Here is a 230,686-nt window from a genome sequence, read left to right as displayed (position 1 = left end):
CAGTTGTCGTCTTCGACCACGCATTCCACGGTCGCACGTTGATGACCATGACGATGACCGCCAAGAACCAGCCGTACAAGGCCACATTCGGCCCGTTCGCTCCCGAGGTCTATCGGGTTCCGATGGCCTACTCCTACCGTTGGCCGAGCGGCCCCGATAACGCGGCCGACGAGGCATTCGCACAGTTCCGTCTTGCGATCGACACTCAGATCGGTGCCGAATCGGTAGCCGCCGTGGTCGTGGAACCGATTCAGGGCGAGGGAGGTTTCATCGTTCCGGCTCCGGGATTCTTGAAGCGCGTCGCCGAATTCTGCCGTGAGCGCGGCATTCTCGTCGTCGCGGACGAGGTCCAGACCGGTATCGCTCGAACCGGCGCCTGGTTCGCCAGCGAGAGTGAGAACTTCGTCCCCGACATCATCACAACTGCAAAAGGTCTCGCCGGTGGAATGCCACTCGCCGCCGTGACCGGCCGTGCCGACGTCATGGACACCGCGCATCCCGGTGGTATCGGCGGTACGTACAGCGGCAATCCCGTTGCCTGCGAGGCCGCCTTGGCAGTTTTCGAGACGATCGAGGCGGAAGGCCTCCTCGATCGCGCCAAGGACATCGGTGAGATCCTGACCGCAGGACTGTCCGAAATCGCTTCGAACACAACCATCATCGGCGATATCCGTGGACGCGGCGCCATGATTGCGATCGAACTCGTCCACCACGACGACAAGGCTCCGAATCGCGAGGCCGTCGCCCAGATCGTCAGCTACGCCCACGCGCACGGTCTCCTTCTCCTCACCGCCGGCACCTACGGAAACGTCGTCCGATTCCTCCCGCCGCTGAGCATCTCCGACGAATTGCTGGCCGAAGGCCTCGACATCCTTCGCGACGCTGTGGACGCAGTCCGATGAGCGTCGCAGTGCGCAGCTTGATCGGCGGAGCTTGGGTCACGGGATGCGAAGGCACACTGACAGACACCAACCCGGCGCGTCCCGACGAAGTTGTCGCCACCGGAGGCCGTGCCGGTGCCTCCGAAATGGCGACCGGCGTTCGCGTCGCCCGCATTGCCACGAGCGGCTGGGCGCGCCTGCCGATGTCCGCACGCGGCGCATTCCTCACTCGCGCAGCGGAAATAATCGAATCCAACGCCGAGGGCTGGGGTGAAGAACTTACCCGTGAAGAAGGGAAAACGCTGGCCGAGGGTATCGGAGAAGTACGCCGGGCTGCGCAGATTCTGCGTTACTACGGCAATGCCGCCGACCGCGAGTCCGGAACGGTGTATTCCTCCCCTCGCAGCGGCGAGCAGATTCTCGTCACTCGCAAGCCTCTCGGAGTGGTAGGCGTCGTCACGCCGTTCAACTTCCCGATCGCGATCCCGGCATGGAAGATTGCGCCTGCCTTGGTATACGGAAACACCGTCGTCTGGAAACCGGCTGCCGCGGTGCCTCTTCTGGCCTTCCGTCTCGCACAGGCATTGACGGAAGCAGGCCTACCCGACGGCGTCCTGAACATGATCCTCGCCGACAGCGCGGCCGGTGAAGCACTGGTGGATCACCCGGACCTCGACGCCGTCACCTTCACCGGTTCCACCGGCGTCGGCCGAAAGATCGCGGGATCTGCTGCGGCGCGCGGAGTTCCGGTCCAGGCGGAGATGGGCGGAAAGAACGCAGCAATCGTCCTTGCCGACGCAGATCTCGAGCTTGCAGTCGAGCAGGTCATGCTGGGCGCATTCCGGTCGACCGGCCAGAAATGCACGGCCACTTCCCGTCTGGTGCTCCACGAATCCATCGCCGAGGAGTTTCTGGCGAGGCTGACAGTCGAGGTCCAGGAACTGAGAGTCGGAGATCCACTCGATCCCGACGTCACCACAGGTCCCGTGGTCAGCGCATCCGCACAGAAGTCGATCGTCAACGGGATCGATCGAGCCGTCGGCGGCGGCGCCAGAGTCGTAGCGACCGCCGAAGCGCCGGAGTCAGGCCACTACGTCCAGCCGACGGTGCTGGAACTACCGGCGAGCACCGAACTGTGGTTCGAGGAGCTTTTCGGCCCGGTGCTGGCGGTGCAGCGGGCAGCAACAACTGCAGACGCCTTCCGCTTGGCAAACGAGGGCGAATTCGGTTTGTCCGCAGCGTTGTTCACTCAGGACCTGACCAACGCCCTTGCCGGTATCGACGACCTGGACGTGGGGATCCTGCACGTCAATTCGGAATCGGCAGGCGCTGATCCTCACGTACCTTTCGGCGGCGCGAAGAAGAGTGGATACGGGCCCAAGGAACAAGGCGACGCAGCACGAGAGTTCTTCACTCACACCACCACCGTCTATCTCAGGGGCGGCCGAGCGTGATCTGAATTCGATTCCGCCTGCAGCAGTTCACGAGCTTTGAGCGCGATCCACAACTCGGATCGAGTGTGGGCGGAATCGAGATCTCGGCCGATCAACTCGGCAGCCTTGTCCATGCGATTGCGCAGCGTGTGCCGGTGAACACCCAACTGCGCTGCAGCGGACTCCCATTGACCATTGTGGTGCAGGAACGCTTCGATCGAGTCCACCAGACGGGAACCGTTCTCGGCGTCGTAGTCTTCCAACACACCGAGACCGCCGGCCGCGATCGACTGCAGAACATCGTTCGACTGCACGCTCAACAGGAGGCTGAAAGTCCCGAGTTCCGAGAACGAAACGAGCATGTGACCGTCGACCTGTCCCACTTTGGCAGCAGAGACGGCCTCGCGCAGACTGGCCGCCACACCGCTCATCGGCCGGACGCTTCCGATTCCGCCGTTGATGCTCCGGCGTGAATTCTCCCGAACTCTCGCATACACACTGCGCGTGACCTTCTCCGCAACTTCACTTTTCACGACGAACCACACGCCGGTGCCGTCATTCAGCGGAGCCAAGAGGTACGGCACCGCCTCTTCTTCGAGGGCCGCTGACGTGATGTCGGTTGCCGCCAGTAATGGTCCGACATCGGTCAAGGCAGTTGCAACCACCGGTGATTCGGATTCGAATCCGAAGTACCGCAACAGACTTTCGTCGACGTCGCCGCCGGCCTGGCGCACCATCGTCGCGACCGCCAACCTCAGCCGCCGTTCGGCATCGACAACCCGTGACGGCTTGGCAAGCTCGATGGTCAACAGCGATACCGTGTGCCCGACCAACAGTCGTTCGGACTGATCCAAGGCGGCGTCGGACGCCACGGCGAGAGTGCCACTCACGGCAAGCCGGTGAATGGCCAGGTGGCCGTCGTCGTCCACCACGACCCGGCTGCGCTCCTTGCCTGATCGCTCCCTGATGCGTTCGGGCAGAGACGAACTCGCACCTTCCGTCAGAGCCAGCACCGCTCCGTCCCGATCGAGAACACACACTGCTGCTTGTACGGCACGCCCCAGAGCAGTGATCAAGGCCGGCACCCCGTCGAGCAAGGCACGCGCCAACTTCTCCTGCGCGTCGACCACCGCCTGCACCGTTCGTATCTGGTCGGCGGTCAGCTCGTCGATCACGGCCCGCGAGATGGCGATGAACGGCGTCTCCTTGGCGACGGAAAGCACGGCAAAGCCCAGTTCGTCGCCGGCCCTGATGATCGCGTCCGGAACCTTCTCGTGCACGGTGCCGGTGTCGAATGCCAGTGCCACCGCACCGGTCCGCGCAATGCGCTCGACGTACTCGAACTGCTTTGTCGCCGAACGCGAAAGGTGCAGCCCCGTCGTCATGACAAGCTCGCCACCGGCGAGCCACCGACTCGGATCCTGTAATTCGATTGCGTGCGCCCAGCTGATCGGCAGGTCCACGTTGTCGTGACCTGCAACGATCGTGAGGCCGAGCGAGGTGGTGGCCGCCAGCCGCCGAACAGTCATCGGCATAACCGGAACCTCCGAAGGCAGTGGACAGAACTGACAGTTTCCGGTTGCGTTTTGTACATCAGGTCCATGTTCTGGATCACACGATGAGCTTAGCGTCTCTCCGAAAGAACTGATCGCGTCATGCAATAGGAGCTGAGCCCAGATGCCCGACAGCAGCACCGAAACAGCCGAAGCCGCCAGCGTCCACTCGACGCTCAAGACCGGCCTGAAGAAGCGCCACTTGACCATGCTTTCCATGGGCGGTGTCATCGGCGCCGGTTTCTTCGTCGGTCTGAGCGGAATCATCAACCAGGCCGGCCCCGGCGCCGTCATCACGTGTGCGATCTGCGGCATCATCGTGTTCCTGGTGATGCGCATGCTCGGTGAAATGGCGGTGGCCAAGCCGTGTACGGGATCGTTCACCGAGTACGCGCGAATGGCGTTGGGCGACTGGGCGGGCTTCACCACTGGCTGGCTCTACTGGTACTTCTGGGTGATCGTCGTCGGCATCGAATCCGTCGTCGGAGCTACCCTGCTCTCCCGGTGGATCCATGGCGTCCCGCTCTGGCTCATGTCAGCGGTACTCCTGTTGGTGATGACCGGAGTCAACCTTCTCTCCGTCAGCAACTTCGGCGAGGCCGAATACTGGTTTGCGGGTATCAAGGTCGCCGTCATCATCGGCTTCATCGTGCTCGGCAGTCTGTTCGTGTTCGGCATCTGGCCTGGCAGTGAAGTCGATTTCAGCAACCTGACCGGCCACGGAGGATTTCTGCCGAACGGCTTCACCCCCGTACTGGTGGGCGTCGTCGCCGTGATCTTCTCCATGACCGGAGCCGAGCTAGTCACGATCGCCGCAGCGGAATCCGCCGAACCGGCCGGAGCGATCAGACGAGCCACGAACACCGTCGTCTTCCGTATTCTCGCCTTCTTCGTTGTCGCCACCTTCCTCCTCGTGACGATGCTGCCGTGGGATTCGTTCGTCGTCGGCGATTCTCCGTTCATCTCCGCCCTCGACCTGCTCGGAATTCCCGGCGCTGCTGACATTCTGAACCTCGTAGTTCTGGTCGCAGTGCTGTCCTGCCTCAACTCCGGCCTGTACACGGCGTCGCGGATGCTCTTCGCGCTCTCGGTCTACAACGACGCGCCGGCCTGGATGACGCGGACCAACAGCCGCGGCGTGCCGGTGAAGGGTGTACTCGCGTGCACCGTGGCCGGCTACTTCTGTATCGCGGCCGGCTACATCTGGCCGGACACGATCTTCTTGTTCCTCGTGAATTCTTCCGGCGCAATCTGTTTGTTCGTTTACATCCTGATCTGTGTATCCGAACTACGCCTCCGTCGCCGATGGGAACGCGAAAGCCCCGAGATTCTGAAATTCCGTGTCTGGCTGTATCCCGGCCTACCGATAGTGGTCACCGGCCTGATTCTCGTGATCCTGGTGGGAATGGGTCTCAACGAACCCACGCGCGCGGAATTCGTCCAAAGCCTGGTCGCCCTCGGCGTCATCCTCGTCGCTTACGGCGTGAGAAAGTCTCGTACGCGAAAAACCGGATCGTTCGCCACTGCCTCGGAGAACGCGCACAGCGCTGCGGACACCGTCTGAAACAAGCATCGAGTGAACTCTCTGCTCGATCGGTTGCACTTTCTCCCCGAAAACATTCAATACGGTGAAACCGATCGAGCAAAGATTTTCTCTTTGTTCGATTTCAAGGCAAAATGGACAGCATGCCGAGCCCTGTCATCGCCTCCGAAGGGCACAGTTCTTGGCAAACACTTCACGAATGGTTCAACGAACCGCACGACTACGAGTGGATTAAGCACCAGAGATCCGGACGAGCAATCATTCCGATCTTCCGAACCTTGCTCGGTTTGATGACAGTCATCTTCGGGCTGTCCGCGTTCTACAAATTGATCGGGCCGGATACACCGCCGACGACACCCGGCAAAGCACTTTCGGTTTTCATGATCTGCATGTGTGTGGCAATCGCCGCGTGTTGGTTCACGCAACCGTTTCCCGGACGCCGGGGCCTGCTCGCATTCGGAATATTCGCAGATCTCGGGATCGCGGCCGCAGTCCTCCTGGTGCCGGATCGCTCGTCCGGGACGTTCGGTTGCATCGTTTTCGCGGTCACCGGAACCTTTGCGACGCTGTTTGTCAGCGCACGATGGCTTGTCGCTCATGTCGTCTGGTCGACGACTGCCACGACAGTTGTATTTGTTCTTGCCTACTTTCAAGGCGAAGTCGATATCACGACGCTTCTCGCCCGGGGCACAGTTCTTTTCGGAGCTGTCACCCTTGTTCCCATTTTTGCGCACCTGACTTGGCGCACTCTGTACCGCGATGCCCAGTATTCGGATCGTGATCCTCTTACCGGGCTGTTCAACCGTCGCGGACTCGAAGGCGCGGTCGGCGATCTCTTCGAGAGCGCCCGAGACGATTCTTCGTCTCTCGCTTTCATCGTCGTCGATATCGACAAATTCAAGACGGTGAATGATCTTCACGGCCACGCCGAAGGCGATCATGTCATCAGAAGAACAGCGAACCGATTGAGCACACATCTCGGCGAACGCGGAGTCATCGCTCGCACGGGCGGAGAAGAATATCTGGCCGTCATTGCCGGCGATCCCGAATCGACGACCCTGCTGATCGAAGGGATAAACGCGGCACTGTCGGATTGTTCCGATGCCATCCCAACAACGGTGAGCGTCGGAGCGGTGATGATGACCGCCGAATCGAAGGCGTGGAGCGGCGGTACTTCCGCGATCCTGGCAGCGACGAACGTCGCGGATTCGATGATGTATCAAGCGAAAGCGGCAGGCGGTAATACGATCCGCTCGGCTCAGATCTGATTCACAGCCAGGTCAGTGGGTGGACGCTACGCCCGGTTTCCGTGTCCGTCGCGGCAAGATACACATCGACGCGCTCAGCGGTCAGAGCCTTGCTGATGTGGTAACCCTGGACAAGGTCACACCCGACCCACTGAACGCGGCGGAACTGCTCGATGGTCTCGACGCCCTCGGCCAACGACTTCATACCCAGGGCCGCAGCCAATTCGACAATGGACTTCACGACGGACATCTTCGGATCATCCGAGTCGGTGACCAGCATGCGATCGATCTTGAGGACGTCGATCGGAAGTCTCTGGAGCGTGGCGAAAGACGAATAGCCGGTGCCGAAATCGTCGAGTGCGACGGTGACACCGAGTTCACGCAACTTGTAGAGATCGCGGATCGCGCGATCGTCCACAACCCCCGTCTCGGTGATTTCGAGTTGCAGCAGTTGCGGAGGCAGGCCCGATTCAGTCAGAGCCTTCGTCACCATCGCACCGAACTCGCGCGACACCAATTGCACGGGTGAAACGTTGACCGAGACACCGATTCCGCTCGGCCATCTCGCGGCGGCAGCGGTCGCCATCGCCATTGCCTGCGCACCGAGGGGGATGATCATTCCGGTTTCCTCTGCCACCGAGATGAACTGACTCGGCCCGATGAGACCGCGACTCGGATGGTTCCACCGAAGAAGCGCTTCGAAGGCAACCACTTCACCGGTCTGAGTGTCGACCTGGGGTTGATAGTGGAGGTCGAACTGCCCTTCCTCGATGCCTCTGTCGAGTTCGTGCAGCGCCGTCGCACGCGCCGATGCCCGCGCTCGCAGCAGCGGCGAGAACTTGCCGACGCGATTGCGCCCCGTCGACTTCGCTTCGTAGAGAGCCAGATCCGCCAGCATCACCAATCCGTCGGCGTCGGTGGAATCCTCCGGCGCACTGGAGTAACCGATCGTGGCCCGCACTTCGATCCGATTACCTTCGACGAAGAACGGCTCATGCAGCACTTCAAGGTACCGATCGAAAATAGCGCCGGGATCGTCGCGCGACGACGTGCAGACGATCAGCCCGAATTCGTCGCCGCCCATCCGCGAGCACATGTCCGAACCTACGACCTCGCGCAGGCGTTTCGTGACTTCGAGAAGTAGTTGGTCCCCGATCGGATGTCCAAGGGTGTCGTTCACCGATTTGAAGTTGTCGAGGTCGAGAATCCCGACGAGGACCTGCTTCTCCGGCGCCCGAGAATTGATCGCTTCCTCGAGCGCCTCACCGAACGCTCGACGGTTCGGTAATCCGGTCAACGAGTCGGTCGCGGCAAGCCGAAGGATCTCCTGTTCGTGGACATACCTCTCCGTGATGTCGGAACCGACACCGCGCCAACCCAGAATCACGCCGGATTCGAGGACCCGGGGATTACCGGAAAGGGACCACCAGCGCCGCTTACCGTCGACGTGCACCGGAACGACGGTGTCCCGGAAAGGGGCACTCGATTCGAGTTTGTCGATCATCTGGGCCGCGGCAGTACGACCCTCCGGACTCGATGCGATCTGGAGTCTGGTGAGGAGTTGCCCGAAGGTGAGTTGTTGCAACTCGTCCACCGTCATACCGGCGACCTCGGCGAGACGTGCCGAGGTGTGTGAGAACCGGCCGTTGGTGTCGCACTCCCACAGCCAGTCGCGCGAACCGCCCTCGAAACCGTCGAGCAACAATGCCACAGTCTGACGCTCGGATTCCGCTTGAAACTCTGCGAGACAACGTCTCTGGAACGAAGCCGACAGATAGACCGCCCCTACAGTGAGCGCAAACATATAGATGCACAGCTGAATTGCGAGTATTCGAAAGTGTGGTTCGGAGTGGACCACGAGAACCGTGAACACGCCGAGTCCGTGAATGTAGATCCAGGTCAAGCTCACCGATCTCAGGCTCGAGAACGTCACTGTTCCGGCCCCCATGATCCCGGCCATCGTCGCAATCAGAACCAAGTCGCGGAAGACGTCCATGTCGTGAAAGAGCAGAGCGAACAATATGACGTCGAGGCTCGCGACCACGATCACTTCGAGAACCAGACCCACGTAGTCGTAGCGCGGTGTGTGCTTCGACGGTCGCCAGCGCAGCGGTATCCACACTCGAATCGAATTCGCGAGGACAAGAAAGATCAGGGCACCACCCAGCCACCTGAGGGTTTGACGTCCCGGTGGGACGGTGTAAGCCAAAATCACGACCAAACTCGCCATGTATGCGAGGTTGGCGAATGGTGCAACGGCCGCAGCTTCGTCGATCTGACGACGAAACAGGCTGTTACAGTCGGCCTCCGAAGCAGGATCCTGGCGACTCAATCGACTCAATCGACTCAGACGGTTCATCGGCGAGGCATCCCGGCATCTGCGCAGGCTCCATCAGCGGGCGTCGAATCCGCTCGCCTGGCCATCCGAACCTCCCCTGGCTCCCCACCGAACCCTTATCCGGTGAAACGTCAGTGTTTCAGACTCGCTGCTTGTTTCCTTCACAACGGTAGCCATCTGACGAATCGATTGTGCGCAGATCACTATATCCAGAGGTCGATCTCTCGATCCTCCAGGTCGATCTGCGATTGCTGATTCTTAGCTCGTCGCACGATTGTCGCCGACGGCTACCCGGGGGATGCGAGCGGTCGGGAACAACGCGGCGATTGCGAGCAGCGCTGCCACGGCAAAGGCGACACGGAGAGCGTCCAGCCTGGCATCTTCGTTCACATTCACGATCGCATCCGCCGTGGATTCGTCGACGCCGGCATCACTGAGAGCAGATCGAAGTTGCGTCGTCGACAGGAACGGCACACCCGAAGCCATGTCGGTGCTCGCTTGCTGCTGCACCGATACCGGAACTGCCGGATTGTTCTCGATTCCGGCAATCGCAGACGTCGTGAGGGTGGCGATGAGAACCGATCCGATGAGCGCGGTCCCCAAGGATGCGCCCAGGTTAGTGGCGGTGTTCTGCAACCCGCCGACCTCGGTGCTGCGATCGTCCGGAACCGCCGACACCGTGACCGCGCCGAGCTGTGAGGACAGACATCCCAAGCCGAATCCCATGAACAGCATGGGAATCATCACGACCGCCGCGTTGGCGCCGGGATCCATGCCCGCCACGAGCATCAAGATGCCGAAGATCATGACCAACAAACCGACTCGAACAACCCGCCGCGGGTTCGCTGTAGGCAGCAGCTTCGGAATACCGATCGCAGCCAACACGAGCGCCGCCGACAGCGGCAGGATGCGCACTCCTGTCTCGAGGGCGCTGAGCTCGAGAACGACGGACAAGAACAACGGGACCGCGAAGAACACGCCCGCCTGCACCAGAAACTGCGCGAAGAACATGGAAAGTCCGCCACTGAGCTCGCGGTTCCGCAGCATGGCCGGATCGAGCAACGGCTCCTTCCCCGCAGCGGCCAGGCGCCCCTCCCAGCGCAGGAACCCGTAGACGACCAGGAGACCGACGATCAGAAGCCACACCACCGGGGACAATCCGACCAACTGCGGTCCATCGGGTTTGGCCTGCACCCATCCCCACTCGCTCGAACGCAATACACCGAAAACAATCATGCCCAGTCCCACCACGGACAGGATCGATCCGACGTAATCGAGACGCGACTTCGACGGTGGGACGTCGACCACCTTGCTGAGCACCAGCAGGATGAGGACAACGATCACGACTTCGCCGACGAACACGTAACGCCAGGATGCGAATGTCGTCGCGGCGCCGCCGATCAGCGGTCCGACTGCCACAGCCATCGCGCCGGCTGCAGCAACGAGACCGTACGCGGCCGGCCGCTTCTGCGCCGGAAAGTTGGTGGCGACGAGCGCGACGATCGCCGGCATGATGAGCGCCGCGCCGACGCCTTCGAGGAACGACCATCCGATCAGCAGTACCGCGAGATTGGGGGCGAGCGCCGTTGTCAGAGAACCTGCGCCGTAGATGACCAAACCCAGTGCGAAGGCTCGGCGACGGCCCATCATCGAACCGACCTTGCTTCCCGTGATCATCAGCGTCGCCATGACGAGGGTGTACAGCGTGATCGCGGTTTGAATGCCGGTGATGCTCGTGCCGACGTCCTCGGCGACGGTTGCCATCGAAACGTTCATGACCGAGCTGTCCAGGGTCATCAGGAATTGGCTGGATGCCAACACCGTGAGAACCAGTCCCGAACCCGCCTGCGTAGTCGAACCAGCAACTTGTCCGTCACCCATCGTGCGGGTGTACCCGGTGCTCCGCTCTCCGAAGCAGACCGGTCAGTGCTGTTCGAGTCAGTGCTGTTCGAGCGTGAGTTGATCCGCCCAGGCCGACACGTCGCCGCGTTCGAGAGCCACGGCCAGCAGTTCCGGAAATTTGTCCGGCGTGCACGCAAACGCGGGAATCCCGAGAGCACTCAGCGCCGCCGCATTGTCGTGATCGAACGACGGCGCCCCGTCGTCCGAGAGCGCCAGCAGAACAACGACTTGTACACCGGAGTTCTTCATGGCGGCCATGCGGCGCAGCATCTCGTTGCGGATACCACCCTCGTAGAGGTCGGAGATAAGCACGAACATCGACTCGGCAGGCCGCGAGATCAGCGACTGACTGTATGCGATCGCACGGTTGATGTCGGTGCCCCCACCAAGTTGGGTTCCGAACAGGACGTCGACAGGGTCGGACAGTTTGTCTGTCAGATCGACGACGGCGGTGTCGAAAACGACGAGCGAAGTCTTCAGTGCCTGCATCGACGCCAACACCGCGCCGAACACGGATGCGTAAACGACGCTCGACGCCATCGAACCCGATTGATCGATCGCCAGGACCACGTCGCGCTGCACGGATTTCGACTTACGGCCGTATCCGACGAGCCGCTCGGGGACGACCGTTCGATACTCCGGCAGGTAGTGCGACAGATTTGCTCGGATGGTTCGATCCCAGTCGATGTCACGCAACTTCGGATTCGACGTTCTGGCGGCGCGATTGAGTGCTCCGGTCACCGCGGCCTTCGTTTTCTGAGCGATCCGCTCTTCGACCTCACGAACCACCTTGCCGACGACCATTCGAGCAGTTGCCTTGCTGGCCTCCGGCATGACCTGGTTCAGGCTCAGAAGCGTCCCGACCAGATGCACATCGGGCTCGACGGCATCGAGCAGTTCCGGCTCGAGAAGCAACTGCGCCAAGCCGAGTCGGTCGATAGCGTCCTTCTGCATCACCTGCACCACCGTGCTGGGAAAGTACGTGCGGATATCACCGAGCCACCTGGCGACGGACGGCGCCGACGCCCCCAAACCGGCTGAGCGCCGACGCCCCTTGGTCGGGCCGGACGAGTCGTATAACGCTGCAAGAGCTGCATCCATTCGACTGTCGCCCGGTTGACCCAGCCCACCCGTCGACTCTTCGGCGGATTCGCCGAGCATCAATCTCCAGCGTCGCAGGCGCTGATCGTCGTCACTCATGCGCGCACTCCCAGTATCTGCGCAACGACCACCATTGCCGCGCTGCCACGTCGAGCATCGGTCTCCACCGTCGTTTCGACGCGTCGGCCGCCCCTGACTGCCTGACCGATCGCCCGACGTTCCCCGGATTCGAAAGCTCCGAACGTGCGCCGAAGCAACGGAAGCGTGTCGATGAAATCCTGCTCGCGAAGGTGACGGACCCAGGTGTCGATCAGTGTGAGCAGCGCTCGGTCGTGAACGAGCACAAGCCCTCCTCCGCCGAGAAACCCGTCGACCCACCCGGCCTTGGCGGTCGGCACGCTGCCCACGGACAGGGCCCGAGACAATCGCTGGGCTGCAGCGGTTTCCGTGATCGAACCACTGTCGCGCAGTAGCCGCACCATCCGGCCGACGAGCAAACCGTTGACGTCGTCGCGGTCGATCACGCCGGCCATCGCCTGCAACCACCGTGCGCTCGCGTCGCGGTCGTCACGGACCATGACTGCCGCGTGCACCTTGTCGAGGTGATCGCGAAACTCCTCGGCACTGGGGTCGTCCAGGCCGGTGACAGCGACTGCGAGGCCGGTGCAAATGCGGATCAACAAGCTGTCGGCGACGTCGATCAAGGCCGACACGTCGGTACCGCGCACGTCGCCGTATCGCAGCGTTCGGGTCAGCGTGGGCAGCGCCGCCATCAAGTGCGACACGTCATGATCCAGTGCCGCAACCATTTTCACACTTTCCAGCACAGCGGACAAGGCTGCCGGAAGGTTTGCCAGGAGCGAGTTCTCCAGTAGTCCGATCAGTGAGGCCAGAGTGATGTCCGGCTCGTGAATCTTCGACACGACCCGCGAGGCCGCCGCTTCGGCCACCGTCGTACCCCACAGTGACGCCTCGATCACCGAGACCGAGAATTCGGGCTTCCACTGCAAAGCCCATGTCTCTCGGAAAGTTCCGGTGGAACGGACCTCACTGTCGGCCGGCGTCCCCCAGTCGATCTCGAGGATCCCCAGTCGGTGCAGGAACTGGGAACGCTCGACGTCAATGTCGCGTCGCAGGTCCAGATCGAGGTTCTTGGCTCCCGCTTGTTGTTTGAGCCGCAGGGTCTTCGAGCGTGCGCGCAAATCCGCTTCGAGTGGAACCGTCGGCGTCTCCTCGGGCACCGAACCCAGGGCTTCGCCTACGACGAGTCTTCGCGTGATCAGATCCAGAAGAACGTCGTTTCCATCGCACATCACCGACCTCGTAGCCTCGGTAACTTCTGACAATCCGGCCAGCGGGCGAGAACGCAGTGCCGCCAACGTATCTGCCAATCGGACAGCTTCGATGACGTGAGCACTCGAGATCGGAAGATCCTCGTCGCGCAGCACCCGGGCAACTTTGGTGAGCCACCGAGTGATCGTCTTGTCGTTCGCGGTGAACAGGTGGTGATACCAGCCCGGCGAGGTAATTCCGGCGCCGTAGCCCGATGCCGACGAAAGGCGCGAATGCGTCCAGGGAACCCAGGTCAGCGAGGTCTTGACCTTGGACATTCCTTTGAGGATGCGAGCATCGGGAGCCGCTGGCCCCAAGGCTCCGACCAACGCCGGCGCGTGCCACGCCCCGCAGACGACGGCAACCCGCTCAGCGCCTCCTTTCAACGTCTTTCGCAGCACCTGACGCATGTACGCTTCGCGATGCGCTGTCTCCTCGTCGATCGGCACTGTTTCACGCAGCGCCTCCATCGCCTCGGTGATCGCATCGAAAGAATCTGCGCCCGAGCTCGATTCGATCACCGAATCCCACCAGCGTTCGGTGTCGTCGAACCCCGCGGCCGACGCCAGTTCAGCCAGAGGATCACCCTCGCGTGTAGTACGAATCCCTTGATCCGCCAACACGTTGAACGCGGGCAGGTCGCAGAACCGTGCCTGCACACCGTTGCTCGCGGCCCACTTCAGCGCTTGCCATTCGGGCGAGAACACCGCAAACGGCCAGAATGCCGCCTTCGACGGTTCGCCAGTGGCATACGCCAGCAGCGCAATCGGCGGTTCCATCGACTCCGATGCCGCCAGCATCACCAACGGGTCTGCATCCGAAGGCCCTTCGATCAGGACGACGTCAGGCGAGAACTCTTCCAGGCCTTGCCGAACCGAACGAGCAGATCCCGGGCCGTGGTGACGGATTCCGAAGACCCGGACACGCAGGTCCGGAATGGCGATGGTCACCCGGTGACCTCGCGGCAAGCCCGATAGAAGTCGGACCACTCTCCGCGTTCACGCACTACTGCCTCGAGGTACTCGTTCCACACAACCTTGTCTGCGACCGGATCCTTGATCACCGAACCCAGGATTCCGGCAGCGACATCGGATGCCCGCAGTACGCCGTCCCCGAAATGCGCGGACAGCGCCAAACCGTTGGTGACCACCGAGATCGCCTCCGCCGTCGACAGAGTTCCGGACGGGGACTTCAACTTGGTGCGGCCGTCCGTGGTCGTGCCTGATCGTAGTTCTCGGAACACGGTGACGACCCGACGTATTTCCTCGGCTGCTGCGGGGGTTGTCGGCAATTCCAATGCTGCGCCCAGCTGTTCGACTCGGCGCGCCACGATAGCCACCTCGTCCTCCTCGCTTGCCGGCAGCGGGAGGACAACGGTATTGAACCGTCGACGCAATGCGGACGACAGATCGTTGACACCACGATCCCGATCGTTGGCGGTAGCGATCAGATTGAAGCCTTTGGCTGCCTGCACCTCGATGCCCAGTTCCGGCACCGGCAACGTCTTCTCGGAGAGAATGGTGATGAGCGCGTCCTGCACGTCGGCCGGAATACGCGTCAACTCTTCGACGCGAGCGATCTTCCCGGTTTCCATCGCCGTCATCACGGGAGAAGGCACCAGTGCACCGGCGGTCGGCCCCTCCGAGAGCAGGCGTGCGTAGTTCCAGCCGTAGCGGATAGCTTCCTCGGGCGTACCCGACGTGCCTTGGACCAGGAGCGTCGACGCACCCGAGATTGCAGCCGAAAGGTGTTCGGAGACCCAGGTCTTGGCTGTACCCGGCACGCCCAACAGTAGAAGCGCGCGGTCGGTGGCAAGAGTTGCGACGGCTACTTCCATCAACCGCCGTGGACCGACGTACTTCGGCGAAATGACCGTCCCGTCGTCGAGAGTGCCACCCAACAGATACGTCACAACAGCCCAGGGCGACAAGTTCCACGACGGCGGGCGCGGGCGCGAATCTTGCGCGGCCAGCGCTTCGAGTTCGAGCGCGTACTCCTGCTCTGCGTGGGGACGCATCAGCTTTGCCGGTTCCGTGATGGGCACGGTGACGCTGTCAGTCATGTGAGCTCCTCGAGCAGGGTCTTACGGTGGGTGATGGCACTGGCAGTTCTGGCGAAGGTTTGCCGCCAGTCCGGGTCACGGGCGCGCTCGGCTGCCCGATCCAGCAAAGTTACTGCGCTGTAGGGGAATCGAGTCTCGGCAAGGCGCAAGGAGGCTACGTACTTGTAGCGCGAGAATTCGCCTGCCTTGGCGCCACCATCGGCACGTCTGGCCGCAGCTCGTTCCCATTGAGCCACGACTGCCCGGGTGATGTCCTCGGGCCATGGACCTCGCAGGGCGTCGTAGATCGCTGCCCGGCCCGGGTGCAGAACATTGGCATCACCGTTTCCGGCCCTCAGCAGATCTGCCAGCGCCTTGGCGGGCACCAACGGGAGCAGTCGCCTATCGGTGACCACGCCGCGCGCGTGGAAGAGTTCCAGTGCCCATTCCGCATTGTTCTGTGCCGCTGCAGCATTGGACCAAGCGTCGTGAAGTATCGGCTCCCAACCTTCGTCGACGCTCATCCCCAACGTCTTCTTGGCTCCACCGATCATTTTGTTCCACAAGGACAACGGAGTAGCACTGATCACTTGACGGACATACTCGGCCCGATAGTCGGTGTGCGGATTCGGCCGGTCTTCGATACCGTCGCGCCTCGCCGGTCCATCGACTTCTTCAGGCGGCAGGACGACCATCGTGGACCGAAGCAGTTTCCGTTCCACCCGCACCCATTCCTGGACCCGGGCGGCCATTCGCTCCCCGAACTCCGATTCGGGAAGTCGTCCGAGCACGTCCGCTGCTGCGCGCCGCACGTCCTTGCGACGGTCGTCGAGGGCTTCCTCCAACAATGCTTGATCGTCCGTGCTCAATCCGATGGCCAGCGCCGAGACGAATGCGGCCTTCTGTTCGCCACGCTCGGTTCCCCAGGACTTTCGGAGTTCGGCCAGCGCCAACGTGGGATCTGTTCGGCGAGTGTCCATCAGCCACTGCGCGCGCTGGGCCGAACTTCCGTGGCGCCAGACATCCGGGTTTGCATCCTGGGTTCGGACGAGCTTGCTCCACTCAGGGTTTTGCGCGGCAAGCCAGCGACCACGCTCGCCGACCAGCTGGAGAATACTCTCGCGGTGAGTCTCACTCGCCCGAGCGAAGGAAAGCAGCTCGGCAACAAGATGATCGGGGGCACGGTAGTTGCGCGACAACGCAACGGCAAACCATTCGTCGAGCAAGGTCGCCTTGGCCGCGAGCATCGACAGCAGATGTGCGGATGACGATTCCGGCAGGGTGAACCGCACATCGTCTGGGGCAAGTGTCGGCACCGTAGCCGTGATGGCGCCCGCACCGCCACGGCGGTACGCCTTCTCCAACGCTGCTGCTGCGAGCAGCAACTCGGCAGGATCGCCGTCGAGTTCGCGAGTGCTGGAACGCACCGTGGTCGGAAGTTCCTCGAACGTTATTGCTGTTCTGGCGATCCCGAGAAGTGCCGCAGAAATCAATGCGCTCACAGCACGATCACCTGCCCTCCCGTGAAAACCGAGATCGGGGCAAGAGCCTGCGCATTCCACGTTCCGCAGACTGCGACCGGGTAACCGCCGGAAATGCCGAGCAACTTCCATAAAAGGTCCGAATCACCCTCTGCCCGAAGCGCTGCGCCCGATTCGTCGACGAGAAACCAGGCACCGTCGACGAACGACGGGACCACCGAACTGATCACTGCCGGCCACGACCGCAACCATGGATCTGCTGCGAGGGCATCGGTGAATTCTTGCAGCGCAGCATCGATGCTTCCGGACGGCAGGGTTGTGAACGGTTGAGGTTCACTATGCGTTGCCCCCAGCCGCGCCCGCAACGCCGCCGCACCGGGGTAGAAATGAAGATCGGCGTCGACCAAAAACCCTACTGGCGGCGCTTCGGTGGAAAAGTTGGGTGCCCCATGGGAGAAGTCGAGCAGCATGGCCCAGCGTCTCGACGTCCGACCGCGCATCCACACCGTTCGGGTGAACAGCCGCTTCTCCTCGGTGATCCCGGAACCGAGCACCATCCAGTTCTCGTGCACCGGAGTCGATTCCATCACGCTGTCGGTGGTAACGGGATAGCCGACGTGCGCTTTCACCGAATGGACAAGATCTTCCGGCAGTTCGGACAGCTTCTGATGCGCAGTGACCAGCAGGTGCAACCGAGCTAACTCGTCGAGGAGTTTCTCGGGCCAGTTCTCGGTAGATGCAACGGTTCCCGCCAATGCTCGAAGCGTGCCGGCGATACCGGGCGCCTGGGCATCCACCATGCGAGCGGCTATCGCATCGAAGCCCGCCCAGGACGTGTCCATCGCGGCAAGACCACTGCGGATCTGATCGGTGATCCACAGATCCAATTCGGCGAGTCCGCTCGCCACTCGGTCGGCGCGCTTCTGCGCTGTCGCCGGGTCGGGAGCCTTCTTGGGCGCCTCGTCACCGCCTTCGCCGGTGCCCTCGGCCTTCTCCTCGCGGCGCAGTAACCATTCGGCAGCGAAGTCGGCCGGCTCGGCCGCCGACGGAACACGCCCCTCCGACCATTCCACCAACAGCCCCAGAGCGTGTTTGCACGGAAACTTTCGACTCGGGCACGAGCACTTGTAAGCAGGGCCCCGCAGGTCAACTACTGCTTGATACGGCTTCGAGCCGCTGCCCTGACACAGCCCCCAAAGCGCGAGACCCTTGTTGCCGGCGTGGCTCCACGAACCAGCCAACTTGCGCGCAGCGGCCAGCGATGCGGCGTCGGGTGCTACCGATGCCACTTGCCCAGCTGTCCACGGCGAAGTCACTCGACCACAGTATGACAACCCGCTGACATCGCAGAGTCAGGCCGATTCATTCTCGAATTAGCCCTTGACTCGAACGCATGTTCGAGTACTCTTTGTGTAGGGGATCGGGGGATTCAATGAGTGTCTTGTTGTCGGACGTGGTGTCGGGTTCTGCGGTGGGGTTACGCGGACGTCTGTGGCAGTTGTCTGCTGCGGAGCTACGCGAGGCTGCCGTGTCCGCGAGCGCGGAGATTCTCCGCCTCGAGGCCATTCGGGTGGCGGTCGTCGACGAGCTGTCGTTGCGCCCGGATGATCAGGTGATCGCCAGCCGCGGAGTCGGCGCGTGGTTGGCGGCGAACACGATGCTCCAGGTCCGGGACGGGAAGAAGATCGCCGCCCTCGGTGCGGCGCTGCGGCCGTTTCCGGCGGTGGCAGCTCGGTTCGATTGCGGGGATTGTTCGTTCGATCATGCTGTCTTGATCGTCTCGTTTTGTGAGTCGCCGCCGAAGGGGATGCCGGACGAGGCGATGCCTCGCTGTATCGATTTGTTGTTGGCTGCAGCGTCGGGTGTGGAAGCAACGACCACGAAGGTGCGGAACGTCATCGCGACGTTGGAGCGAATCTTCGAATCCGATGAGATTCCGCCAGCCGAAGACGTCGACCGCAACGAACTCCGCATCGCGTCGACGTTGAACGGTCGGGTGGTGGTGCGTGGGGATTTCGACGCCCTCACCGGCGAAATGCTGCTGTCGGCGTTGTCGAATCTGACGATGCCCACCCCGGCACCCGATGGAACCCCCGATGCTCGGTCGGCGGCGAAGCGGACCGCGGACGGGTTCACCGAACTGATCCGCCGGTATCTGGACTGCGCCAACACCGGTATGGATGGTGGTCAGCGCCCGCACGTGAACGTGCACATCAACGCCCGGGATCTCGCCGAGCACCGCGACTGCGCCACGACACCCACTGATGGTGGGTCTGTGTCGGATCTCGATGTCGGGCACATGCCCTGGCTCGGACCACTGTCGGTGTCGCAGACCAGGCTTCTCGGGTGTGATTGTTTCCTGTCCACTGTTCTGCTGGACGATCACGGCGCGCCGTTGGATGCGAAACCCGGGAAACGGTTGGTCACCGCCGAACAACGCGTCGCGCTGATCGCGAGAGATAAAGGCTGCGCGTTCCCCGGCTGTACGTGTGTGCCGGCGTGGACGGATGCGCACCATATCCGGCACTGGGCCAATGGCGGCCCGACGGTGATGAACAACCTTGTTTTGCTGTGCCGTTCACATCACCGGCTGATGCACCGAAAATCCGGGTTTGTCGGAAAGTGGGAGATCCGGATCGGGGTCGACAACAAGCCCTGGTTCATCCCACCGCCCTCGATCGACCCGCAGCAGCACCCCAGGCCGGCGAACACCACCTTCAAAACCTGAGAATAACTCGGGCACAACAGAACACGGCCAGGCTCCGCATCGGACATCAAAACCCGATACGGAGCCCAGAGGCCGTGGAGCGTCCACAACTCACGACGTTCGCGCGGGGCGCAAGACCGATCTGCCCAACAACTCACAAACCTGCAGGGCCAGAGCAAGATCCAACTTGTCTCGGCCCGCAGCGACCGGATCGCCCAGCGCCTTGTTGATGCGATACTTCACCGTATTCCGGTGCAGATTCATATGATTGGCAGTGTGCAGATGGCTTTCTCCGTGGGCGAAGTACACACTCAACGTCGTCCTCAAGGACGCAGCAGAAGGCGTATCGTCCGCCAACGGGCCAAGCACCTCCCAGACCCATGACTTCGTAGAATCGATGTTCTCGGACAGAAGCGAAACCACGGCGACGCCGCGGTCCCCGAAACTCACCACGGGTCGCTGTGGCGTATCCGGGACGGCAGCAACTGAATAGGCGGCAGTGGCTTGTTCGTGAGATCGTTTGAAACCGTCGACCCCCGACCCCGGCAGTCCGATGGCCACCCGTGCTCCGCCGTCCAACGGCACTGCGGCCGCGAGAACGTCCGCATCCGGCGCTGGAATCCGGCGACCGAAGGGCAGCCACGCCCACACCGTGCGTCGATCGATGGCGGTGATGATCGGCGGCTTGTCCGCTCCCGCCGCTGCGCCGAGATCACGCACGAGTCGATCCAGCGTGTTGATGCCCATGACGTCCGCATCCCACGTCGACCAGACCACCAGGGCGACGTGGTTTTGACCAAGGCGGTATCCGGTCTCCGCTTCGAAAGCAGCGGTATCTGCGTTGGTTCCGGACAGAAGGGCATGGATCGCGGCCGAATGGAGGTTTCCCTGCGCTGCCATCCATCGACTGCGCTCCCGCTCGTACGCGTCGAAGACGTAGAGCGTGATCCAGTCGATGTAGCTGTAGACCACGTCCGAAGTGTGTTTCAGGACAGCCAAAGTCAGTCGCGCCGGAATATCCAGTGTGCTGATCTCGTCGTGACAGATCCGCATCAGATCGCCTTGGCCCATGTGATAGGCCCGAACGAGAGAGTTGGACGGAACGTCTCGCTGCGCCAGACGCAAAGCGTATTCTACTGCGGCAGTAGTCGGTTGGAGATGATCGATCGGAATGTCGTTGGCCAATACGTGGATGATCGTCGTGATGTTTCCCTGCACGCTGGCCTCGAGCATTTCGAGCAATTTGGCGTCTGCATCCAATTGGTCGATTTCGTGAGCCATCATGAAGGCCATCTCACGCGCGATATCGGCGCTGCGCTCGTCGAGTCGTCGCGCCAACTCGGCAACCACGGCAAGCACTTCCGGCTCTGCAGCTGCAGGCACTCGGGCGAGACGCCGCATTGCTCCGGCGCCTCGCTCCTTGTGCGATGGACTACTCACAGAACCTCTGCACCCTTCCGCCGCAGGTACTTCAGTGCCGATTCTGCCGCGTTGTACCCGCACATTCCATGTGCTCCGGCACCCGGCGGGGTCGAGGCCGAGCACAGGTAAGTGCCCTCGATCCCAGTGCTGTACGGATCGACTGCGACGCGCGGACGCAAGACAACCTGCAGTTCGGTGTTCGCACCTCCGATGATGTCGCCTCCTACCTGATTCGGATTGTCTTGTGCCAGATCAGCTGTACCACTGCTCGACGTCGCGACGATCTGATCCCGGAATCCTGGCGCAAACCTCTCGATCTGACGAATGACCGCCTCCGTCGCGTCGCCGCTGTAGCCGTGAGGCACGTGCGCATAGGCGTACAACGGATGGACGTTCCCGGCCGAGCGGGTGGGATCAGCCAGGTATTGCTGACCGAGGAGCACGAACGGTCGGTCCGGCATACGGCCTGAATTCGTCTCACGCTCAGCTGCCACGATTTCGTCGAAACCACCTGCCAGATGGACAGTTCCGGCCCGAGCGCAATCCTGATTGGTCCACGGTACATGACCTTCGATCGCAAAATCGACCTTGAATGCTCCGGGAGCCTGCTTGAACCTTCGATAGGCCTTCGCCACTCGGCCCGGGAGTCGATCGCCCAGGATTTCGAGCGCACCCCCCGGATTGACATCCAGCAGAACAACATCGGCGTCAGGAATCTCGGAGGCCGTACGTATCCGAACGCCGGTGTCGATCTTGCCGCCGTGATCGAGGAGCATCGCGGCCATGGCGTCGGTGATCGAACGCGAACCTCCCTCGGCAACCGGCCAACCGTAGCGGTGACCAGCCGCGGTGATCATCAATCCCACCGCCGATGTAGCCGGACGGTTGAGCGGATAGAAGGCGTGCGCGGCAACCCCGCCGAAGAGAGCCTTTCCTTTGTCGGTCTTCCACAACTTCGCGGTCACCGTGGCCGGAAGCAGCGCTCGCGGACCGAAAGCCGCAAGCCGCAGCGGATGGCGTGGAACGTTGACGATCGGACGCATCAGGTCGGACGCCAGAGCGTCGAACCCCGTCGACAAATCCTCGAACATGCGTTGCCATCGGGGTCCGTCCGCGCCGAGTCCCGCCGCCGTCTGCTCCAGCGAGCGGTACAGAACGCCGGCATCGCCGTTGTCGAGCGGATGCGCACAGTCCACCTCTGCCCAGCGCCAGATCAGCCCGTACCGCTCGAGGTCCAGTTTGGACAGGTACGGCGAGCCGATACCCATCGGGTGAAACGCCGAGCAGTGATCGTGGATCAACCCCGGCACGTCGAGCGGACCGGATCGGGTGCCTCCGCCGATCTGGTCGGCGGCCTCGAGTACCTGCACGTCAACACCACTACGTGCAAGGTGTACCGCGGCAGCGAGCCCATTGGGCCCGCTGCCGACGACTACGGCCTTTGTCACTTACTCACCTCTTGCTCGCTACCGCTGACCCTCGTACGCATCTTCGGCTCGGAGACGACCTGCGGATCTGTTGCCGCGCGGTCGGCCCGTACGTCCAGTGTCCACTGAACGTCGAACGGAATGGGCCCGTTCGGCAACCACGGCTGTTCGGCAACTGCGTCGGCGACCTTGAAAGTACCCCGTTCGATGACACCGAGAGCCGCATCGATCACCTGGTACTCCTGCGTTCCCTTGTGGATGGGCTGCGATTCGATCCAGGTCACCAGGAACTCACCGGGTGCGAAATTGCAGCGACGCTGAATAGCGGCGATCAGTTTCGCGTCGTGCAAGTGGCCGTCACCGAAGTTGAAGGCGACGATGGAGTTGCACATGAACTCGGCTTCGCGAAGCGAATACGTGTTGATGTCGTCGCCTAGGTGCCTGATCATCAGAGAGAACAGCGCACGCCCTTGGCTGTGCATGGAACGCCAGCCCAACAGCTGATGCAGAACGACGTCGGACACGTCCTCGGGGTACATCGTCATCAACTGATTGCGCGTGTCCGGCGACGGACGCTTGATGTACTGGTCGATCTTGGCTTCGGCGCCCGGCGCGAATGCCCACGTCGCGGATGCCCAGTTGCCGGCGTACTGACGCATCGACGGCAGGAACGACACCAGATCTGGTCGGAGGTTTCCGAGGATCGGGAAGAAGGCAAGGGCTGCAATGATTCCCGCGGTGATCCACGGAGAGGACATAGCGCCGAGGCCGTAGCCGTCCCACGCCGGGAAGCCCAGGAACAGGAAGACCGAGGCGTAGGCGAACAGAAGATTCCATTCGAGCGGAACGGCCAACGGGAAGGTCGACGCGATGAACAGGTGGAATCCGACCATGAGGATCACGGCAAGAATGGTGAGAGTCTTGTTCGTCGAGAACAGCAGTATCAACGGGGTGACGATTTCGACCATCGTTCCGGCCACGTGTGCGACGCCGCCGCCCAGGTGCGAGGGCCGAAGATCTTCCGGGAAGTTCCGGTAATGCGCGCGCTTGATCTTCTTCGACGGGATCCACGGCGTATTGCTGAGCATCGGGGGAACCACCAGCGAGAAATGGCGACCGAACTTCGAGACACCGGCTCCGATCCACACCATGACGATCAGCAGTTTGAGCGCCAGGATCATGTCGACGAAAGGCAGGAACGTGAAGAAGAAGATTGCCGGCAGGTACTGCTCGCTACGTGCAGCGATGAAGGGCACCTTGTCACGCAACCCGAGAATCACCATGAGCACCAGGAAGGAGTACAAGACCGTCGGACGTACGAGTCCGGCACTGTCAGCGAAGGCCGAATCGAGTCCTGTGGTGTGAACTCCCGGAAGAACCTCTGCAACAAGTAGATTGGCGACTGCGGCGACATAGATGAAAACGTCGAACACCGAGCGGGAGTCACCCGAGGTGAGCGGCACTTTGCCCGGCCACGGTGGCAGGCGAATCGTGCCGGGGCGAATCCAGTAGAGAACTCCACCGGTCATCGGCTTGAAGTGGCCGGCGAGCGGTCCCCAGGATCCTGCCAAGCCCAGCATCTCGAGCATCATCGTCCAGATGATGAGTTTCTGGTAGACGATCGGCTGGTTCCACCACGAACCGACGTCGAACCACGAGAGGCCGGAAGTCAAAGTGGCAACGGCTGTTCCAGCTGCCAGGTAGAGGAACAACAATTTCATGATGTAGACGGTGTGGACCATTTTCGGCGTACCGAAGCCGTAATCCACCCAGTGCGTGGACATGTCACGCAGACGCTCGAGAAACGGCTTGTCCATGAATGTTGCCGGATCGACGGGAGGGAAGTTTCCTTCTTTGAATCCCATGATGTGCTCCTGAAATACGGAATGTGGGCATGACGGATCGACTCGACGGACGTCGTCGAGTTGTGCTGGTATTACGGGGAAGTGACTAGTGAGCGGGAGTTGCGCTCAAAGCTCGTCTCATTCCGGGTTTGTCGATCTTGCCCACCGGGTTTCGGGGAAGCGCATCGACGACGTAGATCGCCACTGGCACCTTTACTCGGGTGAGCAAGGCCGTGACATGTTCGAGCAGTTCGTCTTCGGTGACGGGCGCATCGGGGTAGGCAACGACATAGGCAACTGGCACCTCTCCGTAGACCTGGTGCGGAGCACCGATGACGGCGGCCTCGAGCACGGAAGGATGTGTAGCGAGCGAGTTTTCAATCTCCTTCGGGTAGATGTTCTCTCCCCCACGGATGATCATGTCCTTGATGCGGTCGACGAGGGTCAGGTAGCCGTCCTCGTCGAGGACTCCGACGTCACCGGTGTGCAACCAACCGCCCCTGACTGTCTTCGCGGTCTCCTCCGGCTTGCCGAGGTAACCACGCATCACGTTGTCGCCCTTGATGACCACCTCTCCGGCAGTACCGACGGGAGCAAAGGTTCCGTCCTCGGCAAGAATGGCAATCTGCTGGCCCGGCAACGCCGGTCCGACCGTACCGAGTTTGCGCACGCCGTCCACAGGATTGCAGGCCGACGCGCAAGTCCCCTCGGTAAGTCCGTAACCCTCCACGATCACGAAACCGAAGCGCTGCTCCGCGCGGTCGAGGAGTTCCTTGCTGATCGGCGCCGCACCGCACACGGCAAACCTCAAGGATGACGTGTCGATGGAGGAGTCTTCCGGCTGTGAGGTCAGCATCGCGTAGATTGCCGGCACTGCCGAGAAATACGTGGGGCGAAGCCGCGCAACGTCGTCGAAGAATCTCGAAACCGAGAACTTCCCGGTGACACTGACCTGTCCGCCGACAAGCAAGGGCGTCAAGACGCTGACGCAGATCGCGTTGACGTGGAACAGCGGCAGAATCAACAGACAGTGATCCGCGCCCGTGACTCCGATGTTCTTGCCCATCGACGAAGCCATGAACTGCAGGTTGGCGTGCGTGAGCATCACTCCCTTGGGCCGTCCGGTGGAGCCGCTGGTGTAGATGAGGAGGGCCAGATCGTCTGCCGCAACATCGATTCCGGGCCGAGGGTCCGTCGGCGGCGCTGTCGCAAGATCGTCGACGACCAACACCGCACGGCCACCCGAGGGCGCGTCGGCAGTGGCGGTGATGACCAACTCGGCCCCGGAGTCCGCGATCTGGTAATCCGCTTCGTTCGCGGTGAACATCGGATTGATGGGGGTAGCGGCAGCACCGATACGCCAGGCAGCCATGATCGCGATCAGCAACTCGACGCGATTGGGCAGCATGACCGCCACCACGTCGCCGAGTCCGATTCCGAGTCCGGCCAATTGCGCAGCAACAGCTTCCGTGCGATCTGCGAACTCCTCATACGTGAGTTCGACGTGGTCGTCCCGCAGGCACGGCTTCTTCCCGTACTTCTCTGCAAGATCCCAAGCCAGATATCCGATGTCCGCCACGAGAGTCAGCACCTTTCATTCGTGTGTGACTCAAAACACTATCGGCGTCCTGTGGCCGAAGAAACGGTCCCAGGGGATCAACTTATCCAGGTTCTTTGTTCCCCGAGCACAACACGGCAGGTGCGGTGCTCATCAGCTCGAGGGCTGATGCAACACCTCGTGGGCGCGGCGGGTCACCACCTCGGAGATCCGGCGCAAGACCGGTGACGACAGTTTCCACTGCTGCCAGTACAGCGGAACGTCGTCCACGAAGTCCGGATCGAATCCGATCAGCACCCCGGATCGATCGTCGTCGCCGCGCTGCAGGTCCGGTATCAATCCCCAGCCGTATCCCCGCCTGACGGCGTCCGCGAAGTCTGCCGATGACGGAACAAGATGGCGAGGCGGATCTGCCGGGTGGCCGATCTTTTGATCGAGGTACCGATCCTGCAGCAGATCCTTGCGATTGAACACAACCAGCGGTGCCTCCGAAAGGGATTCGGCCGTAACACCATCTGCGAACCAACGACGGCAGAACTCTGCGCTCGCCATCGGCCGATACCGCATGATGCCCAACCGACTGGAGGTACACCCTTGAATCGGTGACGCGACAGACGTGACGGCAGCCATGACCGAACCGTCGCGTAGCAGTTCGGTGGTGTGGTCTTGATCGTCGAGATGAAAATCGAAACTGACTTCTTGCGTGAACTCCGCGAGGGCCCCGAGAACCCACGTGGACAGCGAATCGGCATTGACCGCGATCGAGACGCGGGCGAAGCTGTTCGAACCGTTTTCCAAACCGAGTTCTCGCACGGTGTCACGCGACAGGGCGTCTATCTGACGGGCAAGACGCAGGACTTCTCTCCCTGAATCTGTGACCTGGATGGGTTTGGTGCGCTGCACCAGGATCCGGCCAACCGAGGTCTCGAGAGCTTTGATTCGTTGACTGACCGCCGAAGGCGTGATGTGTAACTTCCGCGCCGCCGCCTCGAAGGTTCCCTCGTCGACCGCAGCGTGCAATGCCCTCAACTGCTCGAAATCCAACATAATCTGAAGCTACTCTGATGCATCCTAAGAATCATTAGCTGGACTGATTGAAATCTGAGCGGCAGGCTCGACACCATGCTCAGCACCAACGACCCTGCGTCGGCCCTCGTCGGTTTCGTGGTCGGACTGTCCTTGATCGTCGCAATCGGCGCCCAGAATGCGTTTGTTCTTCGCCAAGGCCTGACTCGATCGCATGTACTCCCGATCGTCGCAGTGTGCGCGTTGTCAGACGCAATTCTGATTCTTGCAGGCATCAGCGGAATCGGGACCCTCCTCGAACACGCACCGTCGCTGATCACGTTCGTTCGTATCGCCGGCGCCGTTTTCCTCCTGAGCTATGCGATCTTCGCCGCCAAACGGGCGCTTCGACCCCAGACGTTGGCACCGGATCAACATGGAAACGGGTCGAGGCTTACCGCCGTCACGATGGCATTGGCCCTCACCTGGCTCAATCCACACGTGTACCTGGACACCGTGGTGCTCATGGGTTCAATTGCCAACGGTCGCGGCGAAATCGGACGTTGGTGGTTTGCGGCCGGTGCCATCACGGCAAGTGTGGTCTGGTTCGGCGCCCTCGGTTACGGCGCACGTCTACTCACGCCGCTCTTTGCGAAACCCAACGCCTGGCGGATTCTCGATGCTCTGATCGCCGTGATGATGGCAGTTCTCGGAATCAGCCTGCTTATCGAATTGTGACTCGGCTGCACAACCTCGATCCGACACTGCGGGTAGCGGGATGGGTTACCGTCCAACGTGAGGGAGGCTCAATTCACCTGTCGAGAGTTGTGACCATCAGGTAGGGCTGATCACGATGACCGAGGACGATGTCGGCACCGAACCGCGCGACTCCAACCGCGGACTGGGATTGCTGTGTCTACTCGCTGCGGTCGCCGGTGTCGGGGTCGGATTTGTCGGCGGCGCGTTCCGTTGGTGCCTGATCAGGGCCGACGAACTCCGTCGGACGATCGTCGACTGGGCGCATCACGTTCCGTACGTCGGGTGGCTCGTGCCGGTACTCCTGGTGGCCCTGTGCACCGTACTTGCCGTACTGATCGTCAGACGAGTTCCCCTCGCGAAGGGAAGCGGTATCCAGCATGTCGAGGCGGTGTCCCGTGGCGAAGCGAAACCTCCGGGTATCAATCTCGTGCCTGCAAGATTCATCGGCGGTCTCTTGGCGATCGGCTCCGGTCTGGTTCTCGGCCGTGAAGGCCCCACCGTCCACATGGGCGCGGCGATCGGTGCAGAAGCGGGACGACGGGCCCGCCTTTCCGAACCGGATGTCGCCATGTTGCAAACATCCGCGGCCGGAGCAGGACTCGCTGTCGCATTCAACGCGCCGATCGCCGGCGCACTGTTCGTCTGCGAGGAAGTGACGCACTCGTTCCGGCTACGCACCGTGCTGCCAACGCTTTTCGGTGTTTCGGTCGCGGTGGGCTGTGCACGAATCGTCATCGGCGATCAGCCTGATTTCGAGGTCGGCACCGTGCCCACACCTCAACTCGCACTACTGCCGCTGTTCGTCGTCTTCGGAATACTGACGGGGTTGCTGGGCATCGCGTACAACCGCTTGATTCTGGGACTACTCGACGTCGTAGCGCGACTCGACAGGATCCCGCCGACCGTCACCGCCGCAACGATCGGCGCGGTCATCGGCCTGACGCTGTTCCTCGACCCGCTGGCCAGTGGAGGCGGCGACGTCCTTGCACAGATGATCGTCGGCGGAAGGACCTTCGTTCTGCCGATTCTGCTGCTGTACTTGGTGGTTCGGTTCTTCACCGGCCCGCTGTCGTACGCCGCCGGGACTCCCGGTGGACTGTTCGCTCCTCTACTCGCACTCGGTGCACTCTGGGGGTCGATCTTCACCGGGCTGTCGAGCTTCGTGCCCGGAGTGGACGCCGGACTCACGATCACCATGGCTACCGTCGGCATGGCTGCCTTCTTCGGCGCCGTAGTACGCGCTCCGTTCACCGGAATCGTGATCGTGGTCGAGATGACTGCGGTGACGTCGACGCTGGTTCCGATGCTCGCGGCCACTGCAGCAGCGGTTTTCGTAGCCACCTTGGCAGGTTCGGCTCCTATCTACGACAGCCTTCGAGAACGAATGTTGGGAACTCGACGTCCACCTCTGCGATGATCACGATCGACATCGTCCCCGACATGTGTATACGCAGAGGAGCATTCATGACCCCAGGAACCGACGTCGGGGAGGTCCTCGCCCTGGAGCGGGAATTGCAAACTGTCGAATGCAGGCGCAGCAGTGCACGTGTACTTGCATTGCTTGCCGAGGACTTCGTCGAGATAGGCGCGTCGGGTAGCGTCTGGAATGTCGCGTCCACAGTTGAATCACTGCGGAACGAACCCATAGACGAGGGCATCGAAGTTCATAATCTGACCGGTCGAATCATCGACGACGGCTACGTCCTCACCCAGTGGGATTCAGTCCGAGGTAGGCGTCGCGCGCGGCGAACATCTTTGTGGCGTCGAACACCGATCGGATGGCAATTGGTACATCATCAAGGCACCCCGCTCCCCTGATTTCATCCAACTCGACCTGCGAACACCCCTCTACGCCAAGGGCGTTCCGACGTAGTTCTCGGCGATCAACGTTCGCCCGGCGCCCGAACGCGTGACCATGTCCAGTTCGGCCAGCTGACGGCGATGCCCGAAACCGGTGTCGTCTGGCAAGCGATGGAGCATCGACGACATCCACCACGAAAAGTGCTGCGTCCGCCACACGCGCGGCAACACCGTTTCGGTATACCGGTCCAACATCTTTCGGTCGGACGAGGTGAAGAATTTGTCCATGGCGTTCGACAGCGCGTAGACGTCGGCGATCGCGAGATTCATACCCTTCGCGCCGGTCGGCGGCACGGTGTGCGCCGCATCGCCTGCAAGAAACAGGTTGCCGTGCTGCATCGGCTCGCACACGAAGCTGCGGAACTGGAGGATCGACTTCTGAAAGATCCTGCCGTCCTTGATCTCCGCCCCCTCACCGTCGACGCGCATGTGCAGCTCGTCCCAGATCCGATCGTCGGACCAGTTGTCCACGGAGTCGTTCGGATCGACCTGGAGGTAGTGACGCTGCACCTGGGGTGTCCGCGTGCTGATCAGCGCAAAGCCACGCTCGTGGTTGGCGTAGATCAATTCTTCCGATGACGGCGGCGCCTCGGCCAGGATGCCGAACCATGCAAAGGGGTACTGCCGGAAATGATCCGTGCGGATCGACGGTTCGGGAATCAGCTTTCGCGTTTCGGTACGTGATCCGTCGCAACCGGCCACCAGGGCGCACTCGAGCTTCTGCTCGGCTCCGTCCGAGTCGACGAAAGTAATACTCGGGCGATCCGATTCGTGATCGTGTACTTGTGCGCCGGACACTCCGAATCGAATGTCCCCGCCGTCAGCGAGGCGTCGCGCAATCAGATCCTTGAGCACCTCGTGTTGCGGATACACCGTGACTGCGCGCCCGTCGGTCAGTTCGTCGAAGGCGATGCGGTGCCCTCGCCCACCGAATCGCAACTCGATTCCGTGATGTTCGAGGCCCTCCCGCTTCAGTCGGTCACCGAGTCCTGTCTCGACCATGAGATCAACGGTGTTCTGTTCGAGCACACCGGCACGAATGGTGCCCTCTACCTCTTCGCGAGTGCGGCATTCCAGGACTACCGAATCGATTCCCTTCAGATGCAACAGATGCGAGAGCATCAACCCGGCGGGACCACCACCGACGATTCCGACCTGGGTGCGCGAAGAAGACATACAGAGAACTCCTGAGGTGAGTGACGATTGAGACCACCCTCGACCACGACCACTCCTCTGAACAGCTGCAATTTCACTCAGTGAAAGACCGAATACGAGCTATCCAAGTCCGCCGCCGCCAAGCCCGCGTGATATTCCACGGGCGGCCGCGACCAAAGCCGGCAGTAAAGGGGCCGGATCCTGCTCCACCGGAACAACTGTCGAGACCGCTGCGACGACATTGCCGCCGGATTCGCGGACCGGAGCGGCAACAGCAAGGGTCCCGACGTTCAGATACTCACGACAGACCACGAATCCGGTGCGTCTGATCTCGTCGAGAGTTGCTCGCAAGATTCGCTCGGAAGTAATGGTTTTGGGAGTGAACGACTCGAGACCGGCACGGAGGACGTCGTCGAGAAGCTCGGTTCCGCCGTGTGCGAGGAGAATCAATCCACCGCTCGACGCGTGCAGCGGCAATCTTCCGCCGGCGCGACCTACAACGGTGACAGCGCTACGCGAGGACAAGCGCTCTAGGTACAGAGCCTCGGTACCTTCACGAACGACCAACTGCACGTTCTCTCGGGTGACTTCGTAGAGATCTTCGAGAAACGGCAACGCCACCTGCCTGAGCCCATGCGCCCCGGGCGCAAGAGCGCCGATCTCCCACAACCGCACTCCCACCTGGTACTTGCCGTCACTCCGACGCTCGAGTGCGCCCTCAGCCACCAACTGCCCACACAGTCGATGGACGGTGGGCAGTGGCAGATCGGTACGACGACTGATCTCCGATTGCGTCAACCGCGGCGACGTCGCGTCGAAGGCACCGAGCACGATGAATGCCCGGCCGATCAACGAACGGTCGCCTGATGCCATTCACACAGTGTGACAGGGCAGTGCCACCAAGAATCCACTGTGACTGACATCAGGCGAAACGTGTTCAGGCGGTGCGGAGCTACGCAGAGTGCGCCAATTCCGGTTCGCGTTCGACAGCCGGCGGCGCGGCCTCGATCTTCATCGGCTCCTGCGCGTAGTGGAAGTGCGGACGACGGTGACCGATGAACGAACCGAACCACGACATCACAGCGACGTACCGGTTGCGGAAGCCCACCAGATACATCACGTGCACGGCCAACCACATGAACCAGGCGATCGTGCCCTTGAACTCGACCTTGCGGACGCGACACACAGCGCTGAATCGGCTGATGATCGACATGCTGCCCTTGTCGAAGTACTTGAAAGGCGTTCCGGCCTTGACCTTTCCGTTCACGATCTTCGCGGCGTGACGGCCACCCTGCATCGCAACGGGCGACTGACCCGGCAGACCGTTCAGCGACGTCATGTCACCGATGGCAAAGACGTTGGCGAATCCGCCGACAGTCAAGTCCGGATTGATGAGAAGACGACCCGCGCGGTCGGTGTCGCAACCGGTTGCCTCGCCGAGCACCGCGGCGAAGTCGTTGGCGCGAACACCGGCCGACCAGATGACGGTCTCGGCGTCGATGCGCTTCTCTTCCTTGGTCTTTGCCGAGGACACGGTGACACCGTGCTCGTCGATGGCGGTGACCATGGTGTTGAGGACAACCTCGACACCCGACTTCTCGAGCGAAGCCTGCGTGTACTCACTGAGCTTTCCACCGAAGGCCGGAAGGGCGACGCCGGCGCCTTCGACCATGGTGACCGTGACCTCGTCGGCGCTGATGTTGTTGATGGACTTGGCGAAGTAGCGACGCGCCAGTTCCTTGATCTGTCCGGCGAGCTCGACGCCGGTTGCGCCGGCACCGACGACAACGAAGCTGAGCAGGTTGCGACGAACCAGCGCGTCGTTGGTGGTGTGGGCCTCTTCGAAGCAACGCAGGATCTGCTTACGCAGGACCTCGGCATCCTCGACGGTCTTGAGCTTGTAGGTGACCTTCTCGAACTCGTCATGACCGAAGTACGCCTGCGTGGCACCGGTGGCTGCGATGAGCGAGCGGTACCCGAGCGTATGGCGGGTACCCGAGGCTTCGTAGACGACGGTGTTCTCTTCGGCGTTGACCTCGACGACGCGGCCGAGGCGTACGTCGGCGTTGGGGTACTTCTGCAGGATCGTGCGGATGGGCGGAGCCACCTCGCCTGCCGACAGAACACCCGTCGCCACCTGGTAGAGCAGCGGCTGGAAGAGGTGCTCGGTGGTGGCGGAGATGAGAACGAACGGCGTCTTGGACTTCGCGAGGGTCTTGGCCGCGGCGAGGGCTCCGAAGCCCGAACCGACGATCACTACCTGAGTCTTCTCGTGTCCAGTCGCGTCGATGTCGGCGCGACCCGCAGCTGTTCTATCCACAACAAACTCCTCAACCAAATTGAAAGTATGACTATTACGGTATGGACTGATCATGGGTCGGGTCCAGCTAGCTGGAGTATTCGCAAGACTGTTATCTCGATTGCTCATAAGTAAGCTGTCTTCATGGACTTCCGCCAACTCAAGTACTTCCTCGTCGTGAGCGAGGAACTGAGCTTCAGTCGCGCCGCCGAGCGCTGCTTCATCTCGCAGTCGGCGATCAGCCATCAGGTTGCACGGCTGGAGAAGGAGCTCGGGGCGACGCTCTTCGAACGCTCGACCCGAGCCGTCCGCCTGGCCCCGGCAGGATCGCGTCTGGTGCCCATCGCGCAGCAAGTCCTCAGCCTCGAAACGATGGCGTACTCGGTCGCCCGCGACCCGCGCGCCCGGATCCGGATCACCGGAAACATGAGCTTCGCCGCTCAGACGCTGGACGCCATCGCACACGTGCGCGAACGTCACCCCGACCTGGACGTCGAGTTCGTCATCAAGAGTTTTGCCCACCGCATGGACGCCGTGGCCTCCGGCGACGCGGACATCGCACTGATTCGCGGCGGCGTCGACCGCCCGGGGCTCGAACCACTGGACCTCGGCGTCGAGGACCTGCTGGTCGTCATGTCGAGCCGGCACCCCCTCGCCGGCCAGCAGAGCGTCGACCTCAACGACCTGGCCGCCTATCCCCTGCTCCTGCCGCCGCGCCAAAGCCAGGTGCTCATTCACAAGGTGGTCGAGGACGCGTTCCGCGAGATCGATCGACGCGTACAACTGGGCCCGGCAATTCCGAGCGATCACACCGCCACGCTCGACGTGATCACCAACCCTCGCGCCTGGACCCTGCTGTATTCGATCACCGCCGGCGAATCTCCACGCGCCGGAATCAGCTTCATGCGAGAATCGCACGGCCGCTTGCGAATTCCCGTCTCGGGAGTGACCCGCAGCGGCGCTACTCACTCCACCGAGTTCGCCGATCTGATTCAAGCACTCAAGGACGCCATGAACCCGTCTTTCACTGAGTGAAAGTGTAATGGCGGTCAGCCTCCTCACCGAGCAACGTGGTGGGCAACCATGTGATGCGGCGAGCAGTTGCATCCCTTTATCGAGGAGCGGCGATGACGAGTTTGCTGAACGAACCGGTGTGGGAATCGAAGATCTTCGACGGCGAATGGGTCCCGGGCAGCGCCGAAGATCGTTTGGTCGTCGAACCGGCCACCGGCAAGCAGTTGACGACGGTCGGCATGGCAACTCCCGAAGACGTGGCCGCCGCTGCAACAAAAGCTACTGCAGCTCAGAAAGATTGGGCGGCACGCCCCTACACCGAACGGGCCGCCGTTCTACGCCGGGCCGGTCAACTGTTCGAGCAGTACGCCGACGAAATCGGCGAATGGGTGATCCGCGAGGCGGGCAGCATCCCCGCCAAGGCCGGGCTGGAAACACATACCGCTGCCGAAGAGTGCTACAACGCTGCGGCATTGGCCGCACACCCCGTCGGTGAGGTACTGCGCTCGGAGCAACCTCGGCTGAGCTTCTCTCGTCGCGTGCCGGTCGGAACCGTCGGCGTCATCGCACCGTTCAACTTCCCGATCATCCTGTCGATTCGTGCAGTCGCTCCCGCACTGGCGCTGGGCAATTCGGTAATCCTCAAGCCTGATCCGCGGACGGCGATCTGTGGCGGTGTGGTTCTTGCCCGCATCTTCGAAGAAGCCGGCTTGCCCGCCGGAGTGTTCAGCATGCTCCCGGGTGGCGCTGACGCCGGTGAGGCGCTCGTGGTTCATCCGAGCGTTCGCGTCATCGCATTCACCGGGTCGACACGCGCAGGACGCGCTGTCGGCGAACTGGCAGGTCGCCACCTCAAGCGCGCGCACCTGGAACTCGGCGGCAACAACGCGCTGATCGTCATGGATGACGTCGACCTCGAAAAAGCCGCCTCTGTCGGCGCTTTCGGCTCGTTCATGCACCAGGGGCAGATCTGCATGACCACCGGCCGTCAACTGGTGCACGAAAGTATTGCCGCCGACTACACCGCACTCCTTGCCGAACACGCCGACAAGCTTCCGGTAGGTGACCCGTTCACCGGTCAGGTGGCACTCGGTCCCATCATCGACGCCAAGCAACGCGACCACATCCACTCGCTGGTCACCGGAAGCATCGCGGCCGGAGCGAAACTGGCTGCCGGTGGCACCTACGAGGATCTCTTCTACCGGCCCACCGTGCTGGCCGACACCCCGCTCACCGCGCCGGCCTTCGCCGACGAGGTCTTCGGGCCGGTCGCGCCGGTGACCTCGTTCGCCACCGTCGAACAAGCCGTCGCCATAGCCAACGATTCCGAGTACGGATTGTCGCTGGGCATTCTCACCTCCGATGCCATGCGCGGACTCGAGCTCGCTCAACAGATCCCCACCGGCCTGGTACACATCAACGACCAGACTGTCGGCGACGAAGCCGTCATCCCGTTCGGCGGCATGGCGTCTTCGGGTAACGGTGGCCGCGTCGGCGGCATCGGCGCAAACCTCGATGCCTTCACCGAAACACAGTGGGTGACCGCGCAGAGCGCACTCCCGGTCTACCCCTTCTAGTCCGAGACTCACCGAACTGGCCCGAACTACACCAAGCACGCTTCAGGGGCTCACTGACCAGCATTGACGGGATCGATCTCGCGGACTTACCATCCAGAGAAAATTACTTCGCCACATTAAGCATTTTCTCTTGTAATTCCCGAGAAGGACCCCCTTGACGAATTCAGTGACGACCGACAGTGCTGCGCAGCCAACCGTCTGCGACACCCCGGATACATCAGTCGTAGTATCACCGCGCCGCGAGGCCGTCATCATCGCGGCCCTCAGCCTGGCCGCGATGATCGTCTCGATGATGCAGACGTTGCCCGTTCCGATTTTGGGACGCATTCAGTCCGATCTGGGCGCATCCTCGGCCGGTATCAGCTGGGTGACCACGGCGACCCTGCTGTCGGCGGCCGTCTTCACTCCCCTGCTCGGCCGCTACGGTGATCAGCACGGCAAGAAGCGCACGCTGGTGGGCGTTCTGATCGTCATGGTGATCGGTTCTGTCGTCGCCGCGCTGGCACACAATCTGCCGCTACTCGTTCTCGGACGCGTCCTGCAAGGAACGGCCACCGCCATCTTCCCGCTGGCTCTGTCGGTACTGCGCGAAGAGGTCCGCCCACACAAGCTTCCCGGCGCGATGGCCTTGGTCAGCGGAACCCTTGCCTTCGGCAGCGGCCTCGCCCTCGTGGCCACCGGGCTGCTCACATCGGCTCCGGATGCCGACTACCGCAACGCCTTCTGGATGGCGACCGGATTCGCGTTGCTTGCCCTCGTCGCGGTCATCACGCTGGTGCCCGCAACCAAACACAAGAGCGGCGGCCGCGTCGACGTCATAGGTGCACTGAGCCTGGGCGCTGCACTCCTTCTACTCCTGTTGTCGATTTCTCAAGGCCACCAATGGGGTTGGTTCTCACCCTTGACCATCGGTGTTTTCCTTGCCTCGATCGTGATGTTCGCAGTGTGGGTCTGGATCGAGGAGATCGTCGACGAACCGCTGGTCGACATGCGGATGTTCGTCCACCGGCCCGTGATGATGGCGAACCTGGCCGGTGTCATGGTGGGCTTCGGGATGTTCGCCAACTTTCTCGGCATCTCCTACCTCGTGCAACTTCCGCGCTCTCTCACGGGATACGGATTCGACGCGAGCATTCTGCGCGCGTCGGTGGAATTCCTTCTGCCGGGAGCGATTGCCTCGCTGATCGCCGCACCGATCGCTGGGCGCCTCATCAGAGTGCGCGGACCACGCTTCGTTCTGGGACTCACTGCGATCTGTGGTGCGGTCCCGTTCGCCTGGCTCGCATACGACCACACGCATACCGCGTCCGTCATCGGTGCGGGCATCGTGATCGGCGCCGCCGTCAGCCTGGGTTACGCGGCCATGCCCGCCATCATCATGTCGAGTGTTCCGCATCGCCAGAGTGGAATAGCCAACGGAATCAACTCGATCTCCCGTTCCACCGGTAGCGCCATGGGCAGTGCCGTGGTGACCACGATTCTCGCCTCGATGACCATCGCCAACCTGCCCGAAGGCACACCCACGTTGCCCAGCGAGTCCGCCTTCACCGTCACGTTCGTCACCGCCGCAGTGGCCTTCGCCCTCGTCGGTTTGGTCGGCTGGCTGGGTCTGCGCCCCGTACCGTCCCCGGCCACCTCGGAACAATCTCCCGCTGCGTGAGATCGAAAGTACCGCAGAGACTTAAGCGCACTGTAGCCTGCGCAGATGGCAGGTGAGACGCTCTACGTGGTCGATCGGATAGTCACGAAACCCGGGTGCGGGAAGAAGTTCGTCGACGAATGGCGCACGGGCTACCTGCCCAACGCCGGCGGTCGAAACCTGACTCTCGACAATGTACTTGTCAGTCCGCCGCTGTGGTCCGAGGACGAGTCGAACGTCGTGACGATCACGTGGGCCGTCGAGGGTACCGCCGGTTGGTGGGCGATGACTCGTTCCAGTCGGGGCGACTCCGCCCTCGGACAATGGTGGGACGCAATGAATCCGCTCATTGCCGAACGAACGCGCACCATGGCTGCCACTGCCGATGACGTCGAGAGTCTTGCCGATGTATAACGTCACACGGGTGGTCTTCACTGCCGATGACACAGAATCGGACGGCTGGTCCGATGCGATGAACACCATTGCAGCAGCGGCGGAATCATCGGGCGCAGTTCGCCATCTCGTCACCGCCACACTGCCCGGCGTCATCAACGGCGGAGATCTGATCGTGCATCTCCAGTTCGAGGACGAAGCTGCGTGGCAGGCCTCCCGAAGTGCCGTTGACGCCGGGCTTCACCACGCCGCCGTCGGGCAAGTTCACGGCGCCGAGTACACGTCCGGGACCGCAGGTCGCTCGCGCGCCACCGGGCCGAACGGGGTGTACCGGGCGCTGCTGATCCGCGTCGCGCCCGATACTCCCGAGGACACGATCGAACGCTTCGAAAGCGACTTGCTGAAGATGCCCGGTCATATCTCCTCGATCGCGGCCTGGCGACTCAGTCGAGTGAGTGCGGTGACGGACGAGGGCCACGCATCCGACGAAGCACCGTGGACCCACGTGTGGGAGCAGGAATTCACCGACCTCGCGTCACTGCAGACCCAGTACCTCGACCATCCGATCCACTGGGGCGTCGTTGATCGATGGTTCGACCCCGAATGCACCGAAGTCATTGTGCGGGACAGGGTCTGCCACACCTTCGGCAAACTGGGCGACGAAGTCCTACCTCGCGGCGGCTGACGCCTCACGGATCATCGCCCAGGCTTTCCGGCGTGCCGGTTCTGTGAGTGACAACGACGGAATGGTGAGGAATCCGTGAAACAGCCCGTCGAAGCGATGATGCTGCACGGGGACGCCGGCCGAGGCAAGCAGTTTCGCGTACTCGTCGCCGGACGAGCACGGCGGGTCCAGCTCGGCTGTCAGAACGACGGCCGCTGGTAGATCGGCGAATGACTCTGCCCGAGTAGGTATTACCCGCACGTCATCTCGGCGTTCGGGGGCATACTGGTCCCAGTACCACTTCATGGCCGTAGTCGTGTTGTAGTGATCGGTCCCGTAGCGCCGGTAGGACTCGGTGTCGAAATCGTCGTCGATCACGGGATAGATGAGAACTTGCGCCGCGACCGCCGGGCCTCCACGATCGCGGGCTGCGATCGCAACTGTCGCAGCAAGATTGCCGCCCGCACTGTCGCCGGCAAGCACGATCCGGTTCGGGTCTGCGCCGTACTCTTGCGCGTGCTTCGCCGCCCACTCCAATGCGACATAGACGTCGTCGTGTGCTGCCGGCGCGGGATGCTCAGGGGCCAGACGATAATCGACGGAGACCACCACGGCGCCGACACCTTCCGCCATGGATCGGCAGAATTCGTCATGGCTGTCCAGGTCACAGAACACGAAGCCTCCGCCATGAGCGAAGACGACCAGCGGCACAGCGTCGGAGGACGTGTGCGGGCGGTAGACGCGGATCGACAGATCTCCTCCGGGTCCGTCGATTGCGAGATCTTCGACCGCACGCATATCGGGAAGCCGTTCCAGCGGGGCTCGTCGATTTCGAAGCAGAGCGCGCAGCTCCGACGGCTCGAAGCTGGTGACGTCCGGGAAAGCAGCGTTGAGCGTGGCCAGCATCGTGATGACTTCCGCGTGAATTGTCATGTGCACTCCTGATCTCGGACATCGGGCATCCGCCAAGGTAGGTCGCCTGCGGTCGAGTGAGAACACACCTTCCCGATCAGTGGTCTGTTCGGTCGTGAGAAGTCGCGAGAAGACGCGAGAAACGAAAAGGGAGACCACACCTCGTTGTGTGGTCTCCCTTTCGATTCGGTTCAGCCGATCAGGCGTCAGCTCCTAGTGCGAGCATCGACCTTGTCGTCATCGTCGTCGCGCTCACCGGCCGCGAGCTCGATTCCCGATTTCTCGCCGTCGGCGTCAGTACCGGCCTTCTCGAGTTCCACCGGTGTGTCACCGGACGCAACCTCTTCGGCGTCAGGTTCCTCCGGTAGCGGTTTCTTGAGGCTCAGGATGATCGAGCCCGCCAACACCACGATGATCACTGCGAGGCTGACCAGCGAGGGGATCTCGGGGATCGACGTGCTGATCACCTTGTGGCTGGCCTGCATGATCAGCTTCACGCCGATGAAGGCGAGAATGATCGACAGACCCTTGGACAGGTAGTGGAACTTCTCGAGCAGACCCGAGAGCAGGAAGTACAGGGCACGCAGACCCAGGATCGCAAACGCGTTGCTGGAGTACACGATGAACGGATCGTCACTCACTGCGAGAACTGCCGGGACACTGTCGACTGCGAACACGAGGTCGGCGGCTTCGATGGCGACGACGACGGCGAACAGCGGTGTTGCGACGCGCTTTCCGGCTTCCTTGACGAAGAACTTGGTTCCTGCGTATTCCTCGCGGACCGGCATGATCTTGCGCAGCAGGCGAACTGCCAGCGAGGTTCCCGGATCGAAGCTCTCGTCGTCGTCCTTGAGCAGCTTGTAAGCGCTGTAGAGCAGGATGGCGGCGAAGACGAACAGTACGGCCGTGAACTTGCTGACCACTGCAACGCCCGCGGCGAGGAAGATACCGCGGAAGATCAGGGCGCCGATGACACCGAAGAACAACACGCGGTGCTGGTACTCACGGGGCACCTTGAAGTATCCGAAGATCAGGGCGAACACGAAGAGGTTGTCGACGGACAGACTCTTCTCCAACAGCCAGGCTGTTGTGAATTCGACGCCCGAGTTCACCCCCAAGGTCAGGGTGACGACCACCGCGAACACGAGAGACAAACCGACCCAGAGCGCACTCCACCAGGCCGCTTCCTTGAAGCCGATGACGTGCGCGCCGCGGTGGGCGAGCAGGTCGATGAGCAACATGACGACGATGACTGCGGCGAACGCGGCCCACGCCCACATGGGAACGTTCATCGCTGACCACCTACCCGAATGGCACTGATGACTGCGGTCACGGGGAGCTCCTTCACTGAGTTCGGACGGCCGTCTCGCCGTCTTCTCCAGTGTTCCTTGCCGACTTCTCTCCATCCCGGTCGAAATATCGACGACTTTTGACCACAAAGTTGCCGAAACCCGGCAGTTTGGGCGGTTTGCAGCCGAAACCACTCTTGGAGGGCATCTTGTTCTAGCCTGGCAAGCATGAGCACCTCGTTGTACTACTCCGCCGTCCGCACCACACCGCTGACCGACGACGAGAAGGCCGAAGTCGACCGACTCATCGCCGTCCACAACGACGAATTTCCGTTCGACGCGGAGGTCCTCGACCTCTACCCGTCGGATATCCCCGACACTCTGCTCAACGGTTCGACGAAGATCTCGAGCGATCCGACCGAGGTGATTCCTTCGCTCGTCTACTGGTTCAACGCTCTGACCGAACTCCGGCGAGCGGTGCCAGACGCCGACTGGGACGTTTCACTCGACGACACCCCCGCCGATTGGGATGACAACTCCGGCTACTCGCTCCCCGGGCTCGACGACATGCAGTAGCGAGTCAGGGGTTCGGTAGGACGGCGGCTCCGTAGCTCTCCAGAGCGATGAGGGCCAACTCCGTCGGCAGTCGACGCTGGTCCACGCTGCGGCCTAGTAGCGTTTCGGCCTGATCGAGTCGATACCGCACGGTGTTCTTGTGCAGACCGAGGGCTGTGGCCGTAGCGGCTGCGGTGCAATTGTTCTCGTAGTAGACCCGGACCGTGTTCCGGATCCGCGACGTGACGCCGTCCGTGCCGGCCAAGCCCTTCAGTTCCCGAGCCACCAGCGCACGGAGTTCGTCCAGATCGTCGGTGAGCAGACAGGGAACCTGAACGTCCTCGTAGACGGTGACGCCCGGCGAACCCGTGGAACGGACCGCGACGCGCTGGGCGGCGAGCGCCTCGCGATGACTGCGAGCGAATCCCTCCATCCCGTACCCGCCGGCCCCCACTGCGACACGAAGATCCGAAATCCGAGCACGATCGAGCGACGCCCACTCACGGCTGTCGAAATGCGCGACCCACGACCACAGCTCGCGTGCGCCCGAAGGCAGAGTGAGAACACGCTCCCCTTTGGATTCGTCCACGAAGGAACGTGCGTACGAGTCCAACCTGGCCAATACGTCCGCGGCCGGGTCGGTGTCGTCCGTCCAGAGAACAAACGCGGTGTGGCGCCGCCGCATCGGGTAGTCCAGAATCCGGGAGGCTTCGTCGGAGTGAAGTGCTTCGCCTGCGACAATCGCGTGCACCGTCTCGGACCGACGTGCAAAAGCGCCGCGCGCCAGGCTCTCCCGCTCCTGCGCATACGTCGCCACCAACAATTCGGTGGTCACTTCCAGCCACCTCATCGCCGAGCCCCAGACCCGAACCAGAAGGGCACGTTTGAGTTCGGGACCGATCGGCAGCGCCTCGATCGACTCGTCGACGAAACCCAGCATCGCGAGGCGTCCGGCACCGTAGATCTTGAGAAGGACCCGAAGATCCATACCGCGTCGAGCGACGGTGAGTGCAAGCGCAATCGACTCCGCCGGCGGAGTGACCTCCTCGGAACCGCCCGCGATCGCGGCCACGATGACGCGGAGCTGCGCCGTGGTGCTTGCATCCACATCGCGTCGTAGCTCCCGATCAGCCGCCACCTCGGGATTTGCCGCGGCAATGGCGTCGTCGATGCGTTGGACGAAACCGTCGATCACCTCGGGTTGGAGATAGATGGGCGCGAGATTCGCAATCCAACCATCCAACTCCGAGGTGTCCATGGGCGCCTTTCCGACTGGGATCCAATTTGTGACTTTGTCACAAATCTACCGCTTCGGTTCAGCCAAGGAGCCCTAGCAACCCAGTTTCGGCTGGTCCACAATCACATCTCACCGCAGTTTCGTCACCGCAATTTCGTCACCGCAGTTTCACGTCACTGCAATCCCATCCCCCTAGTTCTGGAGACCTTCGCGACATGAACAAGCCTTTCGACGGTCAGGTAGTGGTCATCACCGGCGGTGCCCGGGGCATCGGATTCGCCACCGCGAAACGGCTCGTCAGCCTGGGCGCGACAGTCGCGATCGGCGATATCGATGAAGCCACTCTCGCGCAGGCGGCGAAGGATTTGGCCATCCGAACGTTCGGGCGTCTCGACGTCACCGACCCTGCCTCGTTCTTCGACTTCCTCGACACCGTCGAAGGTGAACTCGGCCCGATCGACGTACTGGTCAACAATGCAGGCATCATGCCGGTGGGCCGGATCGTCGACGAGGACGACACCGTCACCAGACGCATCATCGAGATCGACGTCCTCGGCGTGATCACGGGAACCAAGCTCGCACTGCGCCGGATGCTGCCGCGGGGGCGCGGGCACGTCATCAACATCGCTTCGCTTGCAGGCGAACTCCCGTGCCCCGGTTTGTCGACGTACTGCGGCGCCAAGCATGCGGTCTTGGGATTCACCGATTCGGTTCGCAAGGAAGTTCGTGGCACCGGTGTACACGTCTCGTCCGTACTGCCGACGCTCACCAACACCCAACTCACCTCGGGCACTTCGGGAATGAAGGGATTCCGCGAGGTTCAGCCGGAGGAAATCGCCGAAGCCATAGTCGGATTGATGACCAAACCCCGACCACGCGTGCGCATTACGCGAGTGTCCGGGCTACTGGTGCAGGCGCAGGGGTTCTTCCCCCGGCGGCCGTACGAGGCATTGAGTCGACTGTTCGGCGTCGAGACACAGTTTCTCGGTGACGTCGACACCGCAGCCCGCGCTGCCTACGAGGAACGGGCCCGCGCCAGCTGATCAGGTCAGCTCGGTTGCAGGCCAGTCGAGCAGCTTGGCACCCAGTACCGCTGCGTGGAGGGCGAAGCTGTCATTGGGGTCGTTGACGTTCTGGCCGGTGAGTTCACGGATACGGTCCAAGCGGTACGTCACCGCGCGGACCGACAGATGCAGATCACGGGCGGTCTTCGCGGTATTGCCGCCGGCGGAGAAGTACGCGAGCAATGTGTCGATCATCGGCCCTGCGCCGCCGCGCGCCTCGAGCAGCGGTGTGAGCAGGGTGTGGATCAGATCGGTGACCGCCGGCCTGTCGTTGACCAGAACCCGGTAGACCAGCAGGTCACGAGCATCGATGACCCGCGCGTCCAACGACAGGCGTTGCGCCAGGTCGAGTGCGTCGAGCGCTTCCCGGTACGACGCCACCACGCCGGAAGCAGTGGCGCGCGGACGCCCGACCGCGATCTGCCAGGTGCCGTTCAGCGCGCGTCGCTGCAACTGCACGCGGCCGTCGTCGTCGGTTCCGGGTCCGAGAGCCGATCGAATGCCCGCCAGCACGTGATCGACGGCATCGCGATCCGGCGCCGCGAAAACGACGACAAGCTTTCCGCTCTTGCTCGCAACCAACGCGTCGGCATCGCCTTTGCTGCCCAGGACGGCACGTTCGACCGCCCGCACCAAGGGGTTGTCGTCGGTGAATTCGCGGGCAGCGGTCACCACGGCCACAGCATGCGGCCCGCTGAGGTGAAGTCCGAATCCTGAAGCACGACCCAACAATCCGACGACGTCAGCGCCGCCGGTCAACAGGTCGTCGACGAACTCGCGGCGTGCCGATACCTGCGAGCGGACCAGTGATCGCCTGGCCAACTGAAATCCTTCGGCCAGTTCGGCCACGGCATCGTCGACGGCGCGCAGCATGACTTCACCGGCAGCGACTACGGCAGTCGGATCCGATTGCGCCGCAACAACAGCGGGGAGTTCACGCCACAGGCGCCAGGCCGACGAGAGATACAGATCGAGCAGGGCTCGCAGGGCGACACCCTGCTGCGCTGCTTCTTCACCGCGGGCGCGGAAACGATGCAGCTGACGACGCTGCAGCGGTTTTCCTTCACAAACCGCGTCGCTGAGCACGTCGAGGAAGTCACCCAGCAGTTCGACGGGTAGGCCACCGGCATCGTCCGCCCCCGCCGCGGCTACCCGGGAAAGCACTTCTGTGGGCACTCCGGTTGCGTTCACCCCCGCATTCTTCCACCACGTGCCGAAAGTGGGCGGACTGTCGTGCCGGAACCGCTAGTCTTCGCCGACCAGGATATGCGCGTAACTCACTCCGCCGGCTCCGATCATCTGCGCGAATCCGACCCGCGCACCGTCGTGCTGACGGACCCCGGACTGCCCACGAATCTGTTGCGTGATCTCGACGAACTGGGAAAGACCGGTAGCTCCACCGGGATGTCCACGGCCGATAAGTCCACCACTGGGACTGACCGCGACACGGCCTCCGATGTGGAAGTCGCCGTCTGCCATCGCGAACGAGGCCTTCCCTTCTGCCGCCAACCCGAGATCCTCGATGTACTGCAGTTCTTCGACGCTGAAGGCCTCGTGAACCTCTACGACGTCGACGCTGTCGGGGCGAATGTCGGCTTGCTCGTAGGCACGGGCGGAGACCCGCTTGGTCACACCGAGATCAGGCATGAACGCGGCAGCCCCGTGCCACTTGTCGGTCTCCGCTACGGCGGCAGCCACTCGGACGACCCGACTGACGTTCGCGAGTCTTCTGCTGGTGATGACGACTGCCGCTGCGCCGTCACCGATCGGGCAGGATTCGACGCGCCGGAGCGGATCCACCAGCATCGGTGCAGCTTTCAACTCGTCCATCGTCAACGCTTTGTTGCGCTGCGCCATGGGATTTCGACTTGCATTGAAAAGGTTCTTCTCCACCACCAGGAGGCTGGTATCGGCCGATTCGCCGTGTCGATGCATGCGGGCCTGCTTCATCAACGCAAACGGAACGGCAGGAACTGCCATTCCGGATACAGAAATCAAGTCCGGTGCACGTTCCCCCTCGGCAGCGCGGCTCATCAAGAGAGCACCGAGGCTTCCGATTCCGACCACCGCAGCGGTTTCCACCTGCCCCGAGGCCACAGCAGCGCGGGCCTGCTCGAAAGCCGCTGTGCCAGTTGCTGATGCGTTCTCCACCGCAACAGCTGGAATGCCGGTCCACGCCATTTCGTGCAGAACCAGCGGAGCGGACGACATTCCGGTACCGACTGCACCGACCACGAGCAGGCCGATTTCAGCCCAGTCCAAACCGGAATCCTCGAGGGCCGCGTTCAACGCCTGTCCCCCCTGAACGTGCGGCAGTGTCGTCGTTTTGGAGACGAACGGCGTCATTCCGACACCCGAGATGTATACCTCACGCATCGCGCGACTCCTTTTCGAAACCGTATGTCGTGAACAGTGCGTCTTCCGTGCTCGCAGTGCGGGGAACAACGGAAACCACATCGCCGATCCGAACGGGACCTGTACTGACTCCCAGAATTTCGATGTCGGCGTCACCGATACGCACCTGCGCGATGGTCACGGGAGGTTGCACTCCGGCAATCGGAAACGCTGCAGTGCAATGCGATAAGACGGTCCCGGACTCTGCCAGTTGGATCTGCGACGCAGGGGCGTAGCACTTGGCGCAACGCTCACGGCAGGGGAAGCTGATGTTCTCGCACCGACTGCACTGCGAAGCCAGCAGTCTGATGCTCGTGCCTTCACACCGCAGGGCGGCATTGTCGAATGAAGGGTGCATTATTCGTCTGTCCTTTCGTCAGACTCGTCGAGCCTGATCAGCCCAGTAGAGTTCCCGGAGATCCTTCTTGAGGACCTTCCCGTTGACGCTGCGCGGGAGTCGTTCGACGAAGTCGATTCGCTTCGGAGCGCGGACGCCTCCGAGCTTGTTGCGACACAGGGCAATCAGTTCGTCGGCGCCTACTTCTGCGCCTTCGTTGAGCTCGACGACAGCGGTGACGGCCTCGCCCCATTCCGGGTCCGGGATGCCGATGACGGCGCAGTCCTGAACAGCGGGGTGCGACCAGATCACCTGCTCGACCTCTGCCGGGAAGACGTTGAATCCGCCTGAGATGATCATGTCTTTCTTGCGGTCGGTGAGCGTCAGGAAGCCTTCGTTGTCGAGGTATCCGATGTCGCCGGTGTGGAGCCAACCGTCACGTATGGTGTCGGCAGTCGCCTCGGGGTTGTCGTAGTACCCCTTCATGACCAAGTCGCCGCGTACGCAGATTTCGCCACGCTCACCATTCGGAAGCGCATTGTCTTCGTCGTCGCGGATTTCGACTCTGATCAACGGCGACGGCCGACCGCAAGACAGCAATCGGGCGTCGTCAGCGATCTCGCCGTCGACAAAGTGCTGCTCGGGGCGCAGGAAGCTGATGGAGCCGGGGGCTTCTGTCTGGCCGAAGCATTCGATCATCACCGGACCCAGAACCTTCAAGCACTTGCGCAGCTTCTCGGCCGACATCGGGGCAGAACCGTAAAGGAAGTAGCGCAGCGACGTGAGGTCGTAATTCGCAAGGTCGGGGTGTTCGATCAACCGGTAGATCACGGTGGGCGGCAGGAATAGGTCGGTGACGTTGTATCGGTCGATCGAATCGAGCAGGGTCTCCGGATCCGGCCGCTTCAGCACGACGACGGCGCCGCCGCGGGCAGTTGCCGGCAGGGTCAGCATTCCGGCGGAGTGCGTCATGGGAGCGGCCGCGAGGTTGACCACCTTCTCGTCGGCGCGATAGTGCATGGCAAGCATCAGCTGCGCAACACACATCGAGAAGCTGCGGTGGGTGTTCATCACACCCTTGGGAGCCCCCGTCGTGCCACCGGTCGGTGAAATCATCGCAACGGAATCCTGTGGAACGTCCACCGTCGGCCTCGTCGCCGGTACGACGCCGAGCCAGTCCGCCAACGCAACGGCGTACCCACTAGTGCCTTCGACAGAGCCACCCTCGAGACAGATGTACTGGATGCGGTCACCGACTGCACCGTGAATCTCGTCTACAGCTGCGGCGAGCGCAGGGTGATAGAAGAGAATCTCGCAATCGAACTGGTTGATGAATCCGATACTGTCCGTGATCGGACTGTTCGGATTGAGAGGCACCCAGGTTCCACCGGCACGCCAGGCAGCGATGACGCACAACCACGCTGCGGGATCATTGGGCGCGAGAACGCCGATCTTGGTTTCCGGCTTCATTCCGTCTCGCAGCAACGCGTTAGCGACACGACAGGACAGCGAACCCGCTTCTTCGAACGTCCAGTCGACGTCACCGTGACGATATGCGATGGCGGCGGGATCGACGCTCCACCCTTGGTCGAAGAAATCGGAGAGGGCCATGGGAAACCATTCCTTCCCTCCTGCGGGCCGCAGCGTCCCAGGAAGTTGTCAGTAACTGTTTACATCTCGGTGAAACGTAAGCTCCCCCAGCCAACCTGTCAACCATCAATGATGGCAAAACCGTTGCACAACAACACAATCCAGCCAACAGCCAAACAGGCTCAGCAGATCACCCCGTCTCGTACGCTAAACCATACGCCATTAGTTTTACCGACGGCGTACGCATTGACCATTTAACCGAACTGCGTTAGATTAACCAATGTGACTTGAGGCACACCGATTCAGTTCCCACACGAAAACTGCTGCTGGTGAACAACATCCGAGCGCACATTCCAAGCCACACCCGCAACCACCCCTTCCGACTAAGGAGCACGATGGCTTCAGCACGCGAACTGATCGATGCGTCTCCGCTCAGCAGACTCCAAATACGGGTAATCCTTCTGTGCACGCTGGTCAACATGGCCGAGGGATACGACATCCTTTCGATGTCACTCGCCATACTGCCGATCACGGACGACTGGGGGATATCCGGCACCCAGTCCGGCATGCTTTTCAGCGCCGGCCTCATCGGCATGGCAGTCGGCTCGATCGCCTTGGGACCGGTCGGAGACCGATACGGGCGCCGCCCCCTCCTGATCGGTTCGCTGGTAGTCATCACAGTCGGTCTTCTACTATCCGCAGCCAGCGGGGACGTCACACAACTTGCGCTTGCGCGCCTGCTGGCGGGCGTCGGTATGGGCGGCATCATCCCGAGTTCGCCGATCATCGTCGGCGAGTACGCACCTGCACGCAAGCGCTCGACGCTCATCGCACTGTTCGCGATCGGCATTCCCCTCGGGGGTGTACTCGGCGGCGCCGGAGCAGCGGTGCTGATGTCGACCTACGGCTGGCACTCCGCATTCCTGCTCGGCGCGGTCGTCACGGCGATAATGGCGGGTGTGGCCTATTTCGGAATCCCCGAATCACCGGACTTCCTCGCAGCCAAGGGAACCGAGTCGTCGCGAAAGAAGCTGGACGAACTGATCTCCAAGATGAAACTGACCGAAGTCCCGACTACGGGTAGTCACACGACACCCGCGCGGCGGTCACCGAACGTCTCCGGATCTGCGCACCTGAAGTCCTGGGCCCTGGCGACGACATGCATCGTCTTCGGCCTGGTCAACATCGCATACTTCTTCGGCAATACCTGGACACCGAAACTTCTCAAGCTTGCCGGCATGTCCAACAACGCCGGAATCAGTGGTGGACTGATGTTCTCGCTCGGAGGCGCGCTCGGAACTCTGGTCTTCGCCGGGCTGGCCCTTCGATTCGCCTCGATGTGGATCACGATGGGCTTCATCCTCGCCGGATCGCTACTGTTCGGCGTCCTCGCTCTGGTCTCGACTCAACTCAGCCCCGCGCTGGTGGCGTCAGCTCTGCTCGGGCTGTGTATGACCGCGGCCTACACCGGCCTGTACGTCATGGTGCCGATCCTCTTCCGCCCCGAAGCACGTGTCTCCGCTCTCGGAATCGCAGCGGGACTCGGCCGCATCGGAAGTATCGTGACGCCGTTGGGGATCGGTCTACTCGTCGACCGTTCGTGGACGACGGAATCCATCTTCTTCCTCTTCGTCGTACCGACCCTGCTCGCCGCCGCAACGATCGCGTACGCACAGATTCGCAATACCAGGGAATCAGTCGCCCTTGCCGTCGACGGCGAAAAGGTATCTGTACCTGCCGCTTGATCAGATCGAGTTGTCCACTTGGTCGGCGTGAAGAACCCCGTAGAGGAAACTTCGCATCATCTGTTCGTACAACTGCCTGGGCGTACGTTGATTCGACTTCAGTGCGGCGTCGAGGACCGGGTGGGCAATTCGATCTACGTTGGCAAAAACGGCGGAACGCTTGGCCTCGGGCCTCATCGCCTCCGTGAGGGTGACACCCAAGGTCAGCTTCTCGAGGCCGTCGAGGATCTGAACATGCAGCCGCACAGGAACTCCCGAACTCTCGAGGTAGTCTGCTGCCGCCTCGAACATGTCAGTCACGAGGTCTCTCGGAAGAAACTGCAACATCACCGGCGCGGCATTACGGTGTCGCAGAATCACATCCCGAAAGTTCAAGCCGTACGCGACAACCCAATCTTGCCAATCGCCCGACGCGGGTTGACGCGGAATCCTGGTCTCGAACACGATTGCTCGCGCAACCTCCGTCAAAATCTCGTTCTTGTCGGAGAAATGGTGATACAACGACGGAGCTTTGACGTCGAGGTACTTGGCCAGACGCGGAAGACTGAAAGCGTCCAAGCCCTCGGCATCGATAATCGAGATTGCCGCGGCAACTGCGGCGGTTCGGCTGATCAACGGTTTCGACGGTCGAGCCATGTCGCTCTTCACTCCTGATTTGCTCGGCGTCCGAAGATCGTACAAGCACCGATCGAAAGGTCAGGAAAGGCGCATCGAACCCGTGTCGATGTACCGCTGATGGAACGAGAATGCCTCGCCCAGGAGGTGCGGAGTCTGCCCCGCACCCGGCTGAGCGTCGGCGCGGGCGATGTAATCGTGGAGCAGCGGCCGGAACTCCGGGTGAGCACAGTTGTCGACGATCAGGCGTGCGCGTCGCCGCGGAGACAGACCTCGCAGATCCGCCAATCCCTGCTCGGTGACAAGCACCTGGGTGTCGTGCTCGGTGTGATCGACGTGCGGGACCATCGGCACGATCGCCGAGATCTCACCGCCGCGGGCCGTCGACGGGCTCAGGAACATGGACACGTAGCCATTGCGGGCGAAGTCTCCCGAGCCGCCGATTCCGTTCATGATCTTCGTCCCCATGACGTGCGTCGAGTTCACATTGCCGTAGATGTCGGCCTCGAGCATGCCGTTCATGGCGATGATTCCGAGTCTGCGCACCACCTCTGGATGGTTGCTGATCTCCTGCGGTCGCAGCGTGATGTGATTGCGATAGAAGTCGATGTTCGCAGTCAGTTCCTCGATGCCTTCTTCGGTGAGCGCCAACGCCGTCGACGACGCATGCGCGACGGTTCCGTCTTTGATGAGCTTCAGCATCCCGTCCTGGATGACCTCGGAGTAGCAGGTCAACCCTCGGTACGGCCCGCGATCGAGACCTCCGAGCACCGCGTTGGCGACATTGCCGATGCCCGCCTGCAGCGGAAGCAACGTATCGGCAGGCATCCGTCCGGCACGAACCTCGAAGTCGAAGAATTCCAGGACGTGGCCGGCGATCGCCTCACTGACGGCGTCGGGCGCGGTGAGTGGGCTCGCACTGTCACGGCAGTTGGTCTCGACAACGGCCACAACCTTCGCGGGATCCACCCGGAACGTGGTCTGGCCGATCCGGTCCTCGACACGAATAATCTCGAGCGGCTTGCGATGCGGAGGCAGCGCGGTGCCGTAATAGACGTCGTGAATACCTTCCATCGCCTCGGGGACCCATGAGTTGGCTTCGAGGATGACCCTGTCGGCGACGTCGAGCCACGTCTTGTTGTTGCCGATCGACGCGGAGGGAATCAGTTCACCCGATTCGGTGATACCCGCGACCTCGACCACAGCGACGTCGACGTTGCCGTAGTAGCCCTCCCACACCTGCTGAGCCACGTGGGAGAGATGGATGTCCACGTAGTCCATGCGCCCGTCGTCGATCCGGCGACGTGCGGTGGCCTCGGACTGATACGGCATGCGCAGCGCGATTCCGTCGACCTCCGCGAGCAGTCTCTCGGTCTCGGTGGACACCGAAGCGCCGGTGAGGAGATTGATCGTGAAGTTCGATCCGTTGCCGCGGGTCTGGTGAATGCGCTCGGCGAGAGCCGGGATCACAACCTTGGGTGTACCGGCACTGGCGAAACCACTGATCGCGACGGTGTCACCCGGATGAATGAACTTCACCGCGTCGGCCGCGGACATCACCTTCGACGCAAAGGCTGTGGCGCGAATGCGGTTGGAGTTGGCTTTGTGTCCGGTCTCACCGAGGGATGAACTCACGCCACCAGGATAAACAGGGCACGTCGAAGCGATTTACGGGGATAAGCCAGACAGAATCGCTCCGACGTGCTATGCGCTGAGATCAGCTGACGACCCCGTAAGCGCCTTCGCCTACCAAGCTCGCGATCCGATACTTCTGGATCTTGCCCGACCCTGTCAGTGGAAACGCCTCCGCACTGAACCACTCCTTGGGTGCCTTGTGGCGAGCCAGTCGTTCGGTGCAGAATTCGACCAGTTCAGCGGCGGTCGGTTGGTCGGACTCGTCCTTCCACCGGATCACGGCGACAACCCGCTCCCCCCACACCTCGTCGGGGACACCGACAACCGCGACGTCCAGAATCTTCGGGTGCGTGAAGATCACGGACTCGACCTCACGCGGATAGATGTTCTCCCCGCCGCGGATGATCATGTCCTTGAGGCGGCCGGTCACCCGGACGTATCCACGTTGATCCATCGTTCCCAGGTCACCGGTATGCAACCAACCGTCCTCGTCGACGGTGGCGGCCGAGGCCTCCGGATTGCGGAAGTACTCGGTCATGACGAGGTACCCGCGAGCACAGATCTCGCCCTGTTCGCCGAGCGGGACGCTGTCCCCGGTCACGACGTCGGAGATCTTCACCTCGACCTGAGGCAACGCGAGGCCGACCGTCTCCGACTTGTCTTCGGGCGTGTCCGCCGGACTGGTTTGTGTGATCACGGGGCTGGCCTCGGTTTGTCCGTAGACGATGCTGAATCCCGCACCGAAGGCCGACTCCACCGTGCTGACGAGTTCGGGCGGCACCGACGATCCACCGGATACGACCACCGAGCAGGCCGAGAAATCGCGGCCGGCGAAGGAGGCGTCGTTGATCATGGCGATCAGCATCGTCGGCACTCCACTGACCACGTCGGCGTGAAAGCGTTCCGCCGCATCGAGAACCGCAGTCGGATCGAAGTACTGGATCAGGCCGATGGACATTCTTCGCTGTGCCGCACCGAGAACCAGGATGCCGCACCCGGCGGTGTGGAACAGCGGCATGGCCGAAACCACCGAACCGCGTTCGGGGAATTTGCCTCGCCGACTGACGAAATCGGCATTGTTGACCAAACCTCGGTGGTGCAGCAGTGCCCCCTTGGGCGCGCCGGTGGTCCCCGACGTGTACTGGATCTGCGCATTGTCGTCAGGAGAGACTTCGGGCAGTACGCCCCGTTCGCCCGCCCAACCTCGAACCTGACGATCCCAATCCTCGAAGTTGACTGCGAGAACTTCCTCTCCCGAAATCGAAATCGCCTCGGATGCAAGGGCCGCCATATCGCCGCCGCGGAACTTTCCGGTGTGGAAGAGCCCGCGAGACTGGGATTGTGACAAGACGTACGCCAGCTCCTCCGCACCCAGCGCAGGATTGGCAGTCACCAGAACCATCCCGGCGAGCGCAGCGCCGTATTGCAGAATCATCCATTCCGGAACATTCGGTGCCCAAACGGTGATCCGGTCGCCGCGGTCGAACTGCGACAAGAGGTAGTGCGCACATCCCTCCGCTTCCGCCAGAAGTTCACCGAAGGTCCAGGTGCGATCTGTTTCAGCGGCCCCGGACAGCGAATGCGATTGCGCCGGAACCACTTCTCTGATTGCTGTCAGGTTCGGCGAGTCCGCGGCGCACTCTCGCAGCAGCCCACCCACCGTTTGTTCCGCAATCGGGTCCGACACGTCAGCAGGGAAGTACGACGTTTCGAGAACACTGCTCATCTCACATCCACTTTCTATCGAGGAGGGGTGTCGGATGCGGGGAGCGGCCCGCCTCCGTCTGGAATCTTGCGGCCGGAATCGCGGTACTGCACCGCGGCATGGAATCCGTCACGTTCGGCAAAATCCTTGAACCAGCGCCCTTCCGGAGAGTGACGCGTGATTCCGTCGAACAGAGTTGCCAGCACCTGGGTGCCCTGCAATCCCATGTTGTCGTACGCCTGATTGATCATCATCTTCTGCATTGCCAATTGATTGAGCGGGACACCGGCGATGCGATCCGCCAAGGCCTCCACCGCAGCGTCCAATTCGTCGGCGGGCACCGATTCGAGTGCCAACCCCCAATCGGCGGCGGTGACACCGTCAATGGTGTCTCCCGTCAACAACATTCGCTTGGCACGTTGGGCCCCGAGGCGGTACACCCACATCGCTGTTGTCGGGCAACCCCAGACACGCGCGGGTGGATACCCGATGCGGGCGTCGTCGGCCATGATCAGCATGTCGCAGGACAGCGCGATGTCACTCCCGCCGGCGATCGCGTATCCCTGGACCTTGCAGATCGTCGGCTTGAGCGATCGCCAGAGCGTGAAGAAGTCGTCGGTATTCTGCTTCATCCCGCGAAAGTCCTTGATGGGATCCCACACCGGGCCCTGGTTCCACTTTCCGTCGAGATCGCCCTCGGCAAACTTCTTGAGGTCGTATCCGGCACAAAACGCCGTACCCGCACCTTGCAAGATGATCACGCGAACATCGTCGTCGTCATTGGCCGCTGCCACCGCATGCCGAATGTCCGACGGCATTCGGTCGTCGATCGCGTTGAGCCGGTCGGGGCGGTTGAGCGTGATATATGCCTTACCGCTCGAGGTCTCGTATTTCAGAGTCGCAAAATCCGTCATCTTCGGTCCTGTCGACAGAGCGCACCTCGATCGAAACGAGTTGCGCTAGTTCTGGGTGAGGAGCAGGCGAACGACGCCTGCCCATTGACTGATCGAACGACGCGCAGATGCGTCGCTCTTCTGCACTGCCCGGGACAGCGCCAAACCACGGAGCATCAGCACCGTCAGATCTGCAATCTGGGAATAGTTCTCGGAAGCAACAATTTCGGGACCGAAAGCGTCGTGGACAACTCGCCGTAGATCCCGTCCGGCGATTCGCTCCGATTCCCGGAGTACCTCCGCCAAGACCGGATCCGTGCGAGCCGCCGACCACAGTTCGAGTTCCGCTTGAAACGGCGGCTGAGTCAACGCCGAATACAGAGCGGAGATCGAGTTCTCGATCGTGTCCACCGACGAATCCTGCCGAGACATGGCAACTCGTACCGCCGCCTCGTTCCGCACGACGATATTCGACACCAACGCCGCAGTGAGCTCCTGCATGTTCGGAAAGTGGTGCAGCAGAGCGCCCCGACTGACTCCGGCAGCGGTTTGCACCGACTGCGTCGTCAGCGACGAATACCCGTCCGCTATCAATAAATCCGTTGCCGCATCGAGAATCCGGTGGCGCGTCGCTTCGCGCTGCGCATCGCGCAGGGTCACGGTTTCACCTCCAACTTCCCGAGTGGCATGGCTCACAGTTTCACAGTCCATTCAGACTGTCAATGGTCGAAACTTCCGGCGTACCCTCGATGCACCCGTCCTTCGGATTGATCGGAGCAACAAGTGAGGACCTCACCGCCGACCGTCTCGCTGACGCTCGACCAACTTGCTTCGCGCGCTGCTTCCCTGATCACCGACGACGGCCCGAGAATCCTCGGCATCACGGGCGCACCGGGAGCCGGAAAATCGACGGCATCACAGGCAATTGTGCGGAGATTGGGTTCTCGTTGCGCCATCGTCGAGATGGACGGTTTCCATCTTGCCAATCGGGAACTCGACAGACTCGGCAGGCGTGAACGCAAAGGCGCACCGGACACCTTCGACGTCGGCGGGTACGCGGCTCTACTACGCCGACTCCAAGCCTCGAACTCGACGGTCTACGCTCCCGTCTTCGATCGCGAGTTCGACGAATCGATAGGCAGCACAACGGCCGTCGACCCACGTACGCCGCTGATAGTCACCGAGGGGAACTATCTCCTCCTGCAAAGTGGTGGATGGCCGGAAGTGCGAGCAACACTCGACGAGGTCTGGTATCTCGACGTTCCGGAAGCAACTCGCACGAAGCGATTGGTGAAACGCCACAGCCGCTTCGGAAAGAGTTCCGAAGCGGCTGCAGAGTGGGTGAAACGGGTAGATCAACCGAACGCCGAATTGATCAGCGGAGTCAGGTCACGCTCGGATCTGATCATCAGAATCGAACGGTCCGAGCGTCAGTGATGTCAGCCGAAAACCTGAGAACCTCCGCCGGTTCCGAGAAAAGTTGCCGGCCCGGCAACTCCAGCGATTCCGCCGAATATCGCCGCTAAGGCACCAGCGACGGTGATAACGCTGTCGAGCGCTTTGAGATCGGTGTCGGATGAACCCATGGCAGCCTCCTGGAGTCAGAATTCAACAGCTTGCAGATCCCCGAGTCACGACGACGCTGCGTATTGCCGAGGAGTCAGGCTCCCGTCACATGCATGACGTGCTTGACCCTCGTGTACTCCGCCAATGCAAATTCGGACAGGTCCTTGCCGTACCCCGAACTGCCGAATCCTCCGTGGGGCATCTCCGCCGTCAGCGTTCCGTGCGTACCCACCCAGACGCAGCCGAAGTCCAGTTCTGCCGTCATTCTCATCGCAGTTCCATGGTCGGCGGTCCATACGCTCGAGGCCAGCGCATACTTCGTCCCGTTCGCAAGCTCGATCGCTTCGGCTTCAGTGGAGAAAGCTTGGACGGTGACGACCGGCCCGAAGAGTTCCTCCTGAACCAACTCGTCGTCCTGCTCGACCCCGGAGATTACCGTCGGTAGGTAGAAAAACCCAGGTCCTGCAGGTTTCCCTCCGCCAATACGTACGTTCGTATTGATCGATCGCCGGTTGACCATTTCCGCCACCCGGTCACGATGGGCTCGACTGACGAGAGGGCCGAGGCGATCAACCGCCTCAGGACCTCCCAATCGCAAGTCAGCCACCGCCGCAGTCAACCTCGCGGTGAACTCCTCCACGATCGGGTCTTGCACCAGAATCCTGGTCGCAGCAGTGCAGTCTTGACCGCTGTTGTAAAAGGCGCCGGCAACGATCCCCGCAACTGCGCCGTCGAGGTCCGCGTCGGCGAAAACAACAGCGGGGGCCTTGCCCCCGAGTTCCAGATGCAGCAGTTTCGTGTCCTCCGCCGCAGCTTTGGCCACCGCAACACCCGCCCTCGTCGACCCCGTCAGTGCAATCATTCGGGGCACTGGATGAGCAACAAGCGCGGCGCCCGTATCGCGATCACCGCACACCACGTTGAGCACTCCGGGCGGATAGATCTGCGCAGCAAGCACTCCCAGCATCACGGCGGTTTCCGGAGTCTCCTCGGCCGGCTTGAGCACGAGAGTGTTCCCGGTTGCGAGTGCCGGCGCGATCTTCCAGACCGCCATCATCAACGGATAGTTCCACGGTGCGATCGAACCGATCACGCCGATCGGTTCACGCCTGACATACGATGTCGCGCCCTCGGCGTACTCCATTGCGGCTGCACCGGGCAGCGAACGGGCAATGCCCGCAAAATACCGCAGGAAGTCGACACACTGAGGAATCTCGTCGTCCCGAACTTGTGCCAAAGGTTTTCCCGTACTACGACATTCGACCTCCAGAAAGTACTTCGCGTTCGATTCAAGTGCGTCCGCGAGCGCCAGCAGCAACTCTTGACGTTGCGCCGGCGTCGAACGACGCCACTTCCTCGAAGCCGCCGCCGAGGACCGACAAGCCCGATCGACCACGTCTGCCGCACCGACGGCCGCACGCGCGTACACGTCACCGGTCACAGGATTCACCAGTTCGGACTGATGCCCAACCGGTGTCTCACAGACTCCGTCGATGACGTGGCCGAAGACCTCGACGCTCATGGTCGAGGCAACACTCACGAGCGTGCTCCCGGCAGTGCGATGAAATACTTCTTGGACGGCTCGACGGTTTCCCAGACTCCGCGGAACGACTTCGGAACGAAAAACGCATCACCGGATGTGAATTCGCGACGGTTTCCGTCGAGGTCGATCAGCGCCACCCGGCCGCTGATCATGATGCAGACCTCGTCGTACGGGTAAGGATCACACAAGAGCGTCCCGGGTTCACCTTCCCAACCGCCGCCGAAGTATTCACCGTTCGAATCCCCGAACGACCGCCATTCGGATTCCGACCAGTTCGGGCTCGCATCGTCACCCCACTCCGGGACGAACCGCGTCCCCAATCCTGGCCCGAATGTTCGAATGTCGTTGACACTCATGTCAGTTTTCCTTCGTGTTGGAGCTCGAAATTTGTGCAGCAAACAGATTCAGTACGTTCGTGGTTATTTGCTCGGTGAAGGGATCGTGATGGATCAATCCGTTCACCCATTCGGTGGAACCAGCGTTGAATACCGTCCCGAGACCTCGCTTGTGACAGGCAACCATTCCCGATCCGTATTCGAGGTCACGAAGATGCTCGGGAGTCTCACTGCCGTAAAAGCATTCGATGATTCCCTGCACCTCGGCAAAGGGCGCACCGATCGGGACCGCCCCGTTCCAGTTGTCCCGTGAACCGGTCACCGCCGGTGCCATCGCGATGATCTCCAGGTCCTCGGGGGCACCGTCGACTCCGGTCGCATAGGGCTGCCCCTTGCGGAACGTGAAGTCCACGCCGTCCATCTCGAAACCGGCCACACACATCGGCGCGCTTCCGAAGTTGTCTCCGTAGTACAGATCCGTTCCGTTCAGCACCCAATGGTCAGGCCGGTACACCGTGAACCCACCGGACGACCTGGGAGTTGTTGCTCCGTAACGACTGTAAACACCGGCCATGCCGGTCAAACCCATCGTCCACGCTCCCGGCCGGTCGACCTCGGGCGAATCCCATGCTGTCGTCACCCGCGTCGGGTCGACTTCTCGCATCGGATCTTCGAACGGATTCTTGTAGCAGACCTGTGCGTCACCTTCGATGCGTACCTGCCACAGGAAGTTACCGCCGAATCGCGCCAGACCACCCCCCTCTTCGACGAAGGCGTCGATACGATCACGCATTTCCCACGACCAGTACTCGTCGTGGCCGACGATGACCGCACATGAGTATCCCTGCAGCGCTGAAGGATCCTCGTGCAGATCGTGTTGGGTGATGTGGTGGACGAGGAATGCCTGCTCTTCCGCCCACACCGTGAACGGGCGTTCGTACGTGGCCCAGAAGGCGTCCGCATGGTGACGCGAGTAGCCGTTCACCCACGCCCATTCGTACGGTGGGTGACGCGGAATCCATCCGATTCCCGGTGTGTCGGTGTGAATGTTGCGCGCTGCACCCTCGGGTTTGCGCAGCATCCCCCGCGCAACGGGACGTTGCGTCGAGGAAATCGGTGTCGGCACATCTCCGGAGCCGTCCGGAACGCCCCGGTAGTGGTTGGCCCCACCCCAGTCGTTGTAGGCCAACATCGTGCTGGTGGTGTGAATGAGAACGAAGTCGGCAGGCTCGGGTTCGCGCGCCTTCACGACGAAGAAGCCCTCCCGCTCGACAACCACACCTTCGTGGCGTATGCGCACCAGGACCAAATACATCCCCGACGCCCAGTTCGGCGCAACGGTGACGGCAACGGATTCAGACCAATCGCAACCGACTGCATAGGCGTCGTCGGGCGTGAGCTGTTGTTTGCCCGGCAAACCGAGGTATTTGACGATGCTCTGTGGACGTGCGCCGTCGCGCACCACCTCGAGGTCGTATTCGTCTGCTGTGGTGTGAACTCGAAGAGAGACGGTTTCACCGGCGAAGTACGAGAACTTGTCGGCGTAAACCCAAATTTCCGGCTCTCCTGGAACCGATCCCGGCCGTTCGACCAAACCGCCGGGGACCGACCATGCGTATTCGCTCATGCTGACAACACCTCGATCGAGTGGTTACGAACCCACAGGCTCCGAATGGCACCTACCGCGAAAGCAGCGATCAGTGGCGCCACGAACAGCAGATTCTGACCCGCGGTCAATCCAGTCATGGTGCCCATGTTCACTTGCAGGAATCCGAGAGCCACGACGAGTGCAACGGCAGCGAGCGAGGGTGCGATCAGCCTCTGCCACAACCCTTCTCCCCGAGCTCCTGTCGAGAAGAATCGGACCACGGCAATCGAGGTCAGGATCTGCAGAGCAAGTACGGCGATGATGGTGGGGGTATTCGTCCACAGAACAACCTCCGTGTACGGATCTGCCGGGGTCAACGCAAATCCTGCGATCGCTACGAACACCAGAACGCCCTGGACGATTCCGGCGACGCTGGGCGTACCGGTCGTCGGTGACACCTTCGCCAGAACCACGGGAAAGATTCGCGCTCGGCCCATGGCCAGTAGATAGCGACTACACGCGTTATGGAGTGCCAGGCACCCCGCGAAAAAGCTTGTCACGATGAGCAGGTGCATGACGTTCGTCATCGCCTCGCCGGCGAATTCACTGTTGAGGTCGAAGATCAGTTCCGAAGGATCACCGCCGAGGAAGTCGACCATCCGACTCGGTCCCACGGCCTGCACGATCACCCAGGCGCAGAAGGAATAGACAACTGCCAGGATGATCACCGCCGTGTACGTCGCGCGGGAAACAGTGCGCTTGGAATCGACGACCTCCTCGCTGTAGATCGCCGTTTGCTCGAAACCGACGAACGACGTGAATGTCAGAACGAAGACGCTGGCCAAGCCGGCGGTCAGGAAGGTCGACGGCGAGAAACTGGTCAGTGAGAGCCCTTCGTGTCCGCCTTTGACCAAGACCGCGAGGCAGAAGACGGCGAGCACACCGAGCTCGAGTGCCATCAGCACTGCGAGAACCTTGGCACCGATGTCCACCCGGTTGTATCCCACGACAGCGACCAGAACGGCGATTGTCAGTGCACATGCGTAGACGGGCACGGATATGTCGAACAGACTGTCCAAGGTGGCCGACGTGAAGATGCCGCAGGCGACGACGAACCCGATCTGGCCACCGAGGTATCCGATGTAAGCCACTACGGAGGATCCCGCGCCGACGATCGCGCCGAGCCCTTCGGTGATGTAGGCGAAGAAGGCGCCTGCGCCTCGGATATGCCTGCTCATAGCGGTGAATCCGACCGCGAACAGCAGATAGATGATTCCCGGAATGATGTAGCCGACCGGAAGTGCAGCGCCAGCGGTCATCAGTCCGAGCGGCGCGAAGCCGGCCAAAATGGTCAGCGGAGCTGCGGCGGCGATGACGAAGAAGACCAGGTGTCTGCTGTTGATCGTCCCCTTACGAAGCCCCGGAGTATGTCCGGGCGGATGTGGGTCGGGAGCTGTGCCCACCCTTCGTGGGGCGGTGTTGTCGGTCATGGAGTGACTCCGTGCGTTATCGCAATTATGCGCTTGGACTGGAACGAGGGCGCCATGTGTGTCCAGGAAATTCATTCGGCGTTCGACTGGCGTTCCATGAGCGTGCCGAATCGTTTCAGCAGTGTCAATAGCTGCGGTGAAACGATTCGGCAATTGCCTTTCTTCAGACAACCGTCCACCAACTGCAGCAGCGCCCGATGTTCGAGCGTTACCCTTGGGTAGAAACCGACCGGCGAGTAGAGGAACGACCCCGATGTCCATGCCGAACACTCCGACGCTTCGCGATGTCGCGAGCGCCGCCGGCGTCGCGGTGTCAACGGTCTCCTATGCGCTCAACGGCAAGGGCCGAGTCGACGCGGCCACGCGAGCTCGAGTTCAAGAGGTTGCCGACCGCCTGGGATACCGGGCCAATCGCTCGGCACAGAATCTTCGAACCGGCCGTACCGCCACCCTGGGGCTCATGCTCCCCGCTCCCGACCAACTGTCATCGGCCGAGTACCTCAATTTCGACTGGTACGGGCGCGTGGCTACCGCCGCGACCCAGGCCGCATTCCACGGCGATCACTCGCTCCTGCTGCTGCCGTCGATGAAAGATCCGAATGGACTACGCCGCATCGAGATGGACGGCGTGCTGGTCGTGGACCCGATGACGCACGACCCACGTGTCGACGTCTTGAAGAAAATCGGAATCCCCGCTGTCGCAGTCGGTCCCGGAAACCCCGACCAGTTCGAATGGAGCATCTCACCCGATCTCGTCGCCACTACCGAAACGCTCTTGAACCACCTCACCGAACAGGGTGCGACGGACATACTCATCCTCAACCCCGGCATGGGTTCGGCATGGACCCGGGCAACGAACACCGCATACCTCGAGTGGTGCCGGACGCACGGAGTGACGCCCCGCGCCGCCGATGAACCGACGCCGTTCGAGGGCGTCGATACCGTCGAAAAAATGGTCGCCACGGCGTACGCATTGACCCACGAAGCCTTGACGTCCGAAAATCCACCCGACGCGATCCTGTCGGTCATCCTCGGTTGCGCCCCCGCAGCCGCGAGGGCAGCACTCGACCTCGGGCTGTCGATCCCCGGAAATGTCTTGATTGCGCAGGACAGCGACGAACCCGCTCTGCTGACCGCCGACCCCCCGATCACTGCGGTCGATTTCTTCCCGGAAGAGCAAGCTACATTGGCTGTCAGTGCGCTACTGGCCCTGATCGACGGCGACGTACCCGCAGTTCAGAGCCACACTCGCAGTGAACTACGCGTACGAGCAAGTACGGCCCGTTCGCTCACACCATAAATTCACCTGGCACCGATAGACTGATTTCCGAACAATCATCCGTCGCTCGCCGAGAGGAATCAGGTCATCGCGCACCGCTCCCGCGACCGCTTGGCCGGGTATCTCGCCGTAGTGCTCGTCTGTGTACTCGCCCTCCTCGCATCCGTCAGCAGCGCAACCGGCCTCGACCGCAACGTCGCTCCGGTGCGCATCGCATACTCCGCCGCCGCAGACACTTTCGGCGATCTGTATCTTCCAGCCGGGTCGGAGGACGATCTGCCGGTCGTCGTATTGATCCACGGCGGCGGCTGGGCGCAGAAGAGCAATCTCGAGTACGCGGGTGCGTGGGCAAAAACGCTGACCCCCTACGGAATTGCGGTCTGGAACATCGAATACAGACGCGTGGGTGGACAGGGCGGTTGGCCGACGACGCTGTCCGATACCGTTGCGGCTACCAACGCTCTGGCCGACATCGTGCAGGAAAAGGCTTCCGGGCGACTGGATTTGAGCCGTGTACATATCGCCGGATACTCCGCGGGTGGGCAACTGGCCGCTTGGGTGGCGTCGCGTTCACAACAGGGTGCAGATGCTCCGGAACCCGACCTGACCGTGCCGGTTCGCTCGGCGACGATCATGGCCGGCGTCTTCGACATGACGCTCGCCGCAACCGCGGGCAAAGATCGTTTTGTTCGAAATCTTCTGGGCGGCATGCCTACCGATCATCCTGATCGCTACCGCATCGCATCACCGATCGAACACCTCCCCACCGGACTCCCTGTCACAGCGATCCACGGGCTCGGAGACAAGGTCGTGTCGATCGAACAGAGTCGGCGCTACGCCCGTGCAGCCCGAGCAGCAGGCGACGTGGTCGACCTGATCGAACTACCCGGCGTCGGCCACGGCGAATTCGGCAACCCGACAAGCGACGCCTGGGCTATCACCAAGCAAGCAATAATCGACCACGTAAACACTCCCTGAGCAGGTGAAACCGCCTACTGTGAGCACGATCGCCCGCAAAAGGATTAGCTGAAACCAACTCCATGACGTACGGTGGGGTTATCAGAGGGCAGCCGTCAGTCAGGCAGCCGGTCGCTTCGCCCGGGACAACAGTTCCAGTATTCGTTCCAGGGGCAGACTTCCAGTTCGGTGCAAACCCGCGCCTTTGATCACTACGCACTTTCATCAGTCCCGCAGATTGTTGACCAGGCCGAAGACTCCGACGGAGTCCGCCGCCAATCGCGTACCGACTGCACCAGTATCAACATGCGCTACACACCGCACGGGCCCAAAACCCATGCGGTTCAAAGGAATACCTTGATCAACACCATGATTCACCCCAACGACACGAACAACCAGGCGAACGGCAACTCGACGAACGGTCTTCGGATCCCGACTACTTCGGGCCGGATCCGCGAGCGCGCCATCGAAATCGTCTGCACCCTCTACCGTTGCAGCACCGACGAAGCCGCCGAGCTGTTGGTCCGACATTCTCAGACCAACAACCTCAAGGTCACCAGCCTGATCAAAGCGCTTGTCGCCCTGATCGACGAGGACACGTCCGGCACCGGCTTTGGAAGCAACAACGCGCTGGCGTCTCACTTCTGGCTGCGTGAGATCAGAAATCTCAGCCAGGCGCACCGCCGCAGCGATCATTTTCATCGCCATCTCGTCGGCGCGTAACAGGCACTGAACGACAACTGACCTGAAACGACAGCTGGGGCAGTACACGGAAATCGTGTACTGCCCCAGCTTCGTGTTTTCAGTTGTCAGGCAGAAGCGGATTCCTTGTTCAGGCCCTGCGGGTTCGGGTTCTGCGGAACGCCGTCGGTATCGGTCGCTTCGTCCACGTGCTGCGGAGCGAAGAGCAGGCAGACGATGCTCAGGATGCACATGCCGATCAGCAGTGCGATGACCGGCCAGATGCTGCCGGTTGCCTTGTACATCAGCGTCGACACCAGCGGGGACAGTCCGCCGAAGATCGCGCCTGCACCCTGGTACGCCAACGAGATGCTCGTGTAACGAGCCTGCGGCTTGAACATCTGCGACAGTACGGCGGCGATCGGACCGTACGTGGCCGCCAGCACCAGTCGCATGACAGCGAAGGTCAGGAAGATCAGGAACACGGATCCGGACTTCAGCACCAGGAACTGCGGCGCTGCGAGTATTGCGACCGCAGCAAGACCCCAGATGACGACGCGGACGCGTCCCACCTTGTCGCCGAGCCACGCCACTCCGAGAGTCGCGATCAACTCGACCACGGCAGCAACACTGAGCGCGTTGAGAATCAACGTCTCGGACAAACCGACATCGGGATCGGTTGCGTACGCCGTGATGAACGTCGTCACGAGGTAGTAGCCGCCGACTGCGACGGGCAGAATGCCGATGCCCAGGACGATCGGGCGCCAATTGGTCACCAGCGCGTACTTGAGCGGCAGCATTTCCGGTACGTCCGCGGACTTCACCTCGGACTCGAACACCGGAGACTCTTCGACCTTGAGGCGAACGACCAAGCCCACCAGAATCAGCAGCGCAGAGCAGAGGAACGGCAGACGCCAAGCCCACTCGCGCAGAGCGTCGTCGCCGAAGGTGGAGAGAATGCTGAAGAAACCGGTGGCCAGAAGCGCACCCGCAGGATTGCCGAGCTGGGCGAAACCGCCGTAGAAAGTCTTCTTGTCCTCGGGAGCATGCTCGACGGCCATCAGGACCGCGCCGCCCCATTCGCCACCGACGGCGAAGCCCTGGACGAAACGGAGCAGAACCAGCAGCAGCGGCGCCCAGAACCCGATCGACGCGTAAGTGGGCAACATGCCGATGAGGAAGGTGCCTGCACCCATCAGCGTCAGCGTGACGACGAGTGCGGTGCGCCTGCCCATCTTGTCACCGACATGGCCGAACACGATTCCGCCGAGCGGGCGAGCGAAGAACCCGACGGCGTACGTCGCGAACGCCGCCGCAACACCGGTCAGGCGATCGGTTCCGGGCGGGAAGAAGATGTCACCGAACACCAGGGCGGCTGCCGTGGCATATACGTAGAAGTCGTACCACTCGATAGTTGTACCGACGAAGGCTGCAAATCCCGCCTTGCGGGCCTTCACGATCTGTTGCTCTCGGTTCATTACTTTTCCTCGGTGGTCGAAGTGCTCGACAATAGGTGGTTATGACCTGAATGTGCGAGTTCGCCGTCGATCCAGGTCTCCCGGACCTCGATCTGCGCAATCGCGTCGGCCGGAACCTCGAGGGGGTCCGCGCCCAGAATGACGAAGTCTGCCCGCTTGCCGACCGAGATGCTGCCCAGCTCTGCTTCACGGCCCAGCGCACGCGCACCGTTGAGCGTGTGAGCCTGCAATGCCTGGTCGGCGGTGATGCGGAGTGCATCGGAGCCGAGCTGATGGCCCTGACGCGTCACACGAGTCACGGCTGCCTGAATTGCTTCGAGCGGCTTGGGCTCGGCGACGGGGGCGTCGGAGCTGATGGTCACCGGAACCTCGGCAGCGATGAACTCGCCGAGGGGGTTGAACCGCTCACCCGGCGTACCGATCGCAGCAGTGACGCCCTCGCCCCAGTTGTAGTAGTGCTGCGGCTGGTTCACCGGGTAGACGCCGGCCAGGTTCATCCGGGCGATCTGCTCGGCAGTCGGGAGACCGCAGTGCTCGATGCGGTGACGAGCGTCGGCGTCGGGGTGAGCCTTCTGCGCAGCTTCGATGGCATCGAGCACCATGTCGATGGCGGTCGGAGATTGAGCGTGCGTGGCGGTCTGCAGACCCACCGAGTGCGCCTTGGCAATCAGATCCGAGTAGTCCGCCGGCTCGTGATAGAGCTGCCCGGTGCGGCACGGGTCGCCGACGTAACCGTCGGGGAAGTATGCGGTCCAGCCGCCGAGAGTGCCGTCGGCGTAGAACTTGATGCCGCCGAACGCGAGCCGCGAATTGCCGAAGGCGCCGTGCATTCCCGTGTCGATGACGTGATCGAGGAGGTGGCTGAGCATGTACATGCTGATGCGGGTCTTGAGCTGATCCTGCTCGGCCAGACGCAGGTACATGTCGAATTCACGACGGGTCACCTGGCAGTCGCCGATGGTGGTGACGCCGCCGGCCAGGAACTTGTCCTGAGCGACCGAGAGCTGACGAAGGTGTTCTTCGGGCTCGTCCTCGAGATGGAAGTTGGGTCCGTGATGACCGACCTTCACTCCGTTGACGCCGGTGAGGATGTTGCACGCGGCGTCGGAGAGCTCACCGGTGAGTTCACCGTCTGCATCTCGGAAGAACTCGCCACCGGCAGGATTCTCGGTGCTCGCGTCAATGCCGTGCTTGTCGAAAGTGAAGGAGTTGACGACGCCGCCGTGACCGCTCGCGTTCATGAGGTAGACCTCGCGATCGGTGGCCACCTGATCGAGCTCTTCCTTGAGTGGATGGCGCCCTTCGATCAGGTTGCGATGCTCGTAGCCGTAGCCACGAATCGGGACACCCGCAGGAGCCGTGAGCGCCGCTTCCTGAAGTAGCGCAATGATTCCGGGGATGGAATGTGCCTTCTCCGGCCCACAGTCCACCCAGCTGAGCATCTGCCCGTACATCAACGGGTGTGCATGCGGATCGACGAAGCCGGGGACGACGGTGGCGCCGTCGAGTTCGACCACCGCGGTCGTGCGAGTGCTCAGCCGACGCGCCTCGGTGCGGCATTCCTCGAGTGTTCCCACCGCGGCAAAGCGGTTTCCGAACACCAGGAACGCTTCAGCGCCTGCCGTGTTGTCGTCAACGGTGTGGATCTTGGCACCGGTGAAGATCGTGCCGGTGGCGTCGAGAGGCGAGGCTTCGTGCGTGTGCAACTTGCGCATGGTGGTCCTTCGTCGAGATGGTGGTGCAGGTCACTGCGTGTTGAGCGAAAACTACGCCCTGACCTGGCGCTATGCAATGCATCAAAGTTTCAGACCATGCGGTACACAACTTTTTTGTGCGAGTTTTCGAGCATTTCTGCACTTATCCGCATCATTCATAGCCACATGCGACTGTTCTAATAGGAAGCTCATACAGAAAAATCTCTGGAAAAGTTGGGGCAACCATGACGGTCGATCTCGATTCCAAGCTCATTGCCGCACTTCAGCGCAACGGGCGAGCGACGTACCGCGAACTGTCCGTGGCGGTCGACGCACCACGAGCGGCGGTGTCCACCAGAGTGCAGGCGCTACTCGATTCGGGAACGGTGTCCGTAGTGGCCGTCGCACACCCCGAACTTCTCGGACTGAAGGCGCTTGCGCACGTCTCGATCGCAGTGTCCGGACCGATGACTCCGGTGCTGGACGCGTTGATCGAATCCGAGGCCGCCGTCTACATCTCGGCAGTCAGCGGGCAGTACAACGTGATTGCGGAACTTCGGGTGCCCAGTCACGACGATCTGTACCGTGCCATCGCCGAACTCCGCTCACAACGTGGCGTTCGATCGGTGAGCACGCTGGTCTACGTCGACGTCATCAAGGGAATCTTCATGCCCGAGAGCGCTTTACAAGCCGATATCCGCCTCGACTCGACTGATGTCGCGTTGATCGAACTACTCGAACGCAACGGGCGCATGCCGTTTCTCGAACTGGCCGAACACACCGGACTGTCACCGAGTGCCGTACGCAACCGGGTCAATCACCTGATCGCGAGCACGGCGCTGCGCGTCGGCGCCGTCGTCAAGCGGCGAGGCGGTGGCCGGACGTTGGCGATGGGCATCGGCGTCAATCTGGGCTCACGGGACGACAACGCGGTATCGGAAATCGAATCCCTGCCCGGAATCGAATTCCTCGCCCGGACACTGGGACGATACGACGTGATCGCGACGGTTGCTGCCAACTCCTCGAGCGACCTGCATGCGCTGTCCGAACGAATCCGCGGGATCGACGGCGTCAGCGGCTTGGAATCCTGGGCTCATCTCGAGGTGTTCAAGGAGCACTACGCCCGCAGCCTGGACGTACGCGGGTAAAGTCCAAGTCATTGACCCACTTGGTCGGACGCGCTAACCTCGGTCAAGTCATTGACCCACTTACCTGAGGTGGCACACATGTCCGATTCCGGGCGCAAGGTAGACATCGTCGCTGCGGCGATCGAGGAGGCGATATCGACCGGTCGATGGCCCGTCGGATCAAAACTCCCGCCGGAGACCGCACTGGTCGAGGAATTGGGAGTTGCCCGAAACACCATGCGCGAAGCGGTACGGGCTCTTGCACACGCCGGAGTTCTGTCCGTTCGTCACGGCGGCGGCGTGTACGTCATGGCGGCGTCGCCGGTCGAAGGACTACTCGGGCGCCGACTCGCCAGAAGCGACGTTCTCGACGTACTGAGCTTGCGACGCGGACTCGAGGTCGAAGCCGCGCGCCTCGCAGCGCAGCACCGCACCCCCGAAGATCTCGCGCGGATACACGCCGCCTGGAACGCCCACCCCGGACACGTCGGCGGCTTCACTGTCGAAGCCGGCCTGGCCCTGCACCTTTCGATCGTCGAGGCGTCCCACAATTCCGCACTGATCGACGTCTACCGGGGAGTCCTTGCCGCCGTCACGGATTCACTGTCCACCGTGAGCATCGGTCCGGGATTCCCCGTCGACGAGCACCGCGCCTTGATCGCAGCCATCGAGGAAGGCAACCCAGACAAGGCGGCGCGTGCGGCCGGCGCAGCGCTAGACACGGTCATCGACACAATTGAGAGGAGCTTGTCGTGAATCGGGGAAAATGGAACGGTGCAACGTATTCCCCGCTTGCCGAACAACTCTCACCGGCGTCGATGAAGGCACTGAGTGCGATCGGACACGTCAGCACGGTGTACGACGTCTGCGCCGGAACCGGGAACTTTGCGCTGCCGGCGGCCCGGTCCGGCATCGCAGTCCACGCACTCGATCTCTCCGCCAGCCAGCTCGAGGTCGCGCGCGAACGCTGGATTCCCCACCCCGGCACCACCGAACCCACCTTCACAGTCGGCGATGCACAGTCTTTGCCGTGGCCGGATTCGAGCGCCGACGCCTGTGTCAGCATCTTCGGGATCATCTTCTGTCCCGACCCCGCGATCGCCCTCTCGGAAATGATGCGGGTGACCCGGCCGGGCGGAAGCGTTTGTGTCGCAACGTGGTCGGAGAACGGGTGGGCAGCAGCACTCCGCAGGGAGGCCGCCTCTACGCGGAATGGCATCACACCACTACCGACGACATGGTCGAACTCGAGCGAATTCGAGAAGGCGGCAGCGGGATTGGTATCGGTGCGTTCGACCTCTCACGTGCTCGAATGGCACCTACCTGCCGGATCGGACCCCGTCGAGGAACTGTGCGACCAGGCACCGGCGTTGAAGGACTTTCGCGAGACCGTTCGACGCGCAGGGAATTGGGCTTCGATGTCAGCGCACCTCCGCTCGACGCTCGCGCCCTATCTCAGGTCGAGCGCGGCCAGCCCCGTCGCCACCAGCGAATACATCCTCCACGTGGGCACTGTCCCGAACGCTGATACCGCACCATTCCGAACGCGCGGGTAACCAGCTTTGCCGGATACGGTCTCCTCACCGTCCAACGACCCGAAGAGGCCCGCTCGATGTCTGAATCGACCTCCCTGCCCGAATCGACGCAAGCATCGAAGCGAGCGTCGAAACACACCCTGTCCATGACCGTCCTCATGACGCCGGACATGTCCAACTTCTCGGGCAACGTTCACGGCGGAACGATTCTGAAATTTCTCGACCAGGTTGCCTATGCGTGCGCGAGTCGATACGCCCAGACGTACGTCGTGACCCTGTCGGTGGATCGTGTGGTCTTCCGTGAACCGGTGCACGTCGGAGAACTCGTCACGTTCAGCGCTTCCGTCAATTACACCGGTCGCACGTCGATGGAAATCGGAATACGCGTCGAAACCGAAGACATTCTTCTCGGAAAATCTCGACACACCAATAGTTGCTACTTCACGATGGTCGCAATGGGAAGCGACGGAAAACCGGCTGAGGTCCCCCAACTCCGGCCGACCGAAACAATCGCGAGGCAGCGATTCGAGGCCGGGCGTCGGCGTCGTGAACTGCGCAGAGAGAACGAGCTTCGTGAACAGTCCATTCGCGCCGCAGTTCGGGACTTAACGCCCGAACACGATGACTAAATCCGGTCATATTTAAGTTATAACCTTATGCATTAAACTTGTCGGCGTGACTTCGAAGGCACGAGCAAAATATGACGTCGTGATTGTCGGCGCGAGCATCGCTGGATGCGCGGCCGCAATCATGTACGCGCAACAAGGTCTGCGGATAGCGCTTCTCGACGCTCGCTCCGACGTCCGGGCGCACAAGGTCCTGTGCACTCACCACCTACAACCGTGCGGTGCGCCGATCCTGCAACGACTCGGCGCTACGGAAAAACTGCTCGCCCTGGGAATGGTGGAAACCGTTCCGAAGTTCTGGACCCCATGGGGATGGATCACCCCTGACACCACAGACGACTCGTCGCCACCTGGGTTCAACGTCCGAAGGGAAACGCTCGATCCCCTCCTGCGCCAACTCGCGAACGACTACCCGAACGTCGACCTTCTTCTCGGACATCGTGTTTCCGGGTTGCTGACCGAGAACGGCGCTACTGCAGGCGTCTACGGAACCGCACAGGGTTCGGCCTTCACTGTGGAAGCACGATTGACCGTCGGAGCAGACGGCAAGGATTCGACCGTCGCACGATCCGCGCGTTGCGACTCCGTGACTGCATCCAACGGACGTTTCAGCTACTTCGCCCAACTCTCCGGACTCGAACGACCCGACGGAGAATCTTCGCTGTCGTGGTTCATGGATCCCGACGTCGCCTATCTGCTCCCCAACGACGGCGGAATCAGCGTGCTGGTCGTCTTCCCCGCCCTCGACAAGCTCGGCTCGTTCACCGGCGACCTGTCTACCGCTTTCCTCGAATACGCCAATGCACTACCCGGCGCTCCACTGATTCGCCGCGAGCACATCGTCGGGAAGATCGTTGGTACCAAGCACTTCTCCACAACTCTCACGGAACCGGTAGGTAACGGGTTCGCACTCATCGGCGACGCCGCGGCAACCAACGACCCGCTGTGGGGCATCGGATGCTCGTGGGCACTCGAGACCGCACAGATGCTGGTCGACGCCACCGCGCACATGCTGACGGAGACGACGGCGCACCCACTCGACTCACATCGGAACGTGAACGCTGCCTTGACCGAATACCGCAGTGCCAGAGCGAGTATGACGAGCCATATCGACTACATGAGCGGGTACGCCGGTGGGCGAAAGTTCACCGCGATCGAACGTCTGCTGATCTCCGCGGCCACCCATGACAAAGACGAAGCTCGAAGGTTCTACTTGTTCGGTTCCCGGTTGATACCGGCCGAGCAGTATCTCTCGGCTCGCTCGGTGGCGCGGGCAGCACAAAAACATCTCAGGCACCGTCTGCGTCGTAGATCTGTGGCCGGGACGTAATCTGCCAAGCGTTTTTTCGGCGCCGGCAACGGGGAACCCTCCGATCGCAACCGAGCCGGAGGAGCGACCATGCGTGCACACATCGCCATTCCGAATGAATCGACTTGTCACAGGTACGTAGTCGCGGTCGCCAGCTCCACCTTCGCCGAATCGGTCATCTGGTGCGACGGCCCCGCGTTCGACGCAGTACTCGTTCTGGGCAGCGAGATTCCGCAGCACAGTGGCCACCGAGCCGTACTCGCCTGGAACCACTACTTCGGGTGGGCGCTCGGCGTGGAAACCACACCGGATGCGTCGTTCGCCGTTGTCGAATGCCTCGGTATCGGGAGAATGCCGGATCCGGAACTGTGCGCCGACCGCGCTGTCGAGTTGATTGCCCAGGCGGGTAGTTAAGGAACTCGTCGCGCGGCGCGCAATCCGGCGGGCATAAGATCGAGCGCGAGTTTCGCACGCCCGACGAAAGAGAGCCCGACATGGACCCGCTGAGCAGGCCTGCCGGTCAGTTGGCTCTCGAGAACGAACCGGACGGCAGGGCGACGCTGCGGGCGCGTCAGACGCCTCGCAGTGAGCGTCGCAAGATCGGGAAAGGTCTGCGTAAGCGAGTAGCGCGCTCGTCGCTCGGTGACTGGACGCCCCCACCCGACCGACGTGACCCGGTCGATCAGGTCAACACGGCACACGAGGGAAGACTCGACTGGTTGGTTCCGATTCGGGTGGGACGCATGGTCGCTTCACCGTACGGATTTCTGCGCGGTACTGCCGGATTGATGGCCGAGGACATGGCGCAGCTCCCGTCCACCGGCATCACACCCGTCATCTGTGGGGATGCGCACGTCGGAAACTTCGGGTTCTACGGATCCCCGGAACGCGAACTTGTCATAGACCTCAACGATTTCGACGAAGCACATCCCGGCCCCTGGGAATGGGATCTGCGAAGGCTGGCCGCGAGTATCTGGGTGGCCGGGCGGCAGAACGGTCTCACCGAAGCTCAATGCGAAACAGCAACAACCTCGTGTGTGTCCGCGTATCGCCTCCACCTGGCAAAGCTGTCCGAACGTCCACTGTTCGATCGCTCCTTCGACCGGGTCGATCTCGACGGACTCACCGACCACGTCACTGATCCCGGATTGCTGGCGGAGATCCGACGCGCCGCGGAGCGCGCACGACGACGGACGAGCGATCACGCAGTGCCACGGTTCACCATCGAGGATCACGGGCGACGCCAACTACTCGAGAACCCGCCGCTCACAACACGACTCACACCGCAGGACACCGACTTCCTCCTGGAAGGCCTGGACGAGTATCTCGAAACCCTTGCACCGCACTGGCGCCGCGTGGTCTCGGGATACAACGTCATCGACGTCGCGCACCGGGTCGTCGGAGTCGGAAGCGTCGCTCTGCGTGCCTATGTCGCACTGTGCGAAGGGAGCATCCCGGACGACGTCATCTTCTTACAGCTCAAACAGGCACGCCGATCCGTGGTTGCGCCCTTCGTGCACGGCGACTCCGCCTGGCACGATCACCAAGGACGACGCGTCGCGGAATATCAGCAGGCTCTCCAGACGGTCAGCGATCCACTGCTCGGTTGGTGCACCGTCGACGACCGCCAGTACTACGTCCGTCAGTTCCGGAACATGAAAGGTTCTGTGGACCTGAACAATATCGACGCAGCAGCGCTGACCGACTACGTCGCGATCTGTGGTCGTCTGTTGGCGAAGGGGCACGCCCGAACCAGTGGTGCGTCACTGATTTCCGGTTACCTGGGAAGCTCGGACGCGGTCGATACCGCCCTCACCCGGTTCGCTCGGCTCTATGCCGATCAGACCGAACGTGACCACGACGCTCTGTGTCGGGCGGTATCGGCCGGCACGATCGCCGCGGAGCCCGGAATCTGATCTCTCACGCCGCGACGATCCTGCCCTGCTCGAATTTCACTCCACCCCAGATTCCGGTCTGACCAGTGACAGAGGCGAATTCACGACACGAAGTCGCGATCGGGCATCTGTTGCACACGTCGGTCGCGTAGTCGTATCCCTCAGACGGGAAGGGAAACCAACGGTCCGGCTCGGGGTCACCTCGGCATTCCGCCTGCCACCAGGTCCGTCCGTCCGAGATCGGCAGAAGCTCAGCCAGATTCGAGATTTCGTCAGTGCTCATTCCTTACTCCCTTCGACCGTCACGTCCGACTCAGTTCACGCCAGATCTTCTGCTGCACCTTCTCGATGCGTCGAGGTGCCTTCGGTTCCCACAGCAGCCGCATACCGGCCTCAGCCGGTGTGCGGTCCGCTTTGTGCTGATTGCAGGAACTGCAGCAGGCCACCAGATTTCCCCACGTGTTCGGCCCGTTGCGGCTTCGCGGCTGGACGTGGTCGATGGTCGTTGCCCGGTCGGCGCAGTACGCACATTGACGACCGTCCCGGTCGAAGATGCCGGCGAACGTCGCCCTGCTGGAATCGGTGACCGTGACCCGGTGGGCGACATACACGTACTCGGCGAGCAGGATTGTGCGCGGCAGTGGGATCTCGACGTGCTTGGAGCGCACCGGAAATATCGGAATCACGTCTTCGGTGGACTGCGCGGAACCGGTGGCGATGAGGACCACCGCACGATCGGCGCTCACTTCACCGAGGTACTCGTACGTGGCGTTGAGTACACGGACGGGTCGGTTCATCCAGCTGTGAGAAGCGCCGGTAGATGCGCGGTTCGGGTTCCGCATGGGAAGTCTCAGTTCATGTCGAGGAGTGGAACTCCTGGACACGAAGACTGGTCAGGAGCAAGTGCGATAACTGGGGAACGGTATATATCCAGCGCCACTCTGTTCCCCGAATGCGGGACGGGAAATGCCGCGGGGTGAGTGCCCGCGCAGGTGCAACGCTCGCTTCCAGTCGCGCATGCCTGTCCCCTTCCACTTCTTGTTCGCTTCACCGGCGAATGCCGGCGCCCATCATCACACGGGAGATGCCCTTCGCGGTATCGATTTATCATGTCGGAACAGTCGTCCTGAGAACACCGCGGTTTGACGCCGGATCGCGCAACTTGATCGAATGAGCCATGACTTCGTCGTACATCGACCTACGTTCGGACACCGTCACCAAGCCTGATGCGGAAATGCGCAAGGCCATGGCCGACGCCGAGGTCGGTGACGACGTCCTCGACCACGACCCCACCATGGCGGCGCTCGAGGAAGAAGTGGCGCACACTCTGGGGTTTCCGGCGGCGCTGTGGGTGCCGAGCGGATCGATGGGCAACTTGATCGCGCTGATGTTGCACCTTCGCCGCGGCGATCAGTTCCTGGCACCGGAACACTCTCACGTCTTGGGTTCCGAGTTGGGCACCGCCGCCTGGCTCGCCCAGGGAATGCCGGTGGCGCTGCCGCACGACGGCGGACCGGGACGTCCCAGCCCGGAGACCGTCGTGAAGGCGGCAGGCTCCCCCGGCCCGTACTTCACGTTGAACACCACGCTGCTCTGCCTGGAAAACACGCACAACTTCGCCGGTGGCGCCGTCATGAATCCAACCGAATGGACGACGCTGGTCGACGCGGCGCGATCACGCGACTTGAAGGTTCACCTCGACGGCGCCCGTCTCTGGAATGCCGCTGCTGCACTGGACGTTTCGCCTACCGAGTTGACTTCCGGCGCCGATACCGTCCAGGTGTGCCTGAGCAAGGGACTCGGTGCGCCCGTCGGCTCGATACTGGCCGCATCACCCGAATTGATCACCGAAGCCCGAAGGATCCGCAAGATGCTCGGCGGCGGCGTTCGCCAGGGTGGCGTGCTGGCCGCGGCCGGCATAGTCGCGCTTCGCTCACAAGCTCGATTGTCGGACGATCACGACAATGCGCAGCGCCTCGCGTCGGGCCTTCGTGAGCGCGGCTGGGCTGTCGACGAACCCGCCACCAACATCGTTCTCGCTGCCACAGCCGATCCGTCGGCCACCGTCGCTCAGCTGGCCGCTGTCGACGTCGGCGCGGTCACCGTTGCCGGGAAGGTTCGGTTCGTGACACATCGAGACGTGAGCACTGCCGACATCGACGCCGTTCTGTCCCGAATAGCCTCCTGAACTACGCCAGAAGCGGTTGAACCTCCTGCGCGACAAGGCGAATGAACTCTCGGACGTCCGGCTCGTCAACGGTCGGTTGGAGTACCACGGTGGTCGCACCCGCGTCCGTCCATCGCTGCGCTGCTGCCGCAACGTCGGCCGCAGTGCCCGCGGCAATCGCTTCCTCCGGCGACTCGCACCCGGACCCCAAGGCTTCGGCAAGGGCGCGCTCACGACCGCCAGAACCAAACGCACAGATGACGTAAACGACCACCTCGTGATCCTGCGTTCCGATGTGAGCGATCGCTCGGCGCACGCCGTCCGGGGTCGTCCCTCCCGAGAGCACGGTGCCCTGAGCCAACTCGCCACTGAGCGCCAAAGTCTTTGGCCCCGTGGCACCGACGAGCAACTGCGGCACCTTCTCCGGGGGCCACGCCAGCTCGACGTCCGTGAGATTGACGTATCGACCGGAAACCGTCACCGACTCACCGCGCAGTAGCCGCTCGACTGCTCCGAACTGCTCCCGGAGGAGGGTCAACGGCGATTCGGCCTTGGCGCCGATCTGCCGCATCCAACTCTGAACGCCGTGACCGAAGCCGACCCGCAGTCGATCCGGATGAACTCTGGCCAGCGCCGAAACCTCCATCGCCGTGATCGCTGTGTTGCGCATCGGGGTCGGCAGCACACCGATCGCTACTCCCAGACGTTCGGTTGCAGCCAATACAGTTGCAGCAGTGGCAATTCCTCCGCCGAAGAAGCAGTCCTCCCACAGCCAGACCTCCTCGATACCCACTTCGTCGGCATACCTCGCATGCCGAACCAGATCCTCCGGGGACTGCTCCGGGCGCACGACGACGGCGATCCGTGGGGCGCTCATGCCGTCACCAGAAACGCGGCGATCTCGTCGGCTGTTCGACGGCCCTGTTCGCGGCCGAGTTCAGCTGCCGGACGTCTGGTTGTCGGCGAGAGGGAGTTGGTTCCGATCGCTTCGACGACGGCGTCGTCGGCGAAGATCGGCAGCACGCGCTTGGGCGCCATCACATCGATTTCCTCTCGTAGACTGCCGCCGAGAAGATTCGGGGCGGGGTCGGCTGCAGGTGAAAGAACCACGACCACATCGCAGTCGGCAGCCAACTGAACATTCGAGCCACTTGCCATTCCGCCGTCCATGTACCGCTCGCCGTCGATCGTGACTACCGGCCACACCCCGGGGACGGCGCAACTCGCTCCGACTGCGTCGACCAGGTCTACGCCGTCGGCATTGCCGAACACCCTCAACTCACCGGTCCGTGTGTTGATCGCCGGGATACGCAACTCGCGATCGGGCCACACGCGATTGCGCAGCCTCGCCTCGATGACCGCACGACGCACGGCGGGTTCGACGGTGTCGGCGTCCGTCGCCGCCTCGCCGAGCGCACGGAGTTGCTCGGCCCGGTCCTGCGATCCTGCAATCGCGTCGACGAACATCTGACCGAGAATCTCGACATCGATCTTCGGGTCGAGCTCCCCGGTCGCCTCCGCTGTTTGAGCGTCGAAAAGTTCCTGCAGTGTTGCACCGCCCGCAATCTGAGCGCTCACCGTGGAACCTGCAGATGTGCCGATGAACACGTCCGCCGTCAGCAACGCTGCGGCAGCGTCCGGAGATTTTTCCTGAACGCCCAACAGAAAACCTGTTTCCCAGGCAATTCCTGCTACGCCGCCACCGGCAAGTACCAACCCCAATTTCACGCCGTCCACCTCTCGTCGATCGTGATCCGTGCCCGAAGTCGACGTTAGACCTACTCTGAAGTGATGTTCATGCGCAGCGCAAAGACATTTGTTCCCGACGCACTCCGCGGGTTGATCGCATCCACCGACGACATCGCGTGGAATCCCGACCCGGGATACCTCACTCGCGCGACACCACTTCCCCGCGGACGTGTCGCACTCGTCTCCGGTGGCGGTTCCGGTCACGAACCCATGCACGCCGGATTCATCGGCGAAGGAATGCTCACGGCCGTCTGCCCCGGTTTGGTCTTCAGTTCACCCAATGCACTTCAGATCCACGAGGGATCCAAGGCTGCCGATGCGGGCGGCGGCGTTCTGCACATCGTGAAGAACTACACCGGCGACGTGATGAACTTCGGCATCGCGCGAGAGTTGCTACGCGAGGACAAGATCGACACAGACGTCGTGCTGGTGGACGACGACGTCGCGACGGAACGCGCGGACGGCAGCGGCCCGGGGCGACGCGGTACTGCGGCAACCATCGTGGTGGAGAAGGTCTGCGGCGCTTCCGCCGCCCGCGGCGACGACCTGGCCGAGGTGACCCGGATCGGACAACACGTCGCGCACTCCGCACGAAGCATGGCCGTCGCTCTGCGCCCGTGTACTTTGCCGGGGGCTGACGAGCCGTCCTTCGACCTACCGGACGGCCAGATGGAACTCGGTATCGGAATCCACGGCGAACGCGGCACAGAACGCGTGGACGCCCTGCCCGCACCGGAATTGGTGCAGCGGCTGACGGACCCGATCATCAAGTCCCTGAGTCTCGCCGAAGGTGATCGCGTCATCGCCGTCGTCAACGGTCTCGGTGCAACCCACCCGCTGGAGTTGCAAATACTGTTCGCCGAACTCGGAGAATATCTGGACGAACAGGGAATTCACATCGAGCGGACATTGATCGGAACGTTCGTCACTGCATTGAACATGGCCGGGGCATCCATCACCCTTGTTCGCACAGACAAAGAAATCCTCGAATTATGGGACGCACCAACAAAAGCGCCCGCCTGGCCGAATGCTATGGCGCGTGAGTACACCGGTGTCGGCAAGCGCGAATCATTCGGTCCCACATTCACACCCGACACCTCACGCACGGCCGAAAGCAGCTTCGTCGGCAGCTGGATTGCGGACTGGGCCGAAAAGGTACTGGAGCAGGAGCCGGCACTGACCGATCTCGATCGACGCGCGGGCGACGGCGATTTCGGAACCAACATGGTGGCCGCACTGGATCAGCTCGACATCTCGGCGATCCGTGACACATATTCCACCGCAACGATATTCGATGCAGTCTCACAGGCGTACCTCGGCCATGCCGGTGGTACGTCCGGTGCGTTGTTCGGCATCTGGTTCCGGCATTTCTTCCGCGTCGCCGCAGACTCGGCGGACTCCGAACTCGGCCTCGGTGCGATCGCGGCTGCAGCGCGGGCGGGGCTCGACAACATCACCTCGCTCGGCGGCGCACGCGTCGGCGACAAGACGATGGTCGACGCGATAGTTCCGGCGGTCGAGTCGTTGGAACAATCCGTGACCGCAGAAGCGGATCGGGACACTGCTCTGGCGAGCGCAGCGGACGCGGCAAGGGCCGGGGCGGAGTCGACCGAAACCATGCTCGCGAACCGCGGACGTGCAAGTTATGTGGGCGAAGCCGCTCGCGGAGTGGTCGATCCGGGGGCGCTACTCATAGCGTGGTTCTTCGCCAGTGCAGTGGGTCACTAGCGAGCACTTCGGAGCTGTGACTAATCTGGCAGCCACAGCACATCGTTTGTGACGGCCCGTGGGCAAAAGCACCGGTCTCACTCACCACACAGGAGCAGCCCATGCTGAGCACCATGCAAGACGCCCCCCTCTCCATTGCTCAACTTCTCCGCCACGGCGCCTCCGTTCACGGCGCCTCCGAAGTTGTCACGTGGACCGAGTCAGGCCCGCGCCGTGTGTCCTACGCTGACGTCGGCAAGCGCTGCGCACAGCTCGCACACGCCCTGCGCGGACTCGGGGTCGAGGGTGACGAGCGAGTCGCCACGTTCATGTGGAACAACTCCGAGCACCTCGAGGCGTACCTGGCGATCCCCTCGATGGGCGCCGTGCTCCACACGCTGAACATTCGCCTGTTCCCGGAGCAGTTGATCCACGTCGCCAATCACGCCGAGGACCGCGTGATCATCGTCGATCCGTCTCTGATTCCGCTTCTCTCCCCGCAGCTTCCGTCACTGACGACCGTCAAGCACATCATCGTCACCGGCTCCTCCACTGCAGGGCTCGAAGCTCCCGAGGGCGTGCAGGTTCACACCTACGAGGGCTTGATCGCCGATCAGCCCACCGAGTTCGACTGGCCAGAGGTCGACGAACTCAGTGCTGCCGCAATGTGTTACACGTCCGGCACCACGGGCGACCCCAAGGGCGTCGTTTACTCCCACCGTTCGATCTACCTGCACTCCATGCAGGTCTGCATGAGCGACGGCCCCAACCTGGCACAGGGCGATCGTGCACTCGCCGTGGTACCTCAGTTCCACGCCATGTCGTGGGGACTTCCCTACGCCGCATTCATGATCGGTGCTTCGCTGATCATGCCCGACCGCTTCCTCCAGCCTGCCCCGTTGGCAGCGATCATCGCCAGCGAGAAGCCGACGTTCGCCGCAGCCGTACCCACCATCTGGCAGGGGCTGCACCTCTACCTCGAGCAGAACCCGCAGGACATCTCCTCGATGCGCGAGGTTCTGATCGGCGGGTCCGCGGTACCGCCCGCACTCATGCACGCGTTCGAAGCCGATCACAACGTCTCGGTCCTGCACGCCTGGGGCATGACCGAAACCTCCCCGCTCGGATCCGTTGCCCGCCCGCCGGCCGGTGTCACCGGCGACGCGATGTGGAAGTACCGCTACTCACAGGGCCGCTTCCCGGCATCGGTCCAGGCACGTCTCATCGACGACGACGGTAAAGTTGTTGCACACGACGGTGTTTCCGTCGGCGAACTCGAAGTGCGCGGACCCTGGATCACAGGGTCGTACTACGGCGTCGATGCGGAAGACAAATTCAACGACGGCTGGCTCAAGACCGGCGACGTCGGATCCATCACGGCCGACGGCTTCCTGAGCTTGTCCGACCGCTCCAAGGACATCATCAAGTCCGGCGGCGAATGGATCTCATCGGTCGACCTCGAGAACGCCGTGATGGGTCACCCCGACGTCACCGAAGCTGCCGTCATCGGCGTGCCGGACGAGAAGTGGGACGAGCGCCCGTTGGTCGCGGTTGTTCTTCGCGCCGGTTCCGAGACCACGATGTCCGAACTACAGCAGTACCTTTCGGACAAGGTCGCCAAGTGGCAGCTCCCGGAGAACTGGGCTGTGGTTCAGGAAGTCCCGAAGACGAGCGTCGGCAAGTTCGACAAGAAGCGCTTGAGGGCCGACTACCACGAGGGCGGACTCGAAGTCACGCGACTCTGACACGGAGTGGATTCTGAAGTACGAATACCGAAGGTGGGCAACAGGTTTTCGACCTGTTGCCCACCTTCGTTCAGTCCGAGACACTTTTACGGACGATACCCGACCGTGTGCAATGCGATGTCGACGTACTTCTGCGCCAATTGCGACGGTGACATCGGGCCACCGGTCTGAAACCAACGCGGTAGCGACTGGGCCATGCCGAGTATGGCCCGGACAGTCTCTTCGGTGTGGGTGACCGAGAAATCTCCAGATGCCACACCGTCGTCGACGATCCTGCGCATGAGCAACTCGAGCCGCTTACGACTGGCGGCGTATCGGCTGCGGCTTTCCGGTGAGACATGCCGGATCTCGGTGTCCAACGCAGCATGCCGCGATCGGTGGGTCATGTAGAGAACGATCGCCTCCACCACCAAGGCGAAGCGTCGTACCAGGTTTTCGCCGGCTTCCGCCTCTGCCGCTTCGGTTCTGGTATTCAGCTCACTCATCGAGATCTCGAACAGAGCGACGAGGACTGCCTCTTTGTTCGCGTGGTGATAATAGAGCGCGGGAACGGTTACCCCGACACGATTGGCGATCTGCCGCACCGTCGTGCCGTGGTAACCGTTCTCGTCGAACAACTCGAGCGAAGCCGTCAGGATGTCGGTCATCACCAGCGGCGGGAAGGACCTCCAGTCCACGGCCACCGAATTCACCGACTCCACCTCGCCAGTCATGTATTGGCCGAAATTACCGCGGTGCCATACGGATTGCACCGTCGAGGCGAATCGTCTCACCGTTGAGCATCGGATTGGAGACGATGTGCGCAGCGAGCGCGCCGTACTCGCTGGGATCGCCCAGACGAGAGGGGTGGGGCACCTGCTGCCCCAGCGACGCCTGGGCGGCTTCAGGCAGTCCTGCCAGCAACGGGGTCTTGAACAGGCCGGGAGCAATGGTGTTGACGCGGATCAGCAGCGACGCGAGGTCACGGGCGATGGGGAGCGTCATACCGACGACGCCACCCTTCGATGCGGAGTACGCAGCCTGTCCGATCTGACCGTCGTACGCTGCGACCGAGGCGGTGTTGATGATGACGCCGCGTTCGCCGTCGATGGGTTCGGTCTTCGAAATACGTTCCGCAGCAAGACGAAGGACGTTGAAGGTGCCGATCAGGTTGACGTCGACGACCTTCTTGAACGCGTCGAGCGGGAAGGCGCCCTTCTTGCTGACCGTCTTGACTGCGTTGCCGATTCCCGCGCAGTTGACTGCCACGCGCAGGGGCCCGAGTGACTCGGCCACGTCGAGTGCAGCGGTGACCGCGGCCTCGTCGGTGACGTCTGCCGCCGCGAAGCGGACTCGGTCGCCGAGTTCCTTGGCGATGGCTTCACCGTTCGACGACGGAAGGTCGATGATGACGACGCTGGCGCCGTCGGCAAGAAGAGCTTTGGTGGTGGCCAGGCCGAGGCCGGATGCTCCACCGGTGACGACGGCGACGCTGTCGTTGACGATCATGAGAGTTCCCTTTCGAAAGGTTATGTGTTTCAGATGCGTTCGATGATGGTGGCGTTGGCCATGCCGGCGCCCTCGCACATGGTCTGCAGTCCGTAGCGTCCGCCGGTGGCCTCGAGATGGTTGACCATCGTGGTCAGCAGACGAGTACCCGAGGACCCCAGGGCGTGTCCGAGGGCAATGGCGCCGCCCCACGGGTTGAGCTTTGCCGGGTCGGCGCCGAACTCGTGAGCCCAGGCGAGCGGCACCGGGGCAAATGCCTCGTTGACCTCGTAGGTATCGATGTCGTCGATGCTCAGACCGGCGCGAGCGAGCACCTTGTGGGTGGCCGGGATGGGCGCGGTGAGCATGAAGATCGGGTCGTCGCCCGCGACGGAGAAGGAGTGGAAGCGTGCTCGCGGGGTCAGCCCCAGCTTCGACGCCATTTCTTCGCTCATGATCAGTGCCGCGGATGCGCCGTCGGTGAGCGGCGACGAGTTGCCGGGAGTGATCGACCATTGCGCCTCGGGGAAGCGCTGCGCGTACTTCTCCGAGTAGAACGACGGCTTCAAGCCGGCGAGGCCCTCGGCGGTGGTGGACGCGCGAACCGTCTCGTCGACGGTGTGCGAGACGGTCTCACCGGCGGCGTTGGTCACCGAGATCGGCAGGATCTCCTTGTCGAAGAGTCCCTTCGCCGCTGCCTCCGCTGCCCGCTGGTGGGACTGCGCGGCGAATGCGTCGAGAGCCTCGCGGTCGAACTTCCACTTCGCGGTGATCAACTCCGCGGAGATGCCCTGATTGACCAGGCCTTCGGGGTAGCGAGCCGCGATGCCCGGACCGGACGCGTCCTTCCCCATCGTCGTGGTGCCCATCGGGACACGACTCATCGATTCGACGCCCGCCGCGATCACGATGTCGTAGGCTCCGGCGATCACGCCCTGTGCCGCAAAGTGCGCAGCTTGCTGACTTGATCCACACTGGCGATCGATCGTGGTGGCGGGTACCGACTCGGGGAACCCTGCCGAGAGGACCGCGCTGCGGGTGATGTTGAGCGCCTGCTCACCGGCCTGGCCGACGCAACCGCCGATCACGTCGTCCACCAGGGCGGGGTTGAGGCCGTTTCGGGAAGTGATGGAACGCAGAACGTGGGCCATCAGTTCGACAGGGTGCGTCCCGGACAGTGCTCCGCCCGGCTTCCCCTTGCCGGACGCGATCCGGACTACATCGACGATCACTGCCTTGGTCATCTTCGTTCCCTTCGAGGACGTGCATTGCTGGGGCGGTCCGGCACCCGAGTTTCGTGGCGCCGGGCACCGGACCGAGATCGAGGGAGCACCCTGACTTAGCGCTCGCTAAACAATTACCACTGAGTTGATCCCCTCGTCAAGAGGAGGTCGCCGAACTCGAAACAAATGTGGGCCGATTGAAGCTGGGCGATCAGTGACCTCGCCTGGCCCACGCCCTTCCTTAGTACTTTCGAATGATAGGTATTCAATCTTCGCCCGAAATGTCCGGAATCGGATAACCTTCCGCCACAAGCAATCCAAGCCACAGGGGATTCGGGGCGTGGCATCAATCGATGACAACCGCAGGGGGACTGACCGGGAGGTTGAGCGTGGACCTGCGATACGTTGCCTTCACATGCGCCGACTCGCATTTCTACGACCGAATCAGAACGGTCACCCGAGCTGATACATCGACTGACCAGCACTTTATCCCCGCAAAGTCGGTGGATTGGTCGCTCTGGCGGCGCGGCCCCCAAAGCGGGCCGTGGAACTACTTCCAACCGACCGACGGTCTGCTGCCAGAACAAGGATGGAAGATTCACTGCTCCGCTACCCAAGCCAACGCGCAGGAGCTACTCGACACCGTTTCCGCGTATTGCGGCCGCAATCATGTGCCGTTCAAATTTCTTCGGACGGCAACAGACCTCATGTTGTCCAACAGCAAGCAGGCCAATCGAACATCCAGCGGAAAATTCATCACGATTTATCCGACGGATGGCGTTGCCACACAACGTGTCATCATCGAACTGGACGAGCTTGTCACCGGTGCCGACGGGCCGTACATCCTCAGCGATGTGCGATGGAACCGGGGACCGCTCTACTTGCGGTACGGCGCATATCTGCCCATGCAGACCTACGATTCATTCGGCGATAGCGTCCCGGCAATTCGGCGTCCTGACGGATCGCTCGAACCCGATGTGCGCGGCACTTCCTTCAGAACTCCGGACTGGGTACAAATCCCGGACTTCGTTCGCGCACAGCAAGACAAGCTGAAATCACGCGACGCCTTCCCCTATTCGATCAGTGAAGCCCTGCACTTCAGCAACAGCGGAGGGATCTACACCGCACAGGGTGACGCCGGCATCGATCTGGTCATCAAAGAAGGCCGACCCTTTACCGCCCCGGACGTCAACGGCCGATACGCAATCGACCGCCTTCGTAACGAGTACGACAAGCTGACTCACCTTGCCGACAACCCGTACTCACCTTCCGCGATCAGCCTGTTCGAGCGCGAAGGCCACCACTTTCTTGTCACCGAGCGCGCTCCCGGTACACCCCTGAATCAGGAAATCGCGATCCGCTATCCGCTCATCCGTGCCGACCAGACACTCAGTTCCCGAACGGAATACAGGACCTGGGCGCTCGACATCGCACTCCAGTTGACCACCGCGGTCGAGAGCTTCCACAGCGCCGGAATCGTTCATGCCGACCTTCACCCCGGCAACGTCCTGTGCTCACCCTCGGGTATTCGGGTAGTCGACTTCGAGATGGCACACAACATCGACGAGTATCCGCCCCGGTCCACCGGAGCACCCGGATACACCGCACCGCCACAGCTGAAAGGTGTCGATGCGGACCGCTACTCCTTGGGATGCATCGAGCTGGGACTCTTTGTCCCACTTACTACATTGTTCCCTCTCGATCACAACAAGATTCCCGAACTCATCGACTACGCGGTGTCTCGATTCGATCTACCTCGCACCTTCCGGGCCTCGCTCTACTCGATGCTCGACGTACACACGCCGGAACCGGAGAACCGCCGGCATCGTTGGGACACGTCGTCGAGGGAATCTCTGCAGCGTACGGACGCTCGATTGCGTTGCGGCATCCTCGCCTCGCTCGATCTCTCCCGCTCTGATCGACTTTTTCCCGGAGACATCGCCCAATTCGAAGTGAACGGCTACGGCATTGCGCACGGCTCGTGCGGAAACCTGCTCGCCGATGATCTGCCCACCGACACCTTGGAGTCAGTTCTGGAATGGACTGAACACCAGGTTGATTCGGATGCGCAGCCACAGTTCGGATTCTTCGACGGACTCGCGGGTGCGGTGCACACCTTTCGGCAACTAGGACGACACTCGACTGCCGACAGATGGGTCGAGACTTTGTGTAAAGCTCCACTCGACGAGCTCGATTCCAGCCTCTTCCAAGGCCTTTCCGGAATCGGCTGCCTTCTGCTCGAGGAATCGGAGTCATGTCCGGCGGCGTCGTCAGCGCTCGCTCTCGTCACCGAGACTCTGCGAGATCGCCTTCCGAAGGCTCGCGCACATGTTCGCTCTGACGACGGAATAGCTTGGGCGACAGCGGGTCGAGGCGGCTTGATGAGAGGTCCGAGCGGGCAAGCGTTGTTCTGGACTCGCCACTACGAACGGACCGGAGATCCTCGATCACTGGAACACGCACGACAGCTTGTCGACATCGACCTGTCCGTGATGCAGATGTGCCCTGACGGTTCGATGCAACTGAGAGAAGAGCGCCGGACAATGCCGTATCTGGGATCGGGATCCGTCGGTGTGGGCCTGGTGCTTCTACAACTTGTGCGACATGTCGACGAACCGCGCTATGCGTCTGCGCTACATGCCATAGCCCGCGCTGCCGCCGTCGAATTCACTGCCCAAGCCGGACTGCTCAACGGGCGAGCCGGGCTGATTCTCTTCCTCGGCGAACTCTCCAAGACTCCATATGCCGGCGCCGATTGCGAACAGACGCTTGCGCAGCAGTTCCAGCTTCTGGGCTTGCACAGCCTCGATCACGCAGGAGGCCTTTACTTTCCAGGCGAGCAGAATTTGAGGCTCTCGACAGACTGGGCAACCGGATCTGCGGGAATTCTCGCATTGCTCCGAGATACCGGATCGGCACCTCGCCGACCGTCGTTCCCACTGATGTGTGCGTCGAACTGCCACATCACCTGATTGTTCGACAGTTTTCACCCACGGCAGATTGGAGCACAGGAGTATCAGGCCAAGAACCTGAAATGGAAGCAGCACCGCAAGACAATTCGATCGATGACATCCATCGGCAAGAACGCCGATCAACAAAGGAAATGACAATGGACGCTATTCTCTCGCTTCAAGATCTGTCAGTCGCAGCCGGCAATGTCGGAGACGCCGGCCAGCTCGAGCAGAACGCGGCAATCAGTTCGCTCAGTTTCTTCTGCCTCTGACCTCGGGCCGATACCTCGGAGCAGGTCCGGGGTATCGGCTTTCGAAATCCATGTGGATCACCAAACGAACAGTATTGTTTCATCATGAGACGCATCCACACGTCACCGAGCTGCATTCGCCGATGATCTTCGCGACCTGGAGGCAATGTCGAGGGCAGATCCTATGGTCGTTGGCGGTGATATTCCTCCTGATCTTGACAGCCGCCGTTTCAGGCTGGTTCGTTCAGCGTTCGGGCGAGAGTTGGGACTTCGGGGGCATCTGCTCGCGCTGGTACGACGGAGGTGGCGGTTGCCGCGCCGACACCGCTCTTACCTTGACGGCGCTTCTTGTTCTTCTTCTTCCGTTTACCTCAGGAATGCTGGTGGGTGTCACCACTTTCTCCCGAGACTTCGAGCAGGGCCCCGAGAATCTCGACCTTCGCGAGTCCACCGGCCTTGTTCGATGGTATTTCCTGCGAGTCCTGGTGGCCTTCGTTCCCATCACCCTTGCGATGACAGTCCTGGGCCTGGTGCTCGGCTGGACCCATACACTGGGCCGGGGACAGGCAACAGATGAAGCCACCTCGTTTTCCTTGATGGAGTTCCCCAATTTTCAAACGACGGGAATCGCCGTCGGCGCCTACGCCTTTCTGGCGATGAGTACCGGCAGCGCAGCCGCATTGCTCATCCGCAACACCGTCGTCTCAATGGTCACGACTCTTCTCGTGTTCTTCATCGTGCCCGTCGCACTGAGCGCGATGGTCCGCGAGCACTACACGGCGCCCGACATTGACGTCCAACCCATCGACGGACTGGCCCGTGCAGCGGAATACGCACCGTCGCCGTATAGAAATCTCGACTCGAGATGGGTCATCGGAGCCGGCTTCGCCGATACGGACGGCAACATGATCGACGCCGACTACACAATGTGCTGGGGCTCAGACAATTCCGATCGCCAGCAGCAAGCCCTCGAAGTCGACAACTGCCTTCGAGAACAGGGAATCGATCACTATGCCGTGGTCTATCACCCGCAGAGCCGGTACTGGCATTTTCAGTTCATCGAGACTGCCGTGATGCTGTTGTGCTCCGGGTTGATGATGGCGCTCGCACTCGTCGGCGCACACGGACTGCGCCGGCAGCCCGCCGAGAACCGACTGTCCGAAATGCCGAAATCGGTTTAACATCAGCAGTTTTCGATCAATTTCTTCTTGTGTTCGAATCTTTGTTCGAATATGATTGCTGCATGGACAGTCGGGAAGCGTGGCAGCTGGATGGCGAGGACCTCAAGGGTGAGGTTCTGGATCTGGTGCGTGTCCGGCACGAGTTGCAGTCGCGGTTGGTGTTGCTGATCGTGGAGATGTTTTCCCGGGAGGTTCTCGGTGGGAAGGGTTTTCGGGCGATCGCGCAGTGGTTGCACGGGTCGACGAATCTGGAGATCGGTGAGTGCAGTCTGCTGGTCGGGTTGGCGCGATTGTTGATGCTCGAACCGGTGGTGGGCGATGCGTTTCATCGCGGTGATGTGGATGCGTTGAAGGCGCGGCAGGTGGCGTCGTTTTGTCAGCATCCGCCGAAGAACATGACCCTGGCGGATGTGGAGAAGGCTCGCGGGATCTTGTTGGGGTTGGCGTCGAAGAACATCGTGGATTGTGATGCGGTGCGGGCTGCGATTCGGCGGATCGAGAAGCAGTACGGAAACCGTGAGGACGGTGTTCCGGTCGGGGAAGACTCGGAGCGCAATGAGTTCTACGCTTCGAAAGGCCTGTACGGGCGGGTGACAGTCAAGGGTGATTTGGATGCGGTGAACGGGGCCCGGTTGATCACGCTGCTCTCGAGTCTGTCGGCTCCGACACCGGAGAAAGACGGCGTCAAAGACACCCGCACGCCGGCATTACGCCGGGCCGACGGGTTCTGCGAACTACTGCGCCGGTACGAGCGGGCGGGATTGGGTCCGATCGAAGGTGGGGTGAAACCGCACATCACGGTCACCGCCAGCGCCAAAGACATGACAGATCTGCAAGCTTTGAAAGACCTCCTGCCGTCGACTCAGGAACTGGGGTTCGCGTGGACGGATTGGGTGGGCCCGATCAGTATCGACACGGCCCGGATGCTCGCCTGCGACTGCACCGTCACCCGAATCCTCCTGGACGAGAATGGTGTTCCGCTCGACTGCGGCAAGGAAGCCAGAACCGCGACGGTGCCGCAAAGGCGAGCGTTGGCGGTTCGTGACGGCGGGTGCGCGTTCCCGGGGTGCGGGACACCGTCGGGGTGGTGCGACGCTCACCATATTGTTCACTGGAACGACGGTGGCCCAACAGATCTCGACAATCTGATCTTGTTGTGCGGCCACCATCACCGGACACTGCACCACACGGAATGGAGAGTGGAGATCGGAGCGGATCGGAAGTCGGTGTTCTATCCGCCGATGTCGATCGACCCGTATCAGCACCCGATCGGCGGGAACAGCCCACCCACAGCGGCGTGAATCGCGACAATTGAATACATCAGTACCGGGGACGAACCATGCCCCGGTACTGACGCGCGTTTTTGGTCAGATCCCAACCCTTCAAATCCCAGCTCTACGCACGAGTGAATCTGTAGCCGAGGGAGATACGACGTCGATCGCTCGTAACAGCCCCGCGTACCGCGGATACAGCTCGACGGGACGCGTATTGATCGCCCGCAAGATCCACGATGCAGCTTGACCGGCCGTCAGCGCCGGCTGGCTCACGTAATCCGCCGTCGGCGCGATCATCGGTGTTCGTATGAGCGGGAATTGCACTGTGGTGACGTCGACGCCAGTGCCGTGACATTCCGCGCCGAGGCTTCGGCCGAAGGCACTGAGCGCAGACTTCGACGCGTGGTAGGCGCTGAACCTCGGCATCACCCCGGCAGTGACTCCCCAGGTTCCGACGTTGATGATGTGCCCGGCCTTCGCCTCGAGCATCGCGGGCAGCAGACGCAACGTCAGTCGTGTAGGTCCGAAGTAATTCAGCGCCATGGTGCGCTCGTAGTCGTGGAATCGGTCGACCGAATCCAACGCAGTACGCCGGATCGAGCGACCCGCATTGTTGACGAGGATGTCGATCGACCCGAATCGATCCGCGATCGTCTCCGCGAGTTCGTCGACGGCTTCACCGCGGGAGAGGTCCGCAGGCACGATGTGCGCCCACCCTCCCCTGCGGTGGATCTCGTCCCGTACGTGTTCGAGGTTTTCCTCACCGCGCGCGACCAGGATCATCTCGGCTCCCCGACGAGCCAAGAGATGAGCTGTCGCCTCGCCGATCCCCGAGGAAGCTCCCGTCAGAACGATCGTCTTGTCGGAGAGCGTGACACCGCGTGACGGAACAAGAGAGCGCAGACGCGTCGGCGGACTCAAGGCAATATTGCTGAGCAGCGTTCTGATCACATCGGCCTCGGTTCGATCTTCGCGTGCGTTTCGGTGCGAACCCATCCCTGAACAGCCAACTTCGAGCGCACCGCGGAAATTACTCAAAAGTAAGTTATGGCGCCGTTTCGACCGTGTCAAGAATTCGTCGAGATCCAGGAGTATCTGCCACTAGCTTTTCCTGATACCTCGGGTTACATTAAATCCAGACCGAGTGCCAGCGATCACACAACCGGCCCTCGATTCCACCGAACACCGCGAGAAATACCAGCGGTGACCGAAACGAAGAGGAGACGCCATGACGCTCACATCGCCGCTCGACAAGCGCGGAGAAGCATCCGACGACTCGTACAACGAGACGCTTCGACTCCTGTCCGAGGGCTCGGTGCACAAGCACTTCGACCCGTACCTCGACATCGACTGGGACTCCCCCGAGTTTGCCGTCGTCCCGAACGATCGCCGTTGGATCCTCCCGGCCGAGACTGACCCGTTGGGTGCACACCCCTGGTACCAGTCGCAGTCCGAGGCCAAGCAGATCGAAATCGGCATGTGGCGCCAGGCCAACGTCGCGAAGGTCGGTCTCCAGTTCGAGAACATCCTGATCCGCGGCATGATGCAGTACGTCTTCTCGCTGCCCAACGATTCGGCCGAGGCGCGCTACTGCACGCACGAGTCCGTCGAAGAGTGCAACCACACGATGATGTTCCAGGAGATGGTCAACCGCATCGGTGCCGACGCTCCCGGCATGAGCCGTCCGATGAAGATGCTTGCACCCTTCATCCCCCTTGCTGCGGGTCCGTTCCCCGAACTGTTCTTCGTCGGTGTCCTCGCCGGTGAAGAGCCGATCGACCACATTCAGAAGAGCATCCTGCGCGCCGGCGGCCAGATCCACCCGATCATGCAGTCGGTCATGGCCATCCACGTAGCCGAGGAAGCACGTCACATCTCGTTCGCTCACAAGCTTCTGAGCCGTCGCATCCCGCTGATGTCACGCCCGAACCGGTTCGTCCTCTCGCTGCTGTTCCCGATCGTCATGCGCATTCTCTGTGACGCCATCGTCATCCCGCCGAAGTCCTTCTGGAAGCAGTTCGACATCCCGAAGTCCGTGAAGAAGGACCTGTTCTGGGATCTGCCCGAATCGCGTCAGACCCTGCGCAACTACTTCGGTGACGTCCGCATGCTGGCCACCGACACCGGCCTGATGAACCGTGCCTCGCGCCTGGTGTGGAAGGCCTGCAAGATGGACGGCCGCGCATCACGCTTCCGCAGCGAACCTCACCGCAGCTCGCACAACGCCGCCGCGTAGCTCCCGGACAGTCGAGATCGGACTCATAGCGCCATGCCACACGTAGTCACGCAGTCCTGTTGCAGCGACGCCTCGTGCGTCTACGCCTGCCCGGTCAACTGCATCCATCCGACGCCGGACGAGCCGGACTTCCTCACCGCCGAGATGCTGCATATCGATCCGCAGGCCTGCGTCGACTGCGGCGCATGTGTCTCGGCCTGCCCGGTCGATGCCATCGTCCCCGAATCGAAGCTGACCGATCCTCAGCGGGTATTCCTGTCCATCAATGCGGACTTCTACAAGGAAGAGCGGCCTCGGCCGCTTCTCGCCAAGGTCATCCCGGCAGCGCACGTCGACAAGGGCCGACCGCCGTTGCGAGTTGCGATCGTCGGTTCCGGCCCGTCCGCGATGTATGCCGCGGACGAGTTGCTGACGCAGCCCGACGTGCAGGTCAACGTTTTCGATCGCCTTCCCGTGCCCTACGGCCTGGTCAGAGCCGGAGTTGCTCCGGATCATCAGAAGACCAAGCAGGTCACCCGCTTGTTCGACAAGATCGCCGCACAAAAGGGTTTCGAGTTCTACCTCAACGTCGAGATCGGCAAGCACATCTCGCACAGCGAATTGCTCGAGAATCACCATGCGGTGCTCTACGCGGTCGGCGCATCGTCCGATCGTGGCCTCGGCATCCCCGGTGCTGATCTGCCGGGCACGGCCTCGGCCACGGACTTCGTGGCCTGGTACAACGGCCACCCCGATCACGCCGACGACGTCTTCGACCTCTCGCATCGCCGCGCCGTCATCATCGGAAACGGAAACGTCGCCCTCGACGTCGCTCGCATCCTGACGGCCGATCCCGAGAAGTTGGCGGGTACCGACATCTCCGCTCACGCACTCGCCGCTCTGCGGAAGAGTCGCGTCGAAGAAGTTGTCATCGTGGGTCGACGCGGAATCGCGCAGTCCGCGTTCACAGTCCCCGAGTTCACCGGCCTGATGGCACTGCCGGACATCGAACTCTCTGTCGGACCCGACGACATGGTTCTCGACTCGGCCACCGAAGAACTGGCAAAACGCGGCGAGCTCCCGCATGCCGTCGAGCAGAAGTTGCGTCTACTCGAAGCACTGAAGAACCGCGATCACGTCGACGTCGGCAACAAGCGCATCACGTTGCGCTACCTGCTCACGCCGACGTCGATCACCGGCGACGATCAGGTCAGTGGAATCGAGTTCGCTCGCAACGCCCTGGTCGACGGCAACGGAACCGTACAGATCGAGGCGACCGGCGATACCGAGACCATCGATGCCGGTTTGGTCCTCACCTCGATCGGCTACCGCGGAGTGCCCATCCCCGGCGTCCCGTTCGACGAGCGGGCTTCGGTCATTCCGAATGAGAACGGCCGCGTCCTCGAAGCTCCGAACGGCGATCCCGCCACCGGCGTCTACGCGACCGGTTGGATCAAGCGCGGACCGAGTGGATTCATCGGCACGAACAAGTCTTGTGCGCAGGAAACGATCAGGACGCTCGTCGACGACTTCAACGACGGCCGCCTGACCAACCCTGTCGCCGACGACTCCGCGGTCGATCGTCTGGTCCGAGCTCGACAGTCCGACGTCGTCGACCGTGAGGGCTGGCACGCCATCGACAAGGCAGAGTTGGAACGCGGCGCTGCGCACGATCGCGTCCGCGAAAAGGTTCTGGATCAGGTCGAGATCACCTCCATCCTCGACGCTGCGGCCCGGGTGAAGCCGACTCGTCGATTCGGTCGGCCCGTTCGCGCTCGCTGATCCACCACAGGTAAACAGCTACTTTCACGCACACGGCCCCGCCTGCAGACTCGTCTGCCCGGCGGGGCCGTCTGCGTTCCGGCAGCGTCCCACTCAGCGAAAATTTATGCCCGTCATCGGCCGAAATCGTGTAATACTGCAACCTGTTCCAGTAAGCGGCACAGCGGGCCCCGATCCCCCGGATCAGGCTCGCCAACCAGATGAGGATTGCATGAGCGAGACTGCAACGCCGACGCCGAACGGGAGTGTGACACCTGCAGTAGAGGGTTGGTTCACCACCGGCGACGAACCTGCACTGATCGGCACGAAGTGCCAATCCTGCGGCACCATTTCCTTCCCTCGTGAGGCGACGTTCTGCAAGAACCCGAGCTGCTTCAGCGAGGAGTTCGACGACGTGGAACTCTCCCGCCGCGGCACCGTCTGGTCGTACACCGACGCGCAGTACCAGCCCCCGCCGCCGTACATCCCGCGCTCGGATCCGTACGAGCCCTTTGCTCTCGCAGCAGTTGAACTACCCGAGGGCATCGTCATCCTCGGCCAGGTGGCCGACGGCTTCGGCGTCGACGATCTCAAGGTCGGCAATACCGTCGAGTTGGTAGTCGAGCCGCTGTACACGGACGAAACCGGAGTTCGTACGACGTGGCGCTGGAAGCCTGTCGCCGCCGATCAGGAGTCGAAGTCATGAGCAAGGACGTCGCAGTACTCGGTGTGGGCTTGCATCCGTGGGGCAAGTGGGGACAGTCGTTCGTGAAGTACGGTGTTGCCGCCGCTCGCGCCGCGCTCGCCGATTCGGGCGTTGACTGGCAGGACGTCGACTTCATCGTCGGCGGCGAAACTGTCCGCAACGGATACGGCGGATACGTCGCCGGAGCCACGTTCGCTCAGGCCCTCGGCTGGAACGGCGCTCGCGTCGCCACGTCGTACGCAGCGTGCGCGACGGGAGCCCAGGCACTCGACACAGCTCGCGCACGAATCCTGGCCGGCCTCAGCGAAGTTGCCCTGGTCGTCGGCGCGGACACCACCCCCAAGGGTTTCCTCGCTCCCGTCGCCGGTGAGCGTTGGGACGACCCGGACTGGCTGCGCTTCCGCCTCATGGGTATGACCAACCCGGCGTACTTCGCGCTCAACGCGCGTCGTCGCATCGACCTCTACGGCGCCACCGCGGAGGACTTCGCCAACGTGAAGGTCAAGAACGCCAAGCACGGGCTGGGCAATCCGAATGCGCGCTACCGCAAGGAAGTCACCGTCGAGAACGTGTTGGCCTCCCCCGTGGTGTCCAATCCTCTGCATTTGCTCGACATCTGCGCGACCTCCGACGGCGGCGCAGCAATCTTGCTGACGTCGATGGAATACGCCCGCAAGATGGGCATCGCGGAACCTGTTCGCATCAAGGCTATTTCGACGGTCACGCCGACGTTCCCGCAGACGATCATGGACATGCCGAACTTCTCCACCGATTCCAGCTCTGCCGTCCCCGCTCCGGAGCGCACCTTCAAGGAATCCATCGGCTACGCCGCGTACGAGGAAGCCGGGATCTCTCCCGAGGACGTCGACGTCGCCGAGGTCTACGACCTCGCCACCTCGGTGGAACTGGACTGGATCGAAGACCTCGCCCTGTGCAAGCGGGGCGAGGCGGAGCACCTTCTGCGTGCGGGTGACACCAGCATCGGTGGCCGCATCCCGGTCAATCCGTCCGGTGGACTTGCGTGCTTCGGCGAAGCCGTTCCCGCACAGGCACTTGCGCAGGTCTGCGAGCTCACCTGGCAGCTTCGTGGACAGGCCGAAGGCCGCCAGGTCGAAGGTGCTCGCATCGGAATCACCGCCAACCAGGGCCTGTTCGGCCACGGCTCCTCGGTGATCGTTTCCGCCTGACCCTGTTCTTCTCTCGTGGCGGTCGCTCACTCATCCGTGAGCGGCCGCCACGATCACGTCTGCCACTGCCCCCGGCTGTGAAACCAGCGATGCATGCGACGTCGGGAGTTCGCTCGTGTTCGCTCCCATCCGATTTGCCATGAACCGCTGCGCCGTCGCAGGGATCACTCGGTCTTCACCGGCGACCAGATACCAACTCGGTGTGTTCGCCCACGACGGAGGCCCGCCGAGCTCGAGGTTCGCCCACAGAGCCGCGGACTTCTGATGCGCCAACATCGTTGCCGCTGTCTCCTCGGAAACGTCCTGAGCGAAGACGGAATGGAAATACTCGTCCGTGACATAGCCGTCGACGTTCTTACCGCCGATCGCGTGAGGATCGTCCACGATCTTCAATCCCAGAGCCGGCGGCAGCAATTGGCTGCCCGGGAATCGAATCGGATCGATCGTGATCTGTACCGGTTCTCCCTGAACCGGAGCAAACGCCGCGATGTACACCAACGACTGCACCTTCGGATCGTGGACGTTGGTGATCACCGCTCCGCCGTACGAGTGGCCCACGAGCACGACGGGTCCGTCGATGTCCGCAACCGTCTTCTCGATCACGGACGCATCGTAGGCAGGCCCACGCAGAGGATTGTCCGGTACCACGACTCGATAGCCGCGCGAACGTAAGTCGGCGGCGACGCCGTCCCAACTGGTCGCGTCGGCAAAGGCGCCGTGAACCAGAACGACAGTCGGCTTGGGGCTTGCCACCGCGGCACCAGAGCCGAAGATCAGTCCGGCCGCGACTGTCATGAGCATTGCCAGAACTGCTGTGAATACACGTGAGATCTTCATGCGTTTCCTTCACTCTCGTCGAAAAGCGAGAAACTGCGGTAAGCCGGGACATGCCCGTTTCGATCCTAGAAACACCGCGTGCGACGGACATGACTGTCCGTGCAGACTTCTGGGCTCACACTGCACAGCTTCTGGTTGAGCGTCCGCATCGCGGGGTATCAAGCCTGCATGGCTTTGCTCCTGGATACCTCCGTGTTGGAGCCTGACCAACGCACGGACGCCTTTGTCGACGCGATGGGTCGCGCCTCGGTTCCGTGCGCAATCCACGTGGAGAACCCGGATCGGGTGAGCGCACGAATGAACGTGTGGAATCTGGGCGCCGCATCACTGTTCCGCTCCCAGTCGACCGGGATGCGATTGACCCGTGCCCCACACCACGTCCGGTCCACATCGATGCCCGTTCTTGCGATTGCTCTGCAGGAGAGTGGAATCGGCCATCTCGACCAGTACCAATCACAGCGCAGGGTCCCGGCCGGTGAACTCCTCATGACGGACCTGACCTCGACCTACGATTTCTCCTGGTCGGGAACGGGCGCTTCCCAGTGCCTCTACGTTCCGATGGATCGGCTGGGATTGCCGATCGACACCGTCCGCGACGCAGCTACCCGGCCTCATCACAGCAACCTGTACCCCTTGATGATTGCGCACGTTCGCGAATTGTTCCGTGGCGCCGACCTACTGGACACCGATCCTGCGGCCGAACAACTGGGTGAGGCTTCGATCGAACTCGCGCGCGCGTTGGTCACCTCGATCGCGCATGCGAATCCGCACGTGTCGACCCCGAGATCGGCACTCGCCATGACCTCGATCCGTCGATACATCCGCGAACACCTTCACGATCCGGCGCTGCATCCCGCACGAATTGCCCACGCCCACAACATCTCACTGCGACAGCTGTACAAGATCTGCTCGGACAACGACTTTCGGATCGAACAGTGGATCATCACCCAGCGTCTGCGGAAGGCTCGTGAAGAACTTCGTGGACCGGCCACCGCCGGCCTGCCGATCGCGGCCATCGCCCACCGGGCAGGCTTCGTCGACGCCGGCCACTTCAGCCGACGCTTTCGGCAGGCTTACGGAGTCAGCCCGACTCGTTGGCGTCAGATCCGCGATTGAAGCAGCGCCACAACGTCTGTCTGACCACGACTTTCGGCATTGTCCAACGCCGTCTTTCCCGACGCATCCCGGATCGAGGGATCTGCCCCTGCGTCGAGTAGCTGAGTGATCACATCGACATAGCGCGCGGATCCGTCACCGTAGACAACAGCTTCGAGTAGGGCAGTCCACCCTGGATCATTGACGTGATCGACCGGGACCCCGGCAGCGATCAGCATCCGGACCGTCTCGACATGCGCGTGTTCACTCGCGGGAATCAGAGCCGTACCGCCGTAACGGTTCACGCTGTCGACGTCCGCGCCGTGGGTGAGCGTGAGCGCCAGAATCTCGTTCAATCCCTCGGCTCCGGAATACAGGAAAGCCGAATCCTGCATGGAGTCCTTCGCATTCACGTCTGCCCCGGCAAGAATCAACGTCGACGCCGCGGCGACGGCGTTGTTCTTGGTGGCCTCGACGAGCGGAGTACGTTCATCTTCGCCGCGAGCTTCGATGTTCGCGCCGGCGCCCAAGGCAGCGGTGATCGCTGCCGGATCATTGCGGTCCACAGCGTCGAAGAGGGCGCGTTCGGATTCCGGCGTCGATGGTGGCAAGGCACTCGTAGGCGGTACACCCGTAGGCGGTACGGCTGCCGTGGTAGTCACAGACGACGAGGTAGTCGGCGCCACCGAGGTGTCGGAAGAACTGCAGCTCGTCACAGCTCCGGTCACCGACGCCGCGATGATTCCGCAAGAAAGGACAGTTCTCGACATCCGCTTCATGGAACCAGTCTTCCACAGCCGGCCGAATGGACTGACGATCAAAGATAGGGCGACATCTTCAGCATCGATCGTCTCACCAACGGTTTGACCGCCGGAATGATCCACCGTTTCCAGCCGAGCGTGGCTGCGATGTCGGCGGTGATGTCGTCAAAACTTCGGCTCTGATACCGCAACAACCGCTGACTTTCCTCGGTGTCCACCCAGTCGGTCACGTACTCCTTGCCACTGAAGGCACTATCGGGCAACGGTTCCAACCCCATTGCCCGCAGCATTCTCGCCAGATATTCGCGATAGGTCACCTGACAAGACTCACCACCACCGACGAAGAGCACCCGGCCCCATACCTGCGGCGTCTCCAGCGCGTTGGCAAGTGCGACAGCAGCGTCGTCGGGGTGCAGCACTTCGATCCTGTTGTCCAAACCGATCTCGAACATGATGGGATCGGCTCCACGCGCGCCGATGATCGGAACGTCGGCGAACCGCGGTATGAACCACGTCAGACCGGACTCTCGCACTATGCGTTCACCCTCGATCTTGTGGGCGGTGTACCCATCCGTCGCCTCGAGTGGATCATCCACTCTACGAGGAGGTTTCCGATGCATCGTTCGGCCGTGAACATCGAATGTCGATGCAAAGACAAGTTTGGGCGGATCACTCTGCGACAGCGCTGCCGTGACGACGTTACGGGTTCCCTCGACGTTGACCTTCTCCGCACCAGCAACATCGAGCTCGCTGGCGGGCGGAATGACTGCAGCCAAGTGAACTACGACCTCGATACCCGCCACTGCAGCCTCGACCGTCTGGTAGTCACGAATATCTCCCCAGACCGTTTCGACGGCACGAAAGGCACTCGCCCGCTTGCGATCCTCGGGAGTTGCCAGCGCAAGACAACGAACATCGTGGCCTCGGCGCACGAGCTCCGCCAGAACGTGCGAACCGATGTTCCCGAAGGCTCCGGTCAAGAGCACCTTCATGATCGGATGGTGCCTCGCCCGGCGACAAGGGGGAGATCCAGCGCCGAAACGAGCCCGGCCTCGATCCCGTCGAGCATCGGAATGGCATTGATCGCTCGCATTCCCGTCGCCAGGCACCCTCCGGTGATCGGATCCCCGTCGAGCGCTCCACGGAACGCCGTTTCCTGCGTGATGTCCGGACTACCTTTGATGATGACGCGATAGACGTCGTTCTCCACGGAAGTTGCTCTGGGCCAGTGCGTTGCTGCGTCGTTGGTGATGCGGTTGACGTGCTCGATCACGATCTTCGCGTCGTCTCCCACCCACCCGCGGATCTCGAATCGGACTGCGGCACATTGGCCAGGCTCGATGACTCCGAACGGATACGTGATCGGTTCGGTAGCCGCCCACTTCTCGTACACGGTGTCGATGCGGTCCAACTTGACCCCGACGGCGTCGGCGATCATCGGAATGGTGTGACCCCATGCGAAGATCAGCACCTCGGGAATCTCGAGTACCGCCGGCGTATCCACCGAGACGCCGATTCCCATCGTCGAACTGTAGTCACCTGCGTAGTTCGCATAGTCCAACAGTTCCTGCACCCGTACGCTGTCTACGCGGCCACACACCCCCATGAGCGTCAGCGGGAAGAGATCGTTGGCAAATCCCGGATCGATTCCCGTGGTGAAGCACGACTTTCCGCTTTCGCGACACGCCTTTTCGAGGTCCACGAGCATTTCTTCGGGGCAGGCCTTCGGGTAGACCAACGGCGTCATCGACGTCGACACCACGTGCTTACCCGACAGCAGGGAGCGCGACATGTTCGCGATGTTCTCGACGGCGAACTCCGCAGTCGGACCGAAGTATGCAACGGCGTCGGCATCGACGGCCAGGGCTGCCTCACTGTCGATCGTGGCTGCCAGCCCCACCGGCTCGACTCCGATGAGCGTGCCGACGTCGACGCCGTCCTTGTCGGGGTTGTGCACGATCACGCCGACCAGTTCGAATTCGGGATGATCGAGCAGTTCGCGGATGACCAACTTACCCACGACGCCCGTACCCCACACGATGACCTTGTGTTTCATTGCAGTGCAGTCCTTTCCGGAACAGAGCCGATAGACGGTCAGCGAAAGAACTCGCCGCCGTTGACGAAAAGCGTCTGCCCGGTCAACATCCGGGCGCGGTTGGAGGCGAAGAAGACCACGGCGTCCGCTACGTCGTCGTCTGCCGGGATTTCACCGAGCGGCATGTTCTTGCTGATCTCGGCGATGATGTCTTCTTCGGGGACCCGACGGTCGGCGGCCGCGAGCCCGACGTACAGCTGTACCGGCGGTCCCCACATCCAGGTCGGGACCACGGTGTTGACTCGGATTCGATACTGTCCCAGTTCTTTTGCCAGCGACCACATCGCTGCATACAGCGCACCTTTGGACGTCGCGTATGCCGATTGCGGCAACTGAGGATGAAACATGGCCTGCGAGCCGATCATGACGACGGCGCCGCCACGCTTCTTCAATTCCGGTAGCGCCGCCTGCGTCAAAGTGAGAGTTCCGATGACGTTGACGTCCAACATGGCCTTCCAGGCACTCAGATCGGCACCTTCGAGCCCACCGAACACGTCCTCCTTGGCTGCGACGTTGACCAACGCGTCCACTCGCCCGAAACGTTCTGTGGCGGTGGCGATCAACCGTGAGCACGACTCCGGATCGGCGATGTCCGTCACCGAGTAGGCGACGTGAGCACCGGTCGGATCTATCTCCTCGCAGACGGATTTCAAATTCTCTTCGGTTCTCGCGCCGAGTACTACGTTGGCCCCGTCACGGACTGCAGCCAATGCGATTTCACGCCCCAGGCCGGTTCCGACGCCGGAAATCACCACGGTCGAATCTTCGAGCAATTGAGTCATGACGCGCACCTCCACAGGGCACCCGATGGATAACGTAACGCCGTGTTACGAATATGGAGAAACGTAACACTGCGTTACGCTATTCACAATGGATTTCGAAGAAGTCGCCCCAGACAACCTCACCCCGGACAACGTCACCCCAGACAACGTCACCCCGGACGAGGACACCGAACGGCTACGCGGAAGGCCCCGCGATCCCGCCATCGGTGATTCAGCCCTGGCCGCGGCACGTGAGTTGCTCGCCGAGGTCGGCTGGGACAAGACGACGATGGTGGCGATCTCCGAGCGCGCAGGCGTCGGCAAGCCCGCTCTGTACCGTCGGTGGCCGTCCAAGACTCACCTGGTTTTCGAAGCAGTCTTCGGTTGGGTCGACGAGTCTCCGCCCGTAGCAGACGCCACAGATCCCGAAGAGTGGGTACGGGCCTCGTGTAACTACACCCTGGAACTCTTTGCAAAGCCCGAGGTGAAGGCTGCACTGCCCGGCCTGCTTTCCGCATTCGCGGAGCGCGGCGACCTGCCGTCGACATTGTGGTCGGAGTTCGGTGGCCCCGGCATCGCCATGCTCGCGCAGATGCTGAACCGTGGCGGCGGTGATGCCGACGCGATGCGGGACGCTCAGGCAACGATGCTGTTCATCGTCGGCGGCACGATGGTCCTGAGAATGCTGATGCCCGAAAACGACTCCGCTCCCCTCGTCGAACGGATGCCGGACATACTTCTGCACGGCGTCACACCGAAGGAGCAGAAGGACACATGACCGCAGCAGAACCGACCATCGGCCTCGACGACGATCGTGTGCGCGTCACCTCGTGGCGCTTTCCGGCCGACGGCAGTGCCACCGGACGCCATCGACACGAGTACGACTACATCGTCGTGCCGGTCACCGGCGGCCGATTCGTCGTGTCCGATGCCGATGGTTCCACCCGCGAGATGACTCAAACTCCCGGTCAGTCGTACCATGGAACCGCGGGCACGGTGCACGACGTCACCAACGCGTCGGGCGCGGAAGCCGTCTTCGTGGAGATCGAACTCAAGACTCGCTAAATCAGGGACTTTGGTCCGAATTTCTTACTTGGGCGCTTATTTGGTGTCCGAATTGGGTAGTTTCACATCATCTAACTCGTTCAAAATTTCGATCCAGCGGTCACGTCCAGTGGAGCCAGTCGAACAGGAGTCGGATGAGCAGCCCATTTCGTGATGCCGCTGCAGTGACGCTCGATGCGTCTTCGCGCGGTGAGCGTGCGCGCGTGCCCGGCGCCCCGATCAACGGTCGCTTTCACCCGCCGTCGGCCGTCAAAGGACTGGTCCCGCGTCCGCGCCTGCATCGCAAACTCACTGCGTCCACCGCTGCCGATGGCGTCGGCCCTGGACCCGTGGGGTTGCTGTCCGCCCCGGCCGGTGCCGGGAAGACCTTGCTGCTGGCCGATTGGGCGCGCGAGTATTCTCGCGCGTCCCCCGATGCGGACCTGGCGTGGTTGACTCTCGCCGAGCGCGACAACAACGTGTCGGTGCTGTGTGAATCCCTGGCCGAAGCAATCGCCACGCCTATCGATCCGACCGGCCGGAGGCTTCCCGCGCAAACGGGATCCAGGCGACCGGTGGAGCAATGGCTCGCGCATTTCGCCGAAACTCTCGAAACGCACGATCGTCGAACGACGCTGATCCTCGACGACGTTCACACACTTCACGATCCACTGTCGATCAGTCTTCTCGATCGGATACTCACTCACACCCCAGGCAATCTGTCGATCATCGTCGCCGCACGATACGAACCACCTCTCACGTGGCATCGTTTGGCTCTGGACGGCCGACTCACCCGCTTCGCATCCACCGATCTCGCTTTCGACCGGTCCGAGATCACTACGATGTTCGGTGAATACGACATCATGTTGGGCGAAGACGAGTTGGCAATCGTCGAAGACTTCACCAAGGGGTGGGGTGCAGTCGTTCGCCTCACCGCAGCGTTTCTGGCCGGCCGCAATGACATCGCCGACGCGCTGGACGAATTCACGCACACACCACGGCCGATCGCCGATTTCCTGGTCGACGAGGTGCTGACGTCCTTACCCGAACACATCACCTCGTTCATGCTGCGGACATCGATAGTCGATTCGTTCTCCGCTCCACTGGCGGAAACTCTGACCGATTCGAACGCACGATCCGAGATCGACTCTCTGATTCAGTTCAACTTTCCGGTGACCCGTACCGATTCCGCCGACCACACGACCTGGTTCAGCTATCACCCGCTACTGCGCGAACACCTTCGGGCAGAGTTCCGCCGCGTCGATCACGTCGAGAGGAAGCGCGCACACGTGCGCGCAGCAACCTGGTACGAAAGCCATCATCTCGAACTCGAGGCGCTCGAACTCGAGGTGTCGATCGGCGACCCGTGCCGCATTCTCGCGTTTCTCGAACGCTGCGGGCTGGGGCTCGTACTCGACGGTCACAGCGGTGACGTCGTACGAGTCCTCGAATCCGCCCCGACGCAGGTCTCGGAATCCCCGATCACCCGACTGATTCTGGCAGCGGCCGCCCTCCATTCCGGTGACGTGACCTCGGCGACGACATGTCTCGACCTTCTCGAGGCAACTCATCCCCCCATTGCAGACGATCCACTGTTCCTGGCGATGAGCCTGGAAATCTCCTGCGTTTCGGCAACTTCCGACAACCAACCATTGGTGTCACGCCTGCAGCGACGCCCGAACAGCACCCACTCCGACGTCGAGGCGTACGTACACCTCGAATTGGCGACGGCGCACTTGCTCCGGCGCGAGTTCGAAAAGGCGACTGTCGAGTACACCCAGGCCGCAGCCCTCGGGGCGCTACGGGGCCGGTCGCGATTCGTCCTGAAGTCACTGACCGGATTGGGGTATGTCGCTTCCCTCAGCGGCGACATCGGGGCGATGAGAGCGCATTCCACCTACGCTCTCGACTACGCGATCGAACACCGAATCACGACGACAGCGGAATACGAGTTGTCCGCGTCGGTGGTCGCCTTCGCGGCGTACCTCTGCGCCACGGGTGATCTTCCGTACCGCATCCCCACCATCGGAAACTACCGGAGCACAGACGTTCTCGGCGCCAGCGCGCCAGTGTTCGGTTGGCATACCGTCGTGACCTTCGGGCTTCACAGCCTCGACGACGCGGCCGACCGACGGTCGACTGCCGCCGACATTCGCGACGCCATGCTCAGTGCTGTCGAACTACGCACCTTCGCGATGGCGACCCTCGCCCTCCTACCGCCCGTCGTCAACGCCTGCTTGTCGGTCGGCGAAGTGGAATGGGCCGGCCGACTCGTACGCGATGCGGCCGAGCGGTTCGGCGAGACCTCCGAGATACATCTCGCACGAGGTGCCGTCGCGTTCTCTGCCAACAAGTTCGCAGAAGCCCTCGCCGAAGTCTCCGAAGCTCTCGCAACCTCCGAAGCGCCGCTGCTTGCGCATCACGTCTACGCCTGGACACTCGAGGCGGGGATCCACGCCGCAACAGGTCACGAACGCAAGTCTTTTCGCTCTCTTCACAAAGCTCTCCACGCCGCAGAAACCGGTGGCCTCCTGCGGCCCTTCCTCGACTACGGAACAGCCCTGCGGCCGATATTCGACGAGTTCAGTGGACATTTCGGAGATCAGGAAGTTTTTGCCGAACAGGTACGCAATCGAGTACGCCCACAGGAGCTGGTGAGTGCGCCGATCCTCACCCCGGGTGAGTACACCGTGCTACGCGAACTGGCTTCGGGAGACACCACGGAGTCGATCGCCGACACGCTGTTCCTCTCGGTCAACACGATCAAGACGCACCTTCGCGGGATCTATCGCAAGTTGGAAGTGAGCAACCGACGCGACGCGCTCAAGGCTGCGCGACGCGGCGGTCTCATCTGAGCAAGACTGCTTCCATGCTCCCGAAGCTGTACTCCGACTCGCGCGATCGCTTGATGGTGTGGGCAAGACGCACACCGAGCCGTCGCCTGGCGACCGATGCAACCGTCGACGTTTTCGAAGTCGGTCTCGTCGACAGCGCCATGACTCTGGCAGCTCAAGCCTTCACGTCCTTGCTCCCGGTCATGATCGCGGCGTCCACCCTGGAGAAACTGAAGCCGTTGGCCGACGCCGCCAAGGACGACCTCGGGGTCCAACTACCCGACGCCCAAATCATCAACACCTCCACTGCGGCCGCGTTCGGAATCGTCGGTTTGCTCATGCTGCTGATCAGTTCCACGTCCTACGCTCGCGCTCTCGGCCGGATGTACGGGCGCATCTGGAGCGTGCCGACTGCGACGCTTCGTCAGGCGTGGCGTTGGATAGCGGTCGTGTTCGTCGTGGCGACATCGGTGGTCGGGGCGGCCCTCTGCCGAGAACTGAACGGTGTGCCGGGGGTGGGCAGACTCCTGGAATTTGTTGCGGTCTACGTGGTGTGGGCGCTCGTCTGGACTGCCGTGCCGATGCTGTTGACCGCTAATCGCATGACCACTCGTATGTGCGTCGGGTCCGGGTTGCTCACCGCGACGGGTCTGAGCGGACTGCACGTGGCAGGCACCCTTTTCCTGCCCCGTATGACCAAGACCTCTCAGGACGAGTTCGGCCTCCTGGGCGTGATGTTCACCGTCATCGGCTGGCTGTTCGTCTTCTCGGCCATCGTGGTTGTCGCGTCGTCGATCGTCGGATCGGTGGCCAAAGATTCCGGCCCGCTGGGAATCTGGCTGCGAACCTCACGCTGACGTGCCGCCTCCACCGGCAAGCGCCTGCGACACCGTCGGATAGACGTCGACCTTCAGCGCGCCCCGGTCAGCACCGGACAGAACGTCGCGGAACTGTCCGATGTCTCGGGCTACACGGAAGCTCACGTTCCTGCGAGCCAACGAGTCTCGAAGCTGAGCCAACATCTGGGCCGCGCTGACGTCGATGAACGGTGACGTTTCGGCGTCGAGCACCACCATGGTGGTCCCCGCGGTCACCAGGCCGGTGATCTGATCACGCACGTGATCGGCATTGGCGAAGAACAGCCCGGATTCCACCCTGACCACCACGATGCCGTCGAGTGTCCTCAGATCGGGGTGACCGCTGGCGTCGACCCAGCGCGTGCCGTCCTTGGCCAGAGCTGCCACATGCGGTTTGGAGACTCGATAGAGGAGCAGCAACATCGAGACGGCAATTCCGATGATCAAACCGGGCAAGGTGTCGAACAGGAGAACTCCGAACATCGCCGCGATCGCTGCGGCGAAATCGGCCCGCGCGGCGTGGCCGTAGATGCTGCCCAACCTCTTCGTCCAGACCCGGTACAGCGCTGCGAGAGAGGAGAAATCGACCAGCTCGATCACGGCGGCGATGACCACGGCGGAGAGCGTCGCCTCCGGCAACTTCTCGAACAAGCCGGTCAGAAACAGCAGAGTCAACAGTGTCAGTGCAGCGACCACCAGTCCGCTGACCTGAGATTTGGCGCCTGCGCCCCCGTTGACAGCGGTCTTCGAGAGGCTGCCGTTGACCACCATTCCGGAGCACAGACCCGATCCGAGATTGGCCGCACCCAGTCCAGCGAGTTCACGATTGGCGTCGATCGTGTACCCCGCCTTGGCCGCGTATGTCTTTGCAGCACCCAGACCTTCGGCGAATCCGATGAGCAGAACGCCGACTGCCGGCCCGACCAGATCGAGATAGTCCTCGGCTCCCACACCACTCGGCAGACCCATCGACGGCAGTCCCGAGTCGATGTGCCCGACGATGTCGATGCCGCGATCGTCGAGGCCGAACAAGGCGACTGCGGTAATGCCCAGCAGCACGACGAGGAGCGAACCCGGTACCAGCGGAAGCCATCGCTTGACGCCCAGGACCATTGCCAGGCTGAGCAATCCGATGATCACCGTCGGTCCGTCGACCTCACCCAGTTCCTTCACCACTGTCCACGCCTGGACGAAGAAGTTTCCCTCCCCCTTCTCCACGCCCAGGAGTTTGGGTACTTGACCGATGATGATCGTGAGCGCCAGACCCACGATGAATCCCTTCAGAACCGGCTCGGAGATGAAGGAGGCGATGAAGCCGAGGCGCATGAATCCTGCCAGCAGACCCACGAGCCCGGTCACGATTGCCAATGCGGCCGACAGCGCGATGAATCGGCCGTCGTTTCCCGAAGCCAGTGGCGCGATCATCGCCGCGGACAACGCTGCGGTCGCCGACATCGGCCCGACGATCAGGTGTCGCGAACTACCTGCTGCTGCATACAGAATCAGTGACGGAACTGCAGCATAGAGCCCGACTACCGGCGGAACTCCGGCGATGGTGGCGTACGCGAGCGCTTCTGGAACGAGGACGGCCCACACGGTGAGGCCGGCAATGATGTCGGGGCGGAGCCAGCCGCGCTGGTAGTCGGAGAGCGATCCGAAGACCCACCACGTCCGTGTGTGCGGAGCACTCATAGTCCTTGCACCCCTTTACTGATCTGCATCGCCGCGATCAAGGCGAGAAGCCCGACGTTCAGCAAGTGCGTGTTGGTGGCTATCCAGGTGCGGATCTTCTGCAACGGTTCGGTTGCCTCGTCCTTCTTGATCAGAAGGAGGGCGACGGGCACCGCAACCGAGGTCACGGACACCAGCGAGAAGATCACGGCCGAGACGATCTGCGACGTGGGTTCCACAGTGCTGAGCCGCAGATTCATGGCGGCGGCGATGGCACATGACATGTCGATGGGGTTGAGGACGAACAGCGCGAAACCTAACGCCCCTGATCGCATCGGCCGGAAATGCTCTACCGACTGGAGCATTTTCGGCAGCTGCGGGGCGGCGGCGACCACGTCGCCGGGTGCGACGGCGGCCGCCATGGCCTGGACTCCGCGGCGGCTGCGCGTGTACACGAACCAGGCTCCCGCCAGCAGAGTCGCGCCGAGAACGAGATGGAGGATGGGCACCCACAACGGGGGGTGAGTTCGCTGGTGCACTTGAAGGGCCGTCAAAATGATGTATGCGCCGGCCAGCGCGACAACTATTCCGAGATACCACCCGATCAGGTACGCGATGCTGTTGATCCGCGCTCGTTCGGAAAAGAGCACGGCAACAACGGCAACCACCGCCAGCGGGCTCATGATGATCCCGAGCGCCAGCGGGATCTGTTGCAGTAGCAACGATCCCATACCTACCTCCAGTTGTCAGAGACCGCCGATGCCCTTACCGATGAGAACAACACCGATAACCAGGATCAACACACTCATCACCGTGGCGTTGTTGTCCTGCAACCACACCTTCAGCTTGGCAAGCGGACCGCGCAGTCGCTCCGCGGCAACGAGGTAACCGATCACAGGCACGCACACTGTCGAGGCCGCGATGATCGTGAAAACCAGAATGGCGACAACAACTTCTCCGGATCCAAGCGAGGCGGATCCGATCGAGATTCCGGCCGCGATACACATCATCAGATTCTTCGGATTGATCGCAGCCAGAGCGAAGCCCAAGCCGAGGCCTTTGGCAGCGGTCATGTCGTCGATGGCTTGCATCCACTTCGGGGTTTCGTGCTCGCCTCCGCGTCCGCGCCATTGCTTCGCTCCGAACGCAAGAAGCAACACTCCCAACGCCAGCTTGATCCACGAGACCGTCGCCGACGGATCACCTTCGGAGTCGCCGAGCTTGCTGGACAAGAGCACGAAGATCACAGTGGCGACAACGATTCCGAGTATCCAGCCCAGAGCGAACCCGACGCTCGTGCTGCCGGCTCGCTTGGACAACAACATCAAGATTGCAGCGATGATCGGGATCGGCGATACCGCGACGCCGACCGCGAGGGGTAACAGATCCCCGATGACAGATCCCATGCCGACCTCTTCTCTCTCCCGGTCGACACTAGGGGCGGGGGCCCTGCGCAGCCTCACACGAAAAGGATGAACAGAACCGTGGCGACATTCACCCGTAGGGGATGAAGCCCGAGGAGCATGCGCGAGTAAGACTGGATCTCACGGATGCGGAGTCCTGGATCGAGCAGCGACGCCGATTGCACTTGACGACACCTGATTTCGAGACTCGGCGCGGGGCGGGTCCGAACCTCACGGCCCTACGAAATGGAGCGGACACTGATGAATGCTCCCACTCGGTATCAATTCCTCATCGACGGCGAAGTGTCGGACCGTGTCAAGGCCGCATTTCCCGACCTCAGTGTTGCCAGTGCGGCCGGCGGATTCACCAGTTTGTACGGACCCGTCGCGGACCACACGGCCATGCGAAGCATCATGGCCCGCCTTGATTCCCTCGGGTTGACCGTCGCCGAACTGCGAAGGCTCCCGGACTGATCCGAGCCGCCCGTCCGTCGGATCGTCTCCGCGCACGAGCGATGGTCCCGACCGAGTCGATTCGGTCGGGACCAACTGCCCTCGAGTTGTTCGGTGCCTAGACTCTGTCTGTATCCCAAGTAGCGACGGCCCAGATCACAACGACATCGAGCGCGATGACCAGGATCGACCACAACGGGTAGTACGGCATCCACAAGAAGTTGGCGATGATCGAGAGCGACGCAATGACTATTGCCGCCGCCCTGGCCCACACTGCACCCGTGAAGAGGCCCAGAGCCACCACGATCCCGATGATGCCCAAGATGATGTGGATCCAACCCCACGTCGTGATGTCGAACTTGTACGTGTAGTTGATACCCACGACAAACAGATTGTTGTCTGCGACGGCCGCGATGCCCTGAAGCAGAGCGACAATGCCTGCGGTGAGCAGCAGAATCGCTGCTGCAAACGTCGTACCTACCGCGAAACCCTGCCGGACAGGGTGATTCGCGGGTTCCCGCGGTGGAGCAGTCATCAGCGTTCCTTTCGACAGAATGCACTTCCCTTACTCAGTCTCGAGGGGCTGGAAAGCGAAAGCATCACCCGTCGCGGATGAACCGCAGGTCATCGGTCCGTACCCGCTTGCCGGCGTCGCAAACCAACATTGGCAGACTGGCACTGTGCAGCACACCGTAGTCGTGATCACCGATATCCACGCTCCACCTGCGGTGATCTTCGATCTCGAACTCGACATGGACGAACACTCGGCCTCGCTCCGAAAAACGGACGAGGTGGCCGTGACGAGTACGGGTAGACCAGCGCTGGAAGAGGGCGACGAGGTGTCCTTCACCGCTCGGCATTTCGGGTGGAGATTCTCGATGACAAGCCGGATCACGCAGTACAACCGCCCGTATTCGTTCACCGACGAGCAGGTTCGCGGCCCGTTTACCGCAATGCAGCACGAGCACGTCTTCGACATTCAGCCGGGCGGGTGGACGCGGATGCACGACCGCTTCACGGTCACAGCCCCCTTCGGCGTGCTCGGACACCTGGCTTTGAGGTTGGCTGTCGGCCCGTATCTGCGACGCCTTCTCGAGCAACGCGCCGCGCACATCAAGACCCGCGCAGAAGCCGACACCCCATTTGTCGAGTGAGAACCCTCTGCTGAAGCAGCGCAGAGTGTGTTCACTCAACAGAACCCGTGCTCACTCAACAACAGTCGCACTCGTCACCTTTCTCGGCCGCAGCCACGACCGGGCAGCACGGATCGCCCTTCCACGCGTTGATGCCTTCTTTCACCGCGATGACGGCGATCACCAGTGCCGCAATCGGATCCGCCCACGACCAGCCGAGCACCGAGTTGAGCAGCAAACCGACCAGCAAGACCGCAGAGAGGTACGTGCAGAGCAGAGTCTGCTTCGAGTCCGCGACCGCCGAAAGGGAACCCAGCTCCCGACCGGCTCGGCGCTGCGCGTAGGACAGGGCCGGCATGATCGCCAAACTGACTGCAGCCAAAACTATTCCGACGGTGGTGTGCTGGGCCTCCCCCAGACCCAACAGCGACCGAATCGCGTCGAACGAGACATACGCAGCGAGCCCGAAGAACGAGAATGCGATCACGCGTAGCGCCGTCTTCTCCCGGCTCGCAGGATCCGGGGCCGAAAACTGCCAGGCAACCGCTGCCGCCGAGGATACTTCGATCACGGAATCAAGACCGAACCCGAACAGGGCCGCAGACGACACCCGCGTGCCCTCCGCCAGCGCAATGATCGCCTCGACGACGTTGTAGCTGATCGTGATCGCCACGAAGATGCGGATTCTTCTCGACAACAGCGCTCGTCGGGCAGTCGAGAGACCGACACCGTCAACGGGAGCAACCATCAGCAGCACCCCTCTGATTCGCTGTCCGGGCAGAACGACGGATCCACGGCGAGTACGACCCCGAGTAGGTCGTCGAGCGCCTGACCGATATGTGCGTCGGCGAGTTCGTATCGCGTGCGAGGCCCTTCCGGTACGGCCACCACCAAGCCACAACCGCGCAGACAGGCCAGATGGTTGGACAGCTTCTGCCTGGTCACCTCCAGCGTGTCGGCGAGGTCCGACGGATACCGGGGCGCGGTCTTCAGCTCGAGCAGTATCCGTGTTCGAGTCTCGTCGGACAGTGCATGCCCGAACCTCGCAAGCACCGCCACATTGGTCACCACATTCATGCCCTCGACATCCATACGAACGACAGTACATCGAAATCTGTATTCAGAAAACAGTGAACTCCAATGGTTCAAGATCCAGCCATCGGGTAACGCAAGCCTGGAACGACACCGACCAGACTTCGACCAGCGGGAGCCCGCATCCGATGAACCGTACAAAAGCCGACGATCACACAGCGATGCCGGAACTGCCGGAAACCGGCAGCGTCTTCCAAGTCTCGTGGCCGGTGCGAACAGGGGACATTCACACCGACAGAAGCCTGCGCCTCGACGCGATCGCGCGTTACCTCCAAGACGCAGGCTTCGACAACCTCGTCGACCGTGGCGCCATGGATACCCATCCGCTCTGGATGGTGCGAAGAACGGTGATCGACGTATTCGAACCGGTCGTCTGGCCGGATCGAGTTCATTTGCAGCGTTGGTGTTCCGGCCTGTCGAGCAAGTGGTGTTCGATGCGAGTTCGCATCAGGTCCGACGGCGGCGGATTGATCGAAACGGAGGCATTCTGGATCAACATCGATCCGAAGACGGGAATGCCGGCCACCATCAGTGAAAAGTTCACCGCCGCTCTTGCGTCGACGGCCGTGGACCAGCATCTCCACTGGCGTCGGTGGATCGACCCGGAATCCACAACGACACCTTCGACGGAGACGCCATTCCCGTTACGCTCGAGCGATTTCGACCCCTTCGATCACGTGAACAACGCGATCTACTGGCAACCCGTCGAAGATGTGCTGCCCGACGAACTACGAAGCGGACCCTTTCGCGCGATCCTCGAGTACACCCAGCCCATCAAGAGGGGAGAGCAGGTGAGCGTGCAAACCGGCACGAACACGCTGCACATCGACGCCGGCGGCGAGGCACGTGCATCAGCTCGATGGTTCACGTTGGCCCCGAACCGCAACGATCAGGGGTGAAGTTTTCCGAATCCCACGACGGCAGAGTCGGACTGCCAGTCCAGATCATGCACCCGCACCTTGCCGAACTCGTTGCCGCCGACCGTGATCGCCGAGTCACCATCCACTGCCACAACGATATTGGTGTGCTGGCCGACCCATCTCGAACTGTCGTAGATCACCACATCACCCACGTTCGGTGTGTACCCACTGCCGTTCTCGGCGTACGCGCCGATCCCCTGGTAGTACTCCTGCAACGTGTACACCCCCGGGATGCGCCAGCTTCCGGAGTTCGGGTTCGACAACGGTCGACCCGCTTCCCTCATGATCCAGCTGACAAAGTCTGCGCACCACTCTTCGTCGATACCGTCGGAATAGAAGGTGCCCGGCCGGTCATTCTCGTGCTCGGATCGGAGTAGGTCGAGCACACGAGCCTGATCCGAAGTCACCGCATCGGCATCGACCGTCGGGAACTCGGCGGTGTCCCAGGGCAGATACCGCGAAGGCGCGACTGCGACGGCAACCGCACCGACCACGATGACGAAGCCGAGCACCCCGGCAATCCAAAGCACGATACGGCGGCGACGTTTGGTTTCGGCAGGACTCACCCTTACAAGTGTGCCAGTCTGCCGAGAATCGATCCGCAAACGACCTCGATGACCTGCCACTTCTCATCAAATCCACACGAATGTGCCATCAAACTATTGTCATGGCACCAAAGTGGTGCCATAGTGGTGCCATGGACTTGACACCGTACGTAGACAACCTTCGCCACGAACTCGCGGTGGCGGCCGAAGCGGGCGGGGAAGACGCAAAGGCACTCGCCGATCGTCTGACCGCACCGTTGGAATCAGCGGTGCGCCTCACCCTCCTCGACGCATTGTCCGCAGCGGCTGCCGAGATCACGCGTGACCTCGCACCGGGCTCGGTGGACCTGCGCCTGCGGGGACGCGAACCCGAATTCGTCGTGGCACCGGCCATCAGTGAACCGGCTCCGGCCCCCGTCGAAGAGGAACCGACTCCGGCACCGCGCCCCGTCACGGAGTCCGACGACGCCTCGATGACTCGAATCAACCTGCGGCTGGGGCAAGACCTCAAAGACCGGATCGAGGCGGCGGCCCGGGAAGCCGGGATCTCCGTCAACGCGTGGCTGGTTCGCTCGGCCGCGACGGCTCTGGAAGGCGGCACACACAGAAGCTCTCCGCGACAACGCGCATCCCAAGGTTCCGAGAGCTTCACCGGCTGGGTGCACTGACACCGGATCCAACTTTCGCTCGACCACTTTCATCAACCGAGACAACCTCATCGGGAGTATCACCATGCCTACATACAGCACACCTGACCCCATCACCTTGAACTTCGACGTAGCAGTCGGACACATCCGGATCGCAGCGAGCGACCGCAACGACACTGTCGTGGAAGTGTTGCCCAGCAACTCGTCTCGCGAGGTCGACATTCGAGTCGCCGAACAGACGCGCGTCGAATTCGCGGGTGGCCGGCTGCAGATCAAGACTCCGAAACAGCGTGGCCTCGGAATTTTCGGGAAGACCGGATCTGTCGACATCTCCGTTCAGCTCCCCTCCGGCTCGGGACTCGAAGGTACTGCCGCAGTTGCCAGCCTGCGTACCGACGGCACCCTCGGCCGCTCACGCGTGAAGGTCTCGGCCGGCGATTGCACCCTGGACACCACCGGACCGCTCAACGTCAGCACCGGGGCCGGGGCGATCACCGTCGAGCACGTCGCCGGTGACATCGACACGAGCACCGGGTCCGGAAGCATCCGCATCGGCCGCGTCGACGGCAACGCGGAGGTCAAGAACTCCAACGGCGACATCAACATCGGTACGATCACCGGCGCGCTGAAGGCCAAGACCGCCAACGGCAGCGTCGCCGTGGAGCACGCAGAGTCCGACGCTAGCGCCGCAACTGCCAACGGCGACATTCGTTTCGAGAGCATCGAGAGTGGAGTCGTATCCGCAAAGACGGCCGCCGGACGAATCCATATCGGTGTTCGATCCGGAACGGCCGCGCGATTCGACGCTCATACATCCTTCGGTCGTGTGGACAACCAGATGAATGCCACACACGGTCCGGCGTCGTCCGAACGCCGAGTGGACGTCCGGGCACAAACCAGCTACGGCGACATCGTCATTCGACGTTCGGAGCCTCGAGAAGAATCCAACAAGAAGATCTAGCGAAAGGAACGCTGATGTCCCGTAAACCAGCCATCACCGCGACGGGCCTGAAGAAGGCCTACGACGACAAGAGGGTACTGGACGAAATCGACATCTCCGTCGACCGCGGAACCGTCTTTGCGCTCCTCGGGCCCAACGGCGCCGGCAAGACCACCATCGTGGAAATCCTCTCGACCCTCGTCCCCGCCGACGGCGGCGACATTCGCATCGCCGGGTACAACCCTTCCGACGATCCCGACGCGGTGCGTTCACGCATCGGCGTCACCGGACAGTTCTCGGCGGTCGACGACTACCTGTCCGGCGAGGAAAACCTTCTCCTCATGGCCGACCTTCACCATCTCGGCAAGGATGAACGCCGAACGCGCACTGACGAACTCCTGAAGAAGTTCGACCTGGTCGAATCCGCGGAGAAGCTGGCCTCGACCTACTCGGGCGGAATGCGCCGACGGCTCGACCTGGCAATGACCTTGATCGGACGACCGGAGATCATCTTCCTGGACGAACCCACCACCGGCCTCGACCCCCGGAGTCGACGCACGATGTGGCAGATCATCCGCGAGTTGGTCAAGGGCGGTGTCACCATCTTCCTCACGACGCAGTATCTCGAGGAAGCCGATCAGCTGGCAGACCACATCGCCGTCCTCGACCAGGGACGGATAGTCGCCCAAGGCACTGCTGCGGAACTCAAACGACGCATCCCTGGCGGCCACATTCGTCTTCACTTCTTCGATCGAGACCAACTCGATTCTGCTGCTACTGTTTTCGACGAGTCTTCACGTGACGATGCCGCCTATGTCCTCCAGGTCCCCAGCGACGGGGGTGTCCGCTCACTACGTTCTCTTCTCGACCAACTCGACGCTCACTCGATCGACGTCAAGGAACTCTCGGTGCACACACCGGACCTGGACGACGTGTTCCTGACTCTGACCGCCACCGAAAGGACCGAAGCGCGATGACCACCATGACGCTTGCCTATCAGGACTCGAAAACCATGCTGCGTCGCAGCATTCGACACATCCTTCGATATCCGTCGATGACGGTGATGCTTGTCGGGATGCCAGTCGTCTTTCTGTTGCTGTTCGTCTACGTACTCGGCGGGACACTCGGGAACGGACTCGGACCAGGCGGTGGTGGCCGAGCCGAGTACGTCAACTACGTTGCACCGGCGATCATTCTGATGACCGTGGCATCAGCGGCACAGGGTACTGCCATCTCTGTCGCAACCGATATGACCGCGGGGATCATTGCACGATTCCGCACGATGGCGATCACGCGTACGTCCGTCCTGACGGGTCATGTTCTCGGCAGTCTCCTTCAGACGATCGTGAGCCTGGTAGTCGTCATCGCCGTGGCGATAGCCGTCGGATTCCGGCCTACGGCAGGCTTCGTGGAGTGGGTCGCGACGTTTGCCCTCCTCGTCCTGGTCTCCATCGCCATGATCTGGTTGTCCGTTGCCTTCGGTCTCGTCAGCAAGAGCGTCGAGACGGCAAGCAATCTCCCGATGGTGTTGATCCTCTTACCGTTCCTGGGAAGCGGATTCGTCCCCACCGACTCGATGCCGACCGTGTTGCGATGGTTCGCCGAGTATCAGCCGTTCACTCCGATCATCGAGACCCTTCGAGGACTGCTTCTCGGCGAAGCGATCGGGAACAACGCGCTTCTCGCGATCGGATGGTGCGTCGCGATCACTCTCCTCTCCTACCTCTGGGCGCGGAGTTTGTTCAACCGACGCCCGGTGCGCTGACCTCGAAACACACGATCTTCGAGAACAGGTACGGTGTCGCTGTCGTCGAGTTCCGAGGCGATGGCGACGTCGTGTGGAAACCCGAGGACAATCAATTCGCGTCCTGAGGCGCAGTCCCGCAGGCGGTCCTCGTACGAATCCGACACCGCCGCCCAGGCATCCGCCGCCATCCGCGCCTCGGGCGATACGTGGCCGTTCCAGCCGGCCGCGGTCAGTGCGGCCACGACAGCACCAGCACCCCACAGATCTTCCACCGCCGGACGCAACTCTCCACCGGGCCACTTCTCCCCGGAAGCGACAATAGCCACTCGGGATCGCGGACCATGCTCGTGCACAATCCAATCGGCGACGGCGGAAGTATTCCTCAACGAAGCGCCGACACACACCGCAACCTGGGACGCCAACGCAAACGCGATAGTCGACCCGTTCGGCGAAGGCAGTACCAGCCGACTCGGCACCTCGGCCTCGCGGATCGTCTTGGGAGACAGACTGATCTGCCCCTTCCTGGCCGCACTTCGTCGTACTGCCAGGACCGCATCGGCATCACGCGCGTAGTCGACTGCACTCTCGTCGTTCCAGGAATAGGGAAGTACGTCGATTCCCGCGTCGGCCGCGACGCTCAGCGTCGTCGTGAACGAGAGGACGTCGATCACAACGGCGGTATCGACTTCCGCAGCGATCGCCTCGGCGCCGCGCAGGCCCCAGTCGAATCGAAGTCCGTACTCGAGTTGGCGGTGCTCCTGATTCATGCAGGCAAGTCTCTCAGAAAGTAAGCAGCTTCTCCGGCACGCGTAAATCCTCGTGCTCGTACAACGCTCGCACGGCCACGGGATCGTCAGTGGCGCAGACGTCGGCGATGTCGTCGAGCAGTACGTCGTACTCCGCACCGGTTTTTCCGTCGTAGGCGTCGGTCATGCGGCCCCACTCGTCCCATGGCAGGGTTTCGACTTTGTTCATCGCGGCAAGGTCTTTCACTGCGTTGCCGCGGATCTCGGCGGCTCCCCAGTTCTGGGTTCCGTACACCCCGAACTGGGAGGCGTCGATCTCGCCGCGTCGATACGCCAACCACGCCTCGCCGCCACTGAGGAATTCTCCCGGCTGCAGATCGTGGGCGTGAGGAAGCACGTTCTGTCCGAGGATCTCCGAGTCGATGCGGATCCAGCGCTTGCCGGCGTCGTCCCAGTACTCGGTGATCCAGTGGTCGACGCCCTGTCCCGGTTGAAAGTAGGTGGCAAAACCACAGCGGACCCGCGCGGCAAAACCGCGATAGCGCAGAAACGCACAACTCAAAACGGCAAAGTGCCGACAGGTTCCGACGACCCGCTTGTCGGGGTCTCGCGCGGAGGTCACGGGTGCGGGATCGAGCGAGAGCAGCCTTTCGAGCAGAACACTTGCCGGCCGGATCTGGTTTTCGTCGAATCGGTCGGTGGTCAGATTCAGCGACTGCGCATCGGCGGGTTGAACGACCAGGTACGGGACCACCCGGCAAATGTCCACGGGATCGGCGGAGAGCGGCTCGATGGCGAGCAGATCCACCCCGTCGACGCGGGTGAACGGTCCTGCTGATGTGTAGTCGAGAACCGCCGTCATGAGCGGAGACTAACAAACACTGCGGACACAACCACTCCACTATGGTTAGGGTCCCATAACCATGAAACCCGAGGTTGCTGTGAACCCCATGTTGAGCCGCCGTGCCATGCTGTCCGTCACCTTCGCCACGGCAGCAGGTTTTGCCCTTGCTGCCTGCGGCGACAGCGCGGAAGACGAATCCACTCCCGGCACAGAAGGTGGTCACGCCGAGGCCAACGCCTTCCCGGTGACGATCGACCACAAGTTCGGTTCCACCACCGTCGAGCAAGCACCCAGCCGCATCGCCGCGGTCGGTATCGGCGACGCAGACGTACTGCTCTCCCTCGGGCTGACACCTGTCCTGGTCCCGGTGTGGAAGGGATCGACCGACGACGGAATCGGCGTCTGGGCCGACTCGGCAGTTCAAGGCGCCGAGCCGACGCCGTTGGCCAACGCCACCACCGATTTCGACATCGAAACGATCGTGGCCGCAGCGCCTGACCTGATCATCGCCGTCAACAATGCGATCGACGAGGATCTGTACAAGCAGCTCAACGCCATCGCGCCGACGGTGCTTCACGCGGCCGATCAGACGGATTGGGTTCTGCCCTGGCAGGAGGTCACGACCCGCATCGGTACCGCTGTGGGTGTTCCCGCGCAGGCACGGCAGGAGGTCCAGCAAGTGGAGGACCTCATCGTTCGTACCCGCGCGGAGAACCCCCAGTTCGAGGGTAAGACAGCAGCTCTCGTCATTCGCTGGAGTGACGGGAATCTTCGAGCGTTCAGCCCCGAGGCAGCGCGCGCTCAGCTGCTCACGCAACTGGGGTTCACGGCGCCTGCCGCACTGAAGGATCGGTTCGCGGGCAAACTGAACTACGAGATCTCCGCCGAGAACTACGACCTCCTCGAGTGCGACTACCTGCTCTTCGACAACTACGAGAAGGCTCGTCCCGAGATGGAGACGCAGCCGGCGTTCACCAATCTGAACGTGGTCAAGACCGGCGGCCTGATCAGCTTGGACCCCATCGTCAGTGACGCGGTGTCCATGCCCAATCCGCTCACCATTCCGTTCGTGCTGGAAGATTTCGTAGCAAAGATCAATCAGACGATCGCGGGTCGATAACCTTCGTTCGACCGGACCACACCCACAACACCACAGCCGACACGGCCACGCAGACCGAAACGATCACCCATGGTGTCGCCGGCGCTGTGTGGCCGTTGTCGACGAGGTCGTATACGAATCCGACTCCCACGGTTCCCAGGAGCGCGAGCAGACCGCCGATCGTGTTGAGCATGCCGAAGTGCGCTCCGAGGTTGCTTTCACGACCGAGGATGGCAATGGTGTCTCGCATCGGCGGCACCATCAACATCTGTCCCAGGTGCAGCAGCCCGATCCACACCGCCAGACCGACTATCTGCGTCGACGCCGAAACTGCGGAGTCGACGCCGGTGACCAGCGGAACCAGGAACGACACCGAAATGAGCACAAGCCCGAAGGTGATCGCGCGTCGATGCCCGATGCGGTGGGCGACCGCGACCGTCGGCCCCTGCCCGACGATCACCAAGACCGCTGCACCCACGTAGAACCACCCCAGCGCCGACTGTGAACCTATGCCGCGCTCGAGCTGTTCCGGAAGCATCAGGTACAGCTGGCTGTACGCAACCAATTGAAAACTGCAGAGCGTCGCGAAGAGTAGAAAGTTGTTGTTGGTCAGCACGCTTCGCCAGACGTCACGCAGCGTATAGGTCGAGACCTGACCCTCGTGTGCATCACCGGGCCGGGGGGACCAGATGAAGAACCCGACCCACATGATCGCGAAGAGCAACGCCGCACTCGACGCCGTCCACGAGAACGGAAACATCAACAGAGCGGCACCCAACGCCGGACCGATCACGGTTCCCAGTCGGCTGCACATCTGTTCCACCGCAAACAGATCGGTACGACGCATAACTCCGGCGGACTCGAGTTCACGTCCGTATTCCGCGTTGGCCGACTCCACCGCGGGCGCGAAGAGTGCGGCAGCAAAACCGACCAGAAGCACGCCGACGATGACGGCGGCCATACTCTCGGCCAGTCCGAGCATCAGGAAACCGACCACCCGAACGGCTATGCCCAGCAGGATGATCGGGCGCTTGCCGAACCTGTCGGCGAGGCTTCCACCGATGAAGAACATGCCCTGTTGGCTGAACATCCGGAGCCCGAGAACCAGGCCGACAACCCAGGCCGCGAATCCGAGATCCTCCGAAAGATGCACCGCGAGAAAGGGGACAACCAGGTAGAACCCGATGTTGAACAGCACCATCGAGAGCAGGAGCAGTTTCACCACCGGCGGCAGGACACGAACCTTCGCAAAGGTCTTGTTACCGGGGAAACGCTCACTGAGTACCACGATCAGAAGACTATTGCCCGCACGGCGTTCTGTGGAAATCTGCCATTTTACAATTGGTTAACTGTCCGTTTAGGTAGCGATGGTAATCATCTTCCGGGGGTTCGAGCACACAACAACGAGAGCCGGGATTTGATGAATGGATTGACGCGCCGCCAAATGGTCAAGGCGATGGCGGTAGCCGCGGGCACAGTCACCGCGAGCGCATTTACATTGGGTGCCAATACTTCCGTCGCGGGGGCGAGTCCCGCGCAGGAAATCAAAGTGCTCTCGCTCAATACCTGGCACGGCGGAACCAAGATCAACGGTGGCTTGCAGCTGATCGCCGACATGATCATCTCGACCCAGGCGTCGATAGTTCTCCTGTCGGAAGCCGGCACTGCTACAACTGCATTGGCCGACATGCTGACCAAATCAGGAACAACCTTCTACGGAGCGGCGTCCTCCGACGTCGGGATTCTCTCCAAGTTTCCGATCGAGGAAACAGCCGAGCTGAACTCGATGATCAAGGCAGTCGTGACGGTCGACGGCAAACAAATCGCTGCTTACTCGGCTCATCTGGCGTACACGTCCTACGCGACCTACCTACCCCGCGGATACGGCGCGGGCGTTCCCACGCCTGGCGAGTTCTCCGAGTTCGGCTGGAACAAGATGCCGTCCGGCCCCGTCACGGATCCCGAGACGGTTCAGCGCGTGAACGTCAATTCGGGACGCCCCAAGGCAATTTCGACGTTCATCGACGATGCAGCACAAGAACGGGCCAAGGGCAGATCCGTCATACTCGGCGGCGATTTCAACGAACCGTCAGCCCTGGACTGGACCGACGGCACGCGAAATCTGTTCGACCACAACGGTGTCGTCATTCCGTGGGAATCCACCCGCCTGCTCGACCGAGCCGGATTCGTCGATGCATACCGCAGTAAGTACCCGAACCCAGCCACACACCCGGGCTTCACCTGGCCGTCCGACAATCCCGACGTCGACACCTCACAGCTCACCTGGGCACCCGAGGCAGACGAACGCGATCGGATCGACTACATCTTCGCCGACCGCGCGTCGGACCTGAAGCTGGGGGCCGTCGGAATCGTCGGTCCACGAAAGACGATCGTGCACAACAAAAGAGTGGAAGAGAACTCCCAGGACAACTTCATCGCTTCGCCGACGCCGTGGCCGACCGATCACAAGGCCGTTCTCGCGACGTATCAGTTTGCCGGCTTCGGCGGCGGGTCATCGACCGGTTCGTGGAGCGGTTCCTGACAGGGCATCTCGTAGCCAGTCGATCATCATCGGCGTCAACTCGGGCAGCTTGGTCACTGCGCAGTGCCCCGCATCCGGGATGACGTGTACCTGCGTGTTCGGACGCTCTTCGAACAGTGTCGTGTCCGAGAGCGGAATGTGAACGTCGTCGGCCCCGTTGACCACAAGCATCGGGGTCCGGCCGTCGTCGGCGGCCATCAAGTCACTGCGATCGAATGCCCGGAGACCCTGCACCAGCGCCTCTTTGGTTGCCGGCGCATCGAAACCCAATGCGTTTCCGACGATGTCGCCCATACCGTAGACCAGGCGCTCCGCGTTCGCGGTCTCGAACGCACCCTTGACCGGTGCACCGATGTTGATCACCGCATCGACCGCGCCGGTCAGTCCCGACCGCACGGCGAAGTTGCCACCGAAGGAGACTCCCAGGTGCGCCACCTGCCCGTTACCGAGAGCGCGAGCCGTCGATACGAGCCCGTCGATCACCTCGTCGCCGAAAGCATCGAGAGGAACGGGTGATTCACCGGTTCCCGGCTGATCGAAAGCAACTACCGTCACTCCGGAATTCTTCGCGAACGCACTGGCCAACGGATGCATGTCCATCTTCCAGCCGTCGACGCCGCCGCTGAGCAACAGGACGGGTGCGTCTTCGTACCTTCCGTCCACGGAGAGGATGTGTACCGGTAGCTCGATCTCGCCGGATCGGTAGGGCAGGGAGAGGATTCGACGCTCGAACCCGAGCCCGAATTCCGGTGCTGCCTTGACGTATTCGTCCACCTGATTCTGCAGGGCCCGACGTCGCGACTCGTTGGCCAGGACGGGGAACTTGGCGATTCCGTAGATCATCGCCGCGAGTGAATGATTGCCGTCGGCGGAGTACTTTGCTGCCAGCGCGGACCATTCGTACGACCAACCACCCGGCGCGTCGGCCCACGTCGAGTTGATGGACGCGCGCAGTTCCTCGAGATCCGAGACGGGGAGCCCGAAGCTCAGAAACTGACCTGTGCGTTCTTCGAAGAGGCCTCGGTGATCGACAGGAAATTCGTATGACATGGGAAAACACCCCTCAATTCATCTCTAATGCAACGATCAGTTGCATTAGCCCAGTGAACCATGCGGTCACAACTAACACAACACCTTGTTGCGATAAGGTTGGCCCATGACCTCGACACCACAACGGCCCGGAGGGCGCAGCGCCAGGGTGCGTGAGGCAGTTCTGGCGGCCACCGCGGCCGAACTGTCCGAACGCGGATTCGCGGCGATGACCATCGAGGACATAGCCGCCCGTTCCGGAGTCCACAAGACCACGATCTACCGGCGATGGACCACCTTGTCTCAACTCGTAGCCGACGCGGCCGTCGAAATATCGGCAACCACCGTTCCCATCCCGGACACCGGCTCCATCGAATCCGACCTGCGCGAGATGGCCAGATCGATAGTCGCACTGGTGACCAGCGAGTCGGGCGGCGCATTGGTGGCCGCACTGTTCTCGGACGCAGTCCGCACACCCGAGGTGGCGAGACTCAAGCGCGAGTTCTACTCCGCACGTTACGAACTGGCAGACATCGTGGTCCGCCGAGCAGTCGAACGCGGGGAGATCTCCGAGAAGGTCTCAGCCGCTGATCTTCTGGCGGCCGTAGCCGCGCCCATCTACTATCGCCTGTTGGTCGCCGATCTACCCGTCGACCGGTCGGTTGCCGATCGTGCTGCTGCCGGCGCGCTCGCCGCGGCCCACGCCGGAGCACTCGATCAGACCGAATGAGCCAGTGAATTCAGCGCTTCCACGATTGCCTCGTTGAATCCACCGCCGCCATGCCCGGCGCCGTCGAGTACCACCAATTCACTGCCCGGCCACCGCTGGTGGATCGCCCAGGCAGTGTCGAGTGGCCCGGAAATGTCATACAGTCCGTGCACGAGAATCGCGGGAATCTCGGCAAGACGGTCCATGCCGTCCAGGATCTGATTCGGCGCCAGGAAACAATCGTTGGCCCAGTAGTGCGTGACCAGCCTGGTCATCACTCGGCGGAAGTCGGGATTCTGGTATCGAACACTCGGAGTCCACCCCGGCATCAGCGACACATGCACGTCTTCCCAACGGCACCACTGCAACGCAGCGTTTTCCCGCACAACAGGATCCGGATCGGCGAGCAGTCGCGCGTAGGCCGCGGGGAGGTTTCCGTCACGCTCTTCCACCGGAAGCGGCGCGACGAACTCCTCCCATTCACGCGGAAATATTCTGCCCATGGCACGGGTGATCCACTCGATTTCGAGTCTCGTCCCGCCGGTGACCGCGCCCAATGCCATAGCGATCACCCGCCCGGGAAACGCTTGGGCGTACACCAGACCCAAACTGACGCCCCACGAAAGGCCGGAAACGAGCCATCGTTCGATACCGAGATGTTCACGAAGACGCTCGATGTCGTCGAGGATGTGCGCCGTCGTGTTCACGGTGAGATCGACGTCCGGGCCACTCGCGAGAGGAAGGCTGCGCCCACAGCCTCGTTGATCGAACAGAACTGCGCGAAAGGTTTCGGGATCGAAAAAACGCCTGGCACCGACAGTGCATCCGGAACCAGGGCCACCGTGGAGATAGAGAACCGGGATACCGGCCGGATTCCCGACGGTCTCCCAGTAGAGGCTCTGACCATTCGACACTTCCAACAACCCCGACTCGTATGGTTCGACGGCCGGGTACAGGACAGCGCCCATAGGCGGTAATTCTTCCATCAACCGACGTGTCCGGTAAGCAGCACGCGTGCGGGCTATGGCCTAGCGTGGACAGGACACCTCTGCGACGGGAGTACACCAGATGCGTGACGGGTTCAGGTTGCCGGGGTACGGCGGCGCCGCGGTCTTCCTTCGCAGTCATGCGGTTCCTGCCGCTGTCTTCGAATCCGACGTACCCACACTCGTTTTCGACGTAGGCCTGCTCAGCCCCGATCGATTCAATCAGTATCTCAGCAGACACACCGACGAAGGATTTGTCGAACGGCTGGCGGCGTTCTTCTTTCACGCGGCCGCAGACTTTCATCCCGAGAAATCGCTGCCGGCGTTCACCGACGAACGACTCGGACTGATGATCTCGGTCTGTTCCAGCACCGATCGAGAGGTGGAACTCGACTTCTCACTCGCCGAGGATCCCGAATCGGAGGACACCGAACGCGACGAGATGACCTTCGAGACAAGCCGAGTCGTCCTCGCGACCTCGGCTCAAACGGTTTCTCGACTCACCGGTGGAGTAACCACCCACTTCGACGGAGAGTGGTGACGACATGGGTTTCCTCTTCGAGGTTCTCGATTTTCCCGACGGCAGTCGGATGACCGACCTGTGGAACAACACGTGGGCCGAGCCGGCAACCGGAGAGGAGATCGCTTCCGGTCACTTCATTCACCTGGGAGACGATCAGCACGTCGACGTGGAGACCGATTTTCTCAGTAGCCACCTCCCCTTCAACGTGGCAGGCTTCGGCGGAGTCTTTCCCGACGGCAAACCCTGGATGTTCGTCATGCAGAAGGCACCGGCCGACCTCGCGACCAGGCTGCGCGGCGAGGACGATCCACACTCACTTCTGCGCGGATCACTCGACCGCGCCATGTCTTTCAACCCCGATGCACTGGTGGCCGAGGAATTGTCCTGGAGGCATGACGATCTGCTGAAGGTGTACGAGGAAGAGGGAATCCCGGCGGTATCCGTTGCCGGTTGGTCGGCTGCAGATCTCCTGCGCGGTCTCTTGGCGCAGTGTTGCAACGTCGAACTCGCCGCCGTTGTCGCCGGATACCCCGAATGCGCCTACCCCCAATCGGTGCACGCATGCGAAGCCGACGTGTTCGCCGACGTGTTTGCCGGTTGGGTCAGCGGACTGCGGTGATGTGACGGAGGAGACGTCATCCTCCCGTAATTTCGGAGTAGACTCATTTATGAGCGTGATCCGAAATGAGACGAGGTGAGCGGGATGACGAAGCCGGACCAAGGGCTGGGCCGTCGCGAACGCAACAAGCTCGAAAAGCAGACACGCATCTTCGACGCCGCGGCCGAACTGTTCGCGGAAAAGGGCTACAGCGCGGTCACCACTCAAGAGATTGCCGACCGCGCCGATGTAGCCGGCGGAACCCTCTTTCGTTACGCCGCAAGCAAAGCCGAGCTACTGCTCATGGTGTACAACGCGGAGTACCGTAAGCAGATCGAACTGGGAGAAGAGCGTGAGGCCAAGTCGACGGACACAGAAGCTCGTGTGCTCGAGCTGGTTTCACCCCTGCTGATCGCAAGTCGCCGAAACGACGAGAACACCGGCATCTACCAACGCGAGGTGTTGTTCGGCGAGCCCAGCGAATGCTTCCGGGCCGAAGGCCTGGAGCTCTCGCAACGCCTGCAAACGCGGATTGCACAAATCCTGCACGAGGGTCACCCCCACCACACCACACAAACCACCACTGCAGCGCGAACGATTTCCAACGTGCTGCACTTCGAAATAGCCCGCGCGGCATTGGACCGGATCACGGCTGACGAACTCACGAACATCGTTGCAGCACAGGTCCGATTGACGCTTGCCGGACTACCCACCGAATAGGATTGAGGATCGAAAATGACTGAATTGAAGCAGATCACCGTTCTGGGTACCGGAGTCCTCGGCTCACAGATCGCCTATCAGAGCGCCTATCACGGCTTCGACGTCGTCGCGTACGACATCAACGCCGAGGTCATCGAGAAGGCCAAGGCTCGGTTCGACTCGTTGGCCGCGGCTTACAAGGCCGAGAACGTCGAGGGTGCCAAGGAAGGCAAGGCCGACGAAGCACTGCAACGTATTACGTACTCGTACGATCTAGCCGAAGCCGTCGCCAAGGCCGATCTTGTCATCGAGGCAATTCCCGAGGACATCGCCATCAAGCGCGACACCTACGAGAAGCTTGCCACGGTAGCTCCTGAGCACACGGTGTTCGCAACCAACTCGTCGACGCTTCTCCCGAGCGACCTCAAGGAGTTCACCGGTCGACCCGAGAAGTTCCTCGCACTGCACTTCGCAAATCACGTGTGGGTCAACAACACTGCCGAGGTGATGGGCACCGAGTCCACCGACCCCGCCGTGTACCGCGAGGTCGTCGAGTTCGCGAAGAACATCGGCATGGTGCCGATCGAGCTCAAGAAGGAGAAGGCGGGCTACGTACTCAACTCGCTACTGGTCCCGCTCCTCAATGCAGCATCCGATCTGCTGATCGACGGCATCGCCGATCCCGACATGGTCGACAAGACTTGGCGTATCGGCACCGGAGCCCCGTTCGGCCCCTTCCAGATCATGGACGTCGTCGGGTTGACCACCGTCTACAACATCTCCTCCCAGGGCGGCGAGAAGCAGCGCGAATTCGCCGACTACATCAAGAAGAACTACATCGACGAGGGCAAGCTCGGCGTCGCTGTCGGCGAGGGCTTCTACAACTACAAGAGCTGATCAACCAACCGGCTCACCGCGCGGTGGCTACGACGTGAATTCACGTGGTAGCCACCGCGCGGACGTCTGTTGTCAGTAAGTCCGAAACCACCCTGAGCGATTGTGACGCAAGCTTCCTCACGTGCGAACCCACCCTCAGGAGAGATCCCCACATGCGTCGTTCCGCCATCTCGGCACTCACAACACTGGCACTGCTCGGCGCCGGAACATTGGCGGGCACACCCGCCGTCGCCGCTCCCCTCGCGTGTGGCGGCATCTCCACCGGTTCGTTCTCAGGCTCCGCCGGCGGCTCGGAGTACCTGTGCGCCAAGGAAGGTGACCTTCTGGACGTTCGCATCGGCGACGTTCACGCGACACAACCTTCCCTCGGCTACGACGAGGTGTACTACAAGCTCGGGCGATACACGCTCGGAAAAGACACGATCAACAAGAAGTTCGACGACTGGTGCGAGGCGAACGGCCAGATCCAGGCCGCGACCGCTACTGCGGCGTCGACACTGAAGGACCCGTCGTCCTTCACCTGCCAGATCCCGGTGGGTCAGGAAACCGCCGAGAGCATCGCGCCCATGAAGACCGTGGTCGTCGGCCCCCGCGGCGATCTCTACCTGACCGACGGTCACCACACCCTCACGTCCTTCATCGAGACGGCCGACGGAGGTCCTGACCTGCACGTGCGACTCCGAGTTCTCGGCAACCTCAGCGGCCTGACCGAAGGCGCCTTCTGGACGGAGATGGAAAAGAACAAGTGGGTCTGGTCGCGTGACGTCGACGGAAACCAGGTGCCGGTCCAGTCCCTGCCGAAAAGCGTCGGCCTGGCGAACTTCGCCGACGACAAGTACCGCAGCCTGATGTATTTCTCCCGCGACATCGGATTCGCCGCAGGCTCGATCCCGTTCCAGGAGTTCTACTGGGGCGCGTGGGTCCGCGACACCGCGCCCGTCGACCTCACCAACTGGAATCGCGATGATCTCTCCAGCTACCTGAGCACGGTGAAGTCGGTGACCAAAGCGCAGACCGCGTTGGCGGGCGATGCGGTCGTCGACAGCGGATTCACTGCCACCGATCTTGGCGTCCTGCCGGCCTGGAACGATGGCAAAGCGGAGTCCAAGGGCGAGTTCGCAAAGCTCTCGAAGCCGTACACAGACGACAAGCCGGGCAAGATCGCTTACGCCCTCGCCTACAAAGCAACCCTCTGACCTGCTCAGATCCAAGTCACACCCAGCAGACTTGACTAAGGTAAGCCTCTACTCAGTAGTCTGATCCCATTCGGGTGCCGCTTCATCGAAGCAGCGACGCCCTGCCCTGACGGAATACATGCCGTCGTATCTGCCCGGTCGAACAATCTCCGGGCAACCAGGACAGGGAGAAGGTTGCTGCAGTGAGCACGTCCATCGTCGGTTTGTACGACCCCGCAGATGACAAGAGCAGTTGCGGGGTCGGGTTCATCACGCGCAAGGACGGCGTGCAGACCCACGATGTCCTGATCAAGGGCCGCGAAGCACTCTGCTCGGTCCCGCACCGCGGCGGTATGTCCTCCGAGGGTGTCGGCGACGGTGGCGGCGTCTCGGTGGACCTCTCCCTCCGGTTCTTCCGCAAGGTCACCGGGCGCTCCGACCTCCGTGCCGGCCGCTTCTGCGTCGGCAACTTCTTCCTTCCCGACGACGACGCCCAGCATGCTCGTGCAGCGACTCTGGTGGAACGCGAACTTCTCGACAGAGGCTTCACCACCCTCGCAGTGCGCGACATCCCGGTCGACAACTCGTCGATTCGGCCGGCCGCGATCGCGCATCAGCTTCCGATCAGGCAGTGGATCTTCGAGGTCCCCACTCCGCGTCCCGAGCCCGCGGTAGTCGATCGCCTCGTGCACGAGGCGCTGCTCGCCATCGAAGCCATCGCGTACAACACGCCTGCGCTGCGCGGGTTGTACCCACTCTCGCTCAGCGCGAGAACACAGGTTCTCAAGGGCCGCTTGAACTCCGACGAAGTGATCCCGTACTTCCGCGACCTGGTCGACCCCGATCACGCCGTACACACGATGTACTTCCACACGCGGTTCTCGACCAACACGGACCCGCATCCCACGATGGCGCAGCCGTTCCGGTTCATGGCTCACAACGGAGAACTGAACACGGACAAGAAGAATCGGCTTTCCGAAGCTGCCGTCGCCAGCGCGAAACGACGCGCGATCGTCCGTCCGCCCGGCCAGTCCGACAGTTGCCGACTGGATCAGACCCTGGAAGCTCGCGTCATCGAGGACAGTGTCGACCTGGTGACGGCTGTGGTCTCGATGATGCCGCCGGCCTGGGAAAACGACACCACCCTCTCCCCTGCGGTGCGAGCGATGTTCGAGTACTTCTCGCTGTACGAGGAGAAAAACGACGGACCGGCAGCGCTGGTCTTCGGCGACGGCACCATCATCGGTGCACGCCTCGATCGCCTCGGCTTGCGTCCACTACGCACGATCGAGACCCACGACTACGTATGCGCATTCTCCGAAGCCGGACAGATCGCGTTCCCACCCGAGACGGTGATTCACCGTGGCCGCGTCGAAGCCGGCGGAATGCTCTACTTCGATCATCGAGATCGCCACACCTACACTGCCCACGAGGCCCTGGAAAAGATTGCTGCACAGCGTGATTACCAGTCTCTGGTGGAGCAGTCACGAATCCTGATCGAGGACATTGCCTCCGTACCTGCGGAGAAGGTGAGCTCACCGACGCGCTACAACGGAACCTTCGAGGTTCATCAGCGCTACATGGCGTACTCCCTGGATCAGGAGAGCTTCAAATTCCTGATGGATCCGATGCTCACACACGGAGCCGAGAAGGTCTCCGCCATGGGCTACGGCAACGCCATCAACGCGTTCAGCGATCGCGAAGGCGGTGTGGCACGCTACTTCTCACAGCGATTCGCCCAGGTAACCAACCCTCCGCTCGACAGCATCCGTGAAGCGGACGGTATGACTCTCCGGGTCGCATTGGGCGCGAAGACGACTGCCGGAGAGGGCAAACAGATCGTCATCGCGTCGCCGATCCTCGGGCATCTGGACATGCTCAAGATCCGCGAACAGAACCACACACCGCACCGCCGCTTCGAAATGCTCTACCCCGCCGGGGGAGACGCACAAGCGATGATCGACGCGATGACCGCACTCGGCGACGCTGTTGTGGCCTTCGCAGCTGAACAGGGCGGGATCGCAGTCCTGACCGACCGTCACGTATCTCACGAGCGTGCAACACTTCCCGCGATCATGGTCGTCGGAGCACTGAACCAGCGACTCATCGACGCAGGCCTGCGATTGCGTGTCTCTCTCATCGTGGAGAGCGGCCAGATCGAGTCCTCGCACCACGTTGCGGCCGCACTCGGCTTCGGCGCTTCGGCCGTCTACCCGTTGTCTGTGCAACTTCGCGCCGAGGAGAAGTTCGAGGCCGACCCGGACGCCGCGTTCCGGCGCTTCGCCAAGGCCGCCGAGAAGTCCCTCATGAAGACGATGGGGCGCGTCGGTCTGTGCACCGTCGAGAGCTACATCGGCGGAGAATTCTTCGAACCCAACTTCCTCGATACGTCCGACCCTGTTCTGAGTCAGTGGTTCCCCAACATGAAATCCCCGGTCGGCGGCGTCGGTTTCGACACCGTCGCGGCGACCTCGAAGCAGTGGCACGAGCGGGCGAGCGAAGTCGGGGGTGAGAAGGACCTGCCACTGCTCGGTCTGTTCAAGGAGCGCGCTGACGGCGCAGGGCATTCGTTCGGTACCACCGCGGTCCGCAAGTACGTCGAACTCACCGAGGAGAAGATCGCGTTCGACAGTCCCTCGGGAACAGAACAATTCGAGGCTCTGCGTCTCCTTCCCCTCGGACGGCTCGACGACGCCTTCCGCCTCGACGCCGGGGCATACCGGGCGACGAGCTTCGACCGGTTGACCACCGAACAGGTCGACGACTTCGACATCACCGCCGGGTACCGGGACTTTTCTACTGTCATGGCTGCGGAACGATCGCGTCGTCCCGCCGCGCTGCGCGACGTCATCTCCGTTCCCGGCGATGTCACGTTTGCGGTGACGAAAGCCGAGTTCGCCGAGCAGATCAGCCGATTCTCGGTACACGGCAATACGACGATCGTGATGCGTGGAATCCAGTGTGAATCCGCCGCAGACCGCGGGTACACACTTCGCCTGGACGGACCACTGGCCGACGACGCCGCACGCCGGGTAGCACTCGGAAACGCTCTCACCGCTATCTTCTCGGGCGATATCTCCATCGAAGCCACCGCACCGGATCTGGTTCTGAAGGCAACCGGTATCGGGGCACAGTTCCTGTCCAAGTTGCGGGTCGCACCGGCAGGTGTTCCTCTCTCCGAGGTGCAGAGCGCCAGCGACATCACTCCGAAGTTGGCGTCGGGAGCCATGAGCCACGGCGCGCTCAATGCTCCGGCACACGAAGCCGTCGCGCATGGCACGAACATGGTCGGCGCGATGTCCAACAGCGGTGAAGGTGGTGAACACCTGTCTCGTTACAACACAATTCGAGCATCGCGTATCAAGCAGTTTGCATCCGGTCGATTCGGAATCTGGGCGGGATACCTCGCCGACCCGATGCTCGAAGAGATCGAGATCAAACTCGGCCAAGGTGCAAAACCCGGTGAGGGCGGCCAGCTTCCGGCAGCCAAGGTCACCGTCGACATCGCTGCGGCCCGCGGTGGAACCCCCGGTGTCGAACTGGTTTCACCGCCGCCTCACCATGACACGTACTCCATCGAGGACCTCGCTCAGCTCATCCACGACTGCAAGGCAGCGCGTATCCGGGTGATCGTGAAGTTGGTGTCCTCGGAAGGTATCGGCACCATCGCCGTCGGAGTCGCCAAGGCCGGCGCTGACGTCATCAACGTCGCCGGAAACACCGGTGGCACCGGCGCCGCTTCCGTGACCAGCCTCAAGTACGCGGGCCGTGCGGCCGAGGTCGGTATCGCAGAGGTCCATCAAGCTCTGTGCGCCAACGGTCTTCGTCAGAAGGTCGTTCTTCGATGCTCGGGCGCACATCAGACCGGCAGCGACATCATCACCTCGGCACTACTCGGCGCAGACAGCTTCGAGTTCGGCACATCGGCGCTGATGATGATGGGCTGCGTCATGGCCAAGAACTGCAACATCAAGTGCCCCGCAGGACTGACCACCAACCCGGAACTGTTCGACGGCGATCCCCGTGCCATGGCGCAGTACCTTCTCAACATCGCTCACGAAACTCGGGAACTGTTGGCAAATCTGGGAATGCGATCCCTCCAGGAAGCGCGAGGACGAACCGACCTCCTGCATCTGATCGATCACCCGTCCATCGTCGGCAATCTGAACCTGGGCGCGATGTTCGCGTCGGCGCCGGACATCACCGTCGACAATCCCGTGTACCTCGAGCGTGAGTACGCGCTCGACGAGAAGATCATGGACGAGGTTCGCACGGCACTCTTCGACCGTGGCGAGGCCTCGGTCACCGTGTCCGGACCCGAATTCGCCCAAGGTGCACTGCACCTGGGGAACCGGAACAAGAGCGTCGGCGGGCAGTTGGCGGTCGACCTCGAACGCGAACTCAACTACGGAGCGGCCGGGCTTCTCGCTCCGGGAGTGCTGACCGACGAACGTGGGCGACGGTACTTCGCTCCGGGCAGCGTACGCGTCCTGACGACCGGATCTGCGGGCCTGTCGTTCGGCGCATTCTGCAACGACGGCATGCACCTGGAGCACACCGGGACATGCAACGACGGCGTGGGAAAGAGCATGAGCGGCGGCGTGATCGCCGTGCGCAGCCCTGGCGGCGGCTCCAGTGACGCCGGCGGAAACGTGTTGATCGGCAACTTCGCTCTCTTCGGCGCCACCGGTGGGCGAGTGTTCGTCGAAGGTGAAGCAGGCGATCGCTTTGCGGTTCGCAACTCCGGAGCCAGCGCTGTCGTCGAAGGCGTCGGCGACTTCGCCGGGGAGTACATGACAAACGGTGCCGTCCTGAATCTCGGCGAGTTCGGCAAAGGCGTCGGCAACGGCATGAGTGGTGGGTTCTTCTACCAGTACGACCCTCGCGGCGAGCTTGCACTGCGAGCGAGCACCGATTCCGTGCTGTTGGGGTCGATCACCGCTGCGACCGACCCTCTTGCCGCCGTCCACATCCACGCAGTGCAACTCCTTCTCGAACTGCATGTGGAGGCAACGGGATCCGCGCTCGGAACCCGATTGCTCGAGAACTGGGAAGTCGAACAGCACTCGTTTGTCTACGCGATGCCCAAGGCGCTGATGCTCTACCAGGACAGCGACGCCATCCTTGCCGCCAAAACGCACAAAGAACTTCTCGAAGAGTTGGCTTCTGCCATCGCGGCGCGGCAGGTACGCACCTTCAAACTCGCGGTTCGAGACGAGCGTCCCGCACTCGGCGGCGCAGTCCCCGGTTACGGAGAAACCGATACCGCAACGATGTACGCACTCCTCAGCGAGTACACCGTGCTTCACTTCGCCCAACAACTCGCCGCGGCCCGCACCCCGAATGCGTCGGGACCCGACGATCCAGCAGTTCAGAAGGCAGCTCGCAATCTGGTGCTGACCGAGGACTTCGCCCTCGTCCAGCACCTGGTGAAGTACTCGAAAGAGATTCTGGCCGGCTACGACGACGAACAGTTGGCCGCGCTGATTGCAGCCAAGCGGGTCGACGACTACAAGCAGGCGTTGAGTCTGCGCAACGTGCTGGCGATGGACAGTCCCGCGACGTACGGGTGGATTCTTTTTCAAGACAACAAGAACCGGGACAAACTCGGATCCCTGCCGAACTTCGACGAGTTGTTCGCTTCACGTGCGATCCCCGACCTGGTGTCCTGACCTCTCCCCCGAACGTAGGTGAGCTTCAAATCATGGAAATTCCGTACATTCCCGAATACGCACCGTTCACCGGCGACCAGCGAGCGTGGCTTTCCGGTTTCCTGGCCGGTCTTCACTCACGAACCGTCATGCCCGGTCAAACCGGTACTGCAACAGCAACTGTGGAAAGAACTGCTGGCGCGGCCGTGCACATCCTCTTCGGGAGCCAGACCGGAAATGCGGAGTCCGTGGCCGAAGACGCGGCCGCTGCTGCTCGTGCCCACGGTCTCGAACCACTTGTCGCGGGTCTTGACACCGTGGATATCAACGCACTTTCCGCCATGCGCCGGGTACTCGTGATCACCTCGACCTACGGCGAGGGCGAGATGCCTGACAACGCGCAACTGTTCTGGGATGCAGTCGAATCCGAGAGCGCCCCCAGATTGGACGGTCTTTACTTCGGAGTGCTTGCACTCGGTGACACCAGCTACGACGGCTACTGCCAGTCCGGCAAGAACATCGACGCTCGCTTCGAAGCGCTCGGCGGGACCCGCGTTGTCGACCGCACCGATTGCGACGTCGACTACGAGGATGACGCGGCCGAGTGGATCGTTCGTGCCGTCGCTGCGGTGGCCGGCGTGGACGGTGATGCCGGTCCGGGCGGCGACACAGGCGCTGCGGTGGTGCCGGTTGCATCCGGTTCACTGAAGACCAAATCCCAATGGACGCGCAAGAACCCCTATCCTGCGACTGTTCTCGCCAATCGACTGTTGTCCGGTGAGGGCTCCGCCAAGGAAGTCCGCCACTTCACCTTTGCACTCGGCGAGGATGGTCTGGACTACGAGGCCGGAGACGGGTTGGGAATCCGCCCGATCAACGACCCCGCTCTCGTCGACGCCATCATCCGTCAACTCGGGGTGAGCGGCGATTGCGTCGTCACGGCGAAGGACGGCTCTTCCGTGCCGTTGGACCAGGTGTTGACCAGCGATTACGAGATCTCGATTCCCTCTCGCGATCTGATCGACGACATCGCCCGACGCAGCGGAGACGCCGAACTGCAGCATATTCTCGACACCGAAGATCGGGAAGCGCTCGACGCGTGGCTGTGGGGCAAAGATGTGCTCGATCTTCTGCAGCTGGGCACCAGCGCTCGCCTGAATCCCGAAGAGTTGCTTGCTCTTCTGCGCCCCCTTCAGCATCGGGTCTACTCGATCTCGTCCAGCCCGCTGGCCCACGACGGCACCGTGCATCTGACGGTTGCGAGTGTGCGCTACCGCTCGGGCGAGCGGGATCGCGGTGGCGTCTGCTCGACGTATCTTGCGGACCGGGTAGGCGAGGGAGACCGGGTCGGAGTTTTTGTCTCCAAGAACAATTCGTTCCGCCTGCCCGCCGATGATGCTGCTCCCGTCGTGATGATCGGACCCGGAACCGGCATCGCACCCTTCCGCGCTTTCCTGCACGAGCGTCGGGCGCGGAACGCGTCGGGGCAGAATTGGCTCTTCTTCGGCGATCAGCATCAGTCGAGCGATTTCATCTACGAGGACGAGCTCAACGGCCTGACCCGTGACGGTGTCCTGACGCGTCTCGACCTCGCCTTCTCTCGTGATCAGTCCGAGAAGATCTACGTCCAGACACGTATGCGCGAGCAGGGCCGAGAGTTGTTCGCCTGGCTCGAGAAGGGCGCGCACGTGTACGTCTGCGGCGATGCCACCCGGATGGCGAAGGACGTCGACGACGCATTGCACGAGGTGGTCGCCGAGCACGGCGGGTTGGATGCGGATGCCGCCGAGGACTACGTCAACAACCTCAAACGATCGAAGCGGTACCTACGGGATGTCTACTGAGATGTGTCCCCACCGTGGTGAATGCCGTTGCGCAGCTGTGGCGCGCATGTCGGACCTGGACGCGCTGCTTGCGCGTCCAGGATTCCGCGGTGGACTGATCGACACGGTACCCGGGGTAGTCGGCGAAATGTTGTCCCTCTTGGGCGATGTCGTCGCGATCACCGTTGCGGGGCCAGTGGCTGTCAACGACTCGGGAAAGTACGCCGTTCCCACCGTTCCCGGTGATCCGCTGGTCTGCACGCCAGGACTCGTCTCTCTGCGTTTGAACCCTTCCGCCCTCGGTTCGGTGGTGACCACTGATGCAGAGCAGCACCTTCCGCCGACGCTCCGGATGTTCGACACTCACGGATCGAGTTCGCACACCACCTATTTGACCCCGGCCTCGGATCGTCTCGCCTTCGAAGCGATACGAAACGCGGCCGACGCTTCGAGGGAAGCCAACCCTCCCATCCAGACGTCGAATACGCCCGCATTCTGGGCCGAAGCCGATCAGCTGACACAACTCGACTTCATCCTCGCGGACAGGGGCAGCGAACGCCGCAACGGTTTGGTCGCTCTGGGCGCCCTCGGCTACCGGAGAATCGATCCTCACCTCATGGCTGCCGGGATGGAGCACCTGTCCTACCAACAACTGCCCGTCACGACGGTTGTCGCCGGGAACGGCTGCCTGCAGATTCATCGCGGTGATCTCGACGCGGCAGCCATGTTCGGCGGAACGCTGACTCTAGCCTCGGACACCTGCCGGACGATGATCGACCTGAACGGCGTCGCGGAGTGCTGGCTGACCCGCACGCACGGAGTTCACGGACTGACCAGCTCGATCGAGATGTACGACTTCCGCCGAAAATGCGTGGCAGTCTTCACCCAAACAGGTCCAGCCGAACCCGCAGTCATGGACATGTGGGAAGACGTCATGAGTTCCATTTCGGCCGCATCCTGACGCCGACGGCTGCCAATCGAGTGTAAGAAATCGGCGTACTGCGATAACCAAGAGTGGCAACCGAAGCCTAACCTCAGGTTTCGGTCACTTGTCGTGCCCGCACCCTGACGCTGATTCAAGGAGTTATCCATGCCCCGCCCTCTCGTCGAACCATCGCTGGTCCCGGCCTTGCGCCCGGCGCTGCCTGCATTGGCCGCCGGGGTGGTCGCGGCGGCTGCGTCGGGGGTCGCGATGCTCGGAGCGCTCTGGTGCGTCGTGCAACTCATCGGTGAACCGTCCATGAGTTGGGCCGAATGGGCATGCGGGCTCTGGCTCGTCGGCGTCACGCTCGCCGCCACGTCGTCGTGGCTCTCGCACCACGCCGAGGCGCTGTTCGAGGCCAGGCTCAGGCGCCAGCTCGCTGCCCACCTCGTCCGGTTGCCGGCAAGCACGCTGTCCCGCTACAGCGGGGACGCGCTGAGAAGGCTCGTCTCCGACGACATCTCGGCGCTGCACCATATGACTGCGCACCTACCTGCCGAGTTCGCGACGCTCGTGGTGGTCCCGGCGCTCACGATCGCGGCGCTGGCCGTCTCAGCCGGCCCGGTGGCGCTTCTCGCTCTGGCTCCCGGCATCGTGGCAGCACTGTTCTATCTGATCGTGATCCCTCGAATGGCTGCGCGGTACAGCGCTGAACGTGCGGATGTCATGGGCGACATCGTGACCGCCGTGGACGACTATGCCCGCGGCATCCGCGTCTGCCGGATCTACGGCGCGCAGACCGGTGCTGCCGCTGACTATGCAGAATCGACAGCACGGTTCACTCGGGGAATGCAGGAGCGCGTTCGACTCGTGGCGACCCCTGCGGCCGTCGCCGTTTCCCTCATGCAGGCGACGGCAACGTTTGCGATCGCCTATGCCATCGGATTTCGCTGGGATGCACCGACATTGGCCGCCACCATTCTCTTCAGTCTCGCAATCGTGACACCGGCCCTGCGGCTCGGGCACGGCCTCGACTACGTCGCGGCTGGACGCTCTGCTGCAGTCCGACTCGCCGCAGCGCTGGAGGAAGCCACCCTCCCGGCTGGTGAAGCATCAACCGTTCCGGCCGCCAGTCCCTCCGATCGACTGGAGATCCTCGGCCTGACTGTCACGATCGCGGACCGCAGAGTCATCGACGGCGTCACGCATGCATTCCGCCCGTCCGCAATCACTGCGATCACGGGACCGAGTGGAGCGGGCAAGTCGACGCTGCTGAAAGCACTGGCCGGCTTCGAAATCCCGGATCTGGGTACCGTCCGCTACGCGGGCCAGAGCGTCGACACTATCGACGAGAACCTGCGGCCACGGTCCATTCTGCTCACGCCTCAGGGCGCAGACGTATTGCCTGCCACGGTGCGCGAGAACATCGCGCTGGCCGCCCCCGACGCAACAGACGCGGAATACGCCGCAGCTCTTCGCCGGGCACAGATCGACGTCAGCCTCGATGCCGATGCCGCTTCACTCTCCGGCGGAGAACGTCAGAGAGTCGGGCTTGCTCGGGTATTCCTTTCGCCCGCAACAGTACTGCTGCTCGACGAGCCGACCAGCGCACTCGACGATCGGACAGCGGCCGAACTGTTGAAAGAACTACGACATCTCGCACACGACGAAGGAAAGACGATCGTGATCGTCACCCACGACCCCGCTCTTGCAGACGACGCCGACGATCGGCTCGACCTCCGGAGTCTCATCGCATCCGATGCTGCCCTGACTGGAGCCGAACAATGAACAGCACCACTGCAGCCCGTCGACGCTTGATCACCATCGGACTCGGTTGGGTGTCCGTCGCGGTCCTCGAGGCGATCGCGTACACCTTTCTCGCGCTCTCGATCGCCGATCACCGGCCGCCGGTTCTCGTCCTGGCCACGGCCGCAATCGCCCTCTTCGTGACCGTCCTGGTCTCGCGGGGCGGATATTTCACCGGGGCTCGACTCGTCGGCGATCTCTACGACGCGCTCGGCGATGCCTTCGCCCGCGCGAAGCTGTCCTGGTTCACCGACGACAACCGGGCTCTGCTCGCCACCGTCGCCGGGCGCGGGATCCCGTCGCTGATGAGTGTTCCCGCACACCAACTTCAGACCTTCCTCGTTGCACCGCTGATCCCGCTGCTCCTGCTTCCTGGAATCGCGGTCGTCGCGGGACCCGGAGTCATGCTGCTCGTCGGGGGACTTCTCGCGGTGTCGCTCGCAGCTCAGACGCTGGCCCAACGCGCTCTCAGCCGAGCGGACGAGCGCCGGCACGAGGCCGAACTCGCTGCGACGCAGTCAACTCTCGAGCTCACCGACCATCTCGAATTACTGCGTACAGCAGCGGGTCCCACTCGTTCCGTCGAACGGATCGAGCGAAGCTGGCGGGATCAGGAAACCGCACTTGCACGGACCAATCTCGCCGCGGCGCCAGCGACATTCATCTCGGCGATCGCGACGATCGTGCCGCTGGCAGGTGCAGTAATCTTCCTCGCCGCCACCGGATTCGACGATCCTGCAGCCGCTCTCGCGCTCGTCGTCCTCACCGCCCGCGCCGCCGCCCCGCTCGACGAACTCGCGCTGGCCGGAATCGGAGTCAATGAACTGCGCGCGACGGTTCGCGACTACCGCACCGCGACTTCGGCTCCCGCGCTGCCCGAGCCTGAACCCCAGGACGCAGGTCGCCCGGCAGGAACCGACATCAAGATCGTCGACGTGGATCACGCGCCAGTTCTGCGCGGCATCAACGCGCAGATCCCCGCTGGTGATCGCGTGCTCGTAGCGGGACGCTCCGGTACCGGGAAGAGCACACTTCTCGGGCTGCTCATGCGCTTCGACGACCCGGACGAAGGCAGCGTCACTCTGGGCGGAGTTTCATTGCGCGACTTGCCCTACGACGACCTGGCCGCGCACATCGGATACGTGCCGCAGGATCCACTCGTGTTCTCCGGCACCCTCGGGGAAAATATCGGACTGGGAAGACCTGGGGCTACCGAAACCGAGATCGAGGCCGCCGCCAGGCGCGCTGCTCTCGGCGCCGTTCTCGACCGCTCGACGCTCGGCATTCATCAGGACGTCGGGCACCAAGGGTCCGCTCTCTCCGGTGGCGAACGTCAGCGAGTGGCGATCGCTCGCGCCTTCCTCAAAAACGCACCCGTGCTTGTGCTCGACGAGGCCACTTCGGCTCTCGACGAGGGCACCGAGCGCCGCATCGCCGGCGCTGTGCAGGAATTGGCGGCCACCGTCTTCGTCGTCACCCACCGCGACCCCTCCATCTGGGAGCCGACCCGCACGATCACGCTCTGACACCGCCTACCTGACGGAGCGCTGCAACAGAGCGGCTCCAATGCCGCCCGATTCTTCCTTTCAGCTCAGCCGCTCGATGACAGTGACGTTCGCGGTTCCGCCACCCTCACACATGGTTTGGAGTCCATACCGTCCGTCAATGCGTTCCAGCTCGTGCAGCATCGTGGCGAACAGCTTGGTTCCGGTGGCTCCAAGAGGGTGACCCAATGCGATTCCACCACCGTTGGGGTTTACTCGGGAGGGATCTGCACCCGTCTCGATCAGCCAGCTCAGAACTACCGAAGCGAATGCCTCGTTCATCTCTACGGTATCCATCTGGCCGATCGACATGCCTGACTTCGCGAGCGCAAACTTGGTCGCTGGTATGGGTGCCGACAGTTGCAGCATCGGATCGTCGCCGCGCACGCTCATATGATGAATACGCGCCCTCGGCTTCAATCCATGAACCTCGAGCGCCTTCTCGGAGACGATCAAGGCCGCTGACGCGCCGTCACAGATCTGAGAGGCCACAGCAGCTGTCAGTAACGAGCCTTCCCTCAGCGCGGGCAATGCAGCCATCTGCTCCAAGGATGTCTCTCGTGGGCATTCGTCAACGACGCAGTGACCCAGTGACACGGTCTCACGCTCGAATCGCCCGTCGGCGATGGCAGCACGGGCACGCTGATGCGATTGCAGTGCCCATTCCTCCATGTCCTCACGGCTGATACCCCACTTCTTGGCAGTCAGGTCGGCACCGACGAACTGTGAGATTTCGGCCTCGCCGAATCGAGCAGCCCACCCCCGTGACTTACTGAAGGGTGTGTCGAATCCGTATTCGTTGCCGGCACGCATCGCCGCAGAGATAGGAATCGAAGACATGTTCTGCACACCCCCGACAAGCACCACATCTTGGGTCCCACTCATGACTGCTTGTGCTGCGAAGTGGATGGCTTGCTGTGAAGACCCGCATTGTCTGTCGACTGTCGTTCCCGGGATATCCAGCGGTAAGCCTGCTGCAAGCCAGGCGGTACGGGCGATGTTGCCCGATTGCGGCCCGATAGCGTCGACACAACCGAAGATCACGTCGTCGACAGCCATCGGGTCCAGTTGGGTGCGGTCGAGAATCGAGGTGATGACATGGGCTCCCATGTCCGCCGGGTGTTCCCCGGCGAGCGAGCCGTTCCGTTTACCCACCGGAGTGCGGACTGCATCGACTACATAGGCCTGGGGTGCAACCATACGAACTCCTTCGAAATCGAGCTTTTGTCGGGCGTTTGGATGTCCACACTCTAGCGATCAAGCATTTGCTTGGTATGCGAAGCGTGATTTTGACACCCACCCTTACCTGCGGGCCAGAGGTCGCCGAGTCCGGGCATGCCCCTAGACGACCAACCCGGTGTCGACAGGCCTGATCTTCGTGATTCCATCCAACGAAACCCACTGCTGTCGAAAGTATTCGGCAGTCGACACTCGACCTCCCAATGTCACACGGCAGCCCACGCCGCATCAACCGCACGTAGATGTGAAGCAGCAGAAGTTGCGAGAACACCTGCGGGCGTTCAGCTTCTAGCGAAGCGAGTACACCATTCGCATCCATCGCCTCCACTGTAGAGACATTCAACCCGTCTCGCGAGCGGCACCAAGTTGCTCGAGCTACACCACCTGCCGGCCGGCCGAAGCATGAAAAGTTAGTACTTTCGGTGGAACCCAATGAGATAGGGCAGTTCACCGCGCATTACAGGGTACATGTACCGATACTCGTTGCAGGACAACGATTCTACCGACAGCAGCGCACTCGGTGATTTGCAAACCGTCACTGATCTGAAACGTGGATCCCCTTGCGGCAATTGCACTCCGGGTACAGTATGAGCACCACACCGTCTTCGATTACCGGAGGTTACCGTGATGAGTCTCGTACGCCGATTGACCGCCTGCGCATCCGTAGTTGCCGTTTCGGTTCTGGCACCCGCAGCCATCGCCTCCGCGGCAGTCACAGTTCCGTTCCAAATCAACCCGGCACCGTTCGGGAACCCCAATGGCAGCTTCGACGCGCCTCCTGTCCGCTGCGTGGCGGTAGTCGGCGAACAACCTGGCACAGTGACGATCACCGGCGCCCCAGACGCCCGGTGGGGATGCATGCTGTCGACCGAAGTGCGTTGGCTGAACCTCTCGACAGGGACCTCCGGCACCGGTCGGCTTTCGGGCGACAACCAAGGAACCCCGGGTGAGACCACCCTGCAGACCGGGGCCGGGCAAGTTGCGGTCACCATATTGCCTGCCGCCGGACCGGTCACTCCAGGTTTCGCAACCTTTTTCGTGCCATAGGCAACCCCGAAACCCGGGGTTCTTGCTGTACGAACAACCCGCCGCCACACAATCATGTGGCGACGGGTGAGCGCTTTCCGTTCTCCAGTTGTCCGCCTACAGCTTCTCGCTGATGAGCGGAACGACATGCTCAGCCGCCCACATCGTTCCGATCGGACCACCACTCGTGATCGCCCACAGAACGTCCCCACCGTCGGCGGTACGAGGAGGCAGAGCGACCCAATGCCCGGATGACACAGCTCCCAGCGCCTGGAAGAGCTTTCCATCGGTCAGCTTGTCGAAATCCTCTTCGCTGCCGGCAGCGCTGCGGCCGATCAGCAGGAAGTCCGCATCGATGTTCTCGAGAAGTTCCTCGCCGACGGTGCTCTGGGTGACGAATTCCTTTGCGCGCGGGTTCTCGGCGAAGCCGAGCTCACCCAGGAATGTTGCCGGAGCCGAACCGGGTGCTGAAAGATACTGCAGCCCATTGCCGGTTCCGTAGAAGATCGCCCAGGTTGCAGTCAAGCCCGCGAGTTGCGGGTTCTCCTGGCGCACGTTCGCGAAATACCGGTCATGGTCGGCCACGATCTTTTCGGCCGCCTTCGAGAGGTCGAGGGTCTCGCCGAGTACGCGAATCGATTCCTTCCACGGTACGAGCATCCGCGATTTCGTGTCGGGACTCGTCACCACCGGTGCGATGGAGGACAAACGCTCGTAGTAGTCGCCCATGGACAAACCACCCAGGCCGTCAGCCCAGCCGACGGCAACGATGAGATCAGGCTCGCTCGCGGCGATGGCTTCGACGGGAAGTGTTCCGCCCATCGCGAACTCGAAAGTGTCGAGATCCTCTGCGTCGTAAGGCAACAAGTACGACTGGGAAGCCGATTCCTTCACCATCGACGAGGAGAGGACCGGTTTGACGCCGAGGGCGAGAAGCATTTCCGTGTCGACAGCATTGGGCACGATCGCGGCGATACGCTCCGGTCGCTTCTCGAGAACGCTTGTACCGTAAGGCGATTCCAGGGTCAGCGGGTAGGTGGTCGTTCCTTCCGCCGCGGGAAGGGCACTTCCTTCCGAATTGGGGGAGGATGCCGTTTTCGAGTCTTCGGCCGGGGCCGAGCACCCGGTTACGAGGAGCGCTGCGGCGAGCGCGGTCCCGATCAGTCCGGTGATCCGTGATCGTCTGGTGCGCAGGACTGTCATTTCTGCCTTTCGGTGTTATCGAGCACTGTCGGTCTTACTGAGTACAGATGTCGGGTGAGCGATGGAGCCAGGTCAGGAATCTGCACGTACGGCCTCGCCGCGTTTCCAGTAGCCGGTGAAGTCGATGTCGGTCTTCGCAATTCCTCGATCACGAATGAGGTACCGACGAAGCGATCGAACCGTCGCCTGTTCGCCTGCAAGCCAAGCGAATACGCGTGCGTCACACCATTCGGCGGCAGTGACCGCGTCGAGTAACAAAGAAGTGGTGCCGGGCTCGGCCCCCTCGCGCGGCAACCACGTGACACTCACCCCGGGCAACTCGCGCACCGATTGAATGTGAGCTGAGTCCGCAATTTCGACGAACACCTGCCCCCTGGCATCGGCGGGCAATCCTTCGAGCAGACGCGCGATCGCAGGTAGCGCCGTCTCGTCACCGACGACCAGCAGATGCTCGCAATCCTCCGGAAGTCCCTGCGATACAGAGGGACCCGCGATGTGCATTCGGTCGCCCGGACCGGCGCCGCGGGCCCAGGCGGTAGCCACTCCACTGCCGTGAACGACGAAATCGACCTCGAGTTCCCTTGTTCGCGGATCGTAGCGACGCACGGTGTAAGCGCGGGCAAGTGGGCGGCGCCCCGCAGCGAAAGTCACACTGCCGTCGACCATCACCGGTAGGACGGGGTCGGTTTCGCCAGGGTAGGCGAACAGCAACCGAATGTCGTCATCGAAGCCCGTGCTGGTGAAGGCAGGCTCGACGTGACCGTCGGCGTTGGTAAAGGTTTCGAGCTGGGTGCCGGTGAGCGTTACTCTCCTCATGCCCGGCGTCACGTCTGCCACCCGACATACCTCGAGTTCACGCAAGGTGACGGGGTACGCCGTTGTCGGACGGGTGTTTCGGGGCACGGAAAGACTCCTCGGAAGCGCACAGACGGGGGTTCGGCCCACGTTCGATCACGGCGAGACGGCCAGTAATTAAAGCTAGCCTGCCCTAATCGGATACGGTTATCCGTGCGTGCCGACTTCTTACACTCATCGGTCGCCTGTGCGAGAAGGCATCTACATTGGGGGCATCGTGGGACCACGGTTGGTGTTCTCTGCGGGAGAAATCCCCGAAATCCCTGCCGCTCGACTCGCCTCGATTGCGAATGAACGCGAGCCGCTGCTGTTCTGGGTACACACCGGACGCGCAGAACTGCAGATCGGCGACTGCGTCCGCAACGTGCCCGCGGGGGCCGCAGTGTGGGTACCGGCGGGAATCGCGTACAGCATTCGAGTGGACCCGGAGGCGGTCGCATTTCCCATCCCGATGCCCGCTGCCGACCTGCCTCCCACGTTGAACCGAATCATCGACTTCGAGATCCCGGCCGCCTGGCAGGACTGGCTCGTCCACCAGTTCGCACACAACTTGGGATTTCTGCGCGGTGGGACGGCCGTGGGTGCCGGGCTGCTCGAGCTGGTCGCGGGAGCCCATGCCAAAGAGTCGGGCGCTTCGGTGCCGTACTCCCCGCCGAGATTGCCTCGCTCGGCCGAAACCCTCGAGATCGCTCGCACACTTCTTCGGACACCAGCCGACGACACCGAACTTTCCCAGTTTGCCCGGCAACTCAAGATCGGTGTCCGCACCCTGCAGCGCCGATTCACCGAGGAGACTGGGTTGTCTTTCGTGCGTTGGCGTACCTCGGCCAGGATCGCGGCAGCAACCGCATACCTGGATGCCGGTCGCGAAATCGGTTGGACGGGTGGACAGGTCGGATTCGCGACGCCCGCGGGATTCACCCGCGCCTTCCGTGAACACACCGGAATGACACCAAGTGCCTACGCACGTGCACACCGAGGTTCGGTGCCGATCCATGAGAACGAAACGTTGGCACAGAGCGTCGCGCTGTTGTCCGAGGAAGGCACCCAACCACGCTCGGCACCGATACCGCCGACGATCCCCACAAGCGGAACATGGGCTAGGGTCAACGACTTTCACGTCGTCGTCTGGATATATCGAGGCTCCGCCCGGGTTACTTTCGGCGACCGAACGTGGAATCTGAGGCGGGGCGACGCGATGTGGCTTCCAGCGGGAGTTCGCAACAGTGTCGAGATCGCGGAAGGCTCTCTACTACTTCCCCTCGGGTCCCAGCCGGGCGCCTCTCCGGTCGCCGCACCGCCGCCACGTGTGCTGCACTTCGCGCGCGAAGCGGAGAGGTATCTGTTGCACACGGTGGTCGCGAATTACACCCACCTGCGCCCCGAGATCCACGACCCGGCGCGGATCTCGAGGCTGGTCCGCAACTCTGCGGCGGCTCGTCCACATGGCAGTCGTCAGAGCGATCCAGTCGAGACGATCCTTGGCGCGCTTCGGGCCGACCCCACCGATTCGCGCACGCTGTCGGAGTGGAGCGCTCGACTCGGCGTCGACGAGAACTTGCTCCACCAAGGCTTCACTGAGGCCACCGGCCAGAGCTACCCACGCTGGCGTGCCCAATTACGTATGACCCTCGCCCGTGCTCATCTCGAGGAGGGTCTCTCGGCCGGAGAGACTGCCCGCCGACTCGGCTACGCGCACGCCTCCGGCTTCACCAAGGTCTTCGTCGCTGCCCACGGCATGTCGCCGCGGGCTTACCAGCGCCGCGGTTGGCGGGGCGCGGCCGAAGGTCTCATCGACTCGTGACCCTTCGGTCGGAGTATTCCGACAGGCCCCACTACACGAACAATGCGGCGGCCATTCCGGCAAAAACCACGGAGATGGCAAACAAGTAGAGACGCAGAATTCCGCGATATCTCTCGCGAGCCTGCTCCACTTCGTACGAACTGCTCAGTGTCCTGAAGAGAACTATGAGCATCAGAGCGACGGCTGTGAACAGTGTGACCACGATGACCCAGTCGGTCGTGGTTTCCACCGGCGCTTTGCCGTCGTCGCGAATTGCCCACTGAGCCAGAAAGTTCAGCAAGAACCCCAAGATGATGCCGAGCGAAGTCACCATTGGCTGGCGGGTATCCCGAATGTCGTCATTCATGCTCACTACTTTCTTGACTGAATTTTCAGTCAGGGTCTATGCTCTGTGCAAGTAAGTCGACGCCAGAAAAATCTGGTGGGATCGAACAGTAGCTGGATGTTGGCCCGTTCGCGCGATGAACAGATTCCTCGGCGACCAAGCGAGCACGCGAAAAACAGAAGGAGTCACCGCAATGCACAGACGTCGGTTCATTCAGGCAGGCGCCGCTGCGCTCAGTGGCCTCTTTTTGGCAGGTTGCGGCGATTCCGACTCAGCCTCGGGCGGGAGCAATGGAGATGACGATCTTCGCGAGTGGGTGATGCCGGAAGAGGGTGATCCGCACAAGCGCACCTGGATGGCGTTCGGCGCCAGCGAAGCGATCTGGGGAGCGGCCCTCCTGCCCGAGGTCCAGCGCAACCTTGCGACGATCGCGCAAACTATCGCGCAGTTCGAGCCCGTCTCGATGCTCGTCCGTTCCGAGGAGCTGGACTTGGCACGCACCCTCGTCGGCCCATCCGTCGAACTTGTCGCCGCACCTCTCGACGACCTCTGGATGCGCGACACCGGCCCCGTATTCGTGAAAGGCAACGGGACCAAAGCGGGTATCGATTTCAACTTCAACGGCTGGGGCGAGAAGCAGGATTTCGATCAGGACGGCCGCGTCGCGGCGTTTGTCGCAGCCCGCGCGGGTGTCGAATCACTGCCAACCGATCTGATCCTCGAAGGCGGCGGCATCGAGGTCGACGGCGAAGGAACGGCCATCATCACCGAAAGCTGTGTCCTCAACGACAACCGCAACCCGGGATGGTCGAAGTCGGACGTCGAGGCCGAGCTCGGCCCCCTGCTCGGTCTCGACAAGATCATCTGGCTACCCGGGATCGCAGGCAAGGACATCACGGACGGCCACACGGATTTCTACGCCCGCTTCGCGCGACCGGGTGTGGTGGTCGCCGGACTCGACACAGACCCGGAGTCGTTCGATCACGACGTGACCAAACGTCACCTCGAGATTCTCGAGAACGCAACCGACGCACAGGGACGAAAACTGGATGTTGTCGTCCTCGAGGCGCCTGTTTCGATCAGGCCGGACTTCGAATCAGATGATTTCGCTGCCGGATACATCAACTTCTACGTATGCAACGGAGCGGTCATCGCCCCTGAATTCGGTGACCCCGAGGCCGACCAGGCCGCCAAAGGCGAGTTGGAGCGCCTCTTCCCCGACCGTCGTGTCGTGCAGATCAACATCGACGCAATCGCCGCCGGTGGTGGCGGTATTCACTGCACCACCCAACAGGAGCCTGTGGACTGAAAACCCGCCCCGACCATCCTCGTAGAATTCGGACTCGTGTCGAACCGTCAAACGCAAATCTTGGAAGCAGCAGTCCGCGTCATCGCTCAGCACGGCGTACGCGGACTGAGAGTGGAGACGCTCGCTGCCGAGGCCGGCGTGTCGACGGCACTCATCTACTACCACTTCCAGAACCGCGCCGGTGTGCTGCGCCGGGCCCTCGATCACGTCAACGATCGCGCCGCTCTGTACACCGAAAGCGCCTTCACGGAGACAGACCCGCGTGCGCAGCTCGAGCAGATGCTCCTGCTGGAGTTTCAGAATTCCCCGAAGATTCGGGAGAACAGCATCGCCTGGGGCGAACTCCGAGCAAGCGCCGTCTTCGCCGACGAGCTGCGCGAGCCGCTGCGCACCACGACGCAACGATGGGCAGACGACGTCGAATCCTTGATCCGACAAGCGCAGAACTCCGGGCTCGCTGACCCGAAGGCAAGCCCGGCCGACGCCGCCGAACGGCTCACTGCACTGGTCGAGGGTTTGAGTGAACGCTGGCTGAGCGGCTCGATGTCCATCGAACGAGCCAGAGAACTACTCGTCGGCGCGATCAGCGTGGAGATCGATCCGAAGTAGCCCTGAACCGCTAGTCGGCGCCCTTCGATTCCGGCGACAGGGCCGGGAACCATATATCGGTCAGAACCTCGGCCGCTTGAACCCGCGTCACGTCGATCGTCCCCTGCACGGCCCAGCGTGTGAAGAATCGCTCCAGCTGACTCACGAGCAGTTCGACGCGCAACCTCGCCTCGTCGTGCTGTTCCACCGGCCACCGGCCCAGATACTTGGGCATGGCGTTCGGTAGTTCGGTCATACCGTCCCGAGCTGTCTCGCGGAACTCCGGTTCGAGTGCAACGGCCTCGTCCCACGCCGGCAGCAGGCGCTTGTTCTCGTCGAACCAGTCGAAGGCACGTTCCAGCCATGCGGTGAACTCCACGCGAGAGTTCGTGTCGAGAACTCGATCGAGATCGATGTAGAAAGCGAACGCACTCGCCGCCATCCCGGCCGCGCCGATCGTCCTGAGCATCTCCACCTTGCTGGCGAAATGCACGTAGAACGTGGCTCTACTGCATCCGACGACCGAGGCGATGTCGTCGACCGTGACTGCCGCATATCCCCGCTCTTCGAACAGGGTGCGTGCGGCGTCCACGAGCTTGGCCCGCGTCGCGCGTTTCTGCTCGTCGCGAAGGGTTCCCCGCCTGTTCTTCGGGCCATCGGTAGTCGTGCTCACGTCGCCCACCTTGCTCGCATTTCGACCTCCTGGCAAATCACCGACTCACCGTCATCAAAAAACATTGCGTCATTCATTGACACATCGTCAGCGAATGGCGCACTATGACTCAAGTCACTTCTCGGGCTTCGATTCTTCTTCTCGCACGCCCGAGACAGAACAGAAAGCGATGGCGAATGAGTCCCTCCCCCTTGCCGAGCGTGTGCATCATCGGCGCCGGGCCCACCGGAATCACGACGGCCAAGCGAATGAAGGAATTCGGAATACCCTTCGACTGCTACGAAGCGTCCGACGAGGTCGGCGGAAACTGGTACTACAAGAACCCCAACGGAATGTCGGCCTGCTACCAGAGCCTGCATATCGACACGTCGAAGTGGCGCTTGGCATTCGAGGACTTCCCGGTCTCCGCCGACCTTCCCGATTTCCCCCACCACTCCGAACTCTTCCAATACTTCAAGGACTACGTCGAGCACTTCGGCCTGCGTGAGTCGATCATCTTCAACACCAGTGTTGTTGCAGCAGAACGTGATGCAGACGGACTGTGGACCATCACGCGCTCCGACGGCGAAGTTCGCACCTACGACGTCCTGATGGTCTGCAACGGACATCACTGGGATCCCAACATCCCCGACTACCCGGGTGAGTTCGACGGCGTGCTGATGCACAGCCACAGCTACAACGACCCCTTCGATCCGATCGACATGCGCGGCAAGAAGGTTGTCGTGGTCGGAATGGGCAACTCCGGCTTGGACATTGCTTCCGAACTGGGCCAGAGATACCTCGCCGACAAGCTCATCGTCTCGGCGCGCCGCGGCGTGTGGGTGTTGCCGAAATACCTGGGCGGCGTGCCGGGAGACAAACTGATCACCCCGCCCTGGATGCCTCGGGGTCTGCGCCTGTTCCTGAGTCGTCGATTCCTCGGCAAGAACCTGGGAACCATGGAGGGCTACGGACTACCCAAGCCAGACCACCGTCCGTTCGAGGCCCACCCGTCGGCCAGCGGCGAGTTCCTGGGACGCGCCGGGTCCGGCGACATAACCTTCAAGCCTGCGATCAGCAAACTCGACGGAAAGCAGGTTCACTTCGCGGACGGCACTACCGAGGACGTCGACGTGGTCATCTGCGCCACCGGCTACAACATCAGCTTCCCCTTCTTCAGCGATCCGAATCTTCTGCCGGACAAAGACAACCGATTCCCGCTCTTCAAACGAATGATGAAACCCGGAATCGACAACCTCTTCTTCATGGGACTGGCGCAGCCCATGCCGACGCTCGTCAACTTCGCCGAGCAGCAGAGCAAACTCGTCGCGGCCTACCTCACCGGTAAATACCAACTGCCGTCCGCCAGTGAGATGCAGGAGATCACCAAGGCCGACGAGACGTACTTCCTCGCTCCCTATTACAAGTCACCGCGACACACCATCCAGCTCGAGTTCGATCCCTACGTCCGCAACATGAACAAGGAAATCGCCAAGGGCACCAAGCGCGCAGCGGCCTCCGGAAACAAGCTCCCTGTTGCGGCTCGTGCAGCAGCACACGAACTCGAGAAGGCGGACCGCGCATGAGCACGGTGAACGGTCATTGCAACAACGAGTTCGACGCCGTCCGCACCGCCTTCGAGGCTCAACTCGAATCCGGCGAAGAACTCGGCGGGTCCATCGCCATCACCGTCGCCGGAGAATCCGTGGTCGATCTCTGGGGCGGGTACGCCGACGAATCCCGTACCACTCCTTGGGGTCCGGACACCATCGTCAACACGTTCTCCATCACCAAGACCATGACAGCTCTGTGTGCGCTCCTGCTGGTCGAACGCGGCCAATTGGATGTGTTCCAGAAGGTCGCTCATTACTGGCCCGAATTTGCGGTAAACGGCAAGGAAGACATCGAAGTTCGCCACCTCCTCTCGCATACGTCCGGAGTCTCCGGCTGGGAACGCCCGATCGAACTGAAGGACATCTACGACCTCGAGGCGTCCACCACCCGCCTCGCTGCGCAGAAGCCGTGGTGGACCCCCGGTACGGCGTCGGGCTATCACGCGATCAACTACGGCCATCTCGTCGGTGAGGTCATTCGTCGCATCGACGGGCGGACTCTCGGCAGGTTCTTTGCCGAAGAGCTCGCCGGTCCACTGGGCGCCGACTTCCACATCGGCACGTCCGCAGAGCACTTCGGCCGAATCGCCACTCTGGTTCCGCCGCCCGCATTGGAATTCGACCTGTCTACTCTCGACCAGGACAGCATCTTCATCAAGACCCTGACCTGCCCATTGCTCGACTATCCCGAGATCAACACCGCGCCCTGGCGGGAAGCTGAAATCGGCGGAGTCAACGGTCATGGCAACGCCCGTTCGATCGCTCGGGTCCAATCCTTGATCTCGAACGGTGGTGTGCTCGACGGCCAGAAGTTGCTCTCGCAGAGCACCATCGACCTGATCTTCGAGATCCAAGCCGACGGTATCGACCTCGGGATCATGACTCCACTCAAGTTCGGCATCGGCTACGGACTGCCACACCCGGATACCGCACCCCTGGTTCCCGACGGACGCGCCTGCTGGTGGGCGGGAATCGGCGGCTCGATGCTGGTCAACGATCTCGACCGTCGGATGACCTTCGCCTACGTCATGAACAAGATGGCGCCGGGTCTGATCGGATCCGATCGCAGCAACGCGTATCTGAGTGCCGCATACAACTCCGAGATCAGCGAGGTCAACTCATGAAGGCAGCTCAGCTCATGGGGCCTGGTCTCCTCGAGATCAACGACGTGCCGGTCCCCGAGATCGGTCCGTCGGAACTACTGATTCGGGTTGGTGCAGCGGGAATCTGCCACTCCGATCTCCATCTCCTGCACTTTCCGTACAAGATGCGCGAAGAGCCGCTGACCATCGGCCACGAGATCGCCGGCACCATCGAAGCGGTCGGGACCGGCGTCGACGGTCGCTCGGTCGGCGAACGCGGCGTCGTCTATCTGTGCTGGTCGTGTGGACAGTGCCGAGAATGTATGAGCGGCAACGAGAACATGTGCCTCGCCGCTGGACGCACCGCGATGCCACCCTGTCCCGGGCTCGGTCCCGAAGGCGGTATGGCCGAGTACGTGAAAATTCCGGCCCGCTCGTTCGTTCCCATCGGAGACCTGGACTTCCTGCAGGCAGCACCACTCGCCGATGCGGCCCTGACGAGCTACCACGCCATTCGCGGCGCCCGCGAACATCTGCAACCCGGTGCCACCGCGGTGGTGATCGGCATCGGCGGACTCGGTCACGTTGCAGTACAGATACTTCGGGCGATCAGTGCCGTGCGCATCATCGCTGTCGACGTCGGACAGGATCAACTCGATCTCGCCAAACGCTGCGGCGCCGACATCACGCTCGAATCGGGACCGGACACCGCGCAGCAGATCCTCGACCTCACCTCGGCCAGAGGCGCAGAAGTCATCTTCGACTTCGTCGGTGTCGATGCAACTGCTCAGATGTCCGTTCAAGCGGTTGCGCCGAACGGCGCGTATCGCATGGTGGGTCTCGGAGGCGGAAACCCCGGGATCACCGCCGAAGCTGCCGGTGGACCGGGCTGGCCGTGGGGCGCATCGATCCGGAAGTCCTATGGCGGCACCAGAAACGACCTCGTCGATTCCATCGCCCTGGCACAGGCCGGTCTGGTAACGGTAGAAGTAGCCCGCTTCGACCTCGCTGATGCCCGCGACGCACTCGACCGTCTCGAACACGGCAAGGTCACCGGACGCGCAGTGCTCGTACCCTAATCTTCGAAAGGCGCTTCACGTGACCACTTCCGCTGATACACAAGCATTCATCGCGTCCGTCATGGCCGGGCTGACCGGTCCCGGTGGCCCTTTCGAGATGCAAGTCGAGGACGTACTTGGCAGCTCGATGCCCGTCATGAAGAACCGTGACAAGGCACTCGGCGACGTGCTCGCTGCATCCTTCGACTACGGATCACGCGACTACCTGGTGACCAAGGACCGACGCTTCAGCTACCTCGAGCACGGCGAGGCCGTAGCAGCATTGGCCACGGCACTGCGCGAGCGGTACGGCGTCCGCAAGGGCGATCGGGTGGGCATCCTCGCCGCCAATACGCCGGAATGGGTGATGACCTTCTGGGCGGCTCAGGCGCTGGGTGCGATCGCAGTAGGGTTCAACTCGTGGTGGGTGGCGCGTGAGGTGCAGTACGGAATCGATCACACCACTCCTACTGTCGTGATCGCCGACGCCAAACGCGCACAAGTTCTTTCCGAGCTGAACACCGATGTTCCCGTGCTCACGATGGAGGAAGATCTAACGGCTCTGATGGAGACGTACTCGGGATCGCCACTCCCCCGAACCACGGTCGACGAGGACGATCCGGCTGTGATCCTGTATACGAGCGGAACCAGTGGGCGCCCGAAGGGGGCAGTTCACACTCACCGAAACGTGTTGGCCGTCATCGACTACCACCGCTACAGCGATCGCCTCGCTGCGGCGTTCACCGGAAAACCCAGCGATGGCAGACCAAGCGACTTGCGGTATCTGCTGACCGCGCCGCTGTTTCACATTGCAAGCCTGCATAACCTGGCGATCCCACGACTCGCAACGGGCGGAGCCGTCGTCATCCACCAGGGCGCCTTCGACGTCGACGAGGTCCTTTCCCTCGTCGAACGCGAGAAGGTCACCAACTGGGCGGTGGTCCCCACCATGGCAACCCGACTCCTCGAACACGGCGATATCGAGAAGTACGACTTGACCTCACTGAGCGCCTTTGCATTGGCGTCAGCGCCGTCGTCCCCGGCCTTGCAGGAACGCCTGCGTGCACGCCTGCCTTTTGCGCAGCACACTTTGGTAGACAGCTACGGGCTCACCGAATCCTCTACTGGCATTTCGGTTGCCACGCCACCGGAACTTGCCGCGTTCCCCGGAACTCTCGGCCGGCCGATCATCGCCGTGAGCGTGGAGGTCCGAGACCCCTTCGGGAGTGCAGTCCCCGACGGGGAGGAGGGTGAAATCTGTGCGCGAAGCCCCTATGTGATGTTGGGATACTGGAACGACGAGACCGCGACGGCTGCCGCTATCGGTCCTGATCGGTGGCTCCGAACCGGCGACTTCGGAGTTGTCGAAGACGGCCGGCTCCGCCTGACAGGCCGCCGGTCCGACCTGATCCTGCGCGGCGGCGAAAACGTCTACCCCGTCGAAATCGAGCAGACCATCGACGAGCATCCCGCAGTCCTCGAATGCGCTGTGATCGGGATTGATTCGGCAGACCTCGGCCAGGAAGTGGCGGCCGTTGTCGTTCTTCGCAGCGAGGGAGCGGCGACCGAAGAAGAACTGCGCGACTATGTCGCCGAACGACTGGCCTACTTCAAGGTGCCGGTGAAGTGGAAACTGAGCACAACTCCTCTACCCCGCAATGCAACCGGGAAGACCATCCGCGCAAAGGTGGCTATCTCATGACCTATGACGCCGTGATCAACAACGGTCTGTGGTTCGACGGCACCGGGGCGAAACCAGCTGTCCGCAATCTGGGCATCCGAGGCGGGTTGGTCACCGCCATCTCGCTCGATCCACTCGACGAAACCGGCTGTCCCCGTGTCATCGATGCGCGACGCAAGTGGGTGATCCCGGGCATCGTGGACATCCACACTCACTACGACGTCGAAATCCTCGAAGGGCCGGCGCTCAGCGAATCTCTCAGACACGGAGTCACGTCGATCTTTGTCGGATCGTGTTCCCTGTCCACCATTCACGCCAGCCCGTCGGACGCCGGCGATCTTTTCGGCAGAGTCGAGGCGATTCCGCGCAAGCACGTTGTCGATGCACTCACGCGGGCCAAGACCTGGAACTCCGCGCGTGAGTACATCGCGGCGCTCGAGTCACTTCCGTTGGGACCCAACGTCGCAGCATTCATCGGGCACTCCGACATGCGAGCCGCGGAGATGGGATTGGACCGTGCAACGCGGAAGGATGTGCACGCCACCGACTCCGAACTCGCGTCGATGGAAGCACAATTGACCGAGGCGCTTGACGCCGGATTCGTTGGGATGTCCAGTCAGCAATTGTTGTTCGACAAACTCGACGGCGAGACCTGCCGCTCACGCACACTGCCGTCGACGTATGCAACCACGAAGGAACGACGTCGACTCAATGCGATTCTCCGCCGTCGGGGACGGGTATTTCAGGCTGGACCTGACCTCTCCAACCCCATGAGTACCGGTGCAATGGCGTTCTCCAGTGCTGGCCTGTGGCGCAAGCGACTCAAGACGAGCATGCTCTCGGCGGCTGATATCAAGTCCAACAAGTTGGCCGTGGTGATCCTCGGTCCGCTGGCGCATCTGGTCAATCGACTCGGCGGCGACCTGCGCTGGCAGCACCTACCGGTTCCCTTCGAGGTGTACGCCGACGGCATCGACCTGGTTGTCTTCGAGGAGTTCGGATCCGGCGCTGCAGCACTGCATCTGACCGACGAGATGGAACGCAACGTTCTGATGCAGAGTGAGGAGTACCGGCGACAGTTCCGCAAGGACTACGACCAAAAGTTCGGTGTCAAAGTCTGGCATCGAGATTTCTTCGACGCCGAAATCGTTTCCTGCCCCGACGAATCCCTGGTCGGCAAGAGTTTCGGACAGGTCGGCGTCGAGCGCGGAGGCCTCCACCCGGTCGACGCCTTCCTGGATCTGGTCCTCGAGCACGGCACGAAGGTGCGCTGGCGCACAACCATCTCCAATCACCGGCCGGAGATTCTGGACAAGTTCGCCCAGGACAACGGTGTCCAACTCGGGTTCTCCGACGCCGGAGCACATTTGCGCAACATGGCGTTCTACAACTTCGGCTTACGACTACTCCGACGTGTCTACGACGCTCAAAAGGTCGGGCGGCCGTTCATGACCGTCGAGGCAGCCGTGCATCGTCTCACCGGTGAACTGGCCGAGTGGTACGACGTGGATGCCGGGCACCTTCGATTAGGTGACCGCGCCGACCTGGTTGTGATCGATCCCGCCCACCTCGACGATTCACTCGAGACCTACGCGGAGAGTCCAGTTGTGGAGTACGACAATCTCTCCCGCATGGTCAATCGCAACGACCAGACTGTCACCGCAGTGTTCGTCGGCGGCGAGTACGTCTTCGGAGACGGAGAAGCAGCACCCGTTCTCGGCAACCGCCGGACCGGAAAGTTCTTGAAAGCAGGTGCCCATTAACACGTCCAGATTCGCCGGAAAAACCGCAGTCGTCACTGGCGCAGCCTCGGGGATCGGCGCGGCCATCGCACTACGACTTATCAGCGAAGGCGCGCGGGTGGCCGGAATAGACATCGCGGCAGAGGGTTTGAAGGAAATAGCATCCCAACACGGCGCGTCTTTCCTCGCCGTTCCCGCTGACGTCACCAAGGAATCCGATGTCGCCGAGGCTATTGCCGCTGCGGCAGCGGAATTCGGCGGTATCGATCTGGCTTTCAACGTTGCCGGGGCGTCGAGGGTGGGTCCGATCGTCGACCTCGACGAGGCCGACTGGGACTTCACCATCGACCTGGTGCAGAAGGGCGTCTTCCTCTGTACCAAACATGAAGCTCGACATATCCGAGAGCACGGGCGCGGCGGTGCGATAGTCAACGTTTCCTCCCTCAACGCGCACGTACCGAGCCCTTACGGGAGCGCGTATGCGACGGGTAAGGCCGGGGTCGAGATGTTCAGCAAGAATGCCGCGATCGAACTGGCGGCGTCGAAAATTCGGGTCAATGCAGTTCTGCCCGGCCTGGTCGACACCCCGTTGGTCGCACCGGTCATGAGCTACGAGCCTGCCCGCGACATGTTTCTGAGCCGAATCCCCCTGTCCCGAGCGGCAACTCCCGACGAGATCGCCGGACCGTGCCTCTATCTCGCCAGCGACGACGCCTCGTACATCACCGGAACCAGCCTGGTCGTCGACGGCGGCTGGGAGGTCTCGAACTACCCGGATCTGACGACGCTGGGCAATTAGTTCAGTTACCGGGCAACACACATTGAGTGTCGAGGCCGAGGACGTGGTTGAGCCGGCCGAAGGGAACATGCTGGGGTGTCCGTAACCATTGGGCGCCTCCCGTCCTACTGTCACCGATGTTCGACGGACGGGAGGCGCACTCCCATACGGGCGCCGAAATGGCACGCATCGATCGTGCCTCGGCCGTCAGGTCACCACTCGGCGGGGCGGCCTTTGAGCTGCTCCCAGTACCGGCGGTGTGCGTGGCGTGACGGTGCGCTGGTCATACCGGCGGCCAGTTCGCTGCGGTCGAGAGGGTCGGAAAGGTCGGCGATGTCGCGCAAGGCTGCAGCTTGCAACGCCCGCTTGGTGTATGCGTAACTGCCGAGACAGTCTTCGGGAGTCAGTTCGGCGATCGCAACGGCCCGGTCGATCAACACGTCAGCATCGACCACCTCATGCAGAATCCCCATCTCGTGAGCTTCCTGGACGGAGAATATCTCTCCTTGTAGGCACGTTCGGGAAGCCACCGGTTGGCCCCATGCGTACGCGAGCATGCGGAGATACACCGCAGGCATGGGAATTCCGATGTTGACTTCGTTGATCCCGAATCGAGCTTCACCAGCTGCGGCGACGGTACGATCACATACCGCTGCGGTGATCAGGCCGCCGGCGAAAGCGTGCCCGTTCACTGCTGCCACGGTCGGTCGAGGGTAGGTGAACAGCCGCATGTTCGTCGCGCGGTAGTCCTGAAACCATGACGCGACCGCCGCGGGATCGCCCGCAAAAAGCCGGAAATGTTCGTCGAGATCCAGTCCCGCAGAAAAGCGTGCACCGATGCCGGTTAGAACAACCGGAGAGTCGCCATGCTCACGCTCGAGAAGATCGAACGCCTCGTGGAGGTCGGCGAAGAATGCGCGGTTCTGCGCGTTGACTGGGTTGGTGTTCATGGTCACGACGGCGACTCGGCCGCGCCGTTCGATGTTCCAGCTCATTGGGTTCTCCTTGGTTGAGATTTTGAAAAGTGTTCCAGTGTATATGGTTTGGCGGTCAAAGCCCGAGAAGCTGTAGCGCTTGCTCGCGCATCTCCACTTTGCGCACTTTGCCACTGACCGTCATCGGGTATTCGTCCACGCAGTGGACATAGCGAGGAATCTTGTAGTGGGCGAGTTTGCCGGCACAGAAGGCTCGAAGGCTTTCGGCGTCGATGTGTTCGGCGCCGGCACGCAAACGCAACCACACCATGAGTTCCTCGCCGTACTTGTCGTCGGGTACCCCGATGATTTGGGCGTCGAGGATATCGGGGTGGGTGTACAGAAACTCCTCGATTTCTCGCGGGTAGATGTTCTCGCCACCACGAATCACCATGTCCTTGATACGCCCGGTGATTCCGACGAATCCGTCCTCATCCATCATTGCCAGGTCACCGCTGTGAATCCAACCGTCGGCATCGACAGCTTGGGCAGTCTTTTCGGGGTCGTTCCAGTAGCCGAGCATTACCGAGTAGCCGCGGACGCACAATTCGCCGGACTCTCCCCGTTCCAGGGTGTCACCGGTGACCGGATCGGCGATCTTGACCTCGACATGCGGGTGCGCGCGCCCCACAGTGGACACGCGCCGGTCGAGCGAATCGTCGACCCACGTCTGGGTGGACGCGGGGGACGTTTCCGTCATCCCGTAGGCGATCGCAATTTCGGGTGCCCACTGCGTGATTCGTTTCATTATCTCGACAGGGCAAGGTGAGCCCGCCATTGCGCCGGTGCGTAGCGAGGACAGATCGTACGATGCGACGTCGGGGACGTTGAGCATTCCGATGAACATCGTCGGTACACCGTACAGAGAAGTGCACCGCTCCTGCTCACATGCCTGGAGCGTCGCAATCGGGTCGAAAGCAGGCGCCGGAATCACCACGCACGCACCGTGTGTGGTCGCCCCGAGGTTACCCATCACCATGCCGAAGCAGTGATAGAACGGCACCGGAACACAAATCCGGTCGTTCTCCGTGTAACCGAGCAACTTGCCCACGAAATACCCGTTATTGAGGATGTTGCGATGAGAGAGCGTAACCCCTTTCGGGAAACCTGTTGTCCCTGACGTGTATTGAATGTTGATCGGATCATCAGGCGAGAGAGTTGCCTGGCGCTCCCTGAGTATCTCGGGTGAAATCCGTTGACCACGTTTGAGCAGATCGGCCCACTTGTCACTCCCGAAGAACACCACATGATCAAGGTGCTCCGACCGCGGTGCCACCTCGTCAAGCATCGCGGTGTAGTCGGAGGACCTGAACGCGGAAAGCGCGAAAACCATCCGGATTCCGGCATGGTTGAGTGCGTACTCCAACTCGTGTGTGCGGTACGCCGGGTTGATGTTGACCAGGACGGCACCCACCTTCGCTGCTGCGTACTGGACGATGGTCCATTCCGCGCAGTTGGGTGCCCAGATGCCGATCCGGTCACCGGCAACGATGCCGTCGGCGATAAGTGCCAGAGCCAGCGCATCGACATCCGCGCGCAAGGTGGTGTACGTCCACCGGCGGCCGGTCGGCACATCGATCACGGCCTCGTTATCGGGAAACTTCACCGCGGTCCGGTCGAAGTTGTCGCCGATCGTCATCTCGAGCATCGGTTGCTCGGTGGGGCCGATGGCATGGCTAAGTCTGAGGTTCATATGTGCTCCTTCATTCCTGAGAAGCAATGTGACCTGGAAAACAGTCGTGGTGGGACCCCCAAAGGTAGGCGACGCACCCACTACCTACCTTGGTAGGTAAGCGTTGCGTTGTTGTGACGGCACTCACTAGCCTCAATCAAAGGTAAGTGGTTGGAGGCCCAGATGACCGCAGCTTTCGAGACGAGCACCCCGATCGAACGACGGATTCTCGCACGCTCGATGGAAATCCTCCGCCGACAGGCGGCTATGGACATGGTTTTCGGTGGTCCGGTACGGCAGGGCGCCGTATCCATGGAGATCACCGACCTCGCCGGCGTCCGGACACGCTCTGCGGTCAATCTCGTGGTGCGCAACGGTGAAGGACTCGGCGGAAAGGCGCTGATGTTGGCCAGACCGGTTTCGGTCGCGGACTACATTTCAGCGCAAGGCATCACCCACGTCTACGACCACGCCGTCCGGCCAGAAGCAATCGAAACCCTCGCGGCCCTACCCATCGTTGTCGATCGTGTTCCTAGAATCCTGATCTACCTTGCTGCGAGAACCCACGTTCGTCTCGGCGACCGCTGGTTCGACAGTTTTGCTCCGTTGGTGAGACGAATCGAGCGTGACATCGCAGTCGAGGACGAAGTGGGTCGGAGATTGAGTCTGATGCGCGCGAGCGCAGAAGCGGAGCGATCACCTCTCACTCGATCTGACATGTTCGACATCGCGAAGGAGCTGACCGATCTCGCAGGCCACATCGAGGATGCCTCGCTCCGTGCGCGAATCGAAGCTGTCGGAAACCGATTCGCGCCGACGCTGATCCCGAGTGCGCCTGTCACCTTGCTCAGGCCTCGTGAAATCGAGGTTCTCGAGTTGGTTGCACGCGGACTGAGCAACCGTGAGGTCGCAGAAACACTCGGGTTGCTCCCCAACACCATCAAGTCCTACCTCAAGAGCACCATGCGCAAGTTGCACGCAAACAACCGGATCCAGGCAGTCTTGGCTGCACGTGAATTGGGGATCGTCAGCTGAACATTCGACCTCGGGTTCACCGCGTTTGCCGCGGGTCCTATGTCGAGCGTCATCGCACCGGCAACCCATTCTCGGAACGTACCCCCCAAAGGAGTTAGCCGAACGTCGACCTACTTTGGGGGGTGTAGGTCGTGCTGTAACCGGACTCACACTGTTCGTCGTACCCCAGCCCGCCGCTGGAGAACCGGTGAGCCAAGCGAGCAGGAGTGTCGATGTCCCGTACAACCGATCCAGGAAATACCCCGCCACCGACCCCGATGCGTCGTATCACCATTGCCAGCTGCACCGGCACGACCATCGAGTTCTACGACTTCTTCATCCACGGCAAGGCCGGAGCTCTCCTTCCGGAGATGTTCCAAACCGAGTACCACTACACCGGCACTGGAATGGCTTACGCAATCGCAGGAGTGATCGGCAGTGGTACCGCACCGATCCTGGCCGGACGCTTCGGTGGTGAGGCCGTGGGGTGGATGCTTGCTGCCTTCGGTGCGCTCAGCCTCATCTGCGCCACTTTCCTCCCCGAGACGCGTCAACGCGTCATGGAAAACCCCACTGCGAACCAGACCCCGTCGAAAGTCCTCGCTGCCTGAGGCTTCGACGGACAACGGGAAAGACGAAAGGCGAAACTGTGGCAAAGACAATCGATGCATGGATGCAGCACCCGACTCAGCGGTGGCTGGACATGCCCTTCCTGGACTCACTTCGTCGGTGGTCACACGGCACGATTCCAGATACCGAACCACCGGTCTCGTGGACCCTCGACCGTATGGACGAAGCCGGCGTCGAGATCGGCATGCTGAGTGCTTGGCATGGACCGTCAGGAGCACTCATCAGCAACGACGAAGTCGGCGCCGTCGTCAAGAGCCATCCGGACCGCTTCGTCATGGTCGCATCAGCCGATCTGAGTCGACCGATGGACGCGGTGCACGAACTGCGACGATGCGCCGACGAATACGGCGCCGTAGGTCTACGGATCATCCCGTGGCTATGGGACCTACCACCGGACGATCGCCGCTACTACCCCTTGTACGCGGCGTGTTGTGACCTCGACATCACGTTCTGCACGCAAATCGGCCACACCGGACCACTCTGTCCGTCGGAACCTGGTCGCCCCATCCCGTACCTCGATCACGTAGCACTCGAATTCCCTGAGCTTCGGATAGTGGCAGGCCACATCGGGGTGCCGTGGACCAACGAAGCTATCTCTCTCGCAACGAAATACCCGAACGTCTACATCGACACCTCGGCGTACAAGTCCACGCGCTACCCGACCGAAATCGTGGACTACCTGCGCGGTCACGGCCGACACAAGGTGTTGTTCGGTTCGAATCACCCGGCTTGGCCGGCATCCGACTGCCTCGCCGGACTCGACGCGCTCGACCTCGACGAGACAACCCGCGCCGCGTTCCTGCGCAGCAACGCAATCCGCGCTTTCAAACTCCCGTACTGACGGGCGAAACATCCCCAGGATGCGCCAGCAAAGCACCGGGATCGCCGGATACCCGTCAAATACCGTGCGTTGAACGTAGGGCCTGAAAACGGCGTCGGCGTCGGCGTCGGCGTCGGCGTCGAACAAATATGAGCCCGTTGCACTCTCATGACTTCCGGTACGTCCTGCGAACCGCTGGTCACCAAAATCGTGAAGGAGATTCAATGCTTTCTACCGCTTTTACCCAAACCTTCGGCGTGCGTCATCCGATCGTGCAAGGAGGCATGCAGTGGGTCGGCCGCGCCGAACTCGTTGCTGCAGTTGCGAATGCCGGCGCCTTGGGCATGCTGACCGCTTTGACACAGCCCACACCGGAGGATTTGAGAAAGGAAATCGCTCGTACGCGGGAGCTGACCGACCAACCGTTCGGAGTGAACCTGACCATTCTTCCGGCGATCACGCCGCCGCCGTACGAGGAGTACCGGCAGGTGATCATAGAATCCGGAATCACGATCGTGGAGACGGCCGGATCGAATCCTGCTCCACATCTACCCGATTTTCACGCAGCAGGGATCAAGGTGCTTCACAAGTGCACCAGCGTGCGCCATGCCGTCAAGGCACAGGACGTCGGCGTCGACGGCGTCAGCATCGACGGATTCGAATGTGCCGGCCATCCAGGCGAGGATGATATTCCGGGGTTGATCCTCATTGCAGCAGCAGCCGAGCAGATATCCATCCCCATGGTCGCTTCCGGAGGCTTTGCCGACGGTCGGGGTCTCGTCGCTGCGCTCGCACTCGGCGCCGACGGGATCAACATGGGAACCCGCTTCCTGTGCACGGAAGAGGCACCCGTTCATCGGGCCGTGAAGCAAGCGATCGTCGCAGCCAAAGAGACTGACACAGAGCTGATTTTCCGTCCATTGCGTAACACTGCCAGAGTCGCCAGCAACACGGTCAGCCGCGAAGTCGTTGATATCCTTAGTCGCGGTGGTCAATTCGAAGATGTTCGTGAACTGGTTGCGGGAGTTCGAGGACGCAGGGTCTTCGAGACGGGCGACCTTGATGCCGGGATTTGGACGGTCGGGACGGCGCAGGGTCTGATCCACGACATTCCCACCGTTGCAGCACTGATCGATCGGATCACAGCCGATGCAACGCATCTGATCGAAGAGCGTCTCCACGGCCTCATTGTCGCTGAGCACGAAGAAGTCGAAGTGCCAACGCTCGATTGATCGATCGGTAAGCCAGAGTCAGCCAGAATCTGCCAACCTCAGGCCATTCTGTACTGATCTATATCAATATCGACCCATTTCGGAGCATATACGCAATCGCACGGCGTCCCTCCATCGATAGAGTGTCATTCGACATACGAATCGCAGTATGTCGCGTGTTCGAATGATGAGTGTGTCTGACACTCAGAAGATTCGAACTCTCCGAATCGGCAAAATCTGTCGATCCGGCCTTCGGTCGCTCTTCTACTTCGATACCCAGGACACCCATACATGACACAATTCGCAGACTCGCAGGGTTACATGGGCCCATTCTCGCGTGACGGGACGGCCAGCATCGCACCGACTCCACCGTGGCACTACGCCGCGGACTTCGTCACGGTGGAGTACTGGTCCAACCCCGCCGCTGTGGAGGCCCTGCTGCCTCCTGGGCTGACCCTTCACCCGGACGAGCAGGGACTGACGACGTTGTCATTCGTCGACTGGCAAGCGTGTACCGACACCGGCGGGGAATTGCTGGATCCGATTCGGGCGCAGTATCGCGAGTGCATCATGCTTGTCAGTGTCGTGTACGAGGGGATTCCGATGCACTACAGCCCATACATCGTGGTCGACCAGGATACGTCGATGGCGCGTGGATGGGTCCTCGGATATCCGAAAAAGCTAGGCTCCGTGTGGATCACCAAATCGATGGGGGTCCCGTCGATCGCCTCGCCCAGCCTCGCGCCCGGGAACGTCTTTGCCGGGACCGTCGCGGTGAAGGACCGAAGACTGGCCGAAGGAAACGTCCGAATAACGTCGGAAGCCGACGATTCCGCCGTCACCTTCGGCAGCCGTCCGATCGTCGCTCTCCGTCATTTTCCCTCGATGTTCGAAGGTCTACACAACGAACCCGCTGTGTTCGAACTGGTCCGACTTCAGGCCGAGAACGTGATCGCCGGCCCGGTTTGGGAAGGGACGGCGAACCTCAGCATCCTCGAATCACCAACGGAGACCATGAGCGCGCTGCCTCCTGTTCGCGTGGGACGAGGCTGGCGCTACTCACTCGCGATGACCAACCGGTACAACTACCGACTCCGGGACCTTCGAGGTGCCCGCCCAGGCGACTCACAGGAGAACTGATTATGGAATCCGTACAGCTCCAGCGCACCTATCTGGATCTCACCACGCCACATATCGCCGACGCCTGTTTGCGATTGGGCGTTCCCGTGCGTTGTGCTCCACCGAGCATTCGGCCCTTGTGGGCAAACATGCATATGGTGGGCCGAGTAGCACCGGTCCGTCATCACGGCAGTGTCGACGTGTTCCTGGAGGCCATCGAAAGCTCGGAATCCGGCGACGTGTTGATGGTCGACAACGGGGGACGAGAAGATGAGGCTTGCGTCGGAGACCTGGTAGCACTCGAGGCTCAGCGCGCCGACTTGTCGGGCATTGTGATCTGGGGGCTTCACCGGGACACGAGTGAACTGCGAACTATCAGATTGCCGCTGTTCAGCCAGGGCGCATTGCCGACCGGCCCCCAGCGTCTCGACGGCACAGATTCTCGAACCCTCGTTTCCGCACGGTGCGGTCGGCACACCTCGACCGCTCACGATTTCCTGGTCGGTGACGATGACGGAGTGATTTTCGTGCCTTTGAATCGCGCCGCAGATGTGGCAGAACTTGCGACCACGATTCGAGACACGGAGCGATACCAGGCTGCGCGCATGCGGCAAGGTACGACCTTCCGTGCGCAGGCACAGTTCGACGAGTTCCTTACCACGCGGAAGGAACGAGAGGACTTCACCTTCCGCCAGCACCTACGAGCAATCGGCGGTGCCATCGAGGAATAGTGCGGAAGGATTTTGGCATATATCCACCCTTTGGCCTACTTTCTTCCACAATCCAGATCGATCCGCGCCAATTTCGGGATAATTTCTCAAACGCGTCCGGCTAATCTTCTTCTATCAACAGTCTCGAACATGAGTGATCTCCGGGAACCGTGACTGACCAGGATCAATCGGTCGCTCTACGAGCCCCCTCATGATTCATCGATAGTCAACGAGGAGAAGAACTTTGACTTCGAACAGCAAGTCTCGTCCAGTTGCGGTCATCGGAGCGGGCGCCATCGGGCTCTCGCTGGCTTCCGCTTTTGCCCGGGCCGGGCATCCGATCACTGTGTGCGGCGGGCGGGTTCCCTTCGATCGCATCGAGATCGCAGAAAACGGCATCTCCGAATCATGGCCGGTTCGACATGTCACCGAGCCAGGTGAGATCGAGGGGCCCGTCATCGCAATCGTCGCCGTCAAAGCCCATCACACCGAAGCCGTTGCCGATTGGCTTCGCGCTGTGGACCATTCGGAATCCAGAGTGTTGGTGGCACAGAACGGTGTCGAACTCTCCGAACGAATCTCGCCGTATATCGCTGCAGCACAGATCGTCCCGAGTGTCGTCTATCTCAACGTCGAACGAACGGCACCTGGACGAGCGGTACTTCGGCGGGTCGGAGATGTAGATCTGGCGTTACCCGAAGGCGAGGCGGGCACGGCCTTGGCGGCCGAGTTACGAGCGGGTCTCATGCGGGCATCAACTGAGACCGATTTGAAGACGGTCGCCTGGTCAAAGCTTCTCACCAACATCACGGCGAATCCGCTGACTGCGTTGACCGGGCGGAGAGCAGATGTAATGCGCGACCCGGAAATCGGGAACATCGCGCGTCAGATCATGCACGAGGCCGTTGTCGTCGGTAGGGCAGACGGCGCGGCGTTGACCGACGAGCACGCGGAGCGCGCTATGCACTGGTTGCAAAGCGTTCCGGAGGGCAGCACCACCTCGATGCGCCAGGATCGACTGGCCGGCCGCCCACTCGAGTACGACGCGCTCACGGGGGCGGTCGTCAGGACTGCGGAACGGCATGGTGTCGACGTCCCCGTCAACCGTTTTGTGCTGGCCCTGGTGGCGGCAATCCAGGCGGAGGAGATCGCGTGAAAATCTCCGCACGCGCGCAGGCAATTGCACCCTTCTACGCGATGGAATTCGGAAAACGCGCTGCTGGATTGGAACTCCAGGGACACCATGTTGTGAAGTTGAGTATCGGTGAACCGGACTTCGGAGCGCCTCCGCCGGTGTTGAAACTGATGCGCGAGATCATGGACGGCCGAGCAATGCCGTATACCGCGTCACTCGGGTTGCCTGCACTGAGGCAATCGATCGCACAGTTCTATCGAGATCAGCACGGAGTCGAGGTCGACCCCGCCCGTGTAGTCGTCACTGCCGGTGCTTCAGCGGCACTGGTGCTGCTCATGGCTGCGCTAGTTGACACTGACGACGAGGTGATGATCGGAGATCCTTCTTACCCGTGCAACCGTCAGATTGCGGAGAGCTTCGGCGCCCGTGTGAATCTCGTACCCGCACCTGCCGAGACCCGGTACCAGTTGGACGTGCAAGCGGTGCAATCGAATTGGACCGAATCCACCTGCGGAATCATGATCGCAACGCCGTCGAATCCAACCGGCACTTCTGTTGCACTGAACGAGTTGGCGTCGATCTGCGAATTCGCCCGCGATGCCGGTGCGTGGCGAATCGTCGACGAGATCTACTTGAACCTGAGCGACCATGATGACCGGGGCGCAGCACCGCGGAGCGCGCTGTCCGTCGACCCGGACTGCATTGTGGTGAACAGCTTCTCGAAGTACTTCGGTATGACGGGGTGGAGGTTGGGCTGGTGCATCGTTCCCAAAGCCCTGGTTCCTGCAATCGAGCGTCTCGCACAGAACTACTTTCTCTGCCCGTCGTCGCCGGCCCAACATGCGGCACTTGCCTGCTTCACTCCGGAAGCGTTGGCCGTGTGCGAGCACCGCCGTATCGAATTCGGGCGCCGTCGAGTTCGAGTCGTCAACGGCTTGAAAGAGATCGGACTGCCGATCCCGGTCGAACCGAACGGTGCGTTCTACGTCTATTTCGACGTAAGTCACACCGGTCTGACCGCATGGGAGTTTTGCGAACGCGCCCTCGACGAGGCACACGTCGCACTGACGCCTGGCACCGACTTCGGTGTACACAGCGCAAAGACGCACGTCCGATTGTCCTACGCCGCACCGATGAGCGAACTCGACGAAGGACTCGCCAGGTTGGGCAAGTTCGTGACTTCGCTCGCGGCGTAGGGATCTCCTGTATTGAGCAACCGTCGCACAGAGCGACAGCGGAGGATGAACATCGACTTCATCTGTGTCGAAATCGTGTACAAGCGACGCATCATCCGCCGGTTGGGCCGTTAGCCATGACATCGAGCACAGAAAGGTTTCGCCATGAGCAATACAGTTGAATCGACAGAGGAGACAAGTCTTCTCGACAGGCCCGCAAGTATCGTCAAACCCGGAGCTGGTGTTCCCGGCCCTCCGACGGGGCTCAACATCGAGGACGAGCGCCGTCTTCGCAAACGAGAACTTGCGGCGTCACTGCGGCTGTTCGGTAAATTCGGTTTCGGCGAGGGCGTTGCCGGACACATGACCGTTCGCGATCCAGAGTTCCAGGACGAGTTCTGGGTTAATCCTTTCACCATGAGTTTCAAAGCGATTCGCGTCTCCGATCTCATTCGGGTCAATCACGCGGGCCGAGTGGTGGAAGGTGAGGGATCGGTAAACCTTGCCGGCTTCTTCATTCATTCCGAGCTGCACAAGGCTCGTCCGGATGTCGTCGCGGCCTCGCATACTCATTCGATCTACGGCCGGGCTTTGGCCTCACTCGGATTGCCGATCCTTCCCATCAACCAGGATGCAACTGCCTTCTACAACGACCACGCGCTGTACGATTTCTATGGCGGGCCTGCGGGTTACCGTGAAGAAGGCGAACGAATTGCAGCTGCACTGGGAGACGCGAAGGCAGCGGTTCTGCAAAACCACGGACTACTCACAACAGGGCAGTCCGCCGGTGAGGCTGCATGGTGGTTCATAGCAATGGAGCGGTGTGCGCAGGTGCAACTGACAGCAATGGCAGCCGGAACACCGATCGAGATGGACCATGAGACAGCAACCTTCTCTCACCGCGAGGTCGGATCTGCATTTGCGGGTTGGCTCAGCTTCCGACCTCTGTGGGACGACATCACTCGTGAGCATCCGGAGTTGCTCACCTAGATCGAAAGTCATTGGCAATATAGGGATCTGACGGCCTCGGTTGCGCACCGAAAATCAGTGCGCAACCGGGGACCGCGATCGGACTTTGCGAAGCAATGTAACTGCTGGAAGCGATCTACACAGAGCACATGAACGAGGCACAGTCTCCTATCGGGAGTTTCCGAGATCGCTCCTCGACGGCAGTCACTGTGGGAGGATGATGTTCATGGACGCGGTCGACAGAGAAATTCTCACCGAGCTCCAACAGAACGGTCGTCTCACTGTCACGGAACTCGCGGAGCGGGTCCGCATCAGTGTTTCGCCCTGCCATCGTCGCCTCCGCGCGCTGGAACAGGCAGGCGTGATAAGTGGCTATCGCGCGGAACTCAACGCGAGTGCTTTGGGATTGAACTTTCATTCGCTTGTATTCGTCACGATGTTGAATGCAGACCGCGGTACCCTCGACGCTTTCGAGGACTCCGTCGTCGATATCCCCAATGTCATACTTGCGCAACGCCTCTTCGGTGATCCGGACTATCTTCTGCGCATCGTCGCCCGAGACTTGCCGGCGTTTCAGAAGTTGTACGACACGCGACTCGCTTCGCTGCCCGGGGTTGCTCGCCTCAGCTCGACCCTCGTGATGAAAAGTGTGGTCGACAGTCGATCGCTACCGCTCTGACGGGCCCCTAGCGCAGGAATGCATCGAGATCTCCGGTCGCATCGATCAGACACTCGATACCTACCTTTGGGGGTACGACCTTGCCTGAATGTGACGCCACTCACTAGCCTTCGAGGCAGAGGCACGGAAGCCGACACGATTTTGTCGATACTCCATCGGACTCGCCCTTGAAAGCGGTAGGTGATCTTCCGAGGAGTCGATCCGAACTGACAAGAAGAGAACCGATGATCAACGCTGAATCTTTGGATCTGCGCGTCGAGCGCCACCTGAAGGGACGCCTCGAGCAACTCCGACGCGCCAGCGGGTTGCCGGTCCTGCTGGCGGGCACAGCTACACCTGGAGTAGGAGGCCGGCGATTGCGGATCACCACACTCTCAGGCACCTTCGGACGTGGACTTCTCGGTTTGGAACTCGCTGCAGGCCAAGGGGTTGGCGGTATCGTCGTGTCCCGAGCGACCCCTTGCCGTGTGGACAACTACGCAACGGACAGGTCGATTACTCACGAATTCGACCACATAATCCTCGGCGAAGAGAGAATACACTCGATGTTCGCGTTACCCGTCGTGGTGGACGGCACGGTTCGCGGCGTATTCTACGGCGCAACACGTGAACGCAGACAGATCGGTGATGTCGCGTTATGTGCTGCGGGACGCGTTGCTGCTTTGACGGCAAAGGATCTCGAGCGTTTGCAGACAACTGATGAACACCCCGCCGACGAGGCGCCTCGCCGACCCATTGTGAACTTCGCTCGGATCGACCGAGCTGTGAACGAACTCAGGTCGCTTACGGACACTGTGTCCGACAGTGTAGTTCGTGGCCGACTCACCCAGATCATCGACGATCTCGGCGTAGCCTCTCGCCGCCCGACCCGTGGACCTGAGCGGGTGACGGTCACGCGACGCGAACTGGAGACCTTGCGCCTGGTAGAACTCGGCGCAAGTAATCTCGTCATCGCAGAGCAATTGGGTCTGAGCATCCAAACTGTCAAGGCTTACATGAGTTCGGCAATGCGGAAGCTCGATGCGCAAAACCGTACCTCAGCGGTGCACAAGGCCCGGGCCGAAGGCTTGCTCTGATCTCGGCCGAATGTCCTGCGCCCGTGGGTGCCTGGTCGAATGTCAGCTCCTTCCGTCCAATGAATGTGCTCTCACACGAATACCAACTTTTGCGTGTAGTAACCCACGCACTCCTCGTCGTAACGTCACCCTGGTTCGACCACCGAGTGCCGCTGTGAATGCGTTCTCGCGGAATCATTCTGCCCGACAAGGGCTCCGTGACGGTGATCGAGAGCAGTTGACCGATCACGAATGATCGGGCCATGCGCATCGACAGAGGAGTTGAGCAATGCCAGTCAAGGAAGAAAACGATGGTGACGTCACCATTCTGACAATCGAGCGGCCGGAAGCGCACAACGCGGTGAATGCGGAGACAGCCGTCGCACTGGCGTCGGCCATTCAACGGTTCGGCCGAAATGACGAGTCCAACGTTCTGGTACTTACCGGCAGTGGGTCCACCTCGTTCTGCGCCGGCGCCGATTTGAAGGACATTCCGCGTCTGCTCGCGAACGCAGAGTTCTGTGACTCGGTCGGGCCGATGGGCTTCGCCAAGCTGGACCCGGGAAAAGTCACGATCGCGGCTGTCAACGGATACTGCTTTGCTGGTGGACTCGAGCTCGCTGCATGGTGCGATTTCCGGATCGCTGACGAGCAAGCTGAGTTCGGCGCACTGAATCGGCGTTGGGGGGTGCCGTTCTTCGATGGAGGAACGCTGCGACTGCCGCGGATTGTGGGTTTGAGCAATGCTCTGTGGATGATGGAATCGGGGGCTCGATTCGACGCCACACGAGCTCGCGAGATCGGATTCGTCCAAGACGTTGTCCCAACTGGTGAGGCGCTACCGCGCGCCGTCGATCTCGCACACCACATCGCGCGATATCCGCAAGAAAGTCTTCGGGCTGATCGTCGGTCCATACTCGCATCGGGCGGGTACAGGACCGATGAGGGTTTAGCACTCGAAGATGACTACCGTCGCTCCTCGCTCGACAATCCGGAGGTGATGGAACGCCTCGAGGCCTTCGCCCGTGGTGAGCGCCCCGAGTCGCCCAGACCCGCATGACGGTTGCCTGTTGACGCTGAAAGCACTACCGCAGTAGTCGAATACACAACCGAGAGCATCGCACTTCCTGAGTGCCGACGAGGAGATTCTGATGATTGATCGAACTGCAATGTACATCGACGGCACGTGGACATCAGGTAGCACCGACACGATTCCCGTGGAGAACCCCGCCACCGAGGAAGTCATCGGTGCGGTAGCCGACGGAACGGCAGCGGATGCCGATCGAGCGGTTTGTGCCGCCCGCAACGCCTTCCCTGGTTGGGCTGCGACCTCACGCGCTGAACGGGCGAGGTTGTTGAGCAGGTTGTCCGAGGGGCTCGGGAAGCGGGCAACGGAGATTGCAGAAGCGATCGCAACCGACGTCGGTACACCCATGAGAATCGCCAGTCGGATTCAAGCTGCTCTGCCCCTGACGGATATCCGAAGCTACATCGACTTGCTCGGCGAACAAGCGCATGAGGAAACGATCGGCAACTCGCTCATAGTGAGGGAGCCGGCAGGTGTTGTCGCAGCGATCACGCCATGGAACTACCCACTGCATCAGATTGCGTGCAAGATTGCACCGGCCTTGGCTGCTGGATGCACCGTCGTCGTCAAGCCCAGCGAGGTGGCTCCGATGGCTGTCTACCTGTTGTTCGACGCGATTCACGAAGCCGGTTTTCCCCCTGGCGTGGTGAATCTGATCAGTGGATACGGGCCGGTGATCGGTGAAGCCTTGGTCACCCATCCGGAAGTGGACGTGGTTTCGTTCACGGGATCCGTCCGTGGCGGCGCCCGCGTCGCCGAACTCGCTTCTCGGTCGATCAAGCGTGTGACGTTGGAACTGGGCGGCAAGTCGGCAAATGTCATCCTCGACGACGCCGATATCGCAACCGCAGTGAAAGTTGGTGTGTCGAACGCCTTCCTCAATGCCGGACAAACGTGCACGGCTTGGACCCGGATGCTCGTCCCCGCGGATCGCCACGAAGAAGCAGTCGAGTTGGCAAAGGCGGCCGCCGAGGGCTTCTCTCCGGGTGATCCACTCGATCCTGAAACCAAGCTCGGACCACTGGTCTCACGAAATCAACGTGACCAAGTCCTCGACTTCATCAAGAAGGGTATCGACGGCGGCGCTCGCCTCGTAACCGGAGGCTTGGCCGCGCCCGACGGACTAGGCCGTGGATACTTCGTACGTCCGACCGTATTCGCCGACGTAGACCCCGATTCGGTCATTGCGCAGGAAGAAATCTTCGGGCCCGTGCTTTCTATCATTCCGTACAAGGACGAGACCGAAGCGCTTGCTATAGCCAACAACTCGTCGTTCGGTCTGCACGGCGCAGTGTGGTCCGCCGACCGAGTCCGAGCACTCGCTTTCGCGCGTCAGGTACGCACGGGACAGATCGATATCAACGGCGGTGCCTTCAACCCGCTGGCCCCCTTCGGCGGTTACAAGAAATCGGGAGTGGGTCGCGAACTCGGTCGCCTCGGGTTGGACGAGTTCCTCGAGACGAAGTCGATCCAGCTTTGAACGCCGTCGAACCTGGAGTTCGCATCACCGTCGAAGGGCACTCGGGCAGAATCACACTAAACCGTCCACGCGCACTCAACGCCCTCGATCACGGAATGGTTCGCACCATCGGAGAAACACTGGGCGAGTGGGAGAATGACAGTCGCATTCGTACAGTGATACTCGACGGCAGCGGTGAGCGCGGCCTTTGCGCCGGCAGCGACATCAGATCGATCTACGACGATGCTCGGACCGGTGGTACGGCTTCACTCGAGTTCTGGCGTGACGAGTATCGGCTGAATGCACAGATCGCGCGATTCTCGAAAGAATACGTAGCAGTGATGGACGGGCTCGTTATCGGAGGTGGGGTAGGCCTGTCCGCTCACGGTTCCATTCGAATCGTCACCGAACGCACCCGAATCAGCATGCCCGAGACAAGTATCGGATTCACGCCCGACGTCGGTAGCAGCTACCTGTTGTCCCGCTCACCTGGCGAGCTAGGCACCCACGCTGCGCTGACCGCGGGAAGTCTAGGCGGCTCTGACGCAATCCATTTCGGATTGGCCGACTACTACGTCCCAAGCAAGAAGCTGCCTGCTCTGATGATCGCACTCGCGACCTTGCCAGCCGATTCCGCTGTGACATCGTTCGCCGAATCTCCGCCCGAAAGTCCGCTTGCGTCCGAGAGAATATGGATAGACCCGTGCTTCCGCGCAGATGATGTCGAAGAGATTGTGTACAGACTTCAAGCGAGTACTGCAGGTGACAAGGCAAATTCGGCTGCCGCCAAGGTGTTGGCCAACTCGCCTACGGCACTCAAGGTAACACTGCGTGCATTGCGATCGGCACGCGAACTATCGCTCGAGGCCGCCATCGAACAGGAATACCGAATGGCCGCAGCAGGCCTGAGTTCCGCCGACTTCGTCGAAGGTATTCGAGCGCAGATCATTGACAGAGATCACCACCCTCAATGGTCGCCTGCAACGCTCGAAGAAGTCGACGAACAGCTGGTCGATCGATACTTCAGTGTTCCGGAACTTGGCGATCTCGGGCTCCCACCTGCTCAGAATTAGACCACGTTTCTCCTGACCACCAGATGACTCACGCCTTCACTGACAGATAAAGTGTCAACGAAGGCGTGAGTTTTCGCGATACACGAGATTTCACGGTCTCGTGGCCTGCGGCTGCTCACCAATGTGCGCACAACTCTGTGTTCCGATCCTCGAAACTTGCGTTCGAATACCAACTTTCAGGTGTAGCGGATCTGTGACCCGAGTCATACCGTTCTCGACATCGTCCATTCGGACCGAACTGTTCAGGAGGACACTGTGAGCGCACCACCCACCCCTGTCGACAACGGAGGCATCCCGACCATTCCGCAGCCTCGGCTCCGGAAAGTTGCGATGGCCAGCTCGATCGGCACGACCATCGAGTTCTACGATTTCTTCATCTACGGCACGGCTGCCGCGCTCGTTTTCCCCACCATCTTCTTCTCCGGAATGTCGAGTTCGATCGCCACGTTGGCATCTTTCGCAACTTTTGCTGTTGCGTTCTTCGCACGGCCGGTCGGGGCAATCTTGTTCGGACACTTCGGTGACTTGATCGGCCGCAAGCGCACTCTCGTGTGGACCTTGTTGATCATGGGCATTGCCACCGTCGCAATCGGCTTGTTGCCGGGCAGCAACTCCGGGGTGTTCGGCCTGTTCCCCAACGGAATTGGCACCACAGCGCCTGTCCTCCTTGTCCTCCTGCGGTTTCTACAGGGCTTCGCAGTGGGCGGTGAATGGGCCGGCGCCGTATTGCTGACCGCAGAGTACGCCCCCAAGAACAAGCGCGGCCTCTACGCGATGTTCCCGCAGTTGGGGCCCGCATTCGCGTTTTTCCTTTCCAGCGGAACATTTCTCGTCTTCACAATTGCGGCCGGTACTGACAACAACGCCGACAGCGCATTCATGACCATCGGTTGGCGCATCCCGTTCCTCATGTCAGCTCTTCTCGTGGCGGTCGGACTCTGGATCCGCCTGTCTGTGGAAGAAACGCCGGTGTTCAAGGAAGTGCAGCGTCGTGACGCAGTCACCGACGGGCGCAGTCGACTACCGTTTCTCGATGCGATTCGGTTCCAGTGGCGAGAGATCCTGATTGCCGGTGGTGCACTTGCCAGTCTGTTTTCGCTCTTCTACATGGGCACCGCATTTCTGACGAGTTACGCGACGAAGAATCTCGGTTTCTCTCGAATCACGGTCCTGACGATGGGAATGATCGCGGCTGTGATATTCGGACTCACGATTGCGTTGTCGGCAGCGTGGTCCGATCGAATCGGTCGACGCAAGGTCATCATGTTCTCGTGCAGTCTCGCAGTGGTGTGGTCGCTCGTGATGTTCCCACTCCTCGACACACAGAACATCGTGCTGTACGGCGTCAGCTTGATCGGCACGCTGGTGATCTTCGGAATCGCCTACGGGCCTGCAGGTGCCGCACTTCCTGAAATGTTTCACGAACGGTACCGATACACCGGCGCAGGACTGGGATACACCTTGGCCGGCGTCCTCGGCGGGGCGATTCCCCCGCTACTGGCATCGGTGTTCGTAGCCAATGGCGATGTCATGTACGTGGGAATCATGCTTGCCGGATTGTCGCTTCTCAGCGTGCTGTGCACGTACCTCATGGTCGAGACCAAAGGCCGACGGATCGTCCAAGGATCGCCGACCGAAGACCTTGCGGACCGCAGTGATGGTGCAACGAGCGACCGTGTAAATCTCTGAAATCTCCGATCAAGCCCTTGAGCAGGAAGTCCGTAAACCGCATGAACACAAGCAGTCCCGAGTCGAAGGTCTTATACGAGAAGCGAGGCGAGGTAGCGTACATAACTCTGAACCGTCCCGACGCCAAGAATGCAATTGATCTGGAGATGCACGAACGTCTGAGTCAGATTTGGGAGGATTTCCGCGACGACGACACCGTGCGAGTAGCGCTCCTTACCGGTAGCGGTGACGCGTTCTGTGCCGGAGCAGATCTCAAGACACATCTTCCTCTGTGGGTCGGCGCAGACGCTGATCTTCCCCGCCGGAAGGTCACCGACGGATTCGGCGGTATCACGCGAGGATTGCACCGCATCCGAAAACCGATCGTTGCTGCGGTAAATGGTTGGGCACTCGCCGGCGGATTCGAGATCGCACTTGCCTGCGATATTCGAATTGCTTCTGAGAATGCACAATTCGGCTCGTTCGAGGTCCGAAGAGGGCTCCACCCGATGGATGGGGGCATCGTCCGACTCGTCAATATGTGTGGACTGAGCACAGCAATGGATATCATCCTCACGGGCAACCCGTTCGATGCGGAACAGGCCCAGCGCTGGCAGTTGGTATCCCGGGTAGTCCCGCACGACGATTTGATCACGGAGGCGGAAGCTACCGTCGCGTCGATCCTACGAAATGACAGAGCAGCAGTGGAATCGGCCAAAGACACGGCGCTTGAAATCATAGGGCGACGCCTCGATGACGCACTTGCCGTCGAGGCACTGCTCGGGTACTCCGTTGTCGCGTCGAACCCTACTGTGAGACAGCGACTGGGCAAATTCTACGAACGTACCGATGAGGGGCGCGTGAGTGGAGATTGACTTCAGCGGATACCAACTTTCGAGAGTAGCCGATAATGTTTCGGCGCAGTAGGTTTCGAAACACGGCCGCGCAGGTCGCACTATCTTGCCCAACATTTTGTGCATCGTGTGCCTTTGAGTTCGAGAGTTCGAAGGCGCCGAGATTCAAGGAGTTTCCGTGTCCGAGATGAGCTACGCCAGTGGGCCCTCCGATCTGCCGTTGATCGGTTTGACCATTGGTGATCAACTGGAGAAGACCGCCGAACTTTTCCCTGAGAACGAGGCCCTCGTTGATGTTCAGTCGGGAAGACGGTGGACCTACCGACAACTTGACTCGGCCGTGTCAGCACTGGCAACGGGGCTGTTGCGGCTCGGAGTGGCGAAGGGTGACCGAGTCGGGATCTGGGCGCCCAACGTGCCCGAGTGGGTCCTGATCCAATACGCTGCAGCCAAAGTCGGGGCAATCTTGGTAAACATCAATCCTGCGTCGCGCGCGCAAGAACTCGCCTACGTGCTCTGCCAGGCCGAGATCACAGTGTTGGTATCGGTGAGTCGCTTCAAGAACTCGGACTACGTTGCGCTGATCGACGAGGTCCGTCCGGAAGCGCCATTCCTACGCGAAGTAATCCAGATCGGCACACCGGCTTGGGACAGCCTTGCCGGGACTCCCATCGACCACGTTGCTCTTTCCGGTCGGATGAAATCCCTGGACCGTGACGACCCGATCAACATCCAATACACCTCAGGCACCACCGGTTCACCGAAAGGCGCAACACTCACTCACCACAACATCCTCAACAACGGATTCCTCGTCACAGTGGGACAGGGCTTCACCTCCGACGACCGGTTGTGCGTGCAGGTGCCCTTCTACCACTGCTTCGGAATGGTGTTGGGGAATCTCGGTTCTTTGGTTCACGGTTCGTGTGTCGTAATCCCCTCCCCTTGGTTCGATCCCGCAGCCACCCTCGCAGCAATCAAAGCCGAGCGGTGCACTGCCCTCTACGGCGTACCGACAATGTTCATCAGCCTTCTCGAGCACCCTGACTTTGACCAGTCCGATCTGACGAGCCTTCGCACCGGGACCATGGCAGGTTCGCCGTGCCCGGTCGAGTACATGAAACGTGTTGTTGCAGAGATGAATATGGACGAAATTACCATCAGCTACGGCATGACCGAGACGTCACCCATCTCAACTCATACCCGGGCTGATGCTTCTCTCGAACGGAGGACCTCCACCGTCGGCACACCACTACCCCATGTCGAGGTCAAGATCGTCGACCCGGAGACAGGTCTTACGGTTCCCCGTGGCATGACCGGAGAACTCTGCACCCGCGGTTACCTGGTGATGCAAGGTTACTGGCGGGAACCGGAGAAGACTGCCGACGCCGTCGACATCAACGGATGGATGCATAGCGGAGACCTCGCAACCATGGACAGCGAGGACTACGTCAATATCGTCGGACGGTTGAAGGACATGGTGATTCGAGGCGGAGAGAATCTCTATCCGCGCGAGATCGAAGAGTTCCTGTACTCGCACCCCGGAATTGCGGACGTTCAGATCATCGGAGTTCCCGACCCGAAGTTCGGTGAAGAACTGTGCGCCTGGATCCGCATGCGCGAAGGCCATCCGCCGTTGAATGCACACTCTCTGCGCAAGTTCTGCACAGGGAAACTCGCGCACTACAAGATCCCTCGCTATGTGCAGATAACGAGTGAGTTTCCGATGACGGCGACAGGAAAGATCCGCAAGATCGCCATGCGCGAGCAGAGCGTGCGAGATCTGAAACTCGACGATGCGGTCGCCACTGCATGACCTCGATGCCGAAGGCTGCGTATCCAATTCGTCTTGCATACACACCCCATAGGAGTTCCTGATGTCCATTGATATCGATCGAATCGACCACGTTGCCGTCATCACCATCAACCGACCAGAGGCGCGGAACGCACTCGATCCAGTTCACAACGCGGCACTCGGCACCGCAGTCGCGGAGTTCGAAGCGGACCCGAATCTGTATGTCGCAGTGCTGACCGGAGCGGGAAACGTTGCGTTCTCGGCCGGAGCCGACCTCAAAACATTGCTCCCTGAATACCAATCGAAGGTACGTGCAGGCGAATCCCCGATGTGGAATTTCGGTGGATTCACTACCCTCGAGCGAGCAAAACCCATCATCGCTGCCATCAACGGGCACGCGTTGGCAGGTGGATGCGAGATGGCGCTTGCCTGCGATATCCGCTTGGCATCGCCAAACGCGACAATCGGACTGGCGGAAACGAAGTGGGCGATCATCCCGGGTGCCGGGGGTACAGTCCGACTGCCTCAAGCAGTTCCACTCGGGATTGCGATGGAGATGATCCTCACCGGGGATCCGATCGATGCAGCGGAAGCGTTGCGCATCGGCCTTGTCAATCGGATACTGCCGAGCGAGACGCTGTTATCCGACGCACTTACCCTTGCCCTTACCATAGCCTCGCGCGGGCCTCTTGCCGTGAAGGCAGCTCGCGCTTCAATCTTGGAATCGAGGAGTCTCACCGAGCGTGCCGCAATGGAGAACGAATTCAAACATTTCCTGGAGGTGGTACGTACCGACGATGCCGCAGAAGGATTCGCGGCATTCGGCGAGAAGAGGAATCCGGTGTTTCAAGGAAAGTGAATGCCTACCGGTGCCCGTCAGTTTCCGATCCGCCTTTGCTATTCGTTCCAGTTCCTGTCGGCATCTGTACGTAGTGACGAAACATCCTCCGGAACATAGCCTCCTGCAGTCCCCCGCTCTGTTCCGTCGACAAGCCCGCGGACCGTAGCGGCCGAGACCGGAACGCCTGTCGTTTCGGTAAACCAGCGGTACGCCTCTTCTGGCGTGACCCCCTCCGGCGGCTGGGTTGGGAAATACGGTTTCACGTAAACCGGCGTTTCCGGTTCACTGCGCCAACTTTCGGACAGTGTTCCAATGTCCACCGCGTCGTAGCCGAGGAGATCCAGAAGGGAAGCGACGTCCGATTTCGCCTCCTCGTCGTTACCCGCGATGGGAACAGCGCTACGCTCATCACTTCCGGATAGCCTCGCCAGTGTGAACAGGCGCCGAAAGTCAATATTATTGAAGGCCTTGACAATACGTGAGCGATCCAGATGCCGCTGCACTAGTTCACTGGAAGTGCTTGCAAATGAATCCAATTCCGCGATGCGCCCATCCCTTTGCGGGTAGTAGTTCATAGTGTCGATGACCACCTTCCCATCCGCGGCGTCGGCGGGCAATGACTTGTATGCACTCAACGGTATCGTCGCGACAACGATATCTCCCGCCTTTGCAGCTTCGGAAGGAGTCGACGCCCTGGCGCGACTACCGAGCTCGGCCACCAGCGGGTCGAGACTTCCCGGCCCACTCGAATTGCTCAGCACGACATCCATGCCCGCGCCGATCGCGAGGCGAGCGATCGCACTGCCAATCATTCCACTGCCGATCAATCCCAGAGTTCGTGTCATCGACCGCTCCATCCTGTTCCCCGCAGCCCACCCTCGATCCGACCACGACGAGCACCGGAACGAAAGTGACAGTTGACTGCCATTTATGACCGGTATCGACGGTAGCATAAGTAGCAGCACACTGACACTTGCTAATATTCGGATGTGAATGCCGACAACGACCGACATCTACGCGCCGATGCGGCACGCAACGCCGCCCGCATCGTCGACGCCGCTCGAGTGGTCTTCGCGAATCTCGGACCAGATGCGCCACTCGAAGCCATTGCGCGGCAAGCGGGCATAGGGATTCGCACGCTCTACCGGCGTTTTCCGTCCAAGGAAGACCTGCTACGAGCAGTACTCGACAAGAGCATTGCAGAAAACCTGACGCCGGCGATCGAGCAGTCGCTCGTCGACAGCGACCCAAGGAACGGACTCAAGACACTGGTCGAGGCCTCGATGTCCCTTGTGGTCCGAGAACACAATATTCTTTCCGCCGCAAGCAATGCGGGTGCGCTCACCGCGGAGGTGACTGCCCCCTTCATGGACTCGATTACCGATCTCACACTCCGTGCACAACAATCTGGTTCGATCAGAGCCGATCTCGAACCGGCGGACATGCACGCGATCATGGGGATGCTCACCGGTTCGCTGTGGGACGCAAGCGCGAGAGAAACAGATTGGCGTCGCAACGTCGCACTCGTCTTCGACGGTTTGTCACCAGAAGGCGCGAGTCCGCTCCCCTCTGCCACCCTCCACAGTCGGTGCAGCGGTCCGTTCGATGCCCCGCCTGGAAATAATTGAGCACTATTGCGAAGGCTCGCCCGTGCGTCTGCCCACAGCGATGTGTGTGCCGCACATCGAACACGCCAATGGGCGATCGGGGCGCAGTGAGTCGCTACAGCATTGCTCAGCAGATTCAGTGTGACCAGAGGAAAACCCCGACGAACAGCCAACCTCGTTCGGCGCCGGAACCGCAGATCCCATCGCAATGGTGACACATCTTCACATAGCAGGGCGAAGAACAAGCACCAATTCAGGCCAGCATCCCGACGGTGGAAATCAGCGACTAGAAAGAGTCCGATGCGCTCGAATACCTGGGAAGAGACGAGGCTGTTGCCGGTCGAGCCGTAGTTAAAAGACGGTCGTTCCGCTGTGGCTAGACATCAACGACGGCAGCATCATCAGTGGCGGCGAGCAACTCTGACCGGAGCAGCCTTCATCATGCAAGCAATATCGCGGCAGTCGCCCAGTCCGCTACCGCAGGCACCCAATGAAGGCTGGCGGTCCGGTTGATCCATCGCCTGCACAATATCCTACGAAATGACGTGCAACATAACGTATTTCGAACCGTTCGTCCAGACGTGACATCACATTGGTTTCGACGGCGAGAAGGTCAACGGTTTGGTAAATTCGTCCAAGAAAAGGCGGGGCCCTGTGGAACACCGACCGCTTCGTACACGACATCCGCTTTCGGAGTCAGGGTTTCGCAGGATTCCTCGCCTCGGTCTCGCAATCAGCGAAATCAGATTGTCGCTGCTCCTCGTCCTGGGCCGACGATAACCTGAGGTTCGGTGAACCCGTGGTACCCCCAGATGCCGTTCTCGACGCCTATCCCGCTCCACTTCCTGCCACCGAACGGTAGGTCCATTCTCAAACCACCGCTATGTGCATTCACAGAAACCTGACCGCAATCGAGACGAGCTGCGAGTCTGTATGCACTCTCCAGATCAGCACTCCACACCGACGCAGTGAGACCATACGGTGAATTATTCGCGCGCAGTACTGCCTCGTCCTCGTCGCGGAATGTCAGTACCGGAATGACTGGCCCAAACTGTTCTTCCGCTACGACTGGCATGTCATCTGTCACGCAATCGACAATCGTCGGCGGATAGAAGTATCCGGCGCGGTCGAGCGGAGTTCCGCCCGCCAATACGCGACCACCACGACGTACGGCGTCGTCCACGAGCCCCTTCACGCGTTCGAACTGGGCCAGGTTGTTTATCGGTCCCAACTCTGCGCCTTCAGCCATGCCGTCATCGACCCGGGCGTTCCGCGCAAGTACTGCGAGCCTTTCGACGAGCTCATCCGCGATGCTCTCATGAGCGTAGATTCGCTTGATCGCGTGACAAGTTTGTCCGTTGTTCGCAAACGCCTCGGCGAATAGGCCGGCGGCGGTTTCCTGTAATGGCGCGTCGGACAGAACAATTGCCGGATCGTTTCCGCCTAACTCGAGGGTAAGTCGCTTGAGATCCTTGGCCGCACTAGCCGCCACACGCTTGCCGGTCTCGGTGGAGCCGGTAAAGCTGACCTTCCTCGGCACGATATGTTCCACCATCAAGGCACCGAGAGGATCCGGCCCCGACACAACGTTCAGGACTCCGTCCGGCAAGACGCCCCGCAGCACCCGACCAAGCCCCAGCGTCGACAGCGGCGTGTACGGAGAAGGTTTGAGGACCACCGTGTTGCCAGCCCGAAGCGCAGGCGCGATTTTCCACATCGCGAGCAGAAGCGGGAAGTTCCACGGGGCGATGGCAGCAACGACCCCCATGGGGCGGCGACAAATCTCCTCGTATCCACCGCTGTCGTCCCGTAGCACCTCGCGGGGGATTTCAAGGTTGGCGAAGTAGCGCATCCAGTCGCACGACCAGGTGACCTCGTTCCGTGCCTGATCGAGCGGCTTCCCCTGTTCTGCCGTCAACAGCAGCGCCAGTTCTTCTGTGGCGGATTCGATCGCATCGGCTGCGGCGGACAATCTCTCGCACCGAAACCGGTCCACGCGCTTCCACTGCTCGAAAGCCTCGGCTGCGAAGGCAAACACGCTGTCAAGCTGGTCCGGAGCCAATGCCGGTGCATGGTCGAAGAACTTTCCCGTTGCCGGGTTGATGACACCGAATGTGCCTGAGGCCGGGAACGCAAGACCGTTCACTGTCATGGAATGGTCGATTAGCCCAACATGATTCGGTTTCATTGCACTACACCTACAGTTGACGGATTCATGACTAGTACCGGTTTGATTGTTTTGCCCGACAGAGAATCTGCTTCGGCGGAGTTGATCGCGTCGAAACCGTAGGTCTCGATCATCCGATCGAATGGAAATTGTCCGGCACGCCAGAAACCGATCAACTGAGGAACGAAGAGTCTGGGAACCGCGGAACCTTCGAGTACAAATGTAACCTTGCGGCCTGCCAGCTCGTAGGGCTCAACACTCAACTTCCCGGTACCACCGCCGACAAGTACGGCGAAGCCGAAGAGTCCAAGCACCGCAATCGATTCCGAAATCACCTTGGTCACAGAGGTGGTCTCGAACGAGAAATCCACGCCGTCACAGGTCTTCCGGATCTCACCCACGACGTCGGTGTCCGCCCCGGCAAGGATGGTCTGTGTGGCGCCGAGGTCGACAGCCATTCGTAGTCGCTCCTCGTGCAGGTCGACGACGAAGATGTGTTTAGCCCCGGCCAACTTCGCAGCCATCACAGCAGCGAGCCCCACTGCACCGGCACCGAAGACCGCAATCGATTGTCCAGGCGCGAGGGCCATTTCATTCAGCACAGCGCCTGCACCCGTCTGTACGCTGCATCCCAACGGCGCCAACAATTCCAGCGGTAGGTCCCGTTCCACCGGGACGACGTTGTCGGCATCTACAACCGCGTACTCAGCGTACGAGGATTGGCCGAACCAACGGTTCTTGATCGGCTCTCCGTCCACGGAGTGCGCGCTGGTTGTGCCATCCTCATAGCTGCCGGCGAAGTTGAACTCGTTGAATTTCGAGCAGTAGGCAGGGTGGCCTCTGAGGCAAGCTGAGCACACACGACACGTGGCAAAGCTCAGGACCACATGTGTGCCCACTTCAAGGCCGTGGACGCCGGGGCCTACAGCGTCGACGATCCCACTCCCCTCGTGCCCGACGATGACGGGTAGAAACTCTTCAGTTTGGTCGCGTGGCCACAAATCTGTATGACACATCCCCGCAGCGACGATCTTCACACGCACTTCACCAGGTCGAAGGTTCTCCAAGACAACCTCTTCCAGGGAATAGGGCTGGTCCGCAGCTCGCAACACTGCTGCTTGCATTCGCTTCATTCCGGGTGACTCGTCTCCATAGTTTGATTTCACAATGCTTCCGTCAGAACCGGTCTCGCTAGGTCGTCGACAATGCGACGGCCTCATCCCAGGTCCCGCCTTGCTGAATGAGGCGTCGCAATTTCATGATCTTGCGTGGTTGGTTCAAGGTTGCGGCACCCAACACACGGCTGCCGCTGCGGAACAACGCAACAAATCGCTCATCCTCCGGGCCACCTTGGACGAAGCTGGCTTGGTTCCCAGCAGCCGCTCCCGCGAACTGAATGCGATTGCCGTACCAATCGCTCCAGAAATATGGGACCGTCTCATACGGTTGACGCTGGTCCGGATCGACAGCGTTTATTGCCGCATGCATTCCTTGGTCGGCGGCATTGGTCCAGTTCTCGAGCCGCATACGCGCATCGAAATGTCGATTGGGCCAATTGACCGCGTCGCCGGCTGCAAACACACCCGGCACAGAGGTTTGCAAATACTCGTCGCAGATAATGGCACCGTCAATCGGATCCAATTCGACACCGGCCGATCGCAACCACGCGGTGGCTGGAACAGCTCCGATACCCACAACCAAAAGGTCGGCAGGCAGACGCTCGCCGGTAGAAACAACAACTTCTTTCACGGAGACATCGCCGTTCACCTCGACAATACTTGTGTCGAGCATCAACCGCACCCCATTCCTGGTGTGCAATCCGGCCAACGCACTTCCTACACTCACACCAACTGCTCGAACCAGCGGGACAGCTCCGGCCTCGACAATGGTGACGCTCGCCGAACGCTTGCACACCGATGACGCTATCTCGGCACCGATGAATCCCGCCCCGACCACCACCACACGAGTGCCGACACCGATAGCCGAACGCACTTCGAGAGCGTGATCCAAAGTCCTCAGTGTGTGCACGCCCTGAAGTCCCGTGCCTTGCGGGATAGTCCTCGGCACCGAGCCGGTCGCGATGATCAAACGCTCGTAGCGGATTTCGCCGTCGCTCGACGATACGATTCGACGCGACGTATCGAGCCCTAAGGCAGCGCAATCGAGCCGCAGGTCGACAGCCAGGTCGTTGACGAGATTTTCCTCGGAGGCAAGGTACGTGGCTTCGACTGGACCGGTGAGCATCGCCTTGGAGAGCGGCGGACGGTCGTAGGGTAGGTGTGCTTCTTCTCCGACGAGGGTGATTGCACCTCGATACCCAGCTCTACGAGCAGCCTCGACTGCCCTCAACCCAGCGAGAGAAGCGCCGACAACAACAAGGCCCGCACCACTCATCATCACTACTCTTCCGTCAAGCTCAGTGCCAGCGCGGGGCACGAGCGAACGGCATGCTCCACCTCCGCCAAGGCATCACCGGTCTTGTCTTCCAACAGGTTCAGAGTGCCGTCGTCGAGGACCTCGAAGAAGTCCGGGGCAATCGACTCGCAGATTCCGATTCCGGTGCAACGATCGGTGGCAACATTGATCTTCATTGGTTCACTCCAGAAGGAAGACAGGCGCTAGTGGGTGTTTACGAGCAGGCGATTGATGCCGTGGAACTCTTCACTGCAGAGGTATTCGGGCTCTGCGACGACCTCGAGCCGAGGTAGGAGAGTATAGATTTCGCTGAATATTGCCCTCAGTTGAACCTTCGCGATGCCGTTGCCGAGGCAGAAGTGAACGCCGCCGCCTCCGAACCCAAGGTGTGGCATCGGTCGACGGTCCAGGATGAACTTCTCAGGTTCCTCGAAGGCATCCTCATCCCGGTTCCCGGAGCAGTAAAAGATCGCAACTTTGTCACCGGCCGAAATGCTCTGACCGCCAAGCTCGACGTTTCTCGTCGCCGTCCTACTGAACTGGATGACCGGGGAGGCATGCCGTATGAACTCGTCAACGGACTTCACGATGCGCCCTTCGAGATCAGCCAACAGCCAGGCCTTCTCCCCCGGGTTCCGGTCCAAAGCCAAGACGGTGGAGGTGGTTGTCTGTTTGGTCGTGTCATTGCCCGCAACGCTCAAAAGCATCATCACCGAGGTGATCTCGTCATCTGACATGAACTGCGCATCGTACTTGGCACCAGCAAGTGCTGTCGCAAGGTCATCTGCCGGATGCGTATGTCGGTGCTTCACAAGTTCGAGCCCGATCTGACGCAGGATGTCGACTTGTTGGGCGAAGTACGTATTGGCCGGCACATCCGGCGGGCACATCGCTCGTATGTCGACGAGGTTGCGTCCTGCCGATGCAAACGTCTCGACGAGTTCGTCGGGTACTCCCAACATGTCGGCGACCGTCAACATGGGAAGCGTTTCAGCCACCGAGGTCACGAAGTCGATCTCGCCGGCACCGACGACCGCGGAGACGATCTGGTGTGCCCGCTCGCCGATCTTGTCCTGCAGTCTCGCTACGGATTTCGGAGTGAACGCTGCACTCATGAGTTTGCGGTATTTACTGTGATCCGGAGGATCCATCTCCAGAAATGTGGGATCCATGGCTTGCCGAGGGTCCATCGGCCGAAGCATCACTCCGCGCTCTGCGGAGCTGAAAAGTTCGTGGTTCTGGCTGACGAACCGAATGTCTGCCGCTTTGACCACAGCCCAAAACCCAACCTCGCCATGCACTTCGGGCGGTATTGTGGTTTCCAGGTGCGGATGCCAACTCACGGGCGCGTTGCGCCGGAGCAACCCAAATGTCTCATCGCGCTCCACGAAATTGCGCTTCCAGAATGCGAAGCTCGAGATATCTGCGTCGTCGATAAATTCGCGGGAATTGTTGTTTGTCAGCGCCATTGACGTCTCCGATTTGTGTGCAAGGCGCCGAGGCTACCCGCGAAACTGCAAATGGGTTGTGTAGCTGTGCAAATCGAATATCTTCGAGAACTACTCGAAACCGAAACAAATGAGAATTTCGGCACCGCTACAAGCACATCCACGGTCTTGATCGAAGCGTCGCGCGGCTCACACACGGTAGGTGAGCGGGCCGCACGACGGAGGGCTCTCACCCTAATTGCTTCGAAGGATCAGGATTTCGCGATTGCTTCGGCTTCAGAGTCGGCGGTGTCATCGCGACCCTCGCGGGCTCGGTCGGAGGTTCGGTATTCCATGTCGTACTGCTGATCTCGCCAAGTGAGAGCAGCCTTCAAGCCGTCGCGCGCAGCGCGGGAAGCGAATTCGTCTTCGCTCTCAGACGAGTAGTAGCTTGCCCCGGTGAGACTGGACCGCAACTCGGCCAGTGCCAGGAGATCGGTCCCGTTGGCGATTCCGGTGCGGAATCCCATAATCTCGTGCTGCCGATTAAGACTGCGCTTCGTCAGCATCGCGAGCTGGGTGTCGGTCAGAGACACCGTTCGTGCGATCTTCTCGGTTTCGGCCTCGAGATCCTCTGCCGGCACAACAGCGGACGCCCATCCGCTGCGGAACGCTTCGGTTCCATCCATCGGCTGGTTCGTCAACATGTAGAACTTCGCCTTGGTCATTCCCACCATCCAGGGCATGTACTGGATGTTTCCGGGCGACCAGTGCCTGCCAACAGGCCAACCGATCTGCGCATCCTCGGCCACCACTCTGATGTCACAGAACGCTGCAAGTTCCGATCCACCAGCTAGGCAATAGCCCTGAATCTGTGCAATGACCGGCTTCTGCAGATCCCACAGGGTGTAGAACACGCGCAGATGCTCGTTGTTGTAAGACTCCCAAAGCATGTCCCGCTTCAGGTTGATGTATCCGTTTTCGGGAAGGTTGGGAGCCGGTTCAACGGGCGAGATATCGTAGCCGGAGCAGAAGCTGGGGCCATCGCCCTTGATGATGATCACCTTGATCTCATCCTCGAGCTCGAACTGCTTGGCTGCCATTGCGATCTCGAGGAGTCGCTTGTAGCCGAGGGGATTCCGCTTCTCAGGACTGTTCAGAACGATTCGCCCAATTGCACCGTCTCTCTCGAGGCGAATCAGCTCGTAGTCCGGCATCTCGACGTCTTCGCCGCGGAACGGCGGTGCCCACTTGACCATCTTGCCCATTTCGGCTCCATTCGTTGTGCTGATTCGGTGTGTTCAGTAGCGACAGATGTGGCCTGACTGGCATTCGGTAAATCGATTCGAATGCACCTGTCCTGCTCACTCATATTCCTGAGTGATTCTGTCCGCGAACTCATCTCATACTTGTTTTCGGAGAATTTTCCAGTGCCTTGCGCGGGATGGTAGGTCGACAGGACCGAATCCTCGCCCATAGATGACTCACATCCTGGACAACGATCCGCCCCGTCGATAGAAGTTTGTCGGATGACTATGGCCTGGCCGACTCCGTCGCCGCGCCACACGTCGAAATCCACTCGCATTGAAGTCCGATGTGGTCGGGTTGGAGAAGGAGACTCCATCGACCGGCGCGTCCCAGAAGGCAATCCTCTTACTTGCTTACTCTCACTTCCACTAGAACGTAACTCGTTCTGCTGTTGAAGTCAAGCATCAAATTTCGGTTGCGCACGATCCTAAAATCCCTGTTAAAGACCATAAATCAGTCGAACGCGGGGCGAGCATGTTCCAACTGAAGTGGATTCAAGAACCAAAAGACCCGGCAATTGCATAACACGTTATGCTCGTGCGAACGCATCGTCATGCCCGACGATTCGACGTGCGCGCGGCAACCACAGCGCGATGAGCGCAAAGAGCGCGCTCGCACCCAGACAAACAATCCACGAGGTGATGTACGCACCCTTATTCGTAATCGAGCTGGTGACATCCGTACCAGCCATCAAGACGGCAGCAAGGACCGAAGTGCCTACCGCGCCACCGAGGGACTGCGCCAGGAAATTCATGCTCGTTGCGGGGCCAACTTCAACCGGAATCACGTGCCGCACCATGAAATTCGCAAACCCTGCGTATCCGAGACCACTTGCAACACCGAATATCGCCTCGGTGACCCATACATGCCAGACCTGAGTATGGAGGAGAAGAATGAATACACACGCGGCAACCAGCAGCAGCGCGGCGAGGAGGAGCGTCCACTTGGGATCCACCCATCGATCCAACTGCCCCACCGCGAACGATCCCACTGCAGCGCAAGCCGACACCAGAACGAACATGCGCGTGGTGTCGGTCGACGAAAGACCGAATCCGTACCCCACGACAGGATCTGTTGCAGCAAAGTAATTCACCATCACGACAAATCCGTACATAACAGCCGTGGCGAACAGCGCCGCGACGGCCGCACCGAGCACTGCCGGATTCTTCCCCAATTGGACTGAGATCAGCGGAACGTCACCACGCTTTTCGACGCTTCGCTCGAATTGCACCCACACCACCAGTACCACGACTCCAACCACGGCTACCCCGAGTGTGCGCATCGAGAACCATCCCCAGCTGGGTGCCTCTGTGGCCGCGAGAAGCATCGCACCGATAGCGATAGCAACAATCCCTGCTCCGCCCCAGTCGAGCCTGCCCTTCTGCCGCGCTCCATGCGCCGGCACGGTCGATACCAGTGCAGCAGCGCTGAGCGCGAAGACAGCGGCGATGCCCGCGAACAGCCAGCGGAACGAAAGGTGATCGAGGATGGGGCCTGTCGCCAGAGATGTAAGACCGCTGGCGACGTAGTAACTGCCGCCCAACACACCAATCGCCGTAGCGCGTCGGCGGGTATCCAAGTGCTCTGCAACCATTGCGAATGCCATCACAGGGATGACCAAACCAACACCGATCACACACATCGCGACAATTATCATCGCGGCGCTCGATGCAATTGCAGCAATCAAACTGCCGATCACGCCTACGACGAGAAGTCCAGTCGATACCAGACGGTTTCCGTAAAGCGTGCCTGCTCTGGCCATCAACGGCAGTGTTACCGCCGTAACCAGGAGTGGGCCCGTCAAGAACCAACCCGCCTGCGTAGGAGACGCGTTCACACTCGCCGCAATCGCAGGCAATGCCCCCATCATCACCGCCATCGGCGCTCCCGCGGCCATCGACACCAGCGCGAGGGACAAAGTGATAGCCGCAGCGCGCTTGCCGGAGGCAGCGTGCACTCTCTCGATGACGGCGCTCATCGGTGCCACCTCGACTCGTCAGCGTTGCTTGGACCCTGGATCACGATTACTCCTCGTATCAGTTTGTCATTAGGTGAACAGCCCTTGACTTTGAGTTTCGTCCCGAATGAGTTCTTTCAGCTCAGCCGATGCTCGTCTGACCACTCCCATTTTTGAGGGAGCGGCAGAGGCTCTGTCGCGGGGTGCAATGCAGTAGTTCCGAACTTTCTCGGATCAGGTCACATCGTCCACCCTCAAAGAACAACACGTTCTGATGTTGTTGTCAAGATCACAAGATCTGGAAAATCGGCTCGATGACACAAACTTTCTACATCCCTGTTCAGAATGGGTTTATTTGTCCAACGTCGCCTGATGTCTGTGCAGAATCTGTAAGACTTGTCACGTAACTTGTTATGATTTATAGTCCTATTGAGGAACTGTCCTGAACTTTCTCACCAGCACTGGCCACCTAGAGTGAGACACCAATCACGAATATTTGATTAAATGCAAATAATATTTCGAGCCACCACGGATCTTGCGTGGCAAGAACGCCACCATGGACATTTCAAGAAGCGGAGCATTGATGAATTCACCATTTGATCTGGACGGACGGGTCGCCATCGTGACCGGCGCAGGTTCCGGCATCGGGCGCGAGACGACCATCCTTTTGGCCGAACTCGGCGTCACCGTGTTCGCGACCGACATCAATCTCGCCACAGTCGAGGAGACAGTCGCCAGCACCGGCGGCAATTCCATCGCAATTCGTCACGACGTCACATCCGAAGCTGACTGGGCATCAGTCTTTGCCACGGTTTCGAGTCAAACCAATCGGCTCGACATCCTTGTCAACAACGCGGGCATCATGATGTCAGCACCGTTCGTGGATTCACCGATCGAACACCTACGCCGCCAGCAGACAATCAATGTCGAAAGCGTCTACATAGGCATGCGAGACGCAATTCCACTGATGCGCGCAAGCATCGAGACCCATGGCTCCTCCCCGTCGATTATCAACACCTGCTCGATCTTCGGAAACGTGGCCGGAGACGATTCGGCTCCCTACACGGCAACCAAGGGCGCTGTAAGGATGCTGACGAAAGCAGTTGCGGTCGAGCTCGCGCCCCTGGGAATCCGAGTGAATTCGGTACATCCAGGAGCAACTGAAACGAATTTGGCCGCTGACTGGGAACCAGCACGCGATGCGGAAGGCAACCTCATACCGTGGGAGGTCGACCAAGCGAACTGGCTATCGCGCATTCCAATGAAGCGACTGGGCCAGGTCGATGACATCGCGCCGGCAATTGCGTTCTTGGCGAGCGATGCCGCCAAGTACATGACCGGATCCGAACTCATGGTTGACGGCGGATACACGGCAATATAACGCTGGTAGCCACCGACTGATCGCGGCCACTCGCCAAAGAATGGCTCGAACTAGCACTTCATGCCCGGCGTCCACTCGCCCGACTGACTAGCGGCGAAAACCTCACTACTGCTTATCAGTTGGGCGAATTTTAGACGAGTCATATACCGACATCGTGAGACCGTTGCGCATCTGCGAAAACAGCGCCACGCGTCACTCCATGAACGACCACCTCGATCAATTCCGACACCGCACGAGGTCGATGTTTGCCCGAATAGTGCCCGCTTTGTCGGCCATTCATGCTTTTGGCATCCGCACACCATTCCGTCGGCCTGCCCGACGCCAACCGAAGGAAAAACATGAGCACACTCAGATATGACGACAAGGTCGCACTGATCACGGGGGTGTCTCCAGGTGGGCTCGGCTTTTCTCACGCGCAGATGCTCGCTTCGCGAGGAGCCACGGTCGTTGTCAACGACCTCGGCGTCGGATGGGACGGTGAATCCACCGTGGCGGGAACAGACGAGTCCGTCCGACTGCTCGTCGAAGACGGTGGGAAGGCGTCAGGGGTGACAGGCGACATCGTCGGAGAAGCCGACCGTATCGTCAACGAGGTCATCGAGCGTCACGGACGGCTCGACATCCTGATCAACAATGCAGGTTCAGGCGGCGACTTCGACATGATGATCGACGTCCACGTCCGAGGCACCTACCGAATGAGCGAGGCCGCGTGGCCATGGCTCGAACGCTCAGGAGCAGGACGCATCATCAACACCGCATCCTGTGCAACGTGGGGGACCGACGGATGGCCTGGATACGGAACAGCTAAATCCGCTCTACTCGCCTTGACCCGCGGGCAAGCTCGCAACGGCCGAGCCACGGGTATCGCGGTCAACTCCATCTTGCCGATTGCAAGGAGCAACTCAACCGAGGGAGAGCCTGACCACGGAGTGCGGGCTTTCTTCAACTCCTGGTTCGATCCCGATCACGTCGCCGGCTTCGTGGCATATCTGTGCCACGAAACGACCGCCATCACCGGCGAAGCATTCGCTCTGGGGGGCGGCGCCGTTACCCGCGTTGTGCAGGCCGAGACACAGGGCGTAGTCAACCAGGACAAGACACCCGACGTCTGGTCCGACCTCATCGGCGATGTGATGAATCTCGATAATCTCGTTCTGCCGCACTCGATGTGGGACGAAATCGGTCTCCTCGCCAAGCGAATCGGGCCAGACGCTCATGCCGCGTTCGAGCAGCTCGACCTCAGCCAGTCCGGCGGCGCCTGACCTCTGTCCATATCCGGGGTCGGTGCACGAAGGCACCAAATTTGCGCACACAACACACATTGGCACCAGCAAGCGATTGGTCCCAACAACAATAAGGTGGAATCGTGTCGGGACCGCTTGACAAAATACGTGTTATCGAACTCGCAGGCATCGGACCGGGGCCGCATGCGGCAATGATTCTCGCGGACCTTGGTGCCGACGTCCTACGAGTAGAGCGGCCCGGTTCAGAACCGGCGTCGGCTGCCGGTGTCCAAGACCCAGGGTTGCGAGGTAGGCGCCGGATCATTGCAGATCTCAAGGAGCCTACTGATCGCGAATTGGTACTGGAATTGCTGGCTGAAGCCGACGTATTGATCGAAGGCTATCGTCCAGGCGTCGCCGAACGGCTCGGTGTCGGACCAACAGAATGCCTCGATCGGAATCCTCGGTTGATCTATGGACGCATGACAGGCTGGGGTCAAACTGGTCCCATGGCCCAACAAGCAGGGCACGACATCAACTACATCTCGGCAACAGGCGTTCTCCACGCCTTCGGACGAGCCGATGAGCGCCCAATGCCACCACTGAATCTGGTTGGCGACTTCGGTGGCGGCTCGATGTTCCTTCTTGTTGGGATTCTGGCTGCGCTGTGGGAGCGCGAGCGTTCCGGCATGGGCCAAGTCGTGGATGCCGCGATGATCGACGGCGCCAGCCTCCTCGCCCACTCGATCTGGGCAGAACACAGCATCGGCTGGTGGACCGAGGATCGGGGCAACAACATGCTCGACGGAGGTGCGCCCTACTACGACACCTACACGTGTGCGGACGGGCGCTGGGTAGCAGTCGGTGCGATCGAACCACAGTTCTATCGCCAGTTGATCCAGGGCCTTGAACTGGACCCCGACAACCTACCCGAGCAGAACGACAAGTCCGGCTGGCCACTGCTGCGCGCCCGCTTCAGCGGGATCTTCGCCTCCCAGCCTCGCGAGCACTGGACACAAGTATTCGCCGGCACCGACGCATGCGTCAGCCCGGTGTTGGCCCTTCATGAAGCCGCAGAACACCCGCATCTGATGTCACGCCAAACGCTCATCGAGATTGACGGCGTCGTCCAGCCAGGGCCGGCCCCACGCTTCTCGCGGAGCATCACGGATATGCCCTCTCCTCCCCCGAGGACGTCTACGGATGGCGGCACCGTTCTCGCCGAATGGCGATCCTGACTATCTCGAGTTTCTAATAGCACTGCACAACAACAGCTTTGGGTATCGATACTTTGCGGGAGAAGCCAGTGCGAAGCGCGGGCGATCAGGCATCATCGCCCGCGCACAGGCGAACCGGTCGCCCTTTCTCTCGTGAATCTCCATGAGCCCCGCATCACATGTCCCTCCCAAGAAGTCCGCCTGATCGTGGGCACAGTGTTCGGATACTACGCAGATCAGGACCCCATTCGTGCAGGCCTCGTCTCCGGTTCAGGCCTTTGTTGGCGCCTGTATCTCGGCCCTGGTGTACACCGTCGTTCCGATAGCGTGGAAACCGTAGAAGCACATGAGAACGGCCCTACCCGATGTCGTGGGCAGGGCCGTCCTCATGCTGTTGGTGTCGGCTGCGGACGTGCCGGGATCACTTGCGGAGCAAGCTCATCGGAGGGAAGGACGTAGCCTGTCCAAGTGCGTGCACAGTGCGGGTCATCACCATCCGAATCCGTCATGCACGGGCTGGTGAGTCATCTCAGAGCAGCCATGAAGACAAGCAGGCGAATGGGCTCGTCACCATGGTTGCGCCACGCGTGGTTCGTGCTGCGCTGCACTACAGTGTCACCCGGCTCTATCACTACCGACTCATCGTCGACCAGGAGTTCGACGGGTCCGTCCAGAACGTAGACGTAGTCGAGGGTTTCTGTCCTGTGCCATCCCTCTTCGTCTGTTTCCATCACCAGTCGCACGTCCTCGCCCCGAGCTACGATTTCAGCCACTTCAGCCTGGACTTCACTATGCGGCGGAACGCTCACCATCCGGAACCTGGTCTGACCCGGCGCAGGCACCGTGGCATGAGGCTCGGTACCCGGGTCTGAACCCAACTGATCGACGTCGTCGTGAGCCCAGATCTCCTGATAGTACGACCCTGCCGAGACCTCCTCATTGAGGGCAATCTTCGATCGTCCGTCCACCTCGACGGTTACAACTCGTCTCATCACTTCTCCTGGCATTCAAAAGATATTTACTTGGGATCTGAAGCAGGCAAACGCCATTGGACGTCTGTGGCGAATGCGATCATCTGAGACCGGCAATGGGGAGCTGGCCGTCAGGTTCAGCCCGGTCGAGCACGAGTTCCGCGACACGTTCTCGATGGGATGCAGCATTGCCACACAATTCAGCGTCTGTGAACGCCCGTTTGAAGTACAGGTGCGCTTGGTGTTCCCATGTGAACCCGATACCGCCGTGAAGTTGAATGCAGTCGGCCGCGACACGCGAAGCCGTGTCACTGCAGATTGACTGCGCGATTGCGATCGCCAAATCAGGGTCGTCAGTTCCGTCCTGAATGGACCATGCCGCGTGATACGCAGCAGATCGCGCATGCTCGACAGCGACCAACATGTCGGCCAGCCTGTGTTTCACAGCTTGGAAGGAACCGATCGGGCGGCCGAACTGAATGCGATTCTTCGCATAATCGACAGTCAGATCCAGCAGGTGCTGGGCGATTCCAACCTGCTCGGCAGAGAGATACACGGCAGCGGACACCGCAGCGGAGTCGATAACCGAGGCCGAACGGTCAGGACCCACGATCAACCGGGCGGGGACTCCGTGAAATGTGATGACAGCCTGACGCCGCGTTAAATCCATCGTTGCTTGCGGCGTCCGTTCGGTATCTTCGCCTTCAACCGCGTACAGCGAGATGCCTTCTGGCCCAGCTGCAACCACGAGCAGTACATCAGCCGCCGCACCGTCTACGACGTAAAGCGCTTCACCCTCGAGGAGTCCGTCATGCACCCTCACGGTGGTTTCATCGCCGCGGAACGGCGCAACGTACGCTGCGGTTCGGGTTCCTGCCAGAAGCTCTGGAAGGAGCTCTGCGGCTACCTCTCCTCCTGCAGCTGCCAGCGCGGGAATAGCCAGTGCGACGGTCCCAAAAGTCGGACCGGGCATGAGAGCCGCGCCCAGGACCTCCGCGAGGATCGCCTGTTCGACCAGCCCTGCATCTACGCCTCCGAGTTCGTCAGACACGGTGAGACCAAGCACGCCGAGCTCTTCGCCGAGCCGGGACCACAGGGAGGCGTCGAAGCCGGATTCCGAGTCCATCGCCTTGCCAACGGCCTGCTGATCGCACTGTTGACCGACAAACAGACGCAAGTTGGTGCGCAGGTCGTTCTGCTCGGCGCTAAAAACAAATTCTTGTTCAGCCACGACGGGTTTCCTTCCAAGTCAGGCCGGCGTCGGCCCGCAGATCTGCTGGCAGGCCGAGTACACGCTCGCCCAGGATGTTGCGCATGATCTCCGATGTCCCGCCCTCGATCGTGTTGGCGCGTGACCGCAAGAATCGGCGCTGCAACGAGGCCTCAGGCCCAGCCGCATACCCCTCGAAGTCGTCGTAAGTGTCGTAAAGAATGCCTACGGGTCCGAGGAATTCCATGCACCACTCGTAGACTTCCTGATTGATCTCCGCAGCCACCAGTTTGCCGATCGAGCCGATGGGGCCGGGTTCTGAACTCGCCGCCGACGCCGAGGACCTCATCCCGGTCAGACGCTGCCCTTCAGCACGAATCCACAGTCGCGTAAGCCTGTCACGCAACACAGCTGTGCGGTTCTCGGGATAGCGCGCCCAAAGCTCCACAGCATCCGCAATCGAACCGGCGCCACGCGCAGGCGCCGCTCCAATTGACACGCGCTCGTTCATCAAGGTTGTGATCGCGACACCCCACCCCTTGCCGACTGCGCTGATCCGGTGCGAATCAGGGATCCGCACGTCTGCGAGATGTACCTCGCAAAACTCGGAGTCACCCGTCATATGGCGCAGGGGCCGAACTTCGACACCTTGCCATTCCATGTCGATCACGAAGAAAGTCATGCCAACGTGCTTGCGAACATTGGGATCAGTACGGGCTAGCAGCAGACCATAGCGAGCCTCCAGTCCCAGACTTGTCCACACCTTCTGGCCGTTGATCACCCAGTCGTCACCATCGCGAACCGCACTCGTCGCGAGGCTGGCCACGTCGGAACCCGCCCCTGGCTCGCTGAAAAGCTGGCACCAAATGTGCTCAGTGGTGGCCAATGGGCGAAGCAATCGTTCAGCCAGTTCCGGGGCATGTTCCAACAGAGTCGGGGCTGCCATTCCGTAGCCGATGGCATTGTCGTCAGTCGGTAGCCAGCCGCCAGCCTGGCGAAGCACTCCGTCGGCAACGGACTGCAGACCTCTGGACACCCCCAAACCACCTAACCCGACGGGAAAGTTGACCCAGCACAAGCCTGCTCGATAGCAAGCATCTAGGAATGCCTGTCTGGGTGTTGTCGCCCAGTCATATTCGGCGACCACAGCTTCTGCGGCTGCCCTCACTCGATCGATGTCGACATCGCTCATGTACTTGCGTTCCTTCGGTTTGTCATCATTGCGGTAAATCAAAGATTCGTCGGTCGTCCCGGAGTCTGTTCAGCTCGTGGTCTGGGTTGCCACATGTGACCGGCCCTCGAATTCGTCACGCAGGAGACGCTTGAGCAACTTGCCGGATTCGGTACGAGGCAGTTCGCTTCGGAACTCGATTGTTCGGGGACACTTGTATCCGGCGAGCTTGGAACGGCAGTAGGCAATGAGTTCGTCAACCAGCTGATCGCCGGCCAGAGAACCGTCGATGAGCTGCACAATCGCCTTTACCTCCTCGCCCATGTCCGGGTTAGGAACCCCGATGACCGCGACGTCCGCGACCTTCGGATGTGCTGTGAGTACGTTCTCGGCTTCTTGGGGATAGATATTGACGCCACCGGAGATGATCATGTGAGACTTGCGGTCTGTCAGATACAGGTAGCCCTGCTCATCGACATAGCCGATGTCGCCAGTCGTGGCGAGACCTCGATCGTTGAAAGCTTCCTTGGTTTGACCCGAATCGTTGTGGTATTCGAAGGCCATCGGGTTCTCGAAGTAGATCACTCCCGGAATGCCCGCAGGAAGCTCGTTGCCGTCGTCGTCGAGGATGTGAATGACTCCAGAAATCGCCCGGCCGACCGAACCCTGATGGGCCATCCACTCCTCGGAGTTGATGAAGGTCGTTCCGACGGCTTCTGTGGAGGAATAGAGCTCGTAGAGTATGGGCCCAACCCATTCGATCATGGCGATCTTGATTTCGGGTGGGCATGGCGCCGCTGCGTGCAGCAGAGCTTTGAGGCTGGATACGTCGTACCCGAGCCTTGTTTCATCGGGCAGACGCAGCATGCGGATCATATGTGTCGGGACGAACTGCACGCCGGTAACCTTGTGCCGTTCAATCAATTGCAACGCAAACTCCGCGTCGAATCGTTGCATGAGCACTACCGTCGCGCCGCCGGACATCACGGCGAACATCCACCACGAGGGTGCCGAGTGGAATAGCGGACCGGGTGCCAGGATTGTTTCGAATTCGCCGAGTCCTACACGTGTCGCCTCAGCCATCGCGACGGTGTTGTCCTGCAACAGAGGCTGCTTCGAAAATACATGCTTGATGCCCTTGGGCCTACCGCTGGTGCCGGACGAGTAGTGCATGAAGGTGCCTTGACACTGATCCGCGATCGGGTCGACCGATTGCGCGTCACGTTGCTCCTCGTATCCTTCCCAACCAACGACAGCGTCACCGATCATCAGCTTCAGCCGGACGTTCGGAATGCCCTCGTTCCTCAATTCAATCGCCAGATCGGCATATGTCGACGTGGTAATGAACGCTTCTGCGCCACAATCATTGACGATGTATGCAACTTCTGAAGCAGTGAGCCTGTTGTTCACCGGCGTCAATACGATGCCGGACATGAAGGCCGCCCACAAGACCTCGGCGAAGGGGATGACATTCTCAGTCATGATGGCCGCGTGCGACCCCGGGCCCAAGCCGTGCGCCCGGAAAACTCGAGCCACCTGGTTGACACGATCAGCAAGTGTCTTGTAGCTGATGGAATCACCAGTCTCCGCCACGATGACCGCGATTCGGTCTGGCGCCTGCTGTGCGATGTCTACTGGATACATGTGGATCTCTTCCTCTTGGGGCCGAGGCGGCCGCCATTTGCACTTGAACATTGCCAATCGCTAACCCCATCGAAGGCTGCGAGGCTTCGAGGTTTTCGAGTGGTCGACAGCGGTTACGCGCAACACGACCGCAAGAACTGTGACTGCTCCAACGTGATCGGACTGAACATCTCGATCAGGCAGTGTCGATGCCGAGTGTTATAGAAACTCATCCACTTGTCAACTGCAGCAAGCAATTTCCCGCAATCAGGTGCATCCGACTCGCGGCACCGACTTGGCGCCAACACATTCCGACAAGTCTCCATGACCCACTCGACTCGCTATACGTATAAATCTACTCTTCAAACCGTGTGCAATATTTCCGCGACCGAATAGGGTCACCCACCAACGGCGCGACGCGCCCTCAACCTCGAGATTCGCGGTTCGCAGCTGAATGAAATGTCAATCATATTGCAGAACATTACTTTTCCGCACAGTAATACCCAGTGGCGATGCTTCGAAACGAGATCAGTCCACCTGCAGTAACAAAGGAATGTAAGTTCTCCCTACTTCACCAAAAGTATTATGCGACAGCACATAACACGAACCGACCTCACCGGCACCCTGCCGCCGACTAACAGAGGCCGCGCCATTACCGGCCGAACCCCCGCGCTGGTGTTGCCGAACGCCTGAAACGCGGTAGGCAGTATGCATTTCACCGGTTCGGCCGCGCTGACGTGGATGGCATCGTTTCGCGATTCCAGTTCCGAACCCGACGTTGACAGTGGTTTTGACGTTGACAGCGTCATCAACATCGAGCAGGTGCCGGTGGAGGCCACCGCTCCGACGCGACGCACGGACCCGCCTCCCGCGACAGCGATCGGTAGCACTCTGATCGCGGCACCGAAACCAATTCAGGAGATGAACAGGCCTGCATTCAGGCGGTTCGACCCGGTTCCCGAACCGCGCCAGGTCATGGCGACGTCCGCACCCCAATCCCCAGGACTGCAAGTGCAACGCCGGTATGAACACGACGACCCCAGCCGCAGCCATTCCGACCGGGAATACGCTATGCGAAGCAACGATTGCTCCGACGATCAAAGCGACGGCAACGACGAGCAGGTTCACCAGAACGACGAATCCCCACAACAAACCCGCCGGCATGGTGCGCACGAACGACGACACAGGAAGGGGATACGCATTCAAACCCCAAAGAGAGTCGGCGCTTGACGATTCGAGCTCGCCACTCGCCGCAGTCATTGCAGCAAGAAGGATGCTGTCGCGAACGCACACCAGAATCACGCCGGCACTCACCACAACGAACACGATCCTTCGTCGCCTGAAGCGCATACCCATGTCGGCAATTACCACCGCACACCTCAGCCTTCCTTTGTACCGCCGCATCGGCAATCAATCACCCGTAACTATACAGACATGATTGTAAAGTTACTCCCTAAATGCGAACTTTTTCGAGCGCAAGCAGAGGGTCCCGGGCCGAGTCCGACAACATTCCCGGTACGACGTCATCCTTCTAGGACATAGCCCTTCACGGCGAGGACCATCGGTACGATCGACAGTTGCCCGACGCCTTCACGGGGCCCTTGCCAACCTGACTGACAATTGTGTCGTGGTGCGGACGACGACCGTAAGCGTGCTGCCTGTCATTATCTGCCAGCACGCGACCCGAGCCGCGCGGCCTGATCGTCGGCATCCGCATCGACAAGCACAGGATCCGCCTGTTCGTCGGGCCGCCTTTCCGCCATGCAGTCACGGTGTTTCGAACATCCGTGTCGTAGCATCGCTGGAGCCCCTGGCACTCTGTCGATATACGCGCGCCTCGTCAGTCAGGTCTCGGGGGGTCGATGGCTCTGCCCTGGAAACGCCAGTCACCAGTCGCGCTTCAGGGTTGCCCACTCAAGATCGGAGAGCCAACATGGAGGGAACCATGCAATCTCAGGATGATCGAGTACACAGACCACGCACTCGTAGGCGACTGGAAATCAAGGTGCTTGAAGCTTGCCGTCAACTAGCCAGCGAAGGTGGGTACCAAGCCGTACAGATGCGGGAGGTAGCCAAGCTCGCCGGGGTTTCGTTGCACACCGTCTATCGTTATTTTCCGTCGAAGGACGATCTGGTCGGAGCGACTATCGAAGCCCAAGTCATCGACCTCGAGAAGAGAATTAACCAGAACTCGCCTATCCAAAGCAGCGTCTCTGGCCGGATCGGCGCAGTTTTCTTGGGCGGCTTTCATGCGCTGATGAACGATCGCGGATTTGCTCATGCGTCCATGCACAGCTATCACGTACCCAAGCCTTTCGAAGAAATCAACGAGAGACCTGCAGCCGAAGTCGAAGCCGAATATAACGAGCTGACGATCACAGACGTAGCCAAACGTGTCACCTGGGGGGAAGATCATGAAACTACTGAAGATCAGCGCATGGCATTGCGCGCTATGGAATCCGTCTTCAACAGCTGCATTATCGATTGGCTGAACGCCAACATCACCGCCGAGTACGTAGTTCAGCAGCTCACATTTGCGGCAGAGAAACTCTTCAGCGAATACACCTTCCCAAATGAGAAGGATGTCGCCCCAAAGCGGCAAACTGAGGCGAACCGCAAATACGATAATCCTGCGAATGCCTTGGCAGAAGTCTTGTCATATGCGCCCCTGGAAGTTCGGCAAGAACTAGCTCGACTGCTGACGGCCCCCGAGCACCAATAGGGATAACGCGAAAACCGTCAGTCGCCCGCCGAGCTCCAGTCCGCGCGGTGGGCTGCGGTGAATCGGCCTGATTCCTACGGGATTCCATCAGCAATGTGTTCTGTGACAATCCGCCGCAATTCCGGGTCGAGGGGCTGGTTACACATTGCCTCGTACATCCACAGACCATCGGCGGCGAGACGAGCTATGAAACGTGCCATTTCCTCCGGAGTGTCGTCAGCAGGCGGCGGAGCCCAACGCTGAAGGACGCTGTTCCATGGCCCCTTCGAAGCGGGAGTAGTGGCCGCCTCGAGCATCAGTTGGAGCTCAGCGCGTGTCGCGCTTTGCGAACACACCCGCACGTAGGTACTCAGGCATTCGACCGGTGTGGCATCCGCCGCGGGCTTCCCGGCGGCAGCAATCAGACTGTCTTCCCACTGGTCAGCCATGTACTGATGGATCGCCGAGAGAAGATCATCGCGGGAGGGAAAGTGGTACAGCAGTCCGCCACGGGTCAGCCCGGATTCAGCAGCAACCGAATCAAAAGTGACGGCCGTTACTCCGTCGCGTTGGATGACCCGGATCGCGGCATCAAGGATCGTGGTTCGGTTGCTGGGGCGCATGGTGGTCTCCTGCGGTGAACCGCTGTCAGTGGGTGGAAAAAGAGGATGACGCAGAACCCGGACCGTACCTGCGCAGCAGGCGCCAGGTCACGCCCGCACCAACCCCAAGAATACCGGCGACGACAACAAGAACTGCGACGTAGGCATTGTCGAACGCAGAGAATGCTGCCTGCACAAGATTCGTACCGGCCGATCCGTCATTCTCCGCGACTTCAAGAGCGCCGGTCAGTGACTGGCTGGCTTGTTCAGGAGCCTCTGCCGGCAGCTGGACTGTGACCGTGTAAACCGTCGCGATGAGACTGCCGAGTAGTGCGACGGCAGTGAGGTTTCCGAACTCGTAAGACACGTTCTCGAGTGAAGACGCCATTCCGGCGCGTTCCACCGGCACGTTGCCGATGATCGCGATCGAAGCGACAGCCATTGCGGCGCCGAGTCCGGCGCCTGTCACGAAGAGCCCGAATATCAGCCAGCCGATGTTGACGTGGAAGCCGATGATCATCGCGATGACACCGACAGTGCCGACCGCGAGTCCTCCTCCGATCAGTGGCTGCAGTCCGACCTTGTGCAGGATCATCCCGCCGAGTAGGACTGTGGGCAATGTTCCCAGAACTAGCGCGGAAACCAATAGTCCTGCCTCGAAAGGCGTGAATCCGGCAACCAGCTGGAACCGCTGCGCCGTGACAAGTTGAATGCCACCGATCGCGAACATAGCGAATCCAGCTGCGATCAAGCCGGACACGAATGCTGGATTGCGGAAGATCGCGAAGTCCAACAACGGGTACTGCAAACGTCGTTGCCGGCGTGCAAACGCCCACGAACCAGCAAGGAAAGCGATCAAGGCGACCGTCATGACAACCAAGGATCGATTAACTTTGACAACTTCCTCGATAGCAGCCACGAGTCCGACCAATGCGACCATGATCTGCACCGACGACAGAAGGTCCCAACGTTTGGACGCGTCTGTCTCATTGGCCGGAGCAACGAGGATGCCGGCAACAAGGGCAAGGGCGACAACGGGCACATTGATCAAGAACACCGTGCCCCACCAGAAGTACTCGAGCAGTACACCGCCAAGGATCGGTCCCAAGGCGCTTCCGATCACAGACACACTGCCCCAAACCGCGATCGCAACGTTGCGTTCACGCTCGTCGACGAATGCGATACGAATCAGCGCCAGCGTTGCGGGCATCATCGCTGCTGCTCCCACTGCCAGCAGTATTCGACCGACAATCAGGACCTCAGGGCCAGGTGCGAACCCAGCCACAATCGAGGCCACCCCGAAGATGCTCATCCCGATAAGGAACATCCGGCGATGACCGATGCGGTCACCGAGTGTGCCTGCGCCGAGCAGCAGACCGACCATGACCAAGGGGTACGCATTGATGATCCAGAGGCCCTGCGCACTGGAGGCTCCGAGTTCGCGCGTCAGGGTCGGCAGAGCTGTGTAGAGGATGGAGTTGTCCAAGGCCACCAGCAACAACCCTGTACTGACCGTCGCTACCAGACTCCACCGCTGGGCCTTCGTCAGGACTTCTGCGTCTATCGTCGAAACCACTTGAGTTTCACGCCTTCCGATTGTTCAGAGTAATCAAGCCATAGTAACTATACATTCTAGAATGTCTAGTTACTAGCCGCGTCCGCGAACCGCTGCCTCCGAACATCATCAGCGCGCCGAGCAAGCGATCCTGGAGAGCACAAGCATGCCGAGTCGGCGCCCCAAACTTGAATGGCCCGAGAATGCAGTCGGCGGTTCGTTCGCTTTCTGCCACCGAGGTGTCGGGACCGCGCGTCACGAGACGAGAAAAGTGGCTCGCCCGACGCAATTGCGTCGGCCGAGCCACTTCGCTTGGCGCACCCGATGACAGGCGTCCAAATCCCGGTTCCACCCGAGGTAGGTCTACTCGTTCGAGATCGACCCGGTCGTAGCGGCAGCGAGGGCAACATCGATCTCACTGTGCAGTTCAGCCTTACGTCCTTCATCCGCCCAGGAAATATTCACACCCGCGTGAAGGAGTACACCAACCTCCTCCATCGACAAGTCGTATCCTTCGCATACCTTGACGTATTCGTTGCCGATATCGGTCGCCACAAATGCTTCGTCGTCGGTCCCGAGTGACAGGTTGAAGTCGTGCGCGAGCATCGGCCCGATCGGATGACTCTCCAAATTCCAGCCACGAGACTTGCAGGTGATGCTGTAGCAAACCGTGAGAGGGATCTGGCGATCAGCGACCGTCTGTGCCTCTTTCGGGTCTTCGAGAACGTAGTAACCATGGTCGATCCGGTCGCACCCGAGTTCGTCGACGCAATAGAGCACGCGGCTCGCAGGTGGATAGGTCACGTGTGCGGTTCGCTTCAGTCCGGCTTGACCAGCTCGCCGGAAGACGTCGACGAACTGCTCTGGCGGAGCGGCAAGTTCATCACCGTCCAAGCCGATCCCTGCGATATCCGATTCCCTGTGCGCAAGAACAAGGTCGAGGAACTCCTCGGCAACTCCTGCCCCCTGGTCGCGGCAAATCGACGGAATCAACAGAGAAGAGATACCGAACTCACGTCTGGCGCTCTCGGCCGATCGGCGGATAGCAGCAAGAATGTCGGGATACTGCTGGCGTGGGAACAAGGTCGGGTTGAAGGACAATTCGCAGTGTCTGAGATTGGATGACCGGGCGGCTCTACTCAAATACTCGTATGTGATGAGCTCGAAGTCGTCGGGCCCTTTCAGGACTTCGACCACCAAATTGAGCTTCGCCAGGAAGTCATCTGCGCTCTCGATCTGGTACACATTGTCGGGAACCGACAAGCCGGCCTTGTCGGCAAGCTCCCGCAAAGTCTCCGCGCTCATGGTGCCGGCGAGGTGCGTATGCAGGTCGACCTTGGGAAGGCCTTGGATTAGCGTCGCTCGATTCAAAGGGAGCCTCTTCCTTGTAGGACGGTCGATCGGTCCGGCGAGTCTGCCATCGGTAGGCAGAACTCTTCGCGGAGAGCCTGGGAATGTTCACCAATTTCCGGGACAGGGCGCATGGCGGCTGGCTGGTTGTTCCAGCTGACCGGCGGTAGCAGTCCCTCCACCCGGCCGGCCGGCGTTTCGAACATTTGCCAACGATCACGCGCAATAAGCTGGGGGTGTTGGCGGATCGTCAACGGAGTTCTGATGCGGGCGTTGGCAATTCCCGCGTCCTCCAACATATCGACGGCGTCGTCGATCGACAGTGCGCTGAGCACCGGGCCGATAATCTCCTTGAGAGTGACTCGATTCTCGACGCGTCGAGCATTGGTGGAGAAGCGCGCGTCTGCCGCGAGTTCGGGAAATGCCAATACCTTGGTGCAGAACGCATTCCACTCACGATCATTCTGGACTCCGAGGAACACGAGTTCTTCGCCGGACGTTTCGAATGGTCCGTACGGCGCGATGGTGGCATGCTCAGCGCCGGTCCGCTCCGGAGCGCTCCCGCTGTACTGCGCATAGTAAAGTGGATAGCCCATCCATTCGCAGAGCGCCTCGAGCATGCTCACCGAGAAATGGCCACCTTCGCCGGTGCGTCCACGGCTGATTAAGCCCGTCAGGATTCCGGTGAGTGCGTACATACCCGCGGAAATATCTGCGATGGGCAAGCCTGCCTTCACCAGCGCATCGGATGTACCAGTTATCGACAAAACTCCGGACTCGCTCTGCACCAACAGGTCGTAGGCCTTCTTCGACCCGTACGGTCCGCTCGGGCCGTAGCCAGAGATATCGCAGCAGACGAGCCGCGGGTTCCGTGCTCGCAGCGCTTCGTGGCCGAATCCTCGTGCCGCCGCAGAACCTGGGCCGAGATTCTGGATGAAGACGTCGGCCTGATCGATCATTCGCAGGAGCAATTCGTGATCTGCGTCGTCGTTCAGGTCGAGTTCGATCGACTCTTTGCCGCGGTTCAGCCAAACGAAATGGCTGGATTGACCCAGCACGGTTTCGTCGTACTGACGGGCGAAGTCACCGGTTCCCTGACGCTCGATCTTGAGAACCCTGGCTCCCATGTCCGCCAGATGACGAGTTGCAAATGGTGCCGCTACAGCTTGTTCGAGTGATACCACCGTGACGCCGTCGAGGGGCATCACCGCTGCCTGTGCAACCACAAAGTCTCCTGGGCTCGGACAATGGAACAAACTTGACGTTAGTTAACACATTATAAATTGTCAATAAGGGCGACCCGTGGCTCGCAAACTCCCCGGCACGCGTGGATATATAAAACATTTATGATAATGTCGTGGATTCCGTGCCGTTTCAGAGGGCAATGCAGCTGCCAAATCCGAAATCCAGGACTCCGAGGTGCACTACTATGGCAATCATTTTCGATCGAGTCTCGGCAGCGCCGCTGAACGACAGATGTGAACCCGTAATGGTCCGGACCAGAGACGGCATCCACTTGTCCACGAACATCTATCGGTGCAGTGAGGACCCCGGCCCGACGGTATTGATACGTCTGCCGTACGACAAAAACGGCGCCTTCTCTGACATACCGAGCGCCGCGGAATACTTCCGCGATCATGGCTACCACGTGGTGACTCAGGACGTCCGCGGCAAATTCCGATCCGAAGGCGCAACCCTTGCTTACGTACACGAAGCCGCAGACGGCTACGACACCCTCGATTGGATTGTCCGCCAGGGATTCTCCAACGGGGTCGTCGGCATGTGGGGCGACTCGTACTTCGGCTTCACACAATGGGCGGCAGCATCCACAGGCCACCCGGCACTGCGAGCTATCTCCCCTCGCGTCACCGGCACGCGACTCGGCGAGTTGCCGGTCGACGAGCCGAACGCCATCAGTCGTGACGTCGAGCAGTCATTCGACCGTGTGTACTTGTGTTCATACTTCGCCGGAAACGACGATTTCTATTGGGAAGTCGACTGGAATTCTCGTCCGTACGCTGCCACCATCGAGGAGTTCTTCGCCGCTGCCGGTTCGCGGTCCACCTCGTTCGACATGACTTTTCCAGAGCCTGTCAATCCATCGCCGTTTCCATTCGGACATCCGTTCGAGGCTCACGCCATTCCCGTGCTCCAAACGATCGGGTGGTGGGACAATTGCTCACCCCTGCAATGGGATGACCATTGGACCATTCAGCGGAACGCATCGTGGTCTCTGAACGAGTACCTCATCATCGACTCGACGGACCATATGGGCAATCGCCTTACCTCTGGATCGACTGCTGCCGCAACCGAATACACCCGGGAACAGGCACTCCCGGCCATACTCGACCCGACGATCGAATTCTTCGAGGTGTTCTTGCGCAATCAGGCCGAACACCACAGTGTGCCGAGAGTACGGTGGAATTTGGCTCACACTGAAGGATTCAGAGTTTCCAACACGTGGCCACCGCCTGGCACACACGAAACAACATTGCATCTCACACAAGATGGGGACCTCCGAGAAACCCCGGAGGCGTCGAGTTCCGGTCTCACGTGGATTCACGACCCTGAAGATCTGGTGCCCTCGCCTTCGGCTGAATCACATGACTTTCTTGCAGAATATCCCGACGAACAAACGTGGTCCGACCGACCTGATGTTTTGGCTTTCAACGGGCCGACTCTAAACTCAGACCTGGATCTGGTTGGCAGCGTTACGTTTACAGCGGAGTGCGCCAGCACCGGTCCTTGCATGGATTTGTTCGTGAGGCTTCTCGATGTAGGCCCCAACGGATCTGCTCACCTCATCGCACGGGGGCAACAGCACCTCATCCGCGGCACCGAAGGCGCACGACTTGTCATCGACATGGGCCAGGTCGGTTATCGAGTCCGATCCGGCCATCGCCTGCGACTCCATGTTGCCAGCAGCGACTTTCCCGAATTCGTGCCCCAACCAGGTACCGGCGAGCATCCCTGGCTTGCCGTCTCGGTTCAACGCAATGAACAGACGCTGATCGTCGGTGGACAAGAAGGGGCGCAGTTGATTCTGCACGCACTCGGAGTCACCGCCTGAGCGGACGACAACTCCTGACGGCGGTCACTCACCAGAGAATGCCGCGACAGCTGCGGCCGACGCACCCAGCCGAACCGGAGCGAAAACCTTACGCATGCTTGTCAGTTGGGTCCAACGGCTCTCCCAACAGTGCCGAGATTGCTCGAACCAACACGTCAAGATCCAGGGGCTGCTCACGCATCGATGCATGCAGAGTCACACCATCGGCGAACACAGCCAGTTGCAAAGCGCGCTCCGGGTCGGTGTACCGCGAAAGGATCTCAGTAAGGCGGTTGAACCAAAACGAGGCGAGGCGACGCGCATCCGAGTTCTGAGCGGCCGCAGCGTATAAAGCAACGGCACGTCGGACGCGTCCGACATCGGAGTGGTAGTCGTATATCCAGGCCGCCAACACTTTCGGGGAGGGTCCGTGCCGCTCGAGTGACTCTTCGATGAAACAGATGTCACGCTCCGCCTGGTCGATCAAGCGCTGCAGTGCCGCCTCGCGCAGTTCTTCGAGGGTGGCGAAGTAGTGCGTCGTCGACCCCAACGCCACGCCAGCACGGGTCGCCACTTGGCGATGCGTGATTGGACCACCACCGCATTCCATCAACAATTCGGATGCAGCCACTTCGATACGTCGCCGTCTGCCTTCGGGGTCGCGGCGCGCCGGACTCTCCTTCACATTTTCGTTCTTTGACAACTACTACCTCCCTAGGTGTACATTTGTACACGTACAATCGTACACGTCCACCCGATGCGGCCGAGCGGGTCCGACGCGGGCGGCTTCAATCCGCTCGACGTTGCACACCCACTGCCGAACCCTGGACCTAACAACAAGCACGTCGCCAGCTTTGTGACGTTCATCAGCAAGTACCACGCAAGGAGGACCCCTGTGTCCGTCAATTGTCCCGCATCCCGCGATGACCGCAATACCGCAAGTGCCGGCCTCCGCGGAGACCTCACTCCTGGCGAAGTCCGATGACCACCCTCAGCGCCCTCGCGTCTCCCCCCATCCTGCGGACATTCGTATCGTCTTTCGTCGCACGATTACCCCTCACGGTCATCGGAGTACTCGTGCTACTCCGCAGCCGTGAACTCGGGTTCTCCTATGCCTTGGCTGGAATGACTTCGGGCGCTTTCGCTCTGGGGATGGCATTGGGATCGCCACTGATGGGGCGACTCGTCGACCGACTGGGCCAGTCGACAGTGCTGTGCGTCAGCTGTCTGATCGCTGCCGCAGCTATCAGCGCACTCGCGCTGACCCCGGCTCACTTGCCAATCCTCATGATCGGACTTGCCGCACTGATAGGCGTCACTCAGCCGCCAGTCTCCGCCTGCGTGCGGGTTCTGTGGGCACGGGTGCTGAACGAGCGCGATCGCGACGCCATGTTTGCCGTGGATGTATCTGTCCAAGGAATCGCGTACATCGTCGGCCCCATGACCATGCTGTGGCTGGCGGCCACAGCCGGAGCTCCGGTGGCGCTCCATGCCACGGGCCTACTTCTCGTTGTGGCCACGTTGGCGTTTGCACTTGATCCGGTCACTCGCGCTCCCGCCGGCTCGGTTCGACCCCAAGCACGTTCTGGCCCAGGAGCAATCGCACATTCAGGAGTGCGAACGATTGCCGGAATCACGATGACCCTGGGTGTTGCGTTCGGCTCCGTAGAGGTCGGCGTCGTCGCCGCTGCAGAGCACCACGACAGTGTGTCGCTCATTCTCTTGCTCACTTGCTGGGCAATCGGCTCAGTGATCGGTGGGCCACTCTGGGCCCTTCGTCGTCACGCGAACAACCACATTCGTGACGCCAGAGTGCTCCTGATAGCCGTTGCCCTCGCCGCCGCAGCGTTGGCAATACCGTTGCCGGCGTGGTGGCTCATGCCTGCACTCGCGATTTTCGGTGCACTCATGACTCCAATGCTGACTTTGCTCTACACCCTGATGGCCAGCACTTCCCCGGAGGGGGTACTGACAGAGGCCTACTCATGGGAAGTAGCCGGTATGACTGGAGGAGTGGCACTCGGCACATCAATCGGTGGCATCGCGGTCGACCTCGGAGGTCTGGCGGGCACTTTCGGTCTGGCAACTGGCGCCATCATTGTCGGCAGTGTCATATTGGCCTTCTGCTCTTCGACGATCCGCGGTGCGGCACGCACCCCAGTCGCTCCAGAGACGACCTCGCCGATCATGACATCTGACGTGTAGAAGATTCCGCCACATGTATGCATACGAGGCGCCGCCACAGTATTCGGCGGCGCCTCGTATCCTTCGGTCGATCGTCACCGCAGTGGCGGGCGACTGGTGGAGTATTGACAGCCAATCACATAGCGAGATCTCATATCGAAACTCGGCGGGTGACGTCATCACCGCCGAGAAGATCTGAAAGCATCAGCTACGCAACCACTATCGAAGCAAAGCAGCAATGCGGAACGTTAGGCGCCGACCACCGGGACCGGTACCCCATTCAGCTGAGTTCAATGCGTTGGATCCGATTCGTTGCGCAGCAACGAATACAGGCTCGCCGTGTCAGAGTCACCCAGACCGGCGGTCAATGCGCGCGCATAAACTTCGCGCGCTGAGTCGAAGAGTCCGACTCGCAAGTCGGCGGAGTCGGCCAGAGCGGAGATCAACTCGAGATCCTTGGCAAAGAGTCGAACGCTCATCTGCGCCGGCGCGTACATACCCTGCATCATGAGTGGACCGCGGACCTCGAGCATGCGTGACGAACCCGCACCTGCAACCAGGGCGTCCAGGACCACAGCTGGGTCCAACCCTGAACGGTCCGCGAGCACCAGCGCTTCAGCAGCGGCAAGATTATGGATCGCCACCAAGTGGTTTGCGATCAGCTTGATCTTGGTGCCGTGACCGAACTCCCCCACATCGACCACCGAACCGATCGCCTGTGCCAAGCAATTCGACGCTCGAGCCACTGCGTCTGGGGCACCGCTCAAATAGGTGACCGCGTCGCCGGCATCCAATTGAACTTCAGTGCCGCTCACCGGGCTGTCCAGGAGCTCCAAGCCCACGCCCTGTAGCGCGGCGCGGGCACAGTCCTTGGTCTCGAGATCCAAAGTCGAGGTCTCGACGATCACCCGCTTTCCTGCAACGGCCGCGGCGAGGAAGCCACCGGGCGCGCCGACAACGTCACGCAACGCTTGCGCCGACGGCAGCGAGGTAATCACGATCTCCGCCTGCTCCAGCACCGCCTGGGGGGAACCCAGCGACGTCCCGCCGAGCGCAGCGAACTTCTCGACACGATCTGCAGAGATGTCGTATCCGACCAACGGAGTACCCGCCGACACGAGGCGACGCGCGATTCCCAAACCCATGACTCCCAAGCCAACGAGCCCCACCGGCAGCTCGGCTCCTGAACTGCTAGACACTTTTGAACCGCGAATTCTCCAAGGCGAAAGCAATACAAGCCTCGTCGTTGTCGGAGGTGTCACCACTGACGCCAACCGCACCGACCACGGTGGCGGTGTCAGCGCTCACGAGCAATACCCCGCCGGCCGCAGGTATCACCGGACCGTTCGTCACACTGGCCACCGCAGCCATGAACTGCGGTAGCTGGATCGCCCGTTCGGCAAGCTCTCGCGAGTTGAGCTGAAAACCGAGAGAGCCCTTCGCTTTTCCTACCGCAATGTCAACGCGCAAAAAACCGCATCCGTCTTCGCGTTTGACGAGTATGGGGTGTCCACCGAGGTCGAGGACTGCCACCGTCATCGGATTGAACCCTTGCTCCCGCCTGAACTGCAGGGCGAGCTCGACGATGCCTTCTGCATCTGCGACGGTCAGGACGTCGGACGTTGTGATCATCGACCTGCTCCAATTTCTTCGTGGGGCCGCAGGACTCGATCCAGAGAAACTGCACGCACCATCTCGTTCCTCACCACCATTAATGCTTCATCGACGCCCATGCCTGGCTTGGCCAGGATCTCGTCGGCATTCGCCGCCATGGCAACATGTGCCGACACCTGAGCTGACCGCTCGGTCTCGTTACACGTTCCCCCGCAATAGCCAACAAGCCCGGCCGCCTTGACCATCGCCAGCGCGACAGCCGAATTGGCAATGCTGCCAAGGTCAGGGGTCTTCACATGGATGACGTCTGCCGCGCCGGCTTCGACGAATGCACTGATGTCGTCGAGCGTGTTGCACCACTCGTCTGCAACGATCTCGACCGGCAATCCACGATCACGAAGGGCTGCCCGCAACGCGGCCATCTCGCGAATCTGTGATGCACGGTCGCCGGCGTCGAGTGGGTGCTCGATCCGTAATGCGTACGGGTGGGCGGCTTCCACGACCTTCGCAAAGAAGTCGACGATTCGAGCCGTGTCGCGTTCGAAAGCATCACCGGCGCAACCGTATATGTCGAAATGAAAGGTCGGGGAATACGAGGCTGCTCCAGCGACGGTTCGGACACGGTCGCGGAGCCAACTCACATATTCGAGAAACAACTCACCCTGAGTTCCGAACTTCGACTCCACATCGTTGAACAAACCGTGAGGAAGGAAGTCTGCCCGTTTGAGAACCATCCGGTCGACGCTGCCGTATCGATCGTCCCCGCTCTGGGTGAACACCGGCACCGCCCTCAGTGCGCCCCCGCGCCCCAAGTAGTCCTGCACGACATGCGCCATCAACACACCCTGCGCATGCGCGCAGGCATCGAGCAACGCTTGGGATAGGCCGTAGGCAGCAGCACGAGCAACAGACTGGGGAAACAGGTTCCGGCCTTCAAGCCAACGCATGATGCCTGCGAAGTCCGACAGGTCCTGGCCGACCAGTTCTCCCTCGACACCACGCACAGCCGCGTCGATAGCTTCTGGCCGGAACATCGGCTCGCGACCGGCGACTCCGGAATACTGGACAACAGCTGAATCTCCGTGAGCAACATATCCATCAGACAGAACCAGAAGGATCGAAGCAGCAGAGCCGGGCTGTCGAATTGCGTCGAAACCTGGCGTCCGCGGTTCTCCGACGTACAGAAATCCGTCCTGACGAGCGCCGGCGCGAATGGCCGCCTGATCGTCCGAGTAGTAAGCGGTTTCAGTCGCGACAACCAAGACTTTGTCAATCTTCATGGTCCCCTCAACGTGCCAATCGAATGGGAAGCGTGATCGGGCCATTGACCTCGAGTGCGGGGCGCATAACCGGTTCACCGGCTATTTCGATGGTCGAGAACCGCTTCGTCAGATCCTGAAGTGCCAATGCCACTTCCGATTTGACCAACAGGTTTCCAGGACACAGGTGCGGCCCACCACCGAACAACAGGTGTCCGGGGGCCGGATCCCTACCCACATCAAAGGTAGATGCATTCTCGAAAACGGTTTCGTCGCGGTTCGCCGAAGCCGTCACACACATGACCGGCGTACCCTCGGGTATGGCAGCGCCGTCAAGAGTCAGTTCCTCGACAACTTGGCGCAAGATGATGTGCACGGCGGGCTCAAGTCGCATAGCTTCCTCCACCGCGCGAATCGCCAGTTCGGGGTTCTCTCGGATACGCGCCCACTCGTCCGGCCGGCTCGCAAGAATCTGAATCAGCGCGCCAACCTGATGCCGGGTATTGCCCAGACCACCTCGGAAGAGCAGTTGTGCCCACATGATCAGTTCCTGGTGGGTGAGTCGGTCACCGTCCTGCTCGACCAGTCGCAAGTTCTTCAGTAAGCCGTCCTGCATCGTTGCCAGATCTGCACTGAAGAATCCCTCGAAGTAGGTCGCGAGATCGCGATAGCCCGATTCCACCTCGGGCATGTTCTCTTCTGCTCGAGCCTTGTCGAAGAACTTGCCGCTTCGGTGAACCGCGTCCACGAGCGCCTCGCCATCGTTGCGCGGCATTCCGAGGATGTCGCAAATCACCATGACTGGCAGGCGATTTGCGAACTCGGCCATGAAGTCGAACTCGCGATCGACCGGCAAACTGGCCGCGAGCTCAGCAATGACTGCGATCATCGAGGCCTCGTGCCGAGCCACGGCAACTGGGGTGAATTCACGGCTGACAAGTCGCCGCAGTCGGACGTGGTCGCCGCCCGTCCGGTTGAGAATGTGCTCGTCAAGGCGATCCTTGACATACGGAGCCACCCGAACGCTTCGGTCTACGATGAGCGGACGTAGGTTCGGGTGCGCAAGCAGTGTCTTCACCGTCTTGAAGTCGAAAGCTGCCAATGCCTCACCGACTGCGCCTACGCCGCCATCAGCTCGAGCGTCCGCATAGACCTCGTAGAGGTTGTTCTCGGCGCCTCGGAGATCGTATTCCTGAAAGCTCTTCATCCAGTCAGCCATGTGCTATCCCCTTTTTTCGCAGCCGTTTCGGGTGACGCACCTGTCGCGACCCTTGCCTTTCTTGCCCACATTGATTGCTGTCGTTCAGCAGCGGCCCCGATCGGCTCATTTCGACACGACCGTTCGAGACCGCCTGCTACACAACGACTCAGGAGTTCGGAGGCGTCCTACTGCCGCCGCGTCCTACCGCGCCCGACGCACGCGGTTACTTGGTTGCACTCTTCAAGCCACCGAACGCAGTGTTGAAACCAAGAGCTCCGGAAACCACGGACGCGATCTGAGCTACCTGCAGAAGATCAGCTTCGGTTGCGCCATGTGCAAGAGCTGCACTGGCATGCAGTGCGGCGCCCGGGTCGTAACACGTTGCAGCGCACATACCGAACTGAACGAGCTGGACCTCGCGAGGAGTCATCGGGCCCGCTTCGAGCACCGCCATGCGAGTGAATTCGAGAGCATCGATTGCGTCGCCCATGCCTTGTGCATCGTAGGTCGACTCCTTGGTCGCCAAAGACGGCGGAACCACGGCGAAGATTCGCTGGTAAGCCTCGGCAAGCTGCTCGCGAGTAGTGATCGGGTTCATGGTTTTCCTATCGTTTGTGGTGAATGTCAGATCGCTTGTGGTGGATCTCAGGCCAAGAGTTCGGTACCGATGGCACGGCCGAGACGGCTTGCCATCTCCCCAAGTTCCTCTTCGGTCGCGATGAACGCGGGGCCCATCAGGATGATCTCGCCGTTCGTTCCGTCGGCCATGCCGACCGAGGTGTATACGTATACGCCATGCTCGAGCGCACGCTGCTGAATACCTTCGACTACATATGCAGACCGCGGGAACGGAGTCTTGGATTCTATGTCGGCAACAATCTCGACCGCTGCGAAGAGACCGAGAGCGCGAATGTCACCGACGTTCGGGTGGTCTCCAAGCGTCGCTGTCAATGCGTCCGCGAAGAACTTGCCCTTGGTCGCACTGGCGGTAACCAAGTCGAGCTGCTTCATCTTCTTCAGGACAGCCAGTCCAACTGCTGCCCCAACCACAGACTGTGAGTGAGTGAACCCGTGAACGAAGAGTCCACTCTCATGGATCACTCGTCCGACAGACTCGGTGACAGCGACGAATCCGAGCGGCCAGTAAGCCGACGACGCCGCCTTGCCTGCAACCAACAGGTCTGGTCGAATATCCCAGTGGTCACACGCGAACCACTCGCCAGTTCGCCCGTGCCCGCACATGACCTCGTCAGCGACGAGAAGAATACCATTGCGACGGCAAATCTCTTGTGCGCGAAGCCAATAGCTCTGAGTTGCGCACGCTACACCGGTGGTTGCACCTGTGACGGGCTCAAATACGAATGCTGCGATAGTTTCGGCGCCTTCACGCGCGATGAGCTCCTCGAGGGCCGCGACATGGTAGTCGTCACACCCCTGCGGGTGGGTAGGTACTTCACAGCGATACTCGAAGTACGCTGGCAGGCGGGCAGTTTGACCCAGCCACGGACGGTAGAGCCGGTCGTACGTGGGCCGGTCCGTCGCGTCCAGCGCACCGCGGGTCGCGCCGTGATACTCGCCCCGGCGCGAGATGATCTTGTGCCGGGAGTCCTCGCCGCGCGCGACGTGGTAGGCGCGAGCCATCTTGAAGGCCGTCTCAACGCCCTCACTTCCGCCGGAAACGGTGAAGATATAGGGGGATTTCATGGGAAGTACGGTGCCGAGTTCGGCGGCGTAGTCTTCCAGCGACTGGCTCGTGAAGACGCTCCGGCTCGCATACGCCACTGAACGCTCCTGAGCGTCAAGGGCGTCGATGATATCCGAGTCATTGTGACCAAGACTCACTGCGATCGCGCCACCTGAGGCATCCATATATTTCTTGCCGGTCGTGTCTGTCAGATAGACACCATCTGCCCGCGCGATCTTCGCCGGCGCAGCAAATGAATTCGGGAATAGGCGAGCCATACTTCCTCCGGTTGGTTTTGTGTGGTGATACTGCGCTAGCCCGGAATGTACCGCTCGCTTCTGCTGCAGATTTCGTCTTAACCGTACTCAGGTCAACAGGTGCGCGTCAACCTATTTTACAAATTATTTGCTACGGTGGGCCCCATCAACGAATGGAGCACACAGTGGATCCGCGAGAACACTATGAATTGCTGCCGCTCGGACACGACACAACCGAATATCGGTTGATCGGAAACTTCGGAATCGCCACGTTCGAAGCGAACGGCCGAACATTCCTCCAAGTCGAACCCGAAGCGATTCAACATCTTACCGCCGTCGCCATGCACGACGTAGCGCACTACCTGCGCCCATCTCATCTGGCCCAACTACGCAAAATCATCGATGATCCTGGAGCTTCCGACAACGATCGCTTCGTCGCATTGGACCTACTGAAGAACGCCAACATCTCCGCCGGGGGACAGCTGCCCATGTGTCAAGACACCGGCACCGCAATAGTGATGGGCAAGAAGCCCGAAGGGGTTCTCACCGGTGCGGATGACCGAGAGGCGATCAGCCATGGCATTCGCGCTGCGTACAACACGCTTAACCTGCGCTACTCCCAACTAGCTCCGATCACCACCTGGGAGGAGGAAAATACCGGCACCAACCTGCCGGCACAGATCGAGATCTACTCAACGACAACACATGACGGAAAGCCCGAGTACTCATTCTTGTACATGGCCAAGGGCGGAGGGTCTGCGAACAAGTCCTTTCTCTTCCAAGAAACGAAAGCTGTTCTCAATCCACAACGAATGCTGCAATTTCTGGACGAAAAGATTCGCTCGCTCGGTACAGCTGCATGCCCTCCATACCACTTGGCAATCGTCATCGGCGGCACAAGCGCCGAATTTGCGCTGAAGACAGCGAAGTACGCGTCGGCACACTACCTCGATAACCTCCCAACTTACGGATCCATTACCGGGCATGGTTTTCGGGACATCCAACTCGAGGGAGAGGTCCTCCAGCTCACTCAATCCTTTGGAATTGGAGCTCAATTCGGCGGTAAGTACTTCTGCCACGACGTCCGCGTGATCCGACTCCCCCGACACGCCGGGTCGCTACCGATAGCGATCGCCGTCTCCTGCTCGGCTGATCGGCAGGTGCTCGGAAAGATCACCGCCGACGGAATCTTCCTCGAGCAACTCGAGACTGACCCCGCTCGATATCTACCCGATCCAGAAACCGTGCGCAGCACCGAATCGGGCGAAACCGTCCACATCGATCTTAACCGACCGATGCATGAGATTCTCGCAATGCTATCGAAATACCCTGTCAAGACGAGGCTTTCACTGAGCGGCCCGCTGGTCGTGGCGCGAGACCTCGCCCACGCCAAGATCAAAGAGCGACTCGACGCCGGAGAGGCCATGCCGGACTACCTCAAAGATCACGCCGTCTACTACGCCGGCCCCGCCAAAACACCTGAGGGCATGCCTTCCGGGTCGTTCGGTCCGACCACCGGTGGTCGAATGGATTCGTATGTCGAACAATTCCAGGCGGCAGGCGGCTCGTTGGTGATGCTCGCCAAGGGCAACCGATCTTCCCAGGTCACGATGTCGTGCCAAACGTACGGAGGCTTCTATCTCGGCTCGATTGGCGGTCCAGCTGCTCGGCTGGCCCAAGACTGCATCAAGTCCGTCGACGTTCTGGAGTATGCCGATCTCGGCATGGAGGCAGTGTGGAAGATCGAGGTCGAGAACTTTCCCGCCTTTATTGTCGTCGACGACAAGGGCAATGACTTCTTCGCCGCGCCATCCGGCACGGTCGCGCTGCCCTCGCCCGCAATTCGCGCCAGCTCTGCCGCCGTGAGGGATTGAGTGTTCCGGCTCAGCCCAGTTTTAGGCGGCGGTGACGAAGAGCTTCTGGATCCGCGAGACTCCCTCGATCAGATCTGCGTCGCCTAACGCATAAGACAGACGTAGGTACCCGGGCGAGCCGAATGCCTCGCCCGGCACCACAGCAACATCGGCATGATCCAAAATGAAGTCGGCCAAGTCGGCAGAGCTGTCGATCACTCGCCCTCCATGACTCTTGCCCAGTAGGCCCCGAACTGACGGATACACGTAGAAAGCCCCCTTGGGTTCTGGGCAGTGAACACCGTCAATGCTGTTCAGCATCAACGTCATCAACTTCCGACGCCGATTGAAGGCCACCCCCATCGCTTCGACTGCATCCACGCTGCCGGAGACTGCGGCAAGGGCAGCCCGCTGGGAAACATTCGCTACGTTCGATGTCGAGTGCGATTGCAGATTCGTCGCAGCCTGGACAACATCCTCAGGACCGATCAGCCAGCCAACACGCCAGCCTGTCATCGCATAGGTCTTCGCTACACCGTTGACGATGATGCAGCGGTCTGCGATAGCCGGGACCGCAACCGGCATCGAGACCGCCTGAACACCGTCATATGTGAGGTGCTCGTAGATCTCGTCACAGATCACCCAAAGTCCATGCTGTGCAGCCCACTCTCCGATCGCAACGACGAGCTCACGCGGATACACCGAGCCGGTCGGATTGGACGGTGAGCAGAACATCAGGACTTTGGTACGTGCTGTGCGCGCTCCCTCGAGCTGCTCGATGGTAACCAAGTAGTTCTGTGATTCGTCGGCAAGAATCTCAACCGGCACTCCGCCTGCGAGCCTGATCGACTCCGGATAAGTCGTCCAATAGGGAGCCGGCAAGATCACCTCGTCCCCCGGATCGAGAAGGGTGGCAAAGGCCTCGTAGACAGCTTGCTTGCCACCATTCGTGACCAGCACCTGCGACGCATTCACCTCGAATCCGCTGTCTCGCCGCGTCTTCTCCGCGATCGCCTGCCTCAGCTCTGGCAGTCCGCCGGCTTGCGTGTACCGATGGTTCGCCGGATCGGCACACGCAAGGGCAGCAGCATCGACTATATATTGCGGAGTCGGGAAGTCAGGCTCACCTGCGCCGAAGCTGATTATTGCCCGACCCTCGGCCCTGAGCGCCTTGGCTCTCGCGTCCACCTTGAGAGTGGCCGACTCGGCAATCGCAGAGACACGACGGGAAATGCGAGCGTCAGATGGTGACAAGACATGATTGCGACTTTCACGCACTGCAGAACCTTCCGGACAAGTGAATCTAGGGCTGAAATCATAAGCGGTAAAGAAGAACTGCGAGCCAAACCTGGACTTCGCTACAAAGAACGCAGTCACCTGGAGGGAAGTGACCCCCGAGGTGTCCGATGCCGATCGCACGGCTGCGGTCAAGGATTGGTCGGAGTTTGGGGCAGTGCCGACAGACGATCACGCAGAAAAGTTGTCACATAGTGTCCCGTCAGATCCAGTCCCTTATATGCCCTCAAATCTTCGGGAAGCTCCTCGACCACTGCGAGCATTCGGCGGGCCCATTCCGGCACCATGGCAACTCGCTCTAGCGGCAACACCCTGGTGGTGATGGTGAACAGCAGTGCGTCTGTTCGGGGCAACCGAATCAAGTTCTGGATCTCGGTGCGCATGTGAATGAATTCTCCTGCTTTGCCTCGCACGTGCTCTTCGAAATCAACCCGGGCGGGAAGCCATTCCTGGTAGATCTCGAGTGAGACATCGAGATGCGGCCCCGGCTGGAAGTTCCAGTTGGTACGACGGAACACCTCACCAGGCTGCATCCGCATGAGAAACTCTTCCGCACGCATGAATATTCCGCTTTCCGCGCCGCCCACCACGGGCCCATGAATATCTTGGAACGACATCCCGAGATGAAACTTGAGTGACCAGATATTCGGGAAGGTCAACAAGCCTCCGTCCATCCACAACTGGTTGTTTCGTTGGTCGAGGAGGACGAGGTCTTCTGTTACATGACGCCCTATGTACAGAAGAGGTTCGCACGGGAGAGTGCTCTGGTCTCCGTATACGAACGACTGCTCGACTCCTAGCAATTTGTTTCGCCAGATAAACCCCCGTCCAACGCGTTCCAGCGAGAAGACCTCAGGTCGCGCTCTGCTCAGGTCCTCCATGATGAACAGAAGAGTGTCCCAAGCAGCCGGTTGCATATGCGCCGGCACCCCATAGCGGCCGTCTTTGGACAGCGCGAGAACTTCTTCTCGATATTCGAGCCGCCGTTGGTACTCGCCATCCTCAATCCACAGTAGGTGATCGCCCCAGCCGCCGGCGGGCGTCGTCTCGTGCATCCCACCCGGTTGAAGGTTGACGCTGTATCGATAGATATCGCGGTCCATGGAAAAGGGAAAGGACGCAACATCGTCCGGGTAGTTGGTCATAGGTCTAGCACCACTTCCTGCTCGAGAGCGCGAGATACACACGGCATCATCACGTTGCCTGCTTCACGTTCGGTGTCGCCAAGGTACGAATCACGATGGTCGATGCCACCGCTGATGACAGGAGTGATGCACTTGCCGCACACACCGTTCCGGCACATGCTCGGCACCGCTATACCCGCGTTCTCCAAGGCATCCAGCAATGCGGTTTCACCGTCGACCTTCACTCGTTGTCCAGCGCGCTGGGTAACCGCGACGAAGGGTTCGCCGTGAACCGCTACGGCGCAGAATGATTCGGCATGTATGCGTTCCATAACCCATCCCCGCTCAACAGCCGCATCAGCGACGCCTTCGATCAACGCGGTGGGACCGCACGTATAAACGTGAGAGCCGAAAGGTGCCTCGAGCAGCCTTGGCGAGAACTCATTCCAAAAGTCGTCGCGGTGGCGATAGGCAAACACACGCTCGCCGGCGATGGAACGTAGTTGGGTCAGGATCTCATTCTCCGGTCCAACGTGCCACACCTCGAATGATCCGCCCCAGGTTCTATGCCACCGGGCATGGGAAATGATGGGGGTTATTCCGACGCCTCCCGAGACCAGGATGTGGTGACGTCCAAAAGCCGCCGGGGAGAAGCCACTACGAGGAGCATTTGTTCGCACAACCTCTCCGACTCGGAGTCGGTGAACCCAGCGGGACCCGCCGGCGCCATCATCTCGTCGGAGAACCGCTACTTCGTAGGTCGCCGGCTGATGTCCGTCGTTGGTCAGTGAGTAGAAATTGGAACGGCCTTCGCGCCACTGCAGGCCGATGTGGCTTCCGGGTGGAAAACTCGGCAATTTCTTGCCGTCTTCCGGGATCAGACTGATGGTGCGGATTTCCCCGTCTATGTCGTTGATCTTGTTGACGCGCAACGAGAGTGTTGCTGCGGTCATGCCCGCCCCTCCTTGCCGGCCGAGAAGCCATTGAAACCGGTTGGCCGAGCCCTGCCGAGCGGCTGCGCCAGAAAAGCGGCCATATCCCGGGAATAGTGATAATGCACGATCACTCGGGCGCCGCAACCCGAGCACAGCACAAGATCTCCAACAGCAGTGTGGGCATTTGAGACTGACCGGCACCCTCCGCAATACACCCGCCGATCACGCGCGGTCTCGTCGACAACGCCGTACTCTGTGACATCCAGAACCAACGGCACCAGTTCTGCATCGAGCGCGCCATACGATCGCGCGACCGATGCTCCCACTGCGACAAACTTTTCCGGACCACACAATACGATGCGAGTTCCAGCGCGCGCACCGTCCAGGTCTCCAAGCATAACGACATTCAGTTGCTCGGCGCACTCCTCGAAGACCTGAATTTCCTCGCCGGAAAGGCATGTCTCAGAACTGATCCAAGAGACTGCGGCCGAATCAGCGCAGTAGACGAGGTAGGTGCAACCTGGAGTCTTCGTCTGCATCGAGGGAGCTGTCCAACGAGGCAAATTGGTTTGCGCGGCAGGCACCGAACTCGGTCTCATCGTAAAACCGGGCATCAGTACATCGGCCGTCCCGTTTACCGGAGCGATCATTGTTTTTCCCTTGCGTCAGCAGGAAACAGCAGCCTTTGCTGCTGCACATCGAGGCATGGTGCGGGTCTTTTGCAGGTTAGCCAACGAATTCAACACAGTCAGTTCGCGACCACGGCCGGAAGGTATTCGTTTGTGATGTAAGGAGATACGTCGAAGCTCGACAGCAGTTTGCCGTCCGGATCGACCAGTAGACCTCGCCCCGCCATCCAATCAGCGGCAACCTGAGTCTTCTCCACCGACTGGGTCCCGATCGGGCCATCGGAATTGGGAAAGCTCGTCTCGGCGTAGACCTTGGCCGAGTTCAACGTGATCGCCTCATCGAGGTTGGCATCGGGGAACTGGGCGAGAACCGACGCGGTTACCGCGGCCGGGTCCTCGATCGCCTTCTCGTAGCCCTGCTGCAAAGCCGTGGTGAAGCCCCTGGCGAGATCGGGGTGATCTTCCAGAAAATCGTTGTCGGCCAGCACTGTCGAGACCGCCATGACCTGCTTCGGCACGCCATAGTCGCTCTGCTTGAACCTGACGAGGTCGATACCCTCGTTCGCGAACTGGAGTTCTCCATCCGGATAGGTGACAGTCGAGTCCACCTGCCCAGCCTTCAAAGCCTCATACGTCCCGACGTTGAGCACCACTTGCTTGATCTTGTCTTTACCACCGTCAGTCTCGATCATCTGGTTGACGATCTCGTCTTCCAGAGGGCTACCGAATCCGCCATGGGCCTTACCCGCAAGCTGCGCCGGCGACGTGATCCCGGAGGACTTCAGCACCGATAGGTAAGTCGGGTTACCCGGACTGATGATGAAGATCGACCTCATCGGTGCGCCGGTGGCAAAGTAGCCGATGTCGAAAGCGGCGTTTTCACCGATCGCCAGATCGGCTTTACCAGAGGCAACAACCGTCGAACCGCCTGTCGAACCGTTGTAGGAGATCAGTTTGACCTTGATGCCCTGATCCGCGAACAGACCTTCCTGCATCGCATACGCCAGTCCGCCATGCATCGCATTTGGCAGGTAGTCCATCGCCAAAGTCACGGTCTGCAGACCGGAATCGTCAGATTCCGCATCCGCACCAGCCGAACAGGCCGACAGCACCAACGCCACCGCACCCACCGCCACCGCTAGTCGCGCCGCCGAACCACGGCCCGCATTTCGGTTGATCCTCTTGAAAATGGCCACTGAGAACACACCCTCTGAAGTTGATACTGCGCGAAAATGAAGCATGCCGACGGGACAGACCGATAGTCCCCGCGATCCCCGAAATCGTGGATGACACTCTCGAATTCGAGATCCAGTCGGATCCGCCTTCCGACGGTCGATACCGACAACGTTTCAAGTCACAGGTTCCCGAGGCGCGGGTCTCCGGCTGGCTTTGCATGCTTACGAACTGACCGATAGTGTGCGGGGAGTGCAACTGGTTCAAAGTTCCGACCGGGCTCCCGTGGACGACTTCTGAATCGTCAAGCCGTCGCGGATCGTCCGAAGAGTGCATTCATTCCGCGTCCGACTACCTGGCGCCGCTCTGGGTGAGTTCCTCCAGGAGCAGTCGCTCGTTATGACTGAACTCGGGAGTCTCCATGTAATCCAGCGTGCGCGGCCTGGCATCGGGTAGCTCAAGGACCAACCTCACCTCAGCTGGCCGATTGGACAGGACGTAGACCCGATCAGAGAGCAGAAGTGCCTCCGGCACGTCATGGGTGATGAGCACTGTGGACAGACCCAGATCGGAACACACCTGCGAAAGCCACAACTGCAGCTCCGTGCGCGTCAAGTAGTCAAGTGCTCCGAACGGCTCGTCTAACAGCATGATCGGGCGTTCCAGCACCATCGTGCGCAACAAAGCGACGCGTTGCCGCATACCACCAGACAGCTCGAAGGGATACGCGTCGGCGTATCCGTCGAGACGGAAGGTACTCATGAGCGAGTTGACCTTCTCACGCGCCGCCGCCTTCGACATCCCGCCCAGCGTCAAACCCAGACATGCATTGTCCTGAGCCGTCAGCCATGGAAAGAGTAGATCCTTTTGTGGCATGTAAGCCGAGTACCGTCCCTGGGCTTCCGTACCGTGATAAACGACCGAACCTTGGTCCGGGTTCAGCAAGCCCGTAAGAATCTGGAACAGTGTCGACTTGCCACAACCGCTGGGGCCGATGACCGAAACGAACTCACCCGGCGCCAAATCCAATGACACGTCCTTGACGATGGGCTTACGTGTCTTGTTCGGACCTGGGTACGTCTTGGCCAGATTCTTGACTGAAAGAAGCGGTGTAATTGTCATTCGGTCCTCATCGCTTTGCGTCGACGTTCCCACGGCATCATCAGAGCCTCGAGTAAATATGTAAGTGAAAACAGCACAAGCCCCATGGCGATGCTGATGATGACCGCGGCCAGCACGAGATCAGTTCTCAGAGAGGACTTCTGCGACATCATGAAGATGCCGAGTCCGCGTTCCGCGCCGGCGGTCTCTGCGAAGATAGCGGCAAGCACGGCGTAGCTGGCCACGATCCGCAACCCTGTGAAAAAGAACGGCAACGCAGAAGGAATCTGAAGACGCAAGAAGACCTTCGGGCGATTGGCACCCAGAGCCTTCATCAACTTTGCAGCATCGGGATCGGCTGACAGGAACCCTTCAGTCAATGCAATCGTCATCGGCAGCGACGTTGCGATAACAATGAGCGTAATTTTGGGACCCAAACCGAAGCCGAACCAGATGACGAAGAGCGGGGCCAACACGACGATCGGGATGGCCTGCGCCGCAATCAGAAGAGGCAATGTCGCACCGCGCAGCCACGGGACAAACGACAACACCGTCGCTATCAGCACGGCTGCGACCATCGAAACTACGAGCCCGATGACGGTGGCCTTCAAGGTCGGTACGGTGTTCAGCCACAGGAGTTCACGGTTTTGCCAGGCAGCTTCGGCAACTCGCGTAGGCGACGGCAGTGTCGTGGGCTGAAGCCCTCCGACCTGCACGGCGATCTGCCACGCCAATACGACCAAGGACGCCAGCGCAACGGGGGCCACCACCCGCAGGATCAGTCGGCCCATCGCACCGTAATCACGCCTTGTCTTGTCCGGCGACGGACTGTCCGCATCAGTGACTACATCGGTGTCGGGCCTGTCGACCACTTCAGTACCTTTCACAACGCGCCCCCGCCAACCAGCAGGGACGCTGCCGGTGGCATCGCCGCGCCGCGTGCAGTCTCGCAACGCCTGGTTGTTCGGCCACTCGGTACACCGCAGATCGACTCTGCACTCTCTACGTTGTCATCCATGACCCCACTCCTTTCGATGGCAGCTCCTTGCGATCGAAGTCTGAATGACTTCGGGAGCTGAAACTTGCTGCGGCAAACGGACTCTGGAACCGCCTTGACCACGTCACTGACTGGCCTTTCATCTGGATAGGAGGTCATTTCACTTGGGGAGGTAGTCGTTGGTGATGTACGGCGAGACATCGAAGCTCGTCACCGCCTTGCCGTCCGGGTCGACCAGCAGACCGCGCCCCGCCATCCAGTCAGCAGCAACCTGAGTCTGCTCCACCGACTGCGCCCCGATCGGTCCATCAGGATTGGGGAAGCTCGACTCGGCCATGACCTTCGCCGAGTCCAACGTGAGTTCCTCGTTGAGGTTGGCATCGGGGAACTGCGCCAGAACCGACGCGGTCACCGCAGCAGGGTCCTCGATCGCCTTCTCGTATCCTTGCTGCAGAGCCGTCGTGAAGGCCCGAGCCAGATCTGGGTTCTTGACCAAAAAGTCATTGTTAGCCAACAACATCGAGACCGCCATGACCGGTTTCGGTACGCCGTAGTCGCTCTGCTTGAACCTGACGATATCTACACTGTCGGTCGCAAACTGAAAATCCATGTCTGGGTATGTGACAGTCGTGTCGACCTTTCCTGCCTTCAAAGCTTCGTACGTGCCGACATTGAGTACTACCTGCTTGATCGGGTCCTTGCCACCGTCCGTCTCGATCATCTGATTGACAATCGCTTCCTCGATCGTGCTACCGAAACCTCCATAGGTCTTGCCCGAAAGCTGAGCCGGGGAGGTGATCCCGGACGACTTCAGTACCGATATGTGAGTTGGGCTGCCCGGGCTGATCACGAAGATCGACTTCACCGGAGCGCCGGTACCGAAGAAGTTGATATCGACCGCCGCGTTCTGGCCGATAGCCAGATCGGCCTTCCCGGAAGCAACAATCGGCTCACCGGTGGTCGAACCGTTGTACGAGATCAATTTCACCTTGATGCCCTGATCCGCGAACAGACCTTCCTGCATCGCATACGCCAGTCCGCCATGCATCGCGTTCGGCAGGTAGTCCATCGCCAAAGTCACTGTTTGCAAACCAGATTCGTCGGAATCTACATCCGCACCAGCAGAGCAGGCTGACATCACCAACGCCGCCGCACCCAATGCCACGGCCATGCGTGCAGTCGAGCCACGCCCGACACTCTTGAACAAAGCCATCAAGAACACATCCTCTGATAGGTAGTTAATGCGCGAAAAAGCTGAGTAATGGCACCCAGCCGCAAAACCAACGGCCGAAGCACTCAGTCGGTGTTGAGCCAAACTGCCTTGGTGTTGAAATAGCCGTCAAGCGACTGTGCGCCGTGATCCTTGCCCCAACCGCTGGCCTTGTAACCGCCGAATGGAACTGCTGGATCAAAGATGTCGTACGTATTTATCCACACAGTGCCGCTCTGCAAGCCGTTCGCGACCCTGTGTGCACGTCCGACATCGCGCGTCCACACCCCGGCAGCAAGCCCGTAGTCCGTCGAGTTCGCCCGCCCGACGACCTCCAACTCGTCATCGAACGTGAGGATCGAGGCGACAGGACCGAAGATCTCTTCGCGGGCGATGCTCATCTGGTCGTCGACACCTGTGAACACACACGGTGAAACGAAATACCCGTCAGCCAAACCGTCCGCGGTCAGGCGCTCGCCGCCGACCGCCACCGAGGCGCCTTCTGCTGAGCCGGCTCCGATGTGGCCGACTACCCTGTCGAGCTGTCGTTGCGACACAATCGGGCCGATCTCTGTCGTCGGATCCATGGCATTGCCCACCCTCAAAGCTCTCGCAGCTTCCACAAATCGATCGACAAACTCGCCGTGGATACTGCGCTCCACGAACAATCGCGTTCCGGCGGAGCAGGATTGACCAGTGTTCCAGTACACGCTTCCAGCGCAGGCAGCGACGGCCGCGTCCAGATCCGTATCGGCGAATACCAGTTGGGGCGACTTACCGCCGAGCTCGAGCGTCACTCGCTTCAGATTGCCAGAGGCGGCTCGAACGATTTCTTGCCCCACTCCGGTCGAACCAGTAAAGGCAACCTTGTCGACGCCCTCGTGACGCGCCAGCGCTGCCCCCGCGACGTCGCCTCGACCGGTCAACACATTGACAACACCCGGCGGGAGATCGAGCTCTGCCAGCAACTCAGCTACCCGCAGAACGGTAAGTGACGCGTCCTCGGCCGGTTTCAGGATGATTGTGCAACCGCTGGCCAGGGCCGGTCCGATCTTCCACATCAGCGACTGCAAGGGCGCATTCCAAGGAATGACGGCCGCTACGACGCCGATCGGCTCTTTGCGTGTGTAAGCGAACAAGGACCCCTGGGACTGGGGAAGTGTTCCACCATGAGTCGTCACCGCCAAGGCTGCGTAAAATCTCAATGTCTCCGCATTTGCACCAGCGGTCGCGGCCGGATTCAGCCCGATGGGCGCACCCATATCCAGCGAAGCAAGCGTATGTAGTTCAGCCGCGTTGCGTTCGATGATGTCGGCGAACTGGAGTAGAATTCTCTGTCGCTGTTGCGGAGTGAACGACCTCCATGGCCCCTCATCGCAGGCGAACCGGGCGGCCCGAACGGCGCGGTCGACGTCTTCTTGCTGAGCCGCCGCGAGCAAGCACAATACTTCGCCGGTCGAAGGATTAACGGTCTCGAAGGTCTCTCCGCCCGCGGCTGGCACCCAATCACCACCCATCAGCAGTTGTCTTACGGCCGTGCTCGAGAACGGAAAATCGTTCGAAAACGCTAGGGACTCATCCACGGAAACCACCATCTTTGTTCATGTCCTTCCACGCCGTGGGTCGATCAACCAGGGAAACGGACCATTGGTGGGAGTACCAACTCCAAGGTGATCAGTTAATTATAAATTATGAATTGTAAACGTCAATAGATATAGACGTTCGCTTTGGCGACCAAGCCGGACACATCGACCTCTACGCCAATGATCTCGGCGACGTGCACGTCTCATATCCAGCGAGGGCTGGCAGTTCAGTCCGAAGGAGGCTGACTGTTGGGCTCAGCCCGTGGAAGTCGCTCTCTCGCTACAGCCTTCACACGCGGTTCAACGCCGTCCATCACAGAGTCCACATGCGCATCGAACAGCTCCTGCCCGCGACCCCATGGAAGCGCAGCGACGTTGTCGCAGAGATTCGCCTTATCGGCAGTAGTCGTCGAGAACGATTCACCTCCCACCGAAAATGGCGCCACGCACCGCATCGAACCCTCGCTAGTGCACTCACCCGGCAACAAGCGTTCGATGGCAAAAGTGAGCCGCTGCACCGCGTGTTCCGCAGCCAATTGACCGTTGAGAAGACTTACCACGCAGCTGTTGAGCAATGATTCCGCCACAAGCAAGCTCGTGTACTGCTCTTCCGTCAGCCGGTGGCCCGGTCCCCACGCCGCCAAAGCCGCGATCTCAGGGAACTCGTTTGGATCGTAGTCCAGGTCGGGCGAGGGTATTTGCGTCGTAAGGGGCTTAGGCACGTAGTAACTGCTGTGCATCGCCGCATGGGCAAAACCACGGTCGCTCAACATCATCTGGAAGGCACGCAGAAAGACCGCACCTACGCGGCCGGCGACAGTTTTCTGCTGAGGGGGGCGCTGTACGACATCCTCACGCAACTTGTGCATCTCGAGTTGAACCATGGCCTGGATCAACTTGTCTTTGGACGCGTAGTAACGGTAGATCGAGTGAAGGGAGACACCTGCCATTTTCGCCACCTCACGCATCTGCACTGATTCGTATCCCCCCTCGCTTGCCAATCGCCGGCACGCGTCGATCACAAGTTCGACGCGAAGCCTCTGTGCGGCAAGGGCGCCGTCGCTGGTTCGACTATCTGACATGGATCCTCCTTGGCGCTAGCCAACTTCGATGGCAGCGACTTCACCAGGGTGAGATCGCCTGAACGAACTGGAAGTTGTAGAGATCCCGGCCGGCCGAAGCAAACCGAGCGTTGACCTTATTGCCAGCTGAAGCACAATCATCAAAACTCTGTCACCGAATCACCTGTGCTGAAGCGGTTCTCGCTAACTTCCGCCAACTCCGGATTTCCGCGGCGACGCCGAGGTACCGAGACGAACAGTTCGAGGCTCCGGATCGAGCCCCGGGATGCCTGCAACCGAGCAAGCCCGGGTCATCGTATCGAAGCGCGCCGCCACAACAGCTTCCTCGGCAGCAGGCTCTCGATGCATAGCACGTTCGACGTCTTCGATCTGTGGACGGAGAAGGCTCAGCATCAAACCGATTGACGTACTTGATGTTCCCCATTTGTCGGCCAGCTTGACGGCCGCGTCGAGCAGATTGCCCTGCTCTATGACATCGTCTAGCAGGCCGATGCTCATTGCTTCGTCTGCCGAGACCTTCGGAGACTCGAGTAGTAGTCGAAATACATTGCTCGGCTTTACCAGCCGCGCAAGCAGCAGCCTTGATGCGTCGGAAACAGGTAGTCCGACACTGTTCCCGGGAAAGAGGAATGCAGCTTCTGAAGACCCGAGTCGAGCGTCGAAGCAGAGGGTTAGTTCCGCGGCGCCCCCGATGGCAATCCCGTTGACTGCAGCGATGGTCGGAACTGCGCACTCCAACACTGCACGCGTCACGTCGTCGAACTCGGGGAGTGATGCTGGATCCCCCTCGCCCACAACGTCCACAGGATCTTTGCCAACTGAAAATGCGGGTCCGACGCCGGTGAGCACGATGCCGTTCGCGCAGCTTCCATCGCCATACGCGCGAACAGTCGTCGCGATGGCCCGAAGCATGTCGCGAGTGACCGCGTTGAGCCTCTGTTGCCGGTCGATGGAGATCACTGCGATACCGTTGATCACGGCGACTTTGACCTGTTCGACGGCATCGCCGAGATGCGGTGATTCATTGGAATTCATATTCTCTTCGGCCTCTCACTCCGGCGGTGGCGACATGGTGTTTCACTGACGTCCGACACTGTTCCTGGGCGCGGCCGCATTAGCGGACTGCGGCGTCGGCCCTGCAACCAGCCACTTGAACACATTCCGCCGAGATCAAATGCGGGCGAACACATTCCATCATCCTCAGCGCCGCGTTCACTCCATTGCTCGCCAAGTGACGCGGATACAGACCGATCCTGCGTCGGCAGTAAATGATGTCGGTCACCACGGCGAATGTCGCCCAAACCTGTTGCTTCAGAGCGGATTCGGATCTGACTTAAGACCAACTTCCACCTATGCTATTCGGCCGGATCACGAAATGCGTTCCGGCCGAACAACATTAACTCACTTGTTACACGCCGTATCTCAGCTGCCCCCGGCACCAAAGAACGAGACAAGGCCAAGAGCCGCGCTGATTCCCCCGAGGATGCCAATAGCTGCCCCGATAAGAGTGGTGGCGTTCTCGAGCGTTTTCAGATCGGATTCTGTAGAGCCCATCGTGGATCTCCTTCTGATTGCACACGAATATTCGTGCGGAACAATCCGCACGCGGTCGAGCGACGGCGTGCGGCACTCACGACCACCTCAGCAGTAGGCAGTCGCGAGAGTTTCTGGTGATCGAGGAGAGTTCGGGTTCGAAAACCGAGCAATCTCCGCGCTCACAGTAGCGCTGGTGTCAATTGAAGACTGTATCTTCAACGCCCGAAGCATCTTTGGGTATTCTTCAGGCGTGCGTACATGCTCCGAAGGCAAATGGCCCTCCGCCCGCTCACGGCGCCACCTCTAGCAGGCTGCATGGACAGGCTCGAGAATTTCGGTCATCGGAGTGCGGAGTTACGCAGCAGGTAGTCACGCGGTCGCGCATGCAAGTCCCATCACATCCCGCCTCCGAAACGAAGTAACTCAGCCCGACCGATCCGTAACTCCGCCCTCGCCGCGTCCAATCGCCATGTCGAGACCCTCGCCCGAATGGCCTCGACATCGGTTGGTGCGTCGTGGATCACGTCGCCGTTGAGACCAAATCTCAACACGTTATGGTAGTTTCGTCAAGGTAACAGTTCCATAACGGAAGTAAAATCGAGATTTTTGCGATTGTTTGCAGATGGAGGACAGAAATTGATCGATATTTCTCGCCTACTTACCCTGCGAACCGAGCGACCTTGTGACAAGATTTGCCATAACTTGTTTCCATTGCGGCTCGACGCATCGTCAGCAACTACGAGCCCGACACCGCACTAGCAATCTGCCTACGACACGCACGTCCCAGGGTTGCCACCCGAATAGCCTTCAATTTCAACGTGATCGGACTCTCGCCATGAACTCGACCTCCATAATCCACAGCGTGATTGTTGCGGGAGCTC

Annotated in this window: 201 protein-coding genes (1 of these 201 cut by a window edge); 99 read left to right on the top strand and 102 right to left on the bottom strand. The window is 61.1% G+C overall.

Annotated elements, in window-relative coordinates; all coding sequences use genetic code 11:
* A protein-coding gene (gene gabT, locus DBV08_RS16040; protein WP_124568067.1) for a 4-aminobutyrate--2-oxoglutarate transaminase crosses the window boundary here: on the top strand, window positions 1-902 show its 3' portion. Its footprint begins 472 nt before the window's first position; the window shows 902 of its 1,374 coding nt (coding positions 473-1,374); its start codon lies beyond the left edge, outside the window; its stop codon occupies window positions 900-902.
* Window positions 899-2,335: an aldehyde dehydrogenase family protein gene (locus tag DBV08_RS16035; RefSeq protein WP_124568066.1), complete on the top strand. Its 1,437-nt coding sequence runs from the start codon at window positions 899-901 to the stop codon at window positions 2,333-2,335. Before gabT ends, DBV08_RS16035 begins: the two co-directional genes overlap by 4 nt.
* Here the strand turns inward: DBV08_RS16035 and DBV08_RS16030 are convergent.
* Window positions 2,311-3,843, bottom strand: coding sequence for a PucR family transcriptional regulator (locus tag DBV08_RS16030; RefSeq protein WP_260395613.1), 1,533 nt, complete (start codon window positions 3,841-3,843; stop codon window positions 2,311-2,313). The genes DBV08_RS16035 and DBV08_RS16030 overlap by 25 nt on opposite strands.
* Before the next feature lie 148 nt (window positions 3,844-3,991).
* Here DBV08_RS16030 and DBV08_RS16025 point away from each other — a divergent pair, with 148 nt between their 5' ends.
* Together DBV08_RS16025 and DBV08_RS16020 are read left to right on the top strand one after the other, a co-directional pair.
* Entirely contained in the window at window positions 3,992-5,431 is a 1,440-nt protein-coding gene (locus DBV08_RS16025; protein WP_124568064.1) for an amino acid permease, read from the top strand.
* A gap of 122 nt (window positions 5,432-5,553) precedes the next feature.
* Window positions 5,554-6,678 carry a GGDEF domain-containing protein gene (locus DBV08_RS16020; RefSeq protein WP_260395611.1) on the top strand — a complete coding sequence of 375 codons (1,125 nt, stop codon included), beginning with the start codon at window positions 5,554-5,556 and terminating at the stop codon, window positions 6,676-6,678.
* A 1-nt stretch (window position 6,679) separates the two neighbouring features.
* On the opposite strand, the gene DBV08_RS16015 is transcribed toward DBV08_RS16020, so the two are convergent.
* The 7 genes from DBV08_RS16015 to DBV08_RS15985 form a co-directional block, all read right to left on the bottom strand.
* Window positions 6,680-9,016 (bottom strand): bifunctional diguanylate cyclase/phosphodiesterase, encoded by a 2,337-nt coding sequence (locus DBV08_RS16015; protein ID WP_260395610.1) that lies wholly within the window; start codon window positions 9,014-9,016, stop codon window positions 6,680-6,682.
* A gap of 237 nt (window positions 9,017-9,253) precedes the next feature.
* Complete coding sequence (locus DBV08_RS16010; protein ID WP_124568062.1) at window positions 9,254-10,876, bottom strand: MFS transporter; 1,623 nt, start codon at window positions 10,874-10,876, stop codon at window positions 9,254-9,256.
* Window positions 10,877-10,933: 57 nt separating this feature from the next.
* Complete coding sequence (locus DBV08_RS16005) at window positions 10,934-12,097, bottom strand: VWA domain-containing protein (protein WP_124568061.1); 1,164 nt, start codon at window positions 12,095-12,097, stop codon at window positions 10,934-10,936.
* The gene (locus tag DBV08_RS16000; RefSeq protein ID WP_124568060.1) at window positions 12,094-14,280 is read right to left on the bottom strand and encodes a DUF5682 family protein; all 2,187 of its coding nucleotides are present in this window, start codon (window positions 14,278-14,280) and stop codon (window positions 12,094-12,096) included. The genes DBV08_RS16005 and DBV08_RS16000 overlap by 4 nt, the downstream gene beginning before the upstream one ends.
* Complete coding sequence (locus DBV08_RS15995) at window positions 14,277-15,392, bottom strand: AAA family ATPase (RefSeq protein WP_095973722.1); 1,116 nt, start codon at window positions 15,390-15,392, stop codon at window positions 14,277-14,279. Before DBV08_RS15995 ends, DBV08_RS16000 begins: the two co-directional genes overlap by 4 nt.
* Complete coding sequence (locus DBV08_RS15990; RefSeq protein WP_124568059.1) at window positions 15,389-16,873, bottom strand: DUF5691 domain-containing protein; 1,485 nt, start codon at window positions 16,871-16,873, stop codon at window positions 15,389-15,391. Before DBV08_RS15990 ends, DBV08_RS15995 begins: the two co-directional genes overlap by 4 nt.
* On the bottom strand, window positions 16,870-18,168 hold the full coding sequence (locus DBV08_RS15985) for an SWIM zinc finger family protein (RefSeq protein ID WP_124568058.1): 1,299 nt from the start codon (window positions 18,166-18,168) through the stop codon (window positions 16,870-16,872). Before DBV08_RS15985 ends, DBV08_RS15990 begins: the two co-directional genes overlap by 4 nt.
* A gap of 116 nt (window positions 18,169-18,284) precedes the next feature.
* On the opposite strand from DBV08_RS15985, the gene DBV08_RS15980 reads away from it, so the two are divergent.
* Window positions 18,285-19,580 carry an HNH endonuclease signature motif containing protein gene (locus DBV08_RS15980; protein WP_124568057.1) on the top strand — a complete coding sequence of 432 codons (1,296 nt, stop codon included), beginning with the start codon at window positions 18,285-18,287 and terminating at the stop codon, window positions 19,578-19,580.
* A 90-nt stretch (window positions 19,581-19,670) separates the two neighbouring features.
* On the opposite strand, the gene DBV08_RS15975 is transcribed toward DBV08_RS15980, so the two are convergent.
* From DBV08_RS15975 to DBV08_RS15955, 5 genes are all read right to left on the bottom strand, one after another.
* Window positions 19,671-20,960, bottom strand: a complete 1,290-nt coding sequence (locus DBV08_RS15975) for a CdaR family transcriptional regulator (RefSeq protein ID WP_124568158.1) — start codon at window positions 20,958-20,960, stop codon at window positions 19,671-19,673.
* Window positions 20,961-20,995: 35 nt separating this feature from the next.
* Entirely contained in the window at window positions 20,996-22,429 is a 1,434-nt protein-coding gene (locus DBV08_RS15970; protein ID WP_124568056.1) for an NAD(P)/FAD-dependent oxidoreductase, read from the bottom strand.
* Entirely contained in the window at window positions 22,426-24,273 is a 1,848-nt protein-coding gene (locus tag DBV08_RS15965) for a DUF3556 domain-containing protein (protein WP_124568055.1), read from the bottom strand. Before DBV08_RS15965 ends, DBV08_RS15970 begins: the two co-directional genes overlap by 4 nt.
* A gap of 85 nt (window positions 24,274-24,358) precedes the next feature.
* Complete coding sequence (locus tag DBV08_RS15960; RefSeq protein ID WP_124568054.1) at window positions 24,359-25,831, bottom strand: class I adenylate-forming enzyme family protein; 1,473 nt, start codon at window positions 25,829-25,831, stop codon at window positions 24,359-24,361.
* Window positions 25,832-25,963: 132 nt separating this feature from the next.
* Window positions 25,964-26,857 carry a LysR family transcriptional regulator ArgP gene (locus tag DBV08_RS15955; RefSeq protein ID WP_095972377.1) on the bottom strand — a complete coding sequence of 298 codons (894 nt, stop codon included), beginning with the start codon at window positions 26,855-26,857 and terminating at the stop codon, window positions 25,964-25,966.
* A 75-nt stretch (window positions 26,858-26,932) separates the two neighbouring features.
* Between DBV08_RS15955 and DBV08_RS15950 the strand changes: the two genes are divergently transcribed.
* From DBV08_RS15950 to DBV08_RS15940, 3 genes are all read left to right on the top strand, one after another.
* On the top strand, window positions 26,933-27,553 hold the full coding sequence (locus DBV08_RS15950) for a LysE/ArgO family amino acid transporter (RefSeq protein ID WP_124568053.1): 621 nt from the start codon (window positions 26,933-26,935) through the stop codon (window positions 27,551-27,553).
* Window positions 27,554-27,668: 115 nt separating this feature from the next.
* A complete protein-coding gene (locus DBV08_RS15945; protein WP_124568052.1) occupies window positions 27,669-28,991 on the top strand; it encodes a ClC family H(+)/Cl(-) exchange transporter in 1,323 nt (440 codons plus the stop codon).
* Window positions 28,992-29,038: 47 nt separating this feature from the next.
* Complete coding sequence (locus DBV08_RS15940) at window positions 29,039-29,392, top strand: DUF4440 domain-containing protein (RefSeq protein ID WP_124568051.1); 354 nt, start codon at window positions 29,039-29,041, stop codon at window positions 29,390-29,392.
* 30 nt (window positions 29,393-29,422) lie between these two features.
* On the opposite strand, the gene DBV08_RS15935 is transcribed toward DBV08_RS15940, so the two are convergent.
* The 3 genes from DBV08_RS15935 to DBV08_RS15925 all read right to left on the bottom strand — a co-directional run bounded on the left by DBV08_RS15935 (window position 29,423) and on the right by DBV08_RS15925 (window position 32,909).
* The gene (locus tag DBV08_RS15935; RefSeq protein ID WP_124568050.1) at window positions 29,423-30,610 is read right to left on the bottom strand and encodes a 4-hydroxybenzoate 3-monooxygenase; all 1,188 of its coding nucleotides are present in this window, start codon (window positions 30,608-30,610) and stop codon (window positions 29,423-29,425) included.
* Window positions 30,611-30,709: 99 nt separating this feature from the next.
* Window positions 30,710-31,462 carry an IclR family transcriptional regulator gene (locus tag DBV08_RS15930; protein WP_095972373.1) on the bottom strand — a complete coding sequence of 251 codons (753 nt, stop codon included), beginning with the start codon at window positions 31,460-31,462 and terminating at the stop codon, window positions 30,710-30,712.
* 79 nt (window positions 31,463-31,541) lie between these two features.
* Window positions 31,542-32,909: an NAD(P)/FAD-dependent oxidoreductase gene (locus DBV08_RS15925; RefSeq protein ID WP_095972372.1), complete on the bottom strand. Its 1,368-nt coding sequence runs from the start codon at window positions 32,907-32,909 to the stop codon at window positions 31,542-31,544.
* A 123-nt stretch (window positions 32,910-33,032) separates the two neighbouring features.
* Here DBV08_RS15925 and DBV08_RS15920 point away from each other — a divergent pair, with 123 nt between their 5' ends.
* The 5 genes from DBV08_RS15920 to DBV08_RS15900 all read left to right on the top strand — a co-directional run bounded on the left by DBV08_RS15920 (window position 33,033) and on the right by DBV08_RS15900 (window position 38,196).
* Window positions 33,033-33,923, top strand: coding sequence for a LysR family transcriptional regulator (locus tag DBV08_RS15920; protein ID WP_095972371.1), 891 nt, complete (start codon window positions 33,033-33,035; stop codon window positions 33,921-33,923).
* Window positions 33,924-34,015: 92 nt separating this feature from the next.
* Window positions 34,016-35,479 carry a benzaldehyde dehydrogenase gene (locus DBV08_RS15915; RefSeq protein WP_124568049.1) on the top strand — a complete coding sequence of 488 codons (1,464 nt, stop codon included), beginning with the start codon at window positions 34,016-34,018 and terminating at the stop codon, window positions 35,477-35,479.
* A gap of 166 nt (window positions 35,480-35,645) precedes the next feature.
* A complete protein-coding gene (locus tag DBV08_RS15910; protein WP_124568048.1) occupies window positions 35,646-37,139 on the top strand; it encodes an MFS transporter in 1,494 nt (497 codons plus the stop codon).
* Window positions 37,140-37,184: 45 nt separating this feature from the next.
* Entirely contained in the window at window positions 37,185-37,532 is a 348-nt protein-coding gene (locus DBV08_RS15905) for a hypothetical protein (RefSeq protein WP_124568047.1), read from the top strand.
* Window positions 37,525-38,196 carry a Dabb family protein gene (locus DBV08_RS15900; protein ID WP_124568046.1) on the top strand — a complete coding sequence of 224 codons (672 nt, stop codon included), beginning with the start codon at window positions 37,525-37,527 and terminating at the stop codon, window positions 38,194-38,196. Before DBV08_RS15905 ends, DBV08_RS15900 begins: the two co-directional genes overlap by 8 nt.
* Here the strand turns inward: DBV08_RS15900 and DBV08_RS15895 are convergent.
* Window positions 38,179-39,108: an alpha/beta hydrolase gene (locus tag DBV08_RS15895; protein ID WP_095972390.1), complete on the bottom strand. Its 930-nt coding sequence runs from the start codon at window positions 39,106-39,108 to the stop codon at window positions 38,179-38,181. The genes DBV08_RS15900 and DBV08_RS15895 overlap by 18 nt on opposite strands.
* A gap of 185 nt (window positions 39,109-39,293) precedes the next feature.
* Window positions 39,294-40,379 carry a TerC family protein gene (locus DBV08_RS15890; protein WP_095972366.1) on the bottom strand — a complete coding sequence of 362 codons (1,086 nt, stop codon included), beginning with the start codon at window positions 40,377-40,379 and terminating at the stop codon, window positions 39,294-39,296.
* A gap of 225 nt (window positions 40,380-40,604) precedes the next feature.
* Here DBV08_RS15890 and DBV08_RS15885 point away from each other — a divergent pair, with 225 nt between their 5' ends.
* Window positions 40,605-40,952 carry a hypothetical protein gene (locus DBV08_RS15885; RefSeq protein ID WP_095972365.1) on the top strand — a complete coding sequence of 116 codons (348 nt, stop codon included), beginning with the start codon at window positions 40,605-40,607 and terminating at the stop codon, window positions 40,950-40,952.
* A gap of 4 nt (window positions 40,953-40,956) precedes the next feature.
* Here the strand turns inward: DBV08_RS15885 and DBV08_RS15880 are convergent, their stop codons facing one another.
* A complete protein-coding gene (locus tag DBV08_RS15880) occupies window positions 40,957-42,189 on the bottom strand; it encodes a CdaR family transcriptional regulator (RefSeq protein WP_124568045.1) in 1,233 nt (410 codons plus the stop codon).
* Between the two features lie 194 nt (window positions 42,190-42,383).
* Here DBV08_RS15880 and DBV08_RS15875 point away from each other — a divergent pair, with 194 nt between their 5' ends.
* Entirely contained in the window at window positions 42,384-43,211 is an 828-nt protein-coding gene (locus DBV08_RS15875; protein WP_124568044.1) for an SDR family oxidoreductase, read from the top strand.
* Here DBV08_RS15875 and DBV08_RS15870 read toward each other — a convergent pair whose 3' ends face one another.
* The 4 genes from DBV08_RS15870 to DBV08_RS15860 form a co-directional block, all read right to left on the bottom strand.
* The gene (locus DBV08_RS15870) at window positions 43,212-44,423 is read right to left on the bottom strand and encodes a CdaR family transcriptional regulator (protein ID WP_124568043.1); all 1,212 of its coding nucleotides are present in this window, start codon (window positions 44,421-44,423) and stop codon (window positions 43,212-43,214) included.
* Between the two features lie 54 nt (window positions 44,424-44,477).
* A complete protein-coding gene (locus DBV08_RS15865; protein WP_166809844.1) occupies window positions 44,478-45,608 on the bottom strand; it encodes a thiolase family protein in 1,131 nt (376 codons plus the stop codon).
* Entirely contained in the window at window positions 45,601-45,768 is a 168-nt protein-coding gene (locus DBV08_RS32310) for a hypothetical protein (protein ID WP_166809845.1), read from the bottom strand. The genes DBV08_RS15865 and DBV08_RS32310 overlap by 8 nt, the downstream gene beginning before the upstream one ends.
* Before the next feature lie 234 nt (window positions 45,769-46,002).
* Window positions 46,003-47,574, bottom strand: coding sequence for an AMP-binding protein (locus DBV08_RS15860; protein WP_124568041.1), 1,572 nt, complete (start codon window positions 47,572-47,574; stop codon window positions 46,003-46,005).
* Window positions 47,575-47,948: 374 nt separating this feature from the next.
* Here DBV08_RS15860 and DBV08_RS15855 point away from each other — a divergent pair, with 374 nt between their 5' ends.
* On the top strand, window positions 47,949-49,298 hold the full coding sequence (locus DBV08_RS15855) for an MFS transporter (RefSeq protein WP_124568040.1): 1,350 nt from the start codon (window positions 47,949-47,951) through the stop codon (window positions 49,296-49,298).
* Here DBV08_RS15855 and DBV08_RS15850 read toward each other — a convergent pair whose 3' ends face one another.
* The 5 genes from DBV08_RS15850 to DBV08_RS15830 form a co-directional block, all read right to left on the bottom strand.
* Window positions 49,299-49,934, bottom strand: a complete 636-nt coding sequence (locus DBV08_RS15850) for a TetR family transcriptional regulator (RefSeq protein WP_095972388.1) — start codon at window positions 49,932-49,934, stop codon at window positions 49,299-49,301.
* 60 nt (window positions 49,935-49,994) lie between these two features.
* Complete coding sequence (locus DBV08_RS15845; RefSeq protein WP_124568039.1) at window positions 49,995-51,548, bottom strand: acetyl-CoA hydrolase/transferase family protein; 1,554 nt, start codon at window positions 51,546-51,548, stop codon at window positions 49,995-49,997.
* Window positions 51,549-51,630: 82 nt separating this feature from the next.
* Entirely contained in the window at window positions 51,631-53,274 is a 1,644-nt protein-coding gene (locus DBV08_RS15840) for an AMP-binding protein (protein WP_124568038.1), read from the bottom strand.
* A 14-nt stretch (window positions 53,275-53,288) separates the two neighbouring features.
* Window positions 53,289-54,167, bottom strand: coding sequence for a crotonase/enoyl-CoA hydratase family protein (locus DBV08_RS15835; RefSeq protein WP_095972357.1), 879 nt, complete (start codon window positions 54,165-54,167; stop codon window positions 53,289-53,291).
* Between the two features lie 45 nt (window positions 54,168-54,212).
* Window positions 54,213-54,806 carry a TetR/AcrR family transcriptional regulator gene (locus DBV08_RS15830; RefSeq protein ID WP_095972387.1) on the bottom strand — a complete coding sequence of 198 codons (594 nt, stop codon included), beginning with the start codon at window positions 54,804-54,806 and terminating at the stop codon, window positions 54,213-54,215.
* A 123-nt stretch (window positions 54,807-54,929) separates the two neighbouring features.
* Here DBV08_RS15830 and DBV08_RS15825 point away from each other — a divergent pair, with 123 nt between their 5' ends.
* Complete coding sequence (locus DBV08_RS15825; protein WP_124568037.1) at window positions 54,930-55,583, top strand: nucleoside/nucleotide kinase family protein; 654 nt, start codon at window positions 54,930-54,932, stop codon at window positions 55,581-55,583.
* Between the two features lie 2 nt (window positions 55,584-55,585).
* On the opposite strand, the gene DBV08_RS32305 is transcribed toward DBV08_RS15825, so the two are convergent.
* From DBV08_RS32305 to DBV08_RS15805, 5 genes are all read right to left on the bottom strand, one after another.
* Window positions 55,586-55,732: a hypothetical protein gene (locus DBV08_RS32305; protein WP_185564659.1), complete on the bottom strand. Its 147-nt coding sequence runs from the start codon at window positions 55,730-55,732 to the stop codon at window positions 55,586-55,588.
* Window positions 55,733-55,806: 74 nt separating this feature from the next.
* Complete coding sequence (locus DBV08_RS15820) at window positions 55,807-57,234, bottom strand: aminobutyraldehyde dehydrogenase (protein WP_185564671.1); 1,428 nt, start codon at window positions 57,232-57,234, stop codon at window positions 55,807-55,809.
* 14 nt (window positions 57,235-57,248) lie between these two features.
* Window positions 57,249-57,611 (bottom strand): cupin domain-containing protein, encoded by a 363-nt coding sequence (locus DBV08_RS15815; RefSeq protein WP_124568035.1) that lies wholly within the window; start codon window positions 57,609-57,611, stop codon window positions 57,249-57,251.
* 1 nt (window position 57,612) lies between these two features.
* Window positions 57,613-59,217, bottom strand: a complete 1,605-nt coding sequence (locus DBV08_RS15810) for a N,N-dimethylformamidase beta subunit family domain-containing protein (RefSeq protein ID WP_124568034.1) — start codon at window positions 59,215-59,217, stop codon at window positions 57,613-57,615.
* Window positions 59,214-60,668: an APC family permease gene (locus DBV08_RS15805; protein ID WP_124568033.1), complete on the bottom strand. Its 1,455-nt coding sequence runs from the start codon at window positions 60,666-60,668 to the stop codon at window positions 59,214-59,216. The genes DBV08_RS15810 and DBV08_RS15805 overlap by 4 nt, the downstream gene beginning before the upstream one ends.
* A 253-nt stretch (window positions 60,669-60,921) precedes the next feature.
* Here DBV08_RS15805 and DBV08_RS15800 point away from each other — a divergent pair, with 253 nt between their 5' ends.
* The 3 genes from DBV08_RS15800 to DBV08_RS15790 all read left to right on the top strand — a co-directional run bounded on the left by DBV08_RS15800 (window position 60,922) and on the right by DBV08_RS15790 (window position 63,627).
* On the top strand, window positions 60,922-61,968 hold the full coding sequence (locus DBV08_RS15800; protein WP_124568032.1) for a LacI family DNA-binding transcriptional regulator: 1,047 nt from the start codon (window positions 60,922-60,924) through the stop codon (window positions 61,966-61,968).
* A 90-nt stretch (window positions 61,969-62,058) separates the two neighbouring features.
* Entirely contained in the window at window positions 62,059-62,925 is an 867-nt protein-coding gene (locus DBV08_RS15795; RefSeq protein ID WP_206029119.1) for a S9 family peptidase, read from the top strand.
* A 168-nt stretch (window positions 62,926-63,093) separates the two neighbouring features.
* The gene (locus DBV08_RS15790; protein ID WP_260395609.1) at window positions 63,094-63,627 is read left to right on the top strand and encodes an ANTAR domain-containing protein; all 534 of its coding nucleotides are present in this window, start codon (window positions 63,094-63,096) and stop codon (window positions 63,625-63,627) included.
* Between the two features lie 86 nt (window positions 63,628-63,713).
* Here the strand turns inward: DBV08_RS15790 and DBV08_RS15785 are convergent, their stop codons facing one another.
* Together DBV08_RS15785 and DBV08_RS15780 are read right to left on the bottom strand one after the other, a co-directional pair.
* Window positions 63,714-65,063 (bottom strand): MFS transporter, encoded by a 1,350-nt coding sequence (locus DBV08_RS15785; protein WP_124568031.1) that lies wholly within the window; start codon window positions 65,061-65,063, stop codon window positions 63,714-63,716.
* Window positions 65,063-66,778 (bottom strand): amidohydrolase, encoded by a 1,716-nt coding sequence (locus DBV08_RS15780; protein ID WP_124568030.1) that lies wholly within the window; start codon window positions 66,776-66,778, stop codon window positions 65,063-65,065. The genes DBV08_RS15785 and DBV08_RS15780 overlap by 1 nt, the downstream gene beginning before the upstream one ends.
* 224 nt (window positions 66,779-67,002) lie before the next feature.
* On the opposite strand from DBV08_RS15780, the gene DBV08_RS15775 reads away from it, so the two are divergent.
* The 7 genes from DBV08_RS15775 to DBV08_RS15745 all read left to right on the top strand — a co-directional run bounded on the left by DBV08_RS15775 (window position 67,003) and on the right by DBV08_RS15745 (window position 73,270).
* The gene (locus DBV08_RS15775; RefSeq protein WP_095972349.1) at window positions 67,003-67,905 is read left to right on the top strand and encodes an Lrp/AsnC family transcriptional regulator; all 903 of its coding nucleotides are present in this window, start codon (window positions 67,003-67,005) and stop codon (window positions 67,903-67,905) included.
* Window positions 67,906-67,983: 78 nt separating this feature from the next.
* Window positions 67,984-68,640 (top strand): FadR/GntR family transcriptional regulator, encoded by a 657-nt coding sequence (locus tag DBV08_RS15770; RefSeq protein WP_124568029.1) that lies wholly within the window; start codon window positions 67,984-67,986, stop codon window positions 68,638-68,640.
* On the top strand, window positions 68,637-69,440 hold the full coding sequence (locus DBV08_RS15765; RefSeq protein WP_124568028.1) for a class I SAM-dependent methyltransferase: 804 nt from the start codon (window positions 68,637-68,639) through the stop codon (window positions 69,438-69,440). Before DBV08_RS15770 ends, DBV08_RS15765 begins: the two co-directional genes overlap by 4 nt.
* Before the next feature lie 125 nt (window positions 69,441-69,565).
* Window positions 69,566-70,048, top strand: coding sequence for an acyl-CoA thioesterase (locus tag DBV08_RS15760; protein ID WP_172436667.1), 483 nt, complete (start codon window positions 69,566-69,568; stop codon window positions 70,046-70,048).
* Window positions 70,049-70,094: 46 nt separating this feature from the next.
* Entirely contained in the window at window positions 70,095-71,375 is a 1,281-nt protein-coding gene (locus DBV08_RS15755) for an NAD(P)/FAD-dependent oxidoreductase (protein WP_260395608.1), read from the top strand.
* 69 nt (window positions 71,376-71,444) lie between these two features.
* A complete protein-coding gene (locus DBV08_RS15750) occupies window positions 71,445-71,768 on the top strand; it encodes a DUF6292 family protein (RefSeq protein WP_095972344.1) in 324 nt (107 codons plus the stop codon).
* An 80-nt stretch (window positions 71,769-71,848) separates the two neighbouring features.
* Window positions 71,849-73,270, top strand: coding sequence for a DUF2252 domain-containing protein (locus tag DBV08_RS15745; RefSeq protein WP_095972343.1), 1,422 nt, complete (start codon window positions 71,849-71,851; stop codon window positions 73,268-73,270).
* A 4-nt stretch (window positions 73,271-73,274) separates the two neighbouring features.
* On the opposite strand, the gene DBV08_RS15740 is transcribed toward DBV08_RS15745, so the two are convergent.
* Both DBV08_RS15740 and DBV08_RS15735 read right to left on the bottom strand, forming a co-directional pair.
* Window positions 73,275-73,532 (bottom strand): WhiB family transcriptional regulator, encoded by a 258-nt coding sequence (locus tag DBV08_RS15740; protein ID WP_095972342.1) that lies wholly within the window; start codon window positions 73,530-73,532, stop codon window positions 73,275-73,277.
* A gap of 19 nt (window positions 73,533-73,551) precedes the next feature.
* Window positions 73,552-74,091, bottom strand: coding sequence for an HNH endonuclease (locus tag DBV08_RS15735; protein WP_124568027.1), 540 nt, complete (start codon window positions 74,089-74,091; stop codon window positions 73,552-73,554).
* Between the two features lie 335 nt (window positions 74,092-74,426).
* Between DBV08_RS15735 and DBV08_RS15730 the strand changes: the two genes are divergently transcribed.
* Complete coding sequence (locus DBV08_RS15730) at window positions 74,427-75,437, top strand: low specificity L-threonine aldolase (protein ID WP_095972340.1); 1,011 nt, start codon at window positions 74,427-74,429, stop codon at window positions 75,435-75,437.
* A 1-nt stretch (window position 75,438) separates the two neighbouring features.
* Here DBV08_RS15730 and DBV08_RS15725 read toward each other — a convergent pair whose 3' ends face one another.
* Complete coding sequence (locus DBV08_RS15725; protein ID WP_095972339.1) at window positions 75,439-76,293, bottom strand: LLM class flavin-dependent oxidoreductase; 855 nt, start codon at window positions 76,291-76,293, stop codon at window positions 75,439-75,441.
* Window positions 76,290-77,153, bottom strand: coding sequence for a patatin-like phospholipase family protein (locus tag DBV08_RS15720; protein WP_124568026.1), 864 nt, complete (start codon window positions 77,151-77,153; stop codon window positions 76,290-76,292). The genes DBV08_RS15725 and DBV08_RS15720 overlap by 4 nt, the downstream gene beginning before the upstream one ends.
* Before the next feature lie 54 nt (window positions 77,154-77,207).
* On the opposite strand from DBV08_RS15720, the gene DBV08_RS15715 reads away from it, so the two are divergent.
* Complete coding sequence (locus DBV08_RS15715) at window positions 77,208-78,893, top strand: dihydroxyacetone kinase family protein (protein WP_172436665.1); 1,686 nt, start codon at window positions 77,208-77,210, stop codon at window positions 78,891-78,893.
* Window positions 78,894-78,994: 101 nt separating this feature from the next.
* A complete protein-coding gene (locus tag DBV08_RS15710) occupies window positions 78,995-80,617 on the top strand; it encodes a long-chain fatty acid--CoA ligase (RefSeq protein ID WP_095972336.1) in 1,623 nt (540 codons plus the stop codon).
* An 86-nt stretch (window positions 80,618-80,703) separates the two neighbouring features.
* On the opposite strand, the gene DBV08_RS15705 is transcribed toward DBV08_RS15710, so the two are convergent.
* From DBV08_RS15705 to DBV08_RS15695, 3 genes are read right to left on the bottom strand one after another with little or no spacing between them, the layout of a single operon-like run.
* Complete coding sequence (locus tag DBV08_RS15705) at window positions 80,704-81,330, bottom strand: TetR/AcrR family transcriptional regulator (RefSeq protein ID WP_124568025.1); 627 nt, start codon at window positions 81,328-81,330, stop codon at window positions 80,704-80,706.
* A gap of 13 nt (window positions 81,331-81,343) precedes the next feature.
* On the bottom strand, window positions 81,344-82,105 hold the full coding sequence (locus DBV08_RS15700; RefSeq protein WP_095972334.1) for a 3-hydroxyacyl-CoA dehydrogenase: 762 nt from the start codon (window positions 82,103-82,105) through the stop codon (window positions 81,344-81,346).
* Between the two features lie 29 nt (window positions 82,106-82,134).
* Entirely contained in the window at window positions 82,135-83,328 is a 1,194-nt protein-coding gene (locus DBV08_RS15695) for a thiolase family protein (protein ID WP_124568024.1), read from the bottom strand.
* A gap of 332 nt (window positions 83,329-83,660) precedes the next feature.
* Between DBV08_RS15695 and lanKC the strand changes: the two genes are divergently transcribed.
* The 3 genes from lanKC (at window position 83,661) to DBV08_RS15680 (ending at window position 88,991) form a co-directional block, all read left to right on the top strand.
* Window positions 83,661-86,279 (top strand): class III lanthionine synthetase LanKC, encoded by a 2,619-nt coding sequence (lanKC, locus tag DBV08_RS15690; protein WP_260395607.1) that lies wholly within the window; start codon window positions 83,661-83,663, stop codon window positions 86,277-86,279.
* A gap of 421 nt (window positions 86,280-86,700) precedes the next feature.
* Window positions 86,701-87,690, top strand: a complete 990-nt coding sequence (locus tag DBV08_RS15685; protein WP_124568023.1) for a hypothetical protein — start codon at window positions 86,701-86,703, stop codon at window positions 87,688-87,690.
* Window positions 87,691-87,752: 62 nt separating this feature from the next.
* Complete coding sequence (locus tag DBV08_RS15680; protein WP_124568022.1) at window positions 87,753-88,991, top strand: HNH endonuclease signature motif containing protein; 1,239 nt, start codon at window positions 87,753-87,755, stop codon at window positions 88,989-88,991.
* Between the two features lie 81 nt (window positions 88,992-89,072).
* Here DBV08_RS15680 and DBV08_RS15675 read toward each other — a convergent pair whose 3' ends face one another.
* On the bottom strand, window positions 89,073-89,960 hold the full coding sequence (locus tag DBV08_RS15675) for an SDR family oxidoreductase (RefSeq protein ID WP_124568021.1): 888 nt from the start codon (window positions 89,958-89,960) through the stop codon (window positions 89,073-89,075).
* A 232-nt stretch (window positions 89,961-90,192) separates the two neighbouring features.
* Here DBV08_RS15675 and DBV08_RS15670 point away from each other — a divergent pair, with 232 nt between their 5' ends.
* From DBV08_RS15670 to DBV08_RS15655, 4 genes are all read left to right on the top strand, one after another.
* Entirely contained in the window at window positions 90,193-91,200 is a 1,008-nt protein-coding gene (locus DBV08_RS15670; protein WP_124568020.1) for a diiron oxygenase, read from the top strand.
* A 33-nt stretch (window positions 91,201-91,233) separates the two neighbouring features.
* Window positions 91,234-92,961: an FAD-dependent oxidoreductase gene (locus tag DBV08_RS15665; protein ID WP_124568019.1), complete on the top strand. Its 1,728-nt coding sequence runs from the start codon at window positions 91,234-91,236 to the stop codon at window positions 92,959-92,961.
* A 211-nt stretch (window positions 92,962-93,172) separates the two neighbouring features.
* A complete protein-coding gene (locus DBV08_RS15660) occupies window positions 93,173-93,646 on the top strand; it encodes a Zn-ribbon domain-containing OB-fold protein (protein ID WP_124568018.1) in 474 nt (157 codons plus the stop codon).
* The gene (locus DBV08_RS15655) at window positions 93,643-94,833 is read left to right on the top strand and encodes a lipid-transfer protein (RefSeq protein WP_124568017.1); all 1,191 of its coding nucleotides are present in this window, start codon (window positions 93,643-93,645) and stop codon (window positions 94,831-94,833) included. Before DBV08_RS15660 ends, DBV08_RS15655 begins: the two co-directional genes overlap by 4 nt.
* A 30-nt stretch (window positions 94,834-94,863) precedes the next feature.
* Here the strand turns inward: DBV08_RS15655 and DBV08_RS15650 are convergent, their stop codons facing one another.
* Entirely contained in the window at window positions 94,864-95,670 is an 807-nt protein-coding gene (locus DBV08_RS15650) for an alpha/beta hydrolase (RefSeq protein WP_124568016.1), read from the bottom strand.
* 168 nt (window positions 95,671-95,838) lie between these two features.
* Here DBV08_RS15650 and DBV08_RS15645 point away from each other — a divergent pair, with 168 nt between their 5' ends.
* Window positions 95,839-96,786, top strand: a complete 948-nt coding sequence (locus tag DBV08_RS15645; RefSeq protein ID WP_124568015.1) for a helix-turn-helix domain-containing protein — start codon at window positions 95,839-95,841, stop codon at window positions 96,784-96,786.
* Here the strand turns inward: DBV08_RS15645 and DBV08_RS15640 are convergent.
* Genes DBV08_RS15640 through DBV08_RS15625 form a run of 4 tightly spaced genes read right to left on the bottom strand, consistent with a single transcriptional unit; the run spans window position 96,771 to window position 100,403 of the window.
* Window positions 96,771-97,544: an ankyrin repeat domain-containing protein gene (locus DBV08_RS15640; RefSeq protein WP_124568014.1), complete on the bottom strand. Its 774-nt coding sequence runs from the start codon at window positions 97,542-97,544 to the stop codon at window positions 96,771-96,773. The two genes, DBV08_RS15645 and DBV08_RS15640, sit on opposite strands and share 16 nt — an antisense overlap.
* Window positions 97,545-97,582: 38 nt before the next feature.
* Complete coding sequence (locus tag DBV08_RS15635) at window positions 97,583-98,518, bottom strand: NAD(P)-dependent oxidoreductase (protein ID WP_124568013.1); 936 nt, start codon at window positions 98,516-98,518, stop codon at window positions 97,583-97,585.
* Window positions 98,515-99,582: a dihydrodipicolinate reductase gene (locus tag DBV08_RS15630; protein WP_124568012.1), complete on the bottom strand. Its 1,068-nt coding sequence runs from the start codon at window positions 99,580-99,582 to the stop codon at window positions 98,515-98,517. Before DBV08_RS15630 ends, DBV08_RS15635 begins: the two co-directional genes overlap by 4 nt.
* 38 nt (window positions 99,583-99,620) lie before the next feature.
* Window positions 99,621-100,403 carry an SDR family oxidoreductase gene (locus DBV08_RS15625; protein WP_124568011.1) on the bottom strand — a complete coding sequence of 261 codons (783 nt, stop codon included), beginning with the start codon at window positions 100,401-100,403 and terminating at the stop codon, window positions 99,621-99,623.
* Between the two features lie 88 nt (window positions 100,404-100,491).
* Here DBV08_RS15625 and DBV08_RS33150 point away from each other — a divergent pair, with 88 nt between their 5' ends.
* From DBV08_RS33150 to DBV08_RS15605, 4 genes are all read left to right on the top strand, one after another.
* On the top strand, window positions 100,492-101,160 hold the full coding sequence (locus DBV08_RS33150; RefSeq protein ID WP_124568010.1) for a TetR/AcrR family transcriptional regulator: 669 nt from the start codon (window positions 100,492-100,494) through the stop codon (window positions 101,158-101,160).
* A complete protein-coding gene (locus tag DBV08_RS15615; protein ID WP_124568009.1) occupies window positions 101,157-101,447 on the top strand; it encodes a cupin domain-containing protein in 291 nt (96 codons plus the stop codon). The genes DBV08_RS33150 and DBV08_RS15615 overlap by 4 nt, the downstream gene beginning before the upstream one ends.
* A 134-nt stretch (window positions 101,448-101,581) precedes the next feature.
* Window positions 101,582-104,281 (top strand): LuxR C-terminal-related transcriptional regulator, encoded by a 2,700-nt coding sequence (locus DBV08_RS15610; RefSeq protein WP_124568008.1) that lies wholly within the window; start codon window positions 101,582-101,584, stop codon window positions 104,279-104,281.
* Between the two features lie 14 nt (window positions 104,282-104,295).
* Window positions 104,296-105,117, top strand: coding sequence for a hypothetical protein (locus DBV08_RS15605; RefSeq protein WP_124568007.1), 822 nt, complete (start codon window positions 104,296-104,298; stop codon window positions 105,115-105,117).
* Here DBV08_RS15605 and DBV08_RS15600 read toward each other — a convergent pair.
* The 3 genes from DBV08_RS15600 to DBV08_RS15590 are packed head-to-tail and all read right to left on the bottom strand — an operon-like array spanning window position 105,109 to window position 108,194.
* Window positions 105,109-106,809 (bottom strand): SulP family inorganic anion transporter, encoded by a 1,701-nt coding sequence (locus DBV08_RS15600; protein WP_124568006.1) that lies wholly within the window; start codon window positions 106,807-106,809, stop codon window positions 105,109-105,111. The genes DBV08_RS15605 and DBV08_RS15600 overlap by 9 nt on opposite strands.
* Entirely contained in the window at window positions 106,806-107,519 is a 714-nt protein-coding gene (locus tag DBV08_RS15595; protein ID WP_124568005.1) for a GAP family protein, read from the bottom strand. Before DBV08_RS15595 ends, DBV08_RS15600 begins: the two co-directional genes overlap by 4 nt.
* Window positions 107,520-107,534: 15 nt before the next feature.
* Window positions 107,535-108,194, bottom strand: coding sequence for a GAP family protein (locus DBV08_RS15590; RefSeq protein ID WP_095972315.1), 660 nt, complete (start codon window positions 108,192-108,194; stop codon window positions 107,535-107,537).
* Between the two features lie 258 nt (window positions 108,195-108,452).
* On the opposite strand from DBV08_RS15590, the gene DBV08_RS15585 reads away from it, so the two are divergent.
* Window positions 108,453-108,665 carry a hypothetical protein gene (locus DBV08_RS15585; protein WP_095972384.1) on the top strand — a complete coding sequence of 71 codons (213 nt, stop codon included), beginning with the start codon at window positions 108,453-108,455 and terminating at the stop codon, window positions 108,663-108,665.
* A gap of 97 nt (window positions 108,666-108,762) precedes the next feature.
* On the opposite strand, the gene DBV08_RS15580 is transcribed toward DBV08_RS15585, so the two are convergent.
* On the bottom strand, window positions 108,763-109,179 hold the full coding sequence (locus tag DBV08_RS15580) for a hypothetical protein (RefSeq protein ID WP_020909554.1): 417 nt from the start codon (window positions 109,177-109,179) through the stop codon (window positions 108,763-108,765).
* 145 nt (window positions 109,180-109,324) lie between these two features.
* Between DBV08_RS15580 and DBV08_RS32880 the strand changes: the two genes are divergently transcribed.
* A complete protein-coding gene (locus tag DBV08_RS32880; protein WP_260395606.1) occupies window positions 109,325-109,798 on the top strand; it encodes an SRPBCC family protein in 474 nt (157 codons plus the stop codon).
* Window positions 109,799-109,853: 55 nt separating this feature from the next.
* On the opposite strand, the gene DBV08_RS15570 is transcribed toward DBV08_RS32880, so the two are convergent.
* Together DBV08_RS15570 and DBV08_RS15565 are read right to left on the bottom strand one after the other, a co-directional pair.
* Window positions 109,854-110,525: a cation transporter gene (locus DBV08_RS15570; protein WP_260395605.1), complete on the bottom strand. Its 672-nt coding sequence runs from the start codon at window positions 110,523-110,525 to the stop codon at window positions 109,854-109,856.
* Window positions 110,525-110,869, bottom strand: a complete 345-nt coding sequence (locus DBV08_RS15565; protein WP_124568002.1) for a helix-turn-helix transcriptional regulator — start codon at window positions 110,867-110,869, stop codon at window positions 110,525-110,527. The genes DBV08_RS15570 and DBV08_RS15565 overlap by 1 nt, the downstream gene beginning before the upstream one ends.
* Before the next feature lie 128 nt (window positions 110,870-110,997).
* Between DBV08_RS15565 and DBV08_RS15560 the strand changes: the two genes are divergently transcribed.
* Window positions 110,998-111,768 (top strand): acyl-[acyl-carrier-protein] thioesterase, encoded by a 771-nt coding sequence (locus DBV08_RS15560; protein ID WP_124568001.1) that lies wholly within the window; start codon window positions 110,998-111,000, stop codon window positions 111,766-111,768.
* Here the strand turns inward: DBV08_RS15560 and DBV08_RS15555 are convergent.
* A complete protein-coding gene (locus DBV08_RS15555) occupies window positions 111,759-112,355 on the bottom strand; it encodes a CHAP domain-containing protein (RefSeq protein ID WP_124568000.1) in 597 nt (198 codons plus the stop codon). The two genes, DBV08_RS15560 and DBV08_RS15555, sit on opposite strands and share 10 nt — an antisense overlap.
* Before the next feature lie 131 nt (window positions 112,356-112,486).
* Between DBV08_RS15555 and DBV08_RS15550 the strand changes: the two genes are divergently transcribed.
* The 4 genes from DBV08_RS15550 (at window position 112,487) to DBV08_RS15535 (ending at window position 115,686) form a co-directional block, all read left to right on the top strand.
* Window positions 112,487-113,002: a toxin-antitoxin system HicB family antitoxin gene (locus DBV08_RS15550; RefSeq protein ID WP_095972309.1), complete on the top strand. Its 516-nt coding sequence runs from the start codon at window positions 112,487-112,489 to the stop codon at window positions 113,000-113,002.
* Between the two features lie 64 nt (window positions 113,003-113,066).
* Entirely contained in the window at window positions 113,067-113,942 is an 876-nt protein-coding gene (locus DBV08_RS15545) for a DUF4097 family beta strand repeat-containing protein (RefSeq protein ID WP_095972308.1), read from the top strand.
* A 14-nt stretch (window positions 113,943-113,956) separates the two neighbouring features.
* On the top strand, window positions 113,957-114,898 hold the full coding sequence (locus DBV08_RS15540) for an ATP-binding cassette domain-containing protein (protein ID WP_124567999.1): 942 nt from the start codon (window positions 113,957-113,959) through the stop codon (window positions 114,896-114,898).
* Window positions 114,895-115,686, top strand: a complete 792-nt coding sequence (locus DBV08_RS15535) for an ABC transporter permease (RefSeq protein ID WP_124567998.1) — start codon at window positions 114,895-114,897, stop codon at window positions 115,684-115,686. Before DBV08_RS15540 ends, DBV08_RS15535 begins: the two co-directional genes overlap by 4 nt.
* On the opposite strand, the gene DBV08_RS15530 is transcribed toward DBV08_RS15535, so the two are convergent.
* Window positions 115,641-116,435: a 2-phosphosulfolactate phosphatase gene (locus DBV08_RS15530; RefSeq protein ID WP_124567997.1), complete on the bottom strand. Its 795-nt coding sequence runs from the start codon at window positions 116,433-116,435 to the stop codon at window positions 115,641-115,643. The two genes, DBV08_RS15535 and DBV08_RS15530, sit on opposite strands and share 46 nt — an antisense overlap.
* A 13-nt stretch (window positions 116,436-116,448) precedes the next feature.
* Window positions 116,449-117,276 carry a transglutaminase domain-containing protein gene (locus DBV08_RS15525; protein WP_124567996.1) on the bottom strand — a complete coding sequence of 276 codons (828 nt, stop codon included), beginning with the start codon at window positions 117,274-117,276 and terminating at the stop codon, window positions 116,449-116,451.
* A 61-nt stretch (window positions 117,277-117,337) separates the two neighbouring features.
* Here DBV08_RS15525 and DBV08_RS15520 point away from each other — a divergent pair, with 61 nt between their 5' ends.
* Window positions 117,338-118,378, top strand: coding sequence for an ABC transporter substrate-binding protein (locus DBV08_RS15520; RefSeq protein ID WP_124567995.1), 1,041 nt, complete (start codon window positions 117,338-117,340; stop codon window positions 118,376-118,378).
* On the opposite strand, the gene DBV08_RS15515 is transcribed toward DBV08_RS15520, so the two are convergent.
* Window positions 118,353-119,645, bottom strand: coding sequence for an MFS transporter (locus DBV08_RS15515; RefSeq protein ID WP_124567994.1), 1,293 nt, complete (start codon window positions 119,643-119,645; stop codon window positions 118,353-118,355). The genes DBV08_RS15520 and DBV08_RS15515 overlap by 26 nt on opposite strands.
* 132 nt (window positions 119,646-119,777) lie before the next feature.
* Here DBV08_RS15515 and DBV08_RS15510 point away from each other — a divergent pair, with 132 nt between their 5' ends.
* A complete protein-coding gene (locus DBV08_RS15510) occupies window positions 119,778-120,899 on the top strand; it encodes an endonuclease/exonuclease/phosphatase family protein (RefSeq protein WP_124567993.1) in 1,122 nt (373 codons plus the stop codon).
* On the opposite strand, the gene DBV08_RS15505 is transcribed toward DBV08_RS15510, so the two are convergent.
* Entirely contained in the window at window positions 120,870-121,949 is a 1,080-nt protein-coding gene (locus tag DBV08_RS15505) for an alpha/beta fold hydrolase (RefSeq protein WP_124567992.1), read from the bottom strand. The two genes, DBV08_RS15510 and DBV08_RS15505, sit on opposite strands and share 30 nt — an antisense overlap.
* A 106-nt stretch (window positions 121,950-122,055) precedes the next feature.
* On the opposite strand from DBV08_RS15505, the gene DBV08_RS15500 reads away from it, so the two are divergent.
* Window positions 122,056-122,658, top strand: a complete 603-nt coding sequence (locus DBV08_RS15500) for a TetR/AcrR family transcriptional regulator (RefSeq protein ID WP_260395604.1) — start codon at window positions 122,056-122,058, stop codon at window positions 122,656-122,658.
* Here DBV08_RS15500 and pip read toward each other — a convergent pair.
* On the bottom strand, window positions 122,646-123,605 hold the full coding sequence (gene pip / locus DBV08_RS15495) for a prolyl aminopeptidase (protein ID WP_124567991.1): 960 nt from the start codon (window positions 123,603-123,605) through the stop codon (window positions 122,646-122,648). The genes DBV08_RS15500 and pip overlap by 13 nt on opposite strands.
* Before the next feature lie 100 nt (window positions 123,606-123,705).
* Between pip and DBV08_RS15490 the strand changes: the two genes are divergently transcribed.
* From DBV08_RS15490 to DBV08_RS15445, 10 genes are all read left to right on the top strand, one after another.
* Entirely contained in the window at window positions 123,706-124,164 is a 459-nt protein-coding gene (locus DBV08_RS15490; protein WP_019745870.1) for a hypothetical protein, read from the top strand.
* Window positions 124,165-124,168: 4 nt separating this feature from the next.
* A complete protein-coding gene (locus DBV08_RS15485; protein WP_124567990.1) occupies window positions 124,169-124,765 on the top strand; it encodes a hypothetical protein in 597 nt (198 codons plus the stop codon).
* Between the two features lie 84 nt (window positions 124,766-124,849).
* Window positions 124,850-125,464, top strand: a complete 615-nt coding sequence (locus DBV08_RS15480) for a TetR/AcrR family transcriptional regulator (RefSeq protein ID WP_124567989.1) — start codon at window positions 124,850-124,852, stop codon at window positions 125,462-125,464.
* Between the two features lie 15 nt (window positions 125,465-125,479).
* Complete coding sequence (locus DBV08_RS15475) at window positions 125,480-126,340, top strand: 3-hydroxyacyl-CoA dehydrogenase (RefSeq protein ID WP_095972294.1); 861 nt, start codon at window positions 125,480-125,482, stop codon at window positions 126,338-126,340.
* Window positions 126,341-126,492: 152 nt separating this feature from the next.
* The gene (locus DBV08_RS15470) at window positions 126,493-127,536 is read left to right on the top strand and encodes a ParB/Srx family N-terminal domain-containing protein (RefSeq protein ID WP_124567988.1); all 1,044 of its coding nucleotides are present in this window, start codon (window positions 126,493-126,495) and stop codon (window positions 127,534-127,536) included.
* 182 nt (window positions 127,537-127,718) lie between these two features.
* Entirely contained in the window at window positions 127,719-133,187 is a 5,469-nt protein-coding gene (locus tag DBV08_RS15465; RefSeq protein ID WP_124567987.1) for a glutamate synthase-related protein, read from the top strand.
* 32 nt (window positions 133,188-133,219) lie between these two features.
* A complete protein-coding gene (locus DBV08_RS15460) occupies window positions 133,220-135,010 on the top strand; it encodes a sulfite reductase subunit alpha (RefSeq protein WP_124567986.1) in 1,791 nt (596 codons plus the stop codon).
* A gap of 46 nt (window positions 135,011-135,056) precedes the next feature.
* Entirely contained in the window at window positions 135,057-135,950 is an 894-nt protein-coding gene (locus tag DBV08_RS15455) for a hypothetical protein (RefSeq protein WP_124567985.1), read from the top strand.
* 129 nt (window positions 135,951-136,079) lie between these two features.
* Entirely contained in the window at window positions 136,080-137,699 is a 1,620-nt protein-coding gene (locus DBV08_RS15450) for an ABC transporter ATP-binding protein (protein WP_124567984.1), read from the top strand.
* Complete coding sequence (locus DBV08_RS15445; RefSeq protein ID WP_124567983.1) at window positions 137,696-139,243, top strand: ABC transporter ATP-binding protein; 1,548 nt, start codon at window positions 137,696-137,698, stop codon at window positions 139,241-139,243. Before DBV08_RS15450 ends, DBV08_RS15445 begins: the two co-directional genes overlap by 4 nt.
* A gap of 60 nt (window positions 139,244-139,303) precedes the next feature.
* On the opposite strand, the gene DBV08_RS15440 is transcribed toward DBV08_RS15445, so the two are convergent.
* On the bottom strand, window positions 139,304-140,461 hold the full coding sequence (locus DBV08_RS15440; protein ID WP_124567982.1) for an acetyl-CoA C-acetyltransferase: 1,158 nt from the start codon (window positions 140,459-140,461) through the stop codon (window positions 139,304-139,306).
* Window positions 140,462-141,127: 666 nt separating this feature from the next.
* Here DBV08_RS15440 and DBV08_RS15435 point away from each other — a divergent pair.
* Window positions 141,128-141,547, top strand: coding sequence for a hypothetical protein (locus DBV08_RS15435; RefSeq protein ID WP_124567981.1), 420 nt, complete (start codon window positions 141,128-141,130; stop codon window positions 141,545-141,547).
* A gap of 96 nt (window positions 141,548-141,643) precedes the next feature.
* On the opposite strand, the gene DBV08_RS15430 is transcribed toward DBV08_RS15435, so the two are convergent.
* Window positions 141,644-142,729 carry an ABC transporter substrate-binding protein gene (locus DBV08_RS15430; RefSeq protein ID WP_124567980.1) on the bottom strand — a complete coding sequence of 362 codons (1,086 nt, stop codon included), beginning with the start codon at window positions 142,727-142,729 and terminating at the stop codon, window positions 141,644-141,646.
* Window positions 142,730-142,801: 72 nt separating this feature from the next.
* Window positions 142,802-143,632, bottom strand: coding sequence for a siderophore-interacting protein (locus tag DBV08_RS15425; protein WP_124567979.1), 831 nt, complete (start codon window positions 143,630-143,632; stop codon window positions 142,802-142,804).
* 169 nt (window positions 143,633-143,801) lie between these two features.
* On the opposite strand from DBV08_RS15425, the gene DBV08_RS15420 reads away from it, so the two are divergent.
* Window positions 143,802-145,388, top strand: a complete 1,587-nt coding sequence (locus tag DBV08_RS15420) for a helix-turn-helix domain-containing protein (RefSeq protein WP_124567978.1) — start codon at window positions 143,802-143,804, stop codon at window positions 145,386-145,388.
* Between the two features lie 31 nt (window positions 145,389-145,419).
* On the opposite strand, the gene DBV08_RS15415 is transcribed toward DBV08_RS15420, so the two are convergent.
* Complete coding sequence (locus tag DBV08_RS15415) at window positions 145,420-145,734, bottom strand: hypothetical protein (protein WP_260395603.1); 315 nt, start codon at window positions 145,732-145,734, stop codon at window positions 145,420-145,422.
* A gap of 172 nt (window positions 145,735-145,906) precedes the next feature.
* Here DBV08_RS15415 and DBV08_RS15410 point away from each other — a divergent pair, with 172 nt between their 5' ends.
* Both DBV08_RS15410 and DBV08_RS15405 read left to right on the top strand, forming a co-directional pair.
* The gene (locus DBV08_RS15410; RefSeq protein WP_124567976.1) at window positions 145,907-147,022 is read left to right on the top strand and encodes an agmatine/peptidylarginine deiminase; all 1,116 of its coding nucleotides are present in this window, start codon (window positions 145,907-145,909) and stop codon (window positions 147,020-147,022) included.
* 36 nt (window positions 147,023-147,058) lie between these two features.
* The gene (locus DBV08_RS15405) at window positions 147,059-147,631 is read left to right on the top strand and encodes a TetR/AcrR family transcriptional regulator (protein ID WP_124567975.1); all 573 of its coding nucleotides are present in this window, start codon (window positions 147,059-147,061) and stop codon (window positions 147,629-147,631) included.
* A 10-nt stretch (window positions 147,632-147,641) separates the two neighbouring features.
* Here the strand turns inward: DBV08_RS15405 and DBV08_RS15400 are convergent, their stop codons facing one another.
* Window positions 147,642-148,292: a TetR/AcrR family transcriptional regulator gene (locus tag DBV08_RS15400; RefSeq protein WP_124567974.1), complete on the bottom strand. Its 651-nt coding sequence runs from the start codon at window positions 148,290-148,292 to the stop codon at window positions 147,642-147,644.
* A gap of 167 nt (window positions 148,293-148,459) precedes the next feature.
* On the opposite strand from DBV08_RS15400, the gene DBV08_RS15395 reads away from it, so the two are divergent.
* Genes DBV08_RS15395 through DBV08_RS15370 form a run of 6 tightly spaced genes read left to right on the top strand, consistent with a single transcriptional unit; the run spans window position 148,460 to window position 156,237 of the window.
* Window positions 148,460-149,848: an NAD(P)/FAD-dependent oxidoreductase gene (locus tag DBV08_RS15395; RefSeq protein ID WP_185564657.1), complete on the top strand. Its 1,389-nt coding sequence runs from the start codon at window positions 148,460-148,462 to the stop codon at window positions 149,846-149,848.
* A complete protein-coding gene (locus DBV08_RS15390; RefSeq protein WP_124567972.1) occupies window positions 149,845-150,999 on the top strand; it encodes a serine hydrolase in 1,155 nt (384 codons plus the stop codon). The genes DBV08_RS15395 and DBV08_RS15390 overlap by 4 nt, the downstream gene beginning before the upstream one ends.
* Complete coding sequence (locus tag DBV08_RS15385) at window positions 150,996-152,036, top strand: NAD(P)-dependent alcohol dehydrogenase (protein ID WP_095972282.1); 1,041 nt, start codon at window positions 150,996-150,998, stop codon at window positions 152,034-152,036. The genes DBV08_RS15390 and DBV08_RS15385 overlap by 4 nt, the downstream gene beginning before the upstream one ends.
* A gap of 19 nt (window positions 152,037-152,055) precedes the next feature.
* Window positions 152,056-153,717, top strand: coding sequence for a class I adenylate-forming enzyme family protein (locus DBV08_RS15380; RefSeq protein WP_124567971.1), 1,662 nt, complete (start codon window positions 152,056-152,058; stop codon window positions 153,715-153,717).
* On the top strand, window positions 153,714-155,459 hold the full coding sequence (locus tag DBV08_RS15375; RefSeq protein WP_124567970.1) for an amidohydrolase family protein: 1,746 nt from the start codon (window positions 153,714-153,716) through the stop codon (window positions 155,457-155,459). Before DBV08_RS15380 ends, DBV08_RS15375 begins: the two co-directional genes overlap by 4 nt.
* Window positions 155,449-156,237 (top strand): SDR family NAD(P)-dependent oxidoreductase, encoded by a 789-nt coding sequence (locus DBV08_RS15370; protein ID WP_124567969.1) that lies wholly within the window; start codon window positions 155,449-155,451, stop codon window positions 156,235-156,237. Before DBV08_RS15375 ends, DBV08_RS15370 begins: the two co-directional genes overlap by 11 nt.
* Window positions 156,238-156,428: 191 nt before the next feature.
* Here DBV08_RS15370 and DBV08_RS15365 read toward each other — a convergent pair whose 3' ends face one another.
* Together DBV08_RS15365 and DBV08_RS15360 are read right to left on the bottom strand one after the other, a co-directional pair.
* Window positions 156,429-157,211, bottom strand: a complete 783-nt coding sequence (locus DBV08_RS15365; RefSeq protein WP_124567968.1) for an enoyl-CoA hydratase/isomerase family protein — start codon at window positions 157,209-157,211, stop codon at window positions 156,429-156,431.
* Between the two features lie 55 nt (window positions 157,212-157,266).
* Window positions 157,267-158,883 carry an AMP-binding protein gene (locus tag DBV08_RS15360; protein WP_124567967.1) on the bottom strand — a complete coding sequence of 539 codons (1,617 nt, stop codon included), beginning with the start codon at window positions 158,881-158,883 and terminating at the stop codon, window positions 157,267-157,269.
* 162 nt (window positions 158,884-159,045) lie between these two features.
* On the opposite strand from DBV08_RS15360, the gene DBV08_RS15355 reads away from it, so the two are divergent.
* The 18 genes from DBV08_RS15355 (at window position 159,046) to DBV08_RS15270 (ending at window position 178,171) form a co-directional block, all read left to right on the top strand.
* The gene (locus DBV08_RS15355) at window positions 159,046-159,897 is read left to right on the top strand and encodes a LuxR C-terminal-related transcriptional regulator (RefSeq protein ID WP_124567966.1); all 852 of its coding nucleotides are present in this window, start codon (window positions 159,046-159,048) and stop codon (window positions 159,895-159,897) included.
* 212 nt (window positions 159,898-160,109) lie between these two features.
* Window positions 160,110-160,487, top strand: a complete 378-nt coding sequence (locus DBV08_RS15350; RefSeq protein ID WP_185564655.1) for a hypothetical protein — start codon at window positions 160,110-160,112, stop codon at window positions 160,485-160,487.
* A gap of 62 nt (window positions 160,488-160,549) precedes the next feature.
* A complete protein-coding gene (locus DBV08_RS15345; RefSeq protein WP_185564669.1) occupies window positions 160,550-161,347 on the top strand; it encodes an amidohydrolase family protein in 798 nt (265 codons plus the stop codon).
* 203 nt (window positions 161,348-161,550) lie between these two features.
* Window positions 161,551-162,558 carry a nitronate monooxygenase family protein gene (locus DBV08_RS15340; protein WP_124567964.1) on the top strand — a complete coding sequence of 336 codons (1,008 nt, stop codon included), beginning with the start codon at window positions 161,551-161,553 and terminating at the stop codon, window positions 162,556-162,558.
* 270 nt (window positions 162,559-162,828) lie between these two features.
* Window positions 162,829-163,677, top strand: coding sequence for an acetoacetate decarboxylase family protein (locus DBV08_RS15335; RefSeq protein ID WP_124567963.1), 849 nt, complete (start codon window positions 162,829-162,831; stop codon window positions 163,675-163,677).
* Window positions 163,678-163,679: 2 nt separating this feature from the next.
* On the top strand, window positions 163,680-164,387 hold the full coding sequence (locus DBV08_RS15330) for an RraA family protein (protein ID WP_124567962.1): 708 nt from the start codon (window positions 163,680-163,682) through the stop codon (window positions 164,385-164,387).
* A gap of 223 nt (window positions 164,388-164,610) precedes the next feature.
* Window positions 164,611-165,522, top strand: a complete 912-nt coding sequence (locus tag DBV08_RS15325) for a 2-dehydropantoate 2-reductase (protein ID WP_124567961.1) — start codon at window positions 164,611-164,613, stop codon at window positions 165,520-165,522.
* A complete protein-coding gene (locus DBV08_RS15320) occupies window positions 165,519-166,697 on the top strand; it encodes an aminotransferase class I/II-fold pyridoxal phosphate-dependent enzyme (protein WP_185564653.1) in 1,179 nt (392 codons plus the stop codon). Before DBV08_RS15325 ends, DBV08_RS15320 begins: the two co-directional genes overlap by 4 nt.
* Before the next feature lie 144 nt (window positions 166,698-166,841).
* Window positions 166,842-167,666, top strand: coding sequence for a class II aldolase/adducin family protein (locus tag DBV08_RS15315; RefSeq protein WP_124567960.1), 825 nt, complete (start codon window positions 166,842-166,844; stop codon window positions 167,664-167,666).
* 205 nt (window positions 167,667-167,871) lie between these two features.
* Window positions 167,872-168,324, top strand: coding sequence for an Lrp/AsnC family transcriptional regulator (locus DBV08_RS15310; RefSeq protein WP_124567959.1), 453 nt, complete (start codon window positions 167,872-167,874; stop codon window positions 168,322-168,324).
* Between the two features lie 224 nt (window positions 168,325-168,548).
* Window positions 168,549-169,400: a LuxR C-terminal-related transcriptional regulator gene (locus DBV08_RS15305; protein WP_124567958.1), complete on the top strand. Its 852-nt coding sequence runs from the start codon at window positions 168,549-168,551 to the stop codon at window positions 169,398-169,400.
* 268 nt (window positions 169,401-169,668) lie between these two features.
* Window positions 169,669-170,439: an enoyl-CoA hydratase-related protein gene (locus tag DBV08_RS15300; protein WP_124567957.1), complete on the top strand. Its 771-nt coding sequence runs from the start codon at window positions 169,669-169,671 to the stop codon at window positions 170,437-170,439.
* A 91-nt stretch (window positions 170,440-170,530) separates the two neighbouring features.
* Window positions 170,531-171,946 carry an aldehyde dehydrogenase family protein gene (locus tag DBV08_RS15295; RefSeq protein ID WP_124567956.1) on the top strand — a complete coding sequence of 472 codons (1,416 nt, stop codon included), beginning with the start codon at window positions 170,531-170,533 and terminating at the stop codon, window positions 171,944-171,946.
* Window positions 171,943-172,998, top strand: a complete 1,056-nt coding sequence (locus DBV08_RS15290; protein ID WP_221621598.1) for an enoyl-CoA hydratase/isomerase family protein — start codon at window positions 171,943-171,945, stop codon at window positions 172,996-172,998. Before DBV08_RS15295 ends, DBV08_RS15290 begins: the two co-directional genes overlap by 4 nt.
* A 255-nt stretch (window positions 172,999-173,253) precedes the next feature.
* Window positions 173,254-174,687, top strand: a complete 1,434-nt coding sequence (locus tag DBV08_RS15285; protein WP_397487424.1) for an MFS transporter — start codon at window positions 173,254-173,256, stop codon at window positions 174,685-174,687.
* A gap of 41 nt (window positions 174,688-174,728) precedes the next feature.
* Window positions 174,729-175,541: an enoyl-CoA hydratase/isomerase family protein gene (locus DBV08_RS15280; protein WP_124567955.1), complete on the top strand. Its 813-nt coding sequence runs from the start codon at window positions 174,729-174,731 to the stop codon at window positions 175,539-175,541.
* A 166-nt stretch (window positions 175,542-175,707) separates the two neighbouring features.
* Window positions 175,708-177,333, top strand: a complete 1,626-nt coding sequence (locus DBV08_RS15275) for an AMP-binding protein (protein ID WP_124568150.1) — start codon at window positions 175,708-175,710, stop codon at window positions 177,331-177,333.
* Between the two features lie 61 nt (window positions 177,334-177,394).
* Window positions 177,395-178,171 carry an enoyl-CoA hydratase/isomerase family protein gene (locus tag DBV08_RS15270; RefSeq protein WP_124567954.1) on the top strand — a complete coding sequence of 259 codons (777 nt, stop codon included), beginning with the start codon at window positions 177,395-177,397 and terminating at the stop codon, window positions 178,169-178,171.
* A 38-nt stretch (window positions 178,172-178,209) separates the two neighbouring features.
* Here the strand turns inward: DBV08_RS15270 and DBV08_RS15265 are convergent, their stop codons facing one another.
* On the bottom strand, window positions 178,210-179,106 hold the full coding sequence (locus tag DBV08_RS15265; protein ID WP_124568149.1) for an NADPH-dependent F420 reductase: 897 nt from the start codon (window positions 179,104-179,106) through the stop codon (window positions 178,210-178,212).
* A gap of 36 nt (window positions 179,107-179,142) precedes the next feature.
* On the opposite strand from DBV08_RS15265, the gene DBV08_RS15260 reads away from it, so the two are divergent.
* Window positions 179,143-179,781, top strand: coding sequence for a TetR/AcrR family transcriptional regulator (locus DBV08_RS15260; RefSeq protein ID WP_124567953.1), 639 nt, complete (start codon window positions 179,143-179,145; stop codon window positions 179,779-179,781).
* A 721-nt stretch (window positions 179,782-180,502) separates the two neighbouring features.
* Here the strand turns inward: DBV08_RS15260 and DBV08_RS15255 are convergent.
* From DBV08_RS15255 to DBV08_RS15225, 7 genes are all read right to left on the bottom strand, one after another.
* Entirely contained in the window at window positions 180,503-181,912 is a 1,410-nt protein-coding gene (locus tag DBV08_RS15255) for an aldehyde dehydrogenase family protein (RefSeq protein ID WP_124567952.1), read from the bottom strand.
* A gap of 32 nt (window positions 181,913-181,944) precedes the next feature.
* Window positions 181,945-183,060, bottom strand: a complete 1,116-nt coding sequence (locus DBV08_RS15250) for an NAD(P)-dependent alcohol dehydrogenase (RefSeq protein WP_124567951.1) — start codon at window positions 183,058-183,060, stop codon at window positions 181,945-181,947.
* Between the two features lie 58 nt (window positions 183,061-183,118).
* The gene (locus DBV08_RS15245; RefSeq protein WP_124567950.1) at window positions 183,119-184,321 is read right to left on the bottom strand and encodes an NAD(P)/FAD-dependent oxidoreductase; all 1,203 of its coding nucleotides are present in this window, start codon (window positions 184,319-184,321) and stop codon (window positions 183,119-183,121) included.
* Window positions 184,322-184,326: 5 nt separating this feature from the next.
* Window positions 184,327-184,518 (bottom strand): ferredoxin, encoded by a 192-nt coding sequence (locus DBV08_RS15240; RefSeq protein WP_124567949.1) that lies wholly within the window; start codon window positions 184,516-184,518, stop codon window positions 184,327-184,329.
* A gap of 27 nt (window positions 184,519-184,545) precedes the next feature.
* Window positions 184,546-185,457, bottom strand: a complete 912-nt coding sequence (locus tag DBV08_RS15235) for a cytochrome P450 (RefSeq protein ID WP_260395602.1) — start codon at window positions 185,455-185,457, stop codon at window positions 184,546-184,548.
* Between the two features lie 584 nt (window positions 185,458-186,041).
* Complete coding sequence (locus tag DBV08_RS15230) at window positions 186,042-187,037, bottom strand: enoyl-CoA hydratase/isomerase family protein (RefSeq protein WP_124567947.1); 996 nt, start codon at window positions 187,035-187,037, stop codon at window positions 186,042-186,044.
* Between the two features lie 569 nt (window positions 187,038-187,606).
* Window positions 187,607-189,055, bottom strand: a complete 1,449-nt coding sequence (locus tag DBV08_RS15225) for an MFS transporter (RefSeq protein WP_124567946.1) — start codon at window positions 189,053-189,055, stop codon at window positions 187,607-187,609.
* Window positions 189,056-189,617: 562 nt separating this feature from the next.
* Here DBV08_RS15225 and DBV08_RS15220 point away from each other — a divergent pair.
* The 3 genes from DBV08_RS15220 (at window position 189,618) to DBV08_RS15210 (ending at window position 192,876) form a co-directional block, all read left to right on the top strand.
* Window positions 189,618-190,415 (top strand): SDR family NAD(P)-dependent oxidoreductase, encoded by a 798-nt coding sequence (locus DBV08_RS15220; RefSeq protein ID WP_124567945.1) that lies wholly within the window; start codon window positions 189,618-189,620, stop codon window positions 190,413-190,415.
* Window positions 190,416-190,753: 338 nt separating this feature from the next.
* Entirely contained in the window at window positions 190,754-191,677 is a 924-nt protein-coding gene (locus DBV08_RS15215; protein ID WP_185564651.1) for an SDR family NAD(P)-dependent oxidoreductase, read from the top strand.
* A gap of 104 nt (window positions 191,678-191,781) precedes the next feature.
* On the top strand, window positions 191,782-192,876 hold the full coding sequence (locus tag DBV08_RS15210; protein WP_124567943.1) for a CaiB/BaiF CoA-transferase family protein: 1,095 nt from the start codon (window positions 191,782-191,784) through the stop codon (window positions 192,874-192,876).
* Window positions 192,877-193,379: 503 nt separating this feature from the next.
* Here the strand turns inward: DBV08_RS15210 and DBV08_RS15205 are convergent.
* From DBV08_RS15205 to DBV08_RS15190, 4 genes are all read right to left on the bottom strand, one after another.
* Window positions 193,380-193,847, bottom strand: coding sequence for a cupin domain-containing protein (locus DBV08_RS15205; RefSeq protein WP_185564649.1), 468 nt, complete (start codon window positions 193,845-193,847; stop codon window positions 193,380-193,382).
* A gap of 79 nt (window positions 193,848-193,926) precedes the next feature.
* A complete protein-coding gene (locus DBV08_RS15200; RefSeq protein WP_124567941.1) occupies window positions 193,927-195,057 on the bottom strand; it encodes an acyl-CoA dehydrogenase family protein in 1,131 nt (376 codons plus the stop codon).
* Entirely contained in the window at window positions 195,050-196,228 is a 1,179-nt protein-coding gene (locus DBV08_RS15195) for an acyl-CoA dehydrogenase family protein (protein ID WP_124567940.1), read from the bottom strand. Before DBV08_RS15195 ends, DBV08_RS15200 begins: the two co-directional genes overlap by 8 nt.
* Window positions 196,229-196,297: 69 nt before the next feature.
* Window positions 196,298-197,851 (bottom strand): acyl-CoA synthetase, encoded by a 1,554-nt coding sequence (locus DBV08_RS15190; RefSeq protein WP_124567939.1) that lies wholly within the window; start codon window positions 197,849-197,851, stop codon window positions 196,298-196,300.
* 687 nt (window positions 197,852-198,538) lie between these two features.
* Here DBV08_RS15190 and DBV08_RS15185 point away from each other — a divergent pair.
* Together DBV08_RS15185 and DBV08_RS15180 are read left to right on the top strand one after the other, a co-directional pair.
* Window positions 198,539-199,060, top strand: coding sequence for a hypothetical protein (locus DBV08_RS15185; protein ID WP_124567938.1), 522 nt, complete (start codon window positions 198,539-198,541; stop codon window positions 199,058-199,060).
* A gap of 703 nt (window positions 199,061-199,763) precedes the next feature.
* The gene (locus DBV08_RS15180) at window positions 199,764-200,552 is read left to right on the top strand and encodes a TetR/AcrR family transcriptional regulator (RefSeq protein WP_124567937.1); all 789 of its coding nucleotides are present in this window, start codon (window positions 199,764-199,766) and stop codon (window positions 200,550-200,552) included.
* 74 nt (window positions 200,553-200,626) lie between these two features.
* Here the strand turns inward: DBV08_RS15180 and DBV08_RS15175 are convergent, their stop codons facing one another.
* The 4 genes from DBV08_RS15175 to DBV08_RS15160 all read right to left on the bottom strand — a co-directional run bounded on the left by DBV08_RS15175 (window position 200,627) and on the right by DBV08_RS15160 (window position 205,264).
* Window positions 200,627-201,154: a TetR/AcrR family transcriptional regulator gene (locus tag DBV08_RS15175; protein ID WP_124567936.1), complete on the bottom strand. Its 528-nt coding sequence runs from the start codon at window positions 201,152-201,154 to the stop codon at window positions 200,627-200,629.
* A 25-nt stretch (window positions 201,155-201,179) separates the two neighbouring features.
* Window positions 201,180-202,709, bottom strand: coding sequence for an MFS transporter (locus DBV08_RS15170; protein ID WP_260395601.1), 1,530 nt, complete (start codon window positions 202,707-202,709; stop codon window positions 201,180-201,182).
* A 342-nt stretch (window positions 202,710-203,051) separates the two neighbouring features.
* Window positions 203,052-204,059, bottom strand: a complete 1,008-nt coding sequence (locus DBV08_RS15165) for a hypothetical protein (protein ID WP_124567935.1) — start codon at window positions 204,057-204,059, stop codon at window positions 203,052-203,054.
* On the bottom strand, window positions 204,056-205,264 hold the full coding sequence (locus DBV08_RS15160) for a CaiB/BaiF CoA-transferase family protein (RefSeq protein ID WP_260395600.1): 1,209 nt from the start codon (window positions 205,262-205,264) through the stop codon (window positions 204,056-204,058). Before DBV08_RS15160 ends, DBV08_RS15165 begins: the two co-directional genes overlap by 4 nt.
* Window positions 205,265-205,467: 203 nt before the next feature.
* Here DBV08_RS15160 and DBV08_RS15155 point away from each other — a divergent pair, with 203 nt between their 5' ends.
* The gene (locus DBV08_RS15155) at window positions 205,468-207,108 is read left to right on the top strand and encodes a CocE/NonD family hydrolase (protein ID WP_185564646.1); all 1,641 of its coding nucleotides are present in this window, start codon (window positions 205,468-205,470) and stop codon (window positions 207,106-207,108) included.
* Window positions 207,109-207,196: 88 nt separating this feature from the next.
* Here DBV08_RS15155 and DBV08_RS15150 read toward each other — a convergent pair whose 3' ends face one another.
* Complete coding sequence (locus DBV08_RS15150; protein WP_124567933.1) at window positions 207,197-207,661, bottom strand: TetR/AcrR family transcriptional regulator; 465 nt, start codon at window positions 207,659-207,661, stop codon at window positions 207,197-207,199.
* 407 nt (window positions 207,662-208,068) lie between these two features.
* Between DBV08_RS15150 and DBV08_RS15145 the strand changes: the two genes are divergently transcribed.
* Window positions 208,069-209,292: an MFS transporter gene (locus tag DBV08_RS15145; RefSeq protein WP_124567932.1), complete on the top strand. Its 1,224-nt coding sequence runs from the start codon at window positions 208,069-208,071 to the stop codon at window positions 209,290-209,292.
* Window positions 209,293-209,561: 269 nt separating this feature from the next.
* Here the strand turns inward: DBV08_RS15145 and DBV08_RS15140 are convergent, their stop codons facing one another.
* The 6 genes from DBV08_RS15140 to DBV08_RS15115 all read right to left on the bottom strand — a co-directional run bounded on the left by DBV08_RS15140 (window position 209,562) and on the right by DBV08_RS15115 (window position 215,307).
* Entirely contained in the window at window positions 209,562-210,440 is an 879-nt protein-coding gene (locus DBV08_RS15140; RefSeq protein WP_124567931.1) for an NAD(P)-dependent oxidoreductase, read from the bottom strand.
* A 22-nt stretch (window positions 210,441-210,462) separates the two neighbouring features.
* Window positions 210,463-210,903: a heme-binding protein gene (locus tag DBV08_RS15135; RefSeq protein ID WP_124567930.1), complete on the bottom strand. Its 441-nt coding sequence runs from the start codon at window positions 210,901-210,903 to the stop codon at window positions 210,463-210,465.
* Window positions 210,900-212,165, bottom strand: coding sequence for a methylaspartate ammonia-lyase (locus tag DBV08_RS15130; protein WP_124567929.1), 1,266 nt, complete (start codon window positions 212,163-212,165; stop codon window positions 210,900-210,902). The genes DBV08_RS15135 and DBV08_RS15130 overlap by 4 nt, the downstream gene beginning before the upstream one ends.
* A gap of 7 nt (window positions 212,166-212,172) precedes the next feature.
* Complete coding sequence (locus tag DBV08_RS15125; RefSeq protein ID WP_124567928.1) at window positions 212,173-213,363, bottom strand: cytochrome P450; 1,191 nt, start codon at window positions 213,361-213,363, stop codon at window positions 212,173-212,175.
* Window positions 213,364-213,568: 205 nt separating this feature from the next.
* The gene (locus DBV08_RS15120) at window positions 213,569-213,943 is read right to left on the bottom strand and encodes a carboxymuconolactone decarboxylase family protein (RefSeq protein ID WP_124567927.1); all 375 of its coding nucleotides are present in this window, start codon (window positions 213,941-213,943) and stop codon (window positions 213,569-213,571) included.
* Window positions 213,944-213,990: 47 nt separating this feature from the next.
* Window positions 213,991-215,307 (bottom strand): aspartate aminotransferase family protein, encoded by a 1,317-nt coding sequence (locus tag DBV08_RS15115; RefSeq protein ID WP_124567926.1) that lies wholly within the window; start codon window positions 215,305-215,307, stop codon window positions 213,991-213,993.
* Between the two features lie 152 nt (window positions 215,308-215,459).
* Between DBV08_RS15115 and DBV08_RS15110 the strand changes: the two genes are divergently transcribed.
* Window positions 215,460-217,160 carry a fumarate hydratase gene (locus tag DBV08_RS15110; RefSeq protein ID WP_124568146.1) on the top strand — a complete coding sequence of 567 codons (1,701 nt, stop codon included), beginning with the start codon at window positions 215,460-215,462 and terminating at the stop codon, window positions 217,158-217,160.
* A 21-nt stretch (window positions 217,161-217,181) separates the two neighbouring features.
* Here DBV08_RS15110 and DBV08_RS15105 read toward each other — a convergent pair whose 3' ends face one another.
* The 12 genes from DBV08_RS15105 to DBV08_RS15055 all read right to left on the bottom strand — a co-directional run bounded on the left by DBV08_RS15105 (window position 217,182) and on the right by DBV08_RS15055 (window position 229,304).
* Window positions 217,182-218,417, bottom strand: coding sequence for a pyridoxal phosphate-dependent aminotransferase (locus tag DBV08_RS15105; protein WP_124567925.1), 1,236 nt, complete (start codon window positions 218,415-218,417; stop codon window positions 217,182-217,184).
* Between the two features lie 149 nt (window positions 218,418-218,566).
* Window positions 218,567-219,580 (bottom strand): DUF3445 domain-containing protein, encoded by a 1,014-nt coding sequence (locus DBV08_RS15100; protein ID WP_124567924.1) that lies wholly within the window; start codon window positions 219,578-219,580, stop codon window positions 218,567-218,569.
* Complete coding sequence (locus DBV08_RS15095; protein WP_124567923.1) at window positions 219,577-220,512, bottom strand: PDR/VanB family oxidoreductase; 936 nt, start codon at window positions 220,510-220,512, stop codon at window positions 219,577-219,579. The genes DBV08_RS15100 and DBV08_RS15095 overlap by 4 nt, the downstream gene beginning before the upstream one ends.
* Window positions 220,509-221,144 (bottom strand): dimethylamine monooxygenase subunit DmmA family protein, encoded by a 636-nt coding sequence (locus DBV08_RS15090; RefSeq protein ID WP_124567922.1) that lies wholly within the window; start codon window positions 221,142-221,144, stop codon window positions 220,509-220,511. Before DBV08_RS15090 ends, DBV08_RS15095 begins: the two co-directional genes overlap by 4 nt.
* 98 nt (window positions 221,145-221,242) lie before the next feature.
* The gene (locus tag DBV08_RS15085) at window positions 221,243-222,319 is read right to left on the bottom strand and encodes an ABC transporter substrate-binding protein (protein ID WP_185564644.1); all 1,077 of its coding nucleotides are present in this window, start codon (window positions 222,317-222,319) and stop codon (window positions 221,243-221,245) included.
* A 328-nt stretch (window positions 222,320-222,647) separates the two neighbouring features.
* A complete protein-coding gene (locus DBV08_RS15080) occupies window positions 222,648-223,418 on the bottom strand; it encodes an ABC transporter ATP-binding protein (RefSeq protein ID WP_124567920.1) in 771 nt (256 codons plus the stop codon).
* Window positions 223,415-224,269, bottom strand: coding sequence for an ABC transporter permease (locus DBV08_RS15075; RefSeq protein ID WP_260395599.1), 855 nt, complete (start codon window positions 224,267-224,269; stop codon window positions 223,415-223,417). Before DBV08_RS15075 ends, DBV08_RS15080 begins: the two co-directional genes overlap by 4 nt.
* A gap of 11 nt (window positions 224,270-224,280) precedes the next feature.
* Complete coding sequence (locus DBV08_RS32875) at window positions 224,281-224,415, bottom strand: hypothetical protein (RefSeq protein WP_260395598.1); 135 nt, start codon at window positions 224,413-224,415, stop codon at window positions 224,281-224,283.
* A gap of 139 nt (window positions 224,416-224,554) precedes the next feature.
* A complete protein-coding gene (locus DBV08_RS15070) occupies window positions 224,555-225,607 on the bottom strand; it encodes an ABC transporter substrate-binding protein (protein WP_124567919.1) in 1,053 nt (350 codons plus the stop codon).
* 83 nt (window positions 225,608-225,690) lie between these two features.
* Window positions 225,691-227,121, bottom strand: a complete 1,431-nt coding sequence (locus DBV08_RS15065; protein ID WP_260395597.1) for an aldehyde dehydrogenase family protein — start codon at window positions 227,119-227,121, stop codon at window positions 225,691-225,693.
* 293 nt (window positions 227,122-227,414) lie between these two features.
* Complete coding sequence (locus DBV08_RS15060; protein ID WP_124567917.1) at window positions 227,415-228,269, bottom strand: TetR/AcrR family transcriptional regulator; 855 nt, start codon at window positions 228,267-228,269, stop codon at window positions 227,415-227,417.
* A gap of 183 nt (window positions 228,270-228,452) precedes the next feature.
* Window positions 228,453-229,304, bottom strand: coding sequence for an enoyl-CoA hydratase/isomerase family protein (locus tag DBV08_RS15055; protein WP_124567916.1), 852 nt, complete (start codon window positions 229,302-229,304; stop codon window positions 228,453-228,455).
* Window positions 229,305-230,686: the final 1,382 nt, after the last annotated feature.

Source organism: Rhodococcus sp. KBW08 (assembly GCF_003852455.1).
GTDB lineage: Bacteria > Actinomycetota > Actinomycetes > Mycobacteriales > Mycobacteriaceae > Rhodococcus_F > Rhodococcus_F baikonurensis.
Note: the sequence above shows the minus strand (reverse complement) of the source record. Positions and strands in the feature narration are given on the sequence as shown.

What these genes read in the sequence shown, in the direction of transcription:
- DBV08_RS16035 (WP_124568066.1), top strand. Translation starts at nt 899, where the DNA reads ATGAGCGTCGCAGTGCGCAGCTTGATCGGCGGAGCTTGGGTCACGGGA.
- DBV08_RS16030 (WP_260395613.1), bottom strand. Translation starts at nt 3,843, where the DNA reads ATGACTGTTCGGCGGCTGGCGGCCACCACCTCGCTCGGCCTCACGATC.
- DBV08_RS16025 (WP_124568064.1), top strand. Translation starts at nt 3,992, where the DNA reads ATGCCCGACAGCAGCACCGAAACAGCCGAAGCCGCCAGCGTCCACTCG.
- DBV08_RS16020 (WP_260395611.1), top strand. Translation starts at nt 5,554, where the DNA reads ATGCCGAGCCCTGTCATCGCCTCCGAAGGGCACAGTTCTTGGCAAACA.
- DBV08_RS16015 (WP_260395610.1), bottom strand. Translation starts at nt 9,016, where the DNA reads ATGAACCGTCTGAGTCGATTGAGTCGATTGAGTCGCCAGGATCCTGCT.
- DBV08_RS16010 (WP_124568062.1), bottom strand. Translation starts at nt 10,876, where the DNA reads ATGGGTGACGGACAAGTTGCTGGTTCGACTACGCAGGCGGGTTCGGGA.
- DBV08_RS16005 (WP_124568061.1), bottom strand. Translation starts at nt 12,097, where the DNA reads ATGAGTGACGACGATCAGCGCCTGCGACGCTGGAGATTGATGCTCGGC.
- DBV08_RS15995 (WP_095973722.1), bottom strand. Translation starts at nt 15,392, where the DNA reads ATGACTGACAGCGTCACCGTGCCCATCACGGAACCGGCAAAGCTGATG.
- DBV08_RS15980 (WP_124568057.1), top strand. Translation starts at nt 18,285, where the DNA reads ATGAGTGTCTTGTTGTCGGACGTGGTGTCGGGTTCTGCGGTGGGGTTA.
- DBV08_RS15975 (WP_124568158.1), bottom strand. Translation starts at nt 20,960, where the DNA reads ATGCGGCGTCTCGCCCGAGTGCCTGCAGCTGCAGAGCCGGAAGTGCTT.
- DBV08_RS15965 (WP_124568055.1), bottom strand. Translation starts at nt 24,273, where the DNA reads ATGGGATTCAAAGAAGGAAACTTCCCTCCCGTCGATCCGGCAACATTC.
- DBV08_RS15955 (WP_095972377.1), bottom strand. Translation starts at nt 26,857, where the DNA reads ATGTTGGATTTCGAGCAGTTGAGGGCATTGCACGCTGCGGTCGACGAG.
- DBV08_RS15950 (WP_124568053.1), top strand. Translation starts at nt 26,933, where the DNA reads ATGCTCAGCACCAACGACCCTGCGTCGGCCCTCGTCGGTTTCGTGGTC.
- DBV08_RS15945 (WP_124568052.1), top strand. Translation starts at nt 27,669, where the DNA reads ATGACCGAGGACGATGTCGGCACCGAACCGCGCGACTCCAACCGCGGA.
- DBV08_RS15940 (WP_124568051.1), top strand. Translation starts at nt 29,039, where the DNA reads ATGACCCCAGGAACCGACGTCGGGGAGGTCCTCGCCCTGGAGCGGGAA.
- DBV08_RS15935 (WP_124568050.1), bottom strand. Translation starts at nt 30,610, where the DNA reads ATGTCTTCTTCGCGCACCCAGGTCGGAATCGTCGGTGGTGGTCCCGCC.
- DBV08_RS15930 (WP_095972373.1), bottom strand. Translation starts at nt 31,462, where the DNA reads ATGGCATCAGGCGACCGTTCGTTGATCGGCCGGGCATTCATCGTGCTC.
- DBV08_RS15920 (WP_095972371.1), top strand. Translation starts at nt 33,033, where the DNA reads ATGGACTTCCGCCAACTCAAGTACTTCCTCGTCGTGAGCGAGGAACTG.
- DBV08_RS15915 (WP_124568049.1), top strand. Translation starts at nt 34,016, where the DNA reads ATGACGAGTTTGCTGAACGAACCGGTGTGGGAATCGAAGATCTTCGAC.
- DBV08_RS15905 (WP_124568047.1), top strand. Translation starts at nt 37,185, where the DNA reads ATGGCAGGTGAGACGCTCTACGTGGTCGATCGGATAGTCACGAAACCC.
- DBV08_RS15900 (WP_124568046.1), top strand. Translation starts at nt 37,525, where the DNA reads ATGTATAACGTCACACGGGTGGTCTTCACTGCCGATGACACAGAATCG.
- DBV08_RS15895 (WP_095972390.1), bottom strand. Translation starts at nt 39,108, where the DNA reads ATGACAATTCACGCGGAAGTCATCACGATGCTGGCCACGCTCAACGCT.
- DBV08_RS15890 (WP_095972366.1), bottom strand. Translation starts at nt 40,379, where the DNA reads ATGAACGTTCCCATGTGGGCGTGGGCCGCGTTCGCCGCAGTCATCGTC.
- DBV08_RS15885 (WP_095972365.1), top strand. Translation starts at nt 40,605, where the DNA reads ATGAGCACCTCGTTGTACTACTCCGCCGTCCGCACCACACCGCTGACC.
- DBV08_RS15880 (WP_124568045.1), bottom strand. Translation starts at nt 42,189, where the DNA reads ATGGACACCTCGGAGTTGGATGGTTGGATTGCGAATCTCGCGCCCATC.
- DBV08_RS15875 (WP_124568044.1), top strand. Translation starts at nt 42,384, where the DNA reads ATGAACAAGCCTTTCGACGGTCAGGTAGTGGTCATCACCGGCGGTGCC.
- DBV08_RS15865 (WP_166809844.1), bottom strand. Translation starts at nt 45,608, where the DNA reads ATGCGTGAGGTATACATCTCGGGTGTCGGAATGACGCCGTTCGTCTCC.
- DBV08_RS15860 (WP_124568041.1), bottom strand. Translation starts at nt 47,574, where the DNA reads ATGGCCCTCTCCGATTTCTTCGACCAAGGGTGGAGCGTCGATCCCGCC.
- DBV08_RS15855 (WP_124568040.1), top strand. Translation starts at nt 47,949, where the DNA reads ATGGCTTCAGCACGCGAACTGATCGATGCGTCTCCGCTCAGCAGACTC.
- DBV08_RS15850 (WP_095972388.1), bottom strand. Translation starts at nt 49,934, where the DNA reads ATGGCTCGACCGTCGAAACCGTTGATCAGCCGAACCGCCGCAGTTGCC.
- DBV08_RS15840 (WP_124568038.1), bottom strand. Translation starts at nt 53,274, where the DNA reads ATGAGCAGTGTTCTCGAAACGTCGTACTTCCCTGCTGACGTGTCGGAC.
- DBV08_RS15835 (WP_095972357.1), bottom strand. Translation starts at nt 54,167, where the DNA reads ATGACGGATTTTGCGACTCTGAAATACGAGACCTCGAGCGGTAAGGCA.
- DBV08_RS32305 (WP_185564659.1), bottom strand. Translation starts at nt 55,732, where the DNA reads ATGGGTTCATCCGACACCGATCTCAAAGCGCTCGACAGCGTTATCACC.
- DBV08_RS15820 (WP_185564671.1), bottom strand. Translation starts at nt 57,234, where the DNA reads ATGAGCGTCGAGGTCTTCGGCCACGTCATCGACGGAGTCTGTGAGACA.
- DBV08_RS15815 (WP_124568035.1), bottom strand. Translation starts at nt 57,611, where the DNA reads ATGAGTGTCAACGACATTCGAACATTCGGGCCAGGATTGGGGACGCGG.
- DBV08_RS15810 (WP_124568034.1), bottom strand. Translation starts at nt 59,217, where the DNA reads ATGAGCGAATACGCATGGTCGGTCCCCGGCGGTTTGGTCGAACGGCCG.
- DBV08_RS15805 (WP_124568033.1), bottom strand. Translation starts at nt 60,668, where the DNA reads ATGACCGACAACACCGCCCCACGAAGGGTGGGCACAGCTCCCGACCCA.
- DBV08_RS15800 (WP_124568032.1), top strand. Translation starts at nt 60,922, where the DNA reads ATGTCCATGCCGAACACTCCGACGCTTCGCGATGTCGCGAGCGCCGCC.
- DBV08_RS15785 (WP_124568031.1), bottom strand. Translation starts at nt 65,063, where the DNA reads ATGAACCGAGAGCAACAGATCGTGAAGGCCCGCAAGGCGGGATTTGCA.
- DBV08_RS15780 (WP_124568030.1), bottom strand. Translation starts at nt 66,778, where the DNA reads ATGCGCAAGTTGCACACGCACGAAGCCTCGCCTCTCGACGCCACCGGC.
- DBV08_RS15775 (WP_095972349.1), top strand. Translation starts at nt 67,003, where the DNA reads ATGACGGTCGATCTCGATTCCAAGCTCATTGCCGCACTTCAGCGCAAC.
- DBV08_RS15770 (WP_124568029.1), top strand. Translation starts at nt 67,984, where the DNA reads ATGTCCGATTCCGGGCGCAAGGTAGACATCGTCGCTGCGGCGATCGAG.
- DBV08_RS15760 (WP_172436667.1), top strand. Translation starts at nt 69,566, where the DNA reads ATGACCGTCCTCATGACGCCGGACATGTCCAACTTCTCGGGCAACGTT.
- DBV08_RS15750 (WP_095972344.1), top strand. Translation starts at nt 71,445, where the DNA reads ATGCGTGCACACATCGCCATTCCGAATGAATCGACTTGTCACAGGTAC.
- DBV08_RS15745 (WP_095972343.1), top strand. Translation starts at nt 71,849, where the DNA reads ATGGACCCGCTGAGCAGGCCTGCCGGTCAGTTGGCTCTCGAGAACGAA.
- DBV08_RS15740 (WP_095972342.1), bottom strand. Translation starts at nt 73,532, where the DNA reads ATGAGCACTGACGAAATCTCGAATCTGGCTGAGCTTCTGCCGATCTCG.
- DBV08_RS15735 (WP_124568027.1), bottom strand. Translation starts at nt 74,091, where the DNA reads ATGCGGAACCCGAACCGCGCATCTACCGGCGCTTCTCACAGCTGGATG.
- DBV08_RS15730 (WP_095972340.1), top strand. Translation starts at nt 74,427, where the DNA reads ATGACTTCGTCGTACATCGACCTACGTTCGGACACCGTCACCAAGCCT.
- DBV08_RS15725 (WP_095972339.1), bottom strand. Translation starts at nt 76,293, where the DNA reads ATGAGCGCCCCACGGATCGCCGTCGTCGTGCGCCCGGAGCAGTCCCCG.
- DBV08_RS15715 (WP_172436665.1), top strand. Translation starts at nt 77,208, where the DNA reads ATGTTCATGCGCAGCGCAAAGACATTTGTTCCCGACGCACTCCGCGGG.
- DBV08_RS15710 (WP_095972336.1), top strand. Translation starts at nt 78,995, where the DNA reads ATGCTGAGCACCATGCAAGACGCCCCCCTCTCCATTGCTCAACTTCTC.
- DBV08_RS15705 (WP_124568025.1), bottom strand. Translation starts at nt 81,330, where the DNA reads ATGACTGGCGAGGTGGAGTCGGTGAATTCGGTGGCCGTGGACTGGAGG.
- DBV08_RS15700 (WP_095972334.1), bottom strand. Translation starts at nt 82,105, where the DNA reads ATGATCGTCAACGACAGCGTCGCCGTCGTCACCGGTGGAGCATCCGGC.
- DBV08_RS15695 (WP_124568024.1), bottom strand. Translation starts at nt 83,328, where the DNA reads ATGACCAAGGCAGTGATCGTCGATGTAGTCCGGATCGCGTCCGGCAAG.
- lanKC (WP_260395607.1), top strand. Translation starts at nt 83,661, where the DNA reads ATGACAACCGCAGGGGGACTGACCGGGAGGTTGAGCGTGGACCTGCGA.
- DBV08_RS15680 (WP_124568022.1), top strand. Translation starts at nt 87,753, where the DNA reads ATGGACAGTCGGGAAGCGTGGCAGCTGGATGGCGAGGACCTCAAGGGT.
- DBV08_RS15675 (WP_124568021.1), bottom strand. Translation starts at nt 89,960, where the DNA reads ATGGGTTCGCACCGAAACGCACGCGAAGATCGAACCGAGGCCGATGTG.
- DBV08_RS15670 (WP_124568020.1), top strand. Translation starts at nt 90,193, where the DNA reads ATGACGCTCACATCGCCGCTCGACAAGCGCGGAGAAGCATCCGACGAC.
- DBV08_RS15665 (WP_124568019.1), top strand. Translation starts at nt 91,234, where the DNA reads ATGCCACACGTAGTCACGCAGTCCTGTTGCAGCGACGCCTCGTGCGTC.
- DBV08_RS15660 (WP_124568018.1), top strand. Translation starts at nt 93,173, where the DNA reads ATGAGCGAGACTGCAACGCCGACGCCGAACGGGAGTGTGACACCTGCA.
- DBV08_RS15655 (WP_124568017.1), top strand. Translation starts at nt 93,643, where the DNA reads ATGAGCAAGGACGTCGCAGTACTCGGTGTGGGCTTGCATCCGTGGGGC.
- DBV08_RS15650 (WP_124568016.1), bottom strand. Translation starts at nt 95,670, where the DNA reads ATGAAGATCTCACGTGTATTCACAGCAGTTCTGGCAATGCTCATGACA.
- DBV08_RS15645 (WP_124568015.1), top strand. Translation starts at nt 95,839, where the DNA reads ATGGCTTTGCTCCTGGATACCTCCGTGTTGGAGCCTGACCAACGCACG.
- DBV08_RS15640 (WP_124568014.1), bottom strand. Translation starts at nt 97,544, where the DNA reads ATGAAGCGGATGTCGAGAACTGTCCTTTCTTGCGGAATCATCGCGGCG.
- DBV08_RS15635 (WP_124568013.1), bottom strand. Translation starts at nt 98,518, where the DNA reads ATGAAGGTGCTCTTGACCGGAGCCTTCGGGAACATCGGTTCGCACGTT.
- DBV08_RS15630 (WP_124568012.1), bottom strand. Translation starts at nt 99,582, where the DNA reads ATGAAACACAAGGTCATCGTGTGGGGTACGGGCGTCGTGGGTAAGTTG.
- DBV08_RS15625 (WP_124568011.1), bottom strand. Translation starts at nt 100,403, where the DNA reads ATGACTCAATTGCTCGAAGATTCGACCGTGGTGATTTCCGGCGTCGGA.
- DBV08_RS33150 (WP_124568010.1), top strand. Translation starts at nt 100,492, where the DNA reads ATGGATTTCGAAGAAGTCGCCCCAGACAACCTCACCCCGGACAACGTC.
- DBV08_RS15615 (WP_124568009.1), top strand. Translation starts at nt 101,157, where the DNA reads ATGACCGCAGCAGAACCGACCATCGGCCTCGACGACGATCGTGTGCGC.
- DBV08_RS15610 (WP_124568008.1), top strand. Translation starts at nt 101,582, where the DNA reads ATGAGCAGCCCATTTCGTGATGCCGCTGCAGTGACGCTCGATGCGTCT.
- DBV08_RS15605 (WP_124568007.1), top strand. Translation starts at nt 104,296, where the DNA reads ATGCTCCCGAAGCTGTACTCCGACTCGCGCGATCGCTTGATGGTGTGG.
- DBV08_RS15600 (WP_124568006.1), bottom strand. Translation starts at nt 106,809, where the DNA reads ATGAGTGCTCCGCACACACGGACGTGGTGGGTCTTCGGATCGCTCTCC.
- DBV08_RS15595 (WP_124568005.1), bottom strand. Translation starts at nt 107,519, where the DNA reads ATGGGATCGTTGCTACTGCAACAGATCCCGCTGGCGCTCGGGATCATC.
- DBV08_RS15590 (WP_095972315.1), bottom strand. Translation starts at nt 108,194, where the DNA reads ATGGGATCTGTCATCGGGGATCTGTTACCCCTCGCGGTCGGCGTCGCG.
- DBV08_RS15585 (WP_095972384.1), top strand. Translation starts at nt 108,453, where the DNA reads ATGAATGCTCCCACTCGGTATCAATTCCTCATCGACGGCGAAGTGTCG.
- DBV08_RS15580 (WP_020909554.1), bottom strand. Translation starts at nt 109,179, where the DNA reads ATGACTGCTCCACCGCGGGAACCCGCGAATCACCCTGTCCGGCAGGGT.
- DBV08_RS15570 (WP_260395605.1), bottom strand. Translation starts at nt 110,525, where the DNA reads ATGGTTGCTCCCGTTGACGGTGTCGGTCTCTCGACTGCCCGACGAGCG.
- DBV08_RS15565 (WP_124568002.1), bottom strand. Translation starts at nt 110,869, where the DNA reads ATGGATGTCGAGGGCATGAATGTGGTGACCAATGTGGCGGTGCTTGCG.
- DBV08_RS15560 (WP_124568001.1), top strand. Translation starts at nt 110,998, where the DNA reads ATGAACCGTACAAAAGCCGACGATCACACAGCGATGCCGGAACTGCCG.
- DBV08_RS15550 (WP_095972309.1), top strand. Translation starts at nt 112,487, where the DNA reads ATGGACTTGACACCGTACGTAGACAACCTTCGCCACGAACTCGCGGTG.
- DBV08_RS15545 (WP_095972308.1), top strand. Translation starts at nt 113,067, where the DNA reads ATGCCTACATACAGCACACCTGACCCCATCACCTTGAACTTCGACGTA.
- DBV08_RS15540 (WP_124567999.1), top strand. Translation starts at nt 113,957, where the DNA reads ATGTCCCGTAAACCAGCCATCACCGCGACGGGCCTGAAGAAGGCCTAC.
- DBV08_RS15535 (WP_124567998.1), top strand. Translation starts at nt 114,895, where the DNA reads ATGACCACCATGACGCTTGCCTATCAGGACTCGAAAACCATGCTGCGT.
- DBV08_RS15530 (WP_124567997.1), bottom strand. Translation starts at nt 116,435, where the DNA reads ATGAATCAGGAGCACCGCCAACTCGAGTACGGACTTCGATTCGACTGG.
- DBV08_RS15525 (WP_124567996.1), bottom strand. Translation starts at nt 117,276, where the DNA reads ATGACGGCGGTTCTCGACTACACATCAGCAGGACCGTTCACCCGCGTC.
- DBV08_RS15520 (WP_124567995.1), top strand. Translation starts at nt 117,338, where the DNA reads ATGAAACCCGAGGTTGCTGTGAACCCCATGTTGAGCCGCCGTGCCATG.
- DBV08_RS15510 (WP_124567993.1), top strand. Translation starts at nt 119,778, where the DNA reads ATGAATGGATTGACGCGCCGCCAAATGGTCAAGGCGATGGCGGTAGCC.
- DBV08_RS15505 (WP_124567992.1), bottom strand. Translation starts at nt 121,949, where the DNA reads ATGTCATACGAATTTCCTGTCGATCACCGAGGCCTCTTCGAAGAACGC.
- DBV08_RS15500 (WP_260395604.1), top strand. Translation starts at nt 122,056, where the DNA reads ATGACCTCGACACCACAACGGCCCGGAGGGCGCAGCGCCAGGGTGCGT.
- pip (WP_124567991.1), bottom strand. Translation starts at nt 123,605, where the DNA reads ATGGGCGCTGTCCTGTACCCGGCCGTCGAACCATACGAGTCGGGGTTG.
- DBV08_RS15490 (WP_019745870.1), top strand. Translation starts at nt 123,706, where the DNA reads ATGCGTGACGGGTTCAGGTTGCCGGGGTACGGCGGCGCCGCGGTCTTC.
- DBV08_RS15485 (WP_124567990.1), top strand. Translation starts at nt 124,169, where the DNA reads ATGGGTTTCCTCTTCGAGGTTCTCGATTTTCCCGACGGCAGTCGGATG.
- DBV08_RS15480 (WP_124567989.1), top strand. Translation starts at nt 124,850, where the DNA reads ATGACGAAGCCGGACCAAGGGCTGGGCCGTCGCGAACGCAACAAGCTC.
- DBV08_RS15475 (WP_095972294.1), top strand. Translation starts at nt 125,480, where the DNA reads ATGACTGAATTGAAGCAGATCACCGTTCTGGGTACCGGAGTCCTCGGC.
- DBV08_RS15470 (WP_124567988.1), top strand. Translation starts at nt 126,493, where the DNA reads ATGCGTCGTTCCGCCATCTCGGCACTCACAACACTGGCACTGCTCGGC.
- DBV08_RS15460 (WP_124567986.1), top strand. Translation starts at nt 133,220, where the DNA reads ATGGAAATTCCGTACATTCCCGAATACGCACCGTTCACCGGCGACCAG.
- DBV08_RS15455 (WP_124567985.1), top strand. Translation starts at nt 135,057, where the DNA reads ATGTCGGACCTGGACGCGCTGCTTGCGCGTCCAGGATTCCGCGGTGGA.
- DBV08_RS15450 (WP_124567984.1), top strand. Translation starts at nt 136,080, where the DNA reads ATGCCCCGCCCTCTCGTCGAACCATCGCTGGTCCCGGCCTTGCGCCCG.
- DBV08_RS15445 (WP_124567983.1), top strand. Translation starts at nt 137,696, where the DNA reads ATGAACAGCACCACTGCAGCCCGTCGACGCTTGATCACCATCGGACTC.
- DBV08_RS15440 (WP_124567982.1), bottom strand. Translation starts at nt 140,461, where the DNA reads ATGGTTGCACCCCAGGCCTATGTAGTCGATGCAGTCCGCACTCCGGTG.
- DBV08_RS15435 (WP_124567981.1), top strand. Translation starts at nt 141,128, where the DNA reads ATGAGTCTCGTACGCCGATTGACCGCCTGCGCATCCGTAGTTGCCGTT.
- DBV08_RS15430 (WP_124567980.1), bottom strand. Translation starts at nt 142,729, where the DNA reads ATGACAGTCCTGCGCACCAGACGATCACGGATCACCGGACTGATCGGG.
- DBV08_RS15415 (WP_260395603.1), bottom strand. Translation starts at nt 145,734, where the DNA reads ATGAATGACGACATTCGGGATACCCGCCAGCCAATGGTGACTTCGCTC.
- DBV08_RS15410 (WP_124567976.1), top strand. Translation starts at nt 145,907, where the DNA reads ATGCACAGACGTCGGTTCATTCAGGCAGGCGCCGCTGCGCTCAGTGGC.
- DBV08_RS15395 (WP_185564657.1), top strand. Translation starts at nt 148,460, where the DNA reads ATGAGTCCCTCCCCCTTGCCGAGCGTGTGCATCATCGGCGCCGGGCCC.
- DBV08_RS15390 (WP_124567972.1), top strand. Translation starts at nt 149,845, where the DNA reads ATGAGCACGGTGAACGGTCATTGCAACAACGAGTTCGACGCCGTCCGC.
- DBV08_RS15385 (WP_095972282.1), top strand. Translation starts at nt 150,996, where the DNA reads ATGAAGGCAGCTCAGCTCATGGGGCCTGGTCTCCTCGAGATCAACGAC.
- DBV08_RS15375 (WP_124567970.1), top strand. Translation starts at nt 153,714, where the DNA reads ATGACCTATGACGCCGTGATCAACAACGGTCTGTGGTTCGACGGCACC.
- DBV08_RS15365 (WP_124567968.1), bottom strand. Translation starts at nt 157,211, where the DNA reads ATGAGCTGGAACATCGAACGGCGCGGCCGAGTCGCCGTCGTGACCATG.
- DBV08_RS15360 (WP_124567967.1), bottom strand. Translation starts at nt 158,883, where the DNA reads ATGAACCTCAGACTTAGCCATGCCATCGGCCCCACCGAGCAACCGATG.
- DBV08_RS15355 (WP_124567966.1), top strand. Translation starts at nt 159,046, where the DNA reads ATGACCGCAGCTTTCGAGACGAGCACCCCGATCGAACGACGGATTCTC.
- DBV08_RS15350 (WP_185564655.1), top strand. Translation starts at nt 160,110, where the DNA reads ATGTCCCGTACAACCGATCCAGGAAATACCCCGCCACCGACCCCGATG.
- DBV08_RS15345 (WP_185564669.1), top strand. Translation starts at nt 160,550, where the DNA reads ATGCAGCACCCGACTCAGCGGTGGCTGGACATGCCCTTCCTGGACTCA.
- DBV08_RS15340 (WP_124567964.1), top strand. Translation starts at nt 161,551, where the DNA reads ATGCTTTCTACCGCTTTTACCCAAACCTTCGGCGTGCGTCATCCGATC.
- DBV08_RS15335 (WP_124567963.1), top strand. Translation starts at nt 162,829, where the DNA reads ATGACACAATTCGCAGACTCGCAGGGTTACATGGGCCCATTCTCGCGT.
- DBV08_RS15330 (WP_124567962.1), top strand. Translation starts at nt 163,680, where the DNA reads ATGGAATCCGTACAGCTCCAGCGCACCTATCTGGATCTCACCACGCCA.
- DBV08_RS15315 (WP_124567960.1), top strand. Translation starts at nt 166,842, where the DNA reads ATGAGCAATACAGTTGAATCGACAGAGGAGACAAGTCTTCTCGACAGG.
- DBV08_RS15310 (WP_124567959.1), top strand. Translation starts at nt 167,872, where the DNA reads ATGGACGCGGTCGACAGAGAAATTCTCACCGAGCTCCAACAGAACGGT.
- DBV08_RS15305 (WP_124567958.1), top strand. Translation starts at nt 168,549, where the DNA reads ATGATCAACGCTGAATCTTTGGATCTGCGCGTCGAGCGCCACCTGAAG.
- DBV08_RS15300 (WP_124567957.1), top strand. Translation starts at nt 169,669, where the DNA reads ATGCCAGTCAAGGAAGAAAACGATGGTGACGTCACCATTCTGACAATC.
- DBV08_RS15295 (WP_124567956.1), top strand. Translation starts at nt 170,531, where the DNA reads ATGATTGATCGAACTGCAATGTACATCGACGGCACGTGGACATCAGGT.
- DBV08_RS15280 (WP_124567955.1), top strand. Translation starts at nt 174,729, where the DNA reads ATGAACACAAGCAGTCCCGAGTCGAAGGTCTTATACGAGAAGCGAGGC.
- DBV08_RS15275 (WP_124568150.1), top strand. Translation starts at nt 175,708, where the DNA reads ATGAGCTACGCCAGTGGGCCCTCCGATCTGCCGTTGATCGGTTTGACC.
- DBV08_RS15270 (WP_124567954.1), top strand. Translation starts at nt 177,395, where the DNA reads ATGTCCATTGATATCGATCGAATCGACCACGTTGCCGTCATCACCATC.
- DBV08_RS15265 (WP_124568149.1), bottom strand. Translation starts at nt 179,106, where the DNA reads ATGCTACCGTCGATACCGGTCATAAATGGCAGTCAACTGTCACTTTCG.
- DBV08_RS15255 (WP_124567952.1), bottom strand. Translation starts at nt 181,912, where the DNA reads ATGACAGTGAACGGTCTTGCGTTCCCGGCCTCAGGCACATTCGGTGTC.
- DBV08_RS15250 (WP_124567951.1), bottom strand. Translation starts at nt 183,060, where the DNA reads ATGAAGCGAATGCAAGCAGCAGTGTTGCGAGCTGCGGACCAGCCCTAT.
- DBV08_RS15245 (WP_124567950.1), bottom strand. Translation starts at nt 184,321, where the DNA reads ATGAGTGGTGCGGGCCTTGTTGTTGTCGGCGCTTCTCTCGCTGGGTTG.
- DBV08_RS15240 (WP_124567949.1), bottom strand. Translation starts at nt 184,518, where the DNA reads ATGAAGATCAATGTTGCCACCGATCGTTGCACCGGAATCGGAATCTGC.
- DBV08_RS15235 (WP_260395602.1), bottom strand. Translation starts at nt 185,457, where the DNA reads ATGAGTGCAGCGTTCACTCCGAAATCCGTAGCGAGACTGCAGGACAAG.
- DBV08_RS15230 (WP_124567947.1), bottom strand. Translation starts at nt 187,037, where the DNA reads ATGGGCAAGATGGTCAAGTGGGCACCGCCGTTCCGCGGCGAAGACGTC.
- DBV08_RS15225 (WP_124567946.1), bottom strand. Translation starts at nt 189,055, where the DNA reads ATGAGCGCCGTCATCGAGAGAGTGCACGCTGCCTCCGGCAAGCGCGCT.
- DBV08_RS15220 (WP_124567945.1), top strand. Translation starts at nt 189,618, where the DNA reads ATGAATTCACCATTTGATCTGGACGGACGGGTCGCCATCGTGACCGGC.
- DBV08_RS15215 (WP_185564651.1), top strand. Translation starts at nt 190,754, where the DNA reads ATGAGCACACTCAGATATGACGACAAGGTCGCACTGATCACGGGGGTG.
- DBV08_RS15205 (WP_185564649.1), bottom strand. Translation starts at nt 193,847, where the DNA reads ATGAGACGAGTTGTAACCGTCGAGGTGGACGGACGATCGAAGATTGCC.
- DBV08_RS15195 (WP_124567940.1), bottom strand. Translation starts at nt 196,228, where the DNA reads ATGAGCGATGTCGACATCGATCGAGTGAGGGCAGCCGCAGAAGCTGTG.
- DBV08_RS15190 (WP_124567939.1), bottom strand. Translation starts at nt 197,851, where the DNA reads ATGTATCCAGTAGACATCGCACAGCAGGCGCCAGACCGAATCGCGGTC.
- DBV08_RS15185 (WP_124567938.1), top strand. Translation starts at nt 198,539, where the DNA reads ATGCATTTCACCGGTTCGGCCGCGCTGACGTGGATGGCATCGTTTCGC.
- DBV08_RS15180 (WP_124567937.1), top strand. Translation starts at nt 199,764, where the DNA reads ATGGAGGGAACCATGCAATCTCAGGATGATCGAGTACACAGACCACGC.
- DBV08_RS15175 (WP_124567936.1), bottom strand. Translation starts at nt 201,154, where the DNA reads ATGCGCCCCAGCAACCGAACCACGATCCTTGATGCCGCGATCCGGGTC.
- DBV08_RS15155 (WP_185564646.1), top strand. Translation starts at nt 205,468, where the DNA reads ATGGCAATCATTTTCGATCGAGTCTCGGCAGCGCCGCTGAACGACAGA.
- DBV08_RS15145 (WP_124567932.1), top strand. Translation starts at nt 208,069, where the DNA reads ATGACCACCCTCAGCGCCCTCGCGTCTCCCCCCATCCTGCGGACATTC.
- DBV08_RS15135 (WP_124567930.1), bottom strand. Translation starts at nt 210,903, where the DNA reads ATGATCACAACGTCCGACGTCCTGACCGTCGCAGATGCAGAAGGCATC.
- DBV08_RS15130 (WP_124567929.1), bottom strand. Translation starts at nt 212,165, where the DNA reads ATGAAGATTGACAAAGTCTTGGTTGTCGCGACTGAAACCGCTTACTAC.
- DBV08_RS15125 (WP_124567928.1), bottom strand. Translation starts at nt 213,363, where the DNA reads ATGGCTGACTGGATGAAGAGCTTTCAGGAATACGATCTCCGAGGCGCC.
- DBV08_RS15120 (WP_124567927.1), bottom strand. Translation starts at nt 213,943, where the DNA reads ATGAACCCGATCACTACTCGCGAGCAGCTTGCCGAGGCTTACCAGCGA.
- DBV08_RS15115 (WP_124567926.1), bottom strand. Translation starts at nt 215,307, where the DNA reads ATGGCTCGCCTATTCCCGAATTCATTTGCTGCGCCGGCGAAGATCGCG.
- DBV08_RS15110 (WP_124568146.1), top strand. Translation starts at nt 215,460, where the DNA reads ATGGAGCACACAGTGGATCCGCGAGAACACTATGAATTGCTGCCGCTC.
- DBV08_RS15100 (WP_124567924.1), bottom strand. Translation starts at nt 219,580, where the DNA reads ATGACCAACTACCCGGACGATGTTGCGTCCTTTCCCTTTTCCATGGAC.
- DBV08_RS15095 (WP_124567923.1), bottom strand. Translation starts at nt 220,512, where the DNA reads ATGACCGCAGCAACACTCTCGTTGCGCGTCAACAAGATCAACGACATA.
- DBV08_RS15090 (WP_124567922.1), bottom strand. Translation starts at nt 221,144, where the DNA reads ATGATCGCTCCGGTAAACGGGACGGCCGATGTACTGATGCCCGGTTTT.
- DBV08_RS15080 (WP_124567920.1), bottom strand. Translation starts at nt 223,418, where the DNA reads ATGACAATTACACCGCTTCTTTCAGTCAAGAATCTGGCCAAGACGTAC.
- DBV08_RS32875 (WP_260395598.1), bottom strand. Translation starts at nt 224,415, where the DNA reads ATGGATGACAACGTAGAGAGTGCAGAGTCGATCTGCGGTGTACCGAGT.
- DBV08_RS15070 (WP_124567919.1), bottom strand. Translation starts at nt 225,607, where the DNA reads ATGGCTTTGTTCAAGAGTGTCGGGCGTGGCTCGACTGCACGCATGGCC.
- DBV08_RS15065 (WP_260395597.1), bottom strand. Translation starts at nt 227,121, where the DNA reads ATGGGTGGTGATTGGGTGCCAGCCGCGGGCGGAGAGACCTTCGAGACC.
- DBV08_RS15060 (WP_124567917.1), bottom strand. Translation starts at nt 228,269, where the DNA reads ATGTCAGATAGTCGAACCAGCGACGGCGCCCTTGCCGCACAGAGGCTT.
- DBV08_RS15055 (WP_124567916.1), bottom strand. Translation starts at nt 229,304, where the DNA reads ATGAATTCCAATGAATCACCGCATCTCGGCGATGCCGTCGAACAGGTC.